219 protein-coding genes, 4 tRNA genes and 3 pseudogenes are annotated in these 226,921 nt (G+C 62.7%); 120 read left to right on the top strand and 106 right to left on the bottom strand.

Going from position 1 to position 226,921, the window contains the following annotated elements:
- The first annotated feature begins 352 nt into the window (after nt 1–352).
- The 3 genes from RX328_RS27285 (at nt 353) to RX328_RS27275 (ending at nt 2,169) form a co-directional block, all read left to right on the top strand.
- Nucleotides 353–556, top strand: a complete 204-nt coding sequence (locus tag RX328_RS27285) for a hypothetical protein (RefSeq protein ID WP_213247493.1) — start codon at nt 353–355, stop codon at nt 554–556.
- A 357-nt stretch (nt 557–913) separates the two neighbouring features.
- The gene (locus tag RX328_RS27280; RefSeq protein ID WP_213247491.1) at nt 914–1,978 is read left to right on the top strand and encodes a ketopantoate reductase family protein; all 1,065 of its coding nucleotides are present in this window, start codon (nt 914–916) and stop codon (nt 1,976–1,978) included.
- A gap of 17 nt (nt 1,979–1,995) precedes the next feature.
- Nucleotides 1,996–2,169, top strand: coding sequence for a hypothetical protein (locus RX328_RS27275; protein ID WP_247511423.1), 174 nt, complete (start codon nt 1,996–1,998; stop codon nt 2,167–2,169).
- A 123-nt stretch (nt 2,170–2,292) separates the two neighbouring features.
- On the opposite strand, the gene RX328_RS27270 is transcribed toward RX328_RS27275, so the two are convergent.
- The 3 genes from RX328_RS27270 to RX328_RS27260 all read right to left on the bottom strand — a co-directional run bounded on the left by RX328_RS27270 (nt 2,293) and on the right by RX328_RS27260 (nt 5,410).
- On the bottom strand, nt 2,293–2,655 hold the full coding sequence (locus tag RX328_RS27270) for an HNH endonuclease (protein ID WP_213247489.1): 363 nt from the start codon (nt 2,653–2,655) through the stop codon (nt 2,293–2,295).
- A gap of 97 nt (nt 2,656–2,752) precedes the next feature.
- The gene (locus RX328_RS27265) at nt 2,753–4,987 is read right to left on the bottom strand and encodes a CHASE3 domain-containing protein (protein WP_213247487.1); all 2,235 of its coding nucleotides are present in this window, start codon (nt 4,985–4,987) and stop codon (nt 2,753–2,755) included.
- A gap of 15 nt (nt 4,988–5,002) precedes the next feature.
- Nucleotides 5,003–5,410, bottom strand: coding sequence for a response regulator (locus tag RX328_RS27260; RefSeq protein WP_213247779.1), 408 nt, complete (start codon nt 5,408–5,410; stop codon nt 5,003–5,005).
- A 174-nt stretch (nt 5,411–5,584) separates the two neighbouring features.
- Here RX328_RS27260 and RX328_RS27255 point away from each other — a divergent pair, with 174 nt between their 5' ends.
- On the top strand, nt 5,585–6,490 hold the full coding sequence (locus tag RX328_RS27255; RefSeq protein WP_213247777.1) for a DMT family transporter: 906 nt from the start codon (nt 5,585–5,587) through the stop codon (nt 6,488–6,490).
- Nucleotides 6,491–6,552: 62 nt separating this feature from the next.
- Here the strand turns inward: RX328_RS27255 and RX328_RS27250 are convergent, their stop codons facing one another.
- Nucleotides 6,553–7,251: a BA14K family protein gene (locus tag RX328_RS27250; RefSeq protein WP_213247485.1), complete on the bottom strand. Its 699-nt coding sequence runs from the start codon at nt 7,249–7,251 to the stop codon at nt 6,553–6,555.
- A 260-nt stretch (nt 7,252–7,511) separates the two neighbouring features.
- Here RX328_RS27250 and RX328_RS27245 point away from each other — a divergent pair, with 260 nt between their 5' ends.
- The 3 genes from RX328_RS27245 to RX328_RS27235 all read left to right on the top strand — a co-directional run bounded on the left by RX328_RS27245 (nt 7,512) and on the right by RX328_RS27235 (nt 9,214).
- The gene (locus RX328_RS27245; RefSeq protein ID WP_213247483.1) at nt 7,512–7,922 is read left to right on the top strand and encodes an NADH:ubiquinone oxidoreductase subunit NDUFA12; all 411 of its coding nucleotides are present in this window, start codon (nt 7,512–7,514) and stop codon (nt 7,920–7,922) included.
- A 73-nt stretch (nt 7,923–7,995) separates the two neighbouring features.
- The gene (locus RX328_RS27240; protein WP_213247481.1) at nt 7,996–8,439 is read left to right on the top strand and encodes a MarR family winged helix-turn-helix transcriptional regulator; all 444 of its coding nucleotides are present in this window, start codon (nt 7,996–7,998) and stop codon (nt 8,437–8,439) included.
- Nucleotides 8,440–8,509: 70 nt separating this feature from the next.
- Nucleotides 8,510–9,214 carry a hypothetical protein gene (locus RX328_RS27235; protein WP_213247479.1) on the top strand — a complete coding sequence of 235 codons (705 nt, stop codon included), beginning with the start codon at nt 8,510–8,512 and terminating at the stop codon, nt 9,212–9,214.
- A gap of 450 nt (nt 9,215–9,664) precedes the next feature.
- Here the strand turns inward: RX328_RS27235 and RX328_RS27230 are convergent, their stop codons facing one another.
- On the bottom strand, nt 9,665–10,369 hold the full coding sequence (locus RX328_RS27230; protein ID WP_213247477.1) for a DJ-1/PfpI family protein: 705 nt from the start codon (nt 10,367–10,369) through the stop codon (nt 9,665–9,667).
- A 112-nt stretch (nt 10,370–10,481) separates the two neighbouring features.
- Between RX328_RS27230 and RX328_RS27225 the strand changes: the two genes are divergently transcribed.
- Nucleotides 10,482–11,420, top strand: a complete 939-nt coding sequence (locus tag RX328_RS27225; RefSeq protein WP_213247775.1) for a GlxA family transcriptional regulator — start codon at nt 10,482–10,484, stop codon at nt 11,418–11,420.
- A gap of 14 nt (nt 11,421–11,434) precedes the next feature.
- Here RX328_RS27225 and RX328_RS27220 read toward each other — a convergent pair whose 3' ends face one another.
- From RX328_RS27220 to RX328_RS27190, 7 genes are all read right to left on the bottom strand, one after another.
- Nucleotides 11,435–11,920, bottom strand: a complete 486-nt coding sequence (locus RX328_RS27220) for a hypothetical protein (RefSeq protein ID WP_028346324.1) — start codon at nt 11,918–11,920, stop codon at nt 11,435–11,437.
- A gap of 170 nt (nt 11,921–12,090) precedes the next feature.
- A complete protein-coding gene (locus tag RX328_RS27215; protein WP_249726109.1) occupies nt 12,091–12,501 on the bottom strand; it encodes an endonuclease/exonuclease/phosphatase family protein in 411 nt (136 codons plus the stop codon).
- On the bottom strand, nt 12,428–12,931 hold the full coding sequence (locus RX328_RS27210) for an endonuclease/exonuclease/phosphatase family protein (RefSeq protein WP_249726083.1): 504 nt from the start codon (nt 12,929–12,931) through the stop codon (nt 12,428–12,430). Before RX328_RS27210 ends, RX328_RS27215 begins: the two co-directional genes overlap by 74 nt.
- A gap of 86 nt (nt 12,932–13,017) precedes the next feature.
- Nucleotides 13,018–13,899, bottom strand: coding sequence for a hypothetical protein (locus RX328_RS27205; protein WP_213247475.1), 882 nt, complete (start codon nt 13,897–13,899; stop codon nt 13,018–13,020).
- Nucleotides 13,900–14,054: 155 nt separating this feature from the next.
- Nucleotides 14,055–15,275, bottom strand: a complete 1,221-nt coding sequence (locus RX328_RS27200) for an SLC13 family permease (RefSeq protein WP_213247473.1) — start codon at nt 15,273–15,275, stop codon at nt 14,055–14,057.
- 61 nt (nt 15,276–15,336) lie between these two features.
- Nucleotides 15,337–16,284 carry an alpha/beta hydrolase gene (locus tag RX328_RS27195; RefSeq protein ID WP_213247471.1) on the bottom strand — a complete coding sequence of 316 codons (948 nt, stop codon included), beginning with the start codon at nt 16,282–16,284 and terminating at the stop codon, nt 15,337–15,339.
- 113 nt (nt 16,285–16,397) lie between these two features.
- On the bottom strand, nt 16,398–17,177 hold the full coding sequence (locus tag RX328_RS27190) for an SDR family NAD(P)-dependent oxidoreductase (RefSeq protein WP_213247469.1): 780 nt from the start codon (nt 17,175–17,177) through the stop codon (nt 16,398–16,400).
- Between the two features lie 297 nt (nt 17,178–17,474).
- Between RX328_RS27190 and RX328_RS27185 the strand changes: the two genes are divergently transcribed.
- Entirely contained in the window at nt 17,475–18,461 is a 987-nt protein-coding gene (locus tag RX328_RS27185; RefSeq protein ID WP_213247467.1) for a DUF2155 domain-containing protein, read from the top strand.
- Between the two features lie 138 nt (nt 18,462–18,599).
- Here RX328_RS27185 and aat read toward each other — a convergent pair whose 3' ends face one another.
- On the bottom strand, nt 18,600–19,274 hold the full coding sequence (gene aat / locus RX328_RS27180; RefSeq protein ID WP_213247465.1) for a leucyl/phenylalanyl-tRNA--protein transferase: 675 nt from the start codon (nt 19,272–19,274) through the stop codon (nt 18,600–18,602).
- 132 nt (nt 19,275–19,406) lie between these two features.
- Here aat and RX328_RS43860 point away from each other — a divergent pair.
- Nucleotides 19,407–20,347, top strand: a pseudogene (locus RX328_RS43860) (AEC family transporter).
- Nucleotides 20,348–20,359: 12 nt separating this feature from the next.
- Here the strand turns inward: RX328_RS43860 and RX328_RS27165 are convergent.
- The 6 genes from RX328_RS27165 to RX328_RS27140 are packed head-to-tail and all read right to left on the bottom strand — an operon-like array spanning nt 20,360 to nt 24,987.
- Complete coding sequence (locus RX328_RS27165) at nt 20,360–21,235, bottom strand: amidohydrolase family protein (protein WP_213247463.1); 876 nt, start codon at nt 21,233–21,235, stop codon at nt 20,360–20,362.
- A 24-nt stretch (nt 21,236–21,259) separates the two neighbouring features.
- Nucleotides 21,260–21,643: a RidA family protein gene (locus RX328_RS27160; protein WP_213247461.1), complete on the bottom strand. Its 384-nt coding sequence runs from the start codon at nt 21,641–21,643 to the stop codon at nt 21,260–21,262.
- Nucleotides 21,644–21,672: 29 nt separating this feature from the next.
- Nucleotides 21,673–22,476, bottom strand: a complete 804-nt coding sequence (gene hpaH / locus RX328_RS27155; RefSeq protein ID WP_213247459.1) for a 2-oxo-hept-4-ene-1,7-dioate hydratase — start codon at nt 22,474–22,476, stop codon at nt 21,673–21,675.
- A gap of 3 nt (nt 22,477–22,479) precedes the next feature.
- Nucleotides 22,480–23,334: a fumarylacetoacetate hydrolase family protein gene (locus tag RX328_RS27150; RefSeq protein ID WP_213247457.1), complete on the bottom strand. Its 855-nt coding sequence runs from the start codon at nt 23,332–23,334 to the stop codon at nt 22,480–22,482.
- Between the two features lie 46 nt (nt 23,335–23,380).
- Nucleotides 23,381–23,998 carry a flavin reductase family protein gene (locus tag RX328_RS27145; RefSeq protein WP_213247773.1) on the bottom strand — a complete coding sequence of 206 codons (618 nt, stop codon included), beginning with the start codon at nt 23,996–23,998 and terminating at the stop codon, nt 23,381–23,383.
- Nucleotides 23,999–24,009: 11 nt separating this feature from the next.
- On the bottom strand, nt 24,010–24,987 hold the full coding sequence (locus tag RX328_RS27140) for a Bug family tripartite tricarboxylate transporter substrate binding protein (protein ID WP_213247455.1): 978 nt from the start codon (nt 24,985–24,987) through the stop codon (nt 24,010–24,012).
- Between the two features lie 171 nt (nt 24,988–25,158).
- Here RX328_RS27140 and RX328_RS27135 point away from each other — a divergent pair, with 171 nt between their 5' ends.
- On the top strand, nt 25,159–25,947 hold the full coding sequence (locus tag RX328_RS27135; protein ID WP_213247453.1) for an IclR family transcriptional regulator: 789 nt from the start codon (nt 25,159–25,161) through the stop codon (nt 25,945–25,947).
- 184 nt (nt 25,948–26,131) lie between these two features.
- Here the strand turns inward: RX328_RS27135 and RX328_RS27130 are convergent, their stop codons facing one another.
- The 8 genes from RX328_RS27130 to RX328_RS27095 form a co-directional block, all read right to left on the bottom strand.
- Entirely contained in the window at nt 26,132–27,223 is a 1,092-nt protein-coding gene (locus RX328_RS27130; protein ID WP_213247451.1) for a sensor histidine kinase, read from the bottom strand.
- Complete coding sequence (locus RX328_RS27125; RefSeq protein WP_213247449.1) at nt 27,220–27,660, bottom strand: response regulator; 441 nt, start codon at nt 27,658–27,660, stop codon at nt 27,220–27,222. Before RX328_RS27125 ends, RX328_RS27130 begins: the two co-directional genes overlap by 4 nt.
- On the bottom strand, nt 27,657–29,189 hold the full coding sequence (locus RX328_RS27120) for a sensor histidine kinase (protein ID WP_213247447.1): 1,533 nt from the start codon (nt 29,187–29,189) through the stop codon (nt 27,657–27,659). The genes RX328_RS27125 and RX328_RS27120 overlap by 4 nt, the downstream gene beginning before the upstream one ends.
- Before the next feature lie 106 nt (nt 29,190–29,295).
- Nucleotides 29,296–30,657 carry an acetyl-CoA carboxylase biotin carboxylase subunit gene (gene accC, locus RX328_RS27115; RefSeq protein ID WP_213247445.1) on the bottom strand — a complete coding sequence of 454 codons (1,362 nt, stop codon included), beginning with the start codon at nt 30,655–30,657 and terminating at the stop codon, nt 29,296–29,298.
- An 87-nt stretch (nt 30,658–30,744) separates the two neighbouring features.
- Nucleotides 30,745–31,242, bottom strand: coding sequence for an acetyl-CoA carboxylase biotin carboxyl carrier protein (gene accB, locus RX328_RS27110; RefSeq protein WP_213247443.1), 498 nt, complete (start codon nt 31,240–31,242; stop codon nt 30,745–30,747).
- 86 nt (nt 31,243–31,328) lie between these two features.
- Nucleotides 31,329–31,808 (bottom strand): type II 3-dehydroquinate dehydratase, encoded by a 480-nt coding sequence (gene aroQ / locus RX328_RS27105; RefSeq protein ID WP_213247441.1) that lies wholly within the window; start codon nt 31,806–31,808, stop codon nt 31,329–31,331.
- Nucleotides 31,809–32,104: 296 nt separating this feature from the next.
- Entirely contained in the window at nt 32,105–32,689 is a 585-nt protein-coding gene (locus tag RX328_RS27100) for a hypothetical protein (RefSeq protein ID WP_409410728.1), read from the bottom strand.
- A 35-nt stretch (nt 32,690–32,724) separates the two neighbouring features.
- The gene (locus RX328_RS27095; protein ID WP_213247439.1) at nt 32,725–33,855 is read right to left on the bottom strand and encodes a YadA family autotransporter adhesin; all 1,131 of its coding nucleotides are present in this window, start codon (nt 33,853–33,855) and stop codon (nt 32,725–32,727) included.
- 296 nt (nt 33,856–34,151) lie between these two features.
- Between RX328_RS27095 and RX328_RS27090 the strand changes: the two genes are divergently transcribed.
- Nucleotides 34,152–35,288, top strand: a complete 1,137-nt coding sequence (locus tag RX328_RS27090) for a helix-turn-helix transcriptional regulator (RefSeq protein WP_213247437.1) — start codon at nt 34,152–34,154, stop codon at nt 35,286–35,288.
- Nucleotides 35,289–35,386: 98 nt separating this feature from the next.
- Here the strand turns inward: RX328_RS27090 and RX328_RS27085 are convergent, their stop codons facing one another.
- From RX328_RS27085 to RX328_RS27075, 3 genes are all read right to left on the bottom strand, one after another.
- Entirely contained in the window at nt 35,387–36,205 is an 819-nt protein-coding gene (locus RX328_RS27085; RefSeq protein ID WP_213247435.1) for a DUF1236 domain-containing protein, read from the bottom strand.
- Between the two features lie 211 nt (nt 36,206–36,416).
- Nucleotides 36,417–37,184, bottom strand: coding sequence for a DsbA family protein (locus RX328_RS27080; protein WP_213247433.1), 768 nt, complete (start codon nt 37,182–37,184; stop codon nt 36,417–36,419).
- A gap of 153 nt (nt 37,185–37,337) precedes the next feature.
- Nucleotides 37,338–38,741 carry a M48 family metalloprotease gene (locus tag RX328_RS27075; RefSeq protein ID WP_213247431.1) on the bottom strand — a complete coding sequence of 468 codons (1,404 nt, stop codon included), beginning with the start codon at nt 38,739–38,741 and terminating at the stop codon, nt 37,338–37,340.
- A 228-nt stretch (nt 38,742–38,969) separates the two neighbouring features.
- Here RX328_RS27075 and RX328_RS27070 point away from each other — a divergent pair, with 228 nt between their 5' ends.
- Nucleotides 38,970–40,157, top strand: a complete 1,188-nt coding sequence (locus RX328_RS27070; protein ID WP_213247429.1) for a pyridoxal phosphate-dependent aminotransferase — start codon at nt 38,970–38,972, stop codon at nt 40,155–40,157.
- Between the two features lie 70 nt (nt 40,158–40,227).
- Entirely contained in the window at nt 40,228–40,830 is a 603-nt protein-coding gene (locus RX328_RS27065; protein WP_213247771.1) for a biotin transporter BioY, read from the top strand.
- Between the two features lie 120 nt (nt 40,831–40,950).
- On the opposite strand, the gene RX328_RS27060 is transcribed toward RX328_RS27065, so the two are convergent.
- Nucleotides 40,951–44,058 carry a ribonuclease E/G gene (locus RX328_RS27060; protein WP_213247427.1) on the bottom strand — a complete coding sequence of 1,036 codons (3,108 nt, stop codon included), beginning with the start codon at nt 44,056–44,058 and terminating at the stop codon, nt 40,951–40,953.
- Nucleotides 44,059–44,782: 724 nt separating this feature from the next.
- Here RX328_RS27060 and RX328_RS27055 point away from each other — a divergent pair.
- The 7 genes from RX328_RS27055 to RX328_RS27025 all read left to right on the top strand — a co-directional run bounded on the left by RX328_RS27055 (nt 44,783) and on the right by RX328_RS27025 (nt 53,223).
- Nucleotides 44,783–46,114, top strand: coding sequence for an N-acetylmuramoyl-L-alanine amidase (locus tag RX328_RS27055; protein ID WP_213247425.1), 1,332 nt, complete (start codon nt 44,783–44,785; stop codon nt 46,112–46,114).
- Nucleotides 46,115–46,347: 233 nt separating this feature from the next.
- Nucleotides 46,348–48,852 (top strand): penicillin-binding protein 1A, encoded by a 2,505-nt coding sequence (locus RX328_RS27050; protein WP_213247423.1) that lies wholly within the window; start codon nt 46,348–46,350, stop codon nt 48,850–48,852.
- 124 nt (nt 48,853–48,976) lie between these two features.
- A protein-coding gene (gene prfB, locus RX328_RS27045) for a peptide chain release factor 2 (RefSeq protein ID WP_213247420.1) occupies nt 48,977–50,108 on the top strand; the annotation gives its coding sequence in 2 pieces (ribosomal slippage) (nt 48,977–49,045 and nt 49,047–50,108; 1,131 coding nt in all).
- A 3-nt stretch (nt 50,109–50,111) separates the two neighbouring features.
- Nucleotides 50,112–50,981, top strand: coding sequence for an NAD(P)-dependent oxidoreductase (locus tag RX328_RS27040; RefSeq protein ID WP_213247418.1), 870 nt, complete (start codon nt 50,112–50,114; stop codon nt 50,979–50,981).
- A 73-nt stretch (nt 50,982–51,054) separates the two neighbouring features.
- Complete coding sequence (locus tag RX328_RS27035) at nt 51,055–51,960, top strand: DMT family transporter (RefSeq protein WP_213247416.1); 906 nt, start codon at nt 51,055–51,057, stop codon at nt 51,958–51,960.
- An 85-nt stretch (nt 51,961–52,045) separates the two neighbouring features.
- Entirely contained in the window at nt 52,046–52,729 is a 684-nt protein-coding gene (locus RX328_RS27030) for a helix-turn-helix domain-containing protein (protein WP_213247414.1), read from the top strand.
- Nucleotides 52,726–53,223, top strand: coding sequence for a cupin domain-containing protein (locus RX328_RS27025; protein ID WP_213247412.1), 498 nt, complete (start codon nt 52,726–52,728; stop codon nt 53,221–53,223). The genes RX328_RS27030 and RX328_RS27025 overlap by 4 nt, the downstream gene beginning before the upstream one ends.
- Nucleotides 53,224–53,258: 35 nt before the next feature.
- On the opposite strand, the gene RX328_RS27020 is transcribed toward RX328_RS27025, so the two are convergent.
- From RX328_RS27020 to RX328_RS27005, 4 genes are all read right to left on the bottom strand, one after another.
- Entirely contained in the window at nt 53,259–55,337 is a 2,079-nt protein-coding gene (locus tag RX328_RS27020; RefSeq protein ID WP_213247769.1) for a carbamoyltransferase C-terminal domain-containing protein, read from the bottom strand.
- A 405-nt stretch (nt 55,338–55,742) separates the two neighbouring features.
- Nucleotides 55,743–56,192: an SRPBCC family protein gene (locus RX328_RS27015; protein ID WP_213247410.1), complete on the bottom strand. Its 450-nt coding sequence runs from the start codon at nt 56,190–56,192 to the stop codon at nt 55,743–55,745.
- A 210-nt stretch (nt 56,193–56,402) separates the two neighbouring features.
- Complete coding sequence (locus RX328_RS27010) at nt 56,403–57,755, bottom strand: M23 family metallopeptidase (protein ID WP_213247408.1); 1,353 nt, start codon at nt 57,753–57,755, stop codon at nt 56,403–56,405.
- A gap of 99 nt (nt 57,756–57,854) precedes the next feature.
- A complete protein-coding gene (locus tag RX328_RS27005; RefSeq protein WP_213247406.1) occupies nt 57,855–58,628 on the bottom strand; it encodes a peroxiredoxin in 774 nt (257 codons plus the stop codon).
- A gap of 216 nt (nt 58,629–58,844) precedes the next feature.
- Here RX328_RS27005 and RX328_RS27000 point away from each other — a divergent pair, with 216 nt between their 5' ends.
- Nucleotides 58,845–62,513 (top strand): DUF3971 domain-containing protein, encoded by a 3,669-nt coding sequence (locus tag RX328_RS27000; protein ID WP_213247404.1) that lies wholly within the window; start codon nt 58,845–58,847, stop codon nt 62,511–62,513.
- A 68-nt stretch (nt 62,514–62,581) separates the two neighbouring features.
- Here RX328_RS27000 and RX328_RS26995 read toward each other — a convergent pair whose 3' ends face one another.
- Both RX328_RS26995 and bla read right to left on the bottom strand, forming a co-directional pair.
- The gene (locus RX328_RS26995) at nt 62,582–62,836 is read right to left on the bottom strand and encodes a hypothetical protein (RefSeq protein WP_213247402.1); all 255 of its coding nucleotides are present in this window, start codon (nt 62,834–62,836) and stop codon (nt 62,582–62,584) included.
- Nucleotides 62,837–63,010: 174 nt separating this feature from the next.
- Nucleotides 63,011–63,907 carry a class A beta-lactamase gene (gene bla, locus RX328_RS26990; protein ID WP_213247400.1) on the bottom strand — a complete coding sequence of 299 codons (897 nt, stop codon included), beginning with the start codon at nt 63,905–63,907 and terminating at the stop codon, nt 63,011–63,013.
- Nucleotides 63,908–64,020: 113 nt separating this feature from the next.
- Here bla and RX328_RS26985 point away from each other — a divergent pair, with 113 nt between their 5' ends.
- A complete protein-coding gene (locus RX328_RS26985) occupies nt 64,021–64,923 on the top strand; it encodes a LysR family transcriptional regulator (protein WP_213247767.1) in 903 nt (300 codons plus the stop codon).
- Here RX328_RS26985 and RX328_RS26980 read toward each other — a convergent pair whose 3' ends face one another.
- The gene (locus tag RX328_RS26980) at nt 64,924–66,171 is read right to left on the bottom strand and encodes an MFS transporter (RefSeq protein ID WP_213247398.1); all 1,248 of its coding nucleotides are present in this window, start codon (nt 66,169–66,171) and stop codon (nt 64,924–64,926) included.
- 195 nt (nt 66,172–66,366) lie between these two features.
- Nucleotides 66,367–67,377 (bottom strand): AraC family transcriptional regulator, encoded by a 1,011-nt coding sequence (locus RX328_RS26975; RefSeq protein ID WP_213247396.1) that lies wholly within the window; start codon nt 67,375–67,377, stop codon nt 66,367–66,369.
- Between the two features lie 337 nt (nt 67,378–67,714).
- On the opposite strand from RX328_RS26975, the gene RX328_RS26970 reads away from it, so the two are divergent.
- Nucleotides 67,715–68,593 carry an MBL fold metallo-hydrolase gene (locus RX328_RS26970; RefSeq protein ID WP_213247394.1) on the top strand — a complete coding sequence of 293 codons (879 nt, stop codon included), beginning with the start codon at nt 67,715–67,717 and terminating at the stop codon, nt 68,591–68,593.
- Between the two features lie 51 nt (nt 68,594–68,644).
- The gene (locus tag RX328_RS26965; RefSeq protein ID WP_213247392.1) at nt 68,645–69,334 is read left to right on the top strand and encodes a DUF1326 domain-containing protein; all 690 of its coding nucleotides are present in this window, start codon (nt 68,645–68,647) and stop codon (nt 69,332–69,334) included.
- Between the two features lie 10 nt (nt 69,335–69,344).
- Here RX328_RS26965 and tyrS read toward each other — a convergent pair whose 3' ends face one another.
- Nucleotides 69,345–70,598 carry a tyrosine--tRNA ligase gene (gene tyrS / locus RX328_RS26960; RefSeq protein ID WP_213247390.1) on the bottom strand — a complete coding sequence of 418 codons (1,254 nt, stop codon included), beginning with the start codon at nt 70,596–70,598 and terminating at the stop codon, nt 69,345–69,347.
- Nucleotides 70,599–70,774: 176 nt separating this feature from the next.
- On the opposite strand from tyrS, the gene RX328_RS26955 reads away from it, so the two are divergent.
- Both RX328_RS26955 and RX328_RS26950 read left to right on the top strand, forming a co-directional pair.
- Entirely contained in the window at nt 70,775–71,875 is a 1,101-nt protein-coding gene (locus tag RX328_RS26955; RefSeq protein ID WP_213247389.1) for an anhydro-N-acetylmuramic acid kinase, read from the top strand.
- Nucleotides 71,876–71,991: 116 nt separating this feature from the next.
- Complete coding sequence (locus RX328_RS26950) at nt 71,992–72,672, top strand: glutathione S-transferase family protein (RefSeq protein WP_213247387.1); 681 nt, start codon at nt 71,992–71,994, stop codon at nt 72,670–72,672.
- Nucleotides 72,673–72,838: 166 nt separating this feature from the next.
- On the opposite strand, the gene RX328_RS26945 is transcribed toward RX328_RS26950, so the two are convergent.
- Complete coding sequence (locus tag RX328_RS26945; RefSeq protein WP_025589847.1) at nt 72,839–73,486, bottom strand: alpha/beta hydrolase; 648 nt, start codon at nt 73,484–73,486, stop codon at nt 72,839–72,841.
- 275 nt (nt 73,487–73,761) lie between these two features.
- Between RX328_RS26945 and RX328_RS26940 the strand changes: the two genes are divergently transcribed.
- The 9 genes from RX328_RS26940 (at nt 73,762) to RX328_RS26900 (ending at nt 81,484) form a co-directional block, all read left to right on the top strand.
- Complete coding sequence (locus tag RX328_RS26940; RefSeq protein WP_213247385.1) at nt 73,762–74,916, top strand: cysteine desulfurase family protein; 1,155 nt, start codon at nt 73,762–73,764, stop codon at nt 74,914–74,916.
- Between the two features lie 90 nt (nt 74,917–75,006).
- Nucleotides 75,007–76,488, top strand: coding sequence for a Fe-S cluster assembly protein SufB (gene sufB / locus RX328_RS26935; RefSeq protein ID WP_213247383.1), 1,482 nt, complete (start codon nt 75,007–75,009; stop codon nt 76,486–76,488).
- Entirely contained in the window at nt 76,485–76,814 is a 330-nt protein-coding gene (locus tag RX328_RS26930; protein WP_213247381.1) for a hypothetical protein, read from the top strand. The genes sufB and RX328_RS26930 overlap by 4 nt, the downstream gene beginning before the upstream one ends.
- Before the next feature lie 23 nt (nt 76,815–76,837).
- Complete coding sequence (gene sufC, locus RX328_RS26925; protein ID WP_213247379.1) at nt 76,838–77,590, top strand: Fe-S cluster assembly ATPase SufC; 753 nt, start codon at nt 76,838–76,840, stop codon at nt 77,588–77,590.
- A 17-nt stretch (nt 77,591–77,607) separates the two neighbouring features.
- Nucleotides 77,608–78,933 carry a Fe-S cluster assembly protein SufD gene (sufD, locus tag RX328_RS26920; RefSeq protein WP_213247378.1) on the top strand — a complete coding sequence of 442 codons (1,326 nt, stop codon included), beginning with the start codon at nt 77,608–77,610 and terminating at the stop codon, nt 78,931–78,933.
- Entirely contained in the window at nt 78,930–80,177 is a 1,248-nt protein-coding gene (locus RX328_RS26915; protein ID WP_213247376.1) for a cysteine desulfurase, read from the top strand. The genes sufD and RX328_RS26915 overlap by 4 nt, the downstream gene beginning before the upstream one ends.
- The gene (locus tag RX328_RS26910) at nt 80,174–80,545 is read left to right on the top strand and encodes an SUF system Fe-S cluster assembly protein (protein WP_213247374.1); all 372 of its coding nucleotides are present in this window, start codon (nt 80,174–80,176) and stop codon (nt 80,543–80,545) included. Before RX328_RS26915 ends, RX328_RS26910 begins: the two co-directional genes overlap by 4 nt.
- A gap of 9 nt (nt 80,546–80,554) precedes the next feature.
- On the top strand, nt 80,555–80,968 hold the full coding sequence (locus RX328_RS26905; protein WP_213247372.1) for a VOC family protein: 414 nt from the start codon (nt 80,555–80,557) through the stop codon (nt 80,966–80,968).
- A 129-nt stretch (nt 80,969–81,097) separates the two neighbouring features.
- Complete coding sequence (locus RX328_RS26900) at nt 81,098–81,484, top strand: HesB/IscA family protein (protein ID WP_171710914.1); 387 nt, start codon at nt 81,098–81,100, stop codon at nt 81,482–81,484.
- Here the strand turns inward: RX328_RS26900 and RX328_RS26895 are convergent.
- Nucleotides 81,414–82,370, bottom strand: coding sequence for an SIR2 family NAD-dependent protein deacylase (locus RX328_RS26895; protein ID WP_213247765.1), 957 nt, complete (start codon nt 82,368–82,370; stop codon nt 81,414–81,416). The genes RX328_RS26900 and RX328_RS26895 overlap by 71 nt on opposite strands.
- Nucleotides 82,371–82,459: 89 nt before the next feature.
- On the opposite strand from RX328_RS26895, the gene RX328_RS26890 reads away from it, so the two are divergent.
- Nucleotides 82,460–82,891 (top strand): TfoX/Sxy family protein, encoded by a 432-nt coding sequence (locus tag RX328_RS26890; protein ID WP_213247370.1) that lies wholly within the window; start codon nt 82,460–82,462, stop codon nt 82,889–82,891.
- A 6-nt stretch (nt 82,892–82,897) separates the two neighbouring features.
- On the opposite strand, the gene RX328_RS26885 is transcribed toward RX328_RS26890, so the two are convergent.
- Together RX328_RS26885 and RX328_RS26880 are read right to left on the bottom strand one after the other, a co-directional pair.
- Nucleotides 82,898–83,965, bottom strand: coding sequence for a GGDEF domain-containing protein (locus RX328_RS26885; RefSeq protein WP_213247368.1), 1,068 nt, complete (start codon nt 83,963–83,965; stop codon nt 82,898–82,900).
- Nucleotides 83,966–84,090: 125 nt separating this feature from the next.
- The gene (locus tag RX328_RS26880; RefSeq protein ID WP_213247366.1) at nt 84,091–85,602 is read right to left on the bottom strand and encodes a DEAD/DEAH box helicase; all 1,512 of its coding nucleotides are present in this window, start codon (nt 85,600–85,602) and stop codon (nt 84,091–84,093) included.
- A 383-nt stretch (nt 85,603–85,985) separates the two neighbouring features.
- Between RX328_RS26880 and RX328_RS26875 the strand changes: the two genes are divergently transcribed.
- Both RX328_RS26875 and RX328_RS26870 read left to right on the top strand, forming a co-directional pair.
- A complete protein-coding gene (locus tag RX328_RS26875; protein WP_213247364.1) occupies nt 85,986–87,482 on the top strand; it encodes a caspase domain-containing protein in 1,497 nt (498 codons plus the stop codon).
- A gap of 322 nt (nt 87,483–87,804) precedes the next feature.
- The gene (locus RX328_RS26870; RefSeq protein ID WP_213247362.1) at nt 87,805–89,016 is read left to right on the top strand and encodes an FAD-dependent oxidoreductase; all 1,212 of its coding nucleotides are present in this window, start codon (nt 87,805–87,807) and stop codon (nt 89,014–89,016) included.
- 100 nt (nt 89,017–89,116) lie between these two features.
- On the opposite strand, the gene RX328_RS26865 is transcribed toward RX328_RS26870, so the two are convergent.
- From RX328_RS26865 to parE, 5 genes are all read right to left on the bottom strand, one after another.
- Nucleotides 89,117–89,848, bottom strand: a complete 732-nt coding sequence (locus RX328_RS26865) for an outer membrane protein (protein WP_213247360.1) — start codon at nt 89,846–89,848, stop codon at nt 89,117–89,119.
- Nucleotides 89,849–90,118: 270 nt separating this feature from the next.
- Nucleotides 90,119–90,889 carry an SDR family NAD(P)-dependent oxidoreductase gene (locus tag RX328_RS26860; protein ID WP_213247358.1) on the bottom strand — a complete coding sequence of 257 codons (771 nt, stop codon included), beginning with the start codon at nt 90,887–90,889 and terminating at the stop codon, nt 90,119–90,121.
- A 120-nt stretch (nt 90,890–91,009) separates the two neighbouring features.
- Nucleotides 91,010–91,195 (bottom strand): hypothetical protein, encoded by a 186-nt coding sequence (locus RX328_RS26855; protein ID WP_213247356.1) that lies wholly within the window; start codon nt 91,193–91,195, stop codon nt 91,010–91,012.
- Between the two features lie 311 nt (nt 91,196–91,506).
- Complete coding sequence (locus RX328_RS26850) at nt 91,507–92,343, bottom strand: outer membrane protein (RefSeq protein WP_213247354.1); 837 nt, start codon at nt 92,341–92,343, stop codon at nt 91,507–91,509.
- Nucleotides 92,344–92,567: 224 nt separating this feature from the next.
- Complete coding sequence (parE, locus tag RX328_RS26845) at nt 92,568–94,622, bottom strand: DNA topoisomerase IV subunit B (RefSeq protein ID WP_213247352.1); 2,055 nt, start codon at nt 94,620–94,622, stop codon at nt 92,568–92,570.
- 506 nt (nt 94,623–95,128) lie between these two features.
- On the opposite strand from parE, the gene RX328_RS26840 reads away from it, so the two are divergent.
- From RX328_RS26840 to RX328_RS26815, 6 genes are all read left to right on the top strand, one after another.
- The gene (locus RX328_RS26840; protein ID WP_213247350.1) at nt 95,129–95,659 is read left to right on the top strand and encodes a DedA family protein; all 531 of its coding nucleotides are present in this window, start codon (nt 95,129–95,131) and stop codon (nt 95,657–95,659) included.
- A 222-nt stretch (nt 95,660–95,881) separates the two neighbouring features.
- A complete protein-coding gene (locus tag RX328_RS26835) occupies nt 95,882–96,871 on the top strand; it encodes an MBL fold metallo-hydrolase (RefSeq protein ID WP_213247347.1) in 990 nt (329 codons plus the stop codon).
- Between the two features lie 345 nt (nt 96,872–97,216).
- Nucleotides 97,217–97,903 carry an FMN-binding negative transcriptional regulator gene (locus tag RX328_RS26830; RefSeq protein WP_213247345.1) on the top strand — a complete coding sequence of 229 codons (687 nt, stop codon included), beginning with the start codon at nt 97,217–97,219 and terminating at the stop codon, nt 97,901–97,903.
- Complete coding sequence (argC, locus tag RX328_RS26825) at nt 97,903–98,955, top strand: N-acetyl-gamma-glutamyl-phosphate reductase (RefSeq protein WP_213247344.1); 1,053 nt, start codon at nt 97,903–97,905, stop codon at nt 98,953–98,955. Before RX328_RS26830 ends, argC begins: the two co-directional genes overlap by 1 nt.
- Before the next feature lie 9 nt (nt 98,956–98,964).
- A complete protein-coding gene (locus RX328_RS26820; RefSeq protein WP_213247342.1) occupies nt 98,965–99,591 on the top strand; it encodes a class I SAM-dependent methyltransferase in 627 nt (208 codons plus the stop codon).
- A 141-nt stretch (nt 99,592–99,732) separates the two neighbouring features.
- On the top strand, nt 99,733–101,148 hold the full coding sequence (locus tag RX328_RS26815; RefSeq protein ID WP_213247763.1) for an outer membrane protein: 1,416 nt from the start codon (nt 99,733–99,735) through the stop codon (nt 101,146–101,148).
- Between the two features lie 80 nt (nt 101,149–101,228).
- Here the strand turns inward: RX328_RS26815 and RX328_RS26810 are convergent, their stop codons facing one another.
- Nucleotides 101,229–101,627, bottom strand: a complete 399-nt coding sequence (locus RX328_RS26810; RefSeq protein WP_213247761.1) for an MAPEG family protein — start codon at nt 101,625–101,627, stop codon at nt 101,229–101,231.
- Nucleotides 101,628–101,709: 82 nt separating this feature from the next.
- Nucleotides 101,710–103,515, bottom strand: coding sequence for a PHA/PHB synthase family protein (locus tag RX328_RS26805; RefSeq protein ID WP_213247340.1), 1,806 nt, complete (start codon nt 103,513–103,515; stop codon nt 101,710–101,712).
- Between the two features lie 289 nt (nt 103,516–103,804).
- On the opposite strand from RX328_RS26805, the gene RX328_RS26800 reads away from it, so the two are divergent.
- From RX328_RS26800 to RX328_RS26780, 5 genes are all read left to right on the top strand, one after another.
- A complete protein-coding gene (locus RX328_RS26800) occupies nt 103,805–104,098 on the top strand; it encodes a hypothetical protein (protein WP_213247338.1) in 294 nt (97 codons plus the stop codon).
- Between the two features lie 325 nt (nt 104,099–104,423).
- A complete protein-coding gene (locus RX328_RS26795; RefSeq protein ID WP_213247336.1) occupies nt 104,424–105,644 on the top strand; it encodes an LL-diaminopimelate aminotransferase in 1,221 nt (406 codons plus the stop codon).
- Nucleotides 105,645–105,671: 27 nt separating this feature from the next.
- Entirely contained in the window at nt 105,672–106,991 is a 1,320-nt protein-coding gene (locus RX328_RS26790; protein ID WP_213247334.1) for a homoserine dehydrogenase, read from the top strand.
- Nucleotides 106,992–107,072: 81 nt separating this feature from the next.
- Entirely contained in the window at nt 107,073–108,074 is a 1,002-nt protein-coding gene (gene glpX / locus RX328_RS26785) for a class II fructose-bisphosphatase (RefSeq protein ID WP_213247332.1), read from the top strand.
- A 129-nt stretch (nt 108,075–108,203) separates the two neighbouring features.
- Nucleotides 108,204–108,923: a haloacid dehalogenase type II gene (locus RX328_RS26780; protein WP_213247330.1), complete on the top strand. Its 720-nt coding sequence runs from the start codon at nt 108,204–108,206 to the stop codon at nt 108,921–108,923.
- A 130-nt stretch (nt 108,924–109,053) separates the two neighbouring features.
- Here the strand turns inward: RX328_RS26780 and RX328_RS26775 are convergent, their stop codons facing one another.
- Complete coding sequence (locus tag RX328_RS26775) at nt 109,054–110,148, bottom strand: methyl-accepting chemotaxis protein (RefSeq protein WP_213247328.1); 1,095 nt, start codon at nt 110,146–110,148, stop codon at nt 109,054–109,056.
- Between the two features lie 300 nt (nt 110,149–110,448).
- On the opposite strand from RX328_RS26775, the gene recJ reads away from it, so the two are divergent.
- The gene (gene recJ / locus RX328_RS26770) at nt 110,449–112,290 is read left to right on the top strand and encodes a single-stranded-DNA-specific exonuclease RecJ (protein WP_213247326.1); all 1,842 of its coding nucleotides are present in this window, start codon (nt 110,449–110,451) and stop codon (nt 112,288–112,290) included.
- Nucleotides 112,291–112,331: 41 nt separating this feature from the next.
- Nucleotides 112,332–113,141, top strand: coding sequence for an SDR family NAD(P)-dependent oxidoreductase (locus RX328_RS26765; protein WP_213247324.1), 810 nt, complete (start codon nt 112,332–112,334; stop codon nt 113,139–113,141).
- A gap of 53 nt (nt 113,142–113,194) precedes the next feature.
- Here RX328_RS26765 and RX328_RS26760 read toward each other — a convergent pair whose 3' ends face one another.
- Nucleotides 113,195–114,085, bottom strand: a complete 891-nt coding sequence (locus tag RX328_RS26760) for a LysR substrate-binding domain-containing protein (RefSeq protein ID WP_213247322.1) — start codon at nt 114,083–114,085, stop codon at nt 113,195–113,197.
- Nucleotides 114,086–114,194: 109 nt separating this feature from the next.
- Here RX328_RS26760 and RX328_RS26755 point away from each other — a divergent pair, with 109 nt between their 5' ends.
- Nucleotides 114,195–114,884 carry an FMN-dependent NADH-azoreductase gene (locus RX328_RS26755; protein WP_213247320.1) on the top strand — a complete coding sequence of 230 codons (690 nt, stop codon included), beginning with the start codon at nt 114,195–114,197 and terminating at the stop codon, nt 114,882–114,884.
- A 182-nt stretch (nt 114,885–115,066) separates the two neighbouring features.
- On the opposite strand, the gene RX328_RS26750 is transcribed toward RX328_RS26755, so the two are convergent.
- Nucleotides 115,067–116,293 carry a lytic murein transglycosylase gene (locus RX328_RS26750; RefSeq protein ID WP_213247318.1) on the bottom strand — a complete coding sequence of 409 codons (1,227 nt, stop codon included), beginning with the start codon at nt 116,291–116,293 and terminating at the stop codon, nt 115,067–115,069.
- A gap of 66 nt (nt 116,294–116,359) precedes the next feature.
- Complete coding sequence (locus RX328_RS26745) at nt 116,360–116,809, bottom strand: MarR family winged helix-turn-helix transcriptional regulator (RefSeq protein ID WP_213247759.1); 450 nt, start codon at nt 116,807–116,809, stop codon at nt 116,360–116,362.
- 200 nt (nt 116,810–117,009) lie between these two features.
- Here RX328_RS26745 and RX328_RS26740 point away from each other — a divergent pair, with 200 nt between their 5' ends.
- Complete coding sequence (locus RX328_RS26740) at nt 117,010–117,477, top strand: carboxymuconolactone decarboxylase family protein (RefSeq protein ID WP_213247316.1); 468 nt, start codon at nt 117,010–117,012, stop codon at nt 117,475–117,477.
- Between the two features lie 12 nt (nt 117,478–117,489).
- On the opposite strand, the gene RX328_RS26735 is transcribed toward RX328_RS26740, so the two are convergent.
- The 3 genes from RX328_RS26735 to efp all read right to left on the bottom strand — a co-directional run bounded on the left by RX328_RS26735 (nt 117,490) and on the right by efp (nt 120,260).
- Nucleotides 117,490–117,912: a DUF805 domain-containing protein gene (locus tag RX328_RS26735; RefSeq protein ID WP_213247314.1), complete on the bottom strand. Its 423-nt coding sequence runs from the start codon at nt 117,910–117,912 to the stop codon at nt 117,490–117,492.
- A 121-nt stretch (nt 117,913–118,033) separates the two neighbouring features.
- Complete coding sequence (locus RX328_RS26730; RefSeq protein WP_213247312.1) at nt 118,034–119,641, bottom strand: peptidoglycan DD-metalloendopeptidase family protein; 1,608 nt, start codon at nt 119,639–119,641, stop codon at nt 118,034–118,036.
- Nucleotides 119,642–119,693: 52 nt separating this feature from the next.
- Nucleotides 119,694–120,260, bottom strand: coding sequence for an elongation factor P (efp, locus tag RX328_RS26725; protein ID WP_171710882.1), 567 nt, complete (start codon nt 120,258–120,260; stop codon nt 119,694–119,696).
- Between the two features lie 294 nt (nt 120,261–120,554).
- Between efp and RX328_RS26720 the strand changes: the two genes are divergently transcribed.
- The 5 genes from RX328_RS26720 to RX328_RS26700 are packed head-to-tail and all read left to right on the top strand — an operon-like array spanning nt 120,555 to nt 123,370.
- Nucleotides 120,555–120,740, top strand: coding sequence for a hypothetical protein (locus RX328_RS26720; RefSeq protein WP_213247310.1), 186 nt, complete (start codon nt 120,555–120,557; stop codon nt 120,738–120,740).
- A complete protein-coding gene (gene epmA, locus RX328_RS26715; RefSeq protein WP_409410727.1) occupies nt 120,706–121,785 on the top strand; it encodes an EF-P lysine aminoacylase EpmA in 1,080 nt (359 codons plus the stop codon). The genes RX328_RS26720 and epmA overlap by 35 nt, the downstream gene beginning before the upstream one ends.
- Entirely contained in the window at nt 121,782–122,873 is a 1,092-nt protein-coding gene (locus RX328_RS26710; RefSeq protein WP_213247308.1) for a lysine-2,3-aminomutase-like protein, read from the top strand. The genes epmA and RX328_RS26710 overlap by 4 nt, the downstream gene beginning before the upstream one ends.
- A gap of 6 nt (nt 122,874–122,879) precedes the next feature.
- Nucleotides 122,880–123,092: a hypothetical protein gene (locus RX328_RS26705; RefSeq protein WP_213247306.1), complete on the top strand. Its 213-nt coding sequence runs from the start codon at nt 122,880–122,882 to the stop codon at nt 123,090–123,092.
- A 26-nt stretch (nt 123,093–123,118) separates the two neighbouring features.
- Nucleotides 123,119–123,370, top strand: coding sequence for a hypothetical protein (locus RX328_RS26700; RefSeq protein ID WP_213247304.1), 252 nt, complete (start codon nt 123,119–123,121; stop codon nt 123,368–123,370).
- 12 nt (nt 123,371–123,382) lie between these two features.
- Here RX328_RS26700 and RX328_RS26695 read toward each other — a convergent pair whose 3' ends face one another.
- The 10 genes and pseudogenes from RX328_RS26695 to RX328_RS26650 all read right to left on the bottom strand — a co-directional run bounded on the left by RX328_RS26695 (nt 123,383) and on the right by RX328_RS26650 (nt 133,030).
- Nucleotides 123,383–123,613 (bottom strand): hypothetical protein, encoded by a 231-nt coding sequence (locus RX328_RS26695; RefSeq protein ID WP_213247302.1) that lies wholly within the window; start codon nt 123,611–123,613, stop codon nt 123,383–123,385.
- Between the two features lie 859 nt (nt 123,614–124,472).
- Nucleotides 124,473–125,570: a 3-deoxy-7-phosphoheptulonate synthase gene (locus tag RX328_RS26690; protein ID WP_213247300.1), complete on the bottom strand. Its 1,098-nt coding sequence runs from the start codon at nt 125,568–125,570 to the stop codon at nt 124,473–124,475.
- 220 nt (nt 125,571–125,790) lie between these two features.
- A complete protein-coding gene (locus tag RX328_RS26685) occupies nt 125,791–126,369 on the bottom strand; it encodes an HdeD family acid-resistance protein (RefSeq protein ID WP_249726077.1) in 579 nt (192 codons plus the stop codon).
- Between the two features lie 113 nt (nt 126,370–126,482).
- A complete protein-coding gene (locus tag RX328_RS26680) occupies nt 126,483–127,526 on the bottom strand; it encodes a PrsW family glutamic-type intramembrane protease (RefSeq protein WP_213247298.1) in 1,044 nt (347 codons plus the stop codon).
- A 109-nt stretch (nt 127,527–127,635) separates the two neighbouring features.
- Nucleotides 127,636–128,850, bottom strand: coding sequence for an MFS transporter (locus RX328_RS26675; RefSeq protein ID WP_213247296.1), 1,215 nt, complete (start codon nt 128,848–128,850; stop codon nt 127,636–127,638).
- An 18-nt stretch (nt 128,851–128,868) separates the two neighbouring features.
- Nucleotides 128,869–130,101: a Zn-dependent hydrolase gene (locus tag RX328_RS26670; protein WP_213247294.1), complete on the bottom strand. Its 1,233-nt coding sequence runs from the start codon at nt 130,099–130,101 to the stop codon at nt 128,869–128,871.
- A 566-nt stretch (nt 130,102–130,667) separates the two neighbouring features.
- A pseudogene (locus RX328_RS26665) lies at nt 130,668–131,099 on the bottom strand (hypothetical protein); the annotation flags it as partial.
- 96 nt (nt 131,100–131,195) lie between these two features.
- Nucleotides 131,196–131,345 (bottom strand): hypothetical protein, encoded by a 150-nt coding sequence (locus RX328_RS26660; protein ID WP_312017947.1) that lies wholly within the window; start codon nt 131,343–131,345, stop codon nt 131,196–131,198.
- Nucleotides 131,346–131,448: 103 nt separating this feature from the next.
- Nucleotides 131,449–132,108, bottom strand: a complete 660-nt coding sequence (locus RX328_RS26655; protein WP_213247292.1) for a PEPxxWA-CTERM sorting domain-containing protein — start codon at nt 132,106–132,108, stop codon at nt 131,449–131,451.
- Between the two features lie 847 nt (nt 132,109–132,955).
- Nucleotides 132,956–133,030 (bottom strand) — tRNA-Glu (locus RX328_RS26650).
- Between the two features lie 249 nt (nt 133,031–133,279).
- Here RX328_RS26650 and RX328_RS26645 point away from each other — a divergent pair.
- Both RX328_RS26645 and RX328_RS26640 read left to right on the top strand, forming a co-directional pair.
- Nucleotides 133,280–133,540: a PilZ domain-containing protein gene (locus tag RX328_RS26645; protein ID WP_409410726.1), complete on the top strand. Its 261-nt coding sequence runs from the start codon at nt 133,280–133,282 to the stop codon at nt 133,538–133,540.
- Between the two features lie 36 nt (nt 133,541–133,576).
- Nucleotides 133,577–133,828 carry a porin gene (locus RX328_RS26640; protein ID WP_213247290.1) on the top strand — a complete coding sequence of 84 codons (252 nt, stop codon included), beginning with the start codon at nt 133,577–133,579 and terminating at the stop codon, nt 133,826–133,828.
- Between the two features lie 12 nt (nt 133,829–133,840).
- Here RX328_RS26640 and RX328_RS26635 read toward each other — a convergent pair whose 3' ends face one another.
- The 3 genes from RX328_RS26635 to RX328_RS26625 all read right to left on the bottom strand — a co-directional run bounded on the left by RX328_RS26635 (nt 133,841) and on the right by RX328_RS26625 (nt 135,476).
- On the bottom strand, nt 133,841–134,488 hold the full coding sequence (locus RX328_RS26635; protein WP_213247288.1) for a glutathione S-transferase family protein: 648 nt from the start codon (nt 134,486–134,488) through the stop codon (nt 133,841–133,843).
- Between the two features lie 316 nt (nt 134,489–134,804).
- On the bottom strand, nt 134,805–134,975 hold the full coding sequence (locus RX328_RS26630; RefSeq protein ID WP_213247286.1) for a hypothetical protein: 171 nt from the start codon (nt 134,973–134,975) through the stop codon (nt 134,805–134,807).
- A 48-nt stretch (nt 134,976–135,023) separates the two neighbouring features.
- Nucleotides 135,024–135,476: a VOC family protein gene (locus tag RX328_RS26625; RefSeq protein WP_213247284.1), complete on the bottom strand. Its 453-nt coding sequence runs from the start codon at nt 135,474–135,476 to the stop codon at nt 135,024–135,026.
- Between the two features lie 373 nt (nt 135,477–135,849).
- Between RX328_RS26625 and RX328_RS26620 the strand changes: the two genes are divergently transcribed.
- Nucleotides 135,850–135,984 (top strand): hypothetical protein, encoded by a 135-nt coding sequence (locus RX328_RS26620; RefSeq protein ID WP_283772334.1) that lies wholly within the window; start codon nt 135,850–135,852, stop codon nt 135,982–135,984.
- 219 nt (nt 135,985–136,203) lie between these two features.
- Here RX328_RS26620 and RX328_RS26615 read toward each other — a convergent pair whose 3' ends face one another.
- Nucleotides 136,204–136,362, bottom strand: coding sequence for a Flp family type IVb pilin (locus RX328_RS26615; protein WP_213247282.1), 159 nt, complete (start codon nt 136,360–136,362; stop codon nt 136,204–136,206).
- A 246-nt stretch (nt 136,363–136,608) separates the two neighbouring features.
- Between RX328_RS26615 and RX328_RS26610 the strand changes: the two genes are divergently transcribed.
- Nucleotides 136,609–136,764 carry a hypothetical protein gene (locus tag RX328_RS26610; protein ID WP_213247280.1) on the top strand — a complete coding sequence of 52 codons (156 nt, stop codon included), beginning with the start codon at nt 136,609–136,611 and terminating at the stop codon, nt 136,762–136,764.
- Nucleotides 136,765–136,894: 130 nt separating this feature from the next.
- On the opposite strand, the gene RX328_RS26605 is transcribed toward RX328_RS26610, so the two are convergent.
- Entirely contained in the window at nt 136,895–137,089 is a 195-nt protein-coding gene (locus RX328_RS26605) for a hypothetical protein (protein ID WP_213247278.1), read from the bottom strand.
- Between the two features lie 224 nt (nt 137,090–137,313).
- Nucleotides 137,314–137,460, bottom strand: a complete 147-nt coding sequence (locus tag RX328_RS26600) for a hypothetical protein (protein WP_213247276.1) — start codon at nt 137,458–137,460, stop codon at nt 137,314–137,316.
- Between the two features lie 298 nt (nt 137,461–137,758).
- Between RX328_RS26600 and RX328_RS26595 the strand changes: the two genes are divergently transcribed.
- Entirely contained in the window at nt 137,759–137,944 is a 186-nt protein-coding gene (locus RX328_RS26595) for a hypothetical protein (RefSeq protein WP_213247804.1), read from the top strand.
- 427 nt (nt 137,945–138,371) lie between these two features.
- On the opposite strand, the gene RX328_RS26590 is transcribed toward RX328_RS26595, so the two are convergent.
- Complete coding sequence (locus RX328_RS26590) at nt 138,372–138,539, bottom strand: hypothetical protein (protein WP_213247274.1); 168 nt, start codon at nt 138,537–138,539, stop codon at nt 138,372–138,374.
- Nucleotides 138,540–138,715: 176 nt separating this feature from the next.
- Between RX328_RS26590 and RX328_RS26585 the strand changes: the two genes are divergently transcribed.
- From RX328_RS26585 to RX328_RS26550, 8 genes are all read left to right on the top strand, one after another.
- Entirely contained in the window at nt 138,716–138,955 is a 240-nt protein-coding gene (locus RX328_RS26585; protein ID WP_213247272.1) for a hypothetical protein, read from the top strand.
- Between the two features lie 152 nt (nt 138,956–139,107).
- Entirely contained in the window at nt 139,108–139,869 is a 762-nt protein-coding gene (locus RX328_RS26580; RefSeq protein ID WP_213247751.1) for an SIR2 family NAD-dependent protein deacylase, read from the top strand.
- 198 nt (nt 139,870–140,067) lie between these two features.
- Nucleotides 140,068–140,733, top strand: a complete 666-nt coding sequence (locus RX328_RS26575) for a cold-shock protein (protein WP_213247270.1) — start codon at nt 140,068–140,070, stop codon at nt 140,731–140,733.
- 130 nt (nt 140,734–140,863) lie between these two features.
- A complete protein-coding gene (locus RX328_RS26570; protein ID WP_213247268.1) occupies nt 140,864–141,361 on the top strand; it encodes a DUF192 domain-containing protein in 498 nt (165 codons plus the stop codon).
- Between the two features lie 63 nt (nt 141,362–141,424).
- Nucleotides 141,425–141,501, top strand: a tRNA-Pro gene (locus tag RX328_RS26565).
- Between the two features lie 100 nt (nt 141,502–141,601).
- The gene (locus tag RX328_RS26560) at nt 141,602–142,162 is read left to right on the top strand and encodes a CAP domain-containing protein (protein WP_409410731.1); all 561 of its coding nucleotides are present in this window, start codon (nt 141,602–141,604) and stop codon (nt 142,160–142,162) included.
- A gap of 208 nt (nt 142,163–142,370) precedes the next feature.
- A complete protein-coding gene (locus RX328_RS26555; RefSeq protein ID WP_213247802.1) occupies nt 142,371–142,595 on the top strand; it encodes a hypothetical protein in 225 nt (74 codons plus the stop codon).
- A gap of 125 nt (nt 142,596–142,720) precedes the next feature.
- The gene (locus RX328_RS26550; protein ID WP_213247800.1) at nt 142,721–142,912 is read left to right on the top strand and encodes a hypothetical protein; all 192 of its coding nucleotides are present in this window, start codon (nt 142,721–142,723) and stop codon (nt 142,910–142,912) included.
- A gap of 24 nt (nt 142,913–142,936) precedes the next feature.
- Here RX328_RS26550 and RX328_RS26545 read toward each other — a convergent pair whose 3' ends face one another.
- The 5 genes from RX328_RS26545 to RX328_RS26525 are packed head-to-tail and all read right to left on the bottom strand — an operon-like array spanning nt 142,937 to nt 146,903.
- Nucleotides 142,937–143,704, bottom strand: a complete 768-nt coding sequence (locus RX328_RS26545) for an ABC transporter permease (RefSeq protein ID WP_213247266.1) — start codon at nt 143,702–143,704, stop codon at nt 142,937–142,939.
- Entirely contained in the window at nt 143,701–144,465 is a 765-nt protein-coding gene (locus tag RX328_RS26540) for an ABC transporter permease (protein WP_213247264.1), read from the bottom strand. The genes RX328_RS26545 and RX328_RS26540 overlap by 4 nt, the downstream gene beginning before the upstream one ends.
- A complete protein-coding gene (locus RX328_RS26535; RefSeq protein ID WP_213247262.1) occupies nt 144,462–145,265 on the bottom strand; it encodes an ABC transporter ATP-binding protein in 804 nt (267 codons plus the stop codon). Before RX328_RS26535 ends, RX328_RS26540 begins: the two co-directional genes overlap by 4 nt.
- 4 nt (nt 145,266–145,269) lie before the next feature.
- Nucleotides 145,270–145,968 carry a GntR family transcriptional regulator gene (locus tag RX328_RS26530; RefSeq protein WP_213247260.1) on the bottom strand — a complete coding sequence of 233 codons (699 nt, stop codon included), beginning with the start codon at nt 145,966–145,968 and terminating at the stop codon, nt 145,270–145,272.
- An 11-nt stretch (nt 145,969–145,979) separates the two neighbouring features.
- Nucleotides 145,980–146,903, bottom strand: a complete 924-nt coding sequence (locus RX328_RS26525; protein WP_312017946.1) for an ABC transporter substrate-binding protein — start codon at nt 146,901–146,903, stop codon at nt 145,980–145,982.
- An 87-nt stretch (nt 146,904–146,990) separates the two neighbouring features.
- On the opposite strand from RX328_RS26525, the gene RX328_RS26520 reads away from it, so the two are divergent.
- The 4 genes from RX328_RS26520 (at nt 146,991) to RX328_RS26505 (ending at nt 152,481) form a co-directional block, all read left to right on the top strand.
- Nucleotides 146,991–147,974: a fumarylacetoacetate hydrolase family protein gene (locus RX328_RS26520; protein WP_213247256.1), complete on the top strand. Its 984-nt coding sequence runs from the start codon at nt 146,991–146,993 to the stop codon at nt 147,972–147,974.
- Between the two features lie 45 nt (nt 147,975–148,019).
- The gene (locus RX328_RS26515) at nt 148,020–148,796 is read left to right on the top strand and encodes a cyclase family protein (RefSeq protein ID WP_213247254.1); all 777 of its coding nucleotides are present in this window, start codon (nt 148,020–148,022) and stop codon (nt 148,794–148,796) included.
- A gap of 38 nt (nt 148,797–148,834) precedes the next feature.
- Nucleotides 148,835–149,932, top strand: a complete 1,098-nt coding sequence (locus RX328_RS26510; protein WP_213247252.1) for an amidohydrolase family protein — start codon at nt 148,835–148,837, stop codon at nt 149,930–149,932.
- Nucleotides 149,933–150,663: 731 nt separating this feature from the next.
- On the top strand, nt 150,664–152,481 hold the full coding sequence (locus RX328_RS26505) for a carbamoyltransferase (protein ID WP_213247250.1): 1,818 nt from the start codon (nt 150,664–150,666) through the stop codon (nt 152,479–152,481).
- A 31-nt stretch (nt 152,482–152,512) separates the two neighbouring features.
- On the opposite strand, the gene RX328_RS26500 is transcribed toward RX328_RS26505, so the two are convergent.
- Nucleotides 152,513–153,658, bottom strand: coding sequence for an OpgC domain-containing protein (locus tag RX328_RS26500; protein WP_213247248.1), 1,146 nt, complete (start codon nt 153,656–153,658; stop codon nt 152,513–152,515).
- Between the two features lie 229 nt (nt 153,659–153,887).
- On the opposite strand from RX328_RS26500, the gene RX328_RS26495 reads away from it, so the two are divergent.
- Nucleotides 153,888–154,193: an ETC complex I subunit gene (locus RX328_RS26495; protein WP_065744816.1), complete on the top strand. Its 306-nt coding sequence runs from the start codon at nt 153,888–153,890 to the stop codon at nt 154,191–154,193.
- 43 nt (nt 154,194–154,236) lie between these two features.
- Here the strand turns inward: RX328_RS26495 and RX328_RS26490 are convergent, their stop codons facing one another.
- Both RX328_RS26490 and RX328_RS26485 read right to left on the bottom strand, forming a co-directional pair.
- The gene (locus RX328_RS26490) at nt 154,237–154,734 is read right to left on the bottom strand and encodes an Lrp/AsnC family transcriptional regulator (RefSeq protein ID WP_213247246.1); all 498 of its coding nucleotides are present in this window, start codon (nt 154,732–154,734) and stop codon (nt 154,237–154,239) included.
- Between the two features lie 10 nt (nt 154,735–154,744).
- Nucleotides 154,745–155,410 carry a TetR/AcrR family transcriptional regulator gene (locus RX328_RS26485; protein ID WP_213247244.1) on the bottom strand — a complete coding sequence of 222 codons (666 nt, stop codon included), beginning with the start codon at nt 155,408–155,410 and terminating at the stop codon, nt 154,745–154,747.
- A 182-nt stretch (nt 155,411–155,592) separates the two neighbouring features.
- Here RX328_RS26485 and RX328_RS26480 point away from each other — a divergent pair, with 182 nt between their 5' ends.
- The 4 genes from RX328_RS26480 to RX328_RS26465 all read left to right on the top strand — a co-directional run bounded on the left by RX328_RS26480 (nt 155,593) and on the right by RX328_RS26465 (nt 161,397).
- A complete protein-coding gene (locus RX328_RS26480) occupies nt 155,593–156,765 on the top strand; it encodes an isovaleryl-CoA dehydrogenase (RefSeq protein ID WP_213247242.1) in 1,173 nt (390 codons plus the stop codon).
- Between the two features lie 113 nt (nt 156,766–156,878).
- Nucleotides 156,879–158,483: a carboxyl transferase domain-containing protein gene (locus RX328_RS26475; RefSeq protein ID WP_213247240.1), complete on the top strand. Its 1,605-nt coding sequence runs from the start codon at nt 156,879–156,881 to the stop codon at nt 158,481–158,483.
- Between the two features lie 2 nt (nt 158,484–158,485).
- The gene (locus tag RX328_RS26470; protein WP_213247238.1) at nt 158,486–160,492 is read left to right on the top strand and encodes an acetyl/propionyl/methylcrotonyl-CoA carboxylase subunit alpha; all 2,007 of its coding nucleotides are present in this window, start codon (nt 158,486–158,488) and stop codon (nt 160,490–160,492) included.
- Nucleotides 160,489–161,397, top strand: a complete 909-nt coding sequence (locus tag RX328_RS26465; RefSeq protein ID WP_213247236.1) for a hydroxymethylglutaryl-CoA lyase — start codon at nt 160,489–160,491, stop codon at nt 161,395–161,397. Before RX328_RS26470 ends, RX328_RS26465 begins: the two co-directional genes overlap by 4 nt.
- A gap of 5 nt (nt 161,398–161,402) precedes the next feature.
- On the opposite strand, the gene RX328_RS26460 is transcribed toward RX328_RS26465, so the two are convergent.
- From RX328_RS26460 to RX328_RS26445, 4 genes are all read right to left on the bottom strand, one after another.
- Complete coding sequence (locus RX328_RS26460; protein ID WP_213247233.1) at nt 161,403–162,329, bottom strand: dihydrodipicolinate synthase family protein; 927 nt, start codon at nt 162,327–162,329, stop codon at nt 161,403–161,405.
- Nucleotides 162,330–162,406: 77 nt separating this feature from the next.
- Entirely contained in the window at nt 162,407–163,390 is a 984-nt protein-coding gene (locus RX328_RS26455) for a TRAP transporter substrate-binding protein (RefSeq protein WP_213247231.1), read from the bottom strand.
- 25 nt (nt 163,391–163,415) lie between these two features.
- Nucleotides 163,416–164,681, bottom strand: a complete 1,266-nt coding sequence (locus tag RX328_RS26450) for a TRAP transporter large permease (protein WP_213247229.1) — start codon at nt 164,679–164,681, stop codon at nt 163,416–163,418.
- A complete protein-coding gene (locus RX328_RS26445) occupies nt 164,681–165,280 on the bottom strand; it encodes a TRAP transporter small permease (protein WP_213247227.1) in 600 nt (199 codons plus the stop codon). The genes RX328_RS26450 and RX328_RS26445 overlap by 1 nt, the downstream gene beginning before the upstream one ends.
- A gap of 195 nt (nt 165,281–165,475) precedes the next feature.
- Here RX328_RS26445 and RX328_RS26440 point away from each other — a divergent pair, with 195 nt between their 5' ends.
- On the top strand, nt 165,476–166,156 hold the full coding sequence (locus RX328_RS26440) for a GntR family transcriptional regulator (RefSeq protein ID WP_213247225.1): 681 nt from the start codon (nt 165,476–165,478) through the stop codon (nt 166,154–166,156).
- Nucleotides 166,157–166,175: 19 nt separating this feature from the next.
- Here the strand turns inward: RX328_RS26440 and dctP are convergent, their stop codons facing one another.
- Nucleotides 166,176–167,198, bottom strand: coding sequence for a TRAP transporter substrate-binding protein DctP (gene dctP / locus RX328_RS26435; protein WP_213247223.1), 1,023 nt, complete (start codon nt 167,196–167,198; stop codon nt 166,176–166,178).
- Nucleotides 167,199–167,411: 213 nt separating this feature from the next.
- Here dctP and RX328_RS26430 point away from each other — a divergent pair, with 213 nt between their 5' ends.
- Nucleotides 167,412–167,636: a pentapeptide MXKDX repeat protein gene (locus RX328_RS26430; protein WP_213247221.1), complete on the top strand. Its 225-nt coding sequence runs from the start codon at nt 167,412–167,414 to the stop codon at nt 167,634–167,636.
- A gap of 183 nt (nt 167,637–167,819) precedes the next feature.
- On the opposite strand, the gene RX328_RS26425 is transcribed toward RX328_RS26430, so the two are convergent.
- Together RX328_RS26425 and RX328_RS26420 are read right to left on the bottom strand one after the other, a co-directional pair.
- On the bottom strand, nt 167,820–168,176 hold the full coding sequence (locus RX328_RS26425; RefSeq protein WP_213247218.1) for a DUF6481 family protein: 357 nt from the start codon (nt 168,174–168,176) through the stop codon (nt 167,820–167,822).
- Nucleotides 168,177–168,415: 239 nt separating this feature from the next.
- Entirely contained in the window at nt 168,416–168,733 is a 318-nt protein-coding gene (locus RX328_RS26420; protein ID WP_409410725.1) for a hypothetical protein, read from the bottom strand.
- 196 nt (nt 168,734–168,929) lie between these two features.
- Here RX328_RS26420 and RX328_RS26415 point away from each other — a divergent pair, with 196 nt between their 5' ends.
- The 3 genes from RX328_RS26415 (at nt 168,930) to RX328_RS26405 (ending at nt 171,221) form a co-directional block, all read left to right on the top strand.
- A complete protein-coding gene (locus tag RX328_RS26415; RefSeq protein WP_213247216.1) occupies nt 168,930–169,178 on the top strand; it encodes a hypothetical protein in 249 nt (82 codons plus the stop codon).
- 44 nt (nt 169,179–169,222) lie between these two features.
- Entirely contained in the window at nt 169,223–169,525 is a 303-nt protein-coding gene (locus RX328_RS26410; protein WP_213247214.1) for a hypothetical protein, read from the top strand.
- A 1,396-nt stretch (nt 169,526–170,921) separates the two neighbouring features.
- Complete coding sequence (locus tag RX328_RS26405; protein WP_213247746.1) at nt 170,922–171,221, top strand: H-NS family nucleoid-associated regulatory protein; 300 nt, start codon at nt 170,922–170,924, stop codon at nt 171,219–171,221.
- Between the two features lie 199 nt (nt 171,222–171,420).
- On the opposite strand, the gene RX328_RS26400 is transcribed toward RX328_RS26405, so the two are convergent.
- A complete protein-coding gene (locus tag RX328_RS26400) occupies nt 171,421–171,720 on the bottom strand; it encodes a hypothetical protein (protein WP_213247212.1) in 300 nt (99 codons plus the stop codon).
- Between the two features lie 299 nt (nt 171,721–172,019).
- Here RX328_RS26400 and RX328_RS26395 point away from each other — a divergent pair, with 299 nt between their 5' ends.
- A complete protein-coding gene (locus tag RX328_RS26395) occupies nt 172,020–172,382 on the top strand; it encodes a hypothetical protein (RefSeq protein WP_317258510.1) in 363 nt (120 codons plus the stop codon).
- A gap of 174 nt (nt 172,383–172,556) precedes the next feature.
- Nucleotides 172,557–172,832 carry a hypothetical protein gene (locus tag RX328_RS26390; RefSeq protein ID WP_213247208.1) on the top strand — a complete coding sequence of 92 codons (276 nt, stop codon included), beginning with the start codon at nt 172,557–172,559 and terminating at the stop codon, nt 172,830–172,832.
- A 68-nt stretch (nt 172,833–172,900) separates the two neighbouring features.
- Here the strand turns inward: RX328_RS26390 and RX328_RS26385 are convergent, their stop codons facing one another.
- The 3 genes from RX328_RS26385 to RX328_RS26375 form a co-directional block, all read right to left on the bottom strand.
- On the bottom strand, nt 172,901–173,185 hold the full coding sequence (locus RX328_RS26385; protein WP_213247206.1) for a DUF3551 domain-containing protein: 285 nt from the start codon (nt 173,183–173,185) through the stop codon (nt 172,901–172,903).
- A 248-nt stretch (nt 173,186–173,433) separates the two neighbouring features.
- Nucleotides 173,434–173,691, bottom strand: a complete 258-nt coding sequence (locus RX328_RS26380) for a hypothetical protein (RefSeq protein WP_065729471.1) — start codon at nt 173,689–173,691, stop codon at nt 173,434–173,436.
- Between the two features lie 114 nt (nt 173,692–173,805).
- Nucleotides 173,806–173,882: transfer RNA gene (locus tag RX328_RS26375), tRNA-Arg, on the bottom strand.
- A 307-nt stretch (nt 173,883–174,189) separates the two neighbouring features.
- Here RX328_RS26375 and RX328_RS26370 point away from each other — a divergent pair.
- The 6 genes from RX328_RS26370 (at nt 174,190) to RX328_RS26345 (ending at nt 185,448) form a co-directional block, all read left to right on the top strand.
- Nucleotides 174,190–179,403, top strand: a complete 5,214-nt coding sequence (locus RX328_RS26370) for an alpha-2-macroglobulin family protein (protein WP_213247205.1) — start codon at nt 174,190–174,192, stop codon at nt 179,401–179,403.
- Between the two features lie 110 nt (nt 179,404–179,513).
- Complete coding sequence (pbpC, locus tag RX328_RS26365) at nt 179,514–181,628, top strand: penicillin-binding protein 1C (protein WP_312017945.1); 2,115 nt, start codon at nt 179,514–179,516, stop codon at nt 181,626–181,628.
- A 77-nt stretch (nt 181,629–181,705) separates the two neighbouring features.
- Nucleotides 181,706–183,448, top strand: a complete 1,743-nt coding sequence (locus RX328_RS26360) for an ArnT family glycosyltransferase (RefSeq protein WP_213247203.1) — start codon at nt 181,706–181,708, stop codon at nt 183,446–183,448.
- A gap of 1 nt (nt 183,449) precedes the next feature.
- Nucleotides 183,450–184,295: a phosphatase PAP2 family protein gene (locus tag RX328_RS26355; protein ID WP_213247202.1), complete on the top strand. Its 846-nt coding sequence runs from the start codon at nt 183,450–183,452 to the stop codon at nt 184,293–184,295.
- A 74-nt stretch (nt 184,296–184,369) separates the two neighbouring features.
- Nucleotides 184,370–185,110 carry a glycosyltransferase family 2 protein gene (locus RX328_RS26350; RefSeq protein ID WP_213247744.1) on the top strand — a complete coding sequence of 247 codons (741 nt, stop codon included), beginning with the start codon at nt 184,370–184,372 and terminating at the stop codon, nt 185,108–185,110.
- Entirely contained in the window at nt 185,110–185,448 is a 339-nt protein-coding gene (locus RX328_RS26345; protein WP_213247201.1) for a lipid-A-disaccharide synthase N-terminal domain-containing protein, read from the top strand. The genes RX328_RS26350 and RX328_RS26345 overlap by 1 nt, the downstream gene beginning before the upstream one ends.
- 3 nt (nt 185,449–185,451) lie before the next feature.
- On the opposite strand, the pseudogene RX328_RS26340 reads toward RX328_RS26345, so the two are convergent.
- Nucleotides 185,452–187,136 (bottom strand): annotated as a pseudogene (locus tag RX328_RS26340) (Na/Pi cotransporter family protein).
- Between the two features lie 260 nt (nt 187,137–187,396).
- Here RX328_RS26340 and RX328_RS26335 point away from each other — a divergent pair.
- Entirely contained in the window at nt 187,397–187,642 is a 246-nt protein-coding gene (locus RX328_RS26335; RefSeq protein ID WP_028346170.1) for a PilZ domain-containing protein, read from the top strand.
- A gap of 167 nt (nt 187,643–187,809) precedes the next feature.
- Nucleotides 187,810–188,637, top strand: a complete 828-nt coding sequence (locus RX328_RS26330; RefSeq protein WP_213247200.1) for a tetratricopeptide repeat protein — start codon at nt 187,810–187,812, stop codon at nt 188,635–188,637.
- Between the two features lie 69 nt (nt 188,638–188,706).
- On the opposite strand, the gene RX328_RS26325 is transcribed toward RX328_RS26330, so the two are convergent.
- The 5 genes from RX328_RS26325 to RX328_RS26305 all read right to left on the bottom strand — a co-directional run bounded on the left by RX328_RS26325 (nt 188,707) and on the right by RX328_RS26305 (nt 193,947).
- Nucleotides 188,707–189,990, bottom strand: coding sequence for a CpaE family protein (locus RX328_RS26325; RefSeq protein WP_213247199.1), 1,284 nt, complete (start codon nt 189,988–189,990; stop codon nt 188,707–188,709).
- The gene (locus RX328_RS26320; RefSeq protein WP_213247198.1) at nt 189,987–190,727 is read right to left on the bottom strand and encodes a CpaD family pilus assembly protein; all 741 of its coding nucleotides are present in this window, start codon (nt 190,725–190,727) and stop codon (nt 189,987–189,989) included. The genes RX328_RS26325 and RX328_RS26320 overlap by 4 nt, the downstream gene beginning before the upstream one ends.
- A 39-nt stretch (nt 190,728–190,766) precedes the next feature.
- Complete coding sequence (locus RX328_RS26315) at nt 190,767–192,227, bottom strand: type II and III secretion system protein family protein (protein ID WP_249726073.1); 1,461 nt, start codon at nt 192,225–192,227, stop codon at nt 190,767–190,769.
- A gap of 17 nt (nt 192,228–192,244) precedes the next feature.
- Nucleotides 192,245–193,042, bottom strand: coding sequence for a Flp pilus assembly protein CpaB (gene cpaB, locus RX328_RS26310; RefSeq protein WP_213247197.1), 798 nt, complete (start codon nt 193,040–193,042; stop codon nt 192,245–192,247).
- 278 nt (nt 193,043–193,320) lie between these two features.
- A complete protein-coding gene (locus tag RX328_RS26305; protein WP_317258509.1) occupies nt 193,321–193,947 on the bottom strand; it encodes a GntR family transcriptional regulator in 627 nt (208 codons plus the stop codon).
- A 161-nt stretch (nt 193,948–194,108) separates the two neighbouring features.
- Here RX328_RS26305 and RX328_RS26300 point away from each other — a divergent pair, with 161 nt between their 5' ends.
- The 6 genes from RX328_RS26300 to RX328_RS26275 are packed head-to-tail and all read left to right on the top strand — an operon-like array spanning nt 194,109 to nt 200,271.
- Nucleotides 194,109–194,906, top strand: coding sequence for an enoyl-CoA hydratase/isomerase family protein (locus RX328_RS26300; RefSeq protein WP_213247195.1), 798 nt, complete (start codon nt 194,109–194,111; stop codon nt 194,904–194,906).
- An 8-nt stretch (nt 194,907–194,914) separates the two neighbouring features.
- The gene (locus RX328_RS26295) at nt 194,915–196,168 is read left to right on the top strand and encodes a CaiB/BaiF CoA transferase family protein (RefSeq protein WP_213247194.1); all 1,254 of its coding nucleotides are present in this window, start codon (nt 194,915–194,917) and stop codon (nt 196,166–196,168) included.
- 52 nt (nt 196,169–196,220) lie between these two features.
- Nucleotides 196,221–197,213 carry a Bug family tripartite tricarboxylate transporter substrate binding protein gene (locus RX328_RS26290; RefSeq protein WP_213247192.1) on the top strand — a complete coding sequence of 331 codons (993 nt, stop codon included), beginning with the start codon at nt 196,221–196,223 and terminating at the stop codon, nt 197,211–197,213.
- 10 nt (nt 197,214–197,223) lie between these two features.
- Nucleotides 197,224–197,706 (top strand): tripartite tricarboxylate transporter TctB family protein, encoded by a 483-nt coding sequence (locus RX328_RS26285; protein WP_213247190.1) that lies wholly within the window; start codon nt 197,224–197,226, stop codon nt 197,704–197,706.
- 10 nt (nt 197,707–197,716) lie between these two features.
- A complete protein-coding gene (locus tag RX328_RS26280) occupies nt 197,717–199,243 on the top strand; it encodes a tripartite tricarboxylate transporter permease (protein ID WP_213247188.1) in 1,527 nt (508 codons plus the stop codon).
- Nucleotides 199,240–200,271 carry a 4-hydroxythreonine-4-phosphate dehydrogenase PdxA gene (locus tag RX328_RS26275; RefSeq protein WP_213247186.1) on the top strand — a complete coding sequence of 344 codons (1,032 nt, stop codon included), beginning with the start codon at nt 199,240–199,242 and terminating at the stop codon, nt 200,269–200,271. The genes RX328_RS26280 and RX328_RS26275 overlap by 4 nt, the downstream gene beginning before the upstream one ends.
- A 7-nt stretch (nt 200,272–200,278) precedes the next feature.
- Here the strand turns inward: RX328_RS26275 and metC are convergent, their stop codons facing one another.
- On the bottom strand, nt 200,279–201,472 hold the full coding sequence (gene metC / locus RX328_RS26270) for a cystathionine beta-lyase (RefSeq protein WP_213247184.1): 1,194 nt from the start codon (nt 201,470–201,472) through the stop codon (nt 200,279–200,281).
- A gap of 335 nt (nt 201,473–201,807) precedes the next feature.
- Between metC and RX328_RS26265 the strand changes: the two genes are divergently transcribed.
- Genes RX328_RS26265 through RX328_RS26250 form a run of 4 tightly spaced genes read left to right on the top strand, consistent with a single transcriptional unit; the run spans nt 201,808 to nt 206,322 of the window.
- Complete coding sequence (locus tag RX328_RS26265; protein WP_213247182.1) at nt 201,808–202,824, top strand: amino acid ABC transporter substrate-binding protein; 1,017 nt, start codon at nt 201,808–201,810, stop codon at nt 202,822–202,824.
- A gap of 24 nt (nt 202,825–202,848) precedes the next feature.
- Complete coding sequence (locus tag RX328_RS26260; RefSeq protein ID WP_213247180.1) at nt 202,849–204,054, top strand: amino acid ABC transporter permease; 1,206 nt, start codon at nt 202,849–202,851, stop codon at nt 204,052–204,054.
- Complete coding sequence (locus RX328_RS26255) at nt 204,051–205,568, top strand: amino acid ABC transporter permease (protein WP_213247178.1); 1,518 nt, start codon at nt 204,051–204,053, stop codon at nt 205,566–205,568. The genes RX328_RS26260 and RX328_RS26255 overlap by 4 nt, the downstream gene beginning before the upstream one ends.
- 10 nt (nt 205,569–205,578) lie before the next feature.
- Nucleotides 205,579–206,322, top strand: a complete 744-nt coding sequence (locus tag RX328_RS26250) for an amino acid ABC transporter ATP-binding protein (protein WP_247509804.1) — start codon at nt 205,579–205,581, stop codon at nt 206,320–206,322.
- Nucleotides 206,323–206,419: 97 nt separating this feature from the next.
- Here RX328_RS26250 and RX328_RS26245 read toward each other — a convergent pair whose 3' ends face one another.
- The 3 genes from RX328_RS26245 to RX328_RS43855 all read right to left on the bottom strand — a co-directional run bounded on the left by RX328_RS26245 (nt 206,420) and on the right by RX328_RS43855 (nt 209,084).
- The gene (locus tag RX328_RS26245; RefSeq protein WP_213247176.1) at nt 206,420–207,460 is read right to left on the bottom strand and encodes a cysteine synthase A; all 1,041 of its coding nucleotides are present in this window, start codon (nt 207,458–207,460) and stop codon (nt 206,420–206,422) included.
- A 90-nt stretch (nt 207,461–207,550) separates the two neighbouring features.
- On the bottom strand, nt 207,551–208,780 hold the full coding sequence (locus RX328_RS26240; protein ID WP_213247175.1) for an SAM-dependent methyltransferase: 1,230 nt from the start codon (nt 208,778–208,780) through the stop codon (nt 207,551–207,553).
- A gap of 22 nt (nt 208,781–208,802) precedes the next feature.
- Complete coding sequence (locus RX328_RS43855) at nt 208,803–209,084, bottom strand: DUF1365 family protein (RefSeq protein WP_410734071.1); 282 nt, start codon at nt 209,082–209,084, stop codon at nt 208,803–208,805.
- 546 nt (nt 209,085–209,630) lie between these two features.
- Between RX328_RS43855 and RX328_RS26235 the strand changes: the two genes are divergently transcribed.
- From RX328_RS26235 to RX328_RS26195, 9 genes are all read left to right on the top strand, one after another.
- Nucleotides 209,631–211,091 (top strand): efflux transporter outer membrane subunit, encoded by a 1,461-nt coding sequence (locus RX328_RS26235; protein ID WP_312017952.1) that lies wholly within the window; start codon nt 209,631–209,633, stop codon nt 211,089–211,091.
- The gene (locus RX328_RS26230) at nt 211,081–212,469 is read left to right on the top strand and encodes an efflux RND transporter periplasmic adaptor subunit (protein ID WP_213247173.1); all 1,389 of its coding nucleotides are present in this window, start codon (nt 211,081–211,083) and stop codon (nt 212,467–212,469) included. The genes RX328_RS26235 and RX328_RS26230 overlap by 11 nt, the downstream gene beginning before the upstream one ends.
- A 48-nt stretch (nt 212,470–212,517) precedes the next feature.
- A complete protein-coding gene (locus RX328_RS26225) occupies nt 212,518–215,667 on the top strand; it encodes an efflux RND transporter permease subunit (protein ID WP_213247171.1) in 3,150 nt (1,049 codons plus the stop codon).
- The gene (locus RX328_RS26220) at nt 215,668–218,772 is read left to right on the top strand and encodes an efflux RND transporter permease subunit (RefSeq protein WP_213247169.1); all 3,105 of its coding nucleotides are present in this window, start codon (nt 215,668–215,670) and stop codon (nt 218,770–218,772) included. It abuts the gene before it with no gap.
- A 34-nt stretch (nt 218,773–218,806) separates the two neighbouring features.
- A complete protein-coding gene (locus RX328_RS26215) occupies nt 218,807–219,532 on the top strand; it encodes a tRNA-uridine aminocarboxypropyltransferase (RefSeq protein ID WP_213247167.1) in 726 nt (241 codons plus the stop codon).
- Between the two features lie 206 nt (nt 219,533–219,738).
- The gene (locus RX328_RS26210) at nt 219,739–220,215 is read left to right on the top strand and encodes a hypothetical protein (RefSeq protein ID WP_213247165.1); all 477 of its coding nucleotides are present in this window, start codon (nt 219,739–219,741) and stop codon (nt 220,213–220,215) included.
- Nucleotides 220,216–220,722: 507 nt separating this feature from the next.
- A complete protein-coding gene (locus tag RX328_RS26205; RefSeq protein WP_213247163.1) occupies nt 220,723–221,583 on the top strand; it encodes a hypothetical protein in 861 nt (286 codons plus the stop codon).
- 174 nt (nt 221,584–221,757) lie between these two features.
- Complete coding sequence (locus RX328_RS26200; RefSeq protein ID WP_213247161.1) at nt 221,758–222,438, top strand: hypothetical protein; 681 nt, start codon at nt 221,758–221,760, stop codon at nt 222,436–222,438.
- 105 nt (nt 222,439–222,543) lie between these two features.
- Nucleotides 222,544–222,617 (top strand) — tRNA-Cys (locus RX328_RS26195).
- A 73-nt stretch (nt 222,618–222,690) separates the two neighbouring features.
- Here RX328_RS26195 and RX328_RS26190 read toward each other — a convergent pair.
- Complete coding sequence (locus RX328_RS26190) at nt 222,691–223,848, bottom strand: tyrosine-type recombinase/integrase (RefSeq protein ID WP_213247159.1); 1,158 nt, start codon at nt 223,846–223,848, stop codon at nt 222,691–222,693.
- Nucleotides 223,845–224,297: a hypothetical protein gene (locus RX328_RS26185; RefSeq protein ID WP_213247157.1), complete on the bottom strand. Its 453-nt coding sequence runs from the start codon at nt 224,295–224,297 to the stop codon at nt 223,845–223,847. The genes RX328_RS26190 and RX328_RS26185 overlap by 4 nt, the downstream gene beginning before the upstream one ends.
- Nucleotides 224,298–224,465: 168 nt before the next feature.
- Between RX328_RS26185 and RX328_RS26180 the strand changes: the two genes are divergently transcribed.
- The 5 genes from RX328_RS26180 to RX328_RS26160 all read left to right on the top strand — a co-directional run bounded on the left by RX328_RS26180 (nt 224,466) and on the right by RX328_RS26160 (nt 226,883).
- Nucleotides 224,466–224,642 carry a DNA-binding protein gene (locus RX328_RS26180; protein ID WP_213247155.1) on the top strand — a complete coding sequence of 59 codons (177 nt, stop codon included), beginning with the start codon at nt 224,466–224,468 and terminating at the stop codon, nt 224,640–224,642.
- A 3-nt stretch (nt 224,643–224,645) separates the two neighbouring features.
- Nucleotides 224,646–224,828, top strand: coding sequence for a hypothetical protein (locus RX328_RS26175; protein ID WP_213247153.1), 183 nt, complete (start codon nt 224,646–224,648; stop codon nt 224,826–224,828).
- Nucleotides 224,825–225,067: a hypothetical protein gene (locus tag RX328_RS26170; RefSeq protein WP_213247151.1), complete on the top strand. Its 243-nt coding sequence runs from the start codon at nt 224,825–224,827 to the stop codon at nt 225,065–225,067. Before RX328_RS26175 ends, RX328_RS26170 begins: the two co-directional genes overlap by 4 nt.
- 161 nt (nt 225,068–225,228) lie before the next feature.
- Nucleotides 225,229–226,302, top strand: coding sequence for an AAA family ATPase (locus RX328_RS26165; RefSeq protein WP_317258508.1), 1,074 nt, complete (start codon nt 225,229–225,231; stop codon nt 226,300–226,302).
- A gap of 149 nt (nt 226,303–226,451) precedes the next feature.
- Entirely contained in the window at nt 226,452–226,883 is a 432-nt protein-coding gene (locus tag RX328_RS26160) for a DUF5681 domain-containing protein (protein WP_213247147.1), read from the top strand.
- Nucleotides 226,884–226,921: the final 38 nt, after the last annotated feature.

Genomic DNA, 226,921 nt, shown 5'->3' with positions numbered 1-226,921 from the left:
CGTATGCCTGACCTGACTAATTCTTCATACAAGTCACGCTGTACCAGGCGTATCCGCACCGCTTACCGGCCTTCATGCCATCCTTCCGGAGCTGATGCGGGAGCACTTTTGTCTGGCCGCCTCCCAACCGAACCGTGCAGAGCTCCTCAGCAATAGCATCAGCATCCGACCCACACGGGTACAGCGTGTGACCGCCGACCGGGCAACGTCTTTCTCCAATACAGAACCGGCTTAGTTGCTGCGCAAGAGACATTTCACATGAAATCGCGAGAGACAAAAGAACAAGGATGATCGTCCTCATTGCGCGCTCCATTTTTCACTAAGTCTATTTTTTCTATCGGCGTCCAATCTAATGTACAACATCATTGGCAAAGCGGATGATCCAGATCGTTCGCTGCATTCGTGCAGTGCTAACTTCTTACCTTTCATTTGGGTATGGTCATGGTCGCAGCGCACGGACACCTTGGCGGACATTGACGTGGCACTTGCTGAGCTGGGTTATTCTCTTGATGGCTTTTCCTCGGCGGTCCAGGCGTTATCGCCGCAGGGCACATGACCCACTCTGCCGATGGTTGCTTAAGCGGCGCCAGCCTTCATCGCCCCAATTGGATTTTTGATCGGGCTTGGTTGGCACAGCACGTTGGGGCGAGGCAGCGAGGCAGCCCTGATGCAGATCGCTGTCGGGTATAGCCCGATGGGTAAAGCACCTTTTACGACGGGCCGAAGCTTGATCGCCTTCTCGGCCAACTGCCTCCCGACGGCGTAGCCGAGTGTAAAATTGGGAGCCGCTATCTCATTGTAACATCTCCCAGTTTGCAGTAGGCCTCCTGCTGAGATAGTTCTGGCATAATGGGTGCCAGGTCTGGATAGGCCTGGTTTTATCCGTGAAAGTTTTATCTGTGAAAGAGAGAGTATGGCGCGCAACATTCTGATCCTTGGGGCCTCGTACGGCTCGTTGCTGGCGACGAAGCTTTTGATGGCCGGGCACAACGTGACCCTGGTGTGCCGGAAGAAGACGGCCGACCTCATCAACCGCGACGGCACCGAAGTTCGTATCAAGCTGCGCGACGAGGCGGTGCACCGCGCGATTTTCTCGCGCGACCTGCCTGGCAAGCTGGATGCGACCACGCCTCAAGACGTCGACCTTTCCCGTTACGATCTGGTCGGTCTTGCGATGCAGGAGCCGCAATACACCAACCACACGATCCGGGTTCTGATGGTCAAGATCGCCGAGGCGAAACTGCCTTGTCTGTCGATCATGAACATGCCGCCGTTACCCTATCTCAAGCGCATCCCGGCGCTGGCGGACATGGACCTCGAGGAAGCCTATACCAATGCGCAGGTGTGGGAGCGGTTCGCGCCGGGGCTGGTGACGCTGTGCTCGCCCGATCCGCAGGCCTTCCGCCCGCCGGAAGAGGCGGCAAACGTGCTTCATGTCGGCCTGCCGACCAACTTCAAGGCGGCCGCCTTTGCCGATGACAAGCACAACAAGCTGCTTCGCGAGCTGGAAGCTGATATCGATGCGGTGACGCTGGACGGCCATGACGTTCCGGTGAAGCTGAAGGTGTTCGACTCGCTGTTCGTGCCGCTCGCCAAATGGTCGATGCTGCTGACCGGCAACTACCGCTGCATCACCCCGAGCGAGCCGCAGTCGATCCGCGACGCCGTGCACGGCGATCTGAAACTCTCGCAATCGATCTATGACCATGTCGACGGCATCGCCCGGCGCCTGGGCGCCGACCCGCAGGACCAGGTGCCGTTCGGGAAATACGCCAAGGCGGCCGAAAGCCTGCTCAAGCCGTCATCGGCGGCCCGCGCGGTCGCTGCCGGCGCGCCGTTCATCGAGCGCGTCGACTTGCTCGTGAAGCTGATCTCGCACCAGCTCGGCGCGCCCAGCGCCGAGATCGACCGCACGGTCGAGATCGTCGATCAGAAGCTGAACGAGAAGATCGTGGCGGGCGGATCCGGCGCGCAGTGACGGGAGCGTAGTTGAGAATGGCGCGCCACGGCGGAGAAGACGCGAGCAAGCTGAAGGCCCTGCGATCAGCAGCACGGGCCGGTGTTGGTGCACTGGATCGAGGCGAATTCAAAGAATTCGGAGATGTCGAAGAGTTGCGAGCCTATTTGAATGATCTTTCGGAGAAGGTCATTTCCAAGACCGCCGGATAGGTCCGCCAATGGCCGAGCGGAAATGGCGCGTCCGCTTCGGCGCTGCTGCAGAAGTCGATTTTGCGAATATCGTCAAATGGACCACTGAGAATTTTGGCGCGCGGCAATGCGCAGGTTGCCCGATCAGCGCCAACGCGGCCCGTCTTGTGCGGATCCTACGGCAAGTTGCTTCACCAATTCGGGAATAAGCTGCTTGAGCTTCCCGTGGCTGATGAGCGGCGAAGCGGCGATCTCGGCGAGGCGCCGTTCGATGTGGGGCCATTGATTGGTCTCGCGCGGGTCGGTGTCGCCCTTGGCGAGATTGCAGGGGTAGCAGGACAGCACGCGGTTGCTCCTGCCATTCTGGCCTCCCTTTGAGAGCGGGATAAAATGGTCAATGCTGGCCTTGACCTTGCCGCCCGTCTTTATCCGGGGCAGTCCAACGTCGCAGTAGGCGCATCGTCCGCCCCAATCGAAATAGCAGCGCTTGTAGATCACGTCCGCCATTAGCCTTGGCTCTTCCCTCGAATCTCTTCGTCCAACGTCACTTTCATACATCAAGTCGGCATTGAAGACACGCTGCGAGAGGAGGCTTGCGCCGTGCTTACCCCGACAGCGCGCGCCGCACCATGTTCGCCAACTGCGACTTCCGGTACGGCTTGGTCAGCAGCAGCACACCGGAATCGAGCCGGCCCTGGTGCACGATCGCATTGTCGGTATAGCCGGACGTATATAATACCTTGATGCCGGGCCGGAGCTTCAGCACCTTGTCCGCGAGTTCGCGTCCGGTCATGCCGCCGGGCATGATCACATCGGTGAACAGCAGATCGAACGCCTGACCGCCTTCGATCAGGTTCATCGCCGCCGGTCCGTTGGCGGCGGCCACCGTGCGGTAACCGAGGCTCTGCAATTGCGTGGTGACGAAGTTGCGCACCAGCGCGTCGTCTTCCACCACCATGATGGTCTCGTTACCATGCGGCAGTGGCGCTGCCGCCGGCGGCGCGACCTCGACCTGGCCGCGGGCAGGGGGCAGATAGAGCTTGATCGTTGTGCCGTGGCCGACCTCGCTGTAGATCCGGATGTGCCCGCCGGACTGTTTGACGAAGCCGTAGACCATGCTCAAGCCGAGGCCTGAGCCCTTGCCGATCTCCTTGGTGGTGAAGAACGGCTCGAACACCTTATCGAGCACCTCCTGCGGCATGCCGGCGCCGGTGTCGCTGACCGCGAGCATCACATAGGGACCGGGCTTTGCGTCCGGGTTGGCCTGCGCATAGGCCTCGTCGAGCACGACGTTGCGCGTCTCCAAAAGCAGCTTGCCGCCGTTCGGCATCGCATCGCGCGCGTTGATCGCCATGTTGAGTAGGGAGTTGGCGAGCTGCGACGCGTCGATATGCGCAATCGCCACTTCCTGTTCGAGAATGGAGTTGACCTCGATCTGTTCGCCGAGCGTCGGGCGAAGCAGTTTTGCGATATCGAGCACGGTCGCGTTGATGTCGACATTGCGCGGCTGCAACGGCTGGCGGCGGGCGAAGGCGAGCAGATGCTGGATCAGCTCGCTGCAGCGCTCCGCCGCCTGGTCGATCAGTTCGGCGGTCTTCTGCAACGCCGGCTCATGCGCAAGGTTAGCCACCAGCGTTTCGGTGGTGCCGGTGATTACGGTCAGCATGTTATTGAAGTCGTGCGCGACGCCGCCGGTGAGCTTACCGATGGCGTCGAGCTTTTGCGCCTGCTGCAGCTTGTGCTCGGTTTCGCGCGACGCCGTAATGTCATGATAGACCAGCGCCGCGCCGCTGATGGCGCCCGAAGCATCGCGCAGCGGCCGGCCGCTGATCACGAGATGGACGGGCGGATTGCCGCTGAGCGGGCGCAGCACAATTTCGGTGGCGTCGAACGCTTCGCCGCGCAGCGCGCGCGAGGCAGGCATATCATGGACAGGTAGCGGCGTGACACCGTCGGCATGGAAAACCGCGCTGAGCGAGCGCAAGTGCTCGACCGTCATGCCCGGCCGGTAGCGCAGCATCTTCTCGGCGGCCGGGTTTGAAAGCAAAACCTCGCCCCTGGTGTCGATGACGAGCACCGCCTCCGCCATGCTGTGAAAGGTGCTGCGCAGGACGGCGGCCGAAAGCCTCAGTTCGTCATGCGCGGCAACCAGATGCTCGGTGCGCTCGGCGACCGCGGCCTCCAGCGCCTCGTTCGTGGCCCTGGTGGCGCTCAGCGAATCCTGTAGTTCCCGGCGCGAGCGGCGGGTTGAGACCGTCAGAAGGGTGGCGAGAACCAGAATCAGCAGGACGCCGGCGAGGTCGATCGCCAGCAGCAGCGTCCCGTTGGTTTCGGATTCGGCGCGTCTGGCAAAAAGCAGCCGGCGCTCTTCCGCAACCGCCTTTGCAAGGTTTCCAGCGATCGCCGCCGTCGCCGCGCGGTCTTCCTCGCTGACGAGAGCCGCGATGGCGGCGCTATCTCCCGCATTCCGGAGCCTGATCAACTCGCCATTGACGGCAATCTGGCGCTCCACCAGCGCCTTGGTCTCTTCGATCAACTGCCGTTCGGTGGGATTGTCCTTGACCGCCTCGATCAGTGCCGCCAGCGCCGGCAGGATGGCGTCGTTGGCCTCGCGGTAGTCCCTGGCGAATTCCTGATCGCCTGACAGCGCAAAAGCGCGCGCCGAGCTCTCCGCCCGGCGCAGCAGCGGGCGCATGTCCGAGATCTTGCTGAGGATTCCAAGCGCGCGGTCGACCGAGGCGTTATCGGACCGCGACTTGAGGTCGAGACCGATCGAGGCAGCGCCGATAATGAGGAGGATAGCGAGACCAATTCCGAGAATGAGACGCTGCGAGGGCATTGCCAGTTGTTTACTTCACGATTTCGACTGCTGCGCGGAAGCTTTCGGATTGGTGATGCATTGATTGACCGAGGTCAACAACGCGTCCGGCGTGAACGGCTTGCGCAGGCAGCATGCCGCGCCGAGCTCGATGGTCATCCGCAGGAAATCCGGTGCGCGTTCGGTGTTGGCGAAGGCGTAGCCCGACATCGCGACGATCGGTAAGTCCGGCTTGCGCTCGTGGAACATCCGGATCGATTCGAAGCCGCGCATATGCGGCATGAACACATCAATCAGCATGACGTCGAAATCGGACGTTTCGAGCGCGCGCATTCCCGCTTCACCACCGTCGGCGACGGTGACCTCGAAACCTTTGCGCGTCAGACAAACCTCGATGGCAACGCAGACCATCGGGTCGTCATCGACCACGAGAACGCGCGGCACGATGATTCCTTCTTCCTCGGGCGGCGGCCAGGCGAGTCGCTCGTCCCATGTGACGATTAAGTCGAAACCTCGACAGGTCGTCTGCATGGTAGAGTGCCCATAAAAATTGCCGAGGGCAATTCCGTTTCGCTGTATCAGAACGATAACAACGCCAGTTCCGGATCTAATCCCGCCATGTCGCCGATCAACCATGCGAGGCGCGCCGCTGCCGCCCGGCTGTCGCCACTCGGGCTCATCCTGCTCGCCATCACGTCAGTGGGTTGGGGCCTCAACTTCCCGATCATGAAACATTTACTGATCGAATGGCCGCCGTTGTCCTCGCGCGGCCTGTGCGGCATCGTCGGCGCCGCGGCATTGGCGCTGTTTGCGCTCGCGCGCCGGCAGAAATTGAGCGTGCCCCGTCTCATGTGGCTGCGGTTGCTCCTGGTCTCGATGCTCACGATCGGAGGCTGGGTCGCGTTCATGGGGCTGGCGCTATTGTGGCTCAACGCCAGCGAGGCCGCCGTGCTCGGGATATCGATCCCGGTCTGGGTGGCGTTCCTGGCACGGCCGATCCTCGGCGAGCGGCTGTCGCCGCTCCGCGCCGTCGCGCTCACGGTCGCGCTTGCCGGCATCGCCGTGCTGATTGGCGGCAACGGCATCGAGGCCAGCGTCGAGAAATTGCCGGGCATCGCCTGCGCGCTGGCAGGCGCGGTGTGCGTTGGGCTTGGAACGGTATTGACCAAGCATTTTCCGTTGGCGATGCCGCCGCTGTCGCTGGCCGCCTGGCAGATCGGGCTGGGCTGCCTGCCGATTGCCATTGTAGGCCTCCTGGTCGAGCAGCCGCAACTGGCTGATCTGTCATCCGTCGGCTGGGCGTCGCTGCTCTATATGACGCTGATCCAGTTCTGCCTGTGCTACGTGTGCTGGTTTGCTGCGCTCGAGCGGCTCCCGGCGGCGACAGCCTCAATCGGAACCTTGCTGGTGCCTATCATCGGGGTGCTTGCAGCGGCGTCGATGCTGGGCGAGCCGCTCGGCCTGCGCGAGGTCGCGGCACTGGTGTTTACGCTTGGCGGCGTCGCGGTGGCGTTGCGCTCGTAAGTATTTCAAACGAAAAGAGCGGCGCATCGAAATGCGCCGCCCTTCGAACTCACTATGTCTTGCTATTGCGCCGGGCAGGGATGACGTTGCCCGTCATAGCCAAGATACGTTCCTGACGCCGGGTCGTAGGACTTGTACCTCCGCATGCAATACGCCACGGCATCATCGCCGACCGGGGGCCCTGCGGCGACTACGGTCTCGTCGTAATAATAGGGGTCGTCGTAATAGTAGGGGCTGCCGTAGTAGCCATAAGCAGACCCGATGCCAGCGCCGATCGCGAAGCCCGGCCAGAAGCCTCCGTGACGGTGGCGATGATGGCGATGATGGAAGTGACGGCCGCCATGCCAGGTGCCACCCGCGACGGTGCCACCACCGACGCCGGGCGCGGGCCGGACAAAGCCAGTTCCGCGGCCTTCCGTGCTGGCAACGGCGCCAGCCCTGAAGCCGGGACTGCCGGGTGCAACGGCCACGCCGCCACCTCTGATGCCGCCTCCACTGGGTGCGACGGCCATGCCGCCACCTCTAAAGCCGCCACCGCCGGGCGCGACGGCGCCGCCGCCACCGCCTCTAAAGCCACCGCCACCGCCGATAGCCGCGGCACCGCCGCCACCGCTAAAGCCGCCAACGCCTCGTGGGCCAGCACCGCCGCCGCCGGCCGTGACGCCGGCCGGCTGACCCTGAGCTGAGCTTTGGCTCGGCGTTACGACTGGCAAGAGCAGCGCTATCGCCGCGGCGGTACTCAAAACTTTCAGACTGATCATTGTCGGCTCCATTTGCGGGAATATAGGTGCCTAACCCCTTCACGGGGCGGACGTTCCCGAGCTCGCCTATTGACTGCCCGCAACCTCAGCCTGTCAGGTCGGAACTGTACCCGGAATGAACGGATTGCGCCGATTTCGCGACTGGGCGAGGGCGCATTCGCGGTTACCGGCAACCGAGCCGCGGTATCAGCCTTTGTCTGGACAATCCGTGCCGCCGGTGGCATCAGAGCGGCACGACATCTCGAACCGGCCGAGCTCTCATGAAGCTGTTTCTGCTGAAATTTTTCACTTGGTGGAACGGCCAGACGTTCGGCACGCAATTATGGACGTGGCGGTTCGGCGAATTGGTCGGCCAGGACGAGCAGGGCAACCGCTACTACCGCACCAAGGGCGGTAAGATCGATCCGACGCTGGGCTTCGAGCGCCGCTGGGTGATCTATAACGGGTATGCCGAGGCGAGCCGGGTGCCGCCGTCATGGCATGGCTGGCTACATCACGTTGTCGATACCCCGCCGACCGAAGAGAGCTACACGCCGCGCGAGTGGGAAAAGCCGCATGTGCCGAACCTGACCGGCACGCCTGCGGCCTACCGCCCCTCCGGCTCGACGCTCGCCAGCGGCCGCCGCCCCAAGGCGACCGGCGACTATCAGCCCTGGACGCCGGGAAGCTGACTTCACGGTTAGTTTAGCGACAGGCCCTCTAAGGGCTCTTGCGGATCAAAATAGGTGTATATACACCCTTCTTATGAAGCAGCCGAATGATCCCGACACCGCTGACTATATGGCCGCCGCCGGCTGTTTCTGTCTGGCATCGCGGCAGGCCGCGCGAAAGATCACGCGGCTGTACGATTCCTACATGCAGGAATCCGGAATTCGGATCACCCAGTTCACGATCCTGTCGCAGTTGATGCTGCGAGGGGAGGTGCCGATCGGCAGGCTGGCCGGCATTCTCGGCATGGAGCGCACCACGCTGACCCGCAACCTAACGCGGCTCGAGCAGGAAAGTTGGATCTCGATCAAAACGGGCGACGATCCGCGCGCGCGCATGGTCGGCATTACCACGCAGGGCAGGAACGTGGTGCGCCGCAGCTTTCCTTTTTGGTCGAGGGCGCAGGCGCAGATCGGCAAGCTGCTCGGCACGGATGGTCAGGCCGCGCTGAAGCTCTTGAGTTCTCGAAATCTGGGATGAAACGCTAAAGGCCTTCGGCTGAAATTTCCTTCATCTCGATACGTGTAGATACACGCAAAGGAGAGATATCATGCTAGACTTCATCGGAACCATCGTGCTCGTCGCCGCCATCGTCGTCAGCGTCAATGCGCTCACCGGCGCGATGCCGATCAGCATGTCGCAGCGTATCACCGTTTCCGTCGGCGCCGGTCTGTGGACGGGGTTGGCCGCCGCGCTCGCGGCCACAAACCAATTCCGCGGCGCCAGTCCGCTCGGCCCCCTGATGATCGGCACCGTGATCGCATTTCCGCTGGTCGCGACTGCCGTTGCGACGTCGATTTCCGCGCCCGTGCGAGCTTCGCTGCTCGGGATGCCGATGCCGTTTCTGATCGGTCTCAACGTCTGGCGCGTCGCGGGAGGATTCTTCATCCTGCTCGCGGCCGAAGGCCGGCTTGGCGGACCATTTCCATATTCGGCAGGCTGGGGCGACATCATCACCGGCGTGCTCGCGTTGCCAGTGGCCTGGCTCGCGCTAGGCGGACAAGGCAAAGCGCTGATTTGGGCCTGGAACGCATTCGGTATGCTCGATCTCGGGGTCGCGATCGCACTTGGCGTCATCTCGGCGAACGGCTCGCCGCTGCAGTTGATCCACGCCGGGGCAGGCTCGGAAGCGGTGCAGATGCTGCCGTGGTCGCTGATTCCGACCGTGCTGGTGCCGATGTTCCTGATTGTGCACGCCGTCGTTTTCGCGCAACTAGCGCGGGCTGATAAGGGCAGCGAGGCCGCGCAACGATGACCGTGCCCGGACGATCGGCAATCCGCACGCGCCGCGAGGTCTCGTTGGATCTTGATCCAGGTCTGTGAATAACGGGATCAGCGGGGACATCCGCCGCCGGCGTCTTGCGTCATCCGCGTTGTCGCGGCTCAATGTAGCCATCTTACGGAGGTGGGAAACCATCGCGTCGGTGTCGGGCTCCAGTCGCGACTGTCCCGATTTGCAGCGGTCACCGAGTAGGACACGGCCGGGAGATAGGCCCCCGGTGCAGAGGTTCTGAAATCGCCCGCTAATGTGTGGCTGCCGTAGGACAGGAAAGGCCGTCTGGGAAACCAGGCGGCCTTTTTCTGCTGTGACGGCGGTCACGTGTCCCGGACGCGGTGCAGTGTGTAACGATGCACCGCAGAGCCGCGGCTCTGCGTCGCGTCACTTTCGTGCCGCGCCGCGTCCGGGACACGAATGCAAACGACGCTACCCCAGCCGTGCGGCGGCGCGATCGATCATCTCGCCGCGGCGGATTTGCGCTTGCGCAATCCGGTCCTTCATGAAGGCCAGTACTTCCGGCGGCGCGGTGTCGGGTGAGCCGGAATTGAACGGCGGCGCCGGGTTGTATTCGAGCCGGAGCTGGATCGCCTCCGCGGTCTTCTGGTCGTGCAGCAGCGAGACCAGCGTCAGAGCGAAATCGATGCCCGCGGTAACGCCGCCGCCGGTGACGCGGTTGCGGTCGACGCAGACGCGCGTCTTGGTCGGGATCGCACCGAACGCGCTCAGAAAATCCATCGCCGTCCAGTGCGTCGCCGCGCGATAGCCCTTGAGCAGGCCGGCGGCGCCGAGCACCAGCGATCCCGTGCAAACCGAGGTGATGTATTTTGCACCTGGCGCCTGCTTGCGCAGGAAGGCCAGCATCTCCTCGTCGTTGATCATGTCGTCGGTGCCGAACCCGCCGGGCACGCAGATGACGTCGAGCTGCGGGCAGTCGGCAAAGGTCGTGGTCGGCGTCAGCACCAGCACGGAATCGCTCGTGACCGGCTCGATCCGCTTCCAGATCAAATGCACGTTGGCGCCGGGCAGGCTGGAGAACACCTGCAAGGGACCGGTGAAGTCGAGCTGCGTGACGCGCGGGAACAGCACGAGACCGATTTGCAGCGGCGTGGGTGTTGGAGACGGCGCGGACATCGGGACCTCCGGAAAATTTGGCTTGACGAAGCGTATCCTGTCATGGTCGCTTCACGTCCGAAATGGCATTTTTCCCTCATTTCAGGACATCGGCCAAAAGCGGGCAAACCTCATGATCGGCGTTCTCGTGTTTCCGGATTTCCAGTTGCTCGACGCTGCCGGGCCGATCTCGGCGTTCGAGATCGCGGCGCGCTTTGCCGAGGGCGCGCCCGCGATCCGCGTTCTGGCGGTGACGCCAGGGCCGGTGCGCTCGTCGTCGGGCGTCGAGATCGTCGCGCAAGGATTGAAATCGGCATCCGCGATCACGACGCTGATCGTCGCCGGCGGCGAGGGCGTGCGGCAGGCCGCCATATGCGAAAAGACGATCGGCTTCGTGCGCACGATTGCCAAACGCGGCATCCGCATCGCCAGCGTCTGCTCCGGCGCCTACGTCCTCGCGGAAGCCGGCCTGCTCGATGGTCGCCGCGCCACCACGCATTGGCAGCGCACGCGACATTTTCTGAAAACCTATCCGCAGGTGAAGCTGGAGCCCGATCGCATCTTCGTGCGCGACGGCGACGTCTGGACGTCGGCGGGGATATCGGCCGGCATCGATCTGTCGCTGGCGATGATCGCGGAGGACTGTGGCGACGAGATCGCGCAGAAGACCGCCAAACAGCTCGTGCTGTATCACCGCCGCAGCGGCGGCCAGTCGCAATTCTCCTCGCTTCTGGAATTGAAGGCACCGAACGGCCGCTTCGGGCCGCTGCTGGCCTGGGCGCGCGAGAACCTCGATGCGCCGCTCACGGTCGAGGACCTCGCCGAGCAGGCCGGCATGAGCTCACGGCATTTTACCCGCGCCTTCATGGCCGAGACCGGCACCACGCCGTCAAAGGCGGTGGAACGGCTGCGCATCGAGGTGGCGCGGCAACGCGTGCAGTCCTCCAGCGAGGCGATTGAGCGGGTCGCGCAAACCACGGGCTTCCGCGACCCGGAGCGGATGCGCCGCGCGTTCATCCGCGCCTTCGGCCAGCCCCCGCAATCACTGCGCCGCGCGGCGCGGGCAGGGTAGGTGAACGGAAGCCGCTACCTCCGGAAATCCACCCGGCCTTGCGCAAAGTAACCGTCTATTCGCTGGTCGCTCACCACCAGGCCGACCCAGGGCACCGTGATCTCCGGGTTGTTCAGATTGATATACTTGCCGACCAGCCGCCGCGGACCTTCGCGCCGTGCCTCGATCAGTCCCCGGCGCGCGCCGGAATTCCAGTCGAACAACAGGTACACGCGGTCTCCCACGGTTCTCGCTTCGCCCCGGCCCTGTTTCCATTTATCGGGGGCATCGCCCGGGATGGTTGGGTCTGCAGCACCCTTCCAGCGGCTCGACCACTCACCATCGATCGTGCCGCGCTGGTAGCTCGCATCTCCAGGGCTCCATGGTTTTGCATTCTCGTCGGTGGCGGATTCTTCCGGCATCGTGATGCGAGCGAACTGCATCACGTCGTCATCACCGGGATTTGGAACGTCCATGACGCCGAACGGATTTCGGGTCGTCAGATCGCTTTCGGATTTCATTGGCCTTCTCCAACTGCAATCGCCTTGCCTTGATTCAACGGCACGGCTTGGCGTTTGGGATCGCAGGATGAAGGCGCCGCCGCCACCCGATTCCCGAAGGAACCGTGGTGGCGATGTTGCCAGAGCCGATTTCGGACAGTGCTCGGCTGCAAGGGCCAGGGTAAACTTCCTCACGCGGAGGGAGCGGCGCTGATTTCCAGATCGGCCACGACGCCAAAATGGTCGCTGGGCCAGATGCCGTCGACCGGCAGGTCGAATGCGAGCGAGGCGGCCTGAACCTCGCAGCTCGCCTTCGGGTGGGCGTCCCAGGAGCCCACGAACGCGTAATCGACCCTGCGCCGATGACGCGGCTGACGGACGATCCCGCCGATCTCCGACTGTGCATTTGGATTGTCGACGCTCCAGGTATAACCCTGACCTTCGCCTGCAACTTCCCAGGCGTCGTGATACTTGACGCTTCGTCCGCCGAGCGACTGCAGTCCGGTGAGGTAGCGAATGCTGGCCGCGTCAGGCGTTGCGTTGAAGTCGCCGGCGATGACGGTTGGAAGCGGCTGCCGGTGACGCGCGTCGAGATCCGTCAGCGCAACGACCTGCCGTTCCCGGGCTTTCCGCGGCGAGCCGCCACGAGGTAGTAGCGGCGATGAACAAAAGATCGCCCTCGCCGGGTAGCGGCACCGTTACTGCCAGCGAACACCAGGGGACATCGTTCGCATCCGACATCCGCAGATCGAGGACTTCCTCGACGCGATGCGGCCACCGCGTCGCGATGGCGCTTCCACCAAAACGATCGGCATGCGGCGGGATGGTGCGCAACACGTCAGCCTGATGCGTTCCATGCAGACCGGTGTCGTGGATCAACTCGTCGAGTTGCGAATGGTCCGGCGATTTGACCACTTCCTGGAATGACACGAGGTCGGGAGCCAGCCGGCGCAGTTCCCGATTGATCAAGCCGGTTCGTTTCGGATCGCCTTGCCGATTCCAGACGTTGAGCGTGACGACGCGTAGCCGCATCCTCGAAAGCCGGCTTCATGAATGAACCCGGACAACGTCCGCTGGAGCGGTTGGTTCAGCGCTTGTCGGTGGCCATCTGCGCTGGCTCAGGCAACATCGGCTTGCGCGCTCTGCGTTTCCTCTGTGAGCAAGGCGTCCAGATCGACAAGCTGCGGATCATCGTCTTGCGGTTCGCCATTCCCTGCGCTGCCGTGAAGATGCATCAGGGTCTGCACGCGGCGGGCATTGAGATGATCGACGTGCTGATGCTGCAGCGCTACCGGCAGCAGCGCCTTGGGCAGCCCGACCAACGCAAAGGCGGGAACTTTGCGCACGTTGCCGTCCTCGCGCCAACGCAGGGGATGGAGGGTGTACATCAATTGCCGCTCGGTCTCTGCCGATGGCGGCTGCTCCGACAGGGATGGCGCCGGATTGGCGAGGTTGGCGTTGCCCGCGCGCGTGCGCACCGCGGCGGAACGCAGCTCCCAGCATATCAGATCCGCCGCGGCGCGGACCTCGCTACGCACCGCTTCCACACTGGTCGAGAAGCGGGTCGCTTCAGGTATCGACAGCGCACTTTTTGTAACGGCCTCGACCAGCGCTGTGGTGCCGGCTTCGAACCCGGGTGCAGCCCGTTCGATCGCCGCCGCCATCGCCTCGATCTGGTCAGCCAGCGCGTCGCGGTCGCGTTGGGCCTTGGCGTCAGCGAGCGCGCGCTCGGCCGAGGCCACCTGGTCGTCGAATTCCACCAATTCGGCGCGCAACGTCTTGGCGCGGTCTTCGACGGCGCGCATGCTGGCTTCGGCCCGATCGAGCCGGGAATTGTCGGCACCGGCTACCGCCAGCCGTTCGGCGGCAGCGCGCTTTTCCGCAAGTTCCGATTCGGCGACGCTCAACCGCTCGGCCAACTTCTGCCGCGCCGTCAGCTTGTCCTTCAGCGCAACCTCGAAGCGCTCGATCGGGCCGAGCTCGCGCCTGAAAAATGCCATTGCAATCACCTCGCGGATTGCTGCCGAATCACCGGCAGAGTTGTTGCGTGCGAGAGCTAGTCGGAAACTTGGATAACATTGCGGCCTGAGTCGGTACAGCCTCGCCGGCCAATAGATGATTGCCGACGCGAGGCCGGCAATCGCCTTCGACCGCGCTAAACCCGCGGGTCGGGATGCCAGCCAAGGATAGCGAGCATCACCAGGAAACCGATGACGTAGGCCACCGCCACAGGCCAGCCGTGCCTGACCCAGCGTCCGACGGACTTCGCCTCCGGATACATGTTCGACAAGGCGACGCCGGCCGATGAGCCGAACCAGATCATCGAGCCGCCGAATCCGACCGCATAAGCGAGATAGCCCCAGTCATAGCCGCCCTGCTTCAACGCGAGCGCGGTGAGGGGAATGTTGTCGAACACGGCAGAGATGAAGCCAAGTCCAAACGCAGTCGGCCATGACGCCACCGGCAGCCTTTCGACCGGCATAAGAGAGGCCGCGGTGACGAGCGCGAGCAGGAAGATGGTGCCCTTGAAAGTTTCCGGCATCACCTTCCAATCCGGCGCGCGCAATCCTGCCGTCAGCAGGATGACCACCCACACCGCGATGCCGAGAACGGGGACGCTCTCGAGCACGGCCGGGAATTTCACGTTGGCAATGATGTTCGCTGCCAGCGCCGCGACGAGAATGGCGGCGACGATGAACACCCGCGTCCGGTCGATCTTCAATCCGCTCGGCGGATTCTTCTGGATTGGCGAAAAGCGCTGCTGCTGGATTGCGGCCGGCACCGCAAAGATCAGCATCGCGACAACGGCCGCGACGTAGGCCTCCACGACGGCGAGCGGGCTGACGCCTGCGATCCACATCATGGTGGTGGTGGTGTCGCCGACGACGCTGCCCGCACCGCCGGCGTTCGAGGCCGCGACGATCGCGGCGAGATAGCCGATGTGAACCTTGCCCTGGAATACATGTCGCGCGACGGTGCCGCCGATCAGCGCGGCGGCAATGTTGTCGAGGAAACTCGAGAGCACGAACACAAGGACGAGCAGCACGACGCCACCCTTCCAGTCGTCCGGCAGCAATGCCGGCATCTCGTCCGGAATCCGGCTGTCTTCGAAATGTCGAGACAGCAGCGCAAACCCCATCAGCAGCAGGAACAGATTGCCGAGCGTAACCCATTCATGGGCCATGTGGTGACCGAGGCCATTAATACCCGCACCGTATTTGAAGCCGGTGAAGATCAGCTTGTAGATCACGATGGCGGCCAGTCCCGTCAGGGCAACGCGCAGCGTATGGTGATGGAACAGAGCGACGCCGAGCAGCGTCAGCGCGAACAGCAGAAAATCGACGGGTATGCCAAATAGGAGGATTGGTTCGATCACAGCGGCCCCGAATATGCGCAGGAGAAATTCACGGCTTATCGATAGTGTTGCGCAATGTGCATTATTTCAACGCTTTCAGCCACCCGGCGATTTCGCTGACGGCCACGTTGGCCTGCTGCAGCAGCTTGCCCATGGTGAAGAAGCCGTGGAATTGGCCGGGGAAATGCCGGTAGGTCATGGGCACGCCGGCTTCCTTGAGCCGCGCGGCATATTCGGCACCCTCGTCGCGGAGCGGATCGGCACCCGCAGTCAGCACGTAGGCCGGCGGCAGGCCGGCGAGCGTTTTCGCGCGCGCGGGCGAGGCTTTCCAATGCTCGATGTCGGCCGCGCCGTTCAGATAATGGTTGCAGAACCATTTGATCACGGAGTGCGTCAGCAGGATGCTGGTCTCGGGCTCGCTATGCGAGGGATGCGTCATCGCAAAGTCGGTGGCGGGATAGATCAGCACCTGCCCCGCGAGTTTTGGGCCGTCGCCGTCGCGTGCGGCGAGCGCCACGACGGCGGCGAGATTGCCGCCGGCGCTGTCGCCGCCGACCAGCAAGTGGGCTGCGTCGACGCCGAGCTGGCTGGCATTGGCGGCAACCCACTTGGTTGCGGTGATGGCGTCGTCGGCGGCGGCGGGAAATTTGTGCTCCGGCGCCAGCCGGTAGTCGACCGAGATCACGATCAACTCGCCCTCATGGGCAAGCTTCTGGCAGACCACTTCATGGGTATCGAGGTCGCCGATCACCCAGCCGCCGCCATGAAAGAAGACCAGGCACGGCGCAAGGCCGTCGCTCTTGCGCAACGTCTTCGGCGTGTAGATGCGCGCCGGAATCGTGCCGTGTGGCGCGGGAATCGCGAGCGGCTGGTTCGATTCGAGCGCGGGCGGTTCGGGATTACTGACGACGCGGGCGCTTCGATAATATTCGCGCGCTTCCGGCGCGGTCAGCGTCTCATAGGCGGGACGGCCCGCCTCCTGGAAAGCCTTGTAGACGGCGGCGGCATCGGGATCGAGCGTGACGGGCATGGTTGGGAATGACCTCTGTTTCTGAGTTTGTCATTCCGGGGCGCGTCGAAGATGCGAACCCGGAATCTCGAGATTCCGGGTCTGGTCCTTCGGACCATCCCGGAATGACGATGTTAAGCGGCGGTGCGGCCGCCATCGACGGTATAGGCGGAGCCCGACACGTAGCTGGCCTCGTCGGAGGCCAGGAACGCCACGATGGAGGCGACTTCGGAAGCCTGTCCGAGCCGCCGCGCCGGAATCCGGTCGACGATCTTTTCGGTCTGCGGCGGCTCATTGCCGGGATTGCGGCCCTGCAGGATCGTGCTCAGCATCCGGCTGTCGATCAGGCCGGGACAGACGCAGTTCACCCGCACGCCGGTACCGCTGCACTCCCAGGCGGCGCTCTTGGTAAGCCCGATCACGGCGTGCTTGCTGGCGCTGTAGACGGCGATCATCGGCGATCCGATCAGGCCGGCGATGGAGGCGGTGTTGATGATGCTGCCCTTGTTCTGCTTCAGCATCACCGGCAGCACGTGCTTCATGCCGAGAAAGACGCCGACGACGTTGACGTCGAGCACGCGCCGAAAACTCTCCAGCGAATATTCCGGGATCGGCTTGATGTCGCCCTCGATGCCGGCGTTGTTGTAGAAGGCATTAATCGTGCCGAACCTGTCGACGCTGGCGCGGACATATTCCGCGACTTCTTCCTCCCGGGTGACGTCCGCCGCGATCGCGAGCGCTTCGGCCGAGGCCGGCAGGTCCTCGATGGCAGCCGCAAGATCCTGTTCCTTGCGGTCGATCGCAACGATACGGGCGCCGCGCTCGGCGAGCAGGCGGATGGTCGCGGTTCCAATGACGCCGGCCGCGCCGGTCACGACGGCAACCCGGCCATCGAGGCGAATTCGATCGGGCATGTCTGAGGTTTCCTCTGGCTCGTCCGGTTATCCCGGATTTTGGTGGTTTTCGCGCGGGGGCGCGCGATCGGGGCCACTATTCCATCTGCAGGCGGGGCTGACTAGATCATGGAGCGATGTTCCGAAAACCGGCTTCCGCCTTTCCGGGCCATGATCGAGTGCGGCGGGAACGGGGCTACCGCCCTTTCCCCGCCGTAATCAGCGTGTTAACCGGGAGGGACGCGAGCGGCGGATAAGTCTGTACGATAAGTCTGTACTATGTCGCGAGCCCGATTCGCCCTGTTAAAGCCGCGCGAGATGCTTCGAACCATTGCCCTGACCGGTCTTGCGGCCCTGATTGCCGCCACCATGACCTCGCTTGCGCCGCCCGCGCAGGCGCAGATCGGCAATATCTTTTCCGATCCTCCGCTGCGGCCGCCGGGCGCCATTCCCCGCGGAAACCAGCAGCAGCAACAATTCCCCGACGACGACGAGGAAGTGCCGGAACTGCCGCGCGGCCGCCTGCTGCCGACGCCAAACCGTCCGCCGCCGGGGCAGGGCGCGCCGCCGCCGGGAAGTTTCCAGTCGCAGCCGCTGGCGCCGCCGCCGGGCACCACCGCCCCTCCGCAGGGGACGCAGCCGGGCGTCGCGGTTCAGCCGCCGCAGCCCGGAGGTCCGGGCGTCGCCAACGCGCCGCCGGGTCAGCGCCAGCCCCCGGCCAAGGGCGTGCCCAATTCGCCGGCGACCCTGCAGCCGGGCGACGAGGTCGTGTCCGAGCCGCCGGCCACCAAGATCACCAATAAGAAGGCGAGCTTCTCCGGCCTCGACAAGATCACCGGCCGCATCATCAATTTCGAGGAGGACATCGGCGAGACCGTGCAGTTCGGCGCGCTGCGCGTGAAGACCAGTGCCTGCTACACGCGGCCATCGACGGAAGCTGCCAACACCGATGCGTTCGTCGAAGTCGACGAGATCACGCTGCAGGGCGAGGTGAAGCGGATCTTCTCGGGCTGGATGTTCGCCGCCAGTCCGGGCCTGCATGGCGTCGAGCACCCGGTCTACGATATCTGGCTCACCGACTGCAAAGGCCCTGACCAAACCATTGTCAGCGCGCAGCCCGATCCGGCGAAATCGGCCGCGCCGCCGCCGGCTGCGAAGCGTCCGCCGCCGCCGAAGCAGGCGGCGCCGCGCCCGCCAGGACCACCGCCGCAACCGCAATTCCAGCAGCAGCCGCAGCAGGCCCCACCGCCGCCTCCGCCGCAGCAGCGGCCGGGCGGGCTGTTTGGTGGGTTGTTCGGGAATTAGGTGTTAAGTGTAGCCCGGATGGAGCGCAGCGAAATCCGGGGCCCTCTCTCCGCGGTGACACCGATCCCGGATTGCGCGGAGCCTGTCATCGGGCGCGCATTCGCGCGACCCGTTGGCTCCATCCGGGCTACACGCGCATCAGATACCCTTCGCAATGATCGCGAGCGCTTCCGCGCCGCTGATGCTGGGCGGCAATCGCATAAAGTCCGCTGGCTCGCCCGCGATCGCCTTGTCGAGCAAGGCGCGATAGCGGCGCCTTGGAATTTCGACCGCGCCGAAGCTGCGCAGATGTTCGGTGACATATTGCGTGTCGAGCAGCTCGAACCCGCCTGCGATCAGCCGCGCCACCAGATGCACCAGCGCCACTTTGGAAGCGTCGCGCGCGCGGTGAAACATGCTCTCGCCGAAGAACGCTCGTCCCAGGCTGACACCGTAGAGGCCGCCGACGAGATCGCCGTCCTGCCATACCTCGACGCTGTGGCAGTGCCCGAGCTCGTGGAGCCCGAGATAGAGATCGCGGATGCGCTTGTTGATCCAGGTGTCATCGCGGCCCGGCTGCGGCGCCGCGCAGCCCGCGATGACCGCCTTGAAGGCGCTATCGACGGTAACGCTGAAAGTGTCCGAACGCACGGTGCGGGCAAGCCGCGAGGTGATGCGGAAGCCGTCGAGCGGAATAACGCCGCGCATTTCCGGCTCGACCCAGAACAGCGTCGGATCACCGGCGCTCTCGGCCATCGGGAAGATGCCGCAGGCATAGGCCCGCAGCAGCACTTCGGGCGTGATTTCGGAAGCAGCAGACTCGCGCGAGGTCATGTGCCGATGATAGCAGGAGGCACGGGGCGTATGCTACGTTCCATAACAAATTGGTGCGCAGCATAGCCGCATCCATGCGAAACGGATGACGACGGGGTATTTGCCCGGCCGAAGTTCGAAGATGAGTGCGGCATGAGCGCAGTGTTGATCGTTGTTCCGGTGTTCGCCTTGATCGCGGCGGGTTATGCGGCAGTCGCGCTGCGTTTCATCTCGCCGACGGCGCATAAGGGCATTGCCGAGTTCGCCTTCAGCATCGCTATTCCGGCTCTGCTGTTCCGGATCGTGGTCGTCGCGGAATTTCCCGCCGTCAGCGCCTTCTCGGTATGGGGCGCCTATTACGGGGCAACGGCGGTCACGTGGATCGCAGCACTGTTGGCGTCATCTCTTCTTCGGCAATCCCGGGCGGATGGCGTGGTGCTCGCGATCGGCTCGATCTACGGCAACGTCGTGATGCTCGGCATTCCCCTGACGTTGTCGGCGCTGGGAAGTCAGGCCGCCGGCTCGATGGCCCTGATCCTGTCGGTCAACACGCCGCTGCTCTGGCTCTGCGGCACGCTGCAGATAGCGTGGGCGGAACGAAATCTTCCGAGACGGCGCCGCTGCTGGTGCTGCGGGCCGTGCGCGAAATCGCGCGCAATCCGATCATGCTCGCGCTCGGCTTCGGCTTTCTCTGGCGCCTTATCGGATTGGGGCTGAACCCCGTCGCGGACAAGACTCTGGAACTGCTGGCGCAGGCGGGCTCGCCCACGGCCCTGATCGCGCTCGGCATCAATCTCTTTGGTTTCAGGATCAAGGGCCAGGCGCTCGCCATGGCGGTGATGTGCGCGCTCAAGCTTTTGGCAATGCCGGCCGTTGCGGCGGTCCTCGCGTTCCACGTTCTGGCGTTGCCGCCCATTTCCGCAGCCGTGGTCGTTCTTTTCGCCGCGATGCCGACCGGCGCCAATGCCTACATCTTCTCGGCCCAGTACGGACGGCTCACCGAAGCCGTCTCGGGCGCCGTCGCGCTCGGCACGACGTTGGCGGCGGTGACGTTGCCCGTTGTCGTGTTATTCGTGACGGCCGTCCTGCGCTAGGTGCAATACGGCCTAATCCTCATAACCGAATAGTTTGGCCGGGTTGGTGACCAGGATCCGCTTCAGCTCCGCTTCATCGGCTACGTAGCGGTAGAGAAGTTCGAGCAGGTCGGCATCGTTGGGCGGCTGGACGACCGAAACGGGGTGCGGCCAATCGCTCGCCCAGACGCAACGGTCGGGCGCCGCCTCGATATAGGCGCGCGCAATCGGAATGACGTCGCCCCAGGGCGGGCCCTTCTTCGAGGTCTTTTCGCCGAGCGACAGCATCACCCAGAAATTGCCCTTCGACAGGAGCTCCAGCATCTTCTGCAAGTTCGGGTCGTCCTTGCCGCGGGTCGGGTCAGGGCGTGCCATGTGATCGATCAGCACCGGCACGTCGAGATTTTCGTACTTGGCAACGCTGGAGACGATGCCGTCTTTCTCCGGCTGAATTTTTGCGTACCAGCCGAGTTCGCGAATCTTCGCGATGGCGCGGGCAAAATCCCTGTCCGAGAGCACCGCGCCGAGTTCCTGCCGGAAGCTGAAACGGGCGCCGCGGACACCGGCATCGTGCAGCTTGGCGAGATAGGCGTCATCGGCTTCGGCAAACACCAGCGCGTTGGCACAGCCGCGATAGTTCGGTCCCATCGCGGCAAGACCATCGAGCACCACCGAATGATCGGCGCCATAGGTCGTGGTCTGCACGATGATGCCGCGCTCGATGCCGAGCGCCTTGTGGACGCGAAGCGCGGCTTCCCAGGTCGCGGTTGGCATCTGGTAGGCGGCACCCGGGCGCACCGGATAGTTTTCCAGCGGACCCATCACGTGAAACTGGCTGTCGATGCTCTTTGGCGGCGGCAGTTTTGAGGGGCGGCGCGGGTTCGGATCGAACGGAAGATAGGTCGGCATCTCGGTTTCCCTTTCTGATCGCGGTCAGTCGATCACAGCGGTGAAATCGCATTGCACGAGCGCGCCATTCTCCATGTCCATCTGCAGCGCATGGCGGGCAGGGCGCGAATGCTCGTCGGGAAACATCTTCAGCCATTCGGTATTGATCGGCGCGCGCTGCTTTCGATCCTGCAGCCATACCGTCATCTTGATGATGTCATCGGTCGTGCCGCCGCCGGCTTCCACGATGGCTTTCATATGCGCGAACATGTTGGCGCACTGGTCCTCGATGCGCTCGGGCATCGCGCCAGTCGCGGGATCACGGCCGAGGATGACGCCGGACATCAGGAGATTGCCGATGCGGCAGGCGTTCGGAATGGGATTGGCGTGCTTGAACTCGCCGATATGAATGCTCTTGCGCCTTGTCATCGCTGCTCTACCTCCAGGATGCTTCTCGTTCAGACGAACTGGCAGGACACCGATCCGAACCGGCCGTAATCGGCATGAAAGGTGTCGCCTCTGATGATCTCGACCGGGCGCGTAAACGATCCCGCCAGCACCACCTCACCGGCTTCGAGATACTCGGCTTGGGCGGCCAGCCGATCGGCGAGCCAGGCCACGCCGTTGGCGGGGTGGTTGAGCACGCCGGCGGCAATGCCGGTCTCCTCGATCTGGCCGTTGCGGAATAGAAGCGCGCCGATCCAGCGCAGGTCGGCGTCGAGTGGCCGGATGGGCCGGCCGCCGACGACCAGCGCGGCATTCGCGGCGTTGTCGGAGATCGTATCCATCACCTTGCGCGGCGCCTTCGTCTCGGGATCGACGCGATGCATCCGGGTTTCGAGAATTTCGAGCGCCGGCGTGACGTAATCGGTAGCGTTGAGCACGTCGAACAGCGTGCAATTCGGACCCTTCAACGGCGCCTTCAGCACGAAGGCCAGTTCGACCTCGATACGGGGTGCACGGAAACGATCGAACGGGATCGCCGACGCGTCGGGATAGAACATGTCGGCGAATAGCACGCCATAATCCGGCTCGGAAATGCCGACGGCGTTCTGCATCGCTTTCGATGTCAGGCCGATCTTGTGGCCCTTGACGGTGCGGCCGCGGGAGAGCTGCAACTTGGTCCAGGCGCGCTGAATGGCGTAGGCGTCCTCGATCGTGAGATCAGGATATTGACGCGTGAACGCCGGGATCAGCGACTTGCTGCGTTCGGCATCATCGAGGCGCTGCGCCAGCCGTTCGACGGTTTGTTGATCGAGCATCTTCTATTGCTCCGCGGCCACAGTATTACGAAGGATGCCGATCTTTCCGGACTCGACCTCGACGACGTCGCCGACCTTGAGCCAGCGCGGCGGCGTGAATCGGGCGCCGGCCCCGGTCGGGGTACCGGTCGCGATCATGTCGCCGGGTCTTAAGGTGGCAAAGGTCGAGAGATAGGCAATCAGGTAATCGAACGGGAACATCAGCCGCTCGGTGGAGTCGCTCTGGCGCACCTCGCCGTTGACACGGGTGATGATGTCATGCGGGCCGCGCGGATCGCATTCGTCTGACGTGACGATCCACGGCCCGATGCTGCCCGAGCGGTCAAAATTCTTGCCCTGGGTGACGTTGAACTTGCCGTGGTGCAGCCAGTCGCGAACGCTGCCCTCGTTGCACAGCGTCATGCCGAATATGTGCTCCCATGCACGCTCGCGGGGAATGTGCCGGCCTTCTTTGCCGATCATGATCACAAGCTCGCCTTCATAGTCGAGCTGTTCGGAGACCTTCGGCTTCTCGATCGGCTGACCAGACCCGACGACGGAGGAGGGGTTGCGGACGAACAGGCTCGGATATTTCGGCAGGTCCGAGTTATCCCTGTACTCGGCGTTGCGCTCTTTGTAGTTGACGCCGATGCACCAGAGCTTTCCCGGAGCCGGGATCGGCGGCAGCAGCGTGATGTCCTCGAGTGCATAGTCCGGCTTCTGTCCGGCAATCGCCTGACGCGCGACGTCCAGTCCGTCTCCGGCGATCAGCGCCCGCAGGTCGGCAAAGGTCGTTCGTCCGGTCAGGTCCACGATGCCGCCGGGAATGCTGGCGCCAAAGTGCGGCTTGCCGTTTGCAAGATAGCTCAAAAGATGCATGCGATCGGTCTCCGGATTAGCGCGGCGCGCGATGGCGCGGCACGCTTCAGGATTCAGTCTTCGAAGTCTGAAACACGGGTTTCAGGGTGACGATCTCGCCGAGCTTGGCGTAACGCGGACCGGCGATGCGGGCGATCGGGTCGAGCGCCTCGGTCTCGATCTTGCCGTTATTCAAAAGGCTATCCCTGATGTGGAAGACCAGCACTTCGCCGACGATGAGCCGGCTGCGGGTCTCGCCGAATTCGAGGCACTGGCGGAAGCGGCATTCCATCGCAATCGGCGCGGCCGCGAGACGAGGCACCTTGATCCGCTCTCCCGGCAGCGTCGAAAGCCGCAATTCCTCGACTTCGCTGACGTCGGGCGGATGTTCGGTGGAGCTCTCATGCACCGCGGTCATCAGGCTGGAATCTGCGATGTGAACGACGTATTCCTCGTTGTTGAGAATGTTCTGCGCCGTATCCTTGTAGATTCCACCCTTGCGGCCGACGCTGATGGCCAGCATCGGGGGCTTCGGGGAGACGAACGTAAAGGCAGAGAACGGGGCGAGGTTGAGCACGCCGCCGCTCGACAGGCTGGTTACCCAGGCAATCGGACGGGGCACGACAACGCCCGTGATCAGCCGGTAAGCCGTTTCAGCATCGAGATATGCAGGATCGATCAGCATCGCGATGCGCTTCAATCAGCCTTGATGTTCGCCTTGCGGACGACGGGAATCCACTTGGCGTCCTCGCGTTCGAGATAGCTCGTGAACTCTGCCGGCGTCATAGATACGGCCTCGGCGCCAAGCGCGTTGAATTTCTGAACGATCGCGGGATCTTTCAGGATCTCTGCGAGAGTATCGTGGAGCTTGGTCACGATCTCGGCCGGCGTGCCAGCCGGCGCGAACAGGCCGGTAAAAGTCTGGCCGTCGAATTCCTTGTAGCCGAGTTCAGTGAAGGTCGGGACATCCGGCAGCCAGGAGGCACGGTGGCTACCGGTGACGGCGAGCGCGCGCAGCATGCCGCTCTTGATCGAAGGCAATCCGACGGAGATCTGGTCCAGCGCAAACTGCACCTGTCCGCCGATCAGGTCGTTGAGAGCGGGCGCGTTGCCGCGGTAATGAACCGTCAGCCATTGCAGGCCCAGCGTCGACTGCATCAGTTCGCTGAGCAGATGGTTGGTGGTGCCCTGGCCGGGCGAGGCCATCGTCAGCTTGCCCGGATCGCGGCGAGCGAGCTCGATGAATTCCTTCAGGTCCTTGGCCCTCACCGATGGATGCACTTCGAGCACCAGCGGCGTCATCGTGATCGAGGTGATGGGAACGAAGTCCCGCTTCCAGTTGTAGGCCTCGCGCTTGGCGATCTCGGGTGCGAACAGCACCGGACCATTGGCGCCGACGAACAAGGCATAGCCGTCGGGTGGCATTTTCGCGAACGCCTCGCCGGCGATCAGTCCGCCGGCGCCAGCCTTGTTTTCCACGATGAACGGTTGGCCCAGCTTCGCCTGCAGCCTGTCGGCGATGACGCGCGCGGCGCTGTCGACATTGCCGCCTGCCGGGTAAGGGACGATCAGCTTGACCTGACGCGCCGGCCATTGCTGGGCGTCTGCCGGTGTGTTCAACGCTGCCGTGAATAGTGCCGACAGAGCGACGCCTGCGATCGCGAAAAATTTCATCGCATCCTCCCGAAAAGCGGCACATCTGCCGCTACATTCTTGTTTTGCGCGAGCCCCGTCCGAGCGGCATGCGCGCATGTATTGTTCCGCGCCGCGATCTTGCGCGCAGCCCTTCCGCTGTCGACCAAATTGTGGTGTTTTTGTCCACAATGTGGACAGCGGGCAGGGCGTATGACGAACGGTCGATTAAAAGCACGAGGGCCGCTACAGGGTGGGCAGGCGATCCGCCGCGCGTTGGCCGTGCTGCGGACGCTCGCGGTTGGCGGGGAACGAGGCGTACCGCTGGCTGAAGTCGTGCAGGCGACCTCGCTCGCCCGCCCTACGGTACATCGCATCGTGCACGTGCTGATCGAGGAGGGGATTGTCGAGCGCAGCGAGCGGACGGGAAATTATGTTGTCGGCCGCCAGGTGCCCGAATTGGCGCTGGCGCGTCCATCGCGTTCGCCCCTGATGATTGCAGCCGAGCCGCATCTGGCGGCGGCGTCGGCGCAACTCGGCGATACCTTGTTTCTCACGGTACGCACCGGCCTTGATACGCTTTGCGTGGCGCGCCGCATCGGCAGCTATCCGATCCAGGTGTTGTCGATCGAGGTCGGTGTACGCCGTCCCCTGGGCGTCAGCAGCGCTGGAGTGGCGATCCTGGCCGCCATGCCGTCAGCAGAGGCGCGCAAGATCGTGCTCGCCAACGAAACGCGATTTGGTGCTTACCGGACCGATACGGCCACCGTGCTTGGCCAAATCCAGCTCGCGCGCCGCCGAGGCTACAATCTGCGTGATGTCGGCCTGGTGCAGGGAACGAAGTCGCTTTCGGCCTGGATCCGGACTCCTGACGGCCAGCCCGCCGCCGCGATTACGCTCTCCGCCATCCGCAACAGGTTGAGTCCGCGTCGTGCGATCGAGGTGGCGGACGCACTTGTCGCGGCTGCGCGGGCGATAGAGGCGGCGACGGCGAGGGATTGACCGTGAACCAAGATCGCGTGGAAAGGACGTCCTTCGAGCCGGCCTCATGTCCCGGACGCGGTGCGGCGTGCGACGCCGCTCCGCAGAGCCGGGACCCATGCTATGCCGTTGGACGGGACCCCGGATCAGCAGCGCACCATGCCGCAAGTGCGGCACGATGCGCAGCATCCGGGGAACGCAAAGCCTAGCTCGCCGCGGCGTTGTTCGACTTCGGCGCCGCTGCCGCGACGCGGCGGAAGCGCAGTACGATCCTGGTGCCGTGGTGGTTGGGATCGCGCTCGGCACTGGCATCCAGTTTGGCGGCCATGGCGCTCACGATGCGTTGTCCCATGCCGGTGGAACGCGGGTCTGACTTGGCGTTGAGGCCGACGCCGTCGTCCGCGATCGAGACCACGAGGTCTTCGCCGTCGGGCTTGAGCTCGACGTGAATGGGACCGGCGCCATCGGGATAGGCGTATTTGACGGCGTTCATCACCAGTTCGTTGACGATGATGCCGATCGCCACCGCGCGGTCCGGGTCGATCTCGATCGGTTCGGCCTTGAGCGTCAGCCGCGACATCTTGTTGCCCTCGGCCGAGCGGCGCAGATCTTCCAGTAGAGCTTCGAGATACTGGTTCAAGAGCACGCTCTTGAGATCGTGCGAAGTATAGAGACGACGGTGGACCTGGGCGACCGCGGCGACGCGGCCCATCGCATTGGTCAGCGCCGCCTTGACATCGTCCTGGGTTGCCGAATTGGCCTGCAGGTGCAGCAGCGAGGCGATGATCTGCAGGGAGTTGCCGACACGGTGGTTGACTTCGCGCAGCAGCACTTCACGTTCGGCGGCGAGCGCCGCGTAGCGGTCGCGTGAGGCGTGAACCTCGGCTTCGGCCTCGTCGCGGGCCCGTTGAAGCTCGGCCTGCCTGAGCGCGCCGTCGATCGCGACCTGAAGCAGCGGAATGAAATCGCCCCTGACGTCCTTGACGAGATAGTCGGCGGCGCCGGCCTTCAGCGCCGTGACAGCGATTGCCGAATCCTGCGCGGCCGTGACAAACACCACCGGCGGGGCGTCCGGTATCGCCATGATGCGTTCGAGCGTTTCGAGGCCGTCGAGACCCGGCATGTACTGGTCGAGCGCAATCACATCGATACCGCCTTGCGCCAGCCGCGCCAGCCCCTCTTCGCCGCCCGCCGCGTGCACGACCTTGAAGCCTGCCCGCGTCAGGCCGCGGTCGACCAGCCGGGCGAGGCCGGCGTCGTCGTCGATATAGAGCAGTGTCGGCGTCGCGGGTTTCATGTGGCGGCCGGAGGGACCTGAATGACGGAAAAGAACAGACCGAGTTGGCGAATGGCGTTGGCGAAGCTTTCGTAGTTCACGGGCTTGGTGATGTAGACGTTGCAACCGAGTTCGTAGCAGCGCTTGATCTCGTAGGAGTCGTCGGTCGTGGTCAGCACCACGACCGGCGTGGTCTTGAGATACTGGTTTTCCTTCACCCGTTTCAGAATGTCGATGCCGGACGTATCGGGCAAGTTGAGATCGAGCAGAATTAGAAGCGCGCCGCCCTTGTGGTCGAGGCCCGTCCCGTCCTTGCCGAACAGATAGTTCAGCGCTTCTGTACCGCTGGTGAACGGTATTATCTCGTTGTTGACGCCGGATCGGCGGATGTTCCGTTCGATCAGGCGAGCATGGCCCTCGTCGTCCTCGATCATGATGATGGTGACTGGATTACTCATGTCCGTATGTTCCGGTTACCCGCTGGCCAATTAATAGGCAGCGTGATCGTGAACGTGCTGCCCTGGTGAAGTTCCGATGCGACCGACATGGTTCCTCCCAAGCGGCGCACCAATGCGCGTACATGGGCAAGCCCGATGCCTTGTCCCGGCTTGTCCTGGGTTCCCGCGCGGCGGAACAAATCGAAAATGCGCTGATGATCCTTGGGATCGATGCCGCGGCCATTGTCTGTTATCTCGAAAACCGCAAAGCCGAGCTTGGTGCGGCCGCGAACCGTGATTTCGCCGGGGACGCCGGTCTTGAGATATTTGAGCGCATTGTCGATCAGATTGGAGAATATCTGCTCCAGCGCAAGGCGATCGCTGACGATATTCGGCAATGCGTCGATCCGGATCTCGGCCTGGGCTTCCGCGGCCTGGTGCGCCACGGTCGCCACAATGCCTTCGATCAGCTCTTTGGTATTGATCCAGACCGGCTCGAACTCGCGCCGCCCCTCGCGGGTGAGATTGAGGATCGCCGATATCAGCCGATCCATCTTGCCGATCGACGATTTAATGAAGGCGAGCGCCTCGGAGAAGTCCTCCGAGAGCTTCTTGTCTTGACCTTCGAGTACGGGCTCGGCGGTATCGGTGGCATTTTCCGGGGCGGGCGGCGCTTCGGATTGCGCGCGGGAAAGTGCTGCGATCCGTTTGAAGATGTCCCCGCGCAATTCCTCGAGCTCGCTGGTGAAGCCCATGATGTTCACCAGCGGTGAGCGCAGATCGTGGCTGACGATATAGGCGAAGCGCTGGATCTCGTCATTGGCCTCGCGCAGGTCCGCCGTGCGCTCGTCGATGGTGTTTTCGAGATTGAGATTGCTGTCGCGCAATTGCGTCTCGGCCTCGTCGCGGGCGCGCGATGAGCGTCGCACCAGAAAGATTGAAATTCCGGCGAGCGCGATTACGAGGCCAGATCCCGCCACCGTCACCAGCGAGGCCAACTGCTGAGTGCGATCTGCGGTCGCGGTGCGTGCCAGAAACAGCCGGTCTTCCTCGGCCCGCATAGCCTGTGCGACATCGCGGATGATCGTGCTCGTATCGCCGGCAGCCGCTTCGCGTACCAGGGCGGTAGCACTCTGCGGATCGCCCTGCTTGACGAAAGTCATCTCTTTGGCGAACTGGCTGAGCCGGGTCTCGATCGCTGGCCGCAGCTTCTTTAAGTGTTCGACCTGGGCGGCGTTGTCGCTCGTCGATCGCTCCAACTTTTCGAAATAGGGCAGGACATTGGACACTGCAGAATCGTGGTCGCGAAGAAACTCCGGTCCCGAGGTCAAGAGATAGCCGCGGGCGCCGCTTTCGGCTCGCCGTATTTCCAAGAGCAGGGCATTGAGGTGATTCTGCACCTCAATGGTTTGAACTACCGAAGCGTTGGCCTTGCGCGCTTCGTTGACGAGCATGACGGAGGCGGCGCTGACGGCTACCAGCACCAACAATGCCGCCGCGAGCAGCAGGATTTGTCCCATGGCGCGCCGGCGCTGAGCATCAGCGGTCACAAGATCTCGGTTCATAAAGACGAAACTGCCCTGCCTGAATGCCCCAACACCTCCTAATACCGGGAGGGTCTAATTGGTTCCATTGGTAGGGGAACTTCCGAGGCAGCTACGGCGCTTTTCCGTCCGCCGGCTGGCCGGCGAGGTACTGCTCGAGCCAGTGAATGTGGTAGTCGCCGTTGATGATATCGGCCTCCCGGACCAGCGCCCGGAACAGCGGCAGCGTGGTTTCGATGCCGTCGACCACCATCTCGTCGAGTGCCCGGCGCAGCCGCATCAGGCATTCGGCGCGAGTCTTGCCGTGCACGATCAGCTTGCCGACGAGTGAATCATAGTAGGGCGGAATGACGTAACCCTGATAGACCGCGGAATCGATCCGCACGCCGAGCCCCCCGGGCGGGTGGAATTGCGTGATCTTGCCGGGCGAGGGGCGGAAGGTCTGCGGGTTTTCCGCATTGACGCGGCATTCGATGGCATGCCCGATGATAGCAATCTCGTCCTGCTTCGCGGGCAAGTCGCCGCCGGCGGCGATCCGGATTTGCTCCAGCACGAGGTCGATGTCGGTGATGCTCTCGGTGACGGGATGCTCGACCTGGATGCGCGTGTTCATCTCGATGAAATAGAACTCGCCATCCTCATAGAGGAATTCGATGGTGCCGACGCCGAGATATTTCATGTCCCGCATCGCCTTGGCGCAGGTCTCGCCGATCTTGGCGCGGGCGGCGGCGGCGAGAACCGGCGAGGGGCCTTCTTCCCAGACCTTCTGGTGACGGCGCTGTAGCGAGCAATCGCGCTCGCCGAGATGGATCGCACCGCCGCGGCCGTCACCGAGAATTTGGATCTCGATGTGGCGCGGCTTCTGCAGGTATTTTTCGAGATAGACCGAGGCGTCGCCGAACGCGGATTTCGCCTCGTTGGAGGCGGTGGACAGCGCCAGCATCAGGTCGTCGGCGGTGCGCGCCACCTTCATGCCGCGTCCGCCGCCGCCGGCCGCCGCTTTCACCAGCACAGGAAAGCCGATCGCCTTGCCGATCGCCAGCGCGTCGTCGTCCGACGAGACCGCGCCGTCGGAGCCCGGTACCACCGGAATGCCGAGCCGCTTGGCGGTCTTCTTGGCCTCGATTTTGTCGCCCATCAGGCGGATGTGTTCGGCCTTCGGGCCGATGAAATGCAGATTGTGCTCGGCGAGGATTTCGGCGAAGCGGGCGTTCTCGGAAAGAAAGCCGTAGCCGGGATGCACGGCATCCGCGCCCGTTATCTCGCAGGCCGCGAGCAGCGCCGGGACGTTGAGATAGGAGTCCTTGGAAGGCGGCGGCCCGATGCAGACGCTCTCGTCGGCGAGCCGCACATGCATCGCGTCGGCGTCGGCGGTGGAATGCACGGCAACGGTGGAGATGCCGAGCTCCTTGCACGCGCGCAGCACGCGCAGGGCAATTTCGCCGCGATTGGCTATGAGGATCTTGTCGAACATGCGGCTCCCGCCGGCGAGTAGCGAGTGGCGAATGGCGAATGGTCAGCGCTCAAGACCATTCGTTATTCGCTACTCGCCATTCGCCATCTACTCAATAATGACCAATGGCTCGCCGAATTCGACCGGCTGGCCGTCCTCGACGAGAATTTGCGTCACCGTGCCCGCGCGCGGCGACGGGATCTGGTTCATCGTCTTCATCGCTTCGATGATCAGGAGAGTCTGGCCGGCCGAGACTTTGGTGCCGACCTCGATGAACGGCTTGGCGCCGGGTTCAGGCGCCCAATAGGCGGTGCCGACCATCGGCGAGGGGACCACGCCTGGATGCTTGGCCAGATCAGCACCCGCAGCGCTCGCCGCAGCGATAGCTGCCGCCGCAGCCGGCGCCGGCTGGAAGCTCGCCGGCATCGCCGCCGACACGCTGATGTTGCGCGCGACACGCACCCGCAGCCCAGCGCGCTCGATCTCGATCTCGGTCAGGCTGGTCTCGTCCAGCAACAGCGCGAGTTCGCGAATGAGCTCGCTGTCGTCGCTCTTTAGGTTTGCGGCTGATTTGTCCGCTGACTTGTTGTCGGGCTGGCGGGCCATGCTCTTGATCCGGAATTCTCGATGTGGGTGACGGCTTAAGCGTCAGGTGTCGTTCGACGTCAGATTTTTGAGGTCAGTTTTTGAAGTCAGTCTTTGGCCTTGGCGCCGAGTTTGGCGGCCAGGCCTGATATTGCGAGCCGGTAGCCATCGACGCCGAAACCGCAGAGCGATGCAAAGGCGGCCATGGCCGTGAAGGAGTGGTGACGGAAGCTCTCGCGGGCGTGGATGTTGCTGATGTGCACTTCCACCGTCGGGATTTTGACCGCGACCAGCGCATCGTGCAACGCGATCGAGGTGTGCGAATACCCGCCGGCGTTGATGATGATCCCGGCCGCCTTCTTCGCATGCGCCTCATGGATGAAGTCGATCAACTCGCCCTCGCGGTTGGACTGGCGGCAATCGGCCTTCAGGCCGAACTGTGCTGCCGTTTCGACGCAAAGTTTTTCGACGTCGGCGAGCGTAGCATGGCCGTAGGTTTCGGGCTCGCGCGTCCCCAACATGTTGAGGTTCGGGCCGTTGAGCACATAAATCGTCGCGGCAGAGGCTTGGGTGCTTCCTTGGGCCATCTAGATTCCAGCAAAAGGGGCGGGCGGGTCGCGGGGTTATAGGTAACAACGCGGCCAAGGGGAAGCCTTTAGGCCGTTCTGGACCCCTTTCAAATGCCTCATCCTGTTCATAAAAAGGCGAACAGAACCTGCTGAATCTGTTCCGTTAACCAATGTCAAGAGAAGGGCACAGTAACCGGGGCGGTGGGATCACCCCACATTACCACCGGTTCTGGCCTCGCAGGCTTTCGGTGAGGCACTGCGGAAATTGTGCTGCCCGAGATGCAGCACCTTGCATTGCAGGCCGCGCGCCCAGTCTATTTAGGTTGCTGGTTGCCGGTTGGCTTGTTCTCCGGCGGCGCGAGCTTGATCGCGGGCGCGGGCTTTGCTGATGCGGCCTGCTTGGCGTTGTTAGGAGGAGGCCTTTGCGCGATCGGCTGCGCGGGTGGCTCAGGTGCGGCGGGGGCGGACGATCCGACGCCGACAGAGATGCCGAACAGCCGCCACTGTCCGTTCACCGGCGCAAACGACAGATCGAAATTGACTTGCGTCGGCACCGAAGGGAAGAAGCCCGCCATACGCATCAGGCCATTGGCCTCGATCTGCGGCAGCAGATTGAGCTGCGGATCAATCACAGCAACGCCGGAGAGATCGAGACTGTCGTTGCGCAGCTTGGCGAAGATCTCACCGAGCCGGGCGGCCGAGTTACTCTGGAAGCCGGGCGCGCCGATGTCGCGCAGCACGGTATAATTGCCGGTCTTGTTGGCCTGATCGAGCGCGAGCAGGGACGACCTGATCAGGATCAGCACCCCGTTGCGATCGATCTGCGCGGGTTTCGGCGTTTGCGCTGATGTCTGCGCATGGCCGGCGGACGTCGTCACCAGCAGCCCGGCTGCAACCAACAGTACTCGCCAGTGGCGCCGGAAGCTTGCCACCGTCAGAACTCGCCTCCCACGCCGATATAGGCGGTATGTTGAGTGCCGCCACCGTTGCCATATCCGCCGACAATGCTGAGCGGCACGCCGGTGTTGAGGCGATGGGCAAATCCAAATCCGAATCCCGCCTCGCTCTGAAACGTCGATCCACGAACTTGCCAAGTCGTCTTGCCCGGCGCCGAGGGCATCGGCGCGCTTGCAGTCGCGACCGCAGCCGCGATGCCGCGCCGCGCCTCGGTACGGTTGTCGCCGATCTGTGCCTGCAATGAACTGATCTGGGACTGGAAGTTGGAACTGACACTGGAAAGCTGACTGACATTGACCGCGTCGGTCGGATTGATTCCGGCCGCCACATTGGTTAGCCGCCGTTCGTTGCCGGCGGTGCCGAACGATACCGTATTAGGAGCACTCGCTACAGAACCGGCACCGATCGCCACCGAATTCGCGGCTAGCGCCTGCGCGCCGGCACCAAGCGCGGTCGCGCCGGTGGCAGTGGCCTGGCTTGCCTGGCCGATCGCGGTGGTGGCGTCGCCAGTGGCGTTGCTGCCTTGGCCGAACGCGCTGGCGGTTGCGCCGTTGGCGAAGCTGTTTTGGCCGGTGGCGGTCGCGAAAGTCCCGTTTGCGTTACTGCTGTGGCCCATGGCGGTTGCGAAGTCGCCATTGGCGAGGTTGAGCGCACCCGTCGCGGTGGCGGAGGCGCCGATCGCGAAGCTGCCGGCGCCCGTCGCCGTCGCGCTGGCGCCGGTCGCCCTGCTGCCCTGGCCGGTTGCGGTGGCGGCCCCGCCATTCGCGGTGCTGAATGCGCCCGTCGCTGTAGCGAGGGCGCCGTTTGCGGTGCTGACCTGACCGATCGCGGTCGCGCCGATGCCAGTCGCGGTCGCGCCATTGCCGGAAGCGTAGGCATTGGCGCCGGTGGCCGTCCCGCCGTCGAGGGATTGCTGGCCCATCGCCGGAACGGCACAGAGGGTTGCCGCTGCGATCGAAACGCCGGCGACCAGCGCCAGCCCTCGCAATGTCCCGCCGGAGAGCACGCCGCTGGCAAGCAGTCGCGTCCGGAGGTCGTGTGGATGATGCCCGTCGGAAGTGTGTGCTGTCGCCCAATCCGCGGCACCCGCTGTCGGAAAGCTTGTCATCGCCGGCCCTTCTCATCGCCGGCCGGTGAAATGACCGTTTGGTGAATGTCAGACATGCAAGCTCCCACGGCGGACGGCACGATTCTGTTAGTTCAATCTGCCGTGAAGCGACCCTGGCCCAAGCGCTGCAGCGGCCGCATCTGACGAACGTCAGAGGGATCGAACCAAGCGGAAGCATCTTGAGGTGAATGTTGCGAAGTGAGGCTTCGCGGCAACAGCGTGCTTGATGCCCATAATCGAGCCTTGCGGCCGGGGCGGCACCTAGGCCAGAGTTCGTGCACAACTCGGTGGGGCGAATGTCTGGCGGTGGGCTATCCGGCGAGGACAAGGTGCTGGACCTTGTCGGATCTATCTACGATGCCGCGCTCGACGCGCAGCTCTGGCCGGGCGTCCTCAACAGAATTGGCGATGCTGTTGGCGGACCGCAGGTGGTGTTCGGATTTTACGATCCGGCGAACGGGATCGTGAGCATGCATGCGCCGCGAACCGATCCAGATATCTTGCGCAGCTTTGACGACTGGACGTCGAATATTCCGGCCTTGCCGTGCACTGGAAACTATCGGCCCGGAGAGGTCTTTACCGGCGCCGACGTCATCTCGCGGGACGAGTTTACCAGCACCGCCTTCTATAACGAATTGTGGCGGCGGGGCGGTTTCAGCGCCGACCCCTTGGTCACCAACCTGTTTGCCGATAGCGCAGCCTCCGGACACATTGCGAGCCACGGACCGCTGAATCAGTCGCAATTTGACGCCAGCCAGAAACGTTTGTTCGCGGCGCTGGCGCAGCATCTGGTTCGGGCAGTCGCGCTGCAGCGCCGTGTGTATCATCTGACGATCGCAAACGAGCGCGCGCTAACCGGCCTCGACGGATTGCAACAGGGTTTTCTGCTTGTCGATGCGGAGGCACGGCCGCTATTCGTCAATCGCGCGGCTCGGGCGCTGCTCGATAGTCGCGATGGCCTGCGGCTCGAGGCAGGCGCTTTGTCGGCGTCCGATGCTGACGGCGGGCGAGCGTTGCGCAGGCTGATCAAGTCATGCGCTGGCGATGCTAGTACCGTAACCGCTTCTGGCGGCGAAGTCGCGCTGGCGCGTGGAACGCGGTTGCCGCTTGATGTTGTCGTGACGCCGGTCAAGCAGGAAAAGGCAACGGCCATCATCCCCTGGACTTTCTCGCAACGTGCTGTCGCGATCGTGCTCGTCTCCGATCCTGAAACAGAGATCCAGGCGCGTGTCGAAGACCTGCGCGAACGGTTCGGGTTCACGCCGGCAGAGGCAGCGTTTGCGCTTGAGATTGTCAAGGGCGACGGTCGCCAGGCCGCCGCTGACAGACTCGGCATTACCGTCGGGACGGCGCGCAGCCATCTCTCCAGCATCTTTGACAAGACAGGTTCACGCCGCCAAGCCGAACTGGTGCGGCTGCTTCTGCGGAAGTGATGCGAAGCATCTCGTTGAGAAGCATCTCGTTGAGTGGAGCCAAGAGCGCAAAAAGGGCGGGCATTGCTGCCCGCCCTCTGATCGTGGCGAATACCGCTTTAGGCTTCCAGAACCGCCACGATTTCGTAGGTGTTCGGATCCACGATCACGATCTGCTCCTTGACGAGGATGTACTTATACCTGCGCCATTCCGGATAGATCGTCACCACTCGCTCCGGCAACGTATGGAAGGTCACGTCGCGCGGTACCCTGGTGCCGACCGAAATCGAGAAGTTCACGTTCGTCACCGGCTGAACGCGTGTCTCCTTGATCGCGGTCGTGATCTGGGTGCGCTGCTCGGTCGAGAGCTTCGCGGCAGCGCCGGCCTGGCCCGTCGTGGTCGTGGTCTGGCCCGCGGCTCCGCCCTGTGTCTGGGTCTGAGTGCGGTCCTGTTGGCCCTGGGCCTTCTGGTCCTTCTGCATGGGTTGGTCACGGCCCTGGGTCGTGGTCTGGTCACGCTGGGTCTGGTCACGTTGTGTCGTGCCCTGATCACGCTGTGTCGTGCCCTGGCCGGTGGTCTGGCCCTTTTCGGATTTCTGTTCGGCCTTCTGTTCGGACTTCATGCCGCCGCGGTCTTCCTTACCCTCGGCCTTCATGTCCTTGCCGCCCTTCATGCGGTCTTCGCTGCGTTGGGTCTTTTCACCGCCCATCGACTTCTGCTCGGACTGCGCGCCCTTCGTTTCGGACGTGCCGCCGCTATCGCGCTGCATGGTGCCTGACGAGGCGCCGCCGCGCTCAGAGGAAGGCGCGCTCTGCTGCGCCGCAGAACCGGCCGACCCTGCGTCGCCGCGTCCCATGCCGGTGCCTTGCGCATTCGCAAAGCCGGTTCCGGCGATCAGGGCCGCCGTCGCGACCGTCATCAGAAAGCGATTACTCATTGAATGTCTCCTCACGTTTCTGCATTGCCCACGCCGACAACGAAAGGAATTGCCTGATGTTCCTGATAGTTGGCAGTTCCGCCGCCTTTGTTTTATGAACGCGGGATGAACCGTTTTGTGAACGTGGGATGAACCGCTGCGCCGCAGAATGCCGCAAAGAAAAAGGCCGGCTGTGAGCCGGCCTTTTCATCGCAATTTGTGAATCATCGCCTCAGCAGGTCGCCTTGCCGCAGCGCGCGTTGCTGATCTTTTCGCGCAAGGCCTCGACACCGACCGCGCCGATCACGACCTGCTTGCCGATCACGTAGCTCGGTGTGCCGTTCATGCCCATCGCCTCGGCGAGCTTGAAATTTTCCTCGAGCGTGTTGCGCACTTCGGCGCTGTTCAGATCCTTCTCCAGCTTCGCCATGTCGAGGCCGACTTCCTTGGCAACGGCCATCGCGCGCGCCTTGTCGGCGGCGCCGCGGCCGGTGAGCAGCTTCTGATGGAAGTCGAGATATTTCTTGCCGGTCGGATCCTGCATGCGCACCGCGACGCCGACCTGGGCGGCTTCGATCGAGCCCGCGCTCAGTACCGGAAATTCCTTGAGTACGACCTTGAGCTTCGGGTCGCTCTTCATCAGCTCCATCATGTCCATCATCGCGCGCTTGCAATAGCCGCAATTGTAATCGAAGAACTCGACGAAGGTGACGTCGCCGTCCTTGTTGCCCACGGTGACGCCGCGCGGCGAGTTGAAGATCGTGTCCGCATTCTTGGCGACGCCGGCTTCGTGCTTGGCGGCTTCGGCTGCGGCCTGACGCTTGCTGAGTTCGGTCATCGCCTCTTCGAGCACCTCGGGATGCGCGATCAGGTAATTGCGGATGATGGCCTCGATGTCGCCGCGCTGGGTATCGGTAAAACTCTGTGCTGAGACGGGCAGCGGCGCGCCGCAGAGCGCCAAAGCGAACAGTGCGGGGATGAGAAGACGGAACGAGGGCATCGATAAATCCTTATGCGGCGAGTTCCCGGGCAATTCTGCTGAAGGCCGGCTCCTCGAGAATATCTTGGTCGGTTGGCCAAATCCTTGATGGCCAAGTCTTGGTAACCAAGTCTTTGGTGACCAAGTCCGATTATAGCCGAATGCGGTTGAATTCTAGTTGCCCTTCTGGCCGGGCAGCGGCTTGGTGTTCACGATGTCGTCAGCCTTGACCCATCCCGGCGTCCCGATCGCGAAGCGTGTTTTTGCCCGTGAGGCGAGATCGCGCGCCGTCTTGCTGTCGCCGCGCAGGTAGGCGGCCTGGGCCGACGCCAGATCGGCCTGCGCGTAATCTCCTTTTCGGCCATAGGCCATCGCAAGCTGCATATAGCCGATCGGCGCCTCGCTCTCGCGCGCTACCGCCGCGCGCAGGATGGCAATCGCCTCGTCGGTGTAGGCGTTGTTGCCGGTTGCCACGAGGGCCTGCCCAAGCAGCATCTCGATGAGCGGAGCGTTGTTGGAGAGCGCTACGGCCTTGCGAAGCGGCGCGATCGCCTCCTGCGGCTTGCCGCCCTCCAGCAGCGCCTGGCCGCGCACCTCGTGGAAATAAGGATTGTTGGGTTGCTGCTGAATCAGGGCGTCGATCTGCGCGAGCGCGCTGCGCAGGTCGCCGTGCCGATAGGTCGCGATAGCATGCGCGTAGCGCGCAGGCAGGCTGTTGTTGGACAGCGGATAGCGCCGGTATACGGTATCCTGCCGCTCCATGAAGGCCGAGATCTTTGCGCGCACCATGTCGTGGCGTAGCTGCAGGGCAGGGTCATCCTTTTTGTCCCAATAAGGGCTCGACCGTGCCAGTTCTTCCAGCGCGGCGACGCGCTGGGCCGGCATCGGATGCGACTGAACGTAAGGGTCTGAGCCGCGCGCGGCGAACAGGCTCTCGTCGGTGAAGCGTCTGAAGGTCTCGTACATGCCCCTGGCGGACTGGCCGGTGGCGGTCAGAAACTTCACGCCGGCCTTGTCGGCGTTCTCTTCCTGCTGACGCACGTAGGAGAGCAGGTTGCGGCGGATCATTTCTCCCGGCGCGGAAAACATCGCCGCGCCGGCGTTGGCCAATCCGCTGTTGCTGCCGCCTTGCGCGCCCGCGACCATCGCGCCGGCGCCAAGCAGCATGGCGATGATCATCTGCGTCTGCGCCAGCGCCATCTGCTCGCGCATCTTGGCAAGATGGCCGCCGGCAAGATGGCCGGTTTCGTGCGCCATCACGCCGATGATCTGGTTTGGCGTCTCCGACTGCATGATCGCGCCGTAGTTCACGAAGATGCGTCGGCCGTCGGCAACGAAGGCGTTGAAGACGCCCTGGTTGATGATGACCATCTGGATGTTCTGCTTTTCCAGACCGGCGGCGCGCAGGATCGGCCGCGTATATTCGCGCAGCAATTGTTCCGTCTCGGTGTCGCGGAGCACCGGTGGGCCCCTGTTCTCTTGCGCCAGCGCGGCCATCGGCGCGACGGCAAGGGCGACCGCAGTGGTCAACGTGGTCAACTTCAGTGATTTCTTGCGTAGGGCGATGCGAAGCAGCATGAGCGATCTTTGGCGATTGACGGTGCATCCGGATTGGCCGGAAGCCGGTTCGGTTTCCGATTAGATCAGAAACGGGTCCTAGTTTGTTGTTTCAATGCGTTTCTTTACCGGAGCCGGTATCACTTCGCTTGAAAACGCTATAACAAGCCACCGAATACGGCCAGTCTGGGGCGCCAACCGGTTCGGGAACCCGAATTCGGGCAGCGCCCGTGCAAATAGCAGAGATCGATGCTGGAATCGACAGTGAGAGATCGCGCAACAGCGCTGCTGACGCCTTCGACACGGAGCGATGTTCCGCCTTTCATGGTGATGGACGTAATGGCGGCCGCAGCGCGCATCGAGGCGGCCGGCGGCCACGTCATTCACATGGAAGTGGGGCAACCGGCGGCGCCCGCGTCCAGAACCGCGATCGCGGCCGCGCACGCGGCGCTCGACGAGGCGCGAATCGACTACACCTCCGCACTCGGCATGCCCACGCTGCGTGCGCGGATTGCCAGGCATTACCGCGACGCTTACGGCTGTGTGGTCGATGCCGACCGCATCGTGATCACGACCGGCTCGTCCGGCGGATTCATTCTGGCGTTCCTGTCGATGTTCGAGCCGGGGGATCGCGTGGCGGTCACGGTGCCGGGTTATCCACCCTACCGGCATATTCTGACCGCGCTCGGTTGCGAGCCGGTACTGATCGAGACCTCGAGCGCGACACGCCATGCGCTGACGGGAGAGGCGTTGCTGGCGGCGCACCGCAAGGCGCCGCTGAAGGGCGTGCTGGTCGGCAGCCCCGCCAATCCGACGGGAACGATGATGTCGCGCGAGGCGCTCACCGGCCTGATCAACGCGGCGGAGGACGCGGGCATCCGCTTCATCTCTGACGAGATCTATCACGGGCTCGACTATGCGTTTCCGGCGGTGACGGCGGCGGGGCTTTCGCCGCAGGCGCTCGTGATCAATTCGTTCTCGAAATATTTCTGCATGACCGGCTGGCGGGTCGGCTGGATGGTGGTGCCGGAGTCTCTGGTCCGTCCGGTCGAGCGGCTGCAGCAGAACCTGTCGATCTCGGTGCCGACGCTGTCGCAGATCGCGGCCGAAGCGGCATTCGAAGGCCGCGAAGAGATGGAGGCGATCAAGCGCGGCTACCAGGAGAACCGTCGCATCCTGATCGAGGGATTGCCGAAGGCCGGTCTAACCAAATTCCTGCCGGCCGATGGCGCGTTCTATCTTTACGCCGATGTTTCGGATTTCACGTCCGACAGTTTCGAGTTTGCCGGCCGCATGCTGGAGAAGGCGCATGTGGCGGCGACGCCGGGCGTCGATTTCGATCCGATCCACGGCCGCAGCTTCATTCGCTTCTCCTATGCGCGCTCGGCCGAGGAGATGCGCGAAGCGGTGACGCGCATCGCGCGTTGGCTGCGATAATACCTCCGGCCCGTCACATACCTCATCCGCACCTATAACCAACCGGGAGCCATCCGTGTCCGCCAGAACCATGACTGAAACCGTCGCGCCATCGCATTTCCCGCTCGCCGCGCTGCTATGGCCGCATCGCGCCGATGGATCGTCGGGCCTGTTGCGCAGCGTGATCCTGATCGCGCTGGGAACGGCGCTGCTGACCTTGTCGGCGAAGGTCAATCTGCCGTTGCCCTATGTACCGATGACGCTGCAGACGCTTGTCGTGCTGGTGATCGGCGCAGCCTATGGCTGGCGGCTCGGCAGCGCTACACTCATGGCCTATCTGGCGGAGGGGGCGATCGGATTTCCGGTATTCGCGGGCCCGGTCGGCGGCCTCGCGCCGTTCGTCGGTCCGACGGCCGGATATCTCGTCGGCTTCGTAGCGGCGGCCTTCGTGACGGGATGGCTGAGCGAGCGCGGCTGGGACCGATCCGTGCTCCGGCTATTCGTGGCGATGGCGCTCGGACACGTTCTCATTCTTGCCGCCGGATTTGGTTGGCTTGCGTTCGGCATCAAGCTCGGCGTCGAAAAGGCGTGGCTGGTCGGCATTGCGCCTTTCATCGCGGCATCGCTGATCAAGAACGCGCTCGGCGCTGCTCTCGTGCCGGCGATCCGGCGGATCTTTGATCCGCGCGGTTAAGCGATCGCATCCGCTAATAGCAGCCGTCTCCAGTTTCACGCTGGCGATCGGTCTCGTAGACACCGCCAACAAAAACCGCCCGGTTTTCGCCGGGCGGTTTTTCTTTTTGGGTTCGATTCCTTACTCGCCGCTGCCGAAGCGCCGTGACCACCAGCCTGCCTTGCGTGGCGCAGCTTCGCCCGATGCGGCCGGCGCAGGTTCGGCTGGAGCGGGCGCGGGGTGCGCGAGCGGCTCTGGCGTGTTCTGACTGACGGCGGGCGCCGGTTCGGCCGGAACGCTGGTCATGAAGCTGACTTTCTCGCGCACGGTCGAGCGCCGCCGCGCCGCGGCGCGCTCGGCCTCTTGCCTGGTTTCCTCAGCGGTTGGCGCCGGCGCACTCGCAACCGGCTCCGGCTGGGCATCGGCCGCAGGCTGCATCTCCGCCGGCGGCGAGACCGGTTCGGGCTGGGCGTCGGCCTGCACCAGTGATGGCGCGGGCTCGGACGAGCCGCCCTCGAAATCGGCAACCGCGCTGGTCGCCTCCGGAACTGGGGTCGGCCCGAGTTCGTCTGCAATCGACCCGGCAAGACCATCTTCCAGTCCGGTACCGCGCCGGCGGCGTCCGCCGCGACGGCCACGGCGGCGCGGGCGCCGCTCGCCACCGGCAGCTTGATCGCCACGGACCGTGCCGGCCTGTTCGTCGCCTTCGTCCTCGTCGGCTTCGCCGTCCTCGGCGATCGCGCCGTCGACGGCCTCGCCTGCGACGCGCATCGCGTCACCGTCCTCGCGCGGGGCACCACCTTCACGCGGCTCGCCACGGCCGCGCCGGCGCCGGCGCCGCTTGCGGCGGTGACCGTCTCCTTCGCCTTCGCCCACCACTGCCTCGGCGGCGTCGTCGGTCAGCCCCTCGGTCTCCTCCGTTTCGATCTCGGATTCGGTCTCGATGTCGAACGCCTCGTCGTCGTCATAGGCTTCCTCGACTTGCGGCGGGAAGGCGGCAGCCTGTGCCGCCAGCAACGCCTTGGCGGCTTCCAGCGTGTGCACCTGCTCGCCGCGGTCGATGACGTATGACTGCTGGCCACTCACGGTAGCGTCGGCGACGACGGCCAGCGAAACCTTGAAGGCGTTTTCGAGATCGCGCAGGTGGCCGCGCTTGTGGTTGAGCACATAGAGCGCCACGTCGGTGCGGGTGCGCACCACCAGATTGTGGGTCGCGCCCTTCATCAGGATTTCCTCGATGCCGCGGAGCAATTGCAGCGCGACCGAGGAGACCGAGCGCACGTGGCCGCTGCCGCCGCATTGCGGGCAGGGCTCCGTCGAGCTTTCCAGCACGCTGGCACGGATGCGCTGGCGCGACATTTCCAGAAGGCCGAAATGCGAGATGCGTCCGACCTGGATGCGCGCGCGATCCTGCCGCAGGCAGTCGGATAGCTTGCGCTCCACCGCGCGGTTGTTGCGCTTCTCGTCCATGTCGATGAAGTCGATGACGATCAGGCCGGCAAGATCGCGCAGACGCAACTGCCGCGCCACTTCCTCCGCCGCTTCCATGTTGGTCTTGAGCGCGGTGTCCTCGATGTGATGTTCGCGGGTCGAGCGGCCGGAGTTGACATCGATCGATACCAGCGCCTCGGTCTGGTTGATGACGATGTAGCCGCCGGAACGGAGCTGCACCGTTGGCGAGAACATTGCGTCCAACTGGCTTTCGACGCCCATCCGCGAGAACAGCGGCTGGCCATCGCGATACTGCTTCACCGCCCGTACGTTCGAGGGCATCAGCATCTTCATGAAGTCGCGCGCTTCCTGATAGCCGGCTTCGCCGGCGACCTGGATTTCGTCGATCTCCTTGTTGTAGAGGTCGCGCAGCGAGCGCTTGATCAGCGAGCCTTCCTCGTAGACGAGGGTGGGGGCCTGCGACTTCAGCGTCATGTCGCGCACGGTCTCCCACATCCGGATCAGATATTCGAAGTCGCGCTTGATCTCGGGCTTGGTCCGCGAGGCGCCGGCGGTGCGCAGGATGATCCCCATGCCCTCGGGCACGTCGAGGTCCTGCACCACTTCCTTCAGCCGCGAACGGTCCTGGGCCGAGGTGATCTTGCGGCTGATGCCGCCGCCACGGGCGGTGTTAGGCATCAGGACGGCGTAGCGGCCGGCCAGCGAGAGGTAGGTCGTCAGCGCCGCACCCTTGTTACCACGCTCTTCCTTGACGACCTGAACCAGCATCACCTGGCGGCGCTTGATGACTTCCTGAATCTTGTACTGGCGGCGTGGCCGGAAGGGGCGCTCCGGAACTTCCTCCAGCACGTCGTCGCCACCGACGGATTCGACGACTTCCTCTTCGGCGTCCTCGCCATCGTCCTCATCGTCATGGCCGTCATCGGCTTCCAGAGCCGCGGCGGGCTCATCGGGAGGGGGAGTATAATCGCCGACGTGCTCGACATGCGGCACGTCGTCGGCATGGGCGGCGTTTTCCCGCGCACGCTCTTCGTCATGACGGTCGTCATGGCCGTCATCGGCCTGCACCTCGGCAGCTTCGACCGACGCAGGGGCAGGCGCATCGGATTGCACCTCCGCGACCGGCGCTTCGCTCGCGGCAGGCGCTTGTTCGCGTTCGTCGTGATCATGCACAGGGTGATCGGCATCTTGCGCCCGCTCGTCCCCATGCGCCTCATGCTCGTGCGCATCACGATCGTGAGGAGCCGCTTCGGCGTGATGTTCGGCGTCATGCGCCGGCGTCTCGCCGGCCTGCACGGCCTCAGGCTCGTGCAGATGTTCTTGAAAATCTTGGTCGTGAAAACTTTCTTGGCGCTCATAGGGCTGGGCGGCCTGCGAGGGATCCTCGCTGGCACCCTCGACCACGTCGCTCTGGACACGGTCGCCATGGCCGCGGCGGCGTGCATTGCGGTGGCGCGAGCGGCGGCGATGGCTGGAGCGGTTCTCGCTCTCTTCCTCGGCCTCGCGGTGGGCGCGCTCGTCGGCCTCGATCAGCGCCTGACGGTCGGCGACCGGGATCTGATAGTAATCCGGGTGGATTTCGCTGAACGCCAGGAAGCCGTGGCGGTTGCCGCCATATTCGATGAACGCCGCCTGCAGCGACGGTTCTACGCGCGTGACCTTGGCGAGATAGATATTGCCGCGGAGCTGCTTGCGCTGGGCGGTCTCGAAATCAAATTCTTCGACGCGGTTGCCGCGGACCACAACGACCCGGGTCTCTTCCGGGTGGGTGGCGTCGATTAACATCTTGTTGGGCATTTTGGAACTCTTGACGGGGGCGGGCGCGGTGCATGGCGCGCGCAAATTGCGCGGCCCGGTGACGCGACGGTCCACCTGATTCGGGGGTGAGGGGAAGGCCAAAACGCACGTCTTGGCGCCGCGCCGAACGGGGACCCACCGGAGCGGTGCGACGCGCAAGGCTTTCGCCTCGCGTCGGCGCGATCGTTCCGTGGATCTTGGTCGGCAACACAGTCTGGCGCATCAAGCGTCGGCCCGTCTGAACATGTTGGCGGAAAGGATACCGCCGTATCTATCGCTGAAGGCCCGGTTCGGCGCCTAAGCGCCCGCCGGCCATCGCATATCGGACCGTTAGGGTCCGGATAATCAGTTTTGCCGTGTCTCAAACCGCCCCTGGAAATAAGGACCTGGGACCGGACGCCGCTCGGGCTCGAAACCGCCGCTCCGTGTCAGCCGCGCGCGGCGCTGGCTGTGGAGGGATCGGGAAAGACGCAGGTTCCTCCGGGCTTCGGAGGTTCCGGCGCTGCACCGGGAGGCTGAACGCGACACAACCGGGAGTACTAGCCGTCAGCACCTCGTACATACGTGGATTGGGGGCTCCGTGCAAGGGAAGCGCAAGGGAACCCGCCGCCGAGCGTCGCAGCGCGGCAACACTTGCTGCTTTTTCGTTGATCAGACGTTAAGGCCCAATTAACCCTGCGGTTCTAATGCGGTAAGGGAAGGCTCCTCCGGAGGCACCGAATCGTTGGCGAGCCGCGCAAATCACCTTGTTTTGCTGGGATGTGGCCTATTGTGCGCCGCAGCATTGCTGTGCACCCAAATGATCGGCCCCAGCGCGGCCCAAGGGGGAGCCTCTCAACCGCCAGCTTCTGTCGCCGCCGTCCCCGACCCGGCGGCCGTATCGAGTTTCCCTGTTGCGTCTGATGCCCGGCTGGCTGGCGATGCCAGGCAGACCCGTTTCATCCTCGATCTGGACAAGCCGGTTCAGTTTCGCGCCTTTGCGCTCGCGGACCCCTATCGCGTGGTCGTCGACCTTCCCCAGATCAGCTTCAGTCTTCCCGCCGGGATTGGAATCGGGGGAAGGGGGCTGGTGAAGGCGTTCCGTTATGGTCTCGTCATGCCGGGCGGATCACGGATCGTGTTCGACCTGACGGGGCCGGCCAAGATCGCCAAATCCTATGTACTTGAAGCGGCCAACGGCCAGCCGCCGCGGCTGGTGCTCGAATTCGAACAGGTGGACCGCACCGCCTTTGTTCAGTCGCTGGCGCCGGAAAGCCGCCCCGAACTGCGGCCGGCGATCGCCGAGGCAAACGCCGCCGCCGGGCCGGATTCGTCAACGGCGGCCCAGCCGCCGCAAGCGCCTGACAAGCGGCCGGTGATCGTGATCGATCCTGGTCATGGCGGCGTCGACAACGGCACCCAGGCCGGCGGCGGCGACTTCATGGAAAAGAATCTGGTGCTGACTTTTGGCCTGGCGCTGCGCGACAGAATCGAGAAATCGGGCAAGTATCGCGTCGTCATGACCCGGACTGATGACAGCTTCATTCCGCTCGCCGACCGCGTGAAGATCGCACGCAACGAGGCCGCGGCGCTGTTCGTTTCGATCCATGCTGACGCCTTGCCGCGTGGCGAGGGCGACGCTCAGGGTGCCACCATCTATACGCTTTCCGATAAGGCCTCCGATTCCGAGGCCCAACGGCTGGCCGATACCGAAAATAAGTCGGACGCGATTGGCGGGGTAAACCTCGTCGACGAGCCGACCGAAGTCGCCGACATCCTGATCGATCTCGTGCAGCGGGAGACCAAAACCTTTTCAAACCGGTTTGCACGGATCCTGATGAGTGAAATGAAGAATACCGTGCGGATGCACAAGCAGCCGTTGAAATCGGCCGGTTTCCGGGTTCTGAAGGCCCCGGACGTGCCGTCGGTGCTGGTCGAGCTCGGTTACGTCTCGAACAAGGGCGACCTCGAGCATCTGGTCTCGGAAAATTGGCGGAACAAGACGGTCGGCTCAATGGCCCAGGCAATTGATGCATTTCTGGCCAAACGGCTGGCAACTGCCGGACCGGGCAAGTGAAAAATCCCGCTGCCTGAAGGTGGATTGAAAAGGGTGCCGTCCGGTGGCCCAAGCCCTAGTTTGGCCACAGCGGCAACGGTATAGAAAACAGACTGCTGGTCTTCGGAATCGGTCAATATTGTCCGCCGGACCTTTTATTGTTCGACCGCGTAGCGGCAACCCGTCCGGCGGGATTGCCGTGTCAGGATAGGCGCCGCGGATGACGGCGCACAGGTTGGAACGGAACTTCGATAATGCGCTTGCTGGTCCGGTTTTTGGGTTTCCTGTTTGCGGCCGGCACCGTTGTGTTCCTGGTCGGCGTGGCCGGCGTTGCGGGCGCGATCTGGCATTTCTCCAAAGACTTGCCCGACTACTCGCAGCTTCAGGATTACGAGCCGCCAGTGATGACGCGCGTGCACGCGTCTGACGGTGCGCTGCTCGGCGAATATTCCAAGGAGCGGCGGCTCTATCTGCCGATCCAGGCGGTGCCAAAACTCGTCATCAACGCGTTCCTCGCGGCCGAAGACAAGAATTTTTACGAGCATGGCGGCATCGACTTCACCGGCATGGCGCGCGCGGCCGTGCTCTATGCGCAGAATTTCGGCTCCAACAAGCGCCCGCAGGGCGCGTCGACAATCACCCAGCAGGTCGCAAAGAATTTCCTTCTGACCAACGAAGTCTCCTTCACCCGCAAGATCAAGGAAGCCTTGCTGGCGATGCGCATCGAGCGCGCCTATTCCAAGGACCGCATCCTCGAGCTCTATCTCAATGAAATCTATCTCGGCCTCGGCGCCTACGGCATCGCGGCGGCCTCGCTGGTCTATTTCGATAAATCAGTGAACGAACTCACCATCGCGGAAGCCTCCTATCTAGCGGCGTTGCCGAAGGCGCCCGCGGCGCTGCACCCGGTGCGCAACCGCGATCGCGCGGTGGAGCGGCGCAATTACGTAATCGATCGACTGATTGAAAACGGCTGGATCAAGCAGGCCGACGCCGACAAGGCCCGCAAGGAACAGCTCAACGTCACCAGTCGCGGCAACGGCGCGCATATCTTCGCCGGCGAATATTTCGCCGAGGAAGTCCGGCGCGACATCTTCGAGCGTTACGGCGAAAAGAAGTTGTACGAAGGCGGCTTGTCGGTCCGCGCCACGCTCGATCCGAAAATGCAGGTGATGGCGCGCAAGACCATGGTCGCCGGTCTGGTCCGCTATGACGAGGCCCAGGGCTGGCGCGGGCCTGTGAGCAAGCTCGACGTTTCCGGCGACTGGGGCGTCAAACTCGCCGACGTCAAATCGCTCTCTGATATCTCGCCGTGGCGGATGGCCGTGGTGCTGGAGACGTCCGACCAGTCGGCGCGGATCGGTTTCCAACCGGGCCGCGAACTCGGTGGCGCCGTCAGCAAGCAGCGGCAGACCGGCATCATCACGCTCGACGGCGTGCGCTGGGCCAAGGCGGCCGCGGGACCTACCAAGGGTAGGACGCCGAGTTCGGTAGCGCAGGTGCTGTCGCCGGGCGACGTGATCTATGCCGACCCGCTGTTCGACAAGGAGGGCAAGCCGGTCGAGGGCCAGTATCGGCTGCGCCAGTTGCCGGAAGTGTCTGGCGCGTTGGTCGCGATGGATCCGTGGACCGGCCGCGTGCTGGCGATGGTGGGCGGCTTCTCGTTCGACCAGAGCCAGTTCAACCGCGCGACCCAGGCCTATCGGCAACCGGGCTCGTCCTTCAAGCCGCTGGTCTATTCGGCGGCAATGGACAACGGCTATACGCCATCGACCGTCGTGGTCGACGCGCCCATTGAAATCGACCAGGGGCAGGGCGCCGGCGTGTGGCGCCCGGAAAACTATTCGTCCGGCAAATACGGCGGGCCGACGACGCTGCGCAACGCGCTCCGGCAGTCGCTGAATACCGTGACGGTGCGGCTGGCGCAGGACATCGGCATGCCATTGATCGGCGAATATTCGAGGCGCTTCGGCGTCTACGATGAGCTGCCGAATTACCTGTCCTATGCGCTCGGCGCCGGCGAGACCACAGTGATGCGGATGGTGACGGCCTATTCCATGTTCGCCAATGGCGGCCGCCGCGTGAAGCCAACCCTGATCGACCGCATCCAGGACCGCTACGGCCGTACCATCTTCAAGCATGACGCGCGCGAGTGCCGCGGCTGCGACGCGCCCGGTGGCTGGAAGAACCAGACCGAGCCGCAACTGGTGGACCGCCGCGAGCAGGTGCTCGACCCGATGACGGCCTACCAGATCACCTCGATGATGGAATATGTGGTGCAGGCCGGCACCGCAACGGTGGTCAAGGAAGTCGGCAAGCCCATTGCCGGCAAGACCGGCACCACCAACGATGAAAAAGACGCGTGGTTCATCGGCTTTTCACCGGACCTCGTGGTCGGCATCTATGTCGGCTTCGACAAGCCGCGCAATCTCGGCCGCGGCATGACCGGTGGTCATCTGGCCGCGCCGATCGCCAAGGATTTTCTCAAGCTTGCGCTCGCCGACAAGCCGGCGATCCCGTTCAAGGTGCCCGCCGGCATCAAGCTGGTTCGCGTCGATGCCAAGAGCGGCATGCGCGTCGGTCCGGGCGAGGGCGGCCGCACCATTCTCGAAGCATTCAAGCCGGGCACCGCACCGCCGGACAATTACTCGGTCATCGGCGTTGCCGACATGGATGGCCGGGCGCCGCAAGGATACTCGCAAGGCTATCAGCCTGATGCGGGCAACATCATGCGGCCCGGCACCGGCGGACTTTATTAGCCTGCCGGCATCAAACAAACCCGAGTTCACCGCCTGAGCCGATTGCGCTTTGCGGCGTACGCCGCTACATCCGGCCGTTGAAACATCCATCCAATAGCGGTTCCATCCGCAGATCAGAGAGACCATGCGCGCCGAAGTCGAACGCCTTGTTGAAGAGATCAAGCAGTCAGTCGGGCTGCTGAGGAGGCATCTTTGACGTCGAGAAATCGACGGCACGGTTGGCCGAGCTGAACAAGCTCGCCGAAGACCCCAACCTCTGGAACGATCCCCAGAAAGCCCAGAAGCTAATGCAGGAGCGCACCTCGCTGGTGGATGCGCTCGAGGGCATCGGCAAGGTCGAGCGCGAGCTCGACGACAATGTCGAGATGATCGCGCTCGGCGAGGCCGAGAACGATGAAGGCGTGGTCGTCGAGGCCGAGAACGCGCTGAAAGCTCTGAAGAAGGAGGTCGCCCGCCGCGAGCTGGAAGCGCTGCTGTCGGGCGAGGCCGACCGGTTCGATTCCTATCTCGAAGTCCATGCCGGCGCTGGCGGCACCGAGAGCCAGGACTGGGCCGCGATGCTCTTGCGCATGTACACGCGCTGGGCCGAAAAACACGGCTTCAAGATCGAATATCTGGAAGAAACGCTTGGCGAAGAGGCTGGCCTCAAATCCGCCACCATCCAGATCAGCGGGCACAATGCCTATGGCTGGCTGAAGACGGAAGCGGGCGTGCACCGCCTGGTGCGGATCTCGCCGTTCGATTCCAACGCGCGCCGGCACACCTCGTTTTCCTCCGTTGCGATCTTTCCCGTCGTCGACGACAGCATCAAGATCGACATCAAGGAATCCGATGTACGCACCGACACCATGCGCTCGGGCGGCGCCGGCGGCCAGCACGTCAACAAGACCGAATCCGCGGTGCGCCTGACGCATATTCCGACCGGCGTCGCGGTGGTCTGCCAGGCCGGCCGCTCACAGCACAAGAACCGCGCCCAGGCTTGGGACATGCTGCGCGCGCGGCTCTACGAGATTGAGTTGAAGAAGCGCGAGGAACAGGCCGCCGCCGATCAGGCCGCCAAGACCGATATCGGCTGGGGCCACCAGATCCGCTCCTACGTCCTGCAGCCCTACCAGATGGTGAAGGACCTGCGTACCGGCGTGCAGACCTCGGATACATCAGGCGTGCTCGACGGCGACCTCGACGAGTTCATGGCGGCGACCCTGGCGCAGCGCGCGTTCGGCACCGCGCCCGGCCAGGTCGAGGACGTGGACTAGCGCATGACCAACGTCGCCTTCATCGGGCTCGGCCGCATGGGCCATGGCATGGCCGGCCGCTATCTCGATGCAGGCTTTACGGTCGCGGTGTGGAATCGCAGCAAGGCAAAAGCGGAAGACCTGATCGCACGTGGCGCGCGGTGGGCCGCGTCCCCGGCGGACGCTGCCGATGGCGCTGAAGCTGTCGTGACTATGGTCGCCGACGACGGGGCATCCCGTGCGGTCTGGCTCGGCAAGGACGGCGCGGCTGCAACGATGAAGGCGGGCAGCCTCGCGATCGAATGCTCGACTGTCTCGCACCAGCAGGCGCTCGACATGGCGCGCGAACTGCGCGGCCGAGGGCTTACCTATATCGACTGCCTGGTCACTGGCCTGCCGCAGGCGGCGGCCAGCGGGAAATTGACCTTGCTCGTCGGCGCTGAGGCTGCCGATCTCGATCGTGCAAAACCGTATCTCGCGCCGATCGGCGACGTGATCAGGCATTTCGGCGCTGTGGGCACCGGCACCGTCTTCAAGCTGATCAACAATCTGATGGGCGCGGTGCAGATTGCGAGTCTGGCCGAAGGTGTCGCCATGGCCGAGCAAGCCGGGCTCGATATGAATCTCGTGGCGGATGCCTTGGCGACCGGCGCGGTGGCTAGTCCGCAGGTGATCCGGCATTCAAAGCGCATGGTGGCGCGCGATTTCTCCGGCGCGTCGTTTACCGCAGCGCTGCGTCACAAGGATGCGGCCTATGCCGTGGCGCTGGCCGAAACGCTGCTGGCAGACGTGCCCGTCAGCCGCGCCGCGCTCGCCGCGTATGAGAAAGCGAAGGCAAGCGCGCCCGACGATGACGAAGGCAAGATCATCGAGATCGTGTCGCAGCCGAACTAGGCTTCGGAAATCGGGTGGACGGCGACGCGCGTCCGGTCCTAGCTGGCCAGCGATTTCACCAGGTTCTTGCGAAATGACAGTCAGCGATGGCCGGATCGATGCCCGTGACTGGTCGCTGCTCGGCCTGCTCTCGATCCTGTGGGGTGGATCGTTCTTTTTCAACGGTCTGGTGCTAAGGGAATTGCCGCCGTTCACGCTCGTGCTGTTGCGCGTGCTGCTTGCCGCCATGATCCTGCTGCCGGCGCTTTGCGTGCAGCGACTGCCGTTTCCGAAGGGGTGGATAGGCTGGAGGCCGTTCTTCCTCGTCGCCCTGTTCAACAATGTGCTGCCGTTTTCGCTGATCGTCACCGGACAGATGTACATCCCGAGCGGGCTGGCTTCGATCCTCAATGCCACCACGCCGCTGTTCACGGTGGCGGTGATGGCGGCGGCGGGCGAGGAGAAGCTCATCATCAGACGTGTGGCCGGTGTGATCGTCGGCCTTGTCGGCGTCGCGATCCTTCGCGGCAGCGGATTAGGCTTTGCCAGCGGGCAGGGGCTCGGCGTCCTGCTGTGTCTCGCGGCGGCGCTGAGCTACGGCATCTCCGCGCTGATAGCCCGGCGCGCGCTATCGGATTCGCCGCCGCTTGCCACCGCCACGTTTCAATTAATGGCATCGAGCCTGATGATGGCTGTCGTCGCCGGCTTTTTCGAGCGGCCGTGGCAATTGCCAATGCCGGGCGCAGTGACATGGTTCGCGGTGTTCGGCCTTGCCGCGTTGTCGACGGCGCTGGCCTATATTGTTTTCTTCCAGGTGCTGCGGCGCTCCGGTGCCACCAACGTCATGCTGGTCACGCTGCTTGTGCCTGTTACGGCGATCCTGCTCGGCTCGCTCGTGCTCGGCGAGCAGATTTCGCCGCGAGAAATCGCGGGCGCACTGGTGATCGGCAGTGCGCTGCTGTTGATCGACGGCCGCGTACTGAAGTTTCTCGAACGTTAGTTCGCTCGCGCAGGCGACACGAAGCCAGCTTGACATTTGCCTATATAGCAATACGATTTGCCGTATAAGCAAAACGGAGAGCGACGTGGTTTCGGCAGAAGCTGGCCGGCGCGCCCGCGAGGCGGCGCGCCTTGCTGCAATTGGAGCCGTCATTCGCAGGGCCCGCTCGGCGCGCGGTTTGACGCTCGAGGAACTCGCCGGAATGGTCGGGCTGTCCGTGACATTTCTCTCGCGGATTGAGCGCGGACTCATCGCGTGTTCGATCGGTAACCTCTTGGAAATTGCCGGCGTCCTTCAGCTGCCGCCGGCCGAATTGTTTGCCGATATCGAAGGAGAGGACCGGACCCGCGCGTATCGCGTGGTGCGGTCAATCGATGCCATTCCATCGAAGGGCGCTGACGCAAATTATGCCTGGCGCAAGCTCGCCTCGGGCGTGGGCGAGCAGCGGCTGGAAACTTTCCTGCTCGAATTGTCGGCAAAACCGCGCAGGCCGACGTTGGTCGCGCATCCCGGCGAAGAAATGTGCTTCGTCCTCGAAGGCAGTGTCGAATTTCAGATCGGCGACGAAACGATCGCGCTGGAGCACGGCGATTCAGTTCATTTGCGCTCAGACATACCGCATATGGCGTGGGCGCGGGGGTCCGGCGGTGCGCGCCTGCTCATGGTGACATCAATCGAAAATCAGTCGGCCATCGCGGTTGAGTGGTGGAGCAGTATTGCGGGCAGGAAAAGCGAACGAGAGAAAACTGCAAAAGGGAGAGCAAAATGAGTGCTGTCAGGAGCAAGGACATTCCCGATACGGTGAACGCAAACGCGGGGCTGACGACCGCGCGCGAAGCGTCGCGAAAGGATCACAAGCCCTACGAGGCGCGTCATTTCGACGAAGTCGAATGGGAGACGATCCGCTGGCCGGGCGAAACAGGCAAAATGCTTTTTCACCCGAGGCCGGAGCGGCCGACAGAGCCGAATGCAGGGATTCTGCGGCTTGAGCCCGGCGCCTATCACCCCGAGCACTATCATGGCTTCGCGCAGGTCTGGCATATCCTGAAAGGCGAGTTTTCAATTGATGGAACGCTGCATGGTCCGGGAACGGTGCTGTTCCATCCCGACCCGCACTTTGAGGGCGAATTCCGCACCGAAACGGGCGGGGAGATATTCATCGTCCAGTATCCTGGTCCGACGACCGGTGAGCGCCCGATCTATAGCGGCCGGTTCAACATGGCGGAACGCAAAGCGGTTGCGAGCGAACGCGTCGATCTTTGAACCGGCGGATCACCCGATCTCCGAGAAGAAGCGAATTATCGCGTAGGCTGGCTGGAAGCTGATGTCTTCCAGTCGGCAAGCCAGCTTCTGAACCGTCCGCTGTCGCGCTCGCCGCCGTGCCAGGCTGCGGTGACGGTGCCGTCGCCGGCCACCAGGACCACGACATCGAGCCCCTTGGAACGGCGCAGCGTATCGATCGCCTGCTGCGGCGTCTGCGCAATCGGCCCCGCGACATTGAAGGAGGTGTTGACGGACAGCTCGACACCGATGTGGCGGCCGAGCGCCTTTAAGTACGCATAGGTGAGGGGATCGTCGCCGGCGCGCACGACCTGGATGCGGCCGGTGCCATCGGCGTGGATGACGGCGGGGATTTTTTTTCGCGCGTGCGGCTTCGAATGCGCCGTCAGCACCATGTAATTATAGGCATTGTAATCGGCATCCGCAGCGCCGGGCAGCAGTTCGAAATATTCCTGCGCCGCCTCCAGCGTCGCCATCGGCGCCAGCGGCCGAATGGCCTCGCGGTATTTGACGCGCGCGTTGAGCAGCTCGCGCACCGCCGGGTCGCAGGGGTTGGCGAGAATTGAGCGATGGCCGAGTGCGCGGGGCCCAGTCTCGGCCGCGCCCTGATACAGCGCAATCACGCCGTTTTGGGCGACCATGAAGGCCATCAGGTCGGCGATCGCTTCAAGGCCTTCAGGCGTCGAGATATCGCCGATCTTTTGCGAGGCGACGTCATCGGCCGCAACTGCATAGACGACGTCACCTTGCGACGGCGGCGTCCCGCAGTAGAAAGCATGGCTCATCGGCGCGCCGCGCGGAGCGCCGGCCAGATGTGCAAACAGCCAGGCGGCGCCGATGGTAACGCCGGGGTCGCCGGGCACCGGCGGCACCCACAGATGCAGCCGCGCGTCGCGCTGCTGCGCGTCGGCGAACCACGCTTGGTCGAAATGTTCGAGCAATCGCATGTTGCCGACCGCGTTCAGCGCGACGCCGCCGGTCAGCACCAGCCGGTTGGCACCGGTCGCGCGCAACAGATGATCGACGACGTGGATCATGGCGTCCTCGAACACCAGTTGCGTCGCGGCCGCCTTGTCGAGACGATCCTTGGTATCGGGACGGTGGTGGATGTCCTCGACACGCAGCACCGCATCCGGATTCCAGAGCTGGTCCGGCTTAAGCGGTTCGCCGAGGATTTTGGTGAGTGCTTCCTTGTAGGGATGGTCGAAGGGGTCGCAATACCAGTTGGCCAGCGCGCGATTGAGCCTGATGTCGCCGTTCGCCCCAAAATGCAGAACGTCGCGCAGCCGCGCGTAATAAGGATTGCTGGCGCGGTTCATGTCGCCCCAGGCGGCAGCGCCCATGTAGCGGCCCTCGCTGGACAACCAGGTCCATCCGCCCTGTGTCGACGAGATCACGCTGTAGAATGCGCCGAGTGAATCGAACATGCTGTCGTTGCAGTAGAGCCGGCGCAGCGCGCCTTGCTGGACCACATAGAGCGAGATCGAGCCTTGATCGCCGGTGCCGTCGAGTACCGCAATCGCGGTCGGCTCGCCGTCGTCGGCGAACGGCGAGGCGGCGTAGGAAAACCAGGCATGGTTGTCGTGATGCGGCAGGCAGATCAGCGGCACCCGCTCGGCAAGCCCGAGCTGGCGCGCGAGAATTTTTGGCGTCCGCGTCATCTGATCGAGGCGGCGGCCGTCGAAACCGGCTGCTTCGGTGGTGCGCACGAGTTTTATGCTCTGCGGCAATTCCTCGAGCACCGAGCGGGCCAGCGTGCCGGCGAGCGTCGGGTAATCCCAACTCGTGAGCCAGACATCGATGTCGCCGATATCGCGGCCCATGCCGCGCAGCGTCGCCACCGCCGCGTCGATCGACAGCTTTGGATATTCGGTGGTGTGCTTGTTGCCGGAAAAGCGTTCTTCTTCGTTGTTGACGATCAGCCGTGGCCCGTCCGTCTGGGTGACCTCGACCAGCGCCAGACCTGAATTATGCGTGCCGGGCGCGCCGAGACCTGCGAGATACACTGTCTCGCCGCGCGCAAGCTTTTCGCACACATGCGCGATCCGCGCTTCGGCGAACGCCGAGCCGAGTTGATGAAAGCCCGCAGCACCCATGGTTTTCGCCGCAAGCCATCGCGCGAAGCGGAATCCGCCGGCCGCGAGCCTGGGATGCCGCGGACCAATTCGTGTGTTCTGTTTCAACCCTATCCAACCTCTGGGCCACGCCGTCAGGCCAGGTCATGACGTAGGCTGCATCAACCACAATTGGCGGCAGGCAACAATGCCGTTTCGTGGTGCGTAATAAGCACATGTTTGCAACGTTGAAGCGCTTGATGTTGCCGATCTTGCTGCTGTCCGGCATCCAGATCGACTGAGGCAAACGACTTTTTCCCGATCGAACAGAATGCAGTTAATGAAGTTCAACGGCGAGGCATGGGAAGTATTCGGAGACGTTATCACCGGCGAGGTCGGACACCCCAAGATGAGGCACCACAGCGTGGTGCCTCTCCTCGACCGTCACTATTCCGGAATATCCGGTTCCACGAGCAACGCAAGCTGGGCAAGTGATTGCTGCCAGCCGAGATAGCAGGCTTCGAGCGGGATCACCGTCGGCAAGTTTGCCTGTTCGATGTTGATCTCGGTTCCGACCGAAACCGCTTTCAGCGTCACCGTGACCTCCATAACGCCAGGCAAATTGGGATCGTCGAACCGATCGGTGTAGCGAATACGCTCGTTGGGCACGATCTCCAGATATTCACCGCCGAACGAATGGCTGGTGTTCGTGGTGAAATTCGTGAACGACATCCTGAATGTGCCGCCAACCTTCGCCTCGAATTGGTGGACCTTGCAGGTGAAGCCGTAGGGCGGCAACCACTTGGCCATGGCATCCGCATCGAGGAAGGCGCGAAAAACCTTCTCCGGCTTGGTGGCGAGGACACGATGCAAACGAACGGTATTGCCTTGGGACATGACTTTTCTCCATTACTGAGCGGAGTATATCGCAGGATTGGGTTGGGTTCGCTCAGTCTCTGCCACAAGGACGCCTGGCCTCCATGCGATCCGACACGGGGCCAGAAAAAATTCACCGACGCGGGGCGCGCCGGTTCCGTTCACATGCCGGTAGACCGGCGACGTATTCCGCGAACAACAAGCGAGCACGCCAGTTCTGACGGCGCGATGCTAGCCTGAGCTGAGCCGCACGCCCGCGCGCAGGAATTTCTGCGGGTCGACGGCATCGCCGTCGATCCGCGTTTCATAGTGCAGATGCGGACCGGTGGAGCGACCGGTTGAGCCGACGGCGCCGATGACCTGGCCGATCTTGACGAAGTCGCCGACCCTGACGTGAATCTCCGACAGATGGCCGTAGCGGGTCGACAGCCCGTTGCCGTGGTCGACCTCCACCATGCGGCCATAGCCGCCCATCCATCCCGACGACACGACCTTGCCGTTCGCGGTGACGCGTACCGGATCGCCGGTCGATGCGCGGAAATCGAGGCCGGTATGCATCGCGGGTCGGCCGAGGAAGGGATCGCTGCGAACGCCAAAGCCCGAGGTGAATTCGACCTCGCCGACGACAGGTTTGCGGTAAGGCACCAGCGCGAGCGTCGCGTTGAGGCGCTGCATCTGGGCGCGGGTGAGGTTGATCCGGTAGAGCTGGCGTTCGAACGCACCGGCATCCGCCGGCAGCTTCACCGGCACGAACGGGCCACCAATGGCCGAGCGCGGCGTTGCCGCTTCGAGCTGCGCCATATTGAGGCCGAGATCGGTGAACACGCCACGCATGCGGCGCAGCCGCGATTCCATGCTGTCTTCGACCGAGCTCAAGGCCGCCATCTGCCGCCGCTCGATGGAATCCAGCGAGGTCTGCAGACGGACCAGGACATTGTCGACGCCCTGAACCTTGGCGAACTGATTTGGCTGCGGCTTGGCCACGACGGGCGTGCGCGATTCCAGCCGGGCCTCGCGATCCGGCGGTGCGGCGAAGATCACGGTGTCGCTAATCGGGGAGGGTTTTAGGCTGCCGGGGGCGGGTGTCTCCACGGCCGCGCCGCGCGCCGGGGGCCGAATCGAACCGGTTGCCGCGATATCCGGAATCGCGCCAAGCGCGGTGGCGCGCGATTCGAGCGCGGTCTGGCGGCGCATGATCTGGTCGAGCTTTTGGTCGAATTGTTCCTGATCGAGCAACTGGCGGCTGGTCGTGCGATCGACCTTGGCGCGCAGCTCCGCGATGCGGTCTTCATAGGCGTATTGCATCTCGGCCTGCCGGGCGATCAGCCGGGTCAGGACGTCGTCGCGAAACGCGAAATAGGTGGCGGTGGCCGCCGACCACATGCCAAGCAGCACGATCGTGCCGACGACGATCCAGAACACGACCGGGCCGAGCCTGACCTGCTTGCCGGCATGGACGATGGTGTAACCGTCACCGTCAAGCGCTGCGGCTTTCGCGGCATGGGGTGCCGGACGGCGGGGCGGCGTCCGGCCATGATCGTGGGGATGGTGGTGATCGGAATAATGACCGGAACGGTACGACATCGGCACTCCCGCGCCGGTCGGAAATCAGCTCCGTTCGGCTCAATTTGCCTGCCGATTTGACCCATTCATGGTTAATTTTTGGGAAATGGAACCTGCAGATCACATGGCGCGAACAGCAGCCAGCACCTCGTCGGCATGGCCGTCGACCCGCACATTGCGCCAGATTTTGGCGATCCGTCCGTCGGCGCCGATCAGAACCGTCGTTCGAATGATTCCCATAAAGGTCCTGCCGTACATCGATTTTTCGCCCCAGGCGCCATAGGCCTCGAGCATCTCATGTTGCTCGTCCGAGATCAGAGGAACCGAAAGCTGGTGCTTGTTCCGGAAGGATTCCTGGGCCTTTACGGTATCGGCCGAGATCCCGAGCACCACCGCTCCCGCATCGGCAAACGCGCTGCTGAGCCGCGTGAAGTCGATCGCCTCCCGGGTGCAGCCGGGCGTGTCGGCGCGGGGATAGAAAAACAGCACCAGTTTCTTGCCGGCATAGTCCGCCAGCGAGACACTGCCGCCGCCGTCGCGCGGAAGGCTGAAGGGGGGAGCCATGGCGCCTTCGACCAGTCCGGTTCCGGCAACTGGTTTGGTCGTATCCGATAGATTGGATTTTATTAACTGTTTCGATGTCGGCTTGTGCGACGCTTTGGCTGAAGCGGTCTTGGCCGTCTTCGCCGGCTTCCTGGCGGCTGCCTTAGTGGCGGTTTTGGCGGCCTTGTTGGCTAGCTTGGCGGCAGGCTTTTTGGCCGATGCCGGCGTGCTGCGGCGGGTGGTCTTGCTGGCGGTCTTGCTAGCGGCCTTGGCCGCGGCCGGTTTTGCGGCGGAAGTCTTGCGGTTCTTGGGGGATGGCATGGAGGATTTCTTGCGCGTTTTCTTGGACATACGCCTTCCTTTCGTCGCTTTCCGCGGATCAACCATTAGGGTATTGCGGGTCTCGCCTTTGACCGTCGGATTCGCTCCGGCTGCTGGGCAAGTTTGATGACCCCGGAGTATGGTTACAAGGAATTCGACGCTACCCCCGTCCGCTCGTCGATGGGACCGCCTAATCAAGCCTTGGGCCCGACCACGAGTATCAGTATTAATCGAGGATTGGCAGCGATGCCGGCACAGGAGCGCTCGATACCGGTCCAAGAGCGTGCCCTTGGCGGCGATCAACCTCAGCGCCGGCACCGAGAGGCAATGGCTAGGAATACTTCGCCCAAGGGGTCGAATCCGCGTGCCGAGGCCCAGCAATGGGATGACGCGGCGGGCTGGGAGCAGGACGAGGCGGCGGGCTATCGTGCGCGACGGCTGTTATCGCGCTCCAATTCCCGATTCCACCGGTTCGGCGACAGATTTGCAGCGTTGCAGCGATGGATGACCGGCGAGCGCTGGGTCAAGCGCCTGGCGATCGTGATCGCCGTGCTGGCGGTGATCTTCACCGGTTGTTTCGGCGGACTGTGGTGGCGGCTCGGCGCAGGGCCGATCAATCTTGACGTTGCGACGCCGTGGTTGGCGGCCGCGATTGAAGACAATATCGGCCATGGCAACACGGTCGAAGTCGGCGGTACGCAGATCGAGCGGGCCGGACGAATTCGAATCGCAGTGCGCATCCGCGACATCGTGGTCCGCGACCGTGACCAGGTCGTCGTCGCCACCGCGCCGAAGGCCGAGGTGAAACTATCGGGCATGGCGCTGCTGATGGGGCGGCTGCGCGCCGAGAGCCTCAATCTGGTCGATGCCGAACTCGCGGTACGAATCACGCCGGACGGCCAGGTGACGGTGTCTGCCGGCGACACCGACAAGCCGCTGGCGACCGGCGTTGCCTCCAAGCGCGATGCCGGGATACCCCCGACATTCCCCCGCCAGCCGCCTGCGCCGCCGCAAGGGGCTGCAGCGACGGCTTCCGATAGCACGCAGAGCGGATTGCTGGCTGGCCTTGACTGGCTCGACAGCCTCAGCCTGACCGGCCTGGACGGGCAGAACCTGAACGAGATCGGCCTCAAGAACGGCAATCTCATCGTCGACGATCAGCAGCGCGGCAACAAATGGACGTTCGAGAATATCAGCCTCAGCATGCGCCGTCCGAGCGGCGGCGGGGTTGCGGTGAGCCTTGGCGAGCAAGGTGCGCGTCCCTGGTCGCTCAAGGTCGTAGTCGGACCGCAGCAGAACGGCGTGCGGTCGGTCGATCTTCGCGCCGACAAGGTGCCTGCCGCCAACATCCTGCTGGCGATGCGGGTCAAGGACCTGACCTACAGCGCCGAGCTGCCGCTTTCCGGCGAGCTGAAAGGCGAGCTGGGTCGCGACGGTCTGCCGACCTATTTCCGCGGCAAGATCACCGCCGGCGCCGGAAACCTCATCGACAGCGATACGCCTGACTATCCGATGCCGATCGATTCGGCGGAGATGAGCGTCGAATGGGACTCCGGACGGCGCGTGCTGGTCGCGCCCTTCAAGATCATTTCCGGTTCGAACCGGATTACGCTGCTCGGCCATCTCGAGCCGCCGAACGGCGCCACCACCGAATGGCAGGCCGGCCTTAGCGGCGGCACCATCCTGCTGGCCGGCACCGACAACGAACCGCCGCTGATCTTCAACCGGATCGCGATCGGGCTGAAGTTCGACACCGATCGCAAGCGTGTGCTGCTCACCCAGGCCGATATCAGCAACGGTGAGATCGGCATCGCCGGTACGGGAACTATCGATTATTCGGGTGAGGCGCGTCTCCAGCTTGGTTTTGCGGGTACGCCGATGTCGGCATCCGCGCTGAAACGGATGTGGCCAATCCTGATTGTGCCCGAAGTGCGCGAATGGGTGATCGAACGCATCGAGCGCGGCACGCTTCAGCGCATCGAGGTCGGCGTCAATTCGCCGGTGCGCAATCTCTCGCGCAAGGGGCCGCCGATTCCGGACGATGGTCTGGCCGTCACCATCGTGGCCTCGGGAGTCACCGCGCGTCCGGTCGACGACATGCCGGCGGTCCGCGATGCCGATTTGAAGGCGCGGGTTACCGGGCGAACGGCGACGGTCACGATCGGGCAGGGAATTGCCGACACGCCCGGCGGCCGCAAGATCAATATTTCCGATTTCACCTTCGAGGTGCCGGACATGGCGCCCAAGCCGTCGCCGTCACGGGTGAAGTTCAGGGTCGACGCGTCGGTGCCGGCAGCGGCCGAGATTCTGGCGTCCGACCGTATCAGCGATCTCTCCGGCACGCTGATCGATCCGAACGCCAGCAAGGGAAACGTTGCCGCCACCATCACGCTCGGCATGCCAGTCAAGGGCTCGATGACCAAGGCCGACACGACCTACACCGTGATTGCCGATCTGGCCGGGTTTGCCGCCGACAAGCTCGTGATGAATCAGAAGCTGGAATCCAATACGCTCAAGGTGCTCGCCAATAACGCGGGCTACCAGGTCAAGGGCGACGTCAAGATCAATGGGCAGCCGGCTTCGCTGGACTATCGCAAACCGAGTGAGGGCGACGCCGATATCAGGCTGCAGGCGACGCTGGATGATGCCAGCCGCGCGCGCCTCGGGATCGATTTCGGACCCGCCGTGAGCGGCTCGATCCCGATCAAGGTGATCGGCAAGATCGGCGAGAACGACAGTCGCGTCGGCATCGAAGCCGATCTGACCTCACTGCGGCTCGACAACATCATGCCGGGCTGGGTCAAGGTGCCCGGCAAGTCGGGCAAGGCAACGTTCAATGTCGTGAAGAAGGAACAGTCGACGCTGTTCCAGGACATCGTGGTCGAAGGCGGCGGCGTTTCGATCAAGGGATCGCTGGAAGTCGACCAGAACGGTGATCTGTTGAACGCGAACTTCCCGACCTACGCGCCGTCGGACGGCGACAAGACGACGTTGAAGGCCGAGCGCGGCGCCGACGGCGTCGTGAAGGTCACGATGCGCGGCGACGTGTTCGACGGCCGCGGCTTCCTCAAGTCGGCGATCTCGGGCAAGGAAGCCGACCCCAAGAGCAAGTCGAGGAACATCGATCTCGATATCGACGTCAAGCTCGGCGCGGTCGCCGGCTTCAACGGCGAGGCGTTGCGCAGCGTCGACAGCAAATTCTCCCGCCGCAACGGCATCGTCAAAAATTTCACGCTCTCCGGCAAGGTCGGGCGCGACACGCCGGTGAGCGCCGATCTGCGCGGCCGCGGGCAGGGACAGGGACGCGACATCATCATCCTGCAGACCAACGATGCGGGTGCTTTCTTCCGCTTCACCGACACCTACTCGAAAATGGTCGGCGGACAGCTCTCGCTTGCGATGGAGCCGCCGACGGTCGAACCCAGCGCCAAGGACGGTCTGATCAACGTCCGCGATTTTTCCGTCAAGGGTGAAGCCGCACTGGAGCGCGCCGCCGCGGGCGGAGCGGCCGGCGTTCAGAACGGCATTTCCTTTACGGCACTTCGCGCCGAGTTCACCCGGCAGAGCGGACAGCTCACGATCCGCGATGGTGTCGTGAAGGGTCCGATCATCGGCGCGACCATCGAAGGCAGCATCGACTATGTCGGTAATGCCGTGCGCATGAGCGGCACCTTCGTTCCGATGTACGGATTGAACAACATGTTCGGCCAGATTCCCGTGCTCGGCCTGTTCCTCGGTGGCGGCAGTAATGAGGGGCTGATCGGCGTGACGTATGAGGTGGTCGGCACGCCTGGTCAGCCCGTGCTGCGCGTCAATCCGATTTCGGCCGTGATGCCCGGCGTGCTGCGCAAGATCTTCGAGTTCAACACCGGCAAGCAGAACAACACCCCGATCGAACTCCCGCCGAATAATTAGACAGGTACCGCGACAGGCGTGGATGATCGAATGCAAACTTCAGGATGGGAAGCTGCGTTCGGCTGACATCACTGCTCTGGTCTGCTTGCCAGACAAGGATCCAAGAGGACGTGGTTGGCGTCGCGTCGTCGATATCCGCCTCTTACGATGACCCTGTCGCCAATCGCCACGCCGTTGGATTGGTAGGTCACGCACATGATCCTGATATCCGGCGGTGAGCACAGCACGAGATACCACAAAATTTGATCCGTCTGCACCGCCGTCAGGCTGCCGACCACGGAGAGATCGATCCGGTACTCAAGTTCAGGAATGCCGTCGGCCATCCGCCTCACATCTCTGCAGTCGGCCGGCGTCCGCGCTGGCTGCTCTGCTTCGGAAAACGCGGGCCGGCCGGCAAATATATCCTCCGACGCGATCGATGGAGCCGAACCAGGTGCTGCAAGGTACAGGACGATGGTCGCTACCGACAATCCGGCAATTACGGCCTGCATTCCGACCTAGCCAGATGTCATGGCCGACACCGCCCGCGCGACCGAAGCCAAGGTGGCGTTTTGCTGCGCGGCAGGCACGGTGGCGCCGGTCAGATAGGCAGTGATCACGATGGGCGCCTTGCCGGGTGGCCAGATCACAGCGACGTCATTGTTCGTGCCTCGGGCACCGGTGCCGGTCTTGTCGCCGACGCGCCAATCTTTCGCAAGACCTGCGCGCAGTCTCGTATCGCCGGTCTTGTTGGCGATCAACCATGCCGTCAGTTGCTCGCGCGATGCAGCCGACAGCGCCTTAGTCCCAAGGATCAGGGCTTGCAAATTCGAAGCCATCGCATTCGGTGTCGTGGTATCGCGCGGATCGTCAAGCAAAGCCTCGTTGAGCGAGGGCTCATCCCGGTCTAACCGCGTGACTTGGTCGCCGAGACTCCGTGCGAAGGCTGTCAGCCCCGGCGGTCCGCCGATGCTGGCGAGTAGCAGATTGCCGGCCGTGTTGTCGCTTCGCGTCACCGCCGCTTCGCAAATTTCAGCGAGTGTCATGCCGCCGCCAACGCCAACGCGCGTTTCGGTCACGGGTGAGTTCACGACGAGTGCGGATGCCTCGAAGGTTATGCGCCGCGTCAACAGTTCCTTGCCGGCATCTACCCCTGCCAGGATCGCGGCGGCTGCCAGCACTTTGAAGGTGCTGCACATCGGAAAGCGCTCGTCGCCCCGATGGATATGACGAGTGCCCGTTGCCGTTTCCAGGACGCAAACACCGAGCCGGCCGCCGCTTTCGCTCTCCAGACGCTTGATCTCGTCGATCAGTCGTTGATTCGTGGTCGATGCAAATATCGCTTGCTGGCCGCTCAAAGCAGTCGTTATCAGCGCTGCACCGCATCCAAGCTGAAACTGTCTTCTCGTGATCACAATGAATCCCTCCTTGCTGCGAGCAGGAAGGTGCCGATCGGTCGCTGTCTTGACAAACGATGAGTTCTGCGGGCAGGCATAAGAAAAACTAAGGACGAGCAATGCGTCGCCGGATGAAGCTTTCGCACCTTCCGCTCAATGCGCTACGGGCCTTTGAAGCGACAGCGCGCCATCTCAGTTTCACCCGTGCTGGCCTGGAGCTTCGGGTTACACAGGCGGCCGTTAGCCAGCATGTGAAAGTGCTGGAGAACCGGCTAGGCGTACAGTTGTTTCGCCGGCTACCCCGCGGCGTTGCGCTCACCGATGAAGGACAGTTGCTGCTGCCGAGCATTGTCGAGGCTTTCGGCCGGCTCACCGAAACGCTCAATCGTTTTGAAGACGGCCACTACCAGGACGTCATCGCGGTCGGTGTGGTCGGTACCTTCGCTTCGGGATGGCTGTTGCCGCGGCTCGATGCTTTCAGGAAAGCCTATCCACGGATCGATTTGCGCCTGTTTACCAACAACAATCGTATCGATATTGCGGGTGAAGGCCTCGATTACGCGATCAGGTTTGGCGATGGCCTTTGGCATGGCACTGAGGCGACCCACTTGATGGGAGCGCCATTTACCCCATTCTGCGCGCCGTCGCTGGCTCGCAGGCTGAGCCGGCCGGCCGATCTCAAGCGCGAGGTATTGCTACGTTCCTACCGACAGGAAGAATGGCCGCGATGGTTTGCCGCGGCCGGACTGCAGAGTCCGGTGCTCAAGGGGATGGTCTTCGATTCATCCATCACGATCGCCAGTGTAGCGGCGCGCGGTTTCGGCGTTGCATTGTTGCCGGCGGTATTGTTTCAGGACGAGATCCGCCAGCGGCGGCTGGTACGTCCTTTTGAGATCGAAGTCGCGCTAGGCGATTATTGGATTACATCGCTGCACTCCCGGCGACCGACAGCCGCGATGCTCTCATTCAAGAGCTGGCTGCTTGAAACGATCGCAGCAACAAAGAGGAGCCCTGGCAAGCAGGCCGGGACGTAGCTACCGCCGCAGCGCCGGGACCACGAGGAACGGAATCATCCCGAGCACAACGGCGACCAGCGCGAATGCGATCACGGGGTTGTAGCTGTGGGTCCAGTCGTGGATCAGGCCGCCGGCCCAGGCGCCGAGCCCCGAGCCAAGGCCGCTGCCGATCGAGATCGTGCCGTAGATGGTGCCGACCCGTTCGCCGCGAAAGATCTTCATCGCGGTTGCCGTGATCAGCGGGCCGCGCGAGCCGATCATGCTGCCGAAGGTCACGACGAAGGCGCCGAGCAGCCAGAAGTTCGGATAGAACTGCAGCAGCCAGAGCAGGATGATGCCGACGATCGAGATCGCGTAGCTGAGCAGCACCGATGGACGTCGTCCGATCATCGCATCGAGCTGGGTGACGCCCAGCATGCCGAACAGCAGCACGACGCCGGAAAAGCCCCAGGCGGTTGCGGCCTGCAGGGGCGGGAAGCCGGCATCGATCAGATAGGCGACGATCTGCGCCGCAAGCGCATACATCCCAACGGCCGTAAAAAAGAAGGTCGAAAACAGCGCCCAGAACGCGTGGTGACGCATCGCGCTGCCGAGCGTCCAGCCGCCGTCGACGAAATCGGGATCGGTCTTTTTGGCGATGTGTGGCGAGCCCGTCGAGAACAGCCGCCACGGCAGCAGCAACAACGGCAGCAGCAGACACAGCGCAACAATACCGAACGTCTGATAGGCGCCGCGCCAGCCAAAATGATCGATCAGAAGCTGCGACGCCGGCAGCAGCACCAGCACGCCCGCGCCGGCCGCGGAATAGACCACCGCCATCGCGGTCGGCAATCGCCGGCCGAACCAGCGGCCGAGCAGAATCGAATTCGGCACGTTACCGATGAATGCGATGCCGATCCCGAGGGAGAGGCCGACGCTCAATTGGAATTGCCACAGGGCCTGCGCGCGGGAGGCCACGAGAAACGCGCTGCCGAGCAGCAGCAGTCCCAACGAATAGACGATGCGGGGGCCGTAGCGGTCGAACAGCCGGCCCACCACCGGCGCTGTCAGTCCTCCGGCCAGCCAGGTCATCGAATAAACCGAAACCACCTCCGCGCGGTCCCAGCCGAAATTCTCCGAGATCGGTTTGAGGAAAACCGTAAAGCTCTCGCCGAGTCCGCGGCCGAGCAGCGCCAGCGTGAAGCACAGCGCCAGCACGTTGAGCGCAATCCGCCCCGGCTTGAGCGGCTGCGTCGCGATATCCTCCCCGCGAGTCTTGTTATCCATGCGAGCAGGGAGCGCGTTTCTGCCGATACCGCAAGCCTCAAAAACGAATGCACCTATGCAGGTCTGATTAAGGGCGCGTACTCGTAAATCGAACTCGATTGGTGCGCCCTTGGCCGATGTCGGCTATGCCTCCGGTATCGACCAAATTCCGCATCGGAACACAGCAACGCAATTGCTGGCCTAGAGCTTCCCAAACTACGGTTGCTTCCGAAGTTGCTGCGTCTGACCTTTCAGCGTCTCCGAAGGGCTTTCCCCAAAGTACGTGCGGTACGTCACCGAGAACCGGCCCATGTGGGTGAACCCCGTGCTCATGGCAATGTCGGTGATATTCGCTTCCGGATCGGCCCGCAGCAAGGCTTGACGAACTTGCCTCAGGCGGGCGTTCCGTAGGTAGCGCATCGGCGATACGCCCTTGAAATTCCTGAAGTGCATAAAGAGTGTTCGCCCCGCAACGCCGGTTGCCGTAACGAGGTCGGCCACTGTGACTGCCTGGTCGAGGTGGGCCTCGATATAGTCAACCGCGCGCCTCACGTCACGCGGCGCAATCGGCCTCTCGAGGCGTCGCAGCGCGTTGCTGTAATTGTGCGGGTGCGACAGCAGCAGTGCGGTAACAATGAACTCCTCGAATTTGCTCATCGTCGTCGTACTCCAGAGCACCGATCCCGCCCGTTCCAGGTCCGCGACGGCCATCAGCACGTAGCGTGCCAGGCTGCGGCCGTACCCGGCTGCGAGGTCGATGGTGGGTGCAAAGTCGAGGGGAGCGGTTGGTGGCTCGCCAAGTAGGGCGGCAAGCTGGCCTGTAAGGCTGGATTTGGTCAAAGACAGTTGGATGCGGCTGCTATCGGCCTCCGATACCAGCCGACAACTCTCGCGCATCGGCGAGATGATCGTGGCGAGGTTCGGATTGCAAACGATGTGGTCACGGCCAATGGTGGCTCCAAGTTGCCCGCGAAGTGGCAGGTGGATCCAGGTTTCCGTGCGGGCGGGGCTTGGCGACAGGACGACCGATGCGCCGCCGTATTGCACGTAACCCACGTAGAGGCCCGGCATGTAAACGCCGTTGAGGCGCGCATCGAGGTGGCGGGCCTGCCGCCCTGCGATGTCGAAGCGGTAGCCTTTCGCGCGCAGGAATGCACCGGTCTCTTCCACATTGCGGCTGTGGAAGATGGGCAGCTGCTCCAAAAGCGGCGCTGTGCCAAGCTGCATGCTCGCCTCCGTATTGATCGAGCATAACATGCATACCGAGGTATGGGCCACCGGGGCGGGAATGCTCCGATCATTCTTGCAGTTTCTGGATAGTGATCGTTGCTGATTCCCGTAGGCGATTTCCACGTTTTACGCGCTTTCCGGATAGGCCCTCGCGGCAATCGGATATCTGGCACCCAAATGCGCCAGTTAAGCTTCGCGCCCAACGGGGCGGTGCCTATCGATAAGGTGGCCCATCAAGGAGGGAAGTGTCGTGACCGCAGGGCATGTTCACAGAATAGCTCGCCGCCAATTTCTAAGTGAATCGGCTGCAGCGGCTCTGGCCGCAGCTGCGTGCGTGTCTTCGCCGCGACCGACAAGGGCAGCCGTCCATACGGTACCGGTCCACAAATCAGGCAGCCTCGAGACTCTGGTCGTAAGCGACGGCCATTTCTTCCTTCCAGCGGGCTTCCTCGTGACGCCGGACTCTCCGCCTGCCGAGCGCGAAGCCGCCCTGAACACAGCCGGACAAACCGGCGAACGGCTCCAACTCGTGAACACTGTCGCGGTGATCCGTAGCCAGTCCGATGTGGTGCTGGTCGACGCGGGCACCGGCCCGCGCCACCAGCCCACGGCGGGAAAGCTTGCGGAGAACCTCAAAGCTGCCGGCATCCCACCTGCGACCGTTACCAAGATCGTCCTGACCCACGGCCATCCCGACCACCTTTGGGGCGTCCTCGACGCGAATGACAACCCGATCTATCCGAATGCGAACTATTTCGTTTCGACCGTCGAATGGAACCTTTGGGCCGACCCGGATGTGATGCGAAGGTTGCCGGCAGTCTTGGCAACCAACGATCGCATCAGTGGCGCCAAGAACCATTTCTCGCGCATCAAGGACAAGATGAGGACGGTACGGGATGGCGATGAGATTGTCAGTGGCGTGCGGGTCATCGATACGCCAGGGCATACGCAGGGCCACATCTCGGTCGAAATCGCCGGTGGGGATGGTCTCGTCGTCGTTGGGGACGCGCTTACGCACGCTGTGATCTCATTCCAGCATCCGTCGTGGCCGGTGCCAGTCGACCATGAGCCGGATCGGGGCATCTCGACCCGCCTACGCCTGCTTGATCGACTCGTCATTGAAAAGCGCCGGCTGATCGGTGCTCACCTGCCGTTCCCTGGCACCGGCTTCGTCGAGCGCAAGGAAGGCGCCTATCGCTTCGTTCCCACTTGAAGTTCGCGCAAAGTCGAGTTGAGCGTCATCGCTTTCGGGAGGCGCAGTGAGATGGCTGATCGATGGCTATTCAAGAGCGAGACTTATGACAACTGCAATTGCGCCATGAATTGCGGTTGCCAGTTCAACCTGCCGAGTACCCACGGCTACTGCCAGTCGGCCTTCGTCGGCGCCATCGTCGAAGGCCACTTCAACGATACGCCGCTTTCAGGCCTGAACTGGGCAGCGCTGTACAAGTGGCCTGGCGAAATCAAGGACGGAAACGGCCGGCGCCAGATCGTTATCGACGAGCGTTCGGATGAAGCTCAACGGATCGCGCTTGAAGCGATCATCTCAGGCGAGGCATGCGAACCATTGAGCAATCTTTTCGCCGTATTCGCGTCCACCTGCTCAGAATTTTGCGAGACGTTGGTCCTGTCGATTGATCTCGATGCGGACTTGGAACTCAGAACCGCAAGGGTAGAGATACCCGGCGTGATGCGGAGCACCGGCAGGCCGAAAATCAACGAGTTTACCGGTCAACCATTCCACATTGCGCTGGCGCGTCCTAGTGGCAGTTTCGAGTTTACCTACGCAGAAATCGGGCTAGGTACCACGTCGGTCACAGGTGACATGGAAATGGCGTTCGAAGATTCATGGGCACACTTTTGTGTTCACCACTTCAATCAGGATGGCCTGGTCAGGGAAAGATCAAGGCTCACGGCATGGCTTGGGCATATGACCCCGCGTTACCGTGAATGACGCTAAGCGTCTAAGCCGGCTTGAGCAGCACGTGTTTTTTCTTCCCCATGGAAAGTTTGATGACGCCTTCCGGCGTGAGGTCGGACGGCGTGAGCACCATTTTCTCGTCGGTCACGGCGGCATCATTGACCCGCAAGCCGCCGCCCTTGATCTGGCGTCGTGCCTCGCCATTCGAGGTCACGAGCCCCGCTTTCACGAACAGCCCCAGCACGGCCGCGCCGGCCTCGAGTTCGCCGCGCGAAACTTCTACCGTGGGCAGGTTCTCCGCGATCGCGCCTTGCTCGAACGTTTGCCGGGCGGTTTCGGCGGCGGTGTTCGCGGCATCGCGGCCATGCAAGAGCGCGGTCGCCTCCGTCGCCAGCACCTTCTTGGCCTCGTTGATTTCGCCGCCTTGCAATGCCGCGAGCTTCTCGATCTCGCTCATCGGCACGATCGTGAACAGCTTTAGAAATTTCACGACGTCCGCGTCCTCGACGTTGCGCCAGTATTGCCAGAAATCGTAAGGCGAGAACTGGTCGGCATTGAGCCACACCGCGCCTTGTGCGGTCTTGCCCATCTTGGCGCCCGACGCGGTCGTGAGCAGCGGCGTGGTCAGCGCGAACAATTGCGGCGTGCCCATGCGGCGGCCGAGATCGACGCCCATCACGATATTGCCCCACTGATCGGAGCCGCCCATCTGCAGCCGGCAGCCGGTGCGCCGCGCCAGTTCGACGAAATCGTAGGCCTGGCAGACCATGTAGTTGAACTCGATGAAGCTCATCTCCTGCTCGCGTTCGAGCCGGAGCCTGACCGAATCCATCGTCAGCATGCGGTTGACGGAGAAATGCCGGCCGATCTCGCGCAGCATCTCGATATAGTTCAGCTTCGTCAGCCATTCGGCATTGTCGAGCATGACGGCATCGCTCTGGCCATCGCCGTAGCGTAGCACCTTCGCAAACACGCCGCGGATCGAGGCCTTGTTGGCCTCGATTTCCTCGATCGAGCGGATGGCGCGCGATTCGTCCTTGCCGGAGGGGTCGCCGACCATGGTGGTGCCGCCGCCCATCAGAGTGATCGGCTTATTGCCGCTCTGCTGCAGCCAATACAGCATCATCATGGTGAGGTAATTGCCGATATGGAGCGACGGCGCGGTGCAGTCATAGCCGACATAGGCGGTCGCCTGGCCCTTGGCGGCCAGCGCATCAAGGCCTTCGAAATCGGAGCATTGGTGGATGAAGCCGCGTTCCTGTAAAATGTTCAGGAAATCTGATTTAAATTTGGTCATTGGCGGGCTGCTTGATCATTCTATTTTCACTGTAATTGTAACGAGTTGCGGAACCATGGCGGAACAGGCTGCCGCAGGGCTGGGCGCTGTGGCATTATAAGATGTGCGTGTTTGGCACAAGCTGGTCGTCGTCGGCGGGACGTATCGAGCAGGGCGTTTCAAAGGCACAATCGACTATGATGTTGACCGCATTAGGTTTGATGAGCGGCACCTCGCTCGACGGGGTGGATGTCGCTTTGATCGAAACCGATGGCCGCCGCGTCAATGCCTTGGGCCCATCCGGATACCGGCCCTATACCGATGCGGAGCGCGGCCTCTTGCGCCAGGCGCTGTACGAGGCCGCCGACCTGCCGGATCGTATGGCGCGACCCGGCTGCCTGCGCGAGGCCGAGCGGGTTGTCACAGCGGCGCATGCCGAAGCCGTGGCCGCCTTCACCGCGCAACACCGGATGCGTTTCGACGATATCGACATCGTCGGCTTTCACGGCCAGACCGTGCTGCACCGGCCCGAGAAAAAGCTGACGGTCCAGATCGGCGACGCGCTAACGCTCGCCAAGACGATCCATATTCCGGTCATGTACGATTTCCGTGCTGCCGATGTCGAAGCCGGCGGGCAGGGTGCGCCCTTTGTGCCGGTCTATCACCGCGCGCTCGCCCAATCGCTGGATTGGGAGGGGCCGACCGTCGTGGTCAATATCGGCGGGGTCGCCAACATCACCTACATCGACGGCGACACGCTGATCGCCTGCGATACCGGTCCGGGCAACGCGCTGCTCGACGACCACATGTTCCGCCGCATGAACCAGCGCTTCGACACCGAAGGCCGCACCGCCGCGCTGGGCAAGGTCGACGCAGCCTGGATCAATCGTGCGCTGCAGATGCCGTTCTTTTCGCTGCCGCCGCCGAAATCGCTCGATCGCAACGATTTTGCGGGGCTGAAGCTCGGCGACATCGCGCCCGAGGATGGCGCGGCGACGCTGACCGCCTTTACGGTCGCTGCGATCGCCCGGGTGGTGCCCTTGCTGCCGAAGGAACCCAAGAACTGGATCGTGGCCGGCGGCGGCGCCCGCAATCTGACCATGCTGCGGATGCTGCGTGAGTGTCTGGCGCCGGCGACCGTCCGGGCGGCGGACACGCTGGGCTGGGCCTCCGACGCCATCGAGGCGCAGGCATTTGGATTTTTGGCGGCGCGGGGCCTGAAAGGCCTGCCGCTGAGCTATCCCGCCACCACGGGGGTGCCGATCCCGATGACCGGGGGCATCATCGCGCGACCGTGACGCGGTTCAAGATATGTTGATGCAATTGCATCGACCTTGACGACTACATGCAGATGCATCTAATTTGAATGCAGATGCATGTAGCGGGGGCGGCCGGCCTCGCGTTGGAGGTCGTCATGGCGCAGAAGCTCACTTTGATCAGCCACAAGCTTTGTCCCTATGTGCAGCGTGCCGTGATCGCGCTGAACGAAAAGGGCATTCCGTTCGAACGGGTCGATATCGATCTCGCCAACAAGCCGGACTGGTTCTTGAAGATATCGCCGCTCGGCAAGGTGCCGATGCTGGTCGTGACCTGCGCCGACGGCAAGGAGGTCGCACTGTTTGAAAGCAACGTGATTTGCGAATATATCGAGGAAACCCAGGGCGGCGCCAAGCTGCATCCGCAGGATGCGCTCCAGCGCGCGCAGCATCGTGCGTGGATGGAGTTCGGCTCCACCATTTTGAGCGAGCTCTGGGGCCTGGAGACGACGGGCGATCCCGCGATCTTCGAAAGTAAGCGGCAAGCGGTTGCCGCAAAGTTCGTGCGTGTCGAGGAAGCGCTGAGCGTAGGCCCGTTCTTTGCCGGCAAAGATTTCAGCCTGGTGGACGCGGTGTTCGCGCCGATCTTCCGTTACTTCGACGTGTTCGATCAACTGATCGATCTCTCGGTCTTTGCCGATACGCCGAAGGTCCGCGCGTGGCGAGAGGCGCTGGCGCAGCGGCCGAGCGTGCGTGCGGCGGTTGGTCCCGACTATCCGCAATTGCTGCACGCATTCCTGGTGCGCCATAACGCGCATATGCTGAAGCTGGCGGCGTAGCGCTTTGCCGGGATTTAGCGTGGGCCGCGTGTCCCGGGCGCTATGCAGCGCGTAGCGCTGCTTCGCAGAACCGGGACCCATGCTGGTAACGGAACAACAGGATGGATAGGCCCCGGCTCTGCGGTGCACCACTTCGTGATGCACCGCGTCCGGGGCACGAGCGGGACTAGCGGACGTTGGCGAGCCGCATGTCGAGATAGCCGGTCACCGTCTCCATCAGCGGCTCGAGCTTGCCGTCGAAGAAGTGATTGGCGCCCGGGATGATCTGCTGATCGATCACGATGCCTTTTTGCGTCTTCAACTTCTCGACCAGCGTGTTGACATCCTTCGGCGGCACCACCGCATCCTTCTCGCCGTGCACGATCAGGCCGGAAGACGGGCAGGGCGCGAGGAACGAGAAGTCGTAGAGATTGGCGGGCGGCGCGATCGAGATGAAGCCTTCGACCTCGGGCCGGCGCATCAGAAGCTGCATGCCAATCCAGGCGCCGAACGAAAAACCCGCGACCCAGCAGGCGCGCGCTTCGGGATTGATGGTCTGTGCCCAGTCGAGCGCGGAGGCCGCGTCCGAGAGTTCGCCGGTGCCGTGATCGAATGAGCCCTGGCTACGGCCGACGCCGCGGAAATTGAAACGCAGCACCGAGAAGCCGCGATGCGCAAACGCGTAGTAGCACTGGTAGACGATCTGGTGATTCATCGTGCCGTGAAACTGCGGATGCGGATGCAGGATCATGGCGATCGGCGCGTTCTTCTGCTTGGCCGGATGATAACGGCCTTCGAGACGGCCCGCGGGGCCGGTGAAAATTACTTCAGGCATTGATGATCCCTAAGCAACGGACGTGATCCGGCGGAAGAATGTGATCATGCGCCGTTGGGCGATGCGCGAACGGCGCTCCCGTGAACTGGTTGCGGCCTTCTAGCATGAGGCGAGGGGCAAAAAGCAAGCATCTTGAACATCTAGAAGGCGGTTCAATGCGTTAGCCTGCGATTGTAGGAGACGGCGCGATCCCCAATTGGCATAAGGCAGCGTGCGCAGGCGCGAGGCCTGGGCTCGCGCTGGCGGCTTACAGGTGGAGGTAGTATCATACAGAAATGCCAAACCGGATCTATCTCGACTGGAATGCCACGACGCCACTTCGCCCAGAGGCGAGGCAGGCGATGACGGCTGCCTGGGAGCTGGCGGGCAATCCGTCCTCAGTGCATGCCGAAGGGCGTCAGGCGCGCCGGCTTGTCGAGGACGCACGGGCCACTATCGCGGCGGCAGTCGGCGCCCGTCCCCAGGATGTCGCCTTTGCTTCCGGAGGCACCGAAGCCAATGCAATGGCGCTGGCACCGGGATTGCGCCGGGCCACAGGCCGGCCGGTCCAGCGGCTGGCGGTCTCGGCCATCGAGCATACGTCGGTGCTGTCGGGGGGGCGGTTTCCTGCGGATATGATCGCGGCGATTAAGGTCTCGGGTGCCGGTCTGGTCGATCTCGCCCATCTACGTGCGTTGCTTGCCGATGGGCCGCCAGCGCTGGTGTCGGTGATGCTCGCCAACAACGAGACGGGTGCCATTCAACCGATCGGCGAAGTCGCTGACATCGTGCATGAAGCAGGCGGGCTGCTGCACGTCGATGCGATCCAGGCATTCGGAAAAATACCCTTCGATATCAACTCAATAAGGGCCGATCTGATCACGCTGTCGGCGCACAAGATCGGCGGCCCAAAGGGGGTTGGTGCGCTGGTTCTGGCCGAGGAGGTGCAGGGGCTGGAGCCGCTGCTTCGCGGCGGCGGCCAGGAGCTGGGCCGCCGGGCAGGAACCGAGAATGTCGCTGGTATTGCGGCCTTCGGCGCAGCGGCCAAGGCGGCCATGGCCGAGCTGCCGGCTAATGCTGTCCGGCAGCAGGGCTTGCGTGAGCGCCTTGAGAAGGGGTTGAGCCAAACGCCTGAAATAATTGTATTTTCAGAGGATGCGCCGCGCCTGCCCAATACCACGTTGTTTACTGTTCCCGGGCTCCGGGCCGAAACGGCCGTAGTTGGCTTCGATCTCGGCGGTATTGGAGTATCGTCAGGTTCCGCCTGTTCCTCTGGCAAGGTGCAGCCGTCCCACGTTCTGGCCGCCATGGGGTTCAATAGGGAACTGGCGCAGGGAGCGGTGCGGCTCAGTCTGGGCTGGTCTACCACAGAGACAGATATTGATTTGGCCCTTCAGGCTTGGCGAAAGCTCGCCGATGCCTTACTTAGAGGGCGACGAAACACGGCTTGAACCGTTCTAAGCGCGTTTCGTCGGAAGACCTCGAATTCGACTTTTACGATTGTTCCACCGCGGTCCTTGAAACCGCGAGCGGAGGATGGAATGCCAGCCGTACAAGAGACGGTCGAGCGGGTACGCCGCATCGACGTCGACCAATACCGATATGGTTTTGAGACGCTCATCGAGTCCGACAAGGCCCCCAAGGGTCTTTCGGAAGACACCGTCCGCTTCATTTCCGCGAAGAAGAACGAGCCGGCCTGGATGCTGGAATGGCGTCTGGAGGCCTATCGCCGCTGGCTGACCATGACGGAGCCGACCTGGGCGCGCGTCAATTATCCCAAGATCGACTACCAGGAGCTCTATTACTACTCGGCGCCGAAGCCGAAGAAGCAGATCGGCTCGCTTGACGAGATCGATCCGGAAATCTTGAAGACCTACGAGAAGCTCGGCATCCCCCTCCGCGAAGTCGAGGTGCTTGAAGGCGTGGTGAAGCCGGAAGGCGAGCGCAGAATCGCGGTCGATGCTGTGTTCGACTCGGTTTCAGTCGCGACCACCTTCCAGAAGGAGCTGAAGGCCGCCGGCGTGATCTTCATGCCGATCTCGGAGGCGATCCGCGAACACCCCGAGCTGGTGAAGCAGTATCTTGGATCGGTCGTGCCGACCTCGGACAATTATTTCGCGACGCTGAATTCGGCGGTGTTTTCGGACGGCTCGTTCGTCTACGTGCCGCCGGGCGTGCGCTGCCCCATGGAGCTGTCAACGTACTTCCGCATCAACGAGCGCAACACCGGCCAATTCGAGCGCACGCTGATCATCGCCGACAAGGGTTCTTACGTCAGCTATCTCGAAGGCTGCACCGCGCCGCAGCGTGACGAGAACCAGCTCCATGCGGCGGTCGTTGAACTCGTCGCTCTCGACGACGCCGAGATCAAGTATTCGACGGTACAGAACTGGTACCCCGGTAATTCGGAAGGCGTCGGCGGCATCTACAATTTCGTCACCAAGCGTGGCGACTGCCGCGGCAACCATTCGAAGATTTCCTGGACCCAGGTCGAGACCGGTTCGGCGATCACCTGGAAGTATCCGAGCTGTATCCTGCGCGGCGACAATTCGCGCGGCGAGTTTTACTCGATCGCAATCTCGAACGGTCATCAGCAGGTCGATAGCGGCACCAAGATGATCCACCTCGGCAAGAACACGTCGAGCCGGATCATCTCCAAGGGCATCGCGGCCGGCGTCTCGCAGAACACCTATCGCGGTCTTGTCACCGCCCATCGCAAGGCGACGGGCGCACGCAACTATACCGCCTGCGACTCGCTTCTGATTGGCGATAAGTGCGGCGCGCACACCGTTCCTTACGTCGAGGCGAAGAACTCGTCGGCGACCTTCGAGCACGAAGCGACGACGTCAAAGATCTCCGAGGACGTGCTGTTCTATTGCACCCAGCGCGGCCTCAGCCAGGAAGAAGCCGTCGGCCTCGTGGTCAATGGCTTCGTAAAGGACGTGCTGCAGCAACTGCCGATGGAGTTTGCGGTTGAGGCGCAGAAGCTGATCTCGATCTCGCTGGAGGGCAGCGTCGGATGATCGCAACTGATATCAGCGAGATGCGCACGCTGTTGCCGATCTTGAACGAGATCGATGAAACCAGTTTGTCGCGGCTCGACAGCTCAGAGTGGTTCCGGCCAAGCGCCGCGCAGGCACGCCGCCTTGAGGCCGCCGCCGACAGGATGGGTGTTTATCTGATGGCCTATCGGGCGAACTGCTGCGCGGCTGTCGGCGACGGACTTTGCAATTTGATCGCAGCGGCGGAACTCGATGCGGTCAAGCTTGACGAGATCGCAAGTCTGGAAAGCGCGTGCCCGGACGCCGCGATTGTCGCCTATGAGCGCCCGATCCGGCAGCGCCACTAAACGAATTTCCACAAGGGAAAGTTATGCCATTACTCGAAGTGAAAGACCTGAAGGTTCGTGTCGAGGATAACGAAATTCTCCACGGGCTAACGCTGACCGTGAACCCGGGCGAAGTCCACGCGATCATGGGGCCGAACGGCTCCGGCAAATCCACGCTCTCGCATGTCATCGCTGGCAAGCCGGGTTACGAAGTCACCGACGGTCAAATCCTGTTCCGGGGCGAGGACCTCCTCGAGATGGAGCCGGACGAACGCGCCGCCAAGGGCGTGTTTCTGGCGTTCCAGTACCCGGTCGAAATTCCCGGTGTCACCACCTGGAATTTCCTGCACACGGCGTTGAATGCCCAGCGCAAGGCGCGCGGCGAAAGCCAGCTTTCGTCTCCGGAGTTTCTCAAGAAGGTTCGTGCGGTCGCCAAGTCACTGAACATCCCGCAGGACATGCTCAAGCGTGGCGTCAATGTCGGCTTCTCCGGCGGCGAGAAGAAGCGCAACGAGATTCTGCAGATGGCGCTGTTCGAGCCGGCCGTCTGCATCCTCGATGAGATGGATTCCGGCCTCGACATCGACGCGCTCAGGATCGCGGCCGATGGCGTCAACGCGCTGCGTTCGCCAGACCGCGCCATGGTGGTCATCACCCACTACCAGCGGCTGCTGAACTACATCATACCTGACTTCGTGCACGTCATGTCGAGGGGCCGCGTCGTCAAAAGCGGCGATAAGGAACTGGCGCTGGAGCTTGAGGCTTCCGGCTATGCCCAGTTCGAAGAAGCGGCCTGACCGCGGGCGGATTTGTGATGAATGTGGTTCTGGCAAAAAACGAAACCGGGCGCGCGCTGAGCGAGAGCTTTGCGGTGGTGCGCGATCGGCTGCCGGGCGGTGGCAAGGTCGCCGAGGCGCGGAATACCGCCTTCGAGGCCTATGACCGTGTAGGTTTGCCGCACCGCCGGCTCGAGGACTGGAAATACACCGATTTGCGCGCGCTGATGCGCGAGGTGCTGCCGCTGGCGACCGCACCGGACGCGGCCGCACTGAAGCAGGCTGCTGCCGCCGTGAAGCTGCAGGCGATCAAGGGCGCCCGTCGGCTGGTGCTGGTGGACGGCGTGTTCGCGCCGAAGCTCTCCGAACTGGAGGGGCTGGAGAAGGGCGTTACCGTCCGCACCCTGCACGACGTGCTGGAGACCGGCGATGCCGCGCTGCAGACGCAACTATTTACGCCCGACAATGCCAATCCGTTGGTCGCGCTCAACAGCGCCATGATGACCGATGGCGTGGTGATCGAGATCGCCAACGGCGTCATGCTGAAGCAGCCGCTGCAGATCATTCATGTCGCGAGCGGTGCTATGCCGGCTGCGATGTTCACCCGTTCGCTGCTGCGTCTCGGCAAGGATGCCGGCGCGACGCTGGTCGAAAGCTACATCGCCGCCGACGGCGCGAAGGCCTATCAGGCACATGACTCCCTGATCGTCGCAATCGGCGACAATTCGCGGCTTGACCATGTTCGACTGGTCGAGGATGGGCGTGACGCGGTCAACATTTCGTCTGCCGTGGTGACGCTGGGTGCGCATGCGCATTTCAATACCTTTGGCATGACCTCGGGCGCGGGCGTCAGCCGCTATCAGGCAACCATCGCCTTTGCCGGCGAGGGTTCCCGGGTCGAGACCAACGGCGTCAACCTGCTCAATGACCGCCAGCACGCCGACACCACGCTGTTCATGGACCACGCGGTGCCGAACTGTGCCAGCCGAGAAGTCTTCCGTGCCGTGGTCGATGGCCGCGGCCATTCGGTATTCCAGGGCCGCATCATCGTCCGTCCGGACGCGCAGAAGACTGACGCCAAGATGATGACGCGGGCGCTGCTGCTGTCCGACGAGGCCGAGGCCGACAACAAGCCGGAGCTCGAGATCTTCGCCGACGACGTTACCTGCGGCCATGGTGCCACCACCGGCGCTCTGGACGAGAGCCTGCTGTTCTATCTGCGTGCCCGCGGCCTCTCCGAGAAGGAGGCCCAGGCGCTGCTGATCCAGGCATTCGTGGGCGAGGCCATCGAATCGATTGCCAACGACGATCTGCGCGAACTCGCAATCGCCGCCGCGCAGCGTTGGCTGGAGGCGCGGGCATGACCCAGCATCCGGCGGTCAAGAATGGCGCCTATGACGTCGCCCGCGTGCGCGAGGACTTTCCCGCGCTGGCGATGAAGGTCTATGGCAAGCCGCTGGTCTATCTCGACAACGCCGCCTCCGCGCAGAAGCCGAATGCGGTGCTCGACCGCATGACGGAAGCCTACAAGAGCGAGTACGCCAACGTACACCGCGGCTTGCACTATCTCGCCAACGCCGCGACCGAGGCTTACGAGGGCGCCCGCGCCAAGGTAGCGAAATTCATCAATGCGGCGCGGAGTGAAGAAATCATCTTCACCCGCAATGTCACCGAGGCGATCAACCTGGTGGCATCGTCCTGGGGCGAACCTAACATCAAGCAGGACGACGAGATCGTGCTCTCGATCATGGAGCATCACTCCAACATCGTACCCTGGCACTTCCTGCGCGAGCGCCACGGCGCCGTGATCAAATGGGCGCCGGTCGATGACGAAGGCAATTTCCTGATCGACGAATTCGAGAAGCTGCTGACGCCGCGCACCAAGCTTGTCGCCATCACCCAGATGTCGAACGCGCTTGGCACCTTCGTCCCGGTCAAGGAGGTCGTGAAGCTCGCCCATGACCGCGGCATTCCGGTGCTGGTCGATGGCGCGCAAGGCGCGGTGCATCTGCCGATCGACGTGCAGGACCTCGATTGCGATTTCTATGCCTTCACCGGCCACAAGATCTATGGTCCGACCGGGATTGGCGCGCTCTATGCCAAGCATCAGCACCTAGTGGCAATGCGGCCCTATAATGGCGGCGGCGAGATGATCCGCGAGGTGGCAAAGGATTGGGTCACCTATGGCGATCCGCCGCACAAGTTCGAAGCCGGGACGCCGCCGATCGTCGAGGCGATCGGGTTGGGCGCTGCGATCGACTACGTCGAATCGATCGGCAAGGACCGCATCGCCGCCCATGAGCACGATCTTCTCACCTACGCCCAGGAGCGGCTGCGCGAGATTAATTCGGTGCGCCTGATCGGCACCGCGCGTGGCAAGGGACCGGTGATCTCCTTCGAGATGAAGGGCGCCCATCCCCACGACGTCGCAACCGTAATTGACCGGCAGGGAATCGCGGTGCGCGCCGGCACCCATTGCGTGATGCCGCTTTTAGAGCGGTTCAATGTCACAGCCACCTGCCGGGCGTCGTTTGGAATGTATAATACCCGGGAAGAAGTCGACCATCTGGCACAGGCGCTGATCAAGGCGCGGGATTTGTTCGCATGAGTGATACGGCCGAAGTCAAAACCGCCAACATGGAAACCCATTCGGCGCTGCCGCCGGAGGAAACCGAGCGGCTGGGCACCGAGATCGTCGCGGCGCTGAAGACGGTGTTCGACCCGGAGATTCCGGCCGACATCTACGAACTCGGACTGATCTATAAGGTCGACCTCAAGGACGACCGAAGCGTCGATGTGACGATGACGCTGACCACCCCGAATTGTCCGGCGGCCGGCGAACTGCCGACCATGGTGGAGAACGCAATTGCCAGCGTGCCCGGCGTCGGTATCGTGAATGTCAATCTGGTGTGGGATCCGGCCTGGACGCCGGATCGGATGTCCGACGAGGCGCGCCTCGTCCTCAACATGTGGTGAAGGAATCCGTTGCCGCAGTTATCCGGTGTCATCGAGACTGCACTCTACGTCGATGACCTCGACCGCGCCCGCGCGTTCTACCAGGAGGTGCTGGGTTTGGAAGCGCTGACGGCGGATTCGCGGTTCGTTGCTTTCGATGTGGGTGGACGAAGCGTGTTGCTGCTGTTTCGCCGCGGCTCGGCGCCCGAGACGATCCAACTCCCCGGCGGCACCATTCCGCCGCATGACGGCAGCGGCCCCATTCATATGGCCTTTGCCATCCCGGCGGCCGAGCTGCCAGTGTGGGAAGAGGCACTCGGCGAGCGCAATGTCGCGATCGAAGGCAGGACGGACTGGCCGCGCGGCGGCAAGAGCATTTACTTCCGCGATCCGGACAACCATTTGCTGGAACTGGCGACGCCGGGAATTTGGAAGATTTACTAGCGGGCGTACGGAGCGTTTCGAGGGGTTCTGATCGAGTTCATGATGAGAGACCTTCACAGTGGGAATTTCGTTGTTATTTTAATGGCATGATAGTTCGTCGCCACGAGGCGACGCCGGAGATCGACTGCAATGGATACCACCGTCCAGTCCAAGCCGAAGCCGCGGCCGCGCCCGCAGGTGATGAAGCTGACCGAGGCCGCCGCCGCGCGGATCACGGAGCTGACCAAGCGCGCCGATTCCGAGATCGTCGGCTTGCGCGTCGGCATCAAAAACGGCGGCTGCGCCGGGCAATCCTATACGGTGGAATACGCCCACGAGATCCGCCCGACCGACGAAGTGGTGGAGGACAAGGGCGTCAAGATCCTGGTCGATCCCAAGGCGGTTCTGTTCCTGCTCGGCACCGAGATGGACTACAAGGCCGACAAGCTCCAGGCCCAGTTCATCTTCAACAATCCGAACCAGGTCTCGGCCTGCGGCTGCGGCGAGTCGGTGCAACTGACGCCCGCGAAGGTTTGATCTCCTTTGTTGCCGGCTCAGTAGCTGGCTCGGGCAACGTGCGTATTCTCGCCTGAACGTCGCGCAGCAGTGCGACCAGCGCATCGTCCACGGGCGTGTCTCCCTCCGGCGCGAGCAACGTCATCCCCCAGCGCGCCAGCAGCGCCTCCTGCACGGGGTTAGGCGAGGGCATGAACACGAACGAACGTGGGCGATCCTCTTTTCGGCCGGACGTCTCCCAGATCTCCCATATCCGATGCAGCAGCAGGCGGATGTTTGGGTCCGACATGCTGTAGCCGATGAACAGGATAGTCCGTCCGAGTGCGTCGGCGCGGAATTTGATGTCGAGCGGTGAATCGAACGACAGGCGATTGAAAAAGTCGGTCTCCGTCAGGACGAGCGAATCGTCGTCGTCGAAGTCGCCGTGAAACTTGATGATCTGGGTGACGCCTTCCGGCGCGTCGGCGATCTCCTTGGCGTTGGTGATCTTCGCGTACGGTCTGTGGTGAACCTCGAACGCGGTTTCGAGGTTACGGTCGTAGTTGGTGGTGTAGATGGCCGGGAAGTCGAGCTCGACGATCAGCCGATGCAGCTCCGAAGTGGCCACGCGGTCGCAGGCGACTTTCCAGGTTCGGTCCATCCAACTGCGCAGCGGGCCCATGCTGCCCTGCTTCAGGCGGTAATATTCGGCAAGCATCTGGTAGCTCTCGCGCATGTCGTCCATCGTGCTGCGATCGAGCTCCAGCTCATCGAGCAGATGATCGATCAGCGTCTGCCATGAGGGCAGCCCGACCGACATCGAGACGCCGGCGCCGACGAACAGGATGGCATGCCGCTCCTTGATCGCGCGTGCCAGGACATCGCGGGGGGCCAACCGCACCTCTGCACCGCTCTTCGAGTACTTCATGCTCATTCAATTGGCTCTGTTGTGTTCCGTTCCAATTACTTCTGCTATCACTGGCCCGGAACTGCTCCGTCCGCCGCTGCAGGATTTGCATGGACCGCGATTTCCTGATCGACCTGTTTGCCGATTTCGGCCCGGTCACCATCCGCCGGATGTTTTCCGGCTACGGTATCTCCGCCGATGGCACCAATTTCGCGCTGGCGCTGCGCGCCGGCCTCTATTTCCGCGCCGATGAACAGACCATTCCCCAATTCGAAGCGGAAGGCTCGGCGCCGTTTCAGTATCAGACGCGGGCCAAGACAGTCACCGTGAATTCGTATTGGCAATTGCCGGCGCGCCTGTTCGACGACTCCGAGGAACTGGCCGAATGGGCGAGGGCTGCACTGGCAGCGGCGCAGCGCGCGGCCCTGCGCAAGCGGCCGAAGGCGCGCAAGGCGGTCAAGATGAAGGTGTCCGGGAAGGCTGCGGGCAAGCGGCCTGCGAAGCGGAAGGCCACGGGCGCAAGGAAGGCGCCGCGCAAATAGCTGGCGTTAGGCGACCTGGCTGCGGGTCTCGGCGGCGTATTCGGGGTCGACTTCGCAGACCACGCGGTTGCGGCCATTGCGCTTGGCGGCGTAGAGGCAGGCATCAGCACGCTCGATCAGCGAATCCGTGTCGTCGTCTGACTTCAGCATGGAGACGCCGGCGGAGATGGTGACGCGGCCGAGAATTTCGCCGGTCGATTTCTTCTTCAATTCCTTGGCCATGACGGCGCGGCGGATGTGGTCAGCGACCGTCAGCGCCTGACGCAGCCCGGTATTCGGCAGCACCACCGCAAATTCCTCGCCGCCATAGCGGGCAGTGATGTCCTGACCCTTGATGGTTTGCTTCAGCGACATCGCCACCAGCCGCAGCACCTGATCGCCGGTGAGGTGGCCGTAGGAATCGTTGAACGACTTGAAATGGTCAATGTCGAACATCATCAGCGACAGTGGTTCGCCGCTTGCCAGCGCCGTCTGCACCGCCATCTCGATCGAGCGGTCGAAATATTTGCGATTACCCAATCCAGTCAGCGGGTCGGTCAAGCTCTCGGCGCGGATCGCTTCGAGGCTGTGCTGAAGATTGCTGATCTCGGTCTTGGACAGCGCGAGCCGGTTCTCCAGCGCCTTGTTGATCTCGCGCATCTCGCGCGTCGATTTCACCAGGCCGTCGACGATCGCCTTGATCTGATCGCGGTTTTTGGCGCTCCTAAGCTTTTCGTTCGCGCCGCTCAGCTTGGCCTCATAGCTCTCCGACATCCCGAGCGCCTCGGTGATGAGGGTCATCACGTCGTCGATCTCGCCGATCACACGCGCGCCGACCTTGTCGATGCGGTCGGAAGCCTTGATGTGGGAGAGATAGGTTTCGTAGATCTGTTCGAGATCGGACTCGCTCAGCGTGCCGTTGCGCGCCAACGTCTCGTTGATGATCTTGTTGAGGGGAGCATTGTATCCGGTCGCGTAGACGTACCAGATTTCATAGTTGCGTGGGACGGCGGTCTGCCTGAGGGATTTGATCTGGCTCAACGCGACTTCGGCAAACGCCATCGTGCGTTCGTGCTCGTCCAGCAGCTTGACCACTGATCCGTCCCCAATAGCGAGCAGCGCCGGTCGTTGCCGTGCAGCAATGATTAAATTATCGCCGCAAGTTAACGGAGGAGGATGAACGGCCGGTAAACAGTTCCGGCCGTCGGGATCTACGCTTATCAGGCGCGGGCGCGAACGGGCCGCAACAGGAATGCAGGAAGGTGCGAGTGATCGGCGGGCTCCGATTCGACGTCGCGGTGGGCGCGCCGCGGTTCGGGTCGCCCGATCGAGGGAACGCGCGAAGGCTGCGCAGGGGCGGGCGGCGAGAAGGCGGTCTCCGGCTGCGGAGCGGCACTGCGGCCTGCGCCTTTGGCATGCCGTGGTTCACGATCGGCGCTCTTGTCGCTGCGCTTGTCCGTGCCTCTGGCCTGTCGCGGCTCGCGTTCGCCACGCGGTTCGCGATCGCGCCGTGGCTTGCGGCCGCCGCGCGAACCTTCTCGGGAGCCCTCGCGTGAACGATGTTCGCGCGGCTTATCGCCTTCCTCGGACGAGTCCGAGTGCACGGTGTAATCGTCTTCAGCGAGGGGAATGGTTTGCCCGATCAGCCGTTCGATCGCGGCGATTGATTTATTGTCGAGCGAGGTGACGATCGAAATCGCGGTGCCGGCGCGTCCGGCGCGGCCGGTCCGGCCGATTCGATGCACGTAGTCGTCGGCATGATGCGGCACGTCGAAATTGAAGACGTGGCTGACGGCGGGAATGTCGAGACCACGGGCGGCGACGTCGGAGGCCACCAGCAGCGGAATCTCGCCCTTGCGGAATTGATCGAGCGCCGCGGTGCGCGCCGACTGGTCCATGTCGCCATGCAAGGCACCGACGCTGAAGCCGTGCTTCTGCAGCGATTTGTAAACGACGGCGACCTCGCGCTTGCGATTGCAGAAGATGATCGCGTTGTTGAGATCCTTGGCGTCGCGCAACAGGCGGCGGAGGATTTCGCGCTTCTGGTGCGGCTCACGACCGCAGCCGACCTGGAATTGCGAGACACCCGTCGCTGTCGTCGCCGGCTTCGATACTTCGATGCGCTCGGGATTGTGCAGGAAGGTTTCGCTGATGCGGCTGATTTCCGGCGGCATCGTCGCGGTGAAGAACAGGGTCTGTCGCGTGAACGGCACCAGCTTGCAGATGCGTTCGATATCGGGGATGAAGCCCATGTCCAGCATGCGGTCGGCTTCGTCGATGACCAGGAGTTCGACGCCGGTGAGCAGGAGCCCGCCGCGCTCGGTGTGGTCGAGCAGTCGGCCGGGAGTTGCGATCAGGACGTCGACGCCACGGGTCAGCTTGGAATCCTGGTCGCCGAACGAGACGCCGCCGATCAAAAGCGCGACGTTGAGTTTCTGTCCGGCGCCGTACTTGTCGAAATTCTCTTTCACCTGTGCCGCAAGTTCGCGGGTCGGTTCGAGGATCAGGGTGCGGGGCATTCGTGCCCGGGCGCGGCCCTTTTCCAGAAGCGTGAGCATAGGCAGGACGAAGGCGGCAGTCTTGCCGGTGCCGGTCTGGGCGATGCCGAGGACGTCGCGGCGGGCCAGAACGGGAGGGATCGCCTGTTCCTGGATGGGAGTGGGGGTGGTGTAACCGCTGGCCGCAACTGCGGCGAGGACCTTATCGGAAAGACCGAGATGGGAAAAAGACATTGAGCCTCTAGTCGACACCGCCGTTCGGAATCGAGGGTAAAAAGGCTGTCGCGTTTTGCCCCGAAACGGCGCGCTTTGAAAAGCTGGGGGCTCTGACTCACGCAGACGAGCGGCTAACCTAGGGAATCGCGTTTCGATCCAAGGCCGCGTTGAGCGCGAACATAGGGTCGAAATGGCCAAAGTCAATCTGGGAACAGCAATATGGTCGAAAAAGCTTAATGTTTTCGCACAAATAAGGGCGAAAACCGTCATTTGGCCGTCAAATCGAGCCGCGGGATTCGCAATAGATCGACACCGTTGAACCGTGGGCAATGACGTGCCGACTATGGCATGAAGCGGTTTGCACGGCCCAAACAGGACGATTCGTGCGTGTGGGGAATTCGATGACCTCCTGGCTTTCCAGACTCCTGGCCGCGACGGCCATTGTAGCGAGTTGCATCACATCCACCGCGCCCGCCCATGCGGAAAAACGTGTCGCGCTCGTGGTCGGCAACAACGACTACCGGAACGTGCCCAAGCTGCAGAAGGCGGTCAACGACGCCCGCACCATGGGCGATACGCTCAAGCAACTCGGCTTCACGGTGATGGTGGCGGAAAACCAGAACCGGCAGGCGTTCAGCCAGACGCTGCTGGCCTTTGACAAGGCGGTCGACGCCGGCGACACCGCGTTCTTCTTCTATGCCGGACACGGTTTTGAAATCGCGGGCCAGAATTTCCTGCTGCCGACCGACGTGCCGGCGGCGACCGAAGGGCAGGAAGAGCTGGTCCGCGACGCCTCGATCCTCGCCGACCGGATCATCGAGCGGATGCAGAACCGGAAGGTGCGCACCGCGATCCTGGTGTTCGATGCCTGCCGCAACAATCCGTTCGAGCGCGCAGGTACGCGTGCGGTTGCCGGCGGCGGCGGTCTCGCGCCGATGACGCAATTGCCGGAAGGCGTGTTCTCGATCTTCTCGGCGGGGCCACGGCAGACGGCGCTCGACCGGCTCTCCAATGACGACGCCAACCCCAATTCGGTGTTCACGCGAACTTTCGCGAAGGAATTGACGCAACCCGGCGCGAACCTCGTTCAGGTCGCGCAGCGCACGCGGCGGGCGGTCAGCGAATTGGCGGAGACCGTCCGTCACAAACAGATCCCGGTTTACTTCGACCAGATGGTCGACGACGTGTTCCTGAACGGCATAGTCAAGGGCCAGCCCGACGCTGCGACGTCCGCCGAGCCGCTGCAAAAGCTTGCAGCCTTGCCGCCGGTACAACGCCTGCAGCCGCAGAACGATTCCGTGAACGCGCCGATCGCGATGTTCTCGCGTCACAATGGCGGCTGGACCGTGGTGTTCTCGATCGCCGATCCGACGCTCGGCATTTCCTGGCGGATCGGCGATAGCGGCGATTTCCGCGAGACCGGCTTCATGGATACGCTCGACCCGCGGACTCGAAAGCGGATGCCCAACCCGTCGGTCGAGTTGCCGGCCGATGCGCCGGCGGCCGTCATCCAGGTGCGCTATGTCGACACCAATGGCGAGTTGCAGGGGCCGTTCCCGATCCGGTTCGATCCCGAGGCTGCGCTGATCCGCGACCAGCGGAAGATTCTCGACATGACCGCGACGAGCTGGCTGTCGTTCCGCGAGTACAACGGGCTTCTGGTCTACTATACGCACCTGATGTCGTACCGCTGCGCGATCCGCGAAGTGCGCGTCGGCATCGACAGTGCGGTGCCCGACAAGGTGCTGAAAATGCCGCCTTGCAACACGCGCGATCCCAGCGTCATTCCGCACGACGCGCAGCCCTATTTGAAGCTCGCGCCGGCGACCAAATCGGTCTCCGTCGAATTGACCTATCGCGACGGCAGCGTGTCGGAAATCAAGAGTTTTAGGCGCTGACGGCCGCATCAGTGCCACATGGTTCAAGACGCGCGAAGACGCGCTCCTCACCATGAGGGTCTGAGACGTCACCGTGCCCCGCGAAGGCGGGGCATCCAGTACGCTGCGGCTTATCGGTTCAATTACTGCTGCCTCTGGAACTGGGTCGCCCGGTCGAGCCGGGCGATGACAGGTGAATGCGTGTCGGCGTTCTCGCGGCGCATTGCGCCTGTTCAGCAAATTGGATTTTCTGCGGAGCGGTTTTCGCACCGCATTTGGCTTTGCCGGTCCGGAACAACGTGATTGACTTGCCTCGCCGACAAATCGGCGACAGGAGCGAGCGATGAAAGTACGTTGCTGCATTGTCGGCGGCGGACCGGCCGGAATGATGCTCGGATATCTGCTGGGCCGCGCCGGGATCGATGTCGTGGTACTGGAGAAGCACGCCGATTTCTTTCGTGATTTTCGCGGCGACACCGTGCATCCCTCGACGCTTCAGGTGATGGACGAGCTCGGGCTGATCGACGGCTTCCTGAAACTGCCGCACCAGCGCTTGCAGAAGATGCAAGGTATGTTCGGCGGGGAAGCGGTGCGGATCGCCGATCTGAGCAGGCTTGACGTCAAATATCCTTTCATCGCCTTCATGCCGCAGTGGGATTTTCTCAACTTTCTTCGCGAAAGCGGCAAGCGGTTCGCCTCGCTCAAGGTGATGATGTCGACGGAAGCGATCGATCTCATTCGAGACGGTGAGCGCGTCACCGGCGTGAAGGCGAAGACTCCGGATGGCATTATCGACATCGAGGCCGACCTGACCGTTGCCTGTGACGGACGCCATTCGCTGGTGCGCGAACGCGCTGGCCTTGAGGTCGAGGAAATCGGCGCGCCGATGGACGTCCTGTGGTTTCGCGCCGGCAAGCGGGAAGGTGAAGGCGAAAACCTGTTTGCGCGGGTCGATCCCGGCAAGATGATGGTGACCTTCGACCGCGGCGACTATTGGCAATGCGCGTTCGTGATTCCCAAAGGACAATACGACGCGGTGAAGGCGAGGGGGCTGCCCGCACTGCTCGACGACATCGCGCGCATGGCGCCGGTCCTGAAACCGGGACTTTCCGAGGTAAAGAGCTGGGACGACGTCAAGCTATTGACGGTTGCGGTCAACCGGCTGAAGCGCTGGACGCGGCCGGGACTATTGTGCATCGGCGACGCCGCGCATGCGATGTCGCCGATCGGCGGCGTCGGCGTCAACCTCGCGGTTCAGGATGCCGTGGCGACGGCGAATCTGCTGGCCTCGAAGCTGGTGAGCGGCTGCCCGTCGGAAGATGAACTCGACGCGGTGCGCCGGCGGCGCGCGTTTCCGGTGCGGATGACGCAACGGATGCAGGTCGTCGTGCAGAACAACATCGTGAACGCTGCGCTGAAGCCGGGCAACCAGCCGCTGAAGGCTCCGCTTGTCATGCGCCTCGTTACCGCCATCCCTTGGCTGCAGGGCGTCACAGCGCGATTTGTAGGGCTCGGCGTACGCCCCGAGCATGTGCAGTCGCCGATCCGAGCCTAGCGGACGATGGGTGCAGCAGGCATTCCAGCGAGCAGAAAGCAACAAAAAGCCCCGGATGATGCCGGGGCTTTGAGCTGTCGAGGGCTATCAGGTAGCCGTATCAGTACCTGGCGACGACCGGGCCGCCGAAGCGATAGCTGATACCGCCACGCACCGTGTGAAACACCGGATCATGTTCATACGTGAATCCGGGGAACGAGAACACAGAGGCGTTCCGGAAAGTGCCGAAATCGGTGTAGCGGTACTCAAGACGGGCCGACCAGTTCGGCGTGAAGCCGTATTCCCAGCCTGCGCCCACGGTCCAGCCGGTGCGGGTGGTGGAGTGGGTTTCAAAGAAGGTGTTCGCGTTGACGTAAGTGTGCTCCATATCCGCCCAAGCCACACCGCCGGTCACGTAGAGCAGCGAGTTGTTGAAGGCCACACCGAGGCGGCCACGGATAGAGGCCTGAGCATCCAGCCGAAAGTCCGTGCCATCGAGGCTGGGGATGAGGCGATAGCCGCCGTTGATGTCGGCGCCTTCAAGGTCGCCTTCGAGACCGATGACAAACTGACCGACCTGCCAGTTGTAGCCGATGTGACCACCGCCAACGAAGCCATCAGTGTTGAAGCCCTGAGTGAAGCCAGTGGGCAGGCCCGTTGCGGTGACGAACTCAGTGGTGCTGTTGTCACCCCAGGCGTAACCGACCTGTGCACCCAGGTAGAAGCCGGTCCAGTTGTAGACGGCAGCGACTGGCGCGGGAGCTTTGGTGTAAGGCCGGGCGGCCAGATCGGCGGCCGAGGCGCTAACGGTGCCGATGGCCAGAGCGGCGGCGGCGAGAGCAATTCTCTTCATGATTTCCCCAATCCGTACAAGTAACGCGAGCAATTGATGCTGACGCAACATAGCCCAGGATTCGCAAGAGTGCTGTCACCTACGCGCCACAGTCGTGCAACTTCGCACTGCCACACCAATAGATTGCCGGATCGCGGTCGATATTCGGGTCCGAGGCGGGTAAAAAACCGAAGTCTCAGCGACTTGGCTGCGAGGTTGGGCGCCGGGAAATCACCTTAAAGGCGAATCGGTTTTGCTTCAGCGTTAAGGGCTTCCTAACAAGCAGCCCGCCTATCCCATGATCGAATAGCCGCCATCGACCGGGATAGCCGTGCCGGTGACGAAATCCGACGCGGGCGAGGCGAGGAATACGGCAATCCCTGCAAAGTCATCGATCGCGCCCCAGCGCGCCGCTGGCGTGCGCGCCAGCACGCGGTCGTGCAGGCCGTCGATCTCCTGGCGGGCGCGCTTGGTGAGATCAGTGTCGATCCAGCCCGGCAGCACGGCGTTGGCCTGGATGTTGTCGGCTGCCCAGGCACAGGCGCAGGAGCGGGTGAACTGCACGATGCCGCCCTTGCTTGCGGCATAGGCTGGCGTGAAGCTGGCGCCGAAGATCGACATCATCGAGCCGATATTGATGATCTTGCCGCCGCCGGCCGCCTTCATCGCCGGATAGACCGCCTGCGAGCACAGGAAGGCGCTCGTGAGGTTGGTTTGGATCACGCTATTCCACTCGGCGATATCCAGTGCATGCGGCGGCTTGCGGATGTTGATGCCGGCATTGTTGACGAGGATATCGATGCGGCCGAGTTCGCGGACGACGCGCTCGATCATGGCGGCGACTGCTGCCTTGTCGGTGACATCAGCCGCAACCGCAATCGCCTTGGCACCGCCTTGCGTAAGCTCCGCGACCGCGTCGGCCGACTTCGCTTCGTTGCGGCCCACCACGGCGATCGCCGCGCCGGCCTCTGCGAGGCCCCGGGCCATGCCGAGCCCGATGCCGCCATTGCCGCCGGTGACGATGGCTGCCTTGCCGGTGAGATCGAAGAGTGTTGCTGCCATTGTGTTTCCTTCCTTGTCATGCCCGGGCTTGTCCCGGGCATCCACGTCTTCTTTGCCGCCGATTTTTAAAGCCGTGGATGGCCGGGACAAGCCCAGCCATGACGAGCGAGAAACCCACGCCTAGCGGTTGCCTAGCCAGATTAGGATCAGGCCGACGGCGCCGAGCACCGCACCATATCCCGCCCATTGCAGCTGGTTGATCATGAAGCTCGAAGGTGGCCAGCGAATCGCGCCCGTGCCCTGACCGATCCACAACAGGCCGATGGCAAGCGCCAGAAAGCCGATGATCGAAAGCGATCGGGCCATGGATTTCCTCCTGCTGCCTTTTCGACCTCTGGGACGACGCGCGGATCTATAACAACCCCGACAGGAAACCGTTGCCGGTGGCAGCCGTAGCTTCCGAATCTAATATACAGCCAGCCGGCTTCGCGAGGCCGGAATTCGCGGCGTCGCCATCTCAAGGGTCATCATGAACCCCGGACGGTCATTCTCACGCTCACGCTGGCGATCGCCGCCGCCATCACTCGTGACCGGTCGGTGGGTGCGGCACCCCGCAGACGCAAAAAAGCCCCGGCCAATGCCGGGGCTTTTGAGCTGCTGAATTAGCTTGGCAAAGATCAGTACTTGGCCTGGATCGGAGCGCCGCCCCAGTTGAAGCGGTAGACCAGCGAGGTGCTGATGGTCTGCACCCAAGGCTTGAAGGTGACGGCCGTACCCGTCGGACCGACGAAGGGAGCGGCTCCCGGACCAAGCGTCTCCGGCAGCGTAGCGCGGTCGTAGAATGCCGAGCGGTACTCGGTCTTCATGAACCAGCCGGGCGCAGTGATTCCGAAAATATCCAGGTTGTTCTCGACACCACCGCCGATGAACCAGCCGTTGCGCTGGAAGGAGTCCGTGGTGGCAAACGTAGCACCGCCGCCAGGAGCCATGGTGGAGAGGCTCGAGCCCGACCATTCCGAACCGGAATAACCGCCGTTGACGTAGGAGAGCACGTTCGGCGCAACGAGATAGCCGAGTCTCACGCCGGCTGCATAGCTGGTGCGAAGCTTTTCGCGGCCTTCGATGAAGAAGAATGGATCGCTCAGCGAGCCACGGATGTCGCCGAACTGTCCGTCGCCGAAGATACCAGCCACCCAGCGGCCGCCGAACTGCCAGTCGTAACCGATACCGACCGTTCCAAACCAACCGCTGCCGCCCAAGCGCTGATCCCTGGTCAGGGCAGTTCCGGCGGCTCCAAAAGCGCCAAACGGTCCGACAACGCCAGTGCTCACTACGTTGCTGTCGGCTGCCCACAATCCGCCGCCTGCACCACCAAAGATGTAGAAGCCGGTCCAGTTGTATGCAGCAGCGACCGGAGCCGGAGCCTTGGCATAGGGACGGGCGCCGAGGTCAGCCGCAACGGCCGATCCAGTCATTGCCGCCACCGCGGTCAGAGCGAGCAGTACCTTTTTCATTTCAAGTCCCTTACCTAGGTGCGCCACCGCTCTAACGGAGTGCGCGAGCGCCGATTCCCAAAATCCAGTAACGTGACTATACGCAGTTCCAGCCAAAATGCTGTTGCGGGGGGAGCACACTGGGCCGAAAAGGATGACCGGCAAAAGCCCGAAAAATGAGCAAATTCCGGCAATGACTGGCCAAATAGGCCGAAGATCGCCGGAAAATCGCCTTTTCTGATGAGTCAGACGTCCAGCAGCTCGTCGCTGGCGAATTCCGCCTTGTCTGAGATGAAGGCGAATCTGGCCTCGGCCTTGGTTCCCATCAGCCGCTCGACAGAATCGGCCGTGCCTTCGCGGTCGTCGGCCAGAAGCACCACGCGGAGCAGCGAACGCTTGGTTGGGTCCATGGTCGTTTCCTTGAGCTGCGCGGGCATCATCTCGCCGAGGCCTTTGAAGCGGTTCACCTCGACCTTGGCGTTGGCGTTGAATTCGCTCTTCAACAATGCGTCTTTGTGTGCATCGTCGCGTGCATAGACCGACTTGCTGCCATGGGTGAGCTTGTAGAGCGGCGGCACCGCCAGATAGAGATGGCCCTCGTCGATCAGGCGCGGAGTCTGCCGGTAGAAGAACGTGATCAGCAATGACGCGATATGGGCGCCGTCGACGTCGGCGTCGGTCATGATGATGATGCGCGAATAGCGCAGATCCTCTTCGCGGTAATGCGCGCCGGTGCCGCAACCGATCGCCTGCATGAGATCGGAGAGCTGAGCGTTCTGGGTCAGCTTGTCCTTGCCGGCAGAAGCGACGTTGAGGATTTTTCCGCGCAGGGGCAGCACGGCCTGGGTCTTGCGGTCGCGCGCCTGCTTGGCGCTGCCGCCGGCCGAATCGCCTTCGACGATGAAGAGCTCGGAGCCTTCGGTCGCCGTATTAGTGCAGTCGGCGAGCTTGCCGGGCAGGCGCAGCTTCTTCACCGCAGTCTTGCGCGAGGTTTCCTTCTCGGCGCGGCGGCGCAGCCGCTCGTCGGCGCGCTCGATGACGAAATCGAGGAGCTTGTTGGCCTGCAGCGGATTGCCCGACAGCCAGTGGTCGAACGGGTCCTTGATCGCCTGCTCGACGATCTTCTGCGCTTCCGCCGTGGCGAGACGGTCCTTGGTTTGGCCCTGGAATTCTGGCTCGCGAACGAACACGGACAGCATCACCGCAGCTCCAACCATGACGTCTTCCGACGTGACGGGCGCGGCGCGTTTGCCCTGGCCGATGCGCTCGGCGTGGTCCTTCAGGCCACGCAGCAACGCGCTGCGCATGCCGGATTCATGGGTACCGCCGTCCGGCGTCGGCACGGTGTTGCAGTAGGAGGAGAGGAAGCCGTCGGCATCCGCGGTCCACGCGACCGCCCACTCGCAGGCGCCATGGGCGCCGTTGCGCCCCGACTTGCCGGAGAAGATATCCGGGTGCACCAGCGTATCGGCGTGAATGGCGGCGGCGAGATAGTCCTTCAGGCCGCCCGGGAAGTGGAAACTGTCCTCGGCCGGCACGTCCTCGATGCCCTTCAACAGCGCGGGATCGCAGCGCCAGCGGATCTCGACGCCGCCGAACAGATAGGCCTTCGAGCGCGTCATCTTGAACAGGCGCTGCGGTTTGAAGGCCGCCTTGGCGCCGAAAATGTCGGTGTCCGGCTTGAAGCGGATGCGGGTGCCGCGGCGGTTGTTGATCTTGCCGAGGTCTTCGAGCTTGCCCTTAGGGTGGCCGCGCTCAAAACTCATCCGGTAGAGCTTTTGGCTGCGCGCGACTTCGACCTCGAGCCGCGAGGAGAGGGCGTTGACCACGGAGACGCCGACGCCATGCAGGCCGCCCGAGGTCTCGTAGACCTTGGAGTCGAATTTGCCGCCCGAGTGCAGCGTGCACATGATGACTTCAAGCGCGGATTTCTTCGGAAACTTTGGATGCGGATCGACCGGGATGCCGCGGCCGTTATCGGTAACGGTGAGAAAGCCGTCGGCGCTCAGTTCCACCTCGATGAACGAGGCGTGCCCTGCGAGCGCCTCGTCCATGGCATTGTCGATAACTTCCGCGAACAGATGGTGCAGCGCCTTTTCGTCCGTGCCGCCGATATACATGCCGGGGCGCCGGCGCACCGGTTCCAAGCCTTCCAGCACCTCGATATCGGCCGCGGTATAGCCGGCCTCGGCACTAGTTGCCCGCGACGCGGCCTTGGGCGCAACGCGGCCCTTCGGTTCCGCGCCAAAAAGGTCGTTGGCGGGCTTTGATTTTGTAGCTGATTTCAATGATTTGGACATGGCTCTTTAGATGTTGCGCGCAGCGCGCGGCAGCGAATCGGTTGCTGTGACTATGCCACGGATGGGCTCAAAAAGTGACCGCCGAGGCGGGTCCGGGTGCACCCTTCAGGGAAGCGGCAGCCAATAAGGGGATTGCGTCCGATTAACAATAACTAAGCCGATCGAGGTGAGCGGACTTGCGTTCACCTTTGGGTTGCGTGAAGGTCGCGGCGGGCAGGGGGAACAAATCCGATGATCAGATTGCTGTTGGCCGTCGCACTCGCGGCGCCGTGTGTTGGTTGCGCGTGGTGACGCGCCCACGCAGGCCACCGCCGCCCCAGAGCTGATCGCATCGCTCAGATCCTTGGCTCAGATCCTTGGCTCAGGTCTCTTGCCCATACGGTGTGGGTTCACGCGCCGGCCCCGGCTTTGTGACTTGATGTCGCGGAAGCGGCTGGCTTACCTGTTCTTCCCAGCGGAACCGGTAGAAGGTTCAAAGACAGGAATCGGGGCGGAAAGGGCTCGGAATGGATGATTATGTGCGTGCTCTGGCTGATTTCGTGCGCGACAATCAGGTCTGGGCCGCCCCGATCGTCCTGGTGCTAGCATTCGGCGAATCGCTGGCTTTCGTCTCGCTGGTGGTTCCGGCCTGGGGCGCGCTGGTCGCGATCGGCGCGCTGATCGGCGTCAGCGGCATCAGCTTCTGGCCGGTCTGGCTCGCCGGCGGCCTCGGCGCGGCGCTCGGCGACTGGGTCTCTTACTGGATCGGCTTCAAATACAAGGAGCACGTCGCAGAGATGTGGCCGCTGTCGCGCTATCCGGGAATCCTGCTGCGCGGCGAAGACTTCGTCAAGAAATGGGGCGTGCCCTCAATCTTCATCGGCCGGTTCTTCGGCCCGCTGCGGGCCTCGGTGCCGCTCGCCGCCGGCATCTTCGAGATGTCCTACTGGCCGTTCCAGATCGCCAATTTCGTCTCGGCGCTGGTCTGGTCGGCCGTTCTGCTACTGGTCGGCGACGTCATGGGCAAACTCGCCGAATGGCTGTGGCGGGTGGCGTAGGACACACTGGAATAAGCTGATGTCGGGGGTGTTAGCCCCAACAATGTGCTCGGCATACCGGAGCCATCTTCACGTTGCCGTCGTTTCAGTGTCGTCCCGTTAACGTAAGGGCGCTAGTAGAACCAGCGGCAACCAAAGCTAACGGCACGCCAAGCGGAAGAATTCCCTCCATCGCATTCAATTCCCTCCATCGCATCCATCGTCTCACTGGGAGAGATCACTATGGAACTGACACGTCGTCACGCACTCACCGGAGCGGCCGCGCTCGCCGCCATGCCGCTGTTGCCGCAGGCGCCCGCCGAGGCGGCTGCCCCTGTGGCGGACAAGCAGGCGCCGAGCTTCTATCGCTACAAGGTGGGCGATGCCCAGGTGACGGCGATTTCGGATGGCGTCAACAATTTCGCGCTGCCTGACACGTTCGTGCTCAACGCCAAGAAGGACGAAGTCAACGCGGCGCTCGAAAAGGCCTTCATGCCGAAGGACAAGATGTCGATCCAGTTCGCGCCGCTGGTCATCAATACCGGCGGCAAGCTCGTGGTGGTCGATACCGGCAACGGCGCCGCGGCCTTTGCATCGAGCAAGGGCAATGTCGGCCAGTTCGGCGCCAACATGATCGCCGCCGGCTTCGACCCCAAGGCGGTCGACATCGTCGTGATCTCGCACTTCCACGGTGATCACATCAACGGTCTGTTGACCGCCGAGAACACGCCTGCCTTTCCCAATGCCGAGGTGCTCGTGCCGGCGGCGGAGTGGAAATACTTCATGGACGACGGCGAGATGAGCCGGGCGCCCGAGGGGCGGATGCAGACCGTGTTCAAGAACGTCCGCCGTGTGCTGGAGGCGGGGCTCAAAAAGAAGGTGACGCCCTATGAGTGGGGCAAGGAAGTAGCGCCTGGACTGACGGCGGTGGAAACCATCGGCCACACGCCGGGCCACACTTCCTATGTTCTCGCGTCCGGCTCGGACAAGGTGTTCATCCAGTCCGACGTCACCAACCACCCCGCACTGTTCGTCACCAACCCGGGGTGGCACCTGATGTTCGACCAGGATCCGGCCCTGGCAGAAAAGACCCGGCGCCGGGTCTACGACATGCTGGTCGCCGACAAGATGCGGGTCCAAGGCTTCCACTATCCATTTCCGGCCAACGGCTTTGTCGAAAAGGACGGCAATGGCTATCGGCTGATTCCGGCGCCGTGGAATCCGGTGATTTGACACGAAGTGTCATTCCGGGGCGATGCGCCGCATCGAACCCGGAATCTGGAGGTTGTGGCGCGAGATTCTCCGATGTGCGGGTGCACATCGTAGTTCGCCCGCTTCGCGTGCGCCCCGGAATGACTGGAATAACTTGACGCCAGCCGGGCGCGGCCTTATAGGCGCGCCCATGACTATCGCTTCGACCATCTCCATCGCTCGCCGCCGCCGCGCCATCATCGCGGTATGGGCGGACGTCTGCGTTTAGGATTGTCGCCTCTGCCGCCGGATCGGGTCCCGCGGCTTCTTCCTTTCCCAGAAATCGCGATCTGAACTGGCGGCTCCTACGTCAAGCAGGAGTTTGAGATGTATACGCCACCACCGTTCAAGTCCGACCGCGCCGCGAGCCTCGCGTTCGCGGAAGCGCGCGGCTTTGGCCTTGCCTGCGCGTGGGATGGCAACAAGCCCACCGCCTCGTCGCTGCCGTTCTATCTGACCTCAGCCAATGACGGCACGCCACGCGCGGCGTTTCACGTTGCGCGGCAAAATCCGCTGGTGAAGCTCGCCGATGGCGCGACCCCGTGGCTGTTGGCCGTCAATGGCACCGATACCTATGTGTCGCCGGACTGGTACGTCTCGCCGGATCAGGTGCCGACCTGGCTCTATCAGGCCGTGCATCTGACCGGCTCGGTGCGGGTGATGTTGGACGATGAGCTCGCCGCGCAGATCGAGACGCTGAGCGCGAAGTTCGAGGAGCGGCTGTTGCCTAAGAAGCCGTGGCTGTCGTCGAAGATGACGGCAGGGCGGCTGGCGGCGATGAAGAAGGCGATCGTGGGACTCGAGATGACGATCGAAGAGGTGGAGGGCAGCTTCAAGCTGAACCAGCACAAGTCGGACGCCGACCACATCGCGCTGGCCCAGGCGCTCGCCTCGCAAGGCGACGCCGACGCGCGCGAAATCGCAGCCCTGATGCGCGCGGCACGGCCGCTGGCATTCGCGGCGATTACGGTACAAGACAAGCAAACGACGACGCCTGAAGAAAGGAACGCGTGATGAGCTCGAAAAAGAAGATCGGCATTCTCGGCGCCTCCGGTTACACCGGAGCCGACGCGGTGCGCCTGTTGGCGCGGCATCCGAATGCCGAGATCACCGCGCTCACCGCCAACACCCACGCTGGCAAGTCGATGGGTGACGTGTTCCCGCATTTCTTCATGCTGGACCTACCGAAGCTCATTGAATGGGAGAAGGTTGACTGGACCACGCTCGACGCGGTGTTCTGCGGGCTGCCGCACGGCACCACGCAGGAGATCATTGCCGCGGTTCTCAGGGCCAACCCCGGGATCAAGGTGCTCGACATGTCCGCCGATTTCCGGCTGCGCGACAAGCACACCTATGCGCAATGGTACGGCCATGAGCACCGGGCGCTCGAACTGCAGGGCGAAGCCGTCTACGGCCTCACCGAATTCTACCGGGAGAAGATCACGTCTGCCCGGCTGGTCGCCTGTCCCGGCTGTTATCCGACCGCGGCGCTGCTCGCGCTGGTGCCGCTCGCCAAGGCAAAACTGATCGACGTCGACGACATCGTCATCGATGCCAAATCGGGCGTCACCGGCGCCGGGCGCGGCTTGAAGCAGAACACGCTGTTCAGCGAGGCGGGCGAGGGGCTGTCGCCCTATTCGGTCGGCACCCACCGGCACGCGCCCGAGATCGAGCAGGAGATCGGCGTCGCCGCCGGCTCAGCGGTAACGGTGAACTTCACGCCGCATCTGATCCCGATGGCGCGCGGAGAACTCTGCACGTCCTATGTCAGGCTGAACCGTGGCGCGACGCCGGACGATCTGCGGGCCGCACTGGAGAAGGCATACGCCAACGAGCCGTTTGTGCATGTCGTCAAGAAGGGCGTGCTGCCGCAGACCCAGAACGTGCGCGGCTCCAACTATGTGCAGATCGGCGTCGTCCCGGACCGCATCAAGAACCGGGCGATCGTGATTTCCACGCTCGACAACCTGGTGAAGGGCTCGGCCGGGCAGGCGATCCAGAACATGAACTTGATGTTCGGATTACCCGAGACGGCCGGGCTGGAGCAGATCGCGCTATTTCCGTGAGGTGCTGCAGTGGACGAAGTGACGCTGCAATTCTACCGCGATAACGCCGAGGCCTATGCCAAGCGTACGTTCACCTCGCGCCAGGCGCGGCTGACGGCGTTTCTGGCGCAGCTTCCGCCGGGCGCTTCCATTCTCGAACTCGGCTGCGGCGCCGGCGGCGACACCGCGGAAATGCTGGCGCGTGAGTTCGATGTCCGACCTACCGACGGATCGTCGGAAATGGCGGCCATCGCCTCAAAGCATCTCGGCCGCACCGTCGAGACGCTGCTGTTCCATGAGCTCGACGAGATCGAAGCCTATGATGCCGTCTGGGCCAATGCCTGCCTGCTTCATGTGCCCAGGCCAGAGCTTGCGGAGATACTTGCACGGATTCGGCGCGCGCTGAAACCGGGTGGCGTGTTCTATGCCAGTTATAAAGAAGGCGAGGCCGGCGGGCGCGACACGCTCGATCGCTACTACAACTATCCCTCGCAGGATTGGCTGCGTGCCACCTATGCCGAGGCGGGGAACTGGAGCTCGCTGTTGATGGAGCGCGGCGAAGTCAAAGGCTTCGACGACAAGATGGCGTCGATGCTGTTCGTCGTGGCTCAAAAAACAACTGACGGTGAGCTGCCGGGCATCGAATTCCCCCGCTAATCAAGCGGGGAATTCGTGGACCCTGTGGCGGCCGAGCTACAGAATCGGGGACAAGAAACCAGTAAAGATACGGTTCGAGTACCGGCAGCACGTCTGTCGGGAAGGGCTGGGGCCGCCGGATTGGAAATGCCGTACATGAAAATGAAAAAGTACTTGCTGGCCACCGCTCTCGCTGGTCTGGGATCAGCTCCGACGATCGCTGCAGACCTGGCCGCGCGACCTTACACCAAAGCCCCGGCACTGGCAGCCGTCTACGACTGGACCGGCTTCTACGTCGGCGTCAACGCTGGAGGGGGGCTCGGACGCAACCGCACTCAACATCAGCCGTTTCCGGGCCAAAACTATTCGCTTTACCTGCAGCCCGAAGGCCCGCTCGGTGGCGGGCAGATCGGATACAACTGGCAGACCAATTCCGTACTCGGGCCGATCGTCTTTGGTGTTGAAGCGGATATCCAGGGAGCCGGCCTCAGCGACGACCGCACCAATCTGAATTTTGGGGGTCTGCTCGTTACGAACTATAGCCAGAGGCTCGATTGGTTCGGAACTGTTCGCGGGCGTGTCGGCCTGGCCAAGGGACCGGTGCTGAGCTACGTCACGGCCGGCTTTGCCTATGGCGACGTCAACACGACGATAACTCAGTCGGTACCGGGTCCGGCTGCGGCGACGTTTTCAACCGATCGCCTCCAGGGTGGATGGACCGTAGGCAGTGGTGTCGAGGCTGCGCTGGGCGGCAACTGGACCGGAAAGATCGAACATCTCTACCTGAATCTCGGCAACAGGACGGATTTCACCGCGCCGCTGTTCGCCCCAAGCAATGTCAATACCGAGATCCGCCAACACATTTTCCGCGCCGGCTTGAACTACCGGATTGGCGGTAACTCGAATTATCAGCCGGTGGCCGCGGCCAATTGGAGCGGTTTCTATCTCGGCGGCAATTTCGGGTCCGGCTACGGCCGTGACCGGAGTTCACTGAACGTGCCGCTTGGTCCGTTCGTGGACACCTTCAACCTGGCCCCCGACGGTTTCGTTGGCGGCGTGCAGGCGGGTTACAACTGGCAGGCGGCCAATTGGGTATTCGGTGTTGAGGCCGATATCCAGGGATCGAGCCTGCAAGACGACAAGACGTGCGTGTTGACCTGCAGCGCGGGCTTGTTCGCGGCTTACGATGCCAAGCTACCGTGGTTCGGCACTGTTCGGGGCCGCCTTGGCTATTCGGTCGGACCGACACTGTTCTATGCGACGGGCGGTTATGCCTATGGTAACGTCAAGACTCGCGTCACGACGGATTCGTTCGTTGGCGTGGTGTCGAACACGTTCGAGACGACAAGGAGCGGCTGGACCGCGGGTGCCGGCATCGAAACCCCGTTCACCCTGCTTGGATTGCTCGGCCCTAACTGGACCACCAAGACCGAATATCTCTATGTTGATCTCGGCTCCACCTCAGACAATTTCATTATCGGCGCGACTCCGGCAACGACCACCCGTTCGGTGACCGAGCATATCTTCCGCACCGGCATAAACTACCACTTCAATTCGCCAGTCGTTGCGAAATACTGAGCGCGGTTTCAGAGATGCCAATGAAAAACCCCGGAGCCGAGCTCCGGGGTTGTTGCCTGGGGTCTCGTGTGTGGAAGGCCTCAAACCACCCTGAAGATCGCCAGCGCCAGCACGGCTTGCGCGAGGAAGCCGACGGTGAAGGCCAGCGTGCGGAATACCGGCAGGCCCAGCGTGTAGACGATAAGGTGCGCGACACGCGACCAGAAATAGACGGCGCAGGCGAGCACGGTCCATCTGTCGGAATAGTCGATCGCGTGCAGGATCAAGACCAGCGGTGCGAAGATCACGAGGTTCTCGACCGCGTTGTCATGCGCGAACATCAGCCGATTGGCCCAATCCGCGTGCGGCTTGTCGTTGCGCGACGGGTTGGCCATGGCACCGGAGAGGCCGCGCACCTGACAGCGGTTGATGATGTAGGGGATCCACATCAGCCCGGTCAAAATCACGGTCAGAGTCAGCCAGAACAATTCACGCGTGATTGGTTGCGTCATCGGTTTCCCCTCAATCGATTTCGATTCCCGGCACGGGATATCAGGTTATATCCAACTGCCCGCGGCCGCGCTACGCGCGGACCTTGACGTAACTGCCGGGCGCGTCCTCGATCGGCGGCATCTCCTCGGAACCGACGGCGCGTGCGGGCACGCGCTCGGGGTCGATGCCCTCCAGCCATTGCAGCCAGTCGGGCCACCACGAACCCTTGTGCTCGGTGGCGTTCTTCAGCCAGTCGGCGAGCGTGACATCCTTGATGTTGTCGTTGGTCCAGTACTGGTACTTGCCCGCGGCCGGCGGGTTGACCACGCCTGCGATGTGGCCGGAGCCGGACAGCACATATCTGACCGGGCCACCGAAGAACTGCGAGCCGTAGAGCACCGAGTCCGCCGGCGCGATGTGGTCCTCGCGCGTCGCCAGATTGTAGATGGGTACCTTGACCTTCGACAGGTCGAGCAGCGTGTTGTCGAGCACCATGCTGCCGGAGGAGAGCCGGTTCTCCAGATAGCAGTTGCGCAGGTAATAGGAATGGTTGGCCGCGGGCATCCGCGTGGCGTCGGAATTCCAGTGCAGGAGGTCGAAGGAGGCGGGCGGCTGTCCCTTCAGGTAGTTGCTGACGACATAGGACCAGATCAGGTCGTTGGAACGCAGCATGTTGAAGGCCATCGCCATCTTGCTGCCTTCGAGAAAGCCCCGTGCTTCCATCTCGCGCTCCAGCGTCGCGATCTGGTCTTCGTCGACGAATACGAGCAGATCGCCGGCATGGGTGAAGTCGACCTGCGCCGCAAACAACGTCGCGGAGGTGACGCGCTGGCGCCGCTTCTCGGCGAGCCAGGCCAAGGTCGAGGCGAGCAGGGTGCCCCCGACGCAGTAGCCTGCGGTATGAACCTTCATCTCGCCCGTCACCTTTTCGATGACATCCATCGCGGCGAGCGGGCCTTCCTTCATGTAGTCGTCGAAGGTCTTCTTGCCGAGCTCCTTGTCCGGATTGACCCAGGAGATCACGAAAACCGTGATGCCCTGATCGACGCACCATTTGATGTAGGATTTTTCCGGCTTGAGGTCGAGAATGTAGAACTTGTTGATCCAGGGCGGCACGATCAGAAGCGGCGTGCGCAACACCGTCTCCGTGGTCGGCGTGTACTGGATGAGCTGCATCAGCTCGTTCTGGTAAATCACCTTGCCAGGCGTCGTCGCCATGTTGACGCCGACTTCGAGATTCGTCGGATCGGACTGCCGGATGCGCAGCATGCCCCGCCCGGCCTCGATGTCCTCAGCCAGCATCTTCATGCCGCGAACGAGGTTGTCGCCGTTGGAGGCCAGCGTCTCGCGCAGCACTTCCGGATTGGTAAGCACGAAATTCGACGGCGCGATCGCGTTGGTGATCTGCTGAACGTAGAACTCGGCCTTCTTGCGCGTGTGCGGATCGACACCTTCGGCGTTCTTCACCAGCTCTTGCGCCCATTGCGCGGTGAGCAGATAGAGCTGCAGCACAAAATCGAAGAACAGATTCGATTTCCACTCCGGATCCTTGAAGCGCTTGTCGCGCGGCGACGGCTCGATCGCAGGCTTGGCCTGTTCGCCGGCCATGCGGCGCATCGCAGAGCCCCAGAGCTCGAGATATGCTTTACCCATCCTGATCTGCAGGGCTTCGGCGCGCTCCTTGTCCGTCAGCCAGTATTCCGCCACCTTGGTGAAGGTCTTGACGACCTCGCCGATTTCGCTGGGCGGCTTGTCCTTTGGTTCACCGTTCTCGCGAGGTTTGAGATAGGCCGCGAGCGCCTGGCCGCTCGTCTCCATCGCCTTCGCAATATTCATGGCAAAGGCTTCGGCGTTGAATGTTTTCGATGCCTGGGTCTCGGTGTTGACGTCACTCATATCAAGCACACTATAGGTTCGTTTCGCATTCGTCACCGCGCCCATTTGCCGTCAACGGGCTTGGCGTTAACCTGCTGCACTGCGATAAACTTCTCGTGTTGCGACACATTAAGGCCGCACCTGTCGCATTTGCTCTTTGGGCTTTAATCGTTTCGGGCAACAATGGTTTGAACGGTTCTAGCGAAATCAACGCCGCGGGACGATTTGGCGTTGCAAGGCTCGTACCAGCGCATAGATGCCATCGCGGTACGCGTGCGCTGCATCAGGTAGTTGGGGATTTCCGGGACGGATGCCGGTGGATCGAACGATAAGGCTGCGGTCGGTTGCCACGCTGCTTGCAACGGCGCTTGCGCTCGGCGGCTGCTCGACCCAGATCGCGGACATGCCGGGCCTCGGCCTGCCGGCTGATGCGCCAGAGCGTCCGAAGGAAGCTGGTGGCTATCTACCGGTTCATGATCTGCCACCGGACCGCAACGAGGAGGCGATGAAGCCGGCCGAGTTGGCTAAAATCCAGGCAGAATTGACCGCCGCTCGCGACCGGCAGGCAACCGCCGCTACCCCGCCAAAACCGGCCAAGAAGTGAGATAGCCTTAGTTTGGACGCGTTTTCTACCGCAGATAAGTCTACGCAATCTGCGCAAACTTGATTGCTATGCGAACCGGTCACCACCCCGGATCAAGTCCGGGGCAGGCTTTCGCCTGAAAACGCCATAAAAACTGGCGCTGCCGGGCTCCCGTGGTAAAAGAACCCAATTCAACCGCATTGCGGGTCCAGAGCCTAGAGACCTCGCGCCTGAATTCGCTCCAAATCCTTGATTGGGGGCGATTTTTGGACGAAGCCGATCGGGTTTCGTACCGCGCGCAGGTTCCGTTCGATTCTGTCCTGCCGGTTGTCGGAGCAAGGGTCCCATGGAAGATTTTTATCGCATTCGCCGCCTGCCGCCTTACGTGTTCGAGAAGGTCAACCAGGCCAAGGCGGCCGCGCGCAATGCCGGGGCCGACATTATCGACATGGGCATGGGCAATCCGGACCTGCCGACGCCACCCCATGTGCTCGAGAAGCTGAAGGAGACGCTGGGCAAGCCGCGGACCGATCGCTACTCGGCCTCGCGCGGCATCAACGGCCTGCGCAAGGCGCAAGCCGCCTATTACGGACGGCGGTTCGGCGTGAAACTCAATCCGGACACCCAGGTCGTTGCGACGCTGGGTTCGAAGGAAGGCTTTGCCAATGTGGCGCAGGCGATTACCGCGCCCGGCGACGTCGTGCTGTGCCCCAATCCGAGCTACCCGATTCACGCCTTCGGCTTTCTGATGGCGGGCGGCGTGATCCGCTCGGTGCCCTCGGAACCGACCCCGCAATTTTTCGAGGCGGTGGAGCGCGCCATAATTCATTCGATCCCGAAGCCGATCGCGCTGATCGTCTGTTATCCCTCCAATCCGACCGCCTATGTCGCCGAGCTCGATTTCTACAAGGATCTGGTGGCGTTCGCGAAGAAGCACGAGATCTTCATCCTGTCGGACCTGGCTTACGCTGAGGTCTATTTCGACGACAGCAATCCGCCGCCCTCGGTGCTGCAGGTTCCCGGCGCAATTGACGTCACCGTCGAATTCACCTCGATGTCGAAGACGTTCTCGATGGCGGGCTGGCGCATGGGCTTTGCGGTCGGCAATGAGCGGATCATTGCCGCGCTGGCGCGGGTGAAATCCTACCTTGACTACGGCGCGTTCACGCCCATTCAAGTCGCCGCCACCGCCGCGCTGAACGGGCCGGACGATTGCATCAAGGAAATGCGCGATACCTACCGCAAGCGCCGTGACGCGCTGGTCGAATCGTTCGGCCGGGCAGGGTGGGAAATTCCGCCGCCGCAGGCTTCGATGTTTGCTTGGGCGCCATTGCCCAAGGCGTTCGAGGGCGTCGGCAGCATGCAGTTCGCGACCCTGATGGTGGAGAAGTCGGGCGTGGTGGTTTCGCCCGGTGTTGCCTTCGGCGAGCATGGCGAAGGCTATGTCCGCATCGCCATGGTGGAAAACGAGCAGCGTATCCGCCAGGCCGCGCGCGGGGTGCGCCGCTTCCTTGAAAGCGGCATTGAAACGTTGCACAACGTGGTTCCTCTCGCCAACCGGCGCTAATTCCTTTTATTGCAGGTTCTCTCATTCATGGTCGCACCCCTGAGAGTGGGTATCGCGGGGCTCGGCACTGTTGGTGCCGAAGTCGTCCGCCTCATCGAAGAGCAGTCGCGGACGCTTGCCGAGCGCAGCGGGCGCGGTGTGCGCGTCGTTGCCGTCACTGCGCGCTCGAAGGCGAAGAAGCGTTCGCTCGATCTCCGCGGTATCGACTGGGCGAAAAGCCCGCTTGATCTGGCCAGCAACGCCAACGTCGACTGCTTCGTCGAACTGATGGGCGGCTCCGGCGAGCCGGCGCTGTCGGCGATCGAGGCTGCGCTAAAGAGTGGCAAGTCGGTGGTAACTGCCAACAAGGCGCTGATCGCCAAGCACGGCGTGCGGCTGGCGAAGGCGGCCGAGAAGCACGGCGGCGCGTTGAACTACGAGGCGGCGGTCGGCGCCGCCATTCCGGTGATTAAGACCTTGCGCGAAGGGCTTGCGGGCACCGGTGTCAACCGCGTCTACGGCATCCTCAATGGCACCTGCAATTACATCCTGAGCCGGATGGAGCATGAGGGATTGTCATTTGCCGAATGCCTGAAAGACGCGCAGCGGCTCGGGTATGCCGAAGCCAATCCGTCCTTCGACGTCGATGGCCATGACACGGCGCAGAAGCTCGCGATTCTGGCGAGTCTTGCCTTCGGTACCAAGGTGGCGCAGAGCGCGGTGTATGTCGAAGGGATCTCCTCGATTGCACCGGAAGATTTGCGTGCGGCCGAAGAACTCGGCTACCGCGTCAAGCTGCTTGGCGTGGCGGTGCGCACCGCCAAGGGTATCGAGCAGCGCGTGCATCCGACCATGGTGCCGAAATCGTCCTCGATCGCGCAGGTGATGGGCGTCACCAACGCCGTGACCATCGACGGCGAGGGCATCCCGCCGATCACGCTGGTGGGGCCGGGCGCCGGAGGTGCAGCGACCGCGTCCGCCGTTGTTGCCGACATCGCCGATGTGGCGCGCGGCATTCGCGCCAAGCCGTTCGGGCGTCCCGTCGATCGGCTGCGCGACACCACCAAGGCGCCGATGGAACGGCACGAGGGCGGCTACTACATCCGCTTGATGGCGCGCGATCTCGCCGGCACCGCCGCCACCATCGCTACGCGCCTTGCCCAGCAGAAGATCTCGCTGGAGTCGATCGTGCAGCGCCATCCCGAGGGTGTCGACTTGAATGGCGCCACGAAGAAGGGGTCACCAGTTCCGGTCATTCTGATTACCTACGCAACTTCAGAGGATGCGGTGTATCGTGCGCTGGAGGCGGTGCAGCGCGATAAAGTGATCAGCGGCCGGCCGCAGGTGATACGGATCGAGAAAAACTAGCGCGCGATTTGCAAGGGATTGCGCGTCCAACGGTTGAAGACGGGCCGGGGGCCCGGTGTGAAGATTTAAGGAGTGCTCGCTATGTCGACCCATATTTCCGTTCCGCCGCAATTGCTGCTTGAGCGCATCCTGACGCTTGAAATCGTGCGGGTGACGGAACGTGCAGCCGTTTCGGCCGCGCGGCTGCGCGGCCACGGCCAGGAGAAGGCGGCGGATCAGGCTGCCGTGGACGCGATGCGCCGCGAGCTCAACAAGCTGCCGATCGAAGGCACCATCGTGATTGGCGAGGGCGAGCGCGACGAGGCGCCGATGCTGTTCATCGGCGAAAAGGTCGGGCTGAACGCAGGTCCTCAGGTCGATATCGCCGTCGACCCGCTGGAAGGCACCACGCTATGCGCCAAGAACATGCCGGGCGCGATCGCGACCATGGCGATGGCCGATGGCGGCACGCTGTTGCACGCGCCCGACGTCTACATGGAGAAGCTTGCGATCGGACCGGGCTACGACAAGGGGGTAGTCGAACTTGACGCGTCGCCGGCCGACAACGTCCGCCGCCTCGCCAAAGCCAAGGGGGTCGAGCCCGGTGCGATCACGGTGCTGGTGCTGGATCGCCCGCGCCACGCCGACATCATCGCCAGCATCCGCTCGACCGGCGCTGCGGTGCGGCTGATCACCGACGGCGACGTTGCGGGCGTGATCCATTGCGCCGACCCCGACAACACCGGCGTCGACATGTATATCGGCACCGGCGGCGCGCCCGAGGGTGTGCTGGCGGCGGCGGCGCTGCGCTGCATCGGCGGCCAGATGCAGTGCCGGCTGATCCTCGACAGCGAGGAAAAGCGCGAGCGCGCCCACAAGATGGGCGTGACCGATCCGAAGATGATCTACGGCATCGAGGACATGGTGCGCGGCGACTGCCTATTCGCGGCCACCGGCGTCACGACAGGTTCGCTGCTCACGGGCGTCAAGTTCCGCAAGGATGCTGTGATCGAGACCGAAACGGTGGTGATGCGCTCGGTGACCGGCACGGTGCGTTACATCAAGGCCGAGCACCGGCAGCTGGATAAGTTTCACCTGGATTGAGACTCATCGTCATTCCGGGGCGCGAAGCGAACTATGGTGCGCAATTGCGCACCTGAGAATCTCGAGATTCCGGGTTCGATGCTGCGCATCGCCCCGGAATGACGACAAGAAGAAACAGGGGAGGCGCTCGTGTCCGACGTATCAGCCGTAAAAGCGCTGGTGTTCGACGTGTTCGGCACCGTCGTCGACTGGCGCACCAGCCTCATCAATGGTTTCACGGAGTGGTCGAAGACCTCAGGCATTAACGCCGACTGGACCGCGCTCGTCGACGGCTGGCGCGGCGTTTACATGGCCTCGATGGATGAGGTGCGCAAGCATCCCGAACGCGGCTATCAGATCCTCGACACGTTGCACCGGCGCTCGTTGGAAAAGCTGGTCGCGCAATTCGCGATCAAGGGACTGAGCGACGCCGATCTGCACTACCTGACGATGGGCTGGCACCGCCTGCATCCGTGGCCCGATAGCGTGCCAGGGCTGACGCGGCTGAAGACAAAATACATCATCTCGCCGCTCTCCAACGGCAACGTCGCGCTATTGACCAACATGGCAAAATTCGCCGGCCTGCCGTGGGATCTCATCATGTCGGCGGAGTTGTTCGAGCACTACAAGCCCGATCCGGAAACCTATCTCGGCGCCGCCAAATTGCTCTGCCTGCCGCCGGAGCAGGTGATGATGGTCGCCGCGCATAATGGCGACCTGAAAGCCGCGCAGCAGAACGGCCTCAAGACCGCCTTTGTCGCGCGACCAACCGAATACGGCCCGCACCAGAAATACGATTTCGAGGCCACCGGCAATTGGGACATCGTCGCCAAGGATTTTGGCGGCATCGCCGACCGGCTGGGGTGCTAGTTCTTACTCCTGTACCGGATGTAGGATGGGTGGAGGGCAGCGATACCCATCACCTTCACGTATTGCAGCTGATGGGTATCGCTTTCGCTCGACCCATCCTACGCACTGGCCTGCTGATCTCCGCCGCGTACTATCCCGCGCCGGCCTGGATCACGCCGAACCAGCCGAGGCCCCTGTAGGTCTCATAGCCGGGCGTGGCGTGGAACGCGACCAGCGCGCCGGAGCGGTCCTGATGGAAGCCGGAGCGCCGCCCTTCCAATGGAAGCGAGATGCGTTCGGTGAGCAGGCCTAGGCCGTCGGACGCCGCGATCACCCGGAAATTCGAATCGACCAGCAGCACGCGCGCCTTGTCGGCTGCGCCGACGCGCACGCCCTGGACGATGGCGCGGGCCTGCGGCTCCCAGTCGAAATGAATCGCCAGCACGCCGGTTGGTTTGCCGTTCGCCTTGCCGCCTTCGCGAACGCTGGCGCAGTAGGTCACGACCTGTGCATTGCCGAGCAAGGGTTGGCATTCGACGTCGCCGGCGGCGTAATCGTCGCCGGAGCGCAGGGCTCGCGCCACGCGAAACCACTTGGTCTGCGCCACGTTCTGGCCCACGACGCCGAAGCGATCGGCGCGGCCGTTGGCCAGCACATTGCCGTCGAGATCGCAGAGCCAGAGATCGAGATAGACGGTATAGGCGCCGAGGATCACGGACATCCGCTCCGACACATGGCTGACGGCGGCAGCGCTTGGCTCGGCCGCGCAACCGACCACGGCGGAATCGGTTGCCCACCAGCGCACGTCGCAGGTGCGCTCATAGAGGTTGCGGTCGATCAGCTCGATGGCGTTGAGCGACAGATCCACCATGCGCTCGCCGCGCGAGCGGTCGGCCATCTGCGCGATCGAATTCATCAGATTGCCGGTCCGGTTGGTGAGCTGGGTTTCGAGCTCGCGGGCAATGGTCTCGACCTGCTGGCCGACGTTACGGACTTCCTGCGCCACCACGGCAAAGCCCGCACCTTGCGCGCCGGCGCGCGAACTCTCGATCAACGCGTTCAGCGCCAGCATCTTCATCTGGTTGGTGATCTTCTGGATCGACTTGGTCTTCTCGCAGGCGACCTGGTTGACCTCGGCGGTCAATCTCGCGATCAGCGCGGAAACGTCGGAGTCGTCCTCGGCGCCCGCTGATTTGGCCGGCTGTTTTGCGGTCGTTGCGGTTTGGGAGCGAAGCGCGACGGACATTGGCGGGAATTCCTCAGTCTTTGTGCGGATGTCGATCTTCTGCGGATCGGCGGGACTCAAATGTGAGCGTATTCGACTCCTTTGTCGGGGATCATGGCTAACGATTGGTTTAAGTTCCGCCGCCTTACGGTAGTTTTGCAGAGACAGGTTGCATCTTCTTTGTGCAGGTCGGTTTTGGCGGCAGAGGCCGGGGCGAGGTACCCGGAGCGGCGCGAGCTGATTCGTTCGCTGTGGCGGCTCGCCATTGCCCCCGTTTGCGTTTGCCGACAGCCCGCTTTGCCCCTATCTCTCGAAGGCATCATGACCCTTCCCGCATCCGCACTTCCCGTTGAACTGCCGCCGGCGTTTCTCGGCGTATTGCGTTCGGCGACTGGCAAATTGTGGCGCGACCGGCTCGACGCCAGGGGAGCGGCGCGGGCGCTGGCGATCACCCAGCGCTACCAGTTGCCGGAAATGCTGGCGCGCGTACTGGCGGGCCGCGATGTCGGGATCGAGGAGGTTCAGGATTTTCTCGATCCGACCATCCGCAAACTGATGCCCGATCCACACACCGTGACGCAGATGGAAGTGGCGGCCAAACGTATTGCCGATGCCGCGCTGCGCGGGGAAAAGGTTGCGATCTTCGGCGACTACGACGTGGACGGGGCCACGTCCGCGGCGCTGCTCGCCTGGCATTTGCGCCATTGCGGGCTCGATCCGCTGATTCATATCCCGGATCGGATCTTTGAAGGCTATGGCCCCAATGTCGAGGCGGTGCGGGCGCTGGCCGCCAAGGGCGCAACGCTGCTGGTGACCGTCGATTGCGGCACCACCAGCATCGAGCCGCTGGCGGAAGCGCGAAAGCACGGCCTATCCGTCGTCGTCATCGACCATCACCAGACCGGCGATGAATTGCCGGAGGTCGACGCGCTGGTGAATCCGAATCGCCCGGACGACCTCTCGGGGCTTGGTCATCTGGCAGCGGTCGGCCTGGTGCTGATCACGCTGGTCGCCGTGAACCGCGAATTGCGCGGCCGCGGCTTTTGGACTCCTGAGCGGCCGGAGCCGGATCTGCTCGGCATGCTGCACCATGTGGCGCTCGGCACCGTGGCCGACGTCGCGCCGCTGACCGGGCTCAACCGCGCCTTTGTTGCCAAGGGCCTGATCGCGATGCGGCGCCGCGACCATGTCGGGCATACCGCGCTGATGGACGTGGCGCGGCTAAACGGCCCGCCGGAAGCCTGGCATCTCGGTTTTATGCTGGGGCCGCGCATCAATGCGGGCGGCCGGATCGGGCGCGCCGATCTCGGCGTGCGGCTCTTGCTGGAGGGCGACGTCTCGGAGGCCGCGCGGATCGCGGCCGAGCTCGACCGGCTGAACAGCGAGCGCCGCGTCATCGAGCAGGCGGCAGAGGCGCAGGCCGAAGCCGAGGCGCTGGCCTCGCTCGGGCTTGAAGATAAGGGCGCGGTGATCGTGACCGCTGCCGAAGGCTGGCATCCCGGCATCGTCGGCCTCGTCGCCTCGCGGCTGAAGGAGAAGTTTGCGCGTCCGGCTTTTGCCATTGCGCTCGAGCCCGGCGGCATCGGCACCGGATCGGGCCGCTCGATCTCGGGCGTCGATCTCGGCAAGGCCGTGCGGCAGGCGGTGAAGGAGCGGCTTTTGATGAAGGGCGGCGGCCATGCCATGGCTGCCGGCGTGACGCTGCGCAAAGAGAAGCTTGCGGAGTTTCGTGCCTTTATGGAAAGCGCGCTGGCCGAGGACGTCGCCAATTCCCGTCACGAGAACGAGCTGTTCATTGATGGCGCCGTTAGCGCGCGCAGCGTGACCGTGGAATTCGCCAATACGCTGAACCGCGCCGGGCCGTTCGGCGCGGCCAATCCGGAGCCGGTGATCGCGCTGCCGGCGCATCAGCTCGTCTATGCCGACGAAGTGGGGCAGACGCATTTGCGCGTGCGCTTCAAATCGGGCGATGGCGCCATCGTCAACGGCATCGCGTTCCGCGCGGTCGGACAGAAACTCGGTCACGCGCTGACGCAGAACCGCGGCCAGCTCTTGCACGTGGCTGCTACGCTCGCGGTCGATCGCTTCCAGGGTTCGGAGCGCGTGCAGTTGCGCGTGCTCGACGTCGCCGTGCCGGATCCGGGGCCGGCCGTGATCAGGTAGAACAAGAAACGTCTCAATCAACAAACAGAACGGGAGAAGAAATGACGGGGCAGGTTAGGGGCAAGGTCGCGCTGGTGACGGGCGGCGCATCCGGTATTGGCGAAGCGGTTTGCGAATTGCTGGCGCGCGAGGGCGCCTCTGTCGCGGTGACTGATGTCGATAATTTGAGAGGCCCCGAGGTCGTTGCGCGGATCAAGAAGGCGGGTGGGGAGGCGAGCTTTTGGCATCATGACGTCACCAGCGAGGAACGCTGGATCGAGGTCGTGGCCGATGTCATGAAACGCTATGACCGGCTCGACGTGCTGGTCTCGAACGCCGGCATCGGCATTTCGGTGCCGTCGATCACCGAGATGTCGCTTGAGGATTGGCGGCGGCAGACCGCGATCAATCTCGACGGTGTGTTTCTGTCGGTGAAGCATTGCCTGCCTGTGATGCGCAAGACCGGCGGCGGCTCCATCATCATGATGTCGTCGCTGGCGGGCTTGCGTGGCGCGGCCGGGCTTTCTGGTTATTGCGCGACCAAGGGCGGCGTGCGGCTGTTCGCCAAGGCGATCGCAATGGAGTGCGCGACGTTCGGGGACGGCATCCGCGTCAACTCAGTGCATCCCGGCATCATCGACACACCGATCTGGGGCAAGATTCCGGTGGGAGCTACCGGCAGCGGGCAGAACGCGCCGATCGATCCGGAGGAGCGGGCGAAAATGGCAACCCCGCTCGGCCGTGCCGGGCAGGCCGAAGAGATCGCGCAGGGCGTGCTGTATCTGGCCTCCGATGCATCGCGCTATGTGACGGGAACCGAGCTCGTGATCGACGGCGGCATGAATGCGGGCGGGGTGGTGCGGCGGGCGTGAGCGCCAACGGGGCGAAACCCGCTTCTTTGCAGCGTCCGCGCTAGAGCGCGCCGCTATTTGGACGCCGCGGTAAATTGTGCCCGCAGCCAGGCCTGCACCGCCTCGATCGGCTCCGTCAGCGGCCGGCTGCGGTCGCGCACCAGATGCAATGAGAAACCCTCAAGTTCCGGTCCGAACGGGACCACCAGCGTGCCCTGCGCCAGTTCGTCGGAGACGAGCAGCAGGCTATGCAGCGCGATCCCGGCGCCGGCGACGGTCGCCTGGATCGCATGGGTCTCATCGCTGAAGCGCAGACCCGCCCGCGCATCGATGCCGTCAATGCCGGCAATTTTCAGCCAGCGACGCCAGGTTGGATTGCGGGGATCGCGACGATACCAGTCGAAATGCAGCAGGGTTGCTGACCGGAGGTCGCTCGTTTTCTTGACACCGAGGCGCGGGCTTGCGACCGGCGCGAAGCGATCGACGGTCAGCGGCTCGGCGACCAGATCGGGATAAGGTCCGGGGCCGTAGCGCAGGGCGAGATCGGCGGCGCCCGAACCGAGGCCAACGACTTCCAGCGAGGCGAGCAACGTGAGATCGATGTCCGGCCGTGCCTTGCGAAAGGCAGCGATGCGCGGCACCAGCCACTTGGCCGTGAAAGCAGGCGTCGCGGAAAGCGTAACCGCGGCGCGCCGCTGCCTGCGGCTCAAGCCGTCGATGACGCGCGCAAAGGAATCGAAGCCGTCGCGCAGAACCGGCAGCAAGACTTGCCCCTCCGCCGTCAGCACCACCTGGCGAGTGCGCCGTTCGAACAGGCTTACGCTGATCGCTTCCTCCAGATGCCGCACCTGATGACTGATCGCCGTTGGCGTGACGTGCAGTTCGTGGGCTGCGCGCTTGAAGCTCAGATGTCGCGCGGCGGCCTCGAACGCGCGCAAACCGGTCAACGGCGGCAGTCGTCTCATGGCTAAAGCCTATGGATGAATGAATTTCAACCATAAGCTGAGTAGTTTGCGTTTGTCAACGCGGATTCTTCGCACCAATGTATCGAAAATGGATGAAGGAAGTTGAGCCATGAAGCTGTTACGAATTGATTCGAGCGCGCGTTGCCAAGCCTCGGACCGGAGCCCGCGGGGATCGCACACACGCAGGCTCACCGCGCGGTTCACCCGGCGGTGGCTGCAACACCGGCCGAATGATTTTCTGGTCAGTCGAGATGTCGGCCAATCACCGCCGCCGCCGGTGACCGAAAAATGGATCAGCGCCGCCTTTACGAAGCCCGACCAACGTGAGCCTTGGATGAATGAGGCGCTCGCGGAAAGCGACGCGCTGGTCGATGAACTGATCGCAGCCGATCTGATCGTGGCTGGCGTGCCGATGTACAATTTCGGCATGCCCGCGCAGTTCAAGGCCTATATCGACAACGTCGTGCGGGTCGGCCGCACGTTCGGTTTTGATCGTTCACGGCCAGACGATCCCTATACGCCGCTGCTGGCAGGCATGGACAAGCGCCTCATCCTGCTCGGTTCGCGAGGCGACTACGGGTACGATCCCGGCGGACGCATCGCTCATATCAATCATGTGGAAGGTGCCATCCGCGAGGTGTTCGCGTTTCTGGGCGTCACCGCATTCCACAGCGTTGCAATCGAGTATGACGAGTTCGGCGGCGACCGGTTGCAGGCGTCGATTGCGGCGGCCGAACGCACCGTCGATGATCTGGTCGACCGGCTGCTGCAGGAAGCGGAGCCGCGGCAAGCGGCTTGAATGCTTGCGGAATGGCGCGGAAGTAATCCGTCATTGCGAGGAGCTCGCGACAAAATTGCAAAGCAATTTTGTGCTGAAGCGACGAAGCAATGCATTGCTCCGCTTGCGGCGGCATGGATTGCTTCCGCCTTCGCTCGTTGAGCTACGGCGGACAAGTCGCTTCGCTCGCAATGACGGTGGAGCTACCCGCCCTGCCTCAACCGCGCGAGCACCTTCAGTCCGCCGTAACCGTCCGCCGGCAAAAGCCCCATCTTGGTCTGATAATCCTTCACCGCCTTCATGGTGTCGTTGCCGACGCGGCCGTCGGTGCCGCCGGTGTCGAAGCCGACTTTGGTCAGACGCGTCTGCAGCTCCTGCACTTCGGCGAGCGTCAGTGCGCGCTCCGAGCCGGGGAAGGGCTGGATGAAGGGCGGCGCGCCCAGAATGCGGTCGCCGAGATGGCAAATCGCGAGCGCGTAGTTCATCGACGGATTGTAGCTTTTGACCGAATAGAAATTCGGGCCCAACAAAAACGTCGGGCCGCCTGAGACCGGCACCCACATCTGCGCCGACGCATTCGGCTGCGGAAACGGCTTGCCGTCGGCGCGCGTGACGCCGGCGCTGGCCCATGCTGCATAGGTCCGGCTGCCGCTCGAAGCACCGCCGGATGCGCGGACTTCATAGCCCCAGTGTTCGCCGCGGTGATACTTGCCGCGGTTGAGCAGGTAGCGCGCGCTGGAGCCGAGCGCATCGTCGGGCTTGCCGAACGGCGAGACGCGGCCGTCCTTGTCGTAGTCCATGCCAACATTGAGCCAGACTTCCGGCATCCATTGCGTGTGGCCCATCGCGCCGGCCCAGGATCCCCGCATTTCTTCCGGCGTGCTCCAGCCGCGGTCGACGATCTTGAGCGCGTTGATCAGCTCGGTTTCCCAATAGGCGCGGCGACGCGGCTCGTTCCAGGCCAGCGCCGCGAGCGCAGGAAAGATCGGGCGCATATGGTTCTGCTGCACCAAGGGATCGCCATAGGCGGACTCGACGCCCCATAGTGCCAGCAGCGTGCCGCGCTCGACGCCAAAGTCCTGCTCGATCCGCGCGAACAGCGCCTCGTGTTTCCGGAGCGCCTCGCGGCCGTTGATGATGCGCCAGTCGGAGACGCGGCGGTTGATGTATTGCCAGATCTGCTCGTGGAATTCCGGCTGCTTCTGCATCTGCCGGAACACGCTCATGTCGGGCTCGATCCGACCCATCACCCGCGTCCAGGTCGCGTCCGAAATGCCTTTTGCCAGAGCACGCGCGCGAAAATTGTCGCGCCACTGGTCGAAGCCGGGCGGGGCGGCCAAAACGGGAAGCGTCGTCGCAAGCAGAGCGCCGGTACCGAGGCCCAGCACCGTGCGGCGGGTTGGGACTTTCTGGGAATCAGGCTGTTTCATGCCCGCAGTCTAGCGGCATGGCTGGCCTGCGCCAAAAGCCATGACGCCGCGGGAACCGGCGCTTCTTCACAAATCCGCGGCGATTCTGGCCAGCCAGCGGCGGATCAGGCGTTGGCCGTTGGGAGAAAGCCCCGCCGCCAAGCGCAGCTCGATTGCTTGCGCGTGCCGCCGGCATTTGTTGAGCAGGGCCGCGCCCCGCCGCGTCAGCGTCCATTGCAGTACCCGGCCGTGGCTTGGGTGCGGGGTCTTCCTGATCGCTCCGTCGCGCTCGAGATTGCGGATGATGACGCCGACCGTCTGCGGCGTCAGCATCGCCACCCGCGCAAGCTCCGCGCCGGACAGGCCGGGGTAGGCCCTGAGCATCGTCAGCACCACGAATTGCGGCGCGGTGACGCCGAGCTCGGCCAGCGACCGCTCCATCGCTAGCCGCGTCGCGCTCTGGGCCTGGCGCAGCAGATAGGCGAGGTAACCTTGCTCGCCGCGCTTGCCCTCGCCGGGCGGCGGCGGCCGGATCATCGCGAATGCGGGATCTTCGGCGGATCTTTTGCGGTTACGGGCTGCGGATTTCCGCTCGGCCGGCTCTTCGCGATTTCTCGTTTTTCGCGCGTGGGCGTTTTGCGGCCCATGCGATCGTGCACTCGCCGAAGTTACGATCTTGCGCAACATATCAGTGCTCTTATAATAAATCAGAGCACTGATAACATGAGGCACAAGAGATGTCACACGCCCGCAAAGAGTACCGAGACTTCATGTCATTGACGCCGGACGCTTACGAGGCCGTACTGGCGCTCAGCCAGGTCGCGGGGAAGGCGGGCATGGACAAGCAATTGCTCGAGCTGATCAAGCTGCGCGCCTCGCAGATCAACGGCTGTGCCTTCTGCGTGCAGTACCACATCCTGGAGGGCGAAAAGCTCGGCGTGCCCATCGACAAGCTCAATCTCGTGGTGGTCTGGCGCGAGGCGCCGCAGTTTTCAGCGCGCGAGCGTGCCGCGCTGGCGTGGACGGAGGCGCTGACGTTGCTCGCAGATGGCGTCAATGACGAAGTCTATGCGCAGGCGAGCGCGGAATTCTCTGAGAAGGAGCTCGCCTATCTCACCTCCGCTGTCGCCTCGATCAATGTCTGGAACAGATTCGGCGCCGCGTTTCGCTGGACGCCGCCGGCGCGGAAGAATCACGCCGCCTGAGCGGCACGGGTGCTACAAGCCGGTTTGGGCGAGTGGGTCACGACCGAACCGGTTATTTCCAGACCTTCCCGGCACGACGCTTAGGACGATCACCACCAGCAAGGTGATGATCCATCCGCTGACGCTTGTTACGCGGGAAACAATGGGAATCGCGATCGCCGCGAGCATCCACCATCCTGAAACATTCAGATCGTGTAGCCGCTTCACGGTGACGGCAATGAGCGGCCAAAGGAGGACAAGCAGCACCAGCAGGATCGACCAGTCATGGCTGACATCGTGGCGATCGTAATAGCGCACGCGCGGAACGGTGAGGTTGCGCCATATCCGGATCAACAACGCATTAACAATCACGATGCCGAAATAACCAAGCCGAAACTCCTGGCGGCTGATGCGGCCTTCCAGCGACAGGAAATACCAGGCGAATGTGGTGAACATGCTATGGGCACGGATTGCGGTTTGTATTTCAATACCACGTTACGCCGCCAGCGGTTAATGCCGACGGAATCCACTGCAGAGATTTGAACGGTTCCGCGTTCGAAAGCGAACCGGTTTTCGATTAGTTCTCGCGGCGTTCCCGCGCGGCATGACGCAGCACATTCTCCGGCAACGCATGTGCGACGGCAGCCGCCGCCGGCGGCTCGGTCCCGATTTCGTGGCCGCGGCCGCGGATCAGCCGTTCGTAGGAGGCGATCAGGGTGGTGTAGGGGTTGACCCAGATCCAGCCGTCACGCGTGAACACCTGCACGTCGAAGTGGAGGTGGTATGACGTGCCGTTCGGGAAATCGAGATAGTTGGAGACCACGCCGATCTTCTCGCCCTCGGCGACCCGGCGCCCGTTGAGGATGCCGTCCGCATCCATGGCTGAAGGGTTCATGTGCATGTAGCGAAAGCGGATGTGCTCTTTGCTTGTGTTGATCTGCAGTGTTGCCGCCTGTTGCTTTAAGGAACGGATGATGACGCCGTCGCGGACGGCGATGACCGCCTGTTTCCTCGGATGGCAGGAGTTGTCGGCGCCAGGGTTCGGCGGGCAGGGCGCAGGACGGATGTCCTGGCCCTGGTGACCGAAGCCGGCCGCACATTGGCCGACCTGGAAACTGCGGGCTTCGCAAAAATTGTCCCGCCACGGATAGACGCCTTGATAGGTGCCTTGATAGGTACCTTGGCGTTCGCCGGATTTGCGCTTGGCGAACTGCTGCGAGCTGACCCGGGCCGGAGCTTTCTCCAGCGGAAAGCGGATCTGCGAATAAGCAATAAGGTCGGCGCGGCCGCCGCGCCTGCGTGCGCCGCTGTTGGCGATGATGTCACCGCTCGGACGATAGCTGAAGTCGGGCGAAAGGGTGGCCGGCCGTTCAGCAACCTCGGAGGAAACGTCGAAGCGCGGTCGCGCCGGCTGGCCTCCGGCGATGCGCAGCGCCTTCAGGAAGCGCTGGGCAATCGGGTAAGCCTCGCGGCAGGCCAGCCGCCGCGCTCGCGGCGCTGAATCGAGGCATTGGATCGATACCACGTAGGGCACGCCGAAACGGGTGAAGGCGTAGCGCACATAACCTTCGCGAATGAAACGGCGCATGTCGGGGTATTGCGACGCCAGCGCCTTGACCGGCTCGCCCTTGCCGCCGAGCGGATCGGCAAGATCGTAGACCAGGATCGAGCCCGTGATCTGCACCTCCACCGGCCGGGCGAAGGTTCGCGACGGAAGGCCCTCACCGGCGCCGGGATCCAGCGAAAACACCGCGTCATAGCCGGAGGGGCCGGCGTAAAACAGGTCGACGGGGCGGAAGCCGGCCTGATGGCGTGACACCGCCGGGGCCTGCGTGCCACTGGCCTCGGCCTCGAGATAAGCCGCGGTATCAAACGGCAACAGCACCGGCACCGGACTGCGGCCGATTCCCGCGAACATCGCCGAATTGATCGCGTTCAACTGCACCAGCGCAGGCGTCGCGCGCGGATCCCATGCCGGCACCCGCCGCTGGCCTGCGAAGGTGAAGCGCGACGCGATCGCCGGCCGGGAACTGATCTCGCTGCTAAGCTGATCCAATACGGCGCGCCATTCGACGCGAACGGCCGACATCGACGGCGTTCTGAACTCATTGGCGGAAACGTCGGCAATCCCGGCGGGGAGCAAACAAAAGGCTGCCAGCCAACCCGAGAGCAAGCGGACAGCCATTGTACCCAATGCATCGCCCCCCGGCGTATGCCCCGTAGCCTATGGCGCGGTCTTAATCCTTTGCGCGCTCGACGTAGGAGCCGTCCTCGGTCATGACCACGATCCGTGTTCCCGTTCCAATGTGCGGCGGCACCGAGGTGCGTACGCCGTTGGAGAGGATAGCAGGCTTGTAGGAGGAAGACGCGGTCTGCCCCTTGGTGACCGGCTCGGTCTCCACAACTTCGAGGGTTGCGCGCTGCGGCAACTGGATGGCGACCGGGTTCAGGTCGTGCATCGACAGCTTCACCGTCATGTTTTCCTGCAAGTAGGGCGCAGCCGAGCCTACGATCTCCTTCGAAACCTGGACTTGGTCATAGGTCTCGGCATTCATGAAGTGGAAGCCGTCGGCATCTTCGTAGAGGTAGTTGAAATTGCGGTCCTCGACGGTGGCCTTCTCGACCTGGTCAGTGGTCTTGTAGCGTTCCGACACCTTCACGCCGTCGCCAATGCGGCGCATTTCGATCTGGCTGACCGGGGTTCCCTTGCCGGGATGGATGTTTTCGGCTGACAGGACGACATAGAGCTTTCCGTCTTGCTCGATGACGTTGCCCTTGCGAATAGAACTGGCGATGACTTTCAAAGCTGCTTTCCCGAATTTCTGGCCTTCGGCCGAATCGGACATGGGCGTCCGCAGGGCCAATCAGGCGGTTTCGGGCTGCAACATACTGATTTTGCCCGTCGATGCCAGCGTTTTACGGCCGTTTCAGCGAGCTGCTTGAAGCCGTAACTAGCCGGATTTTGCCCCGTTGCATGATGAGGCTGGCAAGCAATTGAACGATGGGACCGACCGTTGCTGATGGGCTTGGAGGTAATGTCTTAGGCGGTTCGCGAAGACCCGCGGCTTCAGCGGCATGCGTCGACATCGATCGGGCGAATGGACAAGGAGAGCGTCTTTCGACATGAAATGGCCGAGCTGGAATTGGATCTTGCCGCTTCCTCCGGCTCGCCGTATCCGACTCAAAGAAAGTCAACAATATCAATGGTATTTACCGATTCCCTGAACACCTTGATTGGCTCCGCGGAGGATGCCGGTGGATTCGGAACCGCCTGCGATGGTTGATACCGGCCAGCTCTCGCCTTGGTGGTCGGCCGCGCGGCATGCCGATCGCAAGCCGTTCCTGACGGCGCGAGCCGCGATCACGACGGCAGTGCGAGGCTGGTTCGACGAGCAGGGTTTTACTGAGGTGGAAACCGGCATCCTGCAGGTCTCGCCGGGCAACGAGACGCATTTGCATGCCCCGCGCACCGAAATCATGGGCCATGATGGCACGCGCGCGACGCGCTATCTGCGAACGTCGCCGGAATTCGCCGCCAAGAAACTGCTCGCCGCCGGTGAAGCCAAGATCTTCGAATTGGCGCGCGTGTTCCGCGATCGCGAGCGCGGCGATCTGCATCTGCCCGAATTCACGATGCTGGAATGGTATCGTGCCGGCGCAAGGTATGATGCTGTTATGGCCGACACCATCGACGTGATCGTACATGCAGCGCAGGCGACCGGGATCGGGCAGTTCTCGTTCCGGGGCAGAACGGCCGATCCCTTCGCCGAGCCGGAACTGCTGACGGTGGCATCCGCATTCGAGCGCTTTGCTGGAGTCGATCTGTTGGCCACCATCAACAATGGCGAGGGCGATCGCGCGACGCTTGCGGCGGCAGCAAAACCGCGGGTGCGGATCACCGATGACGACACCTGGTCGGATATTTTCAGCAAAGTGCTGGTCGAACATGTCGAACCGAATCTGGGGCAGGGGCGTTTGACTGTCTTGTTCGAATATCCGGCGCCGGAGGCCGCGCTGGCTCGGACAAAGGCGTCCGATCCGCGCGTCGCCGAACGTTTTGAGGTCTATGCCTGCGGCGTCGAACTCGCCAACGGATTTGGCGAATTGACCGATGCCGCCGAACAGCGCCGCCGTTTCGCCGCTGATATGGACGAGAAGGAGCGGCGCTACGGCGAGCGCTATCCGCTGGATGAGGATTTTCTCGCAGCGGTTGCCGCGATGCCGCCGTCGAGCGGCGTCGCGCTCGGTTTCGATCGGCTGGTGATGCTGGCAAGCGGCGCGCTGCGGGTGGACCAGGTGGTGTGGACGCCACCGGCAGGAGAGACATGAACAGGATCGATCCGAAACTTTTGGCAACGCTGCGGCAGCCCGCCGATCTCATCGAGCGGGGGTTGGCGAAGACGGCCGATCTCGCCGACCTCGAGCGGGTCGCCGCGCGCTACGCCATCGCGGTGACGCCTGATATCGCCAACCTGATCGACACGGAAAATCCGGACGATCCGATCGCGCGGCAATTCATTCCGAGCGCGCTCGAACTGATGAACGGGCCGGGCGAGAATGCCGATCCGATCGGCGACGACGCGCATTCGCCGGTCACCGGCATCGTCCATCGCTATCCCGATCGGGTGCTGCTCAAGCTGGTGCATGTCTGCGCGGTGTATTGCCGCTTCTGCTTCCGCCGCGAGATGGTCGGCCCGGGCAAGGCAACGGCGCTGTCGGAAGCCGCCTATCGCGACGCGTTGAATTATATCCGTGAGCACAAGGAAATCTGGGAAGTCATCCTGACCGGCGGTGATCCGCTGATGTTGTCGCCGCGACGGTTGGCTGAGATCATGACGGACCTCGCCGCCATCGATCACGTCAGGATCATTCGCATCCACACCCGCGTGCCGGTGGCTGCGCCTGCGCGCATCGATGGCGACATGATCAAGGCATTGAAAGTCGAGGGCGCAACGACCTGGATCGCCGTTCACGCCAATCATCCGCGCGAATTCTCGGGCGAGGCCCGCGCCGCCTGCGCGCTGCTGGCTGACGCCGGTGTTCCGCTGGTGAGCCAGACGGTGCTGCTTCGCGGCGTAAATGATGATGCAGCGACGCTGGAAGCACTGATGCGGGCCTTCGTTGAAAACCGGATCAAGCCCTATTACCTGCATCATGGCGATCTGGCGCCGGGGACCGGGCATCTGCGCACCATCATTGCGGAGGGACGGGAACTGATGCGCAACTTGCGCGGCCGCGTCTCGGGCCTGTGCCAGCCGGATTACGTGCTCGACATTCCCGGCGGCCATGGAAAGGCGCCGATTGGACCGAATTATTTGTCGCATGCAAGTTCCGGGGAATGTGAATTATCCTCGGAAGCGCAGTATCGTATCGTCGACTATTGCGGAGACGTTCACTTCTATCCGCCAAAGCCGTGATCGGCGATGACGGAGAACGGCGAGGAGAAACGGGAGCAGCTGGAAGACGAAGGCCACCGCGGAATCGAAAACGCCGTTCTGCTCGGCTTCTTCGTGCTGCTGGTGGCCGCCGGAATCTCGTTGCTCGGTACCATGGCCGATGTACGAAAGGCACAGGACTGCGCCGCGCAGGGACGGCGAAACTGTGCAACGATCGACGTGCCCGAACGGACACGATAAGTGAGTCTAAAAGGCGGAGAATCGGGATGCAAAGAACAATCTTGTCAGTCGCGCTGATGGTCCTGATCGGCATGCCTGCTGCGTTCGCGCAGGGCGGAACGTCGACGATGCCAAAGAATAGCCCGAGTGCCGGAGGGATTCCGGAAGCGCCGATCGGACACCGTCAACCCCGCCGCAGCGATGTGCCCGAAAAGAACCAGCCCGACCCGAACGATCCCTTGAGCAAGGAAAACGCAGCGCTCGACCGCAAGATCAAGAGCATCTGCCGCGGCTGTTAGGGCGCGCACGGCTCAGTAGTCCAGATCCGACAAGAACGTCGTGTTCACGATTTCGAACTCGGACTGCAACCAATTCTCCAATAGTTCAGCGCGCGTCAAGCGATGCGCTGTAGAATCTGCTGTGCTGCATTTCACCGGGTGGTGATCTATGCCCGAAAGCTCAAGCAGCGTATCAAAGCTCGCCTGGCGATCCTCGCGATTTTCCACTTCGGCGAAGTAGATCGTATGGTCGTGCTTTCCCATTGCCCAGCAAAGCTGAACGCGTGTTTGGTCGGCGGCAGCAAACGCCGAAATGGGAGCAAGAAGAACTGCAACTGGAAGACTAAGTTGACCATCGCATTATTCCAAAAAAATGTTGTTCAAATAAGTGGCACCGCGGGGACTACGGCTTAGTTGCAGGTCTGGCAGTGGCAGGATCATCCTTGGCAGCAACGTCGATAGCTGCTGGCGTTGCTTTTGAGCGTGCCGTCTGGGTTTCGTTCGATGCCCTCGGGTCGCCTGCCGGCCTGTTCGCGAAGGTGAGGCCAAACGCGACGATGATGGCAGCCAAATATGACAGGTATAGACCCGCAGTCCACCGGCGGTATGCACGCAGCTCGCTCGCACTCAGGTTGCTCGGAAATCGTCTCATGAGAGCCTCGTTCAAGACAAAGCCCCCGGGGCGAGACAATAATGCTGAGCGCGATACGTGAAGTACGCCACAGGCGGTCAATTTTGATGGGTGTGCGACGTCTCCTTGTCAGGTGAGCGGACGTCAAGCCGCGCGCCGAAAAGGCATGCGTTTTCCGGAAAGTAATCCAGATTGCGATTTCCCCATGGAGCTCGCAGCTCTATTGAAACGGAAGCAGGGCGCGCCGATCGCGTGCCCAGCGGCGTTATCATTCGACTCGAGCGGCTAGAGCATGATGATTTTTGGTTAGATCGATTGGGCCGCAGACGCGCTTCACCTCTCCCGCTTGCCGGGGAGGTCGGCGCGAAGCGCCGGGTGGGGGCTCCCTCCACTCGGGCAGTGTCGCCCGCGGAGACACCCCCACCCCAGCCCTCCCCCGCAAGCGGGAGAGGGAGCGCACCTTCTTGGTGGTCGCAATCAAATCTAATTTCATCACGCTCTCGAGGCCGAGCGCTCCTCCCGGAAGTTCCCCGATTGCGCATTTCGCCGCGTCTGCACCGCATCGGCCAGCACGTTCAGCGCAGATACCGTCGTCTCCCAGTCGATGCAGCCGTCGGTGATGCTCTGCCCATAGGTCAGCGGCTTGCCCGGCACGACGTCCTGGCGGCCGGCGACCAGATTGCTCTCGATCATGACGCCGGTGATGCGCTGCTCGCCTTCCGATATCTGGCGCGCGATGTCGGCGACGACCAGCGGCTGGTTCTCCGGCTTCTTGTTGCTGTTGGCGTGGCTGGTGTCGATCATGATACGCGGCGCCACGTCGGCGCGGGCAAGTTCGACGCAAGCGGCATCGACGCTTTCCCGGTCGTAGTTCGGCTTGTTACCGCCGCGCAGGATGATGTGGCAGTCCTCGTTGCCGGTGGTTGCCGCAATCGCCGAGCGTCCGCCCTTGGTGACCGCCATGAAATGATGCGGATGCGAGGCCGACTTCACCGCATCGGCCGCGATGCGGATATTGCCGTCGGTACCGTTTTTGAAGCCGACCGGGCAGGAGAGACCGGAAGCGAGCTCGCGATGGATCTGGCTCTCGGTGGTGCGCGCCCCGATCGCCGCCCATGCTATCAGGTCGGCAATGTATTGCGGCGTCGTCATGTCGAGGAATTCGGTCCCGGCCGGCAGGCCGAGATTGCTCACCGCCGACAGCACGTTGCGGGCGAGCCGCAGGCCCCTGTTGATGTCGAAGGAGCCGTCGAGATTGGGGTCGTTGATCAGTCCCTTCCATCCGACTGTGGTGCGCGGCTTTTCGAAATAGACACGCATCACAATTTCAAGGCGGTCGGAGAGCTTTTCGCGCAGCGCGGCGAGCCGCTCGGCGTAATCAACGGCCGCGGCGGGATCGTGGACCGAGCAGGGGCCGACGACCACCAGAAGGCGGTCATCGGTGCCGTGCAGGATGGCGTGGATGGCATTGCGCGCCGCCATCACGACGCGCGTCGCGGTCAAGGTGCGCGGTATTTCACCCATTACCTCCTGCGGCGTACTCAGCTCTTTCAGTTCGCAAATTCGAAGGTCGTCGGTGGTGCTCAACACGGCTGTGGCTCCTGTTTCTAGGAAACCTGCCGGCCAACAAAAAAGCCGCCAGGTTTGGCGGCTGTTCGGACTTCTTGCTTCAATTCGTCAGATTGAGCGCGATCCTCCCACCGCCAGCGAGCTGTCGTAGCTAAAATACCAAAAGTTGCTGGCGGCGAGCATGATCATGGCGGGCTCTATAGCGCACCGGCCGGGTCTTGTCATCCCATAATCGGCGGCGTCAGGATTTGCGCGCCGCGAGCGCTATGCCGAGCAGTGACGCGCCGCCGAGCACGAGATTGATCCCAACCAGGAGGCCGATCGCCCATTCCGCCGAACCCGGCAGCCCGGCGACAATGATGAACGCGATCAGGAGGTCCATCACGCCTGCGATCAGCAGCCAGGACCAGCGCTCCGACAATTCACGGCGGTGCTCCAGCGCGTACATGATGGTGACCACGCCCTCGGCGAGAAAATACGCGCCGACCACGATGGTGAGCGTGAGGACGCCCTGCACTGGCCGCGCCAGCAAAATCCCGCCGGCGAGAATGGCCAGCGCCGCCGAAAACTGCGACCACCAGAAGCCCGGCATCTGCCGCGCCCAGTAAGTGACGAACAGCCCGGCAATGCCGCCGATCAGAAACATCCAGCCGAGGAAGATGGTAACGGCGAGGCTTGCGAGCGGCGGCACGATCATCGCAGCCAAGCCGAGCAGGGCGAGCACGATGCCTTCGAACAGGGAGGCCTTCCAGTGCGTCTTCACCGCGGCGTTCATTTCGGACTGCAGCTTGCCGATATCAGGGGGAACATCTTGGGCCATTGGAAACTCCCGATGCCTGCCGCGCCGAGTGTCCAATATAGCCAGTACGCCGCCTCCGGGTAACAATTGTTCGCCGGGCTTTTCGAGCGAGGTCAACGACGGAAGGATGACGCTCAGCTCGGCTCAGGCGCGGACGAAAATCCGTCGGAGGACGTTCTGATGCGATTGCGGCCAAATACATAGACCGCCGACGTGGCCAGCAACAGCGCCAAGCCTATCAGGATGGAGGTCATGCCGAGCGGAACGAGAAGCAGCGACGCATTGCGCTGCGGATTGACGAACCAGTGATGAAGCGAGGTCAGGACGAAAGCCGCGCCCGCGAAGCCCGCACCGCTGCCCACGAGCAGCAGGGCCCACATCCGCCGCAACTGGCTCAGCCGCTCACGCGCGATCTCGGTGCGCGGCGCATGATGGCGGCCGACGCGCCGTACCAGCCGGATGGCAAACCCGATCGAACTGAAGCCGATGAGCAGGCTCGCCGCCCCCAGCAGCATTCGCACGTTAGGGCCGAGATCGGGATGTTTCTGCAGCGTCAGCAGCGGAAAATCGAATGCCGCATGCAGCGCGACCGGCGCGAACAGCGCCAGCGCCCAACTCGAGATCCGCGCCCAGTCGCGATGATGGCGATGTGCGCCCAGCGCCGTGCCGGCGCGGGCGATCGCGATATAGGCGCCTGCGATGATGCCGAGCGCGCCGTGAAACGGTACCGTCAACACGCTGCGCAAGGCGGCCAGCGACCGCCACATGTCGGCGTGTTGCACGAGATAAGCGAGGTTTTCGTAGGCCGCGAAGCCGAGGCCTGCGGCCGCACCGTAGACCACCGTGTCCATTGGGTCGGCAAACGCACGGCGGCGCACCGGCAATGACACTAGAATGATCACGAGGACTTTCACGATCTCTTCGGGCGCGGCGACCCCGAAGATCGAACGCAGACCTTGCGTCATCCAGGGATTTCCCGGCACCGCGAGGATCGCAGCAAACGGGGCGCGCGCAATGCCCAACAGAGAAATGCTGGCGGCTCCGAGTACGAAAGCGAGCCACACCCGCGCGGGTGGGCCGGGGCGCTCGTCCGCGGCAATGACGAGCCAGAGCACCAGCAACGCCGGCGCGATCGCGGCAACGCCGATCGATGTAGGGAGAGCCTGCAGCAGCAACATCTGGGGAACTTTACCTCGTGCGAGCGTAAATGGCCGCAAACCTAGCCGTTTGCAAGAAAGTCAGACGCGACTCCTTGTCACCAAGGAACCCGGCCGAATCCGGCGCCGCTCAGGCCGCTGTCCGTTGGCCGATCTTGCCCTGTACCACCAGCAATCCCGCCAGCGCGACCAGCGCGAAGCCGGCGCCTGCCAGGAACGTGCCCTGCGGCCCTGCGATGTCCCAGAGTGCGCCGGCAATGACGCTGGCCGCGAGCATCGCTACGCCGCCGAGCAGGTTGAAGAATCCGTAAGCCGTGCCACGCAACTCGGCCGGCGCGGTATCCGCAACAAGCGCGGCCAGCAGTCCCTGCGTCAGTCCCATGTGCAGGCCCCAGAGAATGACACCAAGCGCAACACCGCCCACCGACGGCAGCAACGCCAATGCGATGTCGGCCACAACCAGCACCAGTATGCCGCTCGCCAGCACGGCCGTGCGGCCCATGCGATCCGAGATGACACCAGCAGGGTAGGCCGCGAGGGCATAGACGATATTCATGGCCACCAGCACGGCTGGCACGAGCGCGATCGGCACTCCGACATTCTGGGCACGCAGAACGAGGAAGGCCTCGCTGAAGCGCGCCAGCGTGAACACGCCCGCGACCGCTACCACCCACCAATAGGCTGTTCCGAGGTTTTTGATCTCGGCCATGCTGATCGGATTACGAACGGTGCGCAGCGCGTGCGGCCGGTCCGGCTCACGCACGGCGAGAACGATCAGGGCCAGCGCCAGGAAGGCAGGAATTACGGCAACCCAGAACACCGCCGTGAAGTTGTCCGATGTCCACCACATCAGGGCGATGGCGAGCAGGGGACCGACGAAAGCGCCGATCGTATCGAGCGATTGGCGCAGCCCGAAGCTCGCGCCGCGCAGATCGGCCGGCGAGAGATCGGCCACCAGCGCATCACGCGGGGCGCCGCGAATGCCCTTGCCGATCCGGTCGACGAAACGCGCGGCCACCAGCCAGCCGACGGTTGGCGCAAGCGGAAATACCGGCTTGGTGAAGGCCGCGAGACCGTAACCGATGGCTGCTAACCATTTGCGTTTTCCGAGCCAGTCCGAGAGCGCGCCGGAAAATATCTTTGTGATGGAGGCGGTCGCCTCGGCGATGCCTTCGATGACGCCGACCGTCACCATCGATGCGCCGAGCACGGAGACCAGGTAGATCGGCAGCAGGGCGTGGATCATCTCCGACGAGATGTCCATCAGCATTGAGACGAAGCCCAGTACCCATACGCTGGCCGGAATGTCCCTGATCGAATAGGCCGGCCTGGTTTCAGCAACCATGTCGCTTCTCGCGTCGCCTCATTGCGCCAACAGCCGCCGGCAGGCGTCAACAAAGACCTCTGCGCCAGTGACGATGTCGGCGTCGGCGGTGTTCTCGGTCCAGTGATGGGAGATGCCGCCGATCGAGGGCACGAACAGCATGCCGGCCGGCATGATGGTTGAGAGAATCTGGGCGTCATGGCCGGCGCCGCTCGGCATGCGGAGTGATTTGCCGTCGGCAAAAGCTGTGCTGGCAGCCTCGATGGCCTGCTGGAACGAGGCATCCATCCGCGCGGGGGTCCCGGTGCGGATGCGCTCCACCGCAACAGTGCAGCGGCTCTGGGCGTTGACCTCCGCGGCCATGCTGTTGAGCAGCTCCTCCAGCCGCGCAATCACGGCAGGATCGTCGTCGCGAATCTGGAACAGCATTTCCGCCGCTCCCGGGATGATGCTGGGCGCGCCGGGGTCGAGCGTGATGCGGCCGGTGGTCCACACCGTACGCGGGCCGCTGGCGGCGGGAAAACGATCGTCGATAGCGACGCAAAACCTGGCGAGTGCGAGGCCCGCGTCCCTGCGAATGGCCATCCGCGTGGTGCCGGCGTGATTTTGTTCACCCGTGAAGGTGATGCGGTATTGCCAGATTCCGACGATGGACGTGACGATGCCGATCTTGAGACCGCTGCTTTCGAGTGTCTCGCCCTGTTCGATATGGGCTTCGAGATAACCGATATGCCGCCCTTGTTCGCACTGCGCGCGGGCGCGGCCGGCCAGGCCTGCATCACCTAACGCCTCACGCATGCTCCTGTCATTGTTGCGGTCGCGCGCGGCATCGATATCGGCTTCGGTGACGCCACCGACATAGGACCGGCTGCCAAGGAAGTGTCCGAAATGGCCTTCCTCGTCGCACCATGAAGCGACTTCGACGGCACCGTTTATATTCGGATCGGGATTGATGAGGCGGGCGGCTTCGAGCGCATAGACCACGCCGAGCGGTCCATCAAGCCAGCCCGCATGGTTCTGGCTTTCCAGATGCGACCCCGCCAGCAGTTTTGGCCCGGGCTTCGCGCTGATGCCGAGGACATTGCCGATGCCGTCGATCTCGCCCGCGAGGCCGGCCTGGGGAAGCCGCTGCACCAGCCACGCCAGCGAGCGCAGATGCGGTTCAGAAAAGGTCGGCTTGTGAACGCCGGTCTTGTAGGCGCCGATGGCGCGCAGCGCATTGAGATCGGCGAGGACACGGTCGCCATCGACGCGCGAGGAAATGTCAGCCATGCTTTCCGTAGTTCTCCGGAGTAGAACAAAGTTCCTGTTACCGTTCTCGGAGTAGAACAAAGTTCCTGCCGCGTCGCCAGCCACGTTTATCCATCACGCGGACAGCAGCGCCAATGCCACAACGGCAAGCCACGCCACGATGATGAGTGCCGTCACCGCGCCAGCGGTGATTCTGGCCTTCTCCTTGCACGTGCAACCGCGCATTCTTTCCGCAAAACGTGTGTCGTCGATTGAGGCTCTTGTGAGACAACCTTAATCGTTCAATCTCATCGAAGGGAAGTCGTTCTCTTGGTGCGGAGTGGAACGTGTTGCGCGAGCAATCCCGGCTGGCGGCGCGCCAGAGAAACTCGACCGTGCGGCTGAGCGAACCGAAGACGCCTTGCGTCAGAGATTGATCGAAGGTCTCGTCGGCGAAGTTAGGAGAGGTGGCCTCGCCGCATGCCGATCACGGAATGACTTTCGGTCATGCGGAGAGCCAGACAATGAACTTTGGTTGCGGTCGATGGGTATCCGACGCGGGCTTCGGAAGCGTCGAACTGATGCTTTTCGCGAGCCCCTCTTTCAGTTTAGCGAGTTCTTTCGCGCAGGGATCTCGATCCATACAGTGTTCCCAACGGTTGCTCCAAGGCGAGTAGGCCAAAGCGCATCAGCAAGCCGAAGCCACACGGGTGCGCTCCCCATGTTTGGGTAGGGCAATCGCATATGAAAAAAACCGCGCGGTAGCGATACTTGGTCGGGGTACGCATCGAATGTGCGGGTTCGCCATTTGCACGCCGATTCCGTTTTGTTCTCCTTCCGATTCCGGAGCGGGCTGCGGTTCTGCGGCCGGTAGGCCCTTCCCAAGCCGCGGAAGAGACTTGCGGAATTCCATATGCGATAGCCCTACATGCTGGGGGCGAACGCCTCGATGCGCAGACTATCCAGCGTCCCGCCCTGTGGATCCTGAACTCATCAAGGGTTCTTCCAGCCGCAATCAGTTTGGAGAGCCAGCGCGGCGTTTTACCTCGGCCCGACCACGTCTCTAAGGAATTGTCGGGGTTTCGAAATTTTGGCTCCGCCTTCGGGTATGGTCGGCGCTCCGGGCTTGCGGGCGATTAATTCCGTAACCTTGCGAGCCAACTGATCGAGTGCTGTTCGAGTTTCGTCTTCTCGTGCTCGATCTTGTCGCTCAGGATTGCGCCGAGCCTTTCGTGCAGGTCCCAGAGGTCGTCGAGCGACATTTGCTTTAGTTTGCTGTCTCTCATGTCGCTCCCCAAGGAGCATGAAAGCTGATCCCCGATTAAACCAGGCGCTTTAAAAGGAAACGCCGCCCTAGGGCGGCGTTTCAACAAGAAACTGATCGCGGATTTAAGCCAGAGCGGTCGCTTGGCGCCTCCGCCGATAGGTCATGTACCCGACTCCAGCGAAGCCTAGGATCATCATTGCCCAGGTGGATGGTTCCGGCACCGGCGCCACGTTTCCTGCAAAAGCGAACTGCTTCAACTGGCTGAAGCCTTCGGGGTCAAAAATGACGATCTTTGAAAGCGTCTGACCATCGAGAGAATGAATTCCGAGTGAAGGTGTTAGGCCATTTGTGTCCACGTTCAAGAACGGTATAATACCACTGACGTTATTTTGGTCGTACCATGTCAACGTAATGTCAGTGGTGTCGCCCGTCTGTTTTTTGTCGAACTGGGCCTGGAAAGAAAAGGCGTTGAATACCGATACGTCGCTAAATGTGAACGTAAGCGTAGTAAACAGCGGCGGGTTGCGCCCGTTCACTGTCGAGACGGTAGCCACACCGTTTGAAAAATCAGTATTGCCAATCGATGTCGCGGTGACGAGGATCGACGGATATCCAGCAACGTGCCCGGTGGTCGTGTTGCAATTGCTGCACCCGGCGTCAAAGTTCAAAAGAGGTGCGGTGATGGCCGGGTCCTGGAGGACGAACGTAGCATGCGCCGGGCTTGATGAAACAGCGGCAATCGATACGAATGCGGCCGCCAATATTCCGCGTGAATTAATCATGGTGTGATACCCCTGCGACAAACTGAAAATACGCAATAGATCTTATTCTTCGCTGGCCCCAATGTGCCAGATCTTCCCGAACCTACCATTTATTAATAGCTAGTAAAGTAAATTTGCTTTACTATTTTACCGATCGACAAATTAATTTAAACCGATCGCAAGTTGTGCCGAGGCGATCTGGCAGCCGCATTTGACCGCTCAGTGTGGATGTATCGGTGCCCGCTGGAATCGGTTGCGTCCATTTAATTTGGCGCGATGGTGTCGTGTAATTAAATGCCGCTACCAGAATAGATACACAATTTTGCTGATCTGAATGCGATGGGGCTACCTCGCAGTGGGGCTCCCCGCCATACAGCTGTTTGCGATATTGCGTACCGGCTCCCCCGAGTGAACGCCTGCATTCACTCGGGAGAAGGCAAGCCACGCGCGAAGGGGCTTTGCGGGGCAGGGCAACGCGAATGGCCTTGGCGTTCCCCTACGCGAACGAAATCAACCAGAAGTAACCTCACGCATTGATCAAGAATGTCTATTTCGGTCTTCGGCAACTCGATCCCGCGGACGACGCCGCATTTCGAGTTTTCCCGCAGAGGATGATCCCAGAAACTCCTGACGAACTCCGTCAGGTATCCGGCGGAAAGTAGCATCGCAACGTAAAGCGCAGCGCGAGGTAAAGCGCGACACAAGTTGTGATTGCAATGGCAGCCGTATCCATTTCCCTGTCCCTTTTTACTTACGCGCCACAGTCCGTTTGCCGGAACCTGCGGACGATTGGAACCTGGGCTGCGAAAATGGTTGCCTTAAGCCTCGAACGTGGTCGGCTTGGGCCTTGAATTTGGTGGCAACGTGATGGCGCTCCCTAGCGGAATCGAACCGCTCTCTCCACCGTGAAAGGGTGGCGTCCTAACCGATAGACGAAGGGAGCAAGAACAACAGGAAAATCAAGGTGTTAATGCTTGATGGGCCATGTTGGCCGCCGGCTTTCCATGTTTGATGGGGGCGGCGACGGGCGAACGTATAGTGGCGTTTGAGCGGGTGGGCAAGCCGCCCGGAAAGGCGTTCTGCGGCCGTTTCGCGCTTCCATCAGCGTCCCGACCGCACGACGAGACACGCCGCGCCGAGCAACGGATTCTAAAGCCGCATGGTGTAGGGCTGTCTTGGGGGGCTTTTCGACATGGCTTTGCTATCAAGCAAGAAGCGCGACGCGCGCAAATCATTGAGTCAGCCGGGGTGGATCACGCTCGAAGGCGGTTTTGCCGCCCGCCAATGCGTGGTGCAGGATCTGTCCACGACGGGGGCGAAGGTCACGATCGACGATCCCAACACGCTGCCGGCGAAATTGCGTTTGGCGTTTTCGCGCGACGCCAGGACCGGGCGCCGCTGCGAAGTGGTGTGGCGCCGCGGCAAATCGGTCGGCATCAAGTTCATCCGCTAATCTGGCACTGATCCGCAAGGAGCGATAAAAGGCGGGATGCGAAAATTCCTCCTGATAGTGATCGCCGTGGCGCTGTCTTCGGTTGCCGCGGTTGCGGAACAACCCCGTCCTCAGAGGCTCGACAAAGCCCCCGCGTCGGGCAAGTCGCTTCCGCTGAAGCGCCCAAGTTCGGCCAATGCATGCGCGGAATACGGCGCGGGCTTCGTCAGAATCGAAGGCACCAACACCTGCATGAAAATCGGCGGCGCGGTGAGCGTTGGAGTGGGGGTGTCCGGCGGCTCGCGTTGAGTAGATTCGCGCTTACGTCATCGGCGGCGCGATGAACCGCACAAAGCCGGGCCGGGCGGCGAGCTGCGAAAACCAGCGTTCGAGGTTCGGCAGTTTCGGTTTTGTCACGCCTTCGACGCCGAACCAGCGCCGCGCAAAGGCGCCGAGCGCGATGTCGGCGATCGTGAATTGATCGCCCTCGATAAAGCGCCGTGTCGCCAGTTGCGCCTCGACGATCCGCCACACCACGGCCTCGGCATCGACATCCTTCTGGATCGCGACCATGTCGCGCTTTTCGATGGGCGTGCGCACCAACGCCCAGAACACCGGCCGGTCGACCGGCTGCAGCGTCGAGAGTGTCCAATCGAGCCAGCGGTCGACGCCGGCGCGCGCCTTCGGCGGCGAGGGGTAGATCGGCGAGCCCTCACCATGGGCCATGCAGAGATAACGCATTACCGAATTAGACTCCCATAGCACGTAGTCGCCATCGACCAGCGTGGGTACGCGGCCGTTCGGATTCATCGCCAGATAGGCAGGCTCGCTGTTCTTGCCGAACTGCATGCCGGCATCGATACGCTGATAAGCGAGGTCGAGTTCGGCGAGGCACCACAGCACTTTTTGCACGTTGACCGAATTGGCACGGCCCCAGATGGTGAATTGTTGTTTGTTGTTGTCGGTCACCCGTTGCTCCCGCTGTTTTTCTGATTGGCTGTTAATAGCCGAAGATCAGAGAAAAAGCGCCCGTTCGCGCGGGTCCCGAGCCAATAAAATTGAGCTCTGCCGCAGTGCGACAGAGCCCGCTTCTCGCATTACTCGTGGCGTCGGCCGGTTAGTGGCCGAAGAACAGCCATAGCAGAATGATCACCGGAATAGGCACGCCCAGCAACCAAAGCAGAATTCCTCGTCCCATCGTCTCCTCCTCAAAGGTATTCGAGGAGAAAACTCGGCGTGCGAGGGGTGGTTCCTGCCCGGAAAAGAACCCGGGCGCAGGAACGTTTTAAGGTTTTGGGATTTCCGCGAGCGACAGTCCAATCCGAAACAGCGAGTAGCCGTCACGGTCGAGCGCCTCGCGCACTTCGGCGTTGACGTCGTCGGAATGGCGGCTACGCGTCAGCCGCCATTCGCTTTCGCTTGTCTGGTCAGGAAATGGCGCGTCCGCTCTGGTCACGAGCCGGTAGCTCGAATGACGGACGTGGATGAAGAAGTTGTACAAGGCCTACCAGTGACCGGTGTTCGGCATCGAGGTCCACGGTTCAGCCGGCGGCTTCGGTTCGCCCTTCTGCAGCAGCTCGATCGAATGCAGATCCGGCGAGCGGACGAAAGCCATGTTGCCGTCGCGCGGCGGCCGGTTGATGGTGATGCCCGCCTTCATCAGGCGGTCGCAGGTCGCGTAGATGTCGTCGACCTCGTAGGCGAGGTGACCGAAATAGCGGTCTTCGCCGTATTTCTCCTCGTCCCAATTATAGGTGAGCTCGACCAGTGGCGCACCGCGGTTCTGGGGAGCGGCCCTGAGCAGGCCTTCGTCCTCCGGCGCGCACAGGAACACCAGCGTGAACCGGCCCTTGTCGTTGTCGACCCGGCGTACTTCCTTCAGCCCCAGCGCATCCCGGTAGAACTTCATCGCGGTATCGAGATTGCGGACGCGCAGCATGGTGTGGAGATAGCGCATGTTTCTTGTCCTCCTGAGAACGTTCAGACATCTTGTTTGCGTTGGGCGGTTCGGGCGGAAAATAGCAGCAAAGTGCACCAGAGGTCACCGATAACGTGCGGATAAAGTGCGGGTTCGTTCGCAGCCGTTCGCACTGAGAGCTACGTGATCTCAGAAGGCCATCGATGCAGGCGAATGCGAAGCGCTCGTCGCGCAGCGGTCAGGCTGCGGGACGATGCCCCGCTTGGGCGAAGATCAAGGGCGATGCACTCGAGAGCTCGCCAAACCAACGCGCTCGCGAACCCGTTGCTCTCGTCCTCCTGTCGATAAATTTCGAACCTGGGTTCCGAGGAACGAAACCGCTACGCCGGTTTTGAATCTGTAGAGGTGTCGCATGAAACAAGATCCCGCTGAAGAGAATGCGGCGCGGGAAGATTTGCCTACAAAGTCCGAGCGAAAACTCGGGGCTTTGGTAGCTGGTGCCATTGCTCTCGTTGTCGTTGGAACAGCAATTTATTGGATCGCGTAGCCATGGTGCGCGAAGGTCCCGCTCAACAGGCTCCCTAACCAGCCGAACAGGCGCGGGGAGGCAATATTGTGCTGAGCACTCCCGCTCGCCGGGCGATATTTTTGGCAGGGCTTAACGGCGTTGCCGCGTTAGTGCTTGTTCTGGCTTTCGCTGGCTAATGCGCTGGATGTTGGTAGAGCTCGCCATTCGCACCTTCGGCGTGACATCTTAATCGCAAACCTAAAGCGTCAACGCGGTAATAAGACTCTCGAATAGCGTTACGAGCCTTTCGCCGGTCATTCCGACGGCGGCGATGATGGCCAAGGCGATAAACCCGGCAATGAGGCTGTATTCGATTGCGGTGGCGCCGCCCTCGTCGCGCAGAAACTTCCCGAGCATTTCTTTTTCTCTCGAATTTTGATCAAACCGGTGTCGCACGCTCACGTTGCGATTAGAACAACCAAAAGCGTAAAATTGCAAGATTGTCGAAATTGCGTCCCACGCGGACGGGTGATTTCGCTGCGTTTGGTCGCCGCTGTGCTTTCAGACGGATGTCGTCGGGCGGCGCCGCGTCACCGGCGTGATCCCCTACACATACGCAACCGGCTCCTTCTGCCCATTGTGGCGCTAACGGAGGGATCGACTATGTACCTGCTTTACGGCGTGCTCACTGTTGCGATGGTTTTCTTTTTCGTACTCCCGATTACCGACGCCAGGACGGCCCGGATGAAATTGTCCGTGGTGAGCAGCCTCGGCGCATTGCTGGCGGTATCGGTTATCGTGCCGCGCCTGATGCATTAACGGAGGATATGCCTGACTTGACGCGCAACGAGCATGTCGAGCGCTCCCGCAAGGACAACGGCTCGCATGGCGAGCGTGAGAGAGCAGGGACGGACGCAGTCTGGCCCTTGCGTGCGGTATTCCCTTCAGGTCAGACCTTGACGTCCACCCGCGACGGTTCGTCGGTCTGTAAGTCAGCCAGGGCCGCTTCGATGGCGGCTGCCTTGGCATGGTCGACGGCCCTTAGATCCTGATTGATCGTATGCGGCGGCGCCTTGGCGGCCTGATCGACGACGAGTTGGATTCTGGCTTGTGTCACTTCAACCGGTATGGGGTAAATGACCATGGGTGCAACCCTCCTGATCAAAACTTGTCAGGCTCGCGTTTACGTCTTGTAAAGAGGTTGGGTTAACGGCAGGGCGCCATGATGCAAAGAGGTAAACAGAAGCTTAAAGCCCCGCGCGTCCGATCAAGCTCACAACGTATTCGAGTGAAGTGGAAACCGTCTCGCGAAAAGGCGTCGAACAAAAATCTGGAGCCAGTTCTGATTCAGTCGGAACCGCAAAGGTTCTAGTGCATCTGTTCCAGCCGCTCGGCGTAGAGCCGGAATTCCTCGGCCATCTCGATCAGTTTCTTCGAAGCTTCCGGATCCTTGATGGCTTCGGCGAGCTGTCGGGCTCTGTCGGATTGTTCTCGATAGTGGTCGGCCTGGGTCATCGCAGCACCTTTTTAGATAGGTATGGACTGCGCCAAAAAGGTTCGACCGCCGACAGGGCGAGGTAACGGTATCGTAAGAAAGCAACCGTGCCCGAAACGCACCCCCTGTTCGTTCTAGGAGAACAAAGGGAGTCTTGCTCCGCTGCGCGATGGATGAAGGCCGAACTGTAGGCGCCCGTGCGGGCCGCGAGCATGGCTGTTTCGAAAGCGGAGATAACCCTATTCAGTTAGGTTAAAACCAAAATCGCGTTGTCAGTATCCGGCATTGCGATAGGGATGGCTTTCAGGAAAGCAGGCCATGGTCCCTTCGTTTCACAATGCGGACAAACCGACCCATCGGCGCGTCATGGTGGTCGGCCTGCTATTTTGCCTCGCCTTCGTCGTCATCAGCTTTTCATTGCGGCCGCAAACTGAAAGCGGCCAAGCGCTGATCAAGGCCGATCGGCTCGTTCGCACTGCGGGTGAACCACACAGGGCGAACTAGCGCAGCCCAGAAGGCACTCAACGGTCCGGCAATTTTTCGCCCGGCGATTTGTGATAGGTCGCGATGGCGATGAAGCCGGCATAACCGATCAAATTGATCAGAATTTCCATCCACACAGGCATGATGCACCTTCCGGTAGTGAAACACCGAACGGATCGTATTCGTTCCGCGCAATTCGATGGTCAGGTCAGCGGGATCGCATAGGTCGCAATGCCGTCCTCCTCACCGGCACACGAAAACCCCGCCTATATCCGAAGATCTAGACGGGGCTTTCGTGCTTTCACCTCTCGCAAGGTTGCTGCACTTATCAGCAAAACGTCGAGGCATCGGCTTCGTTCCGGCCGCAGCAAATTCTATTGCGGGTTCCGCGCGCGATATTCCATCGGCGACAACGCGGAGGTCGAACAGTGCTCTTGCCGGTTCCACCTCAGCGCCAGAATGATGGCCGGCTGGATCCATTCAGCGCGTTGGCCAAGGTCGTTTCGTAATATTCTTTGCGCTCGCGTTCGAACTTCTGCTGGGTTTGCCTGAAGCTCGCGACGCGTGCTGCGATTTCGGCACGGTCGCGCGCGAGTCTTTCTTCCTTCTCCGTCATCACCCATCCGATTTTTGTTTGATTCGCGCCCCGCCATCATTGGCGCGCGCGAATGGGGCGTGAATGGGGAGGCATTGTAATCACGTGCCGTCTGAAGCGACGGTGGTGGATAAGGTGTGGCGCATTCTTGTCGCTCATGCGGGTTCCCGTTAGCGAAAGACAAACGGGAGGTTCCAATGGCAAAGATCGATCTGGACTCATTGAGCATCGAAGAGCTCGCAGGCCTGCGCGAGCGCGCCACCGACAAGTTGTTTGAGAAAGTCGCTGCGCGCCGCGCCGAACTCGAAGCGGAACTGGAAAAACTAGCCCAATACGGCAAGCCACCGGTGAAGAAGACGGAAAGCGCACCCGCGCCCAAAGCGAAGAAGTCGGAAGAAGCCAGGGAGCCGAAGGAATCGGTAGCCAAGGCCGCATGACGCGTCGGCGTGACAAGGGCGGCGCGGCATCGGCTTGATAAGGCCGCCTTGCCAGACGTGCGTGCGGCGCTGCCGGCAGCCGCACATCGGACTGGCAATCCGAACGACCGTGCTATAATCCGCGCGGTCCAACAAATCGGAAAATGTCAGCGGTGATCGCCAAGGATTTGCGCAGCGGCGTCGAGCAGCTCGGCAACATGATCGCCGAAGCTGCATGTATCGTTCCCTTTACCGGCGCCGGCATTTCCACCGAATGCGGCATTCCGGATTTCCGTTCCCCGGGCGGCCTGTGGACCCGCAACCGCCCGATCGCGTTCGATGAATTCGTTGCAAGCGCCGACGCGCGGGCCGAGGCCTGGCGGCGACGCTTTGCGATGGAGGCAACCTTTGCCGCGGCCAAGCCCGGCCGCGGGCATCGCGCGCTGGCCACGCTCTACAAGGCCGGCAAGACACCGGCGATCATCACGCAGAACATCGACAATTTGCATCAGGCGTCAGGCTTCAGGGCCGATGACGTGATCGAACTGCACGGCAACACCACCTATGCCCGCTGCATCGGCTGCGGACATGCCTATGACCTTCCTTGGGTAAAGCAGCGTTTCGAGGAAACCGGTAGCGCTCCCGACTGCACCATCTGCGACGAGCCGGTAAAGACGGCCACGATTTCGTTCGGACAGGCGATGCCGGAAGACGCGATGCGCCGCGCCACCGAACTGGCACAGCATTGCGACCTGTTCCTGGCAGTCGGATCGTCGCTAGTTGTTTGGCCCGCCGCAGGTTTTCCGCTGATGGCCAAGAACTGCGGCGCGAAGCTCGTGATCATCAATAATGAGCCCACGGAACAGGACGACGTGGCCGATCTTGTTATCCGTCACGACATCGGAGAAACGCTCGGACCGTTTGTAGGCAATTGATCTCCAATTGATTCGCGGCTGTGCAAGCCTGTTCATAGCCCCCACAATTTTGTTTTTTTTAGTATGCGGCACAATCGAGAGTGTTATCTTTTGATTCGAGAGATTCGCGCTGCGTTATCATGATGGTCATGGTAGGGCGCGTGTTCCGGTCCGCTACGGCGACAGTGGACCGCTTTTTGAAGTGTGAGGTCCGGGGTCATGGGGTCGGACGAATTTGGGTCCAAGAAGCTCGGGGGGCCGCCGACAGGCGGGACAGGGCAGAACAGGCTTGGACCAGGTGAATACGCAGCCGGCGCACAGCGCGATCCGGCGGTGGACGCGCTGTCGGGGCTCGGCGATGCCGCAGCTAACCTTGTCGAAATATCGGGCGTCATCAAATGGTTCGATGCTTCGAAGGGCTATGGTTTCATCGTGCCGGATAATGGCTGGCCCGATGTGCTGCTGCACGTCACCGTGCTCAGGCGCGACGGTTACCAGACGGCCTATGAAGGCGCGCGGCTGGTGGTCGAATGTGTGCAGCGTGCCAAGGGCTATCAGGCGTTCCGGATCGTCTCGATGGACGAGTCCACCGCGATCCATCCGGCGCAGATGCTGCCGCCTCGGACTCATGTCAGCGTTACTCCGACCAGCGGTCTGGAGCGGGCGCAGGTCAAATGGTTCAACCGGCTGCGCGGTTTTGGATTCCTGACCTGCGGCGAGGGCACGCCGGACATTTTCGTCCACATGGAAACGCTGCGCCGCTTCGGCATGACCGAACTGCGGCCCGGCCAGTACGTGCTGGTACGCTACGGGCCCGGGTCGAAGGGCATGATGGCGGCCGAAATTCATCCGGAGACGGGCCCGTCGGCGCTGTCGTCGCATTGATCCTGCCGTACCACTGACGCAAACGTGAGCCGGACGTCGCGCACCAGCGCGGCGGCCTCTGGCATTTGCCGCAATCCTCAGGTTAGGGTTCCCGGCAATTTCTCCTGAGATATCCGGCGTGAGTGCTTTGATGAATTTCGCTTTAACGGTTGCGCGGCTTCGCATCCCAGGCCGCCTGGTGACGGCGCTGGCCGCTGCGTTTGCTGTGGTCCTCATCCTCTGCGCCAATCCTGCCGCGCGGGCTGCGAGCGTTCAGCCGCTCGAGATCGCCACCAAGTCAGGCGTACGCGTGTTCCTGGTCGAGATGGCGACGACGGAGGAGGAGAAGACCCAGGGGCTGATGTACCGGAAAGAACTCCCCGACGGCAAAGGCATGCTGTTCGATTTCTCGCCGGAGCAGCAGATCTCGATGTGGATGAAGAACACTTACATTCCGCTCGACATGATCTTCATCCGCGCCGACGGCCGCATCCTGCGGATTGCCGAAAACACCGAGCCGCTCTCCACGAAGATCGTCTCTTCGGGTGGGCCCGCCAGGGCGGTGCTGGAAGTGATTGCCGGCACGGCGCAGAAATACGGCATTCAGCCCGGCGACCGGGTGGCGCACCCGCTGTTCAACAAGCGCTGACGGCGTGTCCATCGCCTTGATGGCTGCGGGTTTAGCGTGTATCGAGCATTTCCAGCGTCAGATCGGGGTATAGCGCAGCCTGGTAGCGCGGCAGTTTTGGGTACTGCAGGTCGTTGGTTCGAATCCAGCTGCCCCGACCAATAAAATCAATGACTTGCAACGTCTTTTTCGGATTGAATCTTCCCAGCACAATTGGGAGAGGCAGGGGGAACAATTGTGGCTGGTAGGAAGACAGTCATTCTGGCACGGCAGGCCCTTCTGCTGGGGCTGGTGATTTGCTTTGCCGCCGCATGGAGTCAGCCGGCGGCGGCCAATCCCGCGCAGATGATTTCTGATTTTCGGCTAAAGCACGGGCAGAAGCGCGTAACCCTGGATGCGACTCTCACACGGATTGCACACGATCAAGCCCAGGCAATGGCCGCAAAGGACAAACTGGATCACGATGTCCTTGGCCGTTTCAATACGCGTGTCGGCCCGGCAGGCGCAGGCCGCGCCGCAGAGAACATTGCGTACGGCTACGACGGTTTTCCCAAAACGCTCGACCAGTGGATCAATTCGTCGGGGCACCGAAAGAATCTCCTGCTGCCCGGCGCGACGCGCGTGGGCGTTGCCAGCGTGAAAAGCGCGAAGACCGGTCGCACGTATTGGGCCATGGTGATCGCAGGCGACTATGAGCGTCCCAAGACGCCGAAGAGTTCGCCAAAGGATTCGCCGAAGGCTTTAAAGCAGGCCAGCGCTGCGAAATCCAAGCCGCGCGCAGCCGAGGCTTGCCGACTAAAAATTCTCAGTCTCTGCTTTTAGGCTTGAACCTGGACCTCAGGCGTAGCTGCCTTCGCCGCGCGCTCAATGGCCGGTGGTCGAGGCGTTACTGACGCCGGCAAACAATAGCGTCGCGCGGATCTGTATACTGCAAATTTCACTTTCATGACTTGTGATACCGCTGGCGAATTCGCGGGCTTGCAATATTGTTCCTGTTATGTTCTCTTTGGTCGTTCTTCGGAGGTGACCAATGGATGTCGAGAAGCAACGCGAAATCATCCGGCTCTGGAATCGCATGCGTCGGGTCGAAGGCCCGCTCGCGGAGGAAATCCGCATTCAGATCCTTGAGTGCTTTGCGCAGCCGGATTCGCCGAGCACGCGCATGAACGAGCGGCGTGCGGTGCTGGGTCGCGTGCCGGTTCGGACCGCGCAACTGTATCGCATCGGCGAACGCAACGACAACGCAACGCTCTGACGGCTTTCGTACTCCGGCGGGGTCGATTCGGCAGCCGTCAAGATTGACGAAATCGATCCGCGGTGCATGCTGCACGCATGTTGTCGCGCGTGCGCAATCATTTTCGGGATGCGAAGTTCGCCCGCATGAGCAGCGGGACGTACTGCATCATTCGCGATCTCGGGCTGGTCAAGGGCGGCAAGGGGATGCGGCACCATGAGGTGCTCGTCACCTTCAGTCTCCGGGCGTTGTGGCGCTGGGTCGGACGGGGTTGGCGGCGCCTTATGACGGCGCCGAAGAAGCCGGAGGTTTCGGCTCGGCCTGTCGCAGATACGTAGCCGCAACTGCCCGACTGCCGGCGATCACCGCTGCGCCGCTTGCCACGCCAACAGCCGATGCTCCGCCAGCGACATCGCCACCGATGTCACGTAACCGGTGACGCCAAGCAGGATGACACCGGCGAACAGGTCGGCCGAGCGGAATGCGCGCGCTGACAGCAGAACCCAATGGCCGAGCCCGTCGAGGCCGGCCAGGATTTCGCAGACCACCGACAGGATCAGCGCCACCGTCAGGCTAAGGCGCATGCCGGCGAGGATGTCGGGACTGGCGGAGGGCAGCGCAATCTTGAAGATCACCGCGAGCCGCGACATCTGCAGCGACCGCGCGACCTCGTAGAGCCGCGGCTCGACGGCCGCAAAACCGTGGATGGTCGCCAGCATGATCGGCCAGATCGCACCAAAGGCGATCACGAACAGCGCCATCGCCTGCGTCAGCCCGAGCATCGCGATCGCCACCGGAATGATCGCCGAGACCGGCAGCGGCCGTAAAAACTCAAGCGACGGCGCGACATAGGTCCGCATCGTCCGCGAGGATCCGACGATCGCGCCGATCGCGATGCCCGCAATGGAGGCGGCGAGCCAGCCATAGGCCATGTGTTCGAGCGTGCCGGCGAGCTTGCTCCAGAGATCGCCGGAGGAAAACCCGCGCACCAGCGCAGCCCAGGCTCGGTCCGGTCCCGGCAGGAACACCGGCGAGACCAGTTTCAAATTGGCGATCAGTTGCCATATCGCGACGAAGCCGGCCGCAACCGCAAAGCTCGCCACGCGCCAGAGGAGGGCCGCGCGGTTCATGCGCCGTCTCCGCTCAATGCGGCGCGGCCGAACAGGCGGTTCTGGGCGACGGTCAAAAGGACGTTCAGCGCGTAGCCGATCATGCCGATCCAGACCAGATAGGCCAGCATCAGGTCGGGACGCAGCGCCTGCTGCGCCAGCATGATGCCGGCGCCGAGGCCGAGCGGGTTGATTGCGATTTCGACGGTGACGGCGACGATCAGCGCGATGCCGGCCGACAGGCGGAAGGCGACGAAGATCCGCGGCAGCGCCGCCGGGATGATGATCTTCCAGACCCGCTGTGCCGGCGGCAGCCGTAGTGCCCGCGCTACTTCCATCAGCCGCGGCTCAATGCTGCGCACGGCTGCGCGCGACAGGATCAGAATCGGCCAGACGCAGGCGAACGCCACGATCACGATTTCCATGCGATAACCGAAGCCGAGCGCGATCAGCGCAATCGGCAACAGCGCGATGGAGGGGATCGGCCTGATGGCCTCGACCGTCACTTCCATCAGGCGGTTGAGGGTATCCGAAATTCCGAATGCAATGCCGAGCGCAAGGCCGATGATCGTTCCGATCGCGAGCCCGGCGAACGCTGAAAACAGGGTATCGCGCGTCGCTGATAGGATCGAGAGATCGGCGAATGCGCCGAACAGCGCCATGACAATCTCGCTCGGCGGCGCGAGGCTGTCGCTTTGCAGATGGGTGGCGCGTGCCCACGCTTCGAATGCCACCAGAACGGCGAGCGGCAGCACCAGTGCCTTGGCGGAATTCGCCGTCACTGCTCGGTCGCCTTGATGAAGTCGAACAATTGACGCCGCAGCCGCAGGAACTCCGGATGCTCGCGGGTCGAGAGCTGGTTGCGCGGACGTGGCAGGTTGACCGGCAGTTCGATGCCGATCCGGCCCGGGTGCGGCAGCAAACCGATGACGCGGTCGCCGAGATAGATGGCTTCGTCGAGGTCATGGGTCACGAAAATCACGGTGGCGCCGCTCGCCGCTACCAACGATAGCACTTCGTCCTGCAATCCTTGCCGCGTCATCGCGTCCAGCGCGCCGAACGGCTCGTCCATCAGAAGCGTCTTCGGCTCCTGCGCCAGGCAGCGGGCGATCTGCAGGCGCTGCTGCATGCCGCCTGACATTTCGGACGGATATTTGCCGGCATGGCCGGGCAGGCCGACCGTGCGCAACAGTTCCTCGATGCGGGCAGGGCGCTCGGCCGACGGCATGCCGCCCGCTTCCAGCGCCAGCGAGACGTTGCCTGCCGCAGTGCGCCACGGCAGCAGCGCCTTGCCGTAGTCCTGGAACACGATCGCGATCTCGCGCCGCGGCTCGCGCATTGGCTCGCCGTCGAAATTCACCTTGCCGCTGGTCGGCTGGTAGAGACCGGCCGCCAAACGCAGAGCCGTGGTCTTGCCGCAGCCGGAGGCGCCGACGATGCAGAGGAATTCGCCGGGGCGGACGCCGAGGCTCAGATTCTCGATGATGGTCTTGCCGCCGAGTACCAGCGTGACTGCATCAAATGCGATCTGCGGCGTGGCAGTGCCGGATACGGCTTCGAGGCGTTTTGCGGCGCTTGCCATGATGTCAGCTCTCGTTGCCTGGGGGATAGACGAAATCCATGGTCGAACGCAGATGCGCCGATAACATCGCCTGGGACCCCTGAATGTCGCGGGCGATCACGCGGTCGGCGAGCAATTGATGCGCGCGGACGAATTTCTTGCCGCTGTCGACGGAGCGCATCATCACGCGGCGATAGCGGTAGGCTTGGTCGTAGAGATCGGAATGGGCTGCCAGCAAGCGCTTCGAGCCGCACGCCGTTAGCAGGGCAGTATGAAAGCCCTTGTGCAGCCGGTCGAAATCCTCCGCACCTTCGCGGAATTCATCGCCGGTCCGCTCGATGTGCCGGCGCATCTGGTGCAGCGCGCTGACGATGCCGGCTTCCCAGGCATCGTCGCCATGGGTGATCGCCAGCCTGATGGCCTCGATCTCGATCGCCGTGCGCATCGTGGTGATGTCGAGCAGATCCTCGCGGCTGACGTCGGCGACGCGGAAGCCGCGCTGCCCGGTGCCGACGATCAGCCCGCGCGACATCAGTCGCGACAATCCCTCGCGCAGCGGCGTCGCGCCGATCTCATACCGTTGCACAAGATCGAGGATCCCGAGCCGCGATCCCGGCGCCAGATGGCCCGCGAGAATATCCTGCTCGACCAGCATCGCCGCACGCTCAGTTAGCGTCGCGGCCTCGGTCAGCGGTCGGCTCGATTGGCGCTCGGAGGCCGGCATCGCGAAATCCTTTACTTTAGGACCAGCTTCGAGGTGTCGAGCTTGGATTGCAGCATTTTTTGCGACGACATCACTTCGATCCACCAGGAGAGTTGCTCAGGCTTCAGCGCCGGTTCGGAACGGTTCGGCGGTGTCGCCTTGACCAGTTCGATCGGCTGTTTGGTGAATTTGGCAATCGAGTTCGAGGCCTTTTCGCGGTCGTTGTTGACGACGACGGCGGACTCGGTGATCGCTTCCCGGAATTTCTTGACCGCCGCGACGTTCTTGTCGGCCCATTCGCGCGAGGCCGCGTAGAAAATGATCGGATCGGTGCGCGCCAGCTCGATCGCGTAGCGTGCGCCGACCGACCCGAGGCCGGCGTTGGTCATGCGCGTCACGAACGGTTCGGCTGTCAGCACGGCATCGACGCCGCCGGATTTGATGATGTCGGCCATGGTCGGGAAGGTAACCTCGACGAAATTGACGCTCTTGGGATCGACGCCTTTCTCCACCAGCCACTTCACGAACAATACGTGCAGGAAGGCATTCAGCCCGGGCGCGCCGACCTTCTTGCCAGCGAAATCCTTCGGCTCCTTGATGGTGATGCCATTGCGGACGAAGGCGGCGATGCTGTCCTGGTTCACCGGGCTCATCACGGTAGCACCCGCGATGGCGACGAGATCGAGCCCGCCATCGACCGCCTGCAGAAATACGGTCGAGGTCGGCCCGCCGATCTGGATCGAGTTCGACAGGATCGCTGCCGGGATGTTCGAGTTGATGCCGATCGGCGTCATCTCGACCTCAAGGCCGTGCTTTTTGAAAATGCCTTCGTCGATCGCCACCATCGCGGAGGCGCAGTCCGAGGTTGCCGTGCAGCCGACCTGGATCTTGGCTTGCGCAAAGGCGATACCGGTCAGCGCCACACTGACCGCAAGGGCGGCAAGGACCTTTTTCACGACGTTCTCCCCATCAAACATTTTTCAGGCTTGTTTATCGATATTTTTTTCGATCATATATTTCATCGAAAAACAAGAGGGCGTCAGGTGAAACTCGCAACAATCAAGTCGGGCGGTCAGGAAAAGGTCGCCATCGTGCATAGCGGCGACAGGCTGCTCTTTGATCTCTCGGCGGCGGCCAGCCGCAACGGAGGTGCCAATCCTGCCTTCGCTTCGATGCTGGCGCTGATCGATGCCGGTGACGCCGCGCTCGAACAGGCTGCGAAGGTGTTCGACGAACACGGCGAGGACGAGAGCCTTTCCGTATCGGTGGATGCCACTGAGATTCTCGCGCCGGTCCCCGAGCCACGGCAGATGCGGGACGGCATGTCGTTCCCGCTGCATATCCTGCAGGCCCCGCGCGGGCAACTCAAGCTCGCCGCACGCGTCAAAGGCGATATGGCCGAGCTGGCGCGGATCGAGGCGGAGCCGCTCGGCGAGTTGCCGGAGGTCTATCGCAAGCAGCCGATCTACTACATCACCAACCGTTTCAGCGTGCGCGGCACTAACACCACCGTGAAGTGGCCGCGCTACAGCCAGGTGATGGATTACGAATTGGAATTCGGCATCATCACCAGGAACAAGGGCGCTAACATCTCCCCGGCGAAGGCCAAAGATCACATCTTCGGCTACACGATCTTCAACGACTTTTCCGCGCGCGATGCCCAGCGCATCGAAATGGAGGGGCGGCTGGGCCCGGCGAAGGGAAAGAGTTTCGATGGCGGCAACGTGATAGGGCCGTGGATCGTCACCCCGGACGAGATCGGCGATCCCTACAAATTGAAGATGGAAGCGCGCATCAACGGCAAGATGCGCTCGCAGGGCGTGACCGAAGGCATGCTATTCTCGTTCGAAGAGATCATCGCCCATATCAGCCAGGACGAGACCCTGATGCCCGGCGAATTCATCGGATCCGGCACCGTCGGCAATGGATGCGGGCTCGAGCTCGGCTGGTATCTCGAGCACGGCGACACGATCGAACTCGAAGTCGAAAAGATCGGTATTTTGAAGAACCGGGTCGAGCGGCAATAGCCGTTGGACCACGCTACATAAAAAAACATCCAGCGAGGAAACGCCATGGCGCGCAAACTGATCGACATTTCCGTTCCCCTGCAAAATGACGTGCCGGCCGATCCACCCGGCAACAACCCGACCATCCAGTACATCGATCACCAGCAAGGCCTGCCCCGCATGCTGCAGTTCTTCGAAGGGTTGAAGGCGGAAGATCTGCCTGATGGTCAGGGCTGGGCGGTGGAGCAGGTGTCGCTCTCCACCCACAACGGCACGCATCTGGATGCGCCCTGGCATTTCCATCCCACCATGAACCGCGGCGAGCGTTCATGGACCATCGATGAGGTGCCGCTGGAATGGTGTTTTCAGCCGGGCGTGAAGCTCGACTTCCGGCATTTGCCGGACGGCTATGTCGCTACCGCCAAGGATGTCGAGGCTGAGCTCAAGCGTATCGGTCATACGCTGTCACCGCTGGATATCGTGGTGGTGAACACCAGCGCCGGTGCCAAATACGGGCGGCAGGACTATGTCACCTCCGGCTGCGGCATGGGCTACGAGGCGACGATGTATCTGTTGGAGCGCGGCGTGCGCCTGACCGGCATCGACGGCTGGAGCTGGGATGCACCGTTCGTCTACACCGCGAAAAAGTATGCCGAGACGAAGGACGCCAGCCTGATCTGGGAAGGCCACAAGGCCGGCCGCCACATCGGCTATTGCCATCTCGAGAAGCTGCATAATCTCGAGCAACTGCCGTCGACCGGTTTTATGGTGTCGTGCTTTCCGGTGAAGATCGAGCGTGCATCCGCCGGCTGGACCCGCGCGGTCGCCATTCTCGACGGGTGAGGCTGCACGCAACAACAAACAAGATCGGGAGAGAACGAATGACGGATTTGCGCACGGCCCCGCTGCGGGGATGCTTCTGCTGTGGTCAATCAAATCAGTCATTCGCCGCACCAAGCCGGCGCGGCTTCGTGCTCGGTGCCGGCGCGTTGGTGCTAATGACGGCCATCAGTGGTGGCCGGGCAGGGGCACAAACCGCCGACGCAAAGCCGTTCCGGATTGACGTTCACCATCATCTTTCGCCGCCGACTTACGTGACCGCATCGAACGACAGCGGCTTCGGCGATCCCTTGATGAAGAACTGGACCATCGAGAAATCGCTCGCAGATATGGACAAGGCCGGCATCGCCACTTCGATGCTGTCCGTCACCACGCCCGCGGTCAATTTCACCAAGGGCGATACGGCACGAAGGCTCTGCCGCGAGTCGAACGAATATGCCGCAAAGCTGGTCGCGGATTATCCCGGGCGCTTCGGCAATTTCGCGATGCTGCCGCTCACCGACGTCGAAGGCAGCCTGCGTGAGCTCGCCTATGCGCTCGATACGCTCAAGGCCGATGGCATCGCGTTGATGACGAGCTACGGCGACAAGTGGCTCGGCGATCCGGTGTTCCTGCCGGTCATGGAGGAGCTCAATCGCCGCAAGGCGCTGGTCTACACCCATCCCACCGCGGCCAATTGCTGCGTGAACCTGGCGCCGACGCAACCGCCCGTGATGATCGAGTTCGGCACCGACACGACGCGCGCTATCGCTGACATTGTCTTCTCCGGCAATGCAAGGCGCTTTCCCGACATTCGATGGATATTCTCGCATGCGGGCGGGACGATGCCGTTTCTGATCGAGCGTTTCATTCGGCATCCGCTGCTGGTGCCGAAAGCCAAGGAGACGGTGCCCGATGGCACGCTCGCCGAGTTGAAGCGATTCTTCTACGACACCGCACAGACCTCCAACCGCGCCGCGATGTCGGCGCTGGCGTCGCTCATTCCGCCGTCGCAGATCGTGTTCGGGACGGATTTCCCATACCGGACCGGCAGCGATCACGTAAAGGGATTGCGCGAGGCGGGCGTTTTCACGGACGAACAGATCACGTCGATCGAACGCGGCAATGCGCTCAAGCTGATCCCGCGGCTTGCAAGCTAGGCCAAGCGCGGCCGGCGCTCACTGTGCGCGGAAGCATCGGCCAAAGAAAAAAGGCGTGCCATTGGCACGCCTGATTCCATCTATGATCTTGTCTGACCCGACAGCGATCGGAGCTATATCACCACCTGCAGACGCGGACGCCGTAGGGATTCCACCAGCAGCGCGGGCCAGGGCGTACAAAAACAGGCCCACCATAGAAGCCTCGGCCTCGGCCGCGATAGTAGCCACGGCCACCGCCGCGATAGAAGCCACGGCCGCCGCGATAGCCTCGGCCTCGTTGGGCCTGCGCGGACGTGGTTGTCCCGCCCACCAGAATGGCAGAGGTGCTGGCCACGTAGACGAACAACAAAGCCAGCGCTGCAAGGCAGCGGGTCAGGATATTGTAGCGTTTAGCCATTCGAGAATCTCCCGGTCACTTCCAAACATCTGGACTTCGGCACTATCTCACTTAGACGCGCGAGATAGTTCTCAGTTCAGATGCGCTAACACAATATTTCACAAGGTTCTTTCGAGCTCTTGGGACTTTATTAAGAAGGACAGGTAAGGTCAAGTTACGGCCGGTCTGTCGAGGACTCTTGCGCCATTCATCTATCTGAATGCTGGATGAACACTTAAAGATGGTGCACCGCAGAAGTTAGAATTGAAAAAAATCCGCAAGGCCTCGCCAGCAACTTGATGTCGACACGATTTCCATTTCTCAGCGCAAGACGATCCCGCCTTCACGAGTGCCCATGCCCAAAAAACACACTTATGTCCTTGGTCTGAATACCTACGACCATGATGTCAGCGCCTGCCTGTTGCGCGACGGCGCCATTGCGTTTGCGATCGCCAAGGAGCGGATCACGCGGGCCAAGCACGCCTCGGGCTTCTACAAGGAAGTGATCGATTATTGCCTCGAAGCCGAAGGCATTACGCTCGACGACGTCGATCTGGTGGTGCGCGATTGCTACATCCTGCCGGTCCCGGAAATGGAAGAGCGACTGGTCTATTTCGACGCGCCGGGCTTCCTGCCGGAGTTCGAGCGCGACGAGGCGGCCAAGCATCCGCTGTATCTGAAGCATTCGGACAAGGTGGTTACGATCTCCCATCACCTCGCGCACGCCTACAGCGCGTTCGCGGTGTCGCCGTTCGAGGATGGCGTCGTGATGATCGTCGACGGCGTCGGCAGCTACCGCGCCGACGTCATGGAATCGTTTCCGGCGAGCGATGTCGCCACGCCGCTCGCGCGGGAATCGGAGAGTTATTACAGGTTCAACAGCACGACACTCGAATGCCTCAAGAAAGTCTGGATGGAGCCGGACCGCGGCTTCCTCAGCGACGAATTCTACACCATGCCCGGGCTCGGCGCGCTCTACAGCCGCGCCTCGACCTACATCTTCGGCGATTGGAATAAGTGCGGCGAGCTGATGGGACTGGCGCCTTATGGCCGCCGCGATCAGGTCAAGCATCTGCTCGAACTCACCGACGACGGCAAGCTGCAGGTGCCGCACTGGACCGCTGCCGACTTCAAGCATCCTTATGTCTTCGATATCGCGGGCAACTGGGAAAAACACCCGGCGATGCGGCACTGGGAAGACCTGGCCTGGCGCACGCAGGACGACACCGAAAACGTGCTGCTGGCCCGCGCCCGCTGGTTGCGCGAAACCACCGGCGCGAAGAACCTCTGTATGGCCGGTGGCGTTGCACTGAACTGCGTGGCGAACGGCCGGCTTGCCCGCGAAGCCGGCTTCGAGAACGTCTGGATCCAGCCGGCGGCCGGCGATGACGGCATTGCAATCGGCTGCGCTTATTACGGCTGGCTCGAAATCCTGAAGCAACGCCGCGGCTTCGTCATGGATCACGCCTATGTCGGCAGGCGCTACAGCGATCAGGATGCCGCCAAGGAGTTGCAGAAATTTCTGGTGCGGATCCAGGTCGACGCCGTCAGGAGCGACAATATCTGCCGCGACACCGCCAAACTGCTCGCCGACCAGAAGGTGATCGGCTGGTTTCAGGACCGCTCCGAATTCGGGCCGCGCGCGCTCGGCAACCGCAGCCTGCTGGCCGATCCACGCAAGCCCGAGATGAAGGACATCCTCAACAGCCGCGTGAAGCACCGGCAGGCGTTCCGGCCGTTCGCGCCGATCGTGCTGGCCGAGCGCATGAAGGAAATTTTTGAAGGCGAGGAGGACTCGCCCTTCATGCTGATCGCTAAACCGGTTCGCCCTGAATGGCGCGACAAGATCCCGGCGATCGTGCATGTCGATGGCACTGCACGCGTCCAGACCGTGCGCGAAGAAACCAATCCGATGCTCTACCGCCTGCTGAAGGAATTCGAGGCGCTGACCGGTGTTCCCGTGCTGATCAACACCTCATTCAACATCAAGGGCGAGCCCATCGTGGAAACGCCGCAGGATGCCGTGAACTGTTTTCTGACCACCGGCGTCGATCATCTCGTCATGCACGACACCATCGTATCGAAGAACGCGATGCACAAAGTAGTCGCGCCGGCGGTCAATATCTACACCGACGTGCGGACGCTGGTGGCGTCGACCGCGCAACCGGCCTGAAACCGGCTGCCGCGGTTCGGCCGAAAGCCGCTCAGGCGGCTTTCGGCGCTGCCGGCTTGAGCGGCTTGTCCTGCCGCTTCGACCAGGAAATGTAATAGGCTACGATGGTCATGATCGCGATGCCGGTCACGCTGACGAAGATCTGCGCGAACAGCGAGCCCGAGCTCATCGACAGTTCGAAGTGCCCGACGAATGACAGGAACACGCCGACGCAGAAAACCGCCAGCGACTGCTGACCACAGACGACGAGCGGATCGAAAATCTTCCACTCTAGCCCCGGCCATTCCTTCGGCACGAAGCGGATCACCAGGATCACGATCGCCACGAAGTGCAGGAAGCGGTAGGGCGCGAGGTTGGTCTTGTCGTTGGGATTGAAGGTCGAATAGAGCCACTGCGGGAACATCTCGCCGAAAGCCGGAAATTTGCCGGCCATGGTCATGACCAGCGCCAGGATCAGATAGGCCACGCACACATACAGCGTGATCGGCGAGTTGATGATGTGCATGTTCTTGCGGGCACCGCCGAGCGCGCACCACGCGCCGAACACGAATAGCACCTGCCAGGCGAACGGATTGAAGTACCAGGTGCCGACCGGATAGGCGGACAGGTTCCATCCTGTCTGCCGCGACACCAGCCACAGTACGATCGCGGCCGCCAAGGTCCAGTTGGGCTGCCGCAGCATGATCCACAAAACCGGCGGGAACAGCCCCATCAGCACGATGTAGAGCGGCAGCACGTCGAGATTGACCGGCTTGAACTTCAGGAACAAGCCCTGCCGCAGCGTTTCGGTCGCATTGTCGACCAGGACGGCGACGTTGAAATCGTTGACCAGCTCCGAGTCGCCAAAGCGCAAGGCGAGGTAGCTGATCGAGGCGATATAGATCACGAACAGGATGATGTGGGCGACATAGAGCTGCCAGACCCGCTTGGTCAGCCGCGTAGCGCCGACAATGAAGCCGCGTTCGAGCATCATCCGCGCATAGACAAACGAGGCGGTATAGCCGGAAATGAAGACGAACAGGTCGGCGGCGTCACTAAACCCGTAATTGCGGACGGTGATCCAGTTTACGACGTTATCCGGGATATGATCCAGATAGATCCACCAGTTCGCGACCCCGCGAAACAGGTCGAGCCGAAGGTCGCGTCCTTTGTCGGGCAGGGTGGCGTTGATTTTCATGGGTGCCGCTTCGTGATGCTTTCGGGAAGATCGCGCCGCAAGACCGGGTCCCGGGCGCCGGATAGCCCTGGATTGTCACAGTACGGCATAATGACTATACCGGGACGGAAATGGTACATCCGGGGGTCCGGAATCACCGATCAAATTCCTGAAAGGTGTCTCTATACTATCCCGGCCGTTTCCACCAAACGCTTCCATGTCGCATACCGCTTGAGGACCCGACCATCCAATGACCGCCCGCATTTTCAAGCCTGCCAAGAACGCGATGCAATCGGGAAGGGCCAAGACCCAGGAATGGCAGCTCGATTACGAGCCCGAGCAGCCGCGGGCGATCGAGCCGCTGATGGGCTGGACCTCGTCCTCCGACATGAAGCAGCAGCTCACCTTGCGCTTCGACACCAAGGAAGACGCGATCGCCTATTGCGAGCGCAAGGGCATCGCCTACCAGGTGATCGAGCCCAAGGATTCGGTTCGCCGGCCCGCCGCTTACGCCGACAATTTCGCCTTCAAGCGCGTCGAGCCCTGGACCCACTGAGAGAGCCCGGCCGGCACGCTTTCCGGCCCCCTTGCGGGCGAGGCTATCGTGCCGGGTCAGATGCCGCCGGATTTGGGGCTATGGGCAGCGGCGCATCCTTGGCGACGCCAAGCACCGGGAAAGTTCTGATGTTGCGCACTTCAGGCATCGCTGAAAATTGCAGAAGCTGCTGGTGCATGCCCTCGACGTTTCGTGCCACGCATTTGAGCAGATAATCGGCGTCCCCCGAAATGCGCCAGCTCTGCTGGACCAGCGGTATTGCCGCGATCGATTTTTCGAAGGCCTGCAACGTCGCCTGAGCCTGGCTCTGCAACTGAATCAATACGTAGGAAATAACCTCGTAACCAAGGAGCTTTTCGTCGAGCGTGGCTCTGATGGCACTGACATAGCCGCGCTCGCGCAAGGACCGAACGCGCCGCCGGCATGGAGGCTCCGAGAGGCCGACCCTCTCAGCCAGCTCATTGTTGCGGATGCGTCCGTCCTTCTGCAACTCGGACAGTATTTTCAGGTCGAACTCGTCGAGGGGCTGACGTTCGGGCATGGGCACCTCGTCAGCTCTCCGGCCTGCCGCGAGCCGTAACGTCAGGGGAGGGCGCGCGCGTGGTTCGCGCCCGCTCGGACGTCGCGCTGGGAGAGACGCCCGATAGCACCAGCTTCTCATGAGCGGCGACGATCGCCTCCTTGGTGAGCCGGCCGCCGGGCCGGTACCAGGCAGTGAGGCCGGTCAGGAGCGACAGGATCGCAAACGTCGCCACCTGGATGTCAACGACCTCGAACTCGCCTTCCGTGACACCCTCGGTGAGAATTTCCGCAAGCCGCCGCTCATAGGCGCCGCGCAGCGCCACGATCTCTTGGTAGTTCTTCGGCTCCAGGCTTCGCAACTCGGAATTGGCGATGAAGACCTCGCGCTTCCTGGTCATGTGGTAGCTGACGTGAAAAGCGACGAAGGCCCGAAGCTTGTCGGCCGGCCCTTGTTTCCCCTGCAGGGCCCGATCGAGCTGGCGTAGCAGCTCGTTGATGTGGTCCCGTACCAGCACGAACAGCAATTCCTGCTTGGTCGAGATGTGATTGTAGAGCGAGCCCGACTGGATCCCGACTTCGGCCGCGAGCTGGCGCAGGCTCATGGCGGCGTAGCCGTGCTCGAAGATCAGGCGCAGCCCGGCTTTGCGGATCGCCTCCATCGTCGTGGGGCCGTGTGAGCCGATCGTCCGCGCCATTGAGCCTCTGAGGGTGGAGAGCATTCGCCACCCTGGAAACGAGCAAGCGGCCGTATAATACTGGCATGAAAAGGTAGTATATTCAATCGGCTGCAGAGTTCATTTGAGCCTAACCACGTTACGCTTGCGAAGGTAGTAAAAAAACGTATGATCGTTTAATTATAAAACGTCGGAGGAAATCCATGGCCTCAAATAGGGCGCTGCTTCTCAACTTCGACCTCGGCGAGACTGCGGACGCGATCCGCGAGACCGTGCATGCGTTTTCGCAGAACGAAATCGCCCCGCGCGCCGCCGAGATCGACCGCAGCAACCAGTTCCCGCGCGACCTCTGGCCGAAGATCGGCGCGCTCGGCCTGCACGGCATCACGGTCGAGGAGGAATATGGCGGCGCCGGTCTCGGCTATCTCGAGCACTGCATTGCGGTGGAAGAAATATCTCGCGCTTCAGCCTCCGTCGGGCTGTCCTATGGCGCGCATTCCAATCTCTGCGTCAACCAGATCCGCCGCAACGGCAATGAGGCGCAGAAACGGAAGTATCTGCCGAAATTGATCTCCGGCGAGCATGTCGGCTCGCTCGCGATGTCGGAGCCGGGCGCGGGCTCGGACGTGGTCTCGATGAAGACCCGCGCCGAGAAAAAGGGCGACCGTTTTGTGCTGAACGGCAACAAGATGTGGATCACCAACGGCCCCGTCGCCGACACGCTGGTGGTCTATGCCAAGACCGACGCCAATGCTGGCCCGCGCGGCATCACCGCCTTCCTCATCGAAAAGGGCATGAAGGGATTTTCCACCGCGCAAAAACTCGACAAGCTCGGCATGCGCGGCTCCGATACCTGCGAACTGCTGTTCGAGGACTGCGAGGTGCCCGAGGAGAATGTGCTGAGCGAGGTCGGCCGCGGCGTCAACGTGTTGATGAGCGGCCTCGACTATGAGCGCGCGGTGCTGGCGGCGGGGCCGATCGGCATCATGCAGGCCTGCATGGACGTGGTGCTGCCTTACGTGCACGAACGCAAGCAATTCGGCGAGCCGATCGGCAGCTTCCAGCTGGTGCAGGGCAAGATCGCCGACATGTACACCACCATGAACGCCTCGCGCGCCTATGTCTACGCGGTGGCCAAAGCCTGCGACCGCGGCGAGACCACGCGCGAGGACGCCGCCGGCGCCATCCTCTACGCCGCCGAGAAGGCGACGCAATGCGCGCTCGACGCCATCCAGCTGCTCGGCGGCAACGGCTATATCAACGACTACCCGACCGGGCGGCTACTCCGTGACGCCAAACTCTACGAGATCGGCGCCGGCACCAGCGAAATCCGCCGCATGCTGATCGGGCGGGAGCTGTTCGAGAAGACGGCTTGAACTTCACATCGAGGCAAAGATGATACAGGCTGTTATATCTTCCTCGAACGTTACGGTCCGACTGTCCTGAAGCCATTCCAACGGCTCCCTCGCATCCAAAGAAAACGCTGATCATGCCGCTTCATTCCACCATCGATCCGACATCCCAAGAGTTTGCCCGCAATGCCGACGTGATGCGGGGTCTCGTCGCCGAACTGCGCGAGAAACTCAAGGTGGTCGCCGGCGGCGGCGGCGAGGTGTCGCGCAAACGGCATACCGCGCGCGGCAAGATGCTGGCGCGCGAGCGCGTCGACCTGCTGGTTGATCCCGGCACGGCCTTTCTGGAACTATCGCCGCTCGCCGCGCATGGCCTCTATGGCGGCGATGTCCATTCCGCCAGCGTCATTACCGGGGTGGGGCGCATTTCGGGCCGCGAATGCGTGATCGTTGCCAACGACGCCACCATCAAGGGCGGCACCTATTACCCAATGACGGTGAAGAAGCATCTGCGCGCGCAGGATATTGCGCGCCAGAACAATCTGCCCTGCGTCTACATGGTCGATTCCGGCGGCGCCTTCCTGCCGATGCAGGATGAGATCTTTCCGGACGAGCGCCATTTCGGCCGCATCTTCTATAACCAGGCGCAGATGTCCTCGCAGGGCATTCCGCAGATTGCGATCGTAATGGGCTCCTGCACGGCCGGCGGCGCCTATGTGCCGGCGATGTCGGACGAGAGTATCATCGTGCGCAACCAGGGCACCATCTTCCTCGGCGGCCCGCCGCTGGTGAAGGCCGCAACCGGCGAGGTGGTTTCCGCCGAAGAGCTCGGCGGCGCCGATGTGCATTCCCGCCACTCCGGCGTCACCGATCACTATGCCCAGAACGATGCGCATGCGATCGGGATTGCTCGGCGCATCGTCGCCACGCTGAAGCCGCCGACGCGCGCAGTGCTGAACATGCGCGAGCCGCGGGAGCCGCTGTTTCCCGCCGAGGAAATCTATGGCGTGGTCTCCGCCGACGGCAGAAAGCCGTTCGACGTGCACGATATCATTGCGCGGATCGTCGACGGCTCGGAGTTCGACGAGTTCAAGAAGCTATACGGCGCGACGCTGATTTGCGGCTTTGCCCATATCTGGGGCTATCCGGTCGGCATCATCGCCAACAATGGCATCCTGTTCAGCGAGAGTTCGCTGAAGGGCGCGCACTTCATCGAGCTGTGCTGCCAGCGCAATATTCCGCTGGTGTTTTTGCAGAACATCACCGGCTTCATGGTCGGCAAGAAATACGAGGCCGGTGGTATCGCGCGCGACGGCGCCAAGCTGGTGACGGCGGTGGCGACGGCCGGCGTGCCGAAATTCACTGTCGTGATCGGCGGCTCCTATGGTGCCGGAAATTACGGCATGTCCGGCCGCGCCTACTCTCCGCGCTTCCTCTGGATGTGGCCGAATGCTCGCATCTCCGTCATGGGCGGCGAGCAGGCCTCCATGGTGCTGAGCCAGGTTCGCCGCGACAATATCGAGGCGAAGGGCGAAAGCTGGTCGGCCGAGGAAGAGGATAAGTTCCGCGCGCCCATCCGCGCTCAGTATGAAAGCCAGGGCAATCCGTATTACGCCACCGCCCGGCTGTGGGATGACGGCGTGATCGATCCCGCCGACACCCGCCTGGTGTTGGGCCTTGGTCTATCAGCCGCGGCCAACGCGCCGATTGAACCCACGAAGTTTGGCTTGTTCAGGATGTGATGATGGACCGCTCGAAACTTTACCGGCGTTTTCGCACCCTGCTGATCGCCAACCGCGGCGAGATTGCCTGCCGTGTGATCCGCTCCGCGCGTGCCATGGGTCTGCGCACCGTCGCCGTCTATTCCGAGGCCGATCGTGATGCCATGCATGTCGCCATGGCCGACGAGGCCGTGCTGCTCGGGCCGGCGCGGGCGCGCGACAGCTATCTCAATATCGAACGCGTGATCGAAGCCGCGCGCCAGACCGGCGCCGAGGCGGTCCATCCCGGCTACGGCTTTCTGTCTGAAAATGCCGAATTCGCGCAGGCGTGTCTGAACGCCGGGCTGGTGTTCGTCGGGCCGACCGCCGAGATGATGACGGCGATGGGCTCTAAGTCAGGCTCGAAAGCGCTGATGGAGAAGGCAGGCGTGCCATTGGTGCCCGGCTATCACGGCGAGGCGCAGGACGAGGCGACGCTGACGCAAGCCGCCAACAAGATCGGCTTCCCGGTGCTGGTGAAGGCGTCGGCCGGCGGCGGCGGGCGCGGCATGCGCGTCGTCAATTCGGCCGGCGAGCTTGCGGCGGCGATCGTCAGCGCCAAGCGCGAGGCGAAGGCGGCGTTCGGTGACGATCGCATGCTGATCGAGAAATTCGTGCAGAACCCCCGGCATATTGAGGTGCAGATCATCGGCGACAGCCACGGCAATCTGCTCTCGCTCTGGGAACGCGAATGCACGCTGCAGCGCCGGCACCAGAAGGTGATCGAGGAGGCGCCGTCGCCGACGCTGGACACCAAGCAGCGCGAAGCGGTCTGCGCGGCTGCGCGCAAGGCGGCTGCCGCGGTCAATTATGTCGGCGCCGGCACCATCGAATTCGTCTCCGACGGCAAGGAGGTGTTCTTCATCGAAATGAACACTCGCCTGCAGGTCGAGCATCCCGTGACCGAGCTCATCACGGGCGTCGATCTCGTCGAATGGCAGTTGCGGGTGGCGTTCGGCGAAAAGCTGCCGTTGGCGCAGGATGAGATCAAGCTGAACGGCCACGCCATCGAGGCGCGGGTCTATGCCGAAAATCCGCAGAAGAATTTTATGCCTTCGGTCGGCCGGATCAGGACCTGGCGGACGCCTGAGGCGATCGACGGCCTGCGGATCGACGCCGGTTATCGCAGCGGAGATGCAGTGTCGCCTTACTACGATGCCATGCTTGCCAAGGTCATTGCATGGGCGCCGACCCGGCAGGCGGCGATCGAGCGGCTGCACCGCGGGCTGGAAGAGACCGACGTCCGCGGTATCGTCACCAATATTCCGTTCCTGTCCGCGCTGGTGACGCACCCGCAGGTGCGCGCCAATACCATCGACACCGGCTTCATCGAGCGCGAGTTGAAGAAGCTGACGGAATCGTCGGGAACGGCAGGGGATCTCGAGCTTTGTGCGGCGGTAGCGGCAATCATTGTCGATGAACAGAAGGCCGCGAAGGAGACGCATTCGCCCTGGCAGACGTTTGGTTGGATGCCGGTCGGCCAGCGCAGGCGTGTGTTCTCGTTCCGTCAGGGGCAGGGCGCCGAACACAAGGCGACGCTGCACTATGGCAATAGTCCGTCGAAACTGACCATCGGTAAGCACGAGTTCGTTTTCGCGACGTCGCCCGCGGAAGAAGGCAGCTTCGATCTGACGATCGAGGGCATGAAATCGCGTGTCACGGCCGTGATCGAAGGCCACGAGCTTTACCTCCGCACCCGGAACGGCCGCTTCGACCTGCACTGGGTCGATCCGTTCGGCGGCGAGACCGAGGAGTTGGTCGGCGAGGACAAGATCGTGGCGCCGCTGCCGGGGACCGTGGTGGCGCTGCTGGCCGAGGAAGGCGCGACGCTGGAGAAGGGCGCGGCGATCCTGACCCTGGAAGTCATGAAAATGGAGCAGACCCTGCGTGCGCCCTTTGCGGGCGTGTTGAAGAAAATCAGGTGCAAGGTCGGCGATATCGTCGGCGAAGGCGTCGAACTCGCCGAACTCGAACCGGCGGTGGCGTCATGAGCGATGGCGTTCACATTGTCGAGGTCGGCCCGCGCGATGGACTGCAGAACGAGAAGACCCCGATCAGCGTCGCCGACCGGATCGCCTTCATTGAGGCGTTGATCGGCGCCGGGCTCAAGGCGGTGGAGGTGGGCGCGTTCGTATCACCCAAGGCGATCCCGCAGATGGTCGGCTCGGCCGAGGTGTTGCGCGGCGTCAGCCATCACACGAATTGCGAACTGCCGGTGCTGGTGCCGAACGAGAAGGGCTACGAGGCTTCTCAGGCCGCCGGCGCCAAACTGATCGCGGTATTCGCTGCGGCGTCGGAAAGCTTTTCCCGCGCCAACATCAATTGTTCGATCGCGGAGTCGATCGAGCGCTTCAAGCCGGTGCTGGCCCGCGCCAAGGCTGACGGCGTCCGGGTTCGCGGCTATATCTCCACCGTGCTCGGCTGCCCCTACGAGGGCGAGATCAAGCCGCAGGCGGTGGTCGATGTCGCAAAAGTACTGTGGGATCTCGGCTGCTACGAAGTCTCGCTCGGCGATACCATCGGTGTCGGCACGCCGCTGAAAGCGCGACAGCTATTGCGCTCGGTCGCCGGCCATGTGCCGATGGCTAATCTGGCGATGCACTTCCACGACACCTACGGCCAGGCGCTCGCCAATCTCTACGCCGGGATGGAAGAGGGCTGCCGCGTGATCGATTCCGCCGCCGGCGGGCTCGGCGGCTGTCCCTACGCCCCCGGCGCGACGGGTAACGTCGCGACGGAGGATGTCGTCTACATGCTCGAAGGCATGGGGATTGCGACCGGCGTCGACATGAAAAAGCTGGTGAAGGCGACCAATGTCGTGAGTGGGCTGATCGGCCGGCCACCAGTCAGCCGCGTCGCGGCGGCGTTGAATGCGAAGAGGCAGGCCGCGAAGTAGCCCGCTTACGCGGCCTTCAGCCCGACATTAGGCAGCACCGGCCGGTTCTTCAGCGCTTTCGCCATCATCGCTTCGACCTCGGCTTTCTCGTGCGGCAGCAGCGCCAGCCGCGGCGGACGGGTCAGCGCGGTGCCGCGGCCCATGATGTGCTCGCAAAGCTTGATGCACTGGACAAGGTCCGGACGGGCATCGAGGTGCAATAGCGGCATGAACCATTCGTACAGCGGCATCACCTCGGCATAGCGTCCCGCCTTGGCGAGGCGGAACAAAGTCTCGCCCTCACGCGGGAATGCGTTCGACATGCCGGAGACCCAGCCAACCGCGCCCATGGCCACGCTCTCGACGATGACGTCGTCAAGGCCGGCAAACAAGACGAAACGGTCACCAACCATGTTGCGGGTGTCGATGAAGCGCCGTGTGTCGCCGGAAGAGTCCTTGAAGCAGACGACGGTCTCGACGTCGGCAAGCGAGGCCAGAATGTCCGGCGTGACGTCGTTCTTGTAGATCGGCGGATTGTTGTAGAGCATCACCGGCAGGTCGGTCGCCGTGGCGACCGCGCGGAAATGTGCGGCAGTCTCGTGCGGCTTGGACGAATAGACCAGCGCCGGCATTACCATGACGCCATCGATGCCGACGCGCGCCGCCTCCTTGGCGGTTTCGACTGCGAAGGCGGTCGTGAACTCGGCGATGCCGCACAGCACGGGCACGCGACCTGCTGCGACGGATTTCGCGGCTTCCATGATCGCGACCTTCTCCTTGCGCTCCAGCGAGGTGTTCTCGCCGACGGACCCGCAGACGATCAATCCGGAAACGCCGTCGCGGATCAGGCCGTCCATGACCTTGGCCGTCGCATCGATATTAAGCGACAGATCATCATTGAATTGCGTGGTGACGGCCGGGAAGACGCCTTCCCAGGAAATGCGTGGGCTCATTGTTTGGCTCCATTGGGGAATTGTGCCGGCGGATTCTTTCGATCCGCCGGGCTTTGGCTTGAAAACGATAGATGGGATCAGAGCGTCGCGCCGACTTTGCGCAGCTCGGCAAGGATAGGTGCTTTGGGCAGCCAGATCTTGTCGAACTCGGCAATGACGGCTTCGGTATCGCCCGCCGGGACCTGCCGGATCGGGATCGGCGCGTTCTTGAAGTTCTCGATCAGCTTTGGCTCATTGCCGGCCAATTCATCGATCTGCGCGTCGAGCGTGGACTTGACGGTCTTTGTGATCAGCTCCCGGTCGGCTGCCGGCAGCGATTGCCAGACGCGGCCGGAGACGACCGCTGCCATCGGCATGAAGACAGCATTCATCTGCAGGATGACTTTTGATACCTTGTCGAAGCGCTGGTTCCAGGAGAACTCCAGGTCCGCCTCGAGGCCGTCGACCTGACCGTTCGCCATGGCATCGAACACCTGGGGCGTCGGTATCGGCGTCGGCGCCGCGCCGAGCGACGAATAGAAATCGCGATATACCGGCGTCGGGTTGATGCGCAGCTTCATGCCCTTGATATCGGCGAGCGAGGTCAGGTCCTTCGACGAGAAGATGGCGCGCATGCCGGTGATGCCCCAGCCGAGGCCGATCGTTCCGGTTTCTTGCGGCAGCACCTCGAACAGCTTGATCGCGGCCGGATGGCGGACGAATTTGGCGACCGACGGCGTCGAGCGGACGATGTAGGGCGCGTTGATCGCTGCAATATGCGGCACGCGCGAGCCGAGCTCGGCGGCCTGGATGAAGCCCATGTCGAGCGCGCCGGACTGCAATTGCTGCATCATCGCCGGCTCGTTGCCGAGCTGGCCGGAGTGAAACACCGTTATCGTCAGGCGGCCGTTGGTAGCTGCCTTGAGGTCGTCGCCGAGTTTTAATGCCGCCTTGTTCCAGGAATGACCGTTGGGCGTGATCAGGCCGAGGCGGAATTCCTTGGCTTGCGCCAGCGCCAACGACGGCGCGAACAGCGGCACGGCCGCGCTGGCGGCAAGGAAGCGGCGACGGGAAAGCGACATGACAATGCTCCTGAGGGGGTTGAACCTACTTGATGAGGACGAGGGAGAGGGAGGGATAGAGCGAGAGCAGCACCAGCAGGATGCAGGAGATGCCGAACAGCGGCAGCGTCACCATGAACATCTTGCCGGGCTTGGCGCCGGTGACGGCGGCGGCAACGAAAAAGCAAAGACCGACCGGGGGCGATAGCAATCCAAGCACCAGGTTGATCACTACGACCACGCCGAACTGGCGCGGGTCGATATGATAGATCTCGGTCGCGACTGGCAGCAGGATCGGCACCGTCATGATCAGGCCGGGAATGCCGTCGATGACCGTACCGATCACCAGCAGGATCACGTTGCAAAGAAGCATGAAGCTGACGGGATCCTTGGCGACCGATTGGATCCATGCGGCGGTCTCCTGCGGCACCTTGCCGAACACCAGCACCCAGGAGAACACCGCCGCCGCCGCGACCAGGAACAGCACGATGACCGAGTAGATCCCCGCGCGCAGCATCATCTGCGGAAGCTGCGAAAACCTGAACTCCTTGGTCCAGAATTTTCCGACGAGAGCGGCGGCTACCGCGCCGACGGCCGCGGACTCCGTTGCGTTGGCGAGTCCGCCGAGAATGCTGCCGACGATGACGACAGGAATTAGCAGCGTCGGCGATGTCCGCAGGATCGTCGCGATCCGCTGCCTCGGCGTCTGATAATCGGCCTTGGGATAGTTGTAGACGTATCCCATCAGTGCGATGACGATGCAGAACATCGCCGTCAGGATCACGCCCGGCACGATGCCGGCAATCAGCATGTCGCTGACCGAGACCTGCGCCAGCACGCTGTAGACGACGAACATCACCGAGGGCGGAATGATCGGCCCGAGCATGCCGCCATAGGCGGTCAACCCGGCCGCGAAGGTCTTGTCATAGCCCTTCTTTTCCATCTCCGGCACCATGATCTGGGCCATGATCGCGACCTGTGCGGTTGCAGATCCCAGGATGGAGGAGATGAACATGTTGGCGAGGATGTTGACGTAGGCGAGCCCACCCTTCAGCGAGCCGACAAAAGCCATCGCCATGTCGACGATACGCCGTGTAATGCCGCCGCCATTCATGATTTCGCCGATCAGGATGAAGAGCGGGATGGCGATCAGGCCGTAGCTGTCGACGCCGCCGAAGAGCTGCAGCGGGTACGACTGAAACAGAACCGGATTGCCTGACGCGATGATGTAGACGAACCCGGCCAGGCAGAGGCAAAGGCCGATCGGTACCCCGACCAGCATGATCGCGATGAAGGCGGCTGACGTGATCACTAGTTGACGCCATCGAGTTCGGAGAGCTGAAAGCCTTTTGGTGGCGTCCGTGGCACCAGTTCGAGATCTTCGAGCAGGTTTGCCAGGCCATGAATAGTCATGGAGACCGCGAAGATCGGCAGCGTCAAATAGAGCACCCAGGTCGGCCAGTTCAGCGTCTGCGTCCGCTCGGTGTAGAGGAAGTTGAAGGTCTCGGCGGCGAGCTTTCGCGCGTCGAAGCCGGCGCGGGCAAGCCCGATCGGATCCATCCAGAGGAAGCAGGTGATGATCAGCGCCAAGCCGAACACGACGACCATGCCCGTGGCGATGACCTTCGCGAACTTCTGATGTCGCGACGACAGGCGCTCGGTCATCATGGTGACTGCGAAGTCCAGCCGCAGTCGGGTCATGGCGGAGGCGCCGATGAAGGTCAGCCAAACCACGCAATAGACCGCCGATTCATCGATCCAGTAGATCGGGAAGTGCGAATAGCGGGTGACGACGTTCACCAGGATCAGAGCCGTCAGCAGATACATCAGCCCCATCAAGGCGATGCGCTCGAAAGCGAGCAGGAGACTCGAAGCCCTGACAACGATTGCCCGGGCGCTGAACGCTGGCATATCCGCAATCGCCTGCTCGATCATAAGGAGCCCCGCTGCCCGTCAAGATTTCTCGTGCCATTCGAAGTTGTATAATTTATACAATCTTGTCAAACGGAGATTGTGGGCACCTCAGCTCGCTGTGGCGGGACCATTTCAACGTGCGAAACCGGGCCGCCTCGATCGGAAAGGCCAGCGATGACGACGGGAGATCAAATGAAGGTCCCTCTGAAGCACCGGACGCTGTCGGCTGCGATCGTCGACCAGCTCAGGCAGTCCATTCTCGACGGGACTTATCCGGCCGGCTCCCAACTGCGGCAGGATGCCCTGGGCGAGGCATACGGCGTCAGCCGCATTCCCGTGCGCGAAGCGCTGTTTCAGCTCGAGGCGGAGGGGCTGGTGCGCATCGTCCCGCAAAAAGGCGCGATCGTCTCGGAACTGTCGCTGGACGAAATCAACGATGTGTTCGATCTTCGCGGAATCATGGAGCCGCGGCTTTTGGCGCAGTCGGCGCCGCACTTTGCGGAACAAGACTTTGCCGCGCTGGACGACATCCAGAAGCGCTTCGAGAAAGCAATCAAGGCGCGCAATGTCAGCGAATGGGGGCAGCTCAACGCTGACTTCCATATGGCGCTATACGTTCACGCCCGGCAGCCGCGTACCAAGGCGATCGTCGTGGCGCTGTTGCAGACCAGCGACCGCTACACGCGTCTGCAGCTCTCCAATACCAAGGCGATGGGCACGGCCGAAAAGGAGCACGCTCACCTGATCGAGCTGTGCCGGGCGAAACAAATCGACCAGGCCTGCCGGTTTCTGGAGCAGCATATCGAGGCGGTGCGAACCGATCTGTTGCAGGTGTTGGGCGGCGGCTCGATCGCAGCTCGCGCGGGGCGTTGATCCGGAAGCGGACCACGCATCATGCGGGGACGTCGCTGGCGAGCTTCAGCAGATTAGCCGACATCGCCGACTTGGCGCTGTAGTCCTTCCAGGCGGTATCGCGCGCGATGTCGCGCCACTTGCTGACGGTCGCCACATCGAGCGTGCTGACCTTGGCGCCGGCTTTCTCATAGACCTTGGCGACCTCGATATCGTCGTCCTGTGCGCCCTTGCGGCCGAACGCTTCCAGTTCGCTGCCCACCGCCAGGACGATGTCCTGCTGCTTCTTGGGCAATTTGTCGAAGATTGCCTTCGACATCATCAATGGCTCCAGCATGAACCAATAGGAGGCGCCGGCGCCCGAGGTCAGCGACTTCGCGACCTGCTCGAGGCGAAACGAGATCAGGCTGGTGGAGGAGGTGATGCCGGCGTCGCAGGCGCCGGTCTGCATCGCGGCGTAGATTTCGTTCGACGGCATCGACAGCACAGCGGCACCCGCGGTCTGCAGCACCATGTCCATTTCGCGCGAGCCGCCGCGCACTTTCAGGCCCTTGGCGTCTTCAGGCGCGACGATTGGTCGGGAGCGGCTGGCGACGCCGCCGGCCTGCCAGACCCATGTGAGAAGGATAATGCCCTTCTCGGCGAGGAAGTCGGTCAGCGCCTTGCCGACCGGCGCCTTCTTCCAGCGCAGACCCTGGTCGTACGTTGCGACCAGGCCCGGCATCAGGCCGATATTGGTCTCTGGAAGCTCGCCGCCGGCATACGGCATCGGATAAAGGCTGATATCGAGCGCGCCCCTGCGCATTGCCGAGAATTGCGCGTTGGTGTTGATCAGCGAGGAGTTCGGATAGACTTCGGCTGCGATCTCGCCGCCGCTGCGTTTGGCAACTTCGGCGGCGAAGATGCGGCACAGCCGGTCGCGGAAGTCGCCCTTGTCGATGGTGCCGCCCGGGAACTGATGCGAGATCTTCAGCGTGGTGGCCGCATGGGCCGTACCGGTGCCGAAACGAAGCACGGCGGGCGCGGCGAGTGCAGAGGCGATGACATGGCGGCGCGTGAGCATGGTTTCTCCCTGCAAAACGGTAGGCTCCGTCAACAAGTCCTAGTTTGGCACTCGCGGAACGCGTTAGCTGCCTTGAGTTTATCCGCTTCAACTAACCGTGAGAATTGCAGAACCTTGGGGCGTGGCCGGTAACAAATCCGGTCGCGCCATCGTCGTTGGGGAAGCGGCAGACGTCGCTTTCGAGAAGCCAATCCAACCAAGGACGACCATCCCATGACCACCACGACCCGTATCGGCCTCGGCCTTTCTGCCGCGCTTGTTTCGCTCGGCCTCGCGTTCGCGCCGGCCGCCTTCGCTCAGGACAAAATGGGCAAGGGCGACGGCGTGAAGAAGGAGTCCATGTCCAAGGACAGCATGAAGAAAGAGGACGGAATGATGAAGAAGGAAGGCATGAAGCACGAAGGCATGAAAAAAGAAGACGGCATGAAGAAGAACTGAGTCTTAGACCAAGTCATTCCGGGATGGTGCGCTAGCACCAGACCTCAGATGCGCAATTGCGCATCGGGGAATCTCAAGATTCTCCGATGTGCAGTTGCACATCGTAGTTCGATGCTTGCGCATCGCTCCGGAATGACGGGCAGGGCTGCATCCATCGCTCGGCGGAAGGGCGCGGCTAGCAGCCTACCTATTCTTCTTGCCCTTGGTCTTGCGCGCGGCGTAACGCGCGTCGCGCTTGGCCTTTTGCTCAGCCTCCAGCGCCGCCAGCCTGGCGGCCTCTTCTTCCTTCTCGCGGGCGATTCTGGCGGCCTCGGCCGCGGCGGCTTCGGCCTCGCGCCGTTTCTGTTCGGCCTTTTCGGCTTCCTTGGCCTCTCTCGCCTTGGCGCGAGCGGCGGCGACGGCCTCGCGCTCGGCCTGACGGCGCTTCACCGCGGGATCGTCAGGTCCCGGCTGGGTGCGAAACTTGTTCAGGATATTCTGCCGCGCCTGTTGCGCAGCCTTCTGACGGTCCGCGAAGCTCGGTTCCTTGAATCCACTCATAAAAGAGGCCTTGTCGCTTTCACTCTTGGGGTTGGGGGCGCGCCACGGGCACGGAATGGCGCTTAGGTAAGTGAACCCGGCGCAAAATACCAGCGCCGAAATGGGGCGGCAGAGCAGGGGAGACTTGCGTGAACCGCAAATGGCCCAAACTGAGCGCTGATGGGCGGAATTACGTCAGCTTGGCTGCTTACGAGATGGCAACGGCGACCGAAGCCCCAGGCCGGGCGCTGGCGATCCCTTCAATATGGCCTTCTCGCCTGTGCGCTGATCGGCGCGCTGGCGATGCTCGCGTCGGAGAAGTGATCGCTCTTCTGGTTATTATCGCGATGGCCCCCGGGTCCAAGGACGCGTGCAACCGTCATCGCGGTCATAACAACGCGGTCCGCGATCCGCTGCGCCTCCAGCCTGTCGCGGGCCTTTTCCCTGATCATAATCTCGATCAGCTCGAGCCGTTTGGCCTCGTCGACCGCTTCCGCCAGCAATTGCTTGTAGCGATGGTAGTCGTAGCTCGTTTCCTGCTTGCCGGACTCCTGTTTGCCCGCTTCCTGCTCGCCCATCGCACGCCCCGCACACGCGCTCGTCCCAAGCGGGCAGTGTCGATCAAGCGTTGCGCGCGCGCAACGGATTCGCGCGAGTTATACCCATTTCCTCGCCCATCGGGCTCGCGCACAAACCCGTGTAGTGTGAAGTCGTTCACAGGCGTCGCGGCGGGGGGATCCTATGCTCCGGGCTTTCGAAACAGGAGCGACCGCCATGCCGCACAATTGGTGGACCCGCAAGAACGTCGTTCTCGCCGTCGCTATCGTCTCGCTGGTCTGTGCCATCGTTTTCTTTGCGCCCGGCCTGTCCAGGCCGGAGCCGGTCTTGAGCGCAGCGCTTGGTCCGGACTGGCAGTGCAGCCGGCTCGCGTTCGTTTTCACGACCTGCAGCCGGGTCAAGCATAGCCGATCCACGCCCGTTCGCCTCGCCAAAATCCCGGTGTGCGGACGGTTGCGGACGTAATAGGATCAGGCTGGAAACGGAGCAGGCCGGAACTGGAGTTTTCCATGCAAAAGCCGTGTCGTCTTGTGCTGGCCGCGTCGGCGGCGGCTCTCGTACTCCTGCCGGCCGTCGCGCTGGCGCAGGTCGCGCCGGGTGGCAGCACCGCAGCAACGGCAACGCCGTCCCCCGCCGCGCCGGAGGCCGCCGCGGCCGAAAAGGAGAAGGTGGCGCTGAAGAAAAAGAAACCGGCCAAGATGACCCGGCAGCAGGAGATCGACCGTTCGATCGACCGCGGCACGGTGCCCGCGCGTTACCGGAGCTCGGTGCCGAAAGAGTATCACCAGTATATTCCGTTCGATAAGCGGTAGAGGCAGGCAACTGCCTGCGCTTGTCGTAGCTCGCCACAGAATATAGAATTACGGATTGCTTTGCGGAGCCCGTCATCGGGCGCGCATTCGCGCGACCCCGTGGCTCGCAATGACGGACGGAATGCGGTGATTGCCAGCCCGGATATCGTTCGCGATCCGCGCTACCGCGTTCTGCTGATCAATTTGTCACATAGAAGCGCGCGGCGCCCGCTCACCGTACTCGTACGGATTGGCTGAGTATGTAACCGCGATCTATAACGCCGTCGCTTGCAGCGGGGGCAGGGCGTTCGTCCATCACGACGAGCGCTACCACTGGAGGCCACGAGGCCCGGACTCCTAGGCACTCCGGGCCTCGTCTACTCGTGACCGCGAGCACTCGAGCCGCCGCTTACCTCGCTTCGTCGGCACCATCACATCGCAAAACCAAAAGCGCGCCATGCGCTCGTTGGCATGCGCACAGCGGCTCGCTGACCCGCCGGACTTTCTAACCCAGCAGCCGGTAGATGATGCTGGTCGACGCGCCGGCCAGGCAGAACGCCAGCGCCATACACACCAGCGCCTCGTCGCGATTGAATTCGGGTGGTGGCGGACTCAAGGGGTCCTCGCGCTCGGCCGTTCATTCACAAGCTAGAGAAAACGTGTCGAGGACGTTACGTTTCCTCACGTCAGGCTATTCATGTCCGGTTGCGGTCGGTTCCACGGCAAGCCCAGTGTTGATACGCGCGATTTGCTTTCCCGACAAAATGGTTATAATTCAATGGCTTTTTAAAGTTCCCTTAAGTCATAAATGAGTTCCTGTTCAAGCCGCACCGCCGCGCGGCCCGAATAGCCGGGTGCCGCTCCATCACTTACCCCAAGGGGACAAGCGCTCGGCTATTATGGGCACCCGTCCAGCAGTTCAGGCGGACACGCAGAATGCCGTCGGTGATGTGCGACTTGTAATGACTGGTCAGGGAGCCGCCGCTCAGTCCCGTACAGGCGTGACGAATGCTCGCGATAGGTCACCGAGATCGACGAAGAGATATTTGAGCTTGGCGGTCCAGTTGCCGCTGACGACGGCCTCGACGCCGGCTCGATCGTCCGCAAAGCAATCGGTCGGAAGCAGTTGCGATTAGGGAACCGTCAACGAGTGACGGTTAGCTTCAAACCGTCGCGGGCTCTGCGTCTGAATCAATCAAAAGTTGCAAAGGTCCGAAAGGAAATTTGGTGCACCTTCTTCGTGCACCTTCAAGTGGATTCCGTTATGGTTGTGTTGCGTCACTATGCCCAAGGGACGGAACTTTTCTGCCCGGAGGAGGTTCTGAATCAGCCTTATTCTACTCATGTTTTGCAACCAACGATGACAACCATCGAATCATGATTGGGGACGGTCGTGAACCGGAAAGACTTCAAATCAATGTCCACGGATGAGCTGTGGGCACTCCACGAGGAAGTAGCCGCCAGGCTTGCAACGACTCTGCTTGCAGAGAAACGCCTCCTCGAAGATCGCCTGAAGCAACTCAAGGGCGTCGTCGAAGCTGAGCGCACGAAATCATCGACAGGCCGGCGTTCATATCCGACAGTCGTTCCGAAATTCCGGAATCCTGATCGGCCGTCCGAGACGTGGGCAGGCCGAGGCAAGACACCTCGCTGGCTCCTTGCAAAATTGAAGTCCGGCAAGCGCATCGATGACTTCCGAATTAGGAATATAGCATAGGCAGCCTGCAGCCATTCGGCGGCGGCGCATTGCACCTCGATCAATCCAAGAGTTGATTTCTTGAGGGCTGCGGACGTCGTTCCGATCTACGCGTCGCCTGCGAGCGAGTTCTCGTTAGATTTGGAAATGCCCGGCTTGAAGCTTGTTCATGCTCTCCGGCACCATCTGCGTGACGCCGACCTGGGTTTAGACGCCGGCGTCACGGTATCCCTTCAGCTTTGCTTTCTTTCAGCTTACCTTGGCGCGGATTCTGAGGCTCCGCATCGAGCGTCGTTTCAACACTCGTCTCCAAGGCTCTGACAATTCCGATGCGCGCGAACAGCATGGGTCCACGATCTTCGGCGGCATCAATAAGCATCTGGATGGCAAGCCGCCATTCCTGACGGTCGCGTTCGGGCTGAGGAAGGGTCCTGATGTAGTCGGCGGCGTCTCGAAGGGTTTGCGCTGGCGGCCCCTTCGGGAGCGGCACAGGCTGAGCGAACGGACGATCCCAGGACATGTTCGAACTCCTGTCACAAACTCCAAACGACCGAGCGCAAACGATATGCGAAGGCGGCTTGCCCGTCATTAATTTGCGTGCCGGTAGTTTTCGTGCCGATGGAACCGCAGCAGGGGTCGACGCGGAGCCCCGCCGTTAGTTCCATTCTCCAAGACTGTTTTGTAAGGCTGTTTTGTCTCCAAGGAGGCTGTTTCGCCCGCTGCGGTCCTGCCGACCGGGTTTCCGGGATTTGCAGGATGCGCATCGATGGCGGCTTCGAGCGAGTTGGCGCTTGAGCCGCCCGCGTCGGCGACTGCGAGATGGCGCCTGGTCCAGATCGATCAGTTTTGAAACGCAACGCCGACGAAATCGCCTTGCCGCCAGATCACGCGGCATTCGCGAACGTTGTGAAAATTATCGAAGGTCAACTCGAAATTCAGGGGCAACAGGTTGAGGTCGTGGAGCTCAATTCCGGCCCCGGAATTCGTGACATCCTGAACGCGGCAGGTGAAGACCCCGCGCTGCGCGTCAAAGAACAGCAGCGCGTTTTTCGAAATCGTCGTCCTTGCGACAGATCGGCGTTCGAATTCCATTCTCGGCCACCAACGGTTCACGCCAGGCCCTGGCAAGCAGAGGCTACCGGATTGTCCTTGGGCGGCAATCAGGTTCGGTCCTTTTCGTAAACAATCAATTTTAATGATCGCATAAAGTCGCGATCTACGAGCGGACTTGTCGTGCGTCAGGACTGCTGCAGTTGCGACTTCAACACAGTGCCGGCTGTTCCTCTTGCGGAACTCGCTATCGGGCTTGATGCGTCGGCAAAAGCCATGCCCACTCTCATTGCAGAGGGGAATCACATGAGCTTACGTTGGATTTGCGTGCTGGCGCTGTGTCTGGGAACACCAAGCGCCGGATTTGCGGGTGACCAGTCCGGCGTTTTGCGTCGAATTTCGTGCCCGGTCGTACGCTACTACGTGGCGAAATACAGTGCGCCCGCCGCAGAGCACTGGGCACGGAGCAAGGGCGCAAGCGACGCCGAGATCGCGGCAGCGCGGCGCTGCCTGCAGTCCGACACGACGCGAACGGCCAAGGCACCATCAAGGCCGCTGGCGCTCGGCACTTACGGCTGGTGAGAAGCGAGGCGGGGCGGCGAGGTGGGAAGCCACCCCGAAGCCATGCTGTCGTCGAAGCGAACCGATTCTCAATAGGTCTGGTACCGCTTCTGGCGCTTGCCGCGCCCGGCATTCGGCCCGCCGTAGTATGGGTTAACGACGCATTGCGCGAAGCGGCCCGATGCCGACGCCTGGCACTGCGCCATCGTTCGATAGTGGCACTCGAAATAGTAGTCCACGAAGCCCTGGTAGACCTGCAGGCAAACGGGGTACCTGGGATCGTAGGTCTGGGCGCGCGCAGGTGCAGGCAGGGCGATCGTCACGGCCAAAATCGTCAGAGCTAGTGCCGTGGCAGATGCGTGCGGCAGTTTCATTCCGAGTCCTCCCAGACTTCCCCGCAGAATTGCCTGCGGTCCTCTCCCCACGACAGAACACCAGCGCTCCGAGCTTGTTCCAACGGGTAGCAAGTTGCAAGCAGCCCGCACGAGCCAAGAGGTCGCGCGAATGCGCGCGCGCCCGATGACAGGCTCTGCGACATGCGGGGGCAGAAATTCCAGCTTTCGCGGAGCCTATCATCAGGCGCACATTGGCGCGACGGTTGCCTCAACGTCTGCCCTGCCGTTCAGACTTCCCAGTCCTGGAATCCGTACTCGCGATAGATGACGGCGCGATCGGCATGGGGGTTCAGCCGGCACTTGGCTTGGGCGAGATGCAGGTTGATGGTCCCGGGCTGGCAATTGGCCGCCAAGATTTTGCGGATGTCGTCCATCTGCTGGCGCGACTGCTGGGTCGGCTCGAGCTGCTCAAGCGCGACCAGCGCCGTCGCCAGCGCTTCCGTGACGACCCACTCGTCGTGGCCGGTGATTCCTTTTTTTGGCATGACGTCCGCATCCTTTGTCAGGGCAACGGAAGCAGTCCCAGGTTGGCATCGTAAGCCGCGAATCCAACCGAGACGAGAATGAAGTCGAAATTGCGGAAAAGCCCGAAATGGTAGTGGCGATCCCAGCAGGATTCGAACCTGCAACCCACGGAGTAGAAATCCGTTACTCTATCCAGTTGAGCTATGGGACCGTCCGGGCGGTATCCGCCTTGAGCCTTTCTAGCACTGCCAATATGAAAAATCCGCCTTCCCGCCAAGACGGTCGAACCGATTTCCTCAAGTTCGCGACAAAGGCAGACGGCGGGCTATCTCATATGGTCCGCCTCTGACACAATATGCCTGCTCACCGGCCGTCCGCCGCCGGGGCGGGTGGGACGTTTGGACTGCCAACGCCATGCATGCGACCCTTTCGCAAGCCTTTGCCGCCGTCATCAGTCCGTCACCTTTTCGCGCATTTTTCGACGTTTCGCGGCTGATGTCCGCGGCAAGGAGCCCATCATGATCGGTTTGGTTCGCGCCACAGTGATTTGCGCCACGCTGGCGCTTGGCCTGACGACGGCGGGGGCCGCGGACAAGGCGTTCAAGCGCGACGAACTGGCCGATTCCGCCGTGAAGCTGGCGGCCCAGATCAAGAGCGAGGCGGGGCCGGTGGCGAAATCCTCCGCGACGCTGCGCAATGACGCCGACGCCGCCTTCAAGCGTTCTGACTTCCGCGTGGGTCTGCAGATCCTCGGCCAGATCGCTGCCACCTCGCCGGAAGACAGCGCCAACTGGCTGCGGCTTGCCAAGACCATTTTCCAGATCCGCGCCGCCAGTTCCAGCGAACAGACCTTCCTCTACGAGCGCGCCTCGACCGCGGCCTACATCGCCTATCAGCGCGCCGGCAACCAGGCCGAGGAGGCCGATGCGCTGGCCGTGCTCGGCCGTGCGATGTCCGAGCGCAAGCTGTGGCGCCCGGCCCTGGATGCGTTGCGGCTGTCGCTCGACATGCGCGAGGTCGCCGAGGTCCGCGGCCAGTACGAGAAGATGCGGGACCAGCACGGGTTCCGGCTGCTCGACTATACCGTGGATTCCGACGGCGCCTCGCCGCGCGCCTGTTTCCAGTTCTCCGAAGACCTCGCCAAGCGGGTCGATTTCGCGCCGTTTGTGGTGCTGGCCGGCACCGACAAACCGGCGCTGACCAGCGAGGGCAAGCAGCTCTGCGTCGACGGGCTGAAGCATGGCGAGCGCTACAACATCAATCTGCGCGCCGGCCTGCCGTCCACGGTGAAGGAGAGCCTGCCGAAATCGGCCGAGTTCAACATCTACGTCCGCGACCGCAAGCCGTTCGTGCGCTTCACGGGGCGCGCGTATGTGCTGCCGCGCACCGGCCAGCGCGGCATTCCGCTGGTCAGCGTCAACACGCCTTCGGTGAACGTCAACGTGTTCCGGATCGGCGACCGCAACCTGATCAACACCGTGGTCGACAGCGATTTTCAGAAGACGCTCTCCAGCTACCAGCTTTCCGACCTCGGCAATGAGCGCGGCGTCAAGGTCTGGTCTGGCGAACTCGCCACCGCCTCCACGCTGAACCAGGACGTGGTGACGGCTTTCCCGGTCGACCAGGCGCTCGGCGATTTGCAACCCGGCGTATATGTGATGACGGCGGCGGCCAAGGGGCCCGGCAGCGGCGGCGACGATGACGGCTCGCTGGCGACGCAATGGTTCATCGTCTCCGACATGGGCTTGACGGCGTTTTCCGGCAATGACGGCATCCATGTCTTCGTCAATTCGCTGGCTTCGACCGAAGCCGTATCGAAGGCCGAGGTGCGCCTGGTCGCGCGCAACAACGAGATCCTGGCCACGCGCAAAACCGACGACGCCGGCCACGTGCTGTTCGAGGCAGGGCTTGCGCGCGGCGAGGGCGGGCTCTCGCCGGCGCTGCTGACGGTGATGAACGAGAAGGCGGACTACGCCTTCCTCAGCCTGAAGACCAACGCCTTCGACCTTACCGACCGCGGCGTGTCAGGACGGATCGTGCCTCTTGGCGCCGATGCCTTCGTCTATGCCGAGCGCGGCGTCTACCGGTCGAACGAGACCGTCTATTTGACCGCTCTGCTGCGCGACGGGCAGGGTAACGCCATGACAGGCGGGCCGCTGACGCTGGTGATCGAGCGGCCCGACGGCGTCGAATTCCGCCGCGCCCAGCTCCCCGATCAGGGCGCGGGCGGCCGCTCTCTTGTCCTGCCGCTCAATTCTGCGGTCCCGACCGGGACCTGGCGGGTGCGCGCCTTTACCGATCCCAAGGGCTCGTCCGTCGGCGAGACCACCTTCATGGTCGAGGACTACATCCCCGAACGGATCGAATTCGACGTCTCCGCCAAGGAGAAGGTGATCAAGGCTGAGACTCCGGTTGAACTGAAGGTCGCTGGCAAGTTCCTCTATGGCGCCCCCGCCTCGGGCCTGCAGCTCGAAGGCGACATGCTGGTCGCCCCAGCGGCCTCCGGGCGGCCCGGCTATCCTGGTTATCAGTTTGGCGTGGCTGACGAGGAAACCGCCTCCAACGAGCGGACCCCGATCGAGAATCTGCCCGAGGCTGATGCGAATGGCGTAGCGACCTTCCCGGTGTCGCTGGCGAAGGCGCCGACCTCGACCCAGCCGCAGGAGGCGCAGATCTTCATCCGCATGGTGGAGACCGGCGGACGCGCGGTCGAGCGCAAGCTGGTGCTCCCCGTGGCGCCGACCGCGGCCCTGATCGGCATCAAGCCGCTGTTCGGCGACAAGAGCGTCGCCGAGGGCGACAAGGCCGAATTCGACGTCGTGTTCGTGAGCCCGGACGGCAAGCAATTGGCTCGCGACGGCCTGCGGTACGAACTGCTCAAGATGGAGTCGCGCTATCAGTGGTATCGCCAGAACTCGTCCTGGGAATATGAGCCGGTCAAATCCACCAAACGCGTTGCCGATGGCGACCTGACACTGCCATCAGACAAGGCGGCGCGGGTGTCGCTAGCGCCCGAGCCCGGCCGCTATCGCCTGGACGTCAAATCGAACGAGGCGGATGGCCCGGTCACCTCGGTGCAGTTCGACGTCGGCTGGTATTCCGACGGCAGCGCCGATACGCCTGACTTGCTGGAGACCTCGATCGACAAGCCGGAATACGCCTCCGGCGAGACCATGGTGGTGTCGGTCAATGCCCGCACCGCCGGTAAGCTGACCGTCAACGTGCTCGGCGACCGCCTGCTGACCACGCAAACCGTCGACGTCAAGGAAGGTACCCAGCAGGTTAAATTGACGGTCGGCAAGGATTGGGGCACCGGCGCCTATGTGCTGGCGACGCTGCGGCGACCGCTGGACGCGGCGGCGTTGCGGATGCCTGGACGGGCGATCGGCCTGAAGTGGTTTGGCATCGACAAGAAGGCCCGCACGCTGCAGGTCGCACTGTCGCCGCCGCCGCTGGTTCGGCCCGGCACCAGCTTAAAGATTCCCGTCAAACTGGGCGGCCTGAATCCGGGCGAGGACGCCAAGGTCGTGGTTGCCGCGGTCGATGTCGGCATTCTCAACCTGACCAATTACAAGCCGCCGGCACCCGATGACTATTATCTCGGCCAGCGCCGCCTGACGGCCGAAATCCGCGACCTCTATGGCCAGTTGATCGACGGCATGCAGGGCACGCGCGGCCAGATCAGGACCGGTGGCGATTCCGCCGGCGCCGAGTTGCAGGGCTCGCCGCCCACGCAAAAACCGCTGGCGCTCTATTCCGGCATCGTCACGGTCGGTGCCGACGGCACAGCCGAAATCAGTTTCGACATTCCGGAATTCGCCGGCACCGCGCGGGTAATGGCGGTGGCGTGGAATGCGACCAAGCTCGGCCGTGCCACCATCGATGTCACGGTGCGCGATCCGGTGGTGCTGACGGCGACGCTGCCGCGCTTCCTGCTCAATGGCGACAAGGGCACGATGAGCTTCGACCTCGACAATGTCGAGGGTGCTCCCGGTGACTATAGCATCAGCGTGAAGACGTCGGGACCCGTGAAGGTGACGGGTAATCCAACCACGACGGTCAAACTCGCCGCCAAGCAGCGGACCTCGATGTCGCTCGCGCTCGACGCCGGCGGCGCGGGAACCGCCAATCTCGACGTCGACATCAAGGGCCCGAACGGCCTGACGCTGGCGCGGCATTACGCGCTAGATGTCAAGGCGGCGACGCAGGTGCTGGCGCGGCGCTCGATCCGGACGCTGGCCAAAGGCGAAAGCCTGACACTGACCCCGGACATGTTCTCCGACCTCGTCTCGGGCACTGGCAGCGTGTCGTTGTCGGTCAGCCTGTCCACCGCACTCGATGCGGCGACCATTTTGAAGGCGCTGGATCGCTATCCACACGGCTGCTCCGAGCAGATCACCAGCCGCGCGATGCCGCTGCTCTATGTCAATGATCTCGCTGCCGGCGCGCATCTGGCGATGGATACCGCCGTCGATCAGCGCATCAGGGATGCGATCGAACGGCTGTTGGCCCGTCAGGGCTCGAACGGCTCGTTCGGCCTGTGGTCGGCCGGCGGCGAAGACGCATGGCTAGATGCCTATGTGACAGACTTCCTGACGCGGGCCCGCGAAAAGGGCTTTGCGGTGCCGGATGTGCTGTTCAAGAACGCGCTCGACCGGATCAGGAACTCCGTGGTCAATGCCAACGAGCCGGAAAAGGACGGCGGCCGCGATCTGGCCTACGGCCTCTACGTGCTCGCCCGCAATGGCGCCGCGCCGATCGGCGACCTGCGTTATCTCGCTGACACCAAGCTGAGCAATCTCGCCACCCCAATCGCGAAATCGCAGCTCGCGGCGGCGCTGGCGCTGGTCGGCGACAAGACCCGGGCGGAGCGGGTCTATGCGGCAGCACTCGATGCGCTGGCGCCAAAACCAGTGCTCGAGTTCGGCCGCGTCGATTACGGCTCGGCACTGCGCGACGCGGCAGCGCTGGTCTCGCTCGCCAGCGAAGGCAACGCGCCGCGGGCGACACTGACACAGGCCGTCCAGCGGGTCGAAGCGGCGCGGGGGCTTACGCCCTACACCTCCACGCAGGAGAATGCGTGGATGGTGCTGGCCGCGCGAGCGCTGTCGAAGGAAACGCTGGCGCTTGATATCGACAGATCGCCGGTCAAGGCCGCCGTCTATCGCAGCTACAAGGCTGACGCGGTGGCCGGCAAGCCGGTCAAGATCACCAATACCGGCGATGCGCCGGTGCAGGCGGTGGTCTCGGTCTCGGGTTCGCCGGTTACGCCGGAGCCCGCGGCGTCCAACGGCTTCAAGATCGAGCGCAGCTATTTCACGCTCGACGGCAAGCCCGCCGACGTCACCAAGGCCAAGCAGAACGATCGCTTCGCGGTGGTGCTGAAGATCACCGAGGCCAAGCCGGAACATGGGCACATCATGGTGGCCGACTATCTGCCGGCCGGCCTCGAGATCGACAACCCGCGGCTGGTGTCGTCCGGTGACTCCGGCACGCTTGACTGGATCGAGGACGGCGAGGAGCCGGAGCATACCGAGTTCCGCGACGACCGCTTCACCGCGGCGATCGACCGCGCCAGCGACGACCAGTCGGTGTTTACGGTGGCCTACATCGTGCGCGCGGTCTCGCCCGGCAAATACGTGCTGCCGCAGGCCTATGTCGAGGATATGTACAACCCCTCGCGCTACGGCCGCACCGGCACCGGCTCGGTTGAGGTGCGTCCGGCGAAATGAGCGAGGCGGGTGACCATAGTTCTTCGTCATGCCCGGGCAAAAGCGCGAAGCGCGTCTTCGCGCAGACGTCCCGGGCATCCACGTCTTCCTTGAGCGAGCGAAGCAAAGACGTGGATGGCCGGGACAAGCCCGGCCAAAACGGAGGCATTGGACGTCGCCGCTTTTTTCGGATCGTGGTGAGTCTCGCCTTCATCCTCATCGTAACCACTACCGCATTCACCGCCTGGGTCTTCTCACTCGGGCCGTTGCCGCTGGAAGAGGCGCGCAAAGCCTCCACCACCATCGTCGACCGCAACGGCAAGCTGTTGCGCGCCTATGCAATGGCTGACGGTCGCTGGCGGCTGACGGTCGATGCAAAGACCGCGGTCGATCCCGGATATCTGAAGGTGCTACTCGCGTATGAAGACCGCCGGTTCTGGTCGCATGGCGGCGTCGATCCCTTGGCGCTGGGGCGCGCAGCGCTGCAGCTCGTCACGCACGGCGACATCGTTTCCGGCGGCTCGACGATTACGATGCAACTGGCGCGGCTGATGGAGCCGCGGCGCGAGCGCTCGGTGTATGCAAAGTTGCGCCAGATGGTGCGCGCGGTCCAGCTCGAGCGGCAACTCAGCAAGGACGAAATTCTCGATCTCTATCTGGCGCTGGCGCCGTTCGGCGGCAATCTCGAAGGCGTCCGCGCCGCTTCCATCGCCTATTTCGGCAAGGAGCCGAAGCGGCTTTCGCTCGCGGAAGCCGCACTGCTGGTCGCGCTGCCGCAATCGCCGGAACGCCGCCGGCTCGACCGCTATCCGGAATCCGCCCACGCCGCGCGGGACCGCGTGCTGGCACGGATGGTCGAGGACGGCGTGGTGTCGCAAGAGGATGCGGCGCAGGCCAAGGCGGCGGCGGTGCCGCGGCTGCGCAAGCCGAGGCCGATCCTGGCGCCGCATTCCTCCGATGCTGCAATGGCGACGGTGAAAGATGCGCCGCTGATCAAGCTCACGCTGGATTCCGGCTTGCAGAAAACGCTGGAAGCCTTGGCGCGCGACCGTGCCGTGGCGCAGGGTCCGAACATTTCGGTTGCCATCATCGCGGTCGACAATGAAACGGGCGACGTGCTAGCCCGCGTCGGCTCATCGGATTATTTCGACGAGCGCCGCGCCGGGCAGGTCGATATGACACGCGCGGTGCGCTCGCCGGGATCGACGCTGAAGCCGTTCATCTACGGCCTCGCTTTCGAGGATGGATTTGTGCATCCCGAGAGCCTGATCGACGACCGTCCGATCCGCTTCGGCTCCTACGCGCCGGAAAATTTTGACATGACGTTTCAGGGCACGGTGCCAGTGCGCAAGGCGCTGCAACTGTCGCTGAACGTGCCGGCAATCGCGTTGCTCGAGCGCGTCGGCTCCAGCCGGCTGTCGTCGCGACTGAAGCAGGCCGGCGGCAATCTCGTGCTGCCGAAGGACGAGACGCCGGGCCTGGCGATGGGTCTTGGCGGCGTCGGCGTCACCTTGCAGGATCTGGCGCAGCTCTATGCCGGATTGGCGCGGCTGGGCGCGGCGCGGCCGTTGCGCGAGGTCATGCTCGATCAAGATGAGCGCGAGCCGCTGCGGCTGATGGACCAGTTCGCCGCTTGGCAGGTCGGCAACGTGCTGCTCGGAACACCGCCGCCGGAGAACGGCGTGCACAACAGAATCGCGTTCAAGACCGGCACCAGCTACGGCTATCGCGATGCGTGGTCGGTCGGCTTCGACGGCCGCATTACCATCGGCGTGTGGGTCGGGCGTCCCGACGGTGCGCCGGTGCCGGGCCTGGTCGGCCGCACCGCCGCCGCGCCGATCCTGTTCGACGCCTTTGCGCGCACCGGAAAAATCCCGGCGGCGCTGCCGAAACCGCCGAAGGGGGTGCTGATCGCCAGCAACGCCAAACTTCCACTACCGCTGCGGCGCTTCCGTCCCGTCGGCGAACTGATCCGGACCGGCAGCGATTCTGCGCCGCGTATCCAGTTTCCCCTGAACGGCTCGCGCATCGACGTTGACCGTTCGGGCGGTGGGCAGGCCGCCGCGATGCCGGTCAGGGTTGCCGGCGGCGTGCTGCCGCTCACCGTCATGATGAACGGCGCCTCGGTCGGCGAGATCGATAGTCGGCGCCAGCGCCTGGTCGACCCGCCGGGACCGGGGTTTGCACGGCTGACGGTGATAGATGCGACCGGCGCGGCCGATACCGTGGTCATCCGGGTACAGTAAGGAAAAACGCTCTGTTGACCGCGACTTAGGGGTTTTGCGGTGTTGTTTGCAGTGCGGTTTCATCGTATGCGAACAGCATGGTGGAAACCTTGCACCCCCCACGCTTTGGAGCGGGCCAACAGCCTGTAAAACCTGCGCATTCCGGCCGCAGGTTGGCCGTTGTGTTCGACTTCGCCACCGCGAACCATTTTCGCGCCGTCGTGTTCCTGGTGCTCTGCGGCATCGCGCTTTTCCTGCCCGGATTTTTCAACATTCCACCGATCGACCGCGACGAGGCGCGCTTTGCGCAGGCGACCAAGCAGATGGTCGAAAGCGGCGATTTCGTCGACATCCGCTTCCAGGACGACGTCCGCTACAAGAAGCCGGTCGGCATCTATTGGCTACAGGCGACCGTGGTCGAAACCGCCTCATCGCTCGGCCTGCCGCGCGCGCAATTGCGCATCTGGCTTTACCGGATTCCCTCCCTGATCGGGGCGATCGGCGCGGTTCTCCTGACCTACTGGGCGGCGCTCGCCTTTGTTACGCGGCGCGGGGCCGCGCTGGCAGCACTGATGATGTGTAGTTCCGTCCTGCTCGGCGCCGAAGCAAGGCTAGCCAAAACGGATGCGATGCTGCTGTTGACCGTTGTCGCTGCGATGGGGGCAATGGCGCGGGTGTATCTGTCCTGGCAGCGTGGCGAGGATCCGGCGCGTCCGCCCTGGGCCCCGCCGGCGATCTTCTGGACGGCGCTGGCCGGCGGCATCCTGCTCAAGGGACCGCTGATCCTGATGTTCATCGGGCTTACCATCCTGGCGCTCGCGATCCTCGACCGCTCGGCGGCATGGCTTTGGCGGCTGCGCCCGGTCTGGGGGCTGATGTGGACGCTGGTGCTGGTATTGCCATGGTTCGTTGCGATCTTCTGGCGCGCGGGCGAGGCCTTCTTCTCCAATTCGCTCGGCGGCGACATGCTAAGCAAGCTCGGCGCGCAGGAATCCCACGGCGCGCCTCCTGGCCTCTATCTGCTGCTGTTCTGGGTCACGTTCTGGCCGGGCGCGGCGCTGGCGGGAATGGCGGCGCCAGCGGTATGGCGCGCGCGGCGCGAGCCCGGCGCGCAATATCTTTTGGCGTGGCTGGTTCCGTCATGGATCGCGTTCGAACTGGTGCTGACCAAGCTGCCGCATTACGTGCTGCCGCTCTACCCGGCGATTGCGATTCTCACCGCCGGCGCGCTGGAGCGCCGCGTGCTGTCGCGGTCCTGGCTGATGCGCGGTGCGGCCTGGTGGTTTGTCATTCCGGCCGGGGCATCCGTAATCGCGGTCATCGGCGCCATCAAGCTGACGCATTACCCGGCATTTCCGGCCTGGCCCTTTCTGGCGGCGGCGATGATCTTCGGCCTGATCGCGTGGTGGATGTTCGAGGACAGCCGCGCCGAGCGCTCGCTGTTGAATGCCGTGGTCGCGGCGATGTTTCTGGCGGTCGGAATCTACGGCATTGTCATGCCGTCGCTGACTGCCATGTTTCCAAGCGCCGAGATCGCGCGGGCGCTTCGCAACGTGGTCTGCGTCGGGCCAAAGGCGGCTGCTGCGGGCTTTCACGAGCCGAGCCTCGTATTTATGACCGGCACCGGCACGCTGCTGACCGACGGATCGGGCGCGGCCGATTTCCTCGGGCAGGGCAGTTGCCGCTTCGCGCTGGTTGAGTCGCGCACGGAGCGCGCCTTCGTGCAGCGCGCTGAAGCGATCGGGCTGCGGTACAATGTAGCGAAGCGGATCGAGGGCTATAACATTTCGCAGGGCAAGGCGATCTCGATCGCCATCTTCCGCTCGGAAGGCACGGAGTAAGATGGCTGCGAGCCCTGCTGTCGACGATCCCAAAAGCTATCTTGCGCGTTTCGCCACGCTGGCGTGGTTGTCATTGGCGCAGCTCGTGCGGTCGCCGTCGCATTCGCGGCGGGCGGAAGCCGCTCGCCGCGCGGCGCGGCACGTCTTGTGGCTGTCGGCAGGTTTCGGCGCCGCGATCATCGTGCTGATGTACGCGATCGACGCGTGGGAAATCGCCCAGATGCCAAAGCGCGGTACGCCCTCGCTGTGGTGGGTCCGCATTCTCACCGACTTCGGCAAGGACGAATATGTGTTGGCGGTGCTGGGAGGATTGCTGATCGCGGTCGCGATTGCCGCACCGGCCCTGCATGGCATCAGGCGCTCATTGCTGCTCGGTATCGGAACGCGGCTGCAGTTCATATTCTGCGCCGTTGCCGTATCCAGTCTGGTCACCGAAGTGCTTAAATTTAGCATCGGGCGCGGACGGCCATTTGTCGGCGGCGAGCCCAATGCTTTCAACTTTTCGCACTTCGCAGGCAATCCGGCCTATTACAGCTTTCCTTCCGGCCACGCCACGACCGCCTTTGCGCTCGCGTTCGCCGTGTCAGTCGTTTGGCCCAAGGCTCGCCTTGCGATGGCCGTCTACGCGCTAATTATTGCGGCGACCCGCCTGGTGCTGCTGGCCCATCATCCGAGCGACGTCGTGGCCGGCGCCCTGGTCGGCATCATCGGCGCAATGTTCGTGCGATACTGGTTTGCGGCCCGCCGGCTCGGATTTGCGATCCAGCGCGACGGCAGCATCGTGTCCCTTGTCGGGCCCTCGTCCGGGCGCCTCAAAAGGGTTGCCCGGGGCGCTTCCGCCCCATAAAAGCGGACGCCGCCAGACGGCCCGATACGCCCGGTTCCGGGTCCTTCCAAACTAACCAGACGAGTGCCGATTTGATACCTGCCGACAGAGATGCGGTCGCCGTTTCAATCGTTGTGCCGGTGCGCAACGAGGCGGATAACATCGCGCCGCTGATTGCAGAAATCGTCAGCGCGCTCGGCAGCCGCTGGGCCTACGAGATCATCTATGTCAACGACGGTTCGACGGATGCGACCGCCGAGCGGCTGGCGGCGATGATGAAACAGTATCCGCAGCTTCGGCAACTGAAGCACGCCGCGTCTTCCGGGCAATCAGCGGCGGTGCGCAGCGGGGTGCGGGCCGCCCGCGGCGCCATCGTGGCGACGCTCGACGGCGACGGACAGAACAATCCGGCGTTCCTGCCGGACCTGATCGCGGCCGTTGAAAACGGCGACGGCCGCGTCGGTCTTGCGGCAGGCCAACGGGTCGGGCGCAAGGACACCGGCTTCAAGAAACTGCAGTCGCGGATCGCCAACGGCGTGCGCAATGCGATCCTGCGCGACGGTACCCGCGACACCGGTTGCGGGCTGAAGGCGTTCCCGCGCGAGGTGTTCCTCTCGATGCCCTATTTCGACGGGCTGCACCGGTTCCTGCCGGCGCTGGTACGCCGCGAAGGTTTCGACATCGCTTACGTCGACGTGATCGACCGCCCGCGCCATTCCGGCGTGTCCAATTACGGCTTCTTTGACCGGTTATGGATCGGGATTATGGATCTCGCGGGCGTGTGGTGGTTGATCCGACGCAAGAAGTCGACGCCCGTTGCGATCGAGGTTCGCTGATGCTGATTCAATACGGCCAGGCGCTCGGCGACTATCTCTACGACGTTTTCGTCGCCAAGTTCGATTTCTGGCTGGCGTTCGGGCTGATCGCGCAATTGCTGTTCACCGCGCGTTTCCTGGTGCAGTGGATCTCGAGCGAGCGGGCCGGACAGAGCGTGGTGCCGATGGCGTTCTGGTTCTTCTCGATGGGAGGCGGCATGATGACGCTGATCTACGGCATCGCCAAGCGCGAGCCTGTGATCATCATCGGCCAGTCGCTGGCCACGATCATCTACATCAGAAACATCATGCTGATCGTGAAGAACCGTGCCACCGCCTCGAAGACGCTCGATCGCTGACGGTCAGCGGCTCGGCGCCACCGTGGGCAATGCGGGCAATTCGCTTTCGGCGCTGCGATAGGCGGCGAGTTCGCCGGCGGCATCGAGCACGGATAGGCGACCGAGCAGATGTGCGAGTGAATGCGCCGGAGGTCGCGCAAGACGTCGAGATGAAGCGACGTGGTCTCGATGGTTTCGGGCCGGCCTTCACGCACGCGGTCGAGGTGCCGCTCGGTGGCGGCGAGCTCGGCATTGCGCAGCGCGGCCTTCTCGGCCAGCAATTTTCGCGCTTCGTTGAGGTCACCCGACATGAAGACCCCGAACGCGATCCGGAGCGAATCCATCGTGCGCTTGTGGAAAGCCGAAAGCTCCTCGGCACCCTCGGCCGAGAACTGAAAGCGGCGCTTGATCTTCTTGGTTGCCAGTTCGCTCAAATTCTTGTCGATGATGTCGCCGATATGCTCGAGGTTGATGGCGAAGGAGACGATCTCCATCGCCCGGTGTCCCTCGCGCTCGTCGAGACTGCCGCGGGTGAGTTTCGTGACATAGAGCTTGATTGCCTCGTCGAGGCTGTCGACGCTGTTGTCCATCCGCGAGACTTCGTCAACCAGCGCGCGGTCGTTGGTCATCATCGCCGCCATCACCTTGCGCAGCATGATCTCGACCTGATCGCCCATACGCAGGGTCTCGCGGGCGGCATCCGCCAGCGCGAGGGAAGGGGTCTCAAGTGCGCTCTCGTCGAGATAGCGAGGACCTTTCGGGTCGGCCTCCTTGACGCGCTCGGGCAGCAACCTCTTTAACAGGCGCGCCATCACATCGAGCAGGCCAATGAAGAGAGCTGCGGTCGCAACGTTGAAGGCGATGTGGAACAGAGCAGTTGCCTTGGCTACATCCGGTTGCCACGCGATCAGAAGCTCCGTGATCGGTTGCAGGAACGGCGCCACCAGCAGGACGCCGACAAACCGGTTGACGAGGTTGCCGAGCGGAAGCCGATAGCTCGCGGGATTGCCGCGGCGCGCGCCCTCGAGGATCGGATTGATGGCGCTGCCGAGATTGGCGCCGAGCACGAGCGCCAGCGCCGCATAGGGGGTGATGAAATGCGCATAGGCCAGCGACATCACCAGCAGCACGCTGGCAACAGAGGAATGCACGAGCCAGGTCACGACCGCAGCGAACAGGATGCAGAGCACGGGATCGCCGGTGATGGCGTTCATGAATACGCGCACGCCCGGCGCGTTCTCCGCTGGCGCCAGCGTATTGAGCAGGATGTGCAGCGCCAGCAGCATGAGGCCGAGCCCGATGAATACGCGGCCGATGTCCTTGATGCGCGAGCGCGGCCCGGTGCGGAAGGCGACCAGGCCAATGAGGAATAGCACGGGCGAGACGGCGGCGATGTTGAACGACAGGATCTGCACGATCAGCGTGGTGCCGACATTGGCGCCGAGCATGATGGCGAGCGCAGGCACCAGGCTGACGAGCCCGTCCGACGTAAACGAACTCGTGATCAGCGCCGTCGCGGTGCTGCTTTGCAGCAGCGCGGTCAGACCGAGGCCGGCAGCGAAGGAAGAGAAGCGGTTGCTCAGGGCCTTTGCCAGCAACTGGCGCAGGTTCGGCCCGAACGCGCGCAGGATCCCGCTGTGGACCATGTGCAGGCCCCACAGCAGCAATGCCACGCCGCCCATCAGGTCGAGAAGGACGAGGCTTCCCATGCGCGTCAGTTTCCGCCAAATCGAGTCGAGGGGTCAGGCTATCGCCTAACGAGGGGCGATCAACCCTTTAATTCGCCGAAAACGGGCGAGCTCGAGCGTGGCCTGCCGGTGTTCGAAGGTGTTGCCGGCTCCGGGTTCGGTAAACGGAATTCGAACGTAACCGTTACATTGCGAGCCGTGGCGCTAGGTCAATTCCAACAATTCTTCGGTAAAGCTGAGCGCACCTTCGGGTGAATCACTCCAGCAGGGCCAGGGTAGACATGTTAGCGAATCGCCGCAGAAGCGAACGACGTGCGTGCAGAAACTTTGCGAAAATACAGTTTGCGACCGGCGGATTGCCGCGCGACTGCATGATTACGGATATGTCGGATGGCGGCGTGAAGATTATCGCCGAATATCCCGAAATTCCTCCCGAATTCACGGTGATCTTTTCGGAGGGAAGGCCGCGTCAGTGCAAGCTGGCTTGGCGGATCGGTTGCGAACTCGGCGCGCAGTTCCTCGACTAGGCCGCGCAGCAGCGGCGGCACGGCCGGTTCGGGGCAGGGCGCCATGCCGCGGCTGGCCACGAGGACCCGCGAAGGTCGCCAACTACCGTAAAGGCGGGCGAGCTTAACCTGAATTTAGGGTTAAGCTGTGAACACTTCTGGACAGGTGCCGCAGTGAGTCCCGCTAGATGTTCCAGAAGTTATCCCACCCGCCCCGCGTCGCGCGGCTTGTTGCGTGCACGTCGGCCCTGATCCTGGCGATGGGGCTTGGCGGCTGCCAGACCTCGGGACTAGCAGACGTTACCGGTTCGATCGACGAGAAGGCCGACACCGGCCGCGCCACTGATCCGCGCCGCGAGGTCCAACTTCACCAGGAACGCTATCGCGCCAATCCCAGGGATGCCGACGCGGCGCTGAAATACGGTAGGGCGCTTCGCGCGGCGGGGCAGCGGCCGCAGGCGGTTGCGGTGCTTGAACAGGCCTCCATCGCCCATCCGGGCAACAAGCTGCTGCTCGCAGCCTACGGCCGCGCGCTGGCGGATAACGGCAATTTCCAGCAGGCCTTCGACGTGCTCGGCCGCGCCCACAGCCCCGATGATCCCGATTGGCGGCTGCTGTCGGCGCAGGGAGCAACACTGGATCAACTCGGCCGATACGAGGAGGCGCGGCAATACTATGCGAGCGCGCTGAAAATCGTGCCCGACCATCCGTCGGTGCTGTCCAATCTCGGACTGTCCTATGTGCTTTCGAAGGATCTGCCCAGGGCGGAGGAGACGCTGCGTCGCGCCCACAGCCTGGCCGGGACCGATCCGCGCGTGCGCGCCAATCTTGCACTGGCGGTCGGCCTGCAGGGCCATTTTGCCGAGGCAGAAAAGATCGTGAAGGCCGACCTGCCACCCGCCGAGGCGGCAGCCAACGTCGCGCAATTGAAGCGGATGCTGGCGCGAAAGGACAAGGAGAACGCGCGGGCCGAAGCCGACAAGATGCCGATCGCCGCGGCCCGACGCACAGACTAGGCTTAATCCACTTCGCTCGACAGTGCGATCAGCGTCAGCGGCCAACGCCGCTGCGCTGTTATGCCTTGCTCAAGCCCTGCGGGCCGTGGTGCCCTGCAGCTTCTTGATGAGCGGCATCAGGAACGAGGTCCGCGATCGCTTGGTCACGGCATGGCCTGTCAGGCGCTGCGCCATCTGCAGGAACATCTGGGTGGTGCGATGCTTGGCGGCGATCTGCGCGATCATCTGGCCGTTGTTGGCGGCGGTGCCGAACATCTTCGAATCGAACGGAATGGCCGCGATCGGCTGGCTCTCGATCGCCTTGGCGAATTCGCGCGTGGATATCTCCGGGCGCTTGTGCATGCCGACCTGGTTGAGGCAATAAAGCGGCGGGCGGTCATTGGGCCGCGCCGCCTTCAGCACGTTCAGCATGTTCTTGGTGTTGCGCATATTGGCGAGGTCGGGCTCGGCGACGATCAGAATGTCGTCTGCGCCGACCAGCGTGCGCTTGGTCCATGCCGACCATTGGTGAGGAACGTCGAGCACGATGCAGGGGGTCGTCATGCGCATCGTATCGAAGATCGCGTCGAATGCGTCGGCGCCGAAATCGTAGACCTGGTCCAATGTCGCCGGCGCCGCCAAGAGGTTGAGGCGGTCGGTGCATTTCGCCAGCAGACGCTCCATGAATGCGGAGTCCGGCCGTTCCTGCTGGAAGACGGCATTGGCAATGCCCTGAACCGGATCTTGATTGTAATCGAGGCCGGCGGTACCGAAGGCAAGGTCGAGATCGATCACGACGGAATCGAGCGCAAGATCGCGCGCAATCGTCCAGGCCACGTTATGTGCGACGGTGGATGCACCGACGCCGCCCTTGGCGCCGACGACGGCGACGATGCGGCCGACGGCCACGGCCTCGGATGCCGCATAGAGACCGCATATTGCGCGCACCACGTCAATGGGTTCGATCGGTCCGGTAACGTAGTCGCTGACGCCGCGCCGCACCAGTTCGCGATAGGGCGTGACATCGTTGGCACTGCCGATCACGACGACGCGCGTTCCCGCGTCGCAGACGGTCGCGAGTTCATCGAGCCCTTCGAGGATATCGCAGCCGGCTTCAGTCTCCAGCAAGATGACGTTCGGCGTCGGCGCCGTGTGGTAGGCCTCGATGGCGGCGGCAATGCCGCCCATGTGAACCGAAAGATGGGCTTTGCCGAGACGGCGGTCTTCGCTCGCCGCGCGCACCGCGGTTGCGATCGCCACGCTGGCGCAAAAGGCCTGTACCGATACACGAGGCGCCGGCGAGATGTATTCCTCGGGCTGCGCCGGCGTGTCGTCCAGTTGATCCTGGGAGTTATGAAAGACGCGGCTGATCATTTGCCTGTATCGCTGAGTTTGGCCTTGTCGGCTTCGGGGTAGGTGGTCTCGGTCGCAACGCCCTTGCGATATTTGTCAAAGGCGATACTGCGCCGCGGCGTGTAGGCGGCCGTCTCTGGACGCGGCTGCACGAGGTCCGCCGGGTTGTCGACCATCGCCGCGAGGTTGCGCTGGGTCGCGCAGCCAAAATTATGGTACTGGCGGTTTTCGTTGTAGCCGCTGTTGTCGATGTTCGGGCCGAGGTCTTCCGGCCACAGGCCGCAAGGACCGGCCACCGCCGAAATTTTCGGATAGCTCAGCCTTATCGTTGGCAAGGTACGAGGATCGTCCGGATGATAGTGTCGCATCGTAATGGCGCGAGAGGGCACGCCGCCCGCCATCAGCAGCGATCGGATTTCCTGGAACGAGGCTGCAGCCGCGCGTGCATTGGGCGTGTCGACCGGCACGTCGGCGACGATCGCTCCAGTTCCTTCGCGAACCCAGGTATGCGCCAGACCTATGATGTCGGTGCGCTGTGGGGCGGAAAGACCGCCGCGGGCCTGGCCGACGAACACGACGATCGAGCGGTTGGCTTCTGTAACGGCGATCGGGTGACGCTGGCGGTAATCATTGGAAGGTACGCTCGCCGTTACGATCTCCGTGGTCTGCGTGCAGGCTCCAAGCGCAGCTGAAAGGCCGACGAGGGCGCCGACGAGGCGCAGCGTGCGTGGGCGATCCAGCGATGTTCTATTCGTCATCTTCTTGTCCCCGTCCCGGATCAATGGAGCGCTTCCATCTCAATCAATGATGAAACCAAAATTGCCCTGATCGGCCCCGACCGTATCGGTGCGGGCGGCAACGCCGTAAGTCCGGTTGATGCGAGCGAGCAGCGACGACTGTGAATCGGATGCAGGCGAAAATCCGTCGTCGGGACGCGACAGCTCTTTCTGGGAAACCGCCCGGACGATGACGGGCGTCACAATCACCATGAGTTCGGTCTCGTTGTTGACGAAGTCCTGGCTCCTGAAGAGCTGGCCCAAAATGGGGATTTGGTCCACGCCAGGCATCCCGTTGATCGCCTGCTTGGTCCGCTCCTGGATCAGGCCGGCCATCGCCATCGAGCCGCCGGATGGGATTTCCAGCGTCGTCTCGGCACGCCGCGTCTTGATCGACGGAATCGTCGTTCCACCGGCACCGCCCGTCAGCGAGTTTTCGGTCGAGACTTCCGACACTTCCGTCATCACCCGCAGGCTGATCCTTCCCTCGGACAGTACGACCGGCGTGAAGTTGAGCGAGATGCCAAACTTCTTGAAGGTGACTGTCTGGACGCACCCTCCGATGACACCAGTCGTTGATGTCTGGCAGGTCACGCCGGTCGGAATGGGAAATTCGCCGCCGGAGATAAAGGTCGCGGACTCGCCGGAGATGGCTGTCAGATTGGGTTCGGCGAGCGTGCGCACAACGCCGGCACTTTCCATCGCGCGAAGTACCGCCTGGACCGACGGCGCTGAGCCGAATTGCGTGAGAAGGCCATTGCCGGGGACGAGCGCCGCGTTGTTCGCAGTGAAGGGATTGGTATTGTTGAATCTCACGATGGTGTTGCCAACGTTCATGCTGGCGCTGAGATCGATGCCCATCTGTTTGACGATGTCCCGCCGGACTTCTGCGACGGAGACCTTCAGCATCACCTGGTCGCGGCCGCGAACGACGATCGAGTTGACGACCCGCTCGGGGCCTCCCACCAGCCGTGCGGCGATCTCGCCGGCCTGCTGGGCTTCGACCGGGCTCGATACCGTGCCGGTCAGCAGCACGCTGTCGCCGACGCCCTCGATATGAATTCCCGGCATTGACTGGCGCAGCGCGGCGCGCACGCCGTTGAGATCACGCTTGACTGCGATGTCGTAGGAGGCGATCTGCTGGCCGTCGCCGTCGAAAAACACCACGTTGGTCTGGCCGACGGCGCCGCCGATGATATAGGCGCGTTGCGGGGAGCGAATGACGGCATTGGCGATCTTCGGGTCGGCGACCAGCACGTCCTTTACGTCACGCGGCAGGTCGACCACCACCGACTTGCCGATGCCCAGCGACAGGAAGCGCATCTTGACCGGGCCGATGGCAGACGTCGTCACCGGATCCTTCTCGGACTCGGCTGCGACCACGGGCAGCAGCGGCCCGAGCGTCAGCGCGGCAACGGCCGACAATAACAGGGTGCGCACCGCCACGGTTCGCATCGCTGACTGATTTTCCCCAAACTTCATATCGGGCGTCCTTTCGGTCACTTCTGTGCCGTCGTTTGATTGGCGACCCCGTAGCGAACCACGTTGACGCTCTCGTTTCGTTTTTGAGCCTGTTCCTCGGAACGGCCTTCGGCCGCGTTGACGTCGGTGATGCTGCGCAGCGCGAGCGACAGCGAGCCGCTCTGGCGCGCGCGCGCCAGCGTCTCGGCCTGCTCGGGCTTCAGTTCGAGCGTGGCGGTGCGGCCGACGAGGGAGTTGCTGCCCTCTTTTTCTTTCGGCGCCTGATCGATCGCCAACACGCGGATGTTGGAGAGAATGATTTCCGACTGAACGATGTCGGGCCCCTTGCCGTCCGGATTCTTTTCACGCTTGGAGAGGATGACGTCGACACGGTCGTTGGGCAGGATGAAGCCACCGGCCCCGGTCTCCGGCGAGATCTCGGTCGAGAGCGCCCGCAAGCCGGTCGGCAGGATGGCTGCCATGAAGCCGGAGCCATTGGCCTTGACGAGTTTCTGTTCGCGGATCGGCTCGCCAGCGAAGAACGGGCTGCGCGCGATCGAGCCGGCGATTTCCTTGATGGCCTCGGCCTGGCTGGCGCGATTGATCAGATTGCTGCCGGCGGTCGCGGCCGGCCAGGCCTGCCATTGCAGGTCCTCGGGCTTGACCGGCTGGCCGAGCCCGATGTCGGACTTCGCAACCAGGATCTCCACTGTCGGCAACTGTGCAACCGGTTCGGCCGCCGGGCGGGATTGCTCTTCGGTGCCACGGGCGAGATAGGCGGCAACACCGCCGGCACTCAATGCGATGGTCAGAACGACGACACGTGCGATGTTCATACGCTTTACTACTCTTACGCAGGGATACCCCACTGCACGGCAATGACAGCCATCCCCGGAGGTATGACTAGGCATCAAAGGTATAAGGGAACTTGAGGGTTGAATTATTTGGTCGATCGCGCGGCGGGATTCGCCGTCATGGTGAACGGGTGGTTATCGTTTTGGAAAAACCGCTCCGCAAAAACCCGGAGTCGTCTCGGCGTGGGCGTAGCAACGGCCGAATTCCGGTAGAGACGGACGGGCGCTTCGGATGCGAATCAGCGTCAGGCTTGACGCTGCTATGATGCGCGAGCCTCTTCTTGCGGCTCGGTCTCCGCGAAGCCGGCCTGCAAGACTTCCTCGCGCTTGTGGCGCAGATGCGCGCGCAGGATATGCGACAGCCCCACGCCGTCGCGGCGTTGCAGTGCATTGAGGATCGCTTCGTGCTCCTGCACCGCCAGCGCCCAGCGCCGTGGCGTCATCGGCGTGACATAGCGCGCACGGCGAATGCGGGCAGTGACGGATTCATAGAGGCCTGACAGCACCGGGTTGCCGGCTGCCGCGATGATCGCCTCGTGGATGGTGCGGTTGCAGCGGTAGTACTGGAGAAGGTCGCGATCGCCGTAGTGCCGCACCATCGCGGCGTGGGCGGCGGCGACCTCAGCGATCTCGGCATCCGTGATGCGCTCGCAGGCGAGCTCGCCGGCCAGCGCTTCGAGTCCCTGGCACACCTCGAACAGGTCGCGCATGTCCTTGTCGGTCACCCTGGCCGCGCGCGAGCCGCGGTTCGGCAGCAATTGAACCAGGCCCTCGGCGGCGAGCACCTTGAGGGCTTCGCGCAGCGGCGTGCGCGAGATCTGCAGCTTTTCACAGAGGTCGCGCTCGGGAATCCGCGCGCCCGGCGGGATCTCGCCGTCGAGCAACATGGCGCGGACACGGCCTACGACTTCTTCATGAAGCATCGCCGTAAAGATCCAATTTGAATGCAAAAATGGCTATATCACCGGAGTTTTGCCAGTTCCAGCTTGATAAACGGACTTTTTGCATTCAGAATTGGTTAAAATCGATTAAGAAAGGGCCCGGCGGCATGGATCAGGACGTGACTGTACGGGAGGATGACCTCCTGTTTGCCCTCGATGACGGTATCGGCCGGATAACCTTCAACCGGCCGCAGGCGCGCAACGCCTTCACCTTCGCGATGTACGAACGGCTGGCTGCGATCTGCGAGCGCGCCAACCGCGACCATGCGATCAAGGTGCTGCTGCTGCGGGGCGCCGGCGACAAAGCGTTTGCCGCGGGCACCGACATCAATCAGTTCCGGGCCTTCAAGACGCCGCAGGACGGGCTCGACTACGAGAACCGCATCGACCGGGTGCTCGGCATTCTCGAAACATGCCGGGTGCCGACCATTGCCGCCATCAACGGCGCCTGCACCGGCGGCGGCGCGGGCATAGCGGCCTGCTGTGACCTCCGCATCGGCACCCGGAGCACGCGGATCGGGTTTCCGATCGCGCGCACGCTCGGCAATTGCCTGTCGGTGTCGAATGTCAGCCGCATCACCGCGTTGATCGGCCCGGCGCGCGTCAAGGATCTGATCTTTACGGCACGGCTTGTAGAAGCCGAGGAGGCGGCCTCGGTGGGCCTGCTTAACGAAGTCGTCGATGATCTGGCCGCGCTCGACAGGCGCGCCGACGAGATTGCGCGGCTCGTTGCCGGCAACGCGCCGCTGACGCTGAGCGCGACCAAGCAGGCAGTCGCGCGGCTGCAGCAACGGCCGACACGCGAGGGCGAGGACCTCATCCTGATGTGCTACACCAGCCAGGATTTCCGTGAAGGGCTCGACGCGTTTCTCACCAAGCGCGCGCCGCGATGGCGCGGCCAATAGGAGCCCGCATGTCCCTTCAAAACGACACGACGCCGCGTTCAGGGCCGCTTGCCGGCCTCAAGGTCATCGATCTCACCCATGTGATGGCGGGACCGACCTGCACGCTCATGCTCGCCGACATGGGCGCTGACGTCATCAAGATCGAGAAATGGCCGAATGGCGACGATACCCGACATTCGGTGCCGCCGAAGATCGGCGACGAGGCGGCCTCCTTCCTGATGATGAACCGCAACAAGCGGGGCATTGTGCTCGACCTCAAGACCACAGGCGGCAAGCAAGTGCTGCGGCGGCTGATCGCGGATGCCGATGTGCTGGTCGAGAATTTTGCGCCGGGCGCGATGGAGCGACTCGGCTTCGGCTATGAGGAGCTGCACAGGGATTTTCCGGCGCTGATCTATTGCTCGCTCTCCGGTTTCGGCCGAACCGGCCCCTACAAGCATCGCCGCGGCTTCGATCTGGTCGCCCAGGCGATGAGCGGCATCATGAGTTTCACGGGCGAACGGCCGGATGGCCCGCCGGTGAAATGCGGCCCGCCGCTATCCGATATCACGGCCGGACTCCTCGCCAGTATGGGGATCCTTGCGGCCTATTCGCACCGGCTCAAGACCGGGGAAGGGCAATGGGTGGAGACATCGCTCTACGAGGCGGCGCTGGTTCAGACCTATTGGCAGTCGACCATTGCGCTCGCCAGCAACGTGGCGCCGCGCGCCATGGGCTCGGCCCATCCGCTCAACGCGCCATATCAGGCGTTCGAGGCATCCGATGGCTGGCTCGTGGTAGGCGGCGCCAACAAGAAGCACTGGCTGTTGATGCTGGAAGCGCTTGGCGCGCTGGAACTGGCTTCCGACCCGCGCTTCGTCAACGGCTCCGACCGCATGGCGAATCTGAAGGAGCTCGAAGCCGAATTGAGCGGGCGTTTCCGCAAACAGACGCGGGCGCATTGGCTGGCGGCGCTTGACGAGAAGGGCGTGCCCTGCGGCCCCGTGCACGACATGCTGGAAGCGCTGAGCGATCCGCAGACGCTCGCGCGCGAGATGGTGGTTGAGGTCGAACATTCGACGCTCGGACCGGTGAAGACGATCGGGCTCCCGGTCAAATTCTCGGCGACGCCCGGGCAGGTACGTTCGGGCGCGCCTGTTTATGGCGAGCATACGCGCGAGGTGCTGCGCGAACATGGTTTTGATCAGGCGCAGATCGACGCGTTCGAGCGGGACGGTGCGGTCGTTGCCGCCTCGGCCGGCCGCAAAGAGCAGGTCGCCTGACGAGAAAGCGAAAATACGAACGACAACAAGAAATGCCTACCCGGAGGAAATCATGAAGATCACGTCAAAACTGCTGCTGTCCGTGGCAGCTTTCATGCTCGCGAGCGCGATTCCGGCCAATGCTGCCTGGCAGCCGCAGAAGCCGATCGAGTTCGTCGCCACTGCAGGGCCGGGCGGCGGCACCGACAATCTCGCGCGCGCCGTCCAGAGCATCGTCACCAAATACAAACTGACCGACCAGCCGATCGTGGTCGTCAACAAGGGCGGCGGCAGCGGGGCGGAAGGCTATGTCTACGGCAAGGCATCCGCCGGCGATCCCCACAAGGTGATCTTCGGTACCTCGAACGCGTGGCAACAACCGCTCGTCTCCAAGGTCGCCTTCAACTACACCGATCTCACTCCGCTCGCCGCAGTGGCGCAGGACGAGTTCCTGCTGTGGGTGAAACAGGACGCGCCCTACAAGACTGCGGGCGACTTTCTCAAGGCCGCGGCCGCGACCGAGTTCAAGATGGGCGGCGCACAGTCCAAGGACACCGACGAGGTGCTGACGCGGATGATCGAGAAGGCGGCGAAGGTCAAGTTCACCTACATCCCCTTCAAGAGCGGCGCCGAGGCTGCCGTGCAACTGGCCGGCGGCCATATCGATGCACACGTCAACAACCCCTCCGAGAGCCTTGGGCAATGGCGCGGCAGCACCCAGCGCCCGCTCTGCGCGTTCAGCCCGAAGCGGTTGCCGCAGGGGCCGAAGGTCACGGCGTCAGAAGGCTGGAGCGACGTGCCGACCTGTGTCGAGCAGGGGCTGGCGATATCGCAATACGAGCAACCGCGGACGGTGTGGCTGCCCGGCAAGGTCAGCCCGGAGCAGGCGGCGTTCTACGTCGATCTATTGAAGAAGGTGCAGGCGACGCCTGAGTGGAAGGAATACATCGAAAGGACCTCGCAGGTTGATACTTTCCTCACCGGCCCTGCGTTCGACGATTTCATCAAGCGGGATCTCGAACATGTGAAGCAGGTCGCGGGCGAACAGGGCTGGCTGGTGAAGTAGGGCCGGACCGATGATATCACGACGCGCGCTCGAGATAGCCGCCGCGGCGCTGACCGGAATCTTTGGCGTAGTTGTCATTGCTTCCAGCATCGACAACGGCATCGGTTGGTCGAGCGCCGGCGTCGACGCCGGTACGTTTCCTTTCCTTACCGGCATCATTATCGTGCTCGGCAGCCTTTACAACATGGGGCAGGGCGCCATGGGGCGCGGCACCCTTGCAATGATCAGGATAGCCGTCACGCCGTCCGAGTTGCGCCGCCTGGCGGGGTTGTTCGTTCCGGCCGCGATTTTCGTTGCTGTCATTCCAATGGTTGGAATGTATCTCGCCTCGGCGGGCTATATTTTTGCGGTCCTGGCGTTGCCGAAACGGCAATCGGTCTTGCGCGCGCTTGTTATCGCCGCGGCTACGCCGCTGGCGCTCTACATCGTGTTCGAGCGCATGTTCCAGGTGTCGCTGCCGCACGGCGCGCTCGGCGTCGCGTTCGGTTTCTGAAGGGACGGGGATGGAAAACCTTCAATCGCTGCTGCACGGTTTCACCATCGCGGTCACCGTTCCGCATCTGACGCTGATGGTGATCGGCGTTCTGCTCGGCATTCTCGTCGGCGTTCTACCCGGCCTTGGTGCACCAAACGGAGTGTCGCTATTGCTGCCGCTGACCTTCGGCATGCAACCGGTGTCAGCGATCATCCTGCTTTCGAGCATGTATTGGGGCGCGTTGTTCGGCGGCTCGGTGACGTCGATCCTATTCAACATCCCGGGCGAACCTTCGTCGGTCGCCACCACGTTCGACGGCTATCCGATGGCGCGCGACGGCAGGCCGACGACGGCGCTGGCCACCGCTTTCGGCTCGGCGGCGTTCGGCGCGCTGGTCGGCGTGGTCCTGATTACGTTTCTGGCGTCCTGGGTGGCACAGGTGGCGCTCGCCTTCGGACCGCCCGAATATTTCGCGGTCTATTTCCTCGCCTTCGCCAGTTTTGTCGGCATGGGCGGTGCGGCGCCGATCAAAACGGTGGTGGCACTCGCGATCGGTTTTGCCATCGCCGCGATCGGCATCGATACGGTCTCGGGCAGCGTGCGGCTCACCATGGGTATCGACGAACTGGTGAAGGGCGTCAGCTTCGTCGTCGCCGTGATGGGGCTGTTCGGCATCGGCGAGTTGTTGATTGCGGTGGAGGAGGAGTTTCAGGCCCGCGCGGTATCCTCAAGGGTGGACTGGAAGGAAGTCTTCCGGGCGCTGGGCCGTCTGCCGCAGCATGGCATTGCGTTGCTGCGCAGCGCCGCCATCGGCTGCTGGATGGGCATTACGCCGGGTGGTCCGACCGCGGCTTCCTTCATGAGCTATGGCATCGCCAAGCGCTTTTCGCGCAACGGCGCGCGTTTCGGCACCGGCGAGGCCGAGGGCATCGTCGCGCCGGAGACGGCCGACCACGCCGCCGGCACCAGCGCGCTATTGCCGATGCTCTCGCTCGGCATTCCCGGCTCGGCCACGGCTGCCGTCATGATGGGCGGGCTGATGATCTGGGGATTGAATCCCGGACCGATGCTATTCGTCGACCAGAAGGATTTCGTCTGGGGGCTGATCGCATCGATGTATGTCGGCAACATCGTTGCGGTTGCGCTCGTCCTGCTCACGGTTCCGGTGTTCGCCGCCCTGATGCGGATTCCGTTCGCCGTCATCGCACCCCTGATCGTCATCATCTGCGTCGTCGGCGCCTATTCCGTCTCGAATTCCTATCTCGACGTCGTCCTGATGCTTGGCTTCGGTGTCGTCGGCTATCTCTTCAAGAAGCTGTACTATCCGTTGGCCCCGTTGGTGCTTGCGATCGTGATCGGCGACAAGGCCGAGGACGCGTTCCGGCAGGCCATGCTGATGTCGAAGGGATCGCTCGGGATATTCTTTGCGAACCGACTGGTGACGACCCTCGTTCTGGGCGGGATGGCGCTGTTGCTGCTTCCGCTCGCTCTGCAGATGGTGCGCCTGCTGCGAAAACCGGACGAAGCCGCTGATGAAAAGGTGAGGATCATATGAAGCTGCATAGCCCCGGCAAGCCGGTGATCGCGCTGGCGATGGGAGACCCCGCCGGCATCAGCCCGGAGCTGGCCGCAAAACTCGCCTGCCTCGATGAAATCCGTTCCCGCGCACGCCTGATCGTGATCGGAGACCGCCGCGTTTTCGATGAAGGCGCGCGCGTGGCCGGCGCCGCGGCGGACCTGCCAAATGTGCCGCCGTCCGCGGACCCGCGAACAATCGGCAGTGACGCGGCTTTTATGGACCTTGGCCATCTCGATCCTGCGACCGTCGAACGTGGTGTCGCGAGCCAGGCCGGCGGCGCGTTCGCGCTGGACAATTATCGTCGCGCGCTCACGCTAGCGCGAGACGGGCAGGCCGACGCCGTCTGCTTCACGCCGTTCAACAAGAAGGCAATGCGGCTCGCGCGCGCGGAGTATGACGACGAGATCGCGTTCTCCGCCGAGGTCGCCGGCCTGAAAACGCCAGCCAGCGAATTCAACGTGCTCGATAGGCTCTGGAATGCCCGCGTCACCTCGCACATCGCGCTCAAGGACGTGGCTTCGCGTCTCTCCGTCGAACGTATTCATAGCGCGCTGAAACTGACCGATGCCTGTATGCGACGGGCCGGCTTTGCCGAGCCCCGTATCGCGGTGGCCGGGCTCAACCCGCATGCCGGTGACGGCGGCAATTTCGGCCGCGAGGAGATCGATGTGATCGAGCCCGCGGTCATGGCCGGCCGGGCCGAAGGAATAGCGGCGGAAGGACCGTTTCCGGCCGATACCGTTTTCCTGCGCGCCAAGAACGGTGCCTTCGATGCGGTGCTGACGATGTACCACGACCAGGGCCAGATCGCGATGAAGCTGATGGGCTTCGATCGCGGGGTGACACTCCTGGGCGGCTTCCCGTTTCCGATCTGCACGCCGGCGCATGGCACGGCCTATGATATCGCAGGCCAAGGCGTCGCCTCGGTTGGCGCCAGCCGCGCGGCCTTGTTGCTCGCGGCTGAGATGGCGAGCGCGGCCAGGCTGGGAAATCGGGCGGCGTGAAGCGGGCCTAGGCGGCAACCTTCAACGCCGCAAAGCCGCGCTCGAGATCGGCCTTGAGGTCGTCGACATTCTCTAGGCCGATGTGGAGCCGCAGCGTCGGCCCGCCGGGGGACCATTTGGTCGCCGTGCGGTAGGGCTCGCAGTCGAACGGGATGATGAGGCTTTCGAAGCCGCCCCATGAATAGCCCATGCCGAACAGCGTGACGGCATCGAGCAGGGCATCGACCGCCTTCTGCGGCACCGGCTTCAGCACGATGCTGAACAGGCCGGAGGCGCCGGTGAAGTCGCGTTTCCAGATCGCATGGCCGGGATGGCTTTCGAGTGCCGGATGCAGGACTTGCAGGACTTCGGGACGGCCGGCGAGCCAGCGCGCCATTTCGAGGGCCGAGCGATAATGCTGCGCGAGCCGCACCGATAGCGTGCGTGTGCCACGCAGCGCCAGGAATACGTCGTCGGGCCCTGCACAAACGCCAAGCAGGCGAATGCCCTCGGTGAGCAGCGGCCAGGCTTTCGCGTTCGCCGAAATTGTGCCGAACATGATGTCGGAATGGCCGCCGATATATTTGGTGGCGGCCTGCATGCTGATGTCGACGCCCTGGTCGAGCGAGCGGTGAAACAGCGGCGTCGCCCAGGTGTTGTCGTCGATGACGAGCGCGCCCCTCGCATGCGCGACTTCGGCGATGGCGGGAATGTCGCTCATTTCAAACGACTGCGAGCCGGGCGCCTCGACCAGCACCGCTCTGGTGTTCGATTTAAACAGCTTCTCGATGCCGGCACCGACCAGAGGATCGAAATAGCCGACCTCGACGCCGTAGCGGGCCAGCATGCCATTGCAGAAGTTGCGCGAGGGCCGGTAGACGTTGTCGGTCACGAGCAGATGATCGCCGGCGTTCAAGACCGACAGCAGGGTGGTGGTGATCGCGGCAAGCCCCGACGGCGCCAGGCCGACGCCCACGCATTGCGGGCCCTCCAGCGACATCAGCACGTCCTGCAGCGCCTGCGTGGTCGGGCTGCCATGACGCCCGTAGGAGAATTCGGCGCGGTGGGCGTGCAGGTCCTCCGCGGTCGGATAGAGCACCGTCGACCCGTGGTACACCGCCGGATTGACGAAACCCCTTTGTCCCTTGGCGTCGCGGCCGGCGGTGACCAGTCTGGTTTCGGGTGTTTGCGGGTTGGACGGACCGTCGTTCGAAAAGCTCATGCGTTTGCATTATCCAAGACGTTATGCCGCAGCCACAACTTGATCGCGAAAAACACCACCGGGCGGCGGCTCGGGGCTGGCGAGTTAATAACAAGAGACAGAAGACGGCAGTCAACCCCTTGACCCGGCACGCCAGTCGTTCTGTGATGTGTTTCAACTATCATCGCCGCAAGTTGAGGGGCCTGCTGCGATATCGGATCCACCGCCTGACCGGAATGGCACGCAAAATGCACGGTCGGGATGACGCTTTTGAGCGCGGGATCAGCGGGTTGGCCCCACAACGTGAGGCGTTGCCTAAAATGCGATCTCCAGACGACCCTTGAAAGGCCTAGCCCATGAAACGCGTATCTCTGGTTGTTACCCTTGCCCTGGCCGCCGGTCTCTCGGCCCAGGCCGCCTCGGCGCAAACCCTCAAGACGGTCAAGGACCGCGGCATGCTGTCCTGTGGCGTCAGCCAGGGTCTACCGGGCTTCTCCACGCCGGACGACAAGGGTAACTGGACCGGGCTCGACGTCGATATCTGCCGGGCGATCGCGGCCGCCATTTTCAACGACGCGAGCAAGATCAAGTTCGTCCCTCTTTCGGCCAAGGACCGATTCACCGCGTTGCAGTCGGGCGAGATCGACGTGCTGTCCCGTAATACGACCTGGACCTTGTCGCGCGACACCTCGCTGGGCGCCAACTTCACCGGCGTCACCTATTACGACGGCCAGGGCTTTCTGGTGAAGAAGTCGCTGAAGGTGAACTCGGCACTGGAACTCAACAGCGCATCGGTCTGCGTGCAGACCGGCACGACGACCGAGCAGAACCTCGCCGACTACTTCAAGGGCAACAACATGAAGTATGAGGTGATCGCGTTCGCGACCGCCGACGAGACCGTCAAGGCGTATGAGTCCGGCCGCTGCGACGTCTTCACCTCAGACGTCTCCCAGCTCTACGCCGAGCGCCTCAAGGTCGCCAACCCGGCCGATCACGTCGTGCTGCCCGAAGTGATTTCGAAGGAGCCGCTCGGACCGATGGTCCGCCATGGCGACGACCAGTGGTTCGACATCGTGAAATGGACGCTGTACGCGATGGTCGGCGCCGAGGAACTCGGCATGACCCAGAAGAACGTGGACGAGATGGTCAAGTCCGACAAGCCCGAGGTCAAGCGGGCCGTCGGCACCGACGGCAATCTGGGCGAGCAGCTCGGCCTGACCAAGGATTGGATGGTGCGGATCGTGAAGGCAGTCGGCAATTACGGCGAGTCCTTCGAGCGTAACGTCGGCTCCGGCTCCAAGCTCGCCATCGCCCGCGGCCTCAACAACCTGTGGAGCAAGGGCGGTATCCAGTACGCGCCGCCGATCCGCTAAGCGCCAGCGAGAGGGGCTGCGGCGATGGCCATCGAACCCCGACAACCACCGTCGCAGCTACTTCCCAAGCTGCAGCGGGCGCTCGGCGGCCGGGCGGGCTGGAGCGGCTTCGTACTCCAGCTCCTGTTCGTCGCCGCGCTCGCCTGGATCTCCTACGAGATCGTCGCCAATGCCCGCGCCAACCTTCAGGCGCAGCGGATCACCGCGGGCTTCGGCTTTCTTGCCAACAATGCGGGCTTTGACGTCAGCCAGAGCCTGATCCCATATTCGGGGTCCGATCCCTACACGCGCGTCTTTGTGGTCGGCCTGCTAAATACGCTGCTGGTCTCGGTGATCGGCATCTTCTTCGCCACCCTGATCGGCTTCCTGGTCGCACTCGGCCGGCTGTCGCCGAATTGGCTGCTGGCGCGGATTTCGGGCGGCTATGTCGAACTGATCCGCAACCTGCCGCTGCTGTTCCAGATCCTGTTCTGGTATCTCGCGGTGCTCGCCGCTTTGCCTAATCCGCGGCAGAGCATTTCGGTCTTCGACAGCATCTTTCTCAGCAATCGCGGCCTGGTTGTTCCGAAGCCTGTCGGCGAGGCCGGTTTCGAGCCGTTCTTGGTCGCCCTGCTGGTTGCGATTGTCGCCGCGATCATATTGTGGCGATACGCGCGCCGTCAGCTCTTCCAAAGCGGCAAGGTGATCAAGGTCTGGCCTTATGCGCTCGCCATGGTCGTCGGCCTGCCGTTGCTCAGCGTGCTGATTTTCGGCGCACCTGTCACGTTTGAGGTGCCCGTGCTCAGGGGCTTCAACTTCGCCGGCGGTTCTCGGCTCATTCCCGAATTCGTCGCGTTGACGCTGGCGCTGTCGACCTATACGGCAGCCTTCATTGCCGAGATCGTACGCGCGGGCATTCTCTCCGTGCACAAGGGCCAGATGGAAGCTGGCTCCTCGCTCGGACTGCAGCGCGGCTCGGTGTTGCGCCTGATCGTGATCCCGCAAGCGATGCGCGTGATCCTGCCGCCGTTGACCAACCAATATCTCAACCTCACCAAGAACTCCTCGCTGGCGGTGGCGATCGGCTATCCCGACCTGGTTTCGGTGTTCGCGGGAACGACGTTGAGCCAGACCGGGCAGGCGATTGAAATCATCGGTATCACCATGGGCGTCTATCTCCTGATCTCGCTGGTCACCAGCGCGATCATGAGTTTCTATGGATGGCGGATCAGCCGGAGCATGGGCGGATGAGCGACACGACCGCATCCAATTTCGTCCGTCAGGATCTCGTGCCGGAGCGGCCGGCGCCGGTGAAGACCACCGGCTTCATCGGTTTCCTGCGCACGCGGCTGTTCAATTCTCCGACCAACATCCTGCTCACGATCGTCAGCCTGTTGCTGCTGTGGGTCACCGTCGTTCCGGCCGTGAAGTTCGCGTTCGTCGATGCAGTCTGGATCGGCAAGGACCGCACCGCCTGCCTCCCGAAAAATCCGAGCGATGTGGTCGGCGCCTGCTGGCCCTTCATTCAAGCCAAGTTCTCGCAGTTCATCTACGGATTCTATCCGGAGCCGGAACGCTGGCGGGTTAATTTGACCTTCATTCTTGCCGCGATCCTCTTGGTACCGTTGCTGATTCCGCGTTTACCGGCCAAGGGTCCGAACGCCATCCTGTTCTTCCTGGCGCTTCCCGTCATAGGCTTCTTCCTGCTCGTCGGTGGTGGGTTGGGCGGCTTTGGCGTGAGCTGGACCGCGGAGCTGCTGTCGGGCCTGACGAGTGGAATCAAGAATGCCGGTGTCGCCGGAATCAATGCGGCTCATCCGATTTTTGGACCGATTCTGGCTCTGCTGGGATGGCTTGGGTTCTCACTGGGCGTAGTTCTTTCATATCTCATATGGCCGCTGACCTGGTTGCGTGAGCAGATCCAGGCCACGGGCAGCCCGGTCTGGGCTGATCTCATGGCGACCGCCGTGATCGTGTCGACTGTGCTGTTCTGGCTGGGCGGCGGCGTGCGTTCCGGCTGGCGTCCGCTCGTCACCAGCCTGGCAACCTTTGCAGGCATCGGCATCGTGATCGCCGTCATGGGGCTCGATCGCGGCGGATTCCCTGTTGTGGATACAAGGCTCTGGGGCGGCCTGCTGGTGACGCTAGTGGTATCCGTCACCGGCATCGTCGCCTCCATGCCGGTCGGCATTGCGCTGGCCCTCGGGCGGCGCTCGACCATTCCGCTGATCCGGATTTTCTCGATTGCCTTCATCGAATTCTGGCGCGGCGTTCCGCTGATAACCGTGCTGTTCTTCGCGACCTACATGTTGCCGCTGTTCGTCCCGACCGGCTTCACCATCGACGGGCTGATGCGCGCCTTGATCGGCATCGCGCTGTTCGCCGGCGCCTACCAGGCCGAAGTTATCAGAGGCGGCCTGCAGGCGATCCCGCGGGGGCAGGCGGAGGCGGCGAGCGCGCTTGGCCTGTCGTGGGCCAAGACCACGGCGCTGATCGTGATGCCGCAGGCGCTGCGCCACGTCATCCCCGGTCTCGTCAACAGCTTCATCGCGCTGTTCAAGGATACCTCGCTGGTCTCGATCGTCGCGCTGTTCGATCTCCTCGGGCAGCTCAGGGCTTCCTTCAGCGATCCGGTCTGGTCGACGCCGACGACGCTGTTCACCGGCTTTGCCTTTACCGGACTGATCTATTTCGTCTTCTGCTTCGGGATGTCGCGTTACTCGCTGTTCGTCGAGAACCGGCTGAACGCACATCGTCGCAACTGAGTACATCACCATGACCGCAAACTCGATCGTTGGCATCAACGGACTCAACAAATGGTTCGGCGATTTTCATGTCCTGCGCGACATCAACCTCGATGTCGCCAAGGGCGAGCGCATCGTGATCTGCGGCCCGTCGGGCTCGGGCAAGTCGACGCTGATCCGCTGCATCAACGCGCTGGAGGAGTTCCAGGAAGGCCAGATCGTGGTCGAGGGCATCGAACTCGGTCCGAACCTGCGACGGGTGGATGAAGTGCGCCGCGAGGTCGGCATGGTGTTCCAGAGCTTTAACCTGTTTCCGCACCTGACCGTGCTGGAGAACTGCACGCTGGCGCCGATCTGGGTACGCAACATTCCGAAAAAGGACGCCGAGGCGACCGCGATGAAATTCCTGGAGCGGGTCAAGATCCCGCATCAGGCCAACAAATATCCCGGCCAGATGTCGGGCGGTCAGCAGCAGCGCGTCGCCATTGCCCGCGCGCTGACCATGAACCCGAAGGTAATGCTGTTCGACGAGCCGACCTCGGCGCTCGACCCGGAAATGGTCAAGGAAGTGCTCGACACCATGGTCGACCTCGCCAGAGAAGGCATGACCATGCTGGTGGTCACCCACGAAATGGGATTTGCCCGCGAAGTCGCCAACCGTGTCGTGTTCATGGACGCCGGCCAGGTGATCGAGTCAAACACGCCGCAGGAATTCTTCGCCAATCCGCAGCACGCGCGGACGAAGCTGTTCCTGAGCCAGATTCTAAGGCACTAGCAACGTAACGTAGCCCGGATGGAGCGAAGCGAAATCCGGGGGTGGTACCGCGCGCGGGATTCCCGGATTGCGCTGCGCTCCATCCGGGCTACAAATCTCACACCTTCTCGAACGGCACGTCGATCTTGGTGCGCTTCTCCAGCCATGCCGGCACCGGCAGGTTCTTCGAGCGCATGAACGCCGGATTGAACAGCTTTGACTGATAGCGGCCGCCGGAATCGGCCAGCACGGTGACGATGGTCTTGCCGGGTCCGAGCTGCCTTGCCAATTGGATCGCACCAGCGACGTTGATGCCGGTGGAGCCGCCGAGGCACAGGCCTTCCTGCTCGAGCAATTCGTAGATCACCGTCACGGCTTCCTCGTCCGAAATCAGGAAAGCGTCATCGACAACAGCGGTCTCGATAATGGGCGTGACGCGGCCGAGCCCGATGCCTTCGGTGATTGAGTCGCCTGGCGTCGATTTGGCCTTACCATGCTTGAACAGCTCGTACATCGCAAAGCCGTGCGGATCGGCACAGGCGGTCACGATGTCCTTGTTCTTCTCCTTCAGAAAGCGGCTGGTACCCGCGAGCGTGCCGCCGGTGCCGACCGAGCAGATAAAACCGTCGACCGTGCCGCCGGTCTGCTCCCAGATCTCGGGTCCGGTGGATTCGTAATGCGCCTTGGCGTTGTCGAGATTGTTCCACTGGTCGGCGAAAAGCACGCCGTTCGGCTCGGTCTTGCGAAGCTGATCAGCGAGCCGCCGCCCGACATGCTGATAATTGTTCGGATTGGAATAGGGCAGTTGCGGCACTTCGATCAGCTCGGCGCCGCACAGCCGCAGCATGTCCTTCTTTTCCTGGCTCTGCGTTTCCGGGATCAGGATCAGCGTGCGGTAACCGCGAGCGTTGGCAACCACGGCGAGCCCGATGCCGGTATTGCCGGCGGTCGATTCCACCACGAGTCCGCCCGGCTTGAGATCGCCGCGCTTCTCGGCCTCCAGGATCATCCATTTGCCGGCGCGGTCCTTGACCGACTGGCCGGGATTCATGAATTCGGACTTGCCGAGAATGGTGCAGCCGGTCGCTTCGGAAGCGTGCTTCAGCTTGATAAGGGGCGTGTTGCCGATCGCTTCGATGACGTCTTTGTTGAAGGCCATGTCTTTGAAATCGCCGGTTTGTTTGCCTAATCGTTAGGCGACCCTAAAGGAGGGCCGCCGGCCATACAAGTCAGCGTTGGGGCAGGGCGATCAGCCCGATTTCGCAAATACCACCTGGCGCACGTCGATATTTCCCGACAGGAAACCGGCCTCGCAATAGGCGAGGTAGTATTCCCACAGCCGCCGGAAGCGATCGTCGAAGCCTGACGGCGTCAGGTTCGGCCAGGCTGCGCGGAAATTGCTTCGCCAGATCGCGAGCGTCTTGGCATAATCTTGCCCAAAGATACGTTCGCGGATGACGGGAACGCCGAAGCGTTCGCCGAGCGTTTTCAGAATCTGCGGCGACGGCAGCATGCCGCCCGGAAAGACGTAGCGCTGGATGAAGTCGACTTCGCGCCGATAGGCCTGGAACAGGCTGTCCTGGATGGTGATGGCCTGGATGCCGGCGAGGCCACCCGGCAGCAGGCGGTCGCGCAACTGTGAAAAGTACTTCGGCCAGAACTGCTCGCCGACCGCCTCGATCATCTCGATCGAGACGATCCGGTCATAGCGGTCGCGCTCGTCGCGATAATCCCTGAGCTTGATCTCGACCCTATCGCCGAGTCCGGCGTTCTGAATGCGTGCCTGTGCGAAATCGCGCTGTTCCTTGCTGATGGTGAGCCCGACCACCTTGGCGCCGAACGTCTTGGCGGCATATTCGGCAAAGCCGCCCCATCCGCAGCCAATCTCCAAAAGCTTCTGGCCCGGCCGCAGATCGATGGCCTCGGCGAGCCGCCGGTATTTGTTGTGTTGTGCAGCCGTCAGGTCAGGCGTGTCGTCCTCGAACAGCGCCGACGAATACGTCATGCTGGGATCGAGCCACGCCGAATAGAAGGCGTTGCCGATGTCGTAATGCGCATAGATGTTGCGGCGAGCCTGCCGCTTTGTGTTGCGGTTAAGCCAATGCCTAACGGCCTGGAAGGTGCGCGTCAGCGGGTTGGCGACCACTATCGTCTGCATCCAGTCCTGGTTGACGCAGAACAGATAGAGAAATTGCGTGAGATCGGGCGTGTCCCATTCACCGCGCAGATAGGCTTCCGCAATGCCGATGTCGCCACCGCGCAAAAACCGCGAGGCAAAGCCGTAATCGTAAATCTTCATCACGGCGGCGGGACCCGGCCCATTGCCGCCCAACCGGACCACGCGGCCGTCGGCCAGCGTCACGTCGAGCGTGCCGTGTTGCAGCTTTGAACCAAAGCCCAGCGCCAGGCGGACCATGCGGGGCAATTCCGGAAACGTCGCGTCTACAGTTTCCGATGTAACCGAAATCAACTCGGGCATGTGCGATCCATCGAATTGCGGTTTACCCGGACTTCGCATGGCCGATCGACCCTACTTCAATGCTTGGCACGGGTGGACAACGCCGGCGAAGTATAGTCGTTGATTTTTCCGCTCGCCAAGCGGGTATTGAAGGCCGCGCCCTGCCGTGGGAGCGGCCGCATGCCTCGTAGACACTGTAGAACGCTGCGCGGTTGACGCAGAGCAGCACCGATTCGGTTCGCGTCGGCCAGCCGGTCCAGTCGATCAGCAGGCTCGTAACGCGATAGCTGAAGCGATGGCCGATCGGCTGCAGCCGCGCATGCATGAGACAGCCGACGTAAAGCGCCGCGGCAGCATCAGCATAATTGTCTGGTTTCTCTCTTCGCAGCGTTACGAGCATGGTTACTCCGCGCCGAGCGCTTCGGCGAGCGCGAGGCCCGCCGCAAGCCGTCCTCGTTCCGTGTCCGGTCCATGCGCGAAAATGCGGCTGTTCCCGGAGTTTCAAATTGGCCACAGGCGGGGCTCCGCTGTGCGACGAGTCGGTGTCGGACGTCAGAACAGGGGAAAAACCCCATGAAATCTTCGTAAGAATCGGCGGTCCCGCGACGCCCCGACATCGTTCCAGGCCCTATAAAATAAGGGCAAGTGAGCTCTTTGCTGCCCGTTTCACGCACCTGAACGCACGATCGGCGAGAGGCTGCGCGGGGCTGTCCGCTCGCTGATCGCAAGGCTAATATCGGGGCTCGGTTACAACGGAAGCATCACCCCCCGTGAACGCATCGCAGCCCAACTGGAGAAGCGCTCATATTGCGCCGGGCCGGGATTTGCCCGGTGGAGAACGGGTGTGATCCAGCGCATTGCAACTGTTGCGATCGAAGGTTGGCCTGTTCTCATTCCGGGCGGCAAGCGGCTGGCGCGATCGCTTGCCGTGCTTGGCCTCGTCGCCAGCTCCGCGGGCTGCATCCTGACCAAGGACCTTCCCGACCCTGCGCTCGACATACCCGACGGCTACAAGGCGGCCCGGCTTTCGAAGGCCGCGGACGCACCGCCGACGCTCGACTGGTGGCGCGGATTTCGTTCGCGGGAGCTGACCGGCCTGATGGAAGAGGCGCAGACCGTCAATCTGGACATTGCGGCGGCTACCGCGCGGTTCAAGCAGGCCGATGCGCAGGCGCGGATCGCCGGTGCGGCGCTGTTGCCGAGTCTCAGCGGCACGGGTCAGGAAAGCTATTCCCGCACCTCGGGCTCGAGTGCCAGCGGTCTGTCCATCGGCGGCCGTGAGGTAGTCAACTATTCGGCCTCGCTCAGCGCCAGCTACGAATTGGATTTTTGGGGAAAGAACCGCGACGCCGCCCAGGCGGCGGAAGAGACCGCGATTGCCACCCGCTTTGACCGCGACGTCATCGCGCTGGCCGCGCTGACGACGGTCGCCAATGCCTATTTCCAGGTGCTCGCCGCGCAGGACCGGATTCGCGTGGCACAGCGAAACATCGCCAGCGCCGAACGCATCCTCAACGCCATCAAGGAACGCTTCAGGGCGGGCACCGGTACTGACCTCGATGTCGCGCAGCAGGAAAGCGTGGTCGCCAACCAGCGGGCGCTGGTGCCGCCGCTGCGGCAGACGCTCGACCAGAACATCAACGCACTGGCAACCCTGGTGTCGCGGCCGCCGGAATCCGTGCGTGTCACCGGCGGAACCCTCAATCGGATTGCCGCGCCACGCGTCACGCCGGGCCTGCCTTCTGAGTTGCTGACGCAACGCCCTGACATCCGCCGCCAGGAAGCGCAGCTTGCCTCGGCCACCGCTAATGTCGGCAGCGCCCGCGCGCAATTTTTCCCCAGCATTCAATTGACGGGGCAGGGCGGCTATCAAAGTTCGGCGCTGTCGTCGCTGTTTCAGCCCCAAGCCGCATTCTTCAGCATGGTCGGCAGCCTGACCCAGCCGATCTTCGATGGTGGCAGGATCCTCGGCAATTTCGAATTCACCAAGGCGCGGCAGGACGAGTTGCTGCAGATCTATCGCAAGACCGTCGTGCAGGCTTTTGCCGATGTCGATAATGCATTGACGTCGATCCGCCAGACGACCGAGAGGCTGCGGCTGCAGCGCGAAGTGGTGGCAGCATCGCGGCGAGCCTTCGAGCTGTCCGAGCAGCAGCTGCGGGCCGGAACCGCCGACATCGTAACTGTGCTAAATACGCAGCTAACATTGTTCCAGGCCGAGGACGCGCTTTCGCAGGCCCAACTGGCCCGGCTGCTGGCAATCGTCAGTCTCTATCAGGCGCTGGGGGGCGGCTGGGAGCCAAGGATGGAAAGGCCGGTCGATGCTCTTTAAGCCGGAAGTGAAGGACGCCCCAAAGACGGCGGGCAAGCGCGTCGCGCGCGGCATCGGCCGGCGGATGGTGTCGCTTTCGATCACGCTGTTGATCCTCGCCGGCCTCGGCTATCTCGGCTGGAATGCCTTTCAGCAGAAGCAGAGCGGCCGTGGCGGGCCCGGCGCACGTCCCGATCTTCCGGTACCGGTGCTGGCGGCGATGCCCCGCACACAGGATGTGCCTGTCTATCTCGATGCCGTGGGCTCGGTCCGCGCGCTGAATACGGTGACGGTGCGCGCCCAGGTCGACGGCAAGCTGATCAAGGTGAACTTCGTCGAGGGCCAGGACGTCAAGCAGGGCGACGTGCTGGCCGAGATCGACCCGGTCATTTACCAGGCGCAGTACGACCAGGCGGTGGCGAAGAAGGCGCAGGACGAGGCGCTGCTCGCCAACCAGAAGCTCGATCTGGCACGCTATCAGCAGCTTGCCGCCTCGAATGCCGGCTCGAAGCAACAGGCCGATACCCAGCGCGCCGTGGTCGCCCAGCAGGAAGCACTGGTGCAGGCCGACCAGGCCGCGATTGATAATGCCAAGGCGATGCTCGGCTACACCAAGGTCATCGCGCCGCTGTCGGGGCGCGCCGGCCTGCGCCAGGTCGACCAGGGCAACATCATCCGCGCCTCCGACGTCACAGGCCTCGTCATCATCACGCAATTGCAGCCGATCGCGGTGCAGTTCAGCCTACCGCAGCAGCAAATCGTGCGGGTCAACGCTGCCGCCGCCAAGGGACCGCTCTTGGTGGACGTGTTCGGCAATGACGGCGTGACGGTCATTGATACAGGTACGCTCAAAGGCATCGATAACCAGGTCGACCCGACCACGGGCACGCTGAAACTGAAGGCTGAGTTTCCCAACGCCAAATTCCAGCTCTGGCCCGGACAGTTCGTCAATGTGCGGCTGAAGGTCGAAACGCTGGAGAAGGCAATCGTGGTGCCGACCTCGGCCGTGCAGCGTGGCCCTGTGGGTACGTTCAGCTACGTGATCGGTCCCGACAACGTGGCGACGGCGAAGGCAGTCGTGGTGACACAGCAGAACGAGAACGATGCTGTCATTGCGAGCGGGCTTTCGATCTCCGACCGTGTCGTGACCACGGGTTTTGCGAACCTGTCCGACGGCGCCAAGGTCTTGATTGGGACCGACGACCGTGCGCCGACCGCCGACCTCGCGCCGCGCAAGCGCAGTCGCAGCCCCGATGCCAAGGCAGGTCCGGGCAAGGACGGTCAAGCGAACGATGGCGAGCGCCGCGGCAAGCGCGAGCGAGGCGAGGGCGATCAAAAGGGACAAACCGGCCCGGCACCGGCCGAGCCAGCGGGCGGCGCTGCGAAGTCGCAGCCGTGATCGATGCACCGCACGCCTGAAATGAATTCGTAAAGTGAGCACGCAGCCATGAGCGTCTCCGAACCGTTCATCCGCCGGCCGATCGCGACCTCGCTACTTGGGATCGCGCTGATGATCGGCGGCGCGCTCGGCTATTGGGCGCTGCCGGTATCGGCGCTGCCGCAGGTCGATTTCCCGACCGTGCAGGTGACGACGCAACTGCCGGGCGCCAGCCCCGACGTGGTCGCCTCGCTCATCACGGCGCCGCTGGAGCGCCAGCTCGGACAGATTCCCTCGCTGTCCTCGATGCAGTCGACCTCTTCGTTCGGCGTCAGCCAGATCTCGCTGCAGTTCGACCTCAACCGCGACATCGATGGCGCGACCCAGGACGTGCAGGCGGCGATCAACGCAGCGGCAGGTATCCTGCCAAGGAATCTGCCGTATCCGCCGACTTACGCCAAGGTAAACCCGGCGGATGCGCCGGTCCTGACCCTGGCGCTGACATCGGAGACGATTTCGCTGCGCGCGATGAGCGATATCGCCGATACGATCCTGGGCCAGCGGCTCAGCCAGATTTCCGGCGTCGGGCGCGTTGCCATCCTCGGCGGGCTCAAGCCTGCGGTGCGGGTGCAGGCCGATCTGGCGCGGCTCGCCGCCTACGGCATTTCGATGGAGGATCTGCGCAACGCCATCGCGGGCGCCAACGTCTCAGGGCCAAAGGGATCGCTCGACGGCGCGCAGCAGGCCTACACCATCGCCGCCAACGATCAGATCGCAGCGGCGGAGGCCTACAAGCCGATCATCATCGCGTATCGCAATGGCTCACCTGTCACGATAGGTGACGTCGCCAACATCATCGACGGGCTGGAGAACGATCGGACCGGCGGCTGGTACCAGGGCACGCCGGCCGTGATCATCGATATCCAGCGGCAGCCCGGCGCCAACGTGATCGACGTCGTCAGGCAGATCCGCGACGAAATACCCAAGGTGCAGCGCGCGATCCCGGCCGGCGTCAATCTGACCATCGTCTCCGACCGCACCGTCACCATCCGCGCCTCGGTGCGCGATGTCCAGTTCACGCTGATCCTTTCCGTGGTGCTGGTGACGCTGGTGGTGCTGTTGTTCCTGCGGTCACTACGCGCGACGTTGATTGCGGGCGTGGCCCTGCCGCTGTCGCTGATCACGAGCTTCGGCATCATGTATTTTTGCGGCTTCAGCCTCGACAACCTGTCGCTGATGGCACTGACGATCGGCACCGGCTTCGTGGTCGACGACGCCATCGTGATGATCGAGAACATCGTCCGCCACATGGAGAACGGCGAGTCCGTGATGGAGGCGTCGCTAAAGGGCGCCAGCGAGATCGGCTTCACGGTGATTTCGCTGACGGTGTCGCTGATCGCGGTCTTCATTCCGCTATTGTTCATGTCCGGGCTGGTCGGACGCATGTTCCGCGAATTTGCGCTCACGCTGACGATCGCGGTCGTGACCTCGGCGATCGTGTCGCTGACGCTGACGCCGATGATGTGTTCGCGGCTATTGAAGCATGTCGGGGAAGAGATGACGGTCCCGGGCCTCGCCGCCGTCAGCCGTTTCATCGACCGCATGGTCGCCTTCTACCATCGCACGCTGCTGTGGGTGCTGCAGCGCCAGCGCGCGACGCTTGTTCTGACGTTCGCTACCATCATTGCGACACTCGTGATGTATGTGATCGCGCCGAAGGGCTTTCTGCCGCTGCAGGACACCGCATCGATCACCGCCGTGACCGAGGCCGGCCCCGACGTTTCCTTTACCGAGATGCAAAGCCGGCAGGCGACGGCGGCGGCCGCGATCCAGGCCGATCCGGACGTGATCGGCGTGGTCTCCGTGATCGGGGCCGGATCGGTCAATCCGACCACCAATGTCGGGCGCCTGGTGATGACGCTGAGGCCGCGCGGCGAGCGGCACGACGATATTTCCATGGTGGTCGACCGGCTGAAACAGCGCACAGCGAAAATTCCCGGCATGACCATCTATTTCCAGCCGGTACAGGACGTACAGATCTCGACACAGTCGAGCCGCTCGCAATACCAGTATACGCTGACCGGCACCGATGCGGCTCTGGTATCGCTATGGGCGCAGAAGCTCATTGCCGAGATGCGCCGCGATCCGCTGTTCCGCGATGTCTCGTCGGAAGCGCAGGAGGGCGGCTTGCGGGCCGCACTCGACATCAACCGCCAGCGCGCCGGCCAGCTCGGCGTCAGCATCCAGGCGGTCAACGACACCCTAAACGATGCGTTTGCGCAGCGGCAGATTTCGACGATCTACGGCCAGGCCAATCAGTATCGCGTGGTGCTCGAGGCGATGCCGATGTACCAGCGCGATCCGTCGATCCTGTCGAAACTCTATCTGCCGGGGGCCGCGAGCACGACCGCCGGCGCGCCCGGCGCCCAGGTGCCGCTGTCGGCGGTGGCGACGCTGACCCGCACCACCGCGCCGCTTGCGATCTCGCATCTCGCGCAGTTTCCGGCCGTCTCGCTCAGTTTCAATCTCGCCCCCGGCGAGGCGCTCGGCGAAGCCGTCGAGGCAGTCAAGAAGATCGAGACCCGGATCGGCATGCCCGGCAGCATCGTCGGCGTCTATGCGGGCGATGCGGCCGAATTCTCGAAATCGTTGGCCGGCCAGCCATGGCTTATTCTGGCGGCGATCGTCACGATCTACATCGTGTTAGGGGTGCTCTACGAGAGCTACATCCACCCGATCACCATTCTCTCGACGCTGCCATCCGCCGGCGTCGGCGCCATTCTGGCGCTGATGCTGTTCGGGCAGGATCTGTCGGTGATCGGCCTGATCGGCATCATCCTGCTGATGGGCATCGTCAAGAAGAACGCGATCATGATGATCGACTTCGCGCTTGAAGCCGAACGGCATCAGGGCATGTCGCCTTCTGAGGCTATCGTGCAGGCTTGCCTGTTGCGCTTCCGCCCCATCATGATGACGACGCTGGCCGCGCTGTTCGGGGCGCTGCCGCTGGCAATCGAAAGCGGCACCGGCGCAGAGCTGCGATTTCCGCTCGGTATCTCCATCATCGGCGGGTTGCTGCTGAGCCAGTTACTGACGCTCTATACGACGCCAGTGATCTATCTGGCGCTCGACCGGATCAATCGCAAAATCGAGAAGGCGGTGCCAGATCCAGGGCCGCCCGGACCCACGGTTGCCGGCGCCACCGAGGGGATGCAGTAGATGGCATCGATCTCGGAGCCCTTCATTCGCCGGCCGGTTGGCACCACACTGCTGGCGATCGGGCTCTTCCTGGTCGGCATCGTCGCTTATGTCTTTCTGCCGGTCTCGGCGGTGCCCAACGTCGACTTTCCGATGATCCGGGTATCCGCCACGCGGCCCGGCGCCGACCCTTCCGTGATGGCCTCGACGGTTGCCGCACCGCTGGAACGCCGGCTCGGCCAGATCGCGGGCCTCGACCAGATCACCTCGACCAGCTCGCTCGGTACCACCAGCATCCAGTTGCAATTCTCGATCGGCCGCAATATCGACCGCGCCGCGCGCGACGTGCAGGCGGCGATCAACGCGTCACTGGCGGATCTGCCGAGCGACCTGCCGTCATTGCCGCGCTTTCGCAAAGCCAATCCCGCCGCCGCCCCGGTGTTCGTGCTGGCACTGACGTCGAAGACGCTGACGACGAGCGCAATGTACGACGTCGCCGATACCGTGATCGCGCAGCGTATCTCGCAGGTGCCGGGCGTCGGCGAAGTCAACGTCACCGGCGCCGACCAGCCCGCAGTGCGCATCGCGCTGAACCCAGTGGCGCTATCGAATGCCGGTATTGCGACCGACGACGTGCGGCTCGCCATCATCAACGCCAATCCATTGGGACCGGTCGGGATCTTCAACGGTGGTCGCCAGAGTGAGACGATTTCGACCAACAAGCAGATGCGCACCGCGGCCGAATTCCGCGACATCATCATCAAGAGCTCCGCCGGCAATTTCGTCCGCCTCGCCGATATCGCCGAGGTCGAGGATTCCGTCCGCAACAGCCGCTCGATCGCCTGGTTCAACAAGCAACCGGCGGTGTTGATCCAGATCACCAAGCAGGGTGATGCCAACGTGATCGACACTGTCGATCGGGTGAGGGCGCTGCTGCCGGAACTGAAGCAGTGGCTGCCCGGCGGCGTGGAAATTTCGACCCTCGTCGACCGCACCGGAACGATCCGCGCCAGCGTGCTCGACATGCAGTACACGCTGCTGGCGACGGCATTTCTCGTCATGGTGGTGGTGTTCGCGTTCCTGCGGCGGCTGACGCCGACCATTGCGGCAGGCGTTTCCGTGCCGCTCGCGCTGGCCGGCACCTGCGCCGGGATGTGGCTCGCCGGCTTCTCGATCGACAATCTGTCGCTGATGGCGCTGGCGATCTCGGTCGGCTTCGTGGTCGACGACGCCATCGTGATGATCGAGAACATGTACCGTAACCTCGAACATGGCATGGCGCCTTATCCGGCGGCGCTCGAAGGCGCCAAGCAGATCGGCTTTACCGTGCTGTCGATCAGCCTGTCGCTGATCGCGGCCTTCACGCCGCTGATTTTCATGGACGGGATCGTCGGCCGCCTGCTGCGCGAGTTCTCACTGACGCTGACCTTCGCGATCGTGGTTTCAACCGTCGTGTCGCTCACGATCACGCCGATGATCTGCGCGCATTACATCAAGGAGGCGACGTCCGATCGCGCGACCTGGTTCGACCGCCTGGTCGAGGGCACGCTGTCGCGCATCGTTTCCTTCTACACCTGGACGCTGCGGGCGGTGCTCGGCTTCCCGTTCCTGACCCTGCTGGTGTTCTTTGCCACCATTGCGCTGACGGTGGTGCTCTACATCAAGACGCCGAAAGGCTACTTCCCGACCGACGACAGCGGCCTTGTGATCGGTGCGACACGCGCATCTCCCGATACCTCGTTCCAGGCAATGCTCGGGCTGCAGCAGCAACTGGCCGATATCGTGATGGCCGATCCGGCGGTCGCCGCCGTCGGCTCTTCGCTCGGCGGCACCGCCGGGCCGGGCGGCGGCGGCTCCAACCGCGGCACCATGTTCATCAGCCTGAAGCCGCCGGAGGAGCGGGCCGGCATGTCGACGGCGCAGGTGATCGATCGCCTGCGCAAGGATCTCTATCGGGTCGCCGGTATCCGCCTGTTCATGTTCGCGGCGCAGGACATCCGCACCGGCGGCCGGCAAAGCGATTCCGATTACCAGTATACGCTGTCCAGCACGAACCTCGAGCTCCTGCAGAAATGGGCCCCGCTGGTCGCCAAGCGCATGGAAACGGTGGAGGGCATTACCGATATCTCCAGCGACCGCGACCCCGGCGGGCTGCAATTGTCGCTGGTGATCGACCGCAAGACCGCTTCAAGCCTCGGCGTTCGCGTCCAGGACATCGACAACGCCCTGAACAACGCGTTCGCGCAGCGGCAGATTTCGATCATCTATACCCAGCGCAACCAGTACATGGTGGTGCTGGAAATCGACCCGAAGTTCCAGAGCGATCCCGCCAACCTCGAGCGGATCTTTGTGGCCGGCGCCAACGACGCCCAGGTGCCGCTATCGGCCGTAGTGCGCTACCAGCGCGGCCTGTCGCCGCTTGCGGTGTACCACTCGCAATCGTTTCCCTCGACGACGGTCTCGTTCAATCTCCTGCCCGATGTGCCGCTGGAGGTCGCGACCTCCAATATCCAGCGCGCGGTCGAGGAACTGCATATGCCGGAGGGCATCCGCGGCAGTTTCGACGGCAGTGCCGGCGACTTCAACAAGACCAGCGGGCGGCAGCCGCTGCTGATCCTCGGCGCGCTGGTGGCGATGTATATCGTGCTTGGCGTCCTCTACGAGAGCCTGGCGCATCCGATCACGATCATCTCGACCTTGCCGTCCGCAGGCCTTGGCGCGCTATTGGCGCTGCAGGTGACCAACACGCCGCTGACGGTAATCGCTTTTGTCGGCATCATTCTGTTGATCGGCATCGTCAAGAAGAACGGCATCATGATGGTCGATTTCGCGCTGGATGCCGAGCGCCACCGCGGCCTGTCCTCGGCGGAGGCGATCTTCGAGGCGTGCCGCGCCCGCTTCCGGCCCATTCTGATGACGACGATGGCGGCGCTGTTTGCCGGCATTCCGCTGGTCATTGCCACCGGCCCCGGCACCGAGCTGCGCCGGCCGCTCGGCATCACCATCATCGGCGGATTGTTGGTTTCGCAAATCCTGACGCTGTACACCACGCCGGTGATCTACCTCCTGATCGACCGGCTGCGGCAACGATCCCGGCCGGCCGCAATCGCCGCGCCTGCCGAATAGTTGAATTACTCGCCACGAAGCGTATAGCGGGCGAATGTCAGACCAATCCAATCCCCAGGCCGGCGCGGAAGCGATCCCGGAATGTCCGCATTGCGGCAAGCCGCTGCCGCTCTGCATCTGCGACAGCATCACGCCGATCGAGAGTAAGATCTCCCTTCTGATCCTGCAGCATCCGCAGGAGCAGGACAGGGCGCTCGGCACCGCGCGGCTGACGGCGCTGCACTTCAAGGACGCGGTCGTCAAAATCGGCCTGTCCTGGCCGAGCCTCTCCAAGGCGCTGGGGCGGAAGGTCGACGATCCCTCCCGCTGGGCGGTGCTCTATCTCGGCTCCGCCAAGGTCGCCGACCTCGATACCGATGCCGAGATCGTGGCGATCAACCGCAAGGGCGAGGTCGAGCCGCACCAGCGTGCCATCCTCTCCGACATCGAAGGCATCGTGCTGCTCGACGGCACCTGGAGCCAGGCTAAGGCGCTGTGGTGGCGCAACGCGTGGATGCTGAAGTGCCAGCGGGTCATTCTGGGTCCGAAGCGCCCGTCGCGTTACGGCAAACTCCGCAAGGAGCCGCGCCGCGACGGCCTGTCCACCATCGAGGCCGCCGGCCTGCTGCTCGCCGGGCTCGAGAAGCGGCCCGAGATCGCGGAGGCGCTCAACGCCAGCTTTGACCGCATGTTGGCACGGTACCGGGAAGTGCAGGCGGAGGTGCCGGAACTGGCACCAAAGCCGAAGAAGCGGGATTATCGGCGGCGCAAGCGCGGGTAACTACGACGTTCGCGAATAGATACTAGGCGCAGGTTCGCGTCGCTCACGCTTAAGGAGTGTCGCGTCGCCTCACTCGCAGGACTGAGGCCACTAGGAGCCCGGTTCCAATGTCCGCTGCAATACATAGCGGCCTGTGGACAGTGATGACATCCTCATTGACGGTGATAAATTCTCCGCTCTCCGCGTAACAATTTGGAGCAAAGTCGATGTCTTTAAGCACTGAAATTCTAACTCGCTCTCCATTGCTCGACGCTGATGAAATCGAAGGGGAAATCGGCACTCTCATCTACAACGCCCGGCGAGGGCCCGTTATCCAAGAGATACCCCATAGCGATGACCACCCGTTGCCGAAAGGCCCAATGCCCGACTATGTCGAGCACAAGGAAGGGGTCAATCAGGTCGGCAAACTCTCAGCCGAAGCTGTGGTCCGCGAATATGATGCGGCAGTGAAAGAGATTGAAGCACTCGGTGCGGAACTAACCGACGCCGCCAAAAGATGTGAAGCGATGGTTGCCGGCGTTCACGCCATGGTGTCCGAGATCAAGGAACTGGCGGCGAATTATCGGGAGGAGGGCAAGCGCTACTTTCTGCAGATCGAGGATTGTTCCTTGATGACATCCGAAGTCCGCACCGTCTGCGAGACGCTCAAAAAGAAAATTGCAGGGAGTAGTCTCGTGGCCTGATGTTCCGGCTTTGGCCGGTCTTGCTGGTGGCCGCGCCGTTCATCGTCGTGGCCATCAGCATGTTATTGTAATCGCGCAACCGGGCATTGACGCAAAGCAGTTTATCTTTGGCCGAGGGGCTCACTCGGTGAGCGCTTTCGATGTTCAAACGCGCGTGAGACCGGCCGCAACAGGCCGCGGCCCGGATAGCGGCCAGCGGGTAAGAAGGCCGCCCACGGCAGCCTGAAAGCGCCGTCCGAGTTCCTATGCATTGTGGCGATATGTCGCCAATGCCGCCGCGGGAGCCGGGGAGCCATTTGCAGGCTTAATAATTATCTGCGTCGAGTGTATCTGACGTCGGGCGGGGCTGGGCGCGGCTCGCCTTCAGCACGTATACGCAAGGCCCGAGATGACAAAGCGTAGAGGGATCACCGCCCTCGAAGTCAACCGAATTCGGGCCGCAAATACCGCAATCGAACGGACGGAACTTGTCTCCTGTACGTTCTCCAGGGAAAGGATATTCGCGCATTGTCGTCTTCGATCAGCTCGCATCTTCCTTTCGGTGGCGCCGAAATCAGCCTGCGAAAGAAATTCCGCCTGTTCTTCACGGTTGGCATCATCGTCCTGTTACTCGGCGGCGCCAAGGCAATCGTTCACTATCTCGGATTCGAGTTCCTCGAGCTCAACGGGCTGGTGACCAGCGGTATTGGTGGCGCGATATTCATTATCGGCTTCCTGCTGTCGAGCATTCTCAAGGATTACAAGGAAGCCGAACAAATTCCGACGGCACTACGCACCGCGATCGAAGCAATCGACGGCGATCTGGAATGCTTCGCGCGGACCAACGAGCGCTTCAATCTCAGGGAAGCGCGGCTGATCCTGATCGGGGTCGTTGCAAAGCTGCGCGAAGGCCTGGACCGTGCCTACGACCACAAGAACATTTCCCCCGTGCTCGACGAGCTCAGCAAGCTGACGCCCATTCTCGGTCGACTGGAGGGCATGGGCATGGCTGCGAATTTCGTCGTACGCCTTCGCACCAATCAGGATGCGATCCGCAGGGCGCTGCTTCGCATCTACACCATCCAGCGCGTCGAATTCGTCCCATCGGTGCATGTCCTCGTGCAAACGCTGGTGTTCTCGATCATCGTCCTGCTGCTCCTGCTGAAGACGGAGGGCGATCCGGCCGCGGCGCTACTGTTTGGATTCATCACCTACATGTTCGTCTACGTCCTGTATCTGATCCGGCTGCTCGAACAGCCCTTCGCCAAAGGGCAGGGCTCCGTCGACGATGTCAGCTTTTTCCTGCTTGATGAACTGGAGGAGCAATTGCGGCGCTCGCTCGACCCAGCCCTTGGACGGCCGCGGCTTCAGGCAATAGAGCGGGTCTGAGCAGTGCAGGTGTCTGGACGGCGCGGCGATGGTGCTGCGCCGTCCGCGTCCGCATACTCTATTTGTTTGACGCGGCCTGGCCGCGCCAGATGGCAGGTTGGACGGTGCGGACACGTTGCTCGATTCCGTCGCTCACACTATGACTGACGCGTCGGATGCAAGCGGAGCGACGCGATGGAACTTGTGGCGCATTGGCGCCTGTCGAAACAGGCTTTGATCGATCTCATCTTCTTCTGCGGCGTTCCGATCGTGCTGGCACTGCTTTCGGTCATTCTCGGACCGTATGCGGCCGCCATGGGAGGCGCCGGGGCGATGCTTTATGTTCTCTCGCTCGCCATTGTGCCCTGGTGCCTGACTGGCCTCGCCACCCAATTGGTGAGCAGAACAGCGGGGCGAAGACTGCCGCTTTGGCTGATCGCGGCCATCGGTGCCGTCGTTTCCGGACCTTTCGTGTCGCTGTACGTCTATTTCGTCAATTCGATCGCTTCAGACATCTGGCCTGCTCTGGATGCTTTGCGGCCGGCGACGTTCAGCGCCGAGCATCTCAAATCCGCCGCCCTGTCCGAGGGGCGGGCTATCGTGCTCTGGATCGCATTTGTCGTCATTTTCCATGAGACGCTGGGCTGGCAACGGTTTGCAGCACCGGCCAAGGAAACGGGCTGCGAAGACCGCTTTCAACTGAGCGGTGCCGAATGGACGGCGGAAGACGATGCGCTGCTGCGCTCGCTGATCGGGAGCGGCAAGCCCCCGAGGGCCATCGCGCTGGAAATGAAGCGGACGATAGGGGCCATCCGCGCAAGGACCGCCAAGCTGGGTCGGCGGAACAATCGCCTCGGCAATACGCCCGCCGGTTGAGGCGGCCGATTCGGGGCCGTGTCAGTTTGCTAACCAGCGCGGGACAGGATTTCCGCTGCTTGGTTGCCTATCCGGGGCAGGGCGTATATGAGTGCGCCCCGATGGGGCCACGTGGCGGAGTGGTTACGCAACGGTCTGCAAAACCGTGTACACCAGTTCAATTCTGGTCGTGGCCTCCATTCTATCCTCTTGATTCTAATGGGCAATGGCTTTCTCCGTTTGTTCGCCGGAACCGGGGCTGCTACCGCTTTGCTACCTTTTCGACTTGTCACGGGCTGCCGACAGCGCGCGATCGACCATCGCGGCGGCGTCCTCCTGCATCCCGGGAATGACGTGGCTGTAGAGATCCAGGGTGATGCCGACTTTGCTATGCCCCAGCCGCTCGCTGGCGACCTTGGGATGGACGCCATTGGCGAGCAGGTGGGTGGCATGGGCGTGTCGGAGATCATGGAACCGGAGCTTGGCAAGCTTGGTCTTTGCGATCTTTCGCGCCCAGAGCTGCGAGATATAGATTGGCGTCATCATCGACCCGTCCGCGTGACCGAGCACCAGATCGTCGTCGGCAAGCCTCTGGCCGAGTCGCAGAAGCTCCTGGGCGCGTCTGACGCGGTAGGCGCGCAGTTCCTCGACCACGCTGCCTGACAGCGCAACGGTTCGCCCCTTACCGCTCTTTGGCGACTTGAAGCGCAAACCGGCCTTGGTCTGCTCCAGGCTTTCCACAATCGAGATGCTGGCGGCGTCGAGATCGACACGACCCCAGCGAAGCGCGCAAATCTCGCCGCGCCGCAGGCCGCAGAGCAGGGCGAGCAGGGTAGGGATAAACAGCGGAGTCCCGCGAACCGCGTCTATGACGTCGACAGTCTGTGAGAGATCATAGGTCTGAACGGGCTTCCACTCGACCTTGGGAGGATCAACGACGTCGGCGGGGTTGTGGGTCAACTCTTTCCACTTCACGGCCTGCCCGAGCGCCTGCTTCAACACGCGGTGCATATGCCCGACGGTACGAGGCGAGAGGCCGCCGGCCTTGCCGTCCTTTCGGCCGGCCTCAAGTGCTGCCGTGTAGGCGGCGGAGATCTGGATGGGCTTGAGCTTGTTGAGCCGATGGCTGCCGAGGGCAGGGATCAGGTTCTGGTTGACGATGCCGGCATACCGCTCGTGAGACTTCGGCGTGACCTGCGTCTTGATATGATCGAGCCAGCGCCCAAGGAACTGCGCCACGGTCGCCTTGTTGGGCTCGATGGCGTTGCCGTTCTTAAGCTCGGTGATGAGCCGGGCACATTCGTCTTGAGCTTGCCGCTTGGTGCCCTTGAATGAGTGCCAGCGGCGCTTTCGTTTGCCGGTAGCCTCGTCACGAACTTCGAGGACAATTGCCCAACGGCCGGGCGAGCGTTCGCGGATATGGCCCTTCATTTGATCTGCCCCTGAAAAACATCGTTCGCGTGGGTGAGAAACTCCTGGATTTTAAGGCCTAGCCTTATCCGCTCTTCCGCATCCTTATTCCAGTCGGGATGCTCATTGATCAAGTGCATAATGGCTCGAACTAGTGTGACGTTGTCGTCGCTGCCAACCATAAATGTCAGCAGCCGGCTGTCTCGAAGGGCGGTTTGGTGCTCGGCCTCGCGCTTGGCTTCCTCCTCAAGCCACTCCCGGTGCTGTTGATCGATCTCGTCGCGGCGCTCCTCCATCTCTTTGGCGCGAGCTTCCCATTCCTCCTCATCCGCGAACGTGTATTCGATGCGTGCGACAGCCTCCGCATTCGCGGAGTGCGCTTTTTTTTCGGCCGCCCGCTCGAGTTTGCGACGCAGGCTCTCCCGGACCCGCAGCTTGAGTTGAACATATTCTGTCGGCTTGCGCGCCATCTTGGCCCCCGGCTTGAACTAACAGGCATGAAATAACACTAAACATCAGGTAACACAAGTGGTACCTGGGGAAAACACGGGGTACCGGTTTTGGTACTTGTCGGTACAACCTAGTTTGGGGTAAATCAAGCGAGTACCTGATTTGGTACCTACGCAGGAGCGAGCGCAATGAAGAAAACGATTTCAGTCCCTGAAGCCGGGCGGGAATACTTCGGCCTTGGCCGGAACGCGTCTTATGCCGCAGCGGAGCGGGGGGACATCCCCACGATCCGGATCGGAAAGCTGTTGAGAGTGCCGGTCAAGGCGATGGAGGAGAGGCTTGAAGTGAAACGGGAGACCGCTTGATTTATGGCCCCAGAAACAAAAGCACCCGCCACCGGAAAGGTGAGCGGGCTTGATTCTGTTGAGCAGCTTGGCGGCGGGCTCGACCTACTAGAAACACAATCCACCGCGCTGCGCAAGCATTTCGCGCTGGGATACTACCTCGCGATCACGCTGGCCCCTCTGGTTTATGGAGTGGCGCCGCGATGAACGCTCACACTCCACTGCTGGGCAAGGCCCAGGTGGATCTGACCCTCGGATCGATCCGATGCGCCGTCAACCGCATTGACGAGATCCGGCAGGAATTGATTAACGCCGGCCTCGCGCTGAAGGCTGGATATATCACACCGCAGCAGGCGCTCGACTGGGCAGAAGAATTCGCCCCGGGTTGCGTCGGCTATATTCCGCCCCTGTCCGGGCTGTGTACCAAACGGGCCTCCGCTGAATGATCGAACCAGAATTTCCCGAGGACCTTGGGGCCTACGATGCCGCGGGCAACTATTTGGGCGACGTTGAGATCAAGGTGGTCCCGCATGGACCAACACCTTTTACTGTCATCCAGAACAATGCTCTCGACATCAAGGTGGTGCAGCAAGACCGGGCAGCAACCATGCCCGGCTATCGGCTGGTCACGTTCGATGAAATAGAGGTGGATCCGCCGGCAAAGAAGTGGCTGATAAAGGGCATCTTAGCGCGCGGTGAGACTTCTGCCTGGATTGCCCCGCCTGGAGCGATGAAGTCCGCCCTGCTGGCTGAGGCGACGATCTGTGTCGGCGCCGGTCTCGACTGGCACGGCTACAGGAACAAGGGCGCTGCAGGCGTCGTCTACTTCGCGATAGAGCGGGCAGACCTCGTTAAGCGTCGCCTGCGGGCTCACCGGCAACGGCTTGGCTTGGCAGGTACACCGATCTGTGTTTCCAGCGACACTATCGACCTGACGCACCCGGAAGCCTTCAAGAAAGTGATCGACACGATCAGAACCGCAAAGACGATCCTGGGCGCCGATATCGGGCTGGTTATCATTGACACGTTTGCCAAGCTGATTGCCGCGGCCGGCGGGGACGAGAACAGCGCCAAGGATCAGGGCGCGGTATTCGCCAACGTGCAGCGGGTGAAAAACATCACGGGTGTGCATGTCGCGCTGATCGGCCACACCGGAAAGGACGAGAGCAGGGGCGCCAGAGGATCGAACGCGCTCCTGGGCGACGTCGACGTGATGGTGACGATCGGCGGCGAGGAAATCAAAACCGTTACCGTGACCAAAGCCAATGATGCACCCGAAGGCCAGCTCTTCTCGTTCAAGTCGGAAGTGCATGACTTTGGAGTGGACGATGATGGCGACCCGATCACGGTCAACATTGTCAGCAGCGAGGAAGTTTCGCCACAAGCGGGCAAGAGGGCTGGGGGGTGGTCGAAGGGACAAAGGCTTGTCCGGGACTGTCTCAACGAAGCGTTGATGGACGCGGGCACTGATTACCAGATTCCCGGCGGCCCCATTGTTCGCGCAGTGGCCGTCAAGGCAGTCCGAGCCCTGCACAACACCCGTTATGTCAGCAATGGCGACGGCGACCGCAACGAAGCCGAGCGGAAAGCATGGTCGCGCAACTTCAAGACCGCCAGAGAGGCCGGCCTAATCGGCGGAGAAGCCAAGGGAGGCCAAGAGTGGATATGGATCATTCCCTGACGGACGGGACAACGGGACAACGGGACACCCCTATAGGGGTGTGTCCCTGTCCGTCCCGTCCCGGTGTCTGGGACAATGTCCGGAAATGTCCCGTCATGTCCCAATGTCCCATTCGGAGATCAGAACGTGAATAAACAGGTAGACGGACAGTGAAGAAACAGAACCAACAGCGCGGACTAAGACCCTGGAAGCCGGGACAATCGGGAAACCCCGCTGGAAGGCCAATAGGGGCCCGTCAAAAGATTTCGGAACAGCTCCTGGCTGATCTCGCGGTTGTTTGGGAGCAGCAAGGGGAGTCCGTTCTGCGGCGCCTAGCTCTCGAAGATCCCTGCAAGCTGGCGACGATCGCATACGGGCTGTTGCCGCGTGACGTGTTCATCAGCATCGAGCAACGAGCGCCGGGCAATCTGGAGCCTGATGAGTCGGCGATCCTGCGGCGAGTGATTGACCTGATCCAGGTGAATGCCAAGGGCGCCGAGCTGGGGCCTGTGCTGGAGACGATCGAGAATGCGCTGAGGGCCGACCAAGCCAAAATGATCGAGCAATTGGTAGCAAATCCGGTAGCAAACGAGGCTCAGTGAAAACTAAGCGTTTGTTTTGACTCGCGTTTCACCGCCAT

It is taken from the genome of Bradyrhizobium sp. sBnM-33, assembly GCF_032917945.1.
Classification (GTDB): domain Bacteria; phylum Pseudomonadota; class Alphaproteobacteria; order Rhizobiales; family Xanthobacteraceae; genus Bradyrhizobium.
This window is presented reverse-complemented; position numbering and strand designations above follow the sequence as displayed.

Coding starts and splice junctions, on each gene's coding strand:
- RX328_RS27285 (WP_213247493.1), top strand. CDS start 353: ATGTACAACATCATTGGCAAAGCGGATGATCCAGATCGTTCGCTGCAT.
- RX328_RS27280 (WP_213247491.1), top strand. CDS start 914: ATGGCGCGCAACATTCTGATCCTTGGGGCCTCGTACGGCTCGTTGCTG.
- RX328_RS27275 (WP_247511423.1), top strand. CDS start 1,996: ATGGCGCGCCACGGCGGAGAAGACGCGAGCAAGCTGAAGGCCCTGCGA.
- RX328_RS27270 (WP_213247489.1), bottom strand. CDS start 2,655: ATGGCGGACGTGATCTACAAGCGCTGCTATTTCGATTGGGGCGGACGA.
- RX328_RS27265 (WP_213247487.1), bottom strand. CDS start 4,987: ATGCCCTCGCAGCGTCTCATTCTCGGAATTGGTCTCGCTATCCTCCTC.
- RX328_RS27255 (WP_213247777.1), top strand. CDS start 5,585: ATGTCGCCGATCAACCATGCGAGGCGCGCCGCTGCCGCCCGGCTGTCG.
- RX328_RS27250 (WP_213247485.1), bottom strand. CDS start 7,251: ATGATCAGTCTGAAAGTTTTGAGTACCGCCGCGGCGATAGCGCTGCTC.
- RX328_RS27245 (WP_213247483.1), top strand. CDS start 7,512: ATGAAGCTGTTTCTGCTGAAATTTTTCACTTGGTGGAACGGCCAGACG.
- RX328_RS27240 (WP_213247481.1), top strand. CDS start 7,996: ATGAAGCAGCCGAATGATCCCGACACCGCTGACTATATGGCCGCCGCC.
- RX328_RS27235 (WP_213247479.1), top strand. CDS start 8,510: ATGCTAGACTTCATCGGAACCATCGTGCTCGTCGCCGCCATCGTCGTC.
- RX328_RS27230 (WP_213247477.1), bottom strand. CDS start 10,369: ATGTCCGCGCCGTCTCCAACACCCACGCCGCTGCAAATCGGTCTCGTG.
- RX328_RS27225 (WP_213247775.1), top strand. CDS start 10,482: ATGATCGGCGTTCTCGTGTTTCCGGATTTCCAGTTGCTCGACGCTGCC.
- RX328_RS27220 (WP_028346324.1), bottom strand. CDS start 11,920: ATGAAATCCGAAAGCGATCTGACGACCCGAAATCCGTTCGGCGTCATG.
- RX328_RS27210 (WP_249726083.1), bottom strand. CDS start 12,931: ATGCGGCTACGCGTCGTCACGCTCAACGTCTGGAATCGGCAAGGCGAT.
- RX328_RS27205 (WP_213247475.1), bottom strand. CDS start 13,899: ATGGCATTTTTCAGGCGCGAGCTCGGCCCGATCGAGCGCTTCGAGGTT.
- RX328_RS27195 (WP_213247471.1), bottom strand. CDS start 16,284: ATGCCCGTCACGCTCGATCCCGATGCCGCCGCCGTCTACAAGGCTTTC.
- RX328_RS27190 (WP_213247469.1), bottom strand. CDS start 17,177: ATGCCCGATCGAATTCGCCTCGATGGCCGGGTTGCCGTCGTGACCGGC.
- RX328_RS27185 (WP_213247467.1), top strand. CDS start 17,475: ATGCTTCGAACCATTGCCCTGACCGGTCTTGCGGCCCTGATTGCCGCC.
- aat (WP_213247465.1), bottom strand. CDS start 19,274: ATGACCTCGCGCGAGTCTGCTGCTTCCGAAATCACGCCCGAAGTGCTG.
- RX328_RS27165 (WP_213247463.1), bottom strand. CDS start 21,235: ATGCCGACCTATCTTCCGTTCGATCCGAACCCGCGCCGCCCCTCAAAA.
- RX328_RS27160 (WP_213247461.1), bottom strand. CDS start 21,643: ATGACAAGGCGCAAGAGCATTCATATCGGCGAGTTCAAGCACGCCAAT.
- hpaH (WP_213247459.1), bottom strand. CDS start 22,476: ATGCTCGATCAACAAACCGTCGAACGGCTGGCGCAGCGCCTCGATGAT.
- RX328_RS27150 (WP_213247457.1), bottom strand. CDS start 23,334: ATGCATCTTTTGAGCTATCTTGCAAACGGCAAGCCGCACTTTGGCGCC.
- RX328_RS27145 (WP_213247773.1), bottom strand. CDS start 23,998: ATGCTGATCGATCCTGCATATCTCGATGCTGAAACGGCTTACCGGCTG.
- RX328_RS27140 (WP_213247455.1), bottom strand. CDS start 24,987: ATGAAATTTTTCGCGATCGCAGGCGTCGCTCTGTCGGCACTATTCACG.
- RX328_RS27135 (WP_213247453.1), top strand. CDS start 25,159: ATGACGAACGGTCGATTAAAAGCACGAGGGCCGCTACAGGGTGGGCAG.
- RX328_RS27130 (WP_213247451.1), bottom strand. CDS start 27,223: ATGAAACCCGCGACGCCGACACTGCTCTATATCGACGACGACGCCGGC.
- RX328_RS27125 (WP_213247449.1), bottom strand. CDS start 27,660: ATGAGTAATCCAGTCACCATCATCATGATCGAGGACGACGAGGGCCAT.
- accC (WP_213247445.1), bottom strand. CDS start 30,657: ATGTTCGACAAGATCCTCATAGCCAATCGCGGCGAAATTGCCCTGCGC.
- accB (WP_213247443.1), bottom strand. CDS start 31,242: ATGGCCCGCCAGCCCGACAACAAGTCAGCGGACAAATCAGCCGCAAAC.
- aroQ (WP_213247441.1), bottom strand. CDS start 31,808: ATGGCCCAAGGAAGCACCCAAGCCTCTGCCGCGACGATTTATGTGCTC.
- RX328_RS27095 (WP_213247439.1), bottom strand. CDS start 33,855: ATGACAAGCTTTCCGACAGCGGGTGCCGCGGATTGGGCGACAGCACAC.
- RX328_RS27090 (WP_213247437.1), top strand. CDS start 34,152: ATGTCTGGCGGTGGGCTATCCGGCGAGGACAAGGTGCTGGACCTTGTC.
- RX328_RS27085 (WP_213247435.1), bottom strand. CDS start 36,205: ATGAGTAATCGCTTTCTGATGACGGTCGCGACGGCGGCCCTGATCGCC.
- RX328_RS27080 (WP_213247433.1), bottom strand. CDS start 37,184: ATGCCCTCGTTCCGTCTTCTCATCCCCGCACTGTTCGCTTTGGCGCTC.
- RX328_RS27075 (WP_213247431.1), bottom strand. CDS start 38,741: ATGCTGCTTCGCATCGCCCTACGCAAGAAATCACTGAAGTTGACCACG.
- RX328_RS27070 (WP_213247429.1), top strand. CDS start 38,970: ATGCTGGAATCGACAGTGAGAGATCGCGCAACAGCGCTGCTGACGCCT.
- RX328_RS27065 (WP_213247771.1), top strand. CDS start 40,228: ATGACTGAAACCGTCGCGCCATCGCATTTCCCGCTCGCCGCGCTGCTA.
- RX328_RS27060 (WP_213247427.1), bottom strand. CDS start 44,058: ATGCCCAACAAGATGTTAATCGACGCCACCCACCCGGAAGAGACCCGG.
- RX328_RS27050 (WP_213247423.1), top strand. CDS start 46,348: ATGCGCTTGCTGGTCCGGTTTTTGGGTTTCCTGTTTGCGGCCGGCACC.
- RX328_RS27040 (WP_213247418.1), top strand. CDS start 50,112: ATGACCAACGTCGCCTTCATCGGGCTCGGCCGCATGGGCCATGGCATG.
- RX328_RS27035 (WP_213247416.1), top strand. CDS start 51,055: ATGACAGTCAGCGATGGCCGGATCGATGCCCGTGACTGGTCGCTGCTC.
- RX328_RS27025 (WP_213247412.1), top strand. CDS start 52,726: ATGAGTGCTGTCAGGAGCAAGGACATTCCCGATACGGTGAACGCAAAC.
- RX328_RS27020 (WP_213247769.1), bottom strand. CDS start 55,337: ATGGGTGCTGCGGGCTTTCATCAACTCGGCTCGGCGTTCGCCGAAGCG.
- RX328_RS27015 (WP_213247410.1), bottom strand. CDS start 56,192: ATGTCCCAAGGCAATACCGTTCGTTTGCATCGTGTCCTCGCCACCAAG.
- RX328_RS27010 (WP_213247408.1), bottom strand. CDS start 57,755: ATGTCGTACCGTTCCGGTCATTATTCCGATCACCACCATCCCCACGAT.
- RX328_RS27005 (WP_213247406.1), bottom strand. CDS start 58,628: ATGTCCAAGAAAACGCGCAAGAAATCCTCCATGCCATCCCCCAAGAAC.
- RX328_RS27000 (WP_213247404.1), top strand. CDS start 58,845: ATGCCGGCACAGGAGCGCTCGATACCGGTCCAAGAGCGTGCCCTTGGC.
- RX328_RS26995 (WP_213247402.1), bottom strand. CDS start 62,836: ATGGCCGACGGCATTCCTGAACTTGAGTACCGGATCGATCTCTCCGTG.
- RX328_RS26985 (WP_213247767.1), top strand. CDS start 64,021: ATGAAGCTTTCGCACCTTCCGCTCAATGCGCTACGGGCCTTTGAAGCG.
- RX328_RS26980 (WP_213247398.1), bottom strand. CDS start 66,171: ATGGATAACAAGACTCGCGGGGAGGATATCGCGACGCAGCCGCTCAAG.
- RX328_RS26975 (WP_213247396.1), bottom strand. CDS start 67,377: ATGCAGCTTGGCACAGCGCCGCTTTTGGAGCAGCTGCCCATCTTCCAC.
- RX328_RS26965 (WP_213247392.1), top strand. CDS start 68,645: ATGGCTGATCGATGGCTATTCAAGAGCGAGACTTATGACAACTGCAAT.
- tyrS (WP_213247390.1), bottom strand. CDS start 70,598: ATGACCAAATTTAAATCAGATTTCCTGAACATTTTACAGGAACGCGGC.
- RX328_RS26955 (WP_213247389.1), top strand. CDS start 70,775: ATGATGTTGACCGCATTAGGTTTGATGAGCGGCACCTCGCTCGACGGG.
- RX328_RS26950 (WP_213247387.1), top strand. CDS start 71,992: ATGGCGCAGAAGCTCACTTTGATCAGCCACAAGCTTTGTCCCTATGTG.
- RX328_RS26945 (WP_025589847.1), bottom strand. CDS start 73,486: ATGCCTGAAGTAATTTTCACCGGCCCCGCGGGCCGTCTCGAAGGCCGT.
- RX328_RS26940 (WP_213247385.1), top strand. CDS start 73,762: ATGCCAAACCGGATCTATCTCGACTGGAATGCCACGACGCCACTTCGC.
- sufB (WP_213247383.1), top strand. CDS start 75,007: ATGCCAGCCGTACAAGAGACGGTCGAGCGGGTACGCCGCATCGACGTC.
- RX328_RS26930 (WP_213247381.1), top strand. CDS start 76,485: ATGATCGCAACTGATATCAGCGAGATGCGCACGCTGTTGCCGATCTTG.
- sufC (WP_213247379.1), top strand. CDS start 76,838: ATGCCATTACTCGAAGTGAAAGACCTGAAGGTTCGTGTCGAGGATAAC.
- sufD (WP_213247378.1), top strand. CDS start 77,608: ATGAATGTGGTTCTGGCAAAAAACGAAACCGGGCGCGCGCTGAGCGAG.
- RX328_RS26915 (WP_213247376.1), top strand. CDS start 78,930: ATGACCCAGCATCCGGCGGTCAAGAATGGCGCCTATGACGTCGCCCGC.
- RX328_RS26910 (WP_213247374.1), top strand. CDS start 80,174: ATGAGTGATACGGCCGAAGTCAAAACCGCCAACATGGAAACCCATTCG.
- RX328_RS26900 (WP_171710914.1), top strand. CDS start 81,098: ATGGATACCACCGTCCAGTCCAAGCCGAAGCCGCGGCCGCGCCCGCAG.
- RX328_RS26895 (WP_213247765.1), bottom strand. CDS start 82,370: ATGAAGTACTCGAAGAGCGGTGCAGAGGTGCGGTTGGCCCCCCGCGAT.
- RX328_RS26890 (WP_213247370.1), top strand. CDS start 82,460: ATGGACCGCGATTTCCTGATCGACCTGTTTGCCGATTTCGGCCCGGTC.
- RX328_RS26880 (WP_213247366.1), bottom strand. CDS start 85,602: ATGTCTTTTTCCCATCTCGGTCTTTCCGATAAGGTCCTCGCCGCAGTT.
- RX328_RS26875 (WP_213247364.1), top strand. CDS start 85,986: ATGACCTCCTGGCTTTCCAGACTCCTGGCCGCGACGGCCATTGTAGCG.
- RX328_RS26870 (WP_213247362.1), top strand. CDS start 87,805: ATGAAAGTACGTTGCTGCATTGTCGGCGGCGGACCGGCCGGAATGATG.
- RX328_RS26865 (WP_213247360.1), bottom strand. CDS start 89,848: ATGAAGAGAATTGCTCTCGCCGCCGCCGCTCTGGCCATCGGCACCGTT.
- RX328_RS26860 (WP_213247358.1), bottom strand. CDS start 90,889: ATGGCAGCAACACTCTTCGATCTCACCGGCAAGGCAGCCATCGTCACC.
- RX328_RS26855 (WP_213247356.1), bottom strand. CDS start 91,195: ATGGCCCGATCGCTTTCGATCATCGGCTTTCTGGCGCTTGCCATCGGC.
- RX328_RS26850 (WP_213247354.1), bottom strand. CDS start 92,343: ATGAAAAAGGTACTGCTCGCTCTGACCGCGGTGGCGGCAATGACTGGA.
- parE (WP_213247352.1), bottom strand. CDS start 94,622: ATGTCCAAATCATTGAAATCAGCTACAAAATCAAAGCCCGCCAACGAC.
- RX328_RS26840 (WP_213247350.1), top strand. CDS start 95,129: ATGGATGATTATGTGCGTGCTCTGGCTGATTTCGTGCGCGACAATCAG.
- RX328_RS26835 (WP_213247347.1), top strand. CDS start 95,882: ATGGAACTGACACGTCGTCACGCACTCACCGGAGCGGCCGCGCTCGCC.
- RX328_RS26830 (WP_213247345.1), top strand. CDS start 97,217: ATGTATACGCCACCACCGTTCAAGTCCGACCGCGCCGCGAGCCTCGCG.
- argC (WP_213247344.1), top strand. CDS start 97,903: ATGAGCTCGAAAAAGAAGATCGGCATTCTCGGCGCCTCCGGTTACACC.
- RX328_RS26815 (WP_213247763.1), top strand. CDS start 99,733: ATGAAAAAGTACTTGCTGGCCACCGCTCTCGCTGGTCTGGGATCAGCT.
- RX328_RS26805 (WP_213247340.1), bottom strand. CDS start 103,515: ATGAGTGACGTCAACACCGAGACCCAGGCATCGAAAACATTCAACGCC.
- RX328_RS26800 (WP_213247338.1), top strand. CDS start 103,805: ATGCCGGTGGATCGAACGATAAGGCTGCGGTCGGTTGCCACGCTGCTT.
- RX328_RS26795 (WP_213247336.1), top strand. CDS start 104,424: ATGGAAGATTTTTATCGCATTCGCCGCCTGCCGCCTTACGTGTTCGAG.
- RX328_RS26790 (WP_213247334.1), top strand. CDS start 105,672: ATGGTCGCACCCCTGAGAGTGGGTATCGCGGGGCTCGGCACTGTTGGT.
- glpX (WP_213247332.1), top strand. CDS start 107,073: ATGTCGACCCATATTTCCGTTCCGCCGCAATTGCTGCTTGAGCGCATC.
- RX328_RS26775 (WP_213247328.1), bottom strand. CDS start 110,148: ATGTCCGTCGCGCTTCGCTCCCAAACCGCAACGACCGCAAAACAGCCG.
- recJ (WP_213247326.1), top strand. CDS start 110,449: ATGACCCTTCCCGCATCCGCACTTCCCGTTGAACTGCCGCCGGCGTTT.
- RX328_RS26765 (WP_213247324.1), top strand. CDS start 112,332: ATGACGGGGCAGGTTAGGGGCAAGGTCGCGCTGGTGACGGGCGGCGCA.
- RX328_RS26760 (WP_213247322.1), bottom strand. CDS start 114,085: ATGAGACGACTGCCGCCGTTGACCGGTTTGCGCGCGTTCGAGGCCGCC.
- RX328_RS26755 (WP_213247320.1), top strand. CDS start 114,195: ATGAAGCTGTTACGAATTGATTCGAGCGCGCGTTGCCAAGCCTCGGAC.
- RX328_RS26750 (WP_213247318.1), bottom strand. CDS start 116,293: ATGAAACAGCCTGATTCCCAGAAAGTCCCAACCCGCCGCACGGTGCTG.
- RX328_RS26745 (WP_213247759.1), bottom strand. CDS start 116,809: ATGATCCGGCCGCCGCCGCCCGGCGAGGGCAAGCGCGGCGAGCAAGGT.
- RX328_RS26740 (WP_213247316.1), top strand. CDS start 117,010: ATGTCACACGCCCGCAAAGAGTACCGAGACTTCATGTCATTGACGCCG.
- RX328_RS26735 (WP_213247314.1), bottom strand. CDS start 117,912: ATGTTCACCACATTCGCCTGGTATTTCCTGTCGCTGGAAGGCCGCATC.
- RX328_RS26730 (WP_213247312.1), bottom strand. CDS start 119,641: ATGGCTGTCCGCTTGCTCTCGGGTTGGCTGGCAGCCTTTTGTTTGCTC.
- RX328_RS26720 (WP_213247310.1), top strand. CDS start 120,555: ATGGACAAGGAGAGCGTCTTTCGACATGAAATGGCCGAGCTGGAATTG.
- epmA (WP_409410727.1), top strand. CDS start 120,706: ATGCCGGTGGATTCGGAACCGCCTGCGATGGTTGATACCGGCCAGCTC.
- RX328_RS26710 (WP_213247308.1), top strand. CDS start 121,782: ATGAACAGGATCGATCCGAAACTTTTGGCAACGCTGCGGCAGCCCGCC.
- RX328_RS26705 (WP_213247306.1), top strand. CDS start 122,880: ATGACGGAGAACGGCGAGGAGAAACGGGAGCAGCTGGAAGACGAAGGC.
- RX328_RS26700 (WP_213247304.1), top strand. CDS start 123,119: ATGCAAAGAACAATCTTGTCAGTCGCGCTGATGGTCCTGATCGGCATG.
- RX328_RS26695 (WP_213247302.1), bottom strand. CDS start 123,613: ATGGGAAAGCACGACCATACGATCTACTTCGCCGAAGTGGAAAATCGC.
- RX328_RS26685 (WP_249726077.1), bottom strand. CDS start 126,369: ATGGCCCAAGATGTTCCCCCTGATATCGGCAAGCTGCAGTCCGAAATG.
- RX328_RS26680 (WP_213247298.1), bottom strand. CDS start 127,526: ATGTTGCTGCTGCAGGCTCTCCCTACATCGATCGGCGTTGCCGCGATC.
- RX328_RS26675 (WP_213247296.1), bottom strand. CDS start 128,850: ATGGTTGCTGAAACCAGGCCGGCCTATTCGATCAGGGACATTCCGGCC.
- RX328_RS26670 (WP_213247294.1), bottom strand. CDS start 130,101: ATGGCTGACATTTCCTCGCGCGTCGATGGCGACCGTGTCCTCGCCGAT.
- RX328_RS26660 (WP_312017947.1), bottom strand. CDS start 131,345: ATGAGAGACAGCAAACTAAAGCAAATGTCGCTCGACGACCTCTGGGAC.
- RX328_RS26655 (WP_213247292.1), bottom strand. CDS start 132,108: ATGATTAATTCACGCGGAATATTGGCGGCCGCATTCGTATCGATTGCC.
- RX328_RS26645 (WP_409410726.1), top strand. CDS start 133,280: ATGGCTTTGCTATCAAGCAAGAAGCGCGACGCGCGCAAATCATTGAGT.
- RX328_RS26640 (WP_213247290.1), top strand. CDS start 133,577: ATGCGAAAATTCCTCCTGATAGTGATCGCCGTGGCGCTGTCTTCGGTT.
- RX328_RS26625 (WP_213247284.1), bottom strand. CDS start 135,476: ATGCGCTATCTCCACACCATGCTGCGCGTCCGCAATCTCGATACCGCG.
- RX328_RS26620 (WP_283772334.1), top strand. CDS start 135,850: ATGAAACAAGATCCCGCTGAAGAGAATGCGGCGCGGGAAGATTTGCCT.
- RX328_RS26615 (WP_213247282.1), bottom strand. CDS start 136,362: ATGCTCGGGAAGTTTCTGCGCGACGAGGGCGGCGCCACCGCAATCGAA.
- RX328_RS26610 (WP_213247280.1), top strand. CDS start 136,609: ATGTACCTGCTTTACGGCGTGCTCACTGTTGCGATGGTTTTCTTTTTC.
- RX328_RS26605 (WP_213247278.1), bottom strand. CDS start 137,089: ATGGTCATTTACCCCATACCGGTTGAAGTGACACAAGCCAGAATCCAA.
- RX328_RS26600 (WP_213247276.1), bottom strand. CDS start 137,460: ATGACCCAGGCCGACCACTATCGAGAACAATCCGACAGAGCCCGACAG.
- RX328_RS26595 (WP_213247804.1), top strand. CDS start 137,759: ATGGTCCCTTCGTTTCACAATGCGGACAAACCGACCCATCGGCGCGTC.
- RX328_RS26590 (WP_213247274.1), bottom strand. CDS start 138,539: ATGACGGAGAAGGAAGAAAGACTCGCGCGCGACCGTGCCGAAATCGCA.
- RX328_RS26585 (WP_213247272.1), top strand. CDS start 138,716: ATGGCAAAGATCGATCTGGACTCATTGAGCATCGAAGAGCTCGCAGGC.
- RX328_RS26575 (WP_213247270.1), top strand. CDS start 140,068: ATGGGGTCGGACGAATTTGGGTCCAAGAAGCTCGGGGGGCCGCCGACA.
- RX328_RS26570 (WP_213247268.1), top strand. CDS start 140,864: ATGAATTTCGCTTTAACGGTTGCGCGGCTTCGCATCCCAGGCCGCCTG.
- RX328_RS26555 (WP_213247802.1), top strand. CDS start 142,371: ATGGATGTCGAGAAGCAACGCGAAATCATCCGGCTCTGGAATCGCATG.
- RX328_RS26550 (WP_213247800.1), top strand. CDS start 142,721: ATGAGCAGCGGGACGTACTGCATCATTCGCGATCTCGGGCTGGTCAAG.
- RX328_RS26545 (WP_213247266.1), bottom strand. CDS start 143,704: ATGAACCGCGCGGCCCTCCTCTGGCGCGTGGCGAGCTTTGCGGTTGCG.
- RX328_RS26535 (WP_213247262.1), bottom strand. CDS start 145,265: ATGGCAAGCGCCGCAAAACGCCTCGAAGCCGTATCCGGCACTGCCACG.
- RX328_RS26530 (WP_213247260.1), bottom strand. CDS start 145,968: ATGCCGGCCTCCGAGCGCCAATCGAGCCGACCGCTGACCGAGGCCGCG.
- RX328_RS26515 (WP_213247254.1), top strand. CDS start 148,020: ATGGCGCGCAAACTGATCGACATTTCCGTTCCCCTGCAAAATGACGTG.
- RX328_RS26510 (WP_213247252.1), top strand. CDS start 148,835: ATGACGGATTTGCGCACGGCCCCGCTGCGGGGATGCTTCTGCTGTGGT.
- RX328_RS26505 (WP_213247250.1), top strand. CDS start 150,664: ATGCCCAAAAAACACACTTATGTCCTTGGTCTGAATACCTACGACCAT.
- RX328_RS26500 (WP_213247248.1), bottom strand. CDS start 153,658: ATGAAAATCAACGCCACCCTGCCCGACAAAGGACGCGACCTTCGGCTC.
- RX328_RS26495 (WP_065744816.1), top strand. CDS start 153,888: ATGACCGCCCGCATTTTCAAGCCTGCCAAGAACGCGATGCAATCGGGA.
- RX328_RS26490 (WP_213247246.1), bottom strand. CDS start 154,734: ATGCCCGAACGTCAGCCCCTCGACGAGTTCGACCTGAAAATACTGTCC.
- RX328_RS26485 (WP_213247244.1), bottom strand. CDS start 155,410: ATGGCGCGGACGATCGGCTCACACGGCCCCACGACGATGGAGGCGATC.
- RX328_RS26480 (WP_213247242.1), top strand. CDS start 155,593: ATGGCCTCAAATAGGGCGCTGCTTCTCAACTTCGACCTCGGCGAGACT.
- RX328_RS26475 (WP_213247240.1), top strand. CDS start 156,879: ATGCCGCTTCATTCCACCATCGATCCGACATCCCAAGAGTTTGCCCGC.
- RX328_RS26470 (WP_213247238.1), top strand. CDS start 158,486: ATGGACCGCTCGAAACTTTACCGGCGTTTTCGCACCCTGCTGATCGCC.
- RX328_RS26465 (WP_213247236.1), top strand. CDS start 160,489: ATGAGCGATGGCGTTCACATTGTCGAGGTCGGCCCGCGCGATGGACTG.
- RX328_RS26460 (WP_213247233.1), bottom strand. CDS start 162,329: ATGAGCCCACGCATTTCCTGGGAAGGCGTCTTCCCGGCCGTCACCACG.
- RX328_RS26455 (WP_213247231.1), bottom strand. CDS start 163,390: ATGTCGCTTTCCCGTCGCCGCTTCCTTGCCGCCAGCGCGGCCGTGCCG.
- RX328_RS26445 (WP_213247227.1), bottom strand. CDS start 165,280: ATGCCAGCGTTCAGCGCCCGGGCAATCGTTGTCAGGGCTTCGAGTCTC.
- RX328_RS26440 (WP_213247225.1), top strand. CDS start 165,476: ATGAAGGTCCCTCTGAAGCACCGGACGCTGTCGGCTGCGATCGTCGAC.
- dctP (WP_213247223.1), bottom strand. CDS start 167,198: ATGCTCACGCGCCGCCATGTCATCGCCTCTGCACTCGCCGCGCCCGCC.
- RX328_RS26430 (WP_213247221.1), top strand. CDS start 167,412: ATGACCACCACGACCCGTATCGGCCTCGGCCTTTCTGCCGCGCTTGTT.
- RX328_RS26425 (WP_213247218.1), bottom strand. CDS start 168,176: ATGAGTGGATTCAAGGAACCGAGCTTCGCGGACCGTCAGAAGGCTGCG.
- RX328_RS26420 (WP_409410725.1), bottom strand. CDS start 168,733: ATGGGCGAGCAGGAAGCGGGCAAACAGGAGTCCGGCAAGCAGGAAACG.
- RX328_RS26415 (WP_213247216.1), top strand. CDS start 168,930: ATGCCGCACAATTGGTGGACCCGCAAGAACGTCGTTCTCGCCGTCGCT.
- RX328_RS26410 (WP_213247214.1), top strand. CDS start 169,223: ATGCAAAAGCCGTGTCGTCTTGTGCTGGCCGCGTCGGCGGCGGCTCTC.
- RX328_RS26405 (WP_213247746.1), top strand. CDS start 170,922: ATGTCCACGGATGAGCTGTGGGCACTCCACGAGGAAGTAGCCGCCAGG.
- RX328_RS26400 (WP_213247212.1), bottom strand. CDS start 171,720: ATGTCCTGGGATCGTCCGTTCGCTCAGCCTGTGCCGCTCCCGAAGGGG.
- RX328_RS26395 (WP_317258510.1), top strand. CDS start 172,020: ATGGCGCCTGGTCCAGATCGATCAGTTTTGAAACGCAACGCCGACGAA.
- RX328_RS26390 (WP_213247208.1), top strand. CDS start 172,557: ATGAGCTTACGTTGGATTTGCGTGCTGGCGCTGTGTCTGGGAACACCA.
- RX328_RS26385 (WP_213247206.1), bottom strand. CDS start 173,185: ATGAAACTGCCGCACGCATCTGCCACGGCACTAGCTCTGACGATTTTG.
- RX328_RS26380 (WP_065729471.1), bottom strand. CDS start 173,691: ATGCCAAAAAAAGGAATCACCGGCCACGACGAGTGGGTCGTCACGGAA.
- RX328_RS26370 (WP_213247205.1), top strand. CDS start 174,190: ATGATCGGTTTGGTTCGCGCCACAGTGATTTGCGCCACGCTGGCGCTT.
- RX328_RS26360 (WP_213247203.1), top strand. CDS start 181,706: ATGGTGGAAACCTTGCACCCCCCACGCTTTGGAGCGGGCCAACAGCCT.
- RX328_RS26355 (WP_213247202.1), top strand. CDS start 183,450: ATGGCTGCGAGCCCTGCTGTCGACGATCCCAAAAGCTATCTTGCGCGT.
- RX328_RS26345 (WP_213247201.1), top strand. CDS start 185,110: ATGCTGATTCAATACGGCCAGGCGCTCGGCGACTATCTCTACGACGTT.
- RX328_RS26335 (WP_028346170.1), top strand. CDS start 187,397: ATGTTAGCGAATCGCCGCAGAAGCGAACGACGTGCGTGCAGAAACTTT.
- RX328_RS26330 (WP_213247200.1), top strand. CDS start 187,810: ATGTTCCAGAAGTTATCCCACCCGCCCCGCGTCGCGCGGCTTGTTGCG.
- RX328_RS26325 (WP_213247199.1), bottom strand. CDS start 189,990: ATGATCAGCCGCGTCTTTCATAACTCCCAGGATCAACTGGACGACACG.
- RX328_RS26320 (WP_213247198.1), bottom strand. CDS start 190,727: ATGACGAATAGAACATCGCTGGATCGCCCACGCACGCTGCGCCTCGTC.
- RX328_RS26315 (WP_249726073.1), bottom strand. CDS start 192,227: ATGAAGTTTGGGGAAAATCAGTCAGCGATGCGAACCGTGGCGGTGCGC.
- cpaB (WP_213247197.1), bottom strand. CDS start 193,042: ATGAACATCGCACGTGTCGTCGTTCTGACCATCGCATTGAGTGCCGGC.
- RX328_RS26305 (WP_317258509.1), bottom strand. CDS start 193,947: ATGTTGCTCGACGGCGAGATCCCGCCGGGCGCGCGGATTCCCGAGCGC.
- RX328_RS26300 (WP_213247195.1), top strand. CDS start 194,109: ATGGATCAGGACGTGACTGTACGGGAGGATGACCTCCTGTTTGCCCTC.
- RX328_RS26295 (WP_213247194.1), top strand. CDS start 194,915: ATGTCCCTTCAAAACGACACGACGCCGCGTTCAGGGCCGCTTGCCGGC.
- RX328_RS26290 (WP_213247192.1), top strand. CDS start 196,221: ATGAAGATCACGTCAAAACTGCTGCTGTCCGTGGCAGCTTTCATGCTC.
- RX328_RS26285 (WP_213247190.1), top strand. CDS start 197,224: ATGATATCACGACGCGCGCTCGAGATAGCCGCCGCGGCGCTGACCGGA.
- RX328_RS26280 (WP_213247188.1), top strand. CDS start 197,717: ATGGAAAACCTTCAATCGCTGCTGCACGGTTTCACCATCGCGGTCACC.
- RX328_RS26275 (WP_213247186.1), top strand. CDS start 199,240: ATGAAGCTGCATAGCCCCGGCAAGCCGGTGATCGCGCTGGCGATGGGA.
- metC (WP_213247184.1), bottom strand. CDS start 201,472: ATGAGCTTTTCGAACGACGGTCCGTCCAACCCGCAAACACCCGAAACC.
- RX328_RS26265 (WP_213247182.1), top strand. CDS start 201,808: ATGAAACGCGTATCTCTGGTTGTTACCCTTGCCCTGGCCGCCGGTCTC.
- RX328_RS26260 (WP_213247180.1), top strand. CDS start 202,849: ATGGCCATCGAACCCCGACAACCACCGTCGCAGCTACTTCCCAAGCTG.
- RX328_RS26255 (WP_213247178.1), top strand. CDS start 204,051: ATGAGCGACACGACCGCATCCAATTTCGTCCGTCAGGATCTCGTGCCG.
- RX328_RS26250 (WP_247509804.1), top strand. CDS start 205,579: ATGACCGCAAACTCGATCGTTGGCATCAACGGACTCAACAAATGGTTC.
- RX328_RS26245 (WP_213247176.1), bottom strand. CDS start 207,460: ATGGCCTTCAACAAAGACGTCATCGAAGCGATCGGCAACACGCCCCTT.
- RX328_RS26240 (WP_213247175.1), bottom strand. CDS start 208,780: ATGCCCGAGTTGATTTCGGTTACATCGGAAACTGTAGACGCGACGTTT.
- RX328_RS43855 (WP_410734071.1), bottom strand. CDS start 209,084: ATGCATGCGCGGCTGCAGCCGATCGGCCATCGCTTCAGCTATCGCGTT.
- RX328_RS26230 (WP_213247173.1), top strand. CDS start 211,081: ATGCTCTTTAAGCCGGAAGTGAAGGACGCCCCAAAGACGGCGGGCAAG.
- RX328_RS26225 (WP_213247171.1), top strand. CDS start 212,518: ATGAGCGTCTCCGAACCGTTCATCCGCCGGCCGATCGCGACCTCGCTA.
- RX328_RS26220 (WP_213247169.1), top strand. CDS start 215,668: ATGGCATCGATCTCGGAGCCCTTCATTCGCCGGCCGGTTGGCACCACA.
- RX328_RS26215 (WP_213247167.1), top strand. CDS start 218,807: ATGTCAGACCAATCCAATCCCCAGGCCGGCGCGGAAGCGATCCCGGAA.
- RX328_RS26210 (WP_213247165.1), top strand. CDS start 219,739: ATGTCTTTAAGCACTGAAATTCTAACTCGCTCTCCATTGCTCGACGCT.
- RX328_RS26200 (WP_213247161.1), top strand. CDS start 221,758: ATGGAACTTGTGGCGCATTGGCGCCTGTCGAAACAGGCTTTGATCGAT.
- RX328_RS26190 (WP_213247159.1), bottom strand. CDS start 223,848: ATGAAGGGCCATATCCGCGAACGCTCGCCCGGCCGTTGGGCAATTGTC.
- RX328_RS26185 (WP_213247157.1), bottom strand. CDS start 224,297: ATGGCGCGCAAGCCGACAGAATATGTTCAACTCAAGCTGCGGGTCCGG.
- RX328_RS26180 (WP_213247155.1), top strand. CDS start 224,466: ATGAAGAAAACGATTTCAGTCCCTGAAGCCGGGCGGGAATACTTCGGC.
- RX328_RS26175 (WP_213247153.1), top strand. CDS start 224,646: ATGGCCCCAGAAACAAAAGCACCCGCCACCGGAAAGGTGAGCGGGCTT.
- RX328_RS26170 (WP_213247151.1), top strand. CDS start 224,825: ATGAACGCTCACACTCCACTGCTGGGCAAGGCCCAGGTGGATCTGACC.
- RX328_RS26165 (WP_317258508.1), top strand. CDS start 225,229: ATGCCCGGCTATCGGCTGGTCACGTTCGATGAAATAGAGGTGGATCCG.